A 230,686-nucleotide genomic window follows, 5' to 3' on the forward strand; every position below is an offset into this window, starting at 1 on the left:
AATCGCAGACAAAATTGGAGAAATCACAATTTCTGGAAGCGGAAACGTAATTGGTCAATTAAAAGAAATCTTCGTAAAATAGAAATCATCAGCAGTAAATGTTGAAGGTTTTAATTAAAAAATAGAATTAAGAATGAATCAAGAAATATTATTTATGTCGGATCATGATTTTGATCCGACCCATATAATTAGGTTTAATGAACGTCTGTTTACTTCTGTCGAAGAAATGGATTTAGGACTCATTAAACGGAGGAATCAAAAGTTAAGTACAAGGAATTATATATCAATTAGGTGATATCTCTGATCAGGTAAAAGTGTTTTTAAAGCTTTGCAGATAAGGGATTCCCAGAATTCCCGTGTTTTCCTGAGGTTCCAAAAGGATTCCTAAAAGAAAATATATCATGCGTACTAATACATTAAAAGAATATAAAAAAGCGATCAGGAATAAATATGAGATAGAAAGAGAACGTGAATACTTTGATTATTTGGACAAACCGTCTCGTGGAAAACTACGTGATTTCTGTTGGTTAATTTTCGAAAATGACCCAACCGAAGATGATCTAAGAGTTTTTAGAAATCTATTTTCTATGGATTTTGATCCTACCAAAAAGAAAAAATTTAAAGACCAAAAAGATAAGTTCAGACCTATCGAAACATTCTTTAAAGGCGAAACAGATCCAACAAATATTGATGCAATTAATCTGGCAGCAATTATGGTAGATTTTGAACCGCGTCCTTTTAAGAAGTTTCACGAAAAATGCCGACTTGAAGAAGCGAAACAACTTGAAAAAAGCAATAAGACTAAGAAAGTTACTGAAAGCGATAAAAAAGTCATAAACATTTTCAAATGGCGGAAACGATACAAAAAAATCGGAAAAAATCTTCGTCAGGTAATGGCTCTTTTCTAGAAGTGGAATTATAAAATATTAAAAAATTAAAAAATGAAAACTACAGATAAAATTATTATCATCGATTTAGAAGCCACATGTTGGCAAACGACTGTCCCGCAAGGTCAGGAAAATGAAATTATAGAGATTGGTTTGGCAGTTCTGGATTCAGAAACTGGTAAAATCACTCAAAATCAAGGTATTTTGATCAAACCACAACGCTCGAGTGTGAGTCCGTTTTGTACGGAATTGACAACGATTACCCAAGATTTACTGGATAAAAACGGAGTAAGTTTTGAGGAAGCAATCGCGAAATTGGTTGACGAATATAATCCGGATTTATATACCTGGGCGAGTTACGGTCAATACGATCTCAATATGCTGAGAAAGCAATGTAAATCATTCGGGATTCCGTATCCAATGGGGGATGAGCACATTAATGTGAAAGTCTCGTTTGGAGATAAATTTGGTTTAACAAAACCAACCGGAATGAACGGAGCCTTGCATTTGCTGGATATTCCGCTGGAAGGAACGCATCACCGAGGAATTGATGATGCAAAGAATATCGCTAAAATTTTGCATTGGTGTTTACAGAATTAGATAGCAATCTGTATGATTATCAATTCGAAAAAGCAATATTCGGTAAAAGAACTGCGAATTTTTGTGATTTGCAGTTCTTATTTTTACGATTTAAAGATCTTTTATTATTCGAAATTTAATCAGATAATTGATCTTAAAATTTTAAGAAACTACCAATATAATTATATATTTGTTGAGAGACGTTTTTTGTTAAATGGGCTAAATAAAAGCACATTATAACAATTACAAATACCAAAAGCAGCATTACGTTTAGTAAAATGGAAAGCACAAAAACACCTTTTTTAGATACCATTTATCATCTCAGAACTATTGAGCAGATTATTTTGTACAATAAAATTATGACCGTTTCTCGAAGTGAAGAAATCGACACGACTTCATTCCTGGAAACTGAGTACGAAAACGAGATTTTAGAATATCCTGATGTTGCGCTAAAGTTTAATCCTGACGCTGCATTATGGGCCGCAAAAACAGTATATAGTGCTGCGCAGTTATTATTGTTCAGAGAACATAAAGTAAGTGAATTGCTTGATTTTTTACCGAAATATCATGGCGAAATCGATGCTTCTGCTTTGTTGTCTGCTGATATTTGTCTGCGGTTTTTACCTCAGGTTGTTTTAGAACTTAAACGATTGGATGCCGATGATTTGGTTATACCAATATTAGAAAATCATTTGGTTCAGTTTCATTATTCAGTGATTGGATATGAGATTGACATCGAAAAGATAAATTTTGATATTTTGGCTGTAAACGAATGTTTGAAAGGACTTTATCTCAATAGAGTTGTCGAAAGAAAAGCAATCAAATTTGCTCAGCCGGATTTTATAAAGAAACAATTAGAAATAGGTTTCGGAGATTATAAAAAGCTATTCTGGGCACAATTATAAGAAGAAAATAAACAAATTAAGATCAAATTATAAGCAAAATAATGAGCACTACAGATAAACTAAATGCAGTTTTAAAGCATATTAAAGAGACTTTTGTTGGAAAAAATGAAATTATAGATTTATTAGGAATTGGATTGCTGGCAAAAGAAAATGCCTTTTTGTTGGGACCTCCGGGAACGGCAAAAAGTGCGATTATCAGAGCTTTATCTAATGGAATCGATGGTGGGAAAAATTTCGAATATCTGTTAACTCGTTTTACAGAACCTAATGAGATTTTTGGACCTTTTGATATTCGAAAATTAAAAGAAGGTGAACTAATCACGAATACGGACGGAATGATGCCGGAAGCTTCGATGGTATTTCTCGATGAGATTTTTAATGCCAATTCAGCAATTTTGAATAGTTTGTTGATGGCGCTTAACGAAAAAATATTCCGTAGAGGTAAAGAAACCAGAAAGTTACCAGCACTTATGTTTGTTGGAGCAAGTAACGTTTTACCCGAAGATGAATCACTAAACGCTTTATTAGACCGTTTTTTAATTCGTATAAAATGTGATTATGTAGAACCTGATTTACTTCACGAAGTACTTTTGGCAGGTTGGAAATTAGAAGCTGGAAACGCTAAAGAAGTTCCAACAATTCAGGCAGATGAAATTAGAGAATTGCAATTGCTTTGCCGTCAGGTTGATTTAACCGGAATACGCAATCAATATGTTGATATTGTGCATAGTCTTAGAAATACAGGAATAAAAGTTTCTGACAGACGTGCTGTAAAATTGCAGAATCTGATTGCGGCAAGCGCCTTAATGTGTGGTCGAAATGAAGCAATTTTATCTGATTTATGGGTTTTGAAATACATTTGGGATAACGAAGAACAAATCGAAATCCTGGAAGGAATCATTAATCAGATTATAGAGAAAGACGATTCAGTTTTGGCACATCCGCAAGCGATGTACAATAAAACTCCAGATGCAGAAAGCGTAATGAAAGAGGTGAATTATTTAATCGAAAAATGGCAGGATGATAGTCTTTCGTTTGAAGAACAAAATGTCATTAAAGATAAATTAAGATATATTCAAACACGTTGTGACTGGATTAAAGATGCAGAACAAAAGAAGTACATTCAGAATCATATAGAATCTTTATGGCAGAAAATCCTTCAAACTATTTAATATGTATTTTTTAGAAATAAAAAAAGAACACAAGGATTTTTTAGGATCGATCAGGCATTGGGACAATCTAAAAACAGCTTTTGAAAGTGATGTTGTTTGGGTAAAAGATTTTTTGCAGGAACAAATAAATGCTCCTGAAATTCAGCAGATTCCTTATAAAAAGGTTTATGAATTAAAGGAAAATTTGTTGTTTGAATACGGAAATCTTTTGCCTTCAAAAAAACTTCCGTCAGGACTGTTATGGTCGCCAATTTTGCGTGCATTGCCGGTTTCTTTGCCTAAGTTTAATCATAACTTTTTTGGAATTGATAATGAACTTCAAATCACTATAAAAGTTTCTGAAGAGGTAAAAGAAACGTATGCTTTACTGGTAAATTATGAGGAATTAAAACTCTATATAGAAACAGCGCCAAGATATCGATTAGAGTCTTTACAGTGGATTGTGATCAATAAAAACGCTTTAATTATAGGAAATCCATTGTTGCCCATAAAAGGGAAAACATATTGGTTAACGCATAATTTTTTGTTGCCAACAGGATATAATTTCGAATGGTTTGCTTTGGCGAAAGCCTTTCAGGAAAAATTAAATCCATCGGGAGAAAACCTCGTATTATGGAACATGGATAATAGTTATTCCAGTATTCCGAAAATAAATATAAAACCACTTTCAATTAGTTCATTTCGCTTAACTTTTTCATAAAACAAAAATGGAATTTCAAAAATACTTTCAATCATACGAAGACTATTTCTGGGAATGGGACAATCAGATATTTTCTGAAGATAGTGTATTTGAGTCACTCGCAATTCCGAATGGACAAACGATTGGTTACGAGAAATTTGTCTTTGAAATTTTAGAATATTTAGCAGAAGACTCAATTCCGCCATTTGGTTCGTTATTGTTGGCTATAATTGCCACGAATCCGGAGAATTGTGCTTCTGTCCAAATGATTTATGAATTAGCAAAAAGCAAGGACAAATCAGATTCTTTTAGAACTGTGAAATCTGCTGAGGAATCTGATTTCTTTAGAATTGGTGCAAGCATTGGTTTTATAAAAATATTGGCTTCTTTGCCGGAAGCGTATAAAGTTGGAGAAAAACGAATGAAGCTTTTTCAGACGATATTTCACAAATGTCATAACAGAATTTCTGATGAGAAAGCCAAAAAACTCCTTAAAGAATACAAAGAACACAGGCATCATTTAGTAAGAGCCGGAGTAAAAGATGCCTTTAATGAGGCTAATTTTATAAAGGATTTCAGAACATTAGCTTTGTTAAAAGTTAAGTTTCCTACGGTTCAATCATTGCTAAAAGCGATGGAAGATATTCCCCATGAAGATTTGGGAGACAAATTGAAAGAAGAAGTTCTGGAAGAAAAAAACCTGTCTGATAATGTAACGAGTTTTGTAGATCAGCTTATTGAAGAAGATAAAACTTTTCATGTTGGAAGTCTGATCAAGCGACTTTGGTCCGGATTAAACATTCCTTTGCATCACAATCATCCAAGCGAGCAACCGTTGGGAGGAATCTCAGATTTGACCAATAAAGGCGATTTTGACAAACTCGTTATTTCTGAATTTGCTTATGACGATGATGTTTTTATGTCAAGAATTGCGAATAATGAAGCACTTTATATTCAAAGAGAAGTTCCGCCTGAGGCTGATAAATTTGTTCGTATTTTGTTAATAGACAGTTCGCTGAAAAACTGGGGAAATCCTAAGATTCTTTCCTTTGCTTCGGCAATTGCAATCGCGAGACATCCAAAAACAGATATCGAATGCAAAGCTTATGTCGTTGGAAAAAACTACGAAGAAGTATCTTTTGACAATGTAAATAACGTAATTGATGCTTTGAGTAATCTTAGTGGAAAACTGGATTGCTCAGACGGATTAAATTCTTTTTTTCTGGAGAATAAAATCAGCAGTAAAAATCAGGAAGTATTTCTTTTTTCATCGGAAGAAAGTTTAAAACTGGCTCCAATGCAGAAAGTTACAAATGAGTATTTTGCTGATATAAAATATACTTTTTCAGTAGGAATGCAGGATGTTACCGTTTTTAAAAATCATAATAAAGGAAAAAAAATGCTTCAGCATATTATAATGCCTTTAGATGAATTGTGGGTTAAAAATCATAATGGAACAGTAACTGTTGCAAAAAATAGCACATCATTTGAGATTCCGCTTTTGTATCCGGTTGAAAGATTTTACAAGAATGTTTTTGAGAGTGGAGGTAATTTTTACTTTTATTTAAATGGAAGTTTATATCAGTTTTTCAATAATAGTTTTGATAAAGGATTAAAAAAAATTGCGTCAAATCTTCCGTTTGGGAATGGTGAATATGCGATTAAAGAAAATAACAAAGGCGAAAAAACGATGCTTTATTATTTCTTCGATTCGGTGCATAATTTAAGTACGATAAATCTTGAGAGCAAAGAAGTGAAAAATTTTAAGCTTGTTGACGATGAACTTAAGGAAGGTAAACTTTCGGTATTTGAGTATGAGCAGGAATTTTTCTTTACTGACAATATTTATTTTTGGCGCATTAATAATGATTTTGGCTTAAATAAGGTATCTGGTATAGATATAAAAGAAGCTTTTGATTCTCATTTTGATAAGCAAACACTTTTTGTTCGGGATTACCGATATAACAAATTCAAATATGGCGTTGTCAAGCGATTAGAAAGTGTTGTAATTCAAAAAGATGTGTTTAAGATAAATAACTTCTATCTTTCAAATTTCTTTTTTGAGAAAGAAGGCAAATTTTCAAGCAGAATTTCTGAAGATTCAGCTATAAAACTGGAAGAGAAAGTAAACCTTATTTTAAAGAATAAAGGAACATCGCCATTAGCGGTTATCCAAGCTATAAAAACGAATACAGATATTTCGTTGAGAGATTGTAAAAAGATTGTAGACGAACCTTTTGGAGTTATTTTAGAAAGTGTAAAAAGAGAAGTTGCCGAGAAATTAAAAAAGGAAATCGAAAAAAACGGAGCAGTTTGTTATATAGAAAATGTACTTTTTGAAGCTCTTGACAGAAGTACGATTAGAAATCAGGATGGAATTTTGATTTTTGAAAGCAGTAACAAAGAAATCGAAAAAATTTACATTCCGTTTGTCATTGGCACACGAACTGTTATGGCAACTGAAAACGAATTTGCAGGAAATTATTATTTCATTGAAGATGCTACGAGAGAAAGTATAGGAGAAGACAGATTTAGAGAAAAATACTTGAAACGATTCATTCAGAATATTATACATCATGGAGCTTAAGTTAAAAATACATTCAAAAAACACATTTCCTAAAGGAGGCATTTTTATAAAAAGTGCCTCACCGGAAGTGTGGCTTCACGAGATTCAGAATATTGGTTTAAAGCTTGAATCGGTTAAGGTTTATCCTGTTCCGGGCGCCATAGCAAACGAATTATACGGCTGTTTGTTGGTTTTGAATCAAAGAATGGATAAAGTCGATATTCGAGGAAATAATTTCTTGCAGTTGATCGAAAACAAATTGTTTATTCCTGAAAACACAGTGATTTCACCTGAATTAACGAAGGAGGAATGGCATACTTTATTTTCAGAAGAATATCATTTTTTGCATCCTGAAATTGGTTTGGTCGAACTGAAAGATCAAGTCGAATGGACCACTTTACTTCAACTTCCAAAAGCGAAAGAAATTGAGATCACTGAACCTTCAAAAACGGTTTATACGCCTCAGTTTATTTCGTCATTGCGTGTTGAGATTGACAAAGAAAAGATTCTGGAAAATATTGAGAATCCACCTTCAGAAGAAGAAATAATTGGGAAAATGCCTTTTGATATGCAAAAAGTAATGAAAGGCAATCAGAAAGAAATGGATAAGTTTATGGCTTTTCTGGATAAGAATCCAAAGTTGGCTTTGCAATATGCGATTCCGCTTGATACATTAGGAACTTCGAGAGGAGATAATTACGGGAAGTTTTCGTTTGGTTCCGGTAATAGCATCTTCGGTAGTGGAGGTGGAGGCGGACTTGGTTCTATTCTTTCTTCGGAAACACTGGAATCTCATGGTGAAACGCTTAAATATATTTTTATAGCACTTTTTGTTATTCTTATTGGAACTTTTAAGTTAGGAAGTCAACATTCGCAATCTCAGTCTATATTTATATTCATAGTTTTAGCGCTCATTATAGGATTGGCGGTATCAATTTTAATAGCTTATAATTCAAATCCGGGTAGTTCAAATAGTAATAACTCAAATCGTAATAGTTCACGTTCAGGAGGATCTTTTATGGTTGACTCTGAGAGATTCAGCACTTTGCAAAGCAAATATGAAAAACTGGCAGAGGAATTTATTGCAAAAGGTGATTATGCAAAAGCTGCTCACATTTATTTGAAATTATTAAAGAATTATACAAAAGCTGCCGAAGTTCTTGAAAAAGGAGAATTGTATTCTGAAGCTGCAGCAATCTATTTAAAGTATTGCAAAAACAAGCTAAAAGCTGCCGAATGTTACGAAAAAGGGCACGCGTACAAAGAAGCAATTGAGATCTATAAAGAACTTAATAATGATGAAAAAGTTGGTGATTTGTATGTGATTTTAAAAGATAGAAAAGAAGCAAACAAGCATTTTAGAAAAGTAATAGAAAACTATAAAGAGAATTTTCAATATGTGAAAGCATCATTAATTTACAAAAATAAAATTGAAGATATAACCGAAGCACAAGAATTACTTATAGTGGGCTGGAGAACAAATAAAGATGCCGGAAGATGTCTTAATATTTATTTTTCTAATATAAAATCAACTGAAGATTTAGCTGTTGCGATACCCAATATTTACGAAAGCGAAGTGACACCTGAGAATGCGGTGACGTTTCTTCATTTATTAAAACATGAATTTACGAAACATGAATCGCTCGAAGAAATCACTAAAAATATCGCCTATGAAATCGTAGCAGATCGCATTGACGAAAAACCGGATATTGCCTCAGAATTACTGAGTTTTAATAGCAGGAATAAATCAATGCTAAAAGATGTTATGAAGTATAAAGTAAAAATTAAAGGGAAAGCGTAGACCGTTAGACGTAATTTGTAAAATGTTATTTGAACATATAGTCTAGAAGCTTCTTTAGTAGAGGTTTTGTCATTTCGACAGAGGAGAAATCTTCGCGAGAAGCTCGACAAAGATTGGATTCTCGTTGCGGAGTTACGTACGAAGATTTCTCCTTCGTCGAAATGACAAGATTGTGTTTAAGCATTTAGACTTTACGAGAAAATTTCTAAGAAATAATTATCATAAAAAAGCCGTTTCAATTGAAACGGCTTTTTTATGTTATGCTGTTACTTTAGTATGTAACGCCATTCTGGTTGCGAGAATATGTTCGCAAGGACCTTTTCGCAATTGATTTGATTTGTAAAAAGAACATTCACAATTTCCTTCAATAAGTCGGTTGTCTTTGTCTATAACCGCCAAAGTGGTGTAAGTGAAATTTTTATCAGTTACTTTTCCTTTAATCTGCAATTGATCGTCTTTTACATTTGAAGTGATTTTTATGCGATTTTCAGCAATATACTGATTTGCAATCTCTTCTTGCGGACTTGCAAAACGCAATGTTTTCATGTTCAAAGGTTCCTGAGTCAATTCGCGCACGCGGTATAATCCTAAATTCAAATCATATATTACTCTTCCTGCCTGCGTATAAGCTGTCAATGAAGCAGAAACTGTCGACGGATCAAGATTTAGTTTTTTGGCTAAATTATCAGAGGTGTCAAACCAGTTTTCTTTCAATGCATTGAAAACTTTCTCTTGCGTAAATAAATCTACGTTATTTCTTGGCGCCATTAAATCAAAATTACCCGCAGTACTCCAATCATTTTTTGTCCAGCCTGAAAGCCCTAAAGTATAAGACATATCACCTAAATCGGCTATGAAAAAAGAAGGTAAACCAGAACCTAATAAAACGACTTTAAAATTTTTAGCAATAGGAATTAGTCTTTCTAAAATAAGTAAACGACGTCTTCCCCAAATACGAATTGTTTTGGCTTCGTTTCCTTGAAAAATCGAACGATGAAATGTAATTTCGTCATGCGTAGGTTCGAATATCGCTTTGATAGGTTTGTCCGGTTCAAGAACAAAACGCAAAGCTCTTGGACCTTTCTTTTCTTTGAAACGACGCAAATATTGGCATAAACTAAAAATATCCATTGGATGTAAATCCAAGACAGTTGCAGGTAAAGTCATTGCAGAACTTACTTGCAGAAATCCTCTAACCCAGGAATCAGGCAAATCTATTTTTACCTCTTTATAAACTTGTTCATTCGTGGTTTTAGCCTCAAAACCAGACGGATCAATCTTAAATTCGGTTTCTTTATAATTTCTTATTTTCTGGAATTCGTTATATAACCCTTCCGAATAATCAATGTTTGTTGTACCACATTTAAAGTCGCTGATTTCTGTGAATATATTATAATTACAGCTTAATTTTCCATAAGAGGATTCATCTTTACTGAAACATTCAAAAAAGACTTCGTCAGGATGTACCGTAATTACAGGATCTAAAACAATCCATGCATCTTTGTCATTTTTATAGAGATAATCAAAATAGGCGCTTTTAGCTTTGTTAAAAGGTCCCAGAATTCTACTTTTCTCTTTTTGAACGGTGCTTAATTCTTCTTTTAATTCCTGAATGCGTGCACGAACATTTTCAATCTGAAATTCGGCCATATATTCGCTAAGCCACAATTTTTCTTGTTCTGCAGCCCATAATTTATATTCTTCTTTATCCTTAGGAAAAAAACGTAAATCAGAAATTACTACGTCATGCAATGCAGAAATTGCTTCTCTAAAAGCGATTTTTTGGTTTAGTTTTCCAACAAAAAAAGTAGGTTCTCTCAAAGTATCCGGAGCAAAACTCATTCCGGTACTCGTCGAAGTGTTATTTACAGTTGTGCTTCCGCTGTATTTATAATCAAATAACATAACTTAGTTTTTAAGGATTAAATGGGTATGCAATTGCGGATAAAGCGTTTTTAAATCCGTCAAAATAGAGATACAATTTGCTTTATCCTGAATGGTTACAGTTGCCGAAATTTCATCAATAATTTGCGTTACAAAAATCGCTGCTTCTTCGTTTTTCTTTCCTTCCTGAAGTAAGAATTCAAAAATACGCTGTTTGGCAATTCTCGCTTTATGTACTCGCGTTAATACAGAACGGAAATAAAATTCAAGTTCTCTCAATTTAGGCAGATTATCTGTTGCATATGTGTTCAGATAATTAGTTACAAAAAACTGAATATTTACGCTAGGATGCTGGCTTAATTTGGTTAAATAAGTTACGCCATCATCAGGATTGAAATATTTGGTAATGATTTCTTTTCCAAATTGTTCAACCGCCGGCAACACAGAATCTACGATACTAATCAAACATTCTAAATCCCAATCAGTTTCATCAAATTCAGTTTTGAAGAAGTTAAATGCAAATGCTCTGGTATCATCCCAAGTTGTGTCCAATATTGCCAATGCATTATTTCTTTCAGCTCTGATTCGTTCTTTTCGATCCATAAAATAGTTCCAACACCATTGACGAATGGCAAGGATTTCATGGTTTCCTAAAGAAATAATCTGGCGAATTGTAAAATCATCTTTACGAGTATATTTTTTCAATATTTCATAACCCGTTAATTGACTTTCTCTATAATTGGCGTGAATTAGTTTTATAACATCTCGCGGTTCCAGCGCTGTATTCCAATGATTTGTGGTTTCTTCCAGAATGAATTTTTTGAAGATTAAATGTGCACCTTCAAATTTTTCTTTTCGAATCATCGCATAAACTGCATCACGAAGCGCAACATCAATTATAGCAGCATTTGATTTGCCTAATTGCGTAATAAGCTTTATAGCAGATTCTAAAACATCTTGGTTTTCATTTTGAAATAAAGCCAGCAAAGATTCACTATTTGCCAATAAGTAATCTTCCTGATAATTATTTAAAAGCTGAATTCCATTTTTTCTAATCTCGTTATTTGTGTCTTCTAAAAACAGAGCGATTAACGAAAACGGAATTTCCTTAGAATCGACTGTTTTAGATTTCAGAATTAAAATAGAACTTGCCAACAGATTATTCGTTTTTAAATCCGAAGAAATTAAGCGCGCCACAATATCCCAACTTAATTGTTCAAGTTGCGCTATTGCTATTTTTTTAAGTCTGTCAATTGCGAGAGTTGCAAGAGTATTGTTTGCAACAGATTCTTCAAACGTAAGAAGTTCAACGATTACTTTTCCGGTAATTACTTTGGCTTTATCTTCTGTAAATGTGAAATTTTCTAATGTGTTTGTGATCCATGTTTTTAAATCAGGAACTTCATTAAAAATAAGTTTTACGACACATTCAATATCATTTAGAAACAGATCTTTGTTGGATAAAATGTGGTTTTTAGCCCAATTTCTTGCCGCTTCGGTTTTAGAATTTAAAACATCGGCAATAAAACCAATCTGAGTAGAAAGTGTTTCATTTTTCTGAGTTAAGGTTTCAAATCCTAAATTGTTTGGAATCCTAAAATTACTATTCAGTAAACTTAAAATATTTGTTTCATCAAAATTATTGATGATCGTATTAAAGTCATTTCTCGCCTTTAAATTTCCGTAAGCAAAATTATGAATAATGTTCATTTGCGCTTCCATTATCAGGTGAACATAAGCTTCCGGAAAAGCGTCCCAATGTTCCGGAAACAATTCTAAACGGTTTGAAACGGTTTCTACGATAACTTTTGGTTCTTCGGGAACTATCAGACTTTGAGGTTTTTTCTCAACTTCTTTTTTACCGAAAAATGTTGAAAACGCTTTTTTTGCAGCATCCAATACAGAACCTGAATTTTGATCTGTTGCTGTATTTGTTTTCTTTTCGTCAGTATTTACTTTACTGCTTACTCTCGTTGCCTGATTTATATCGAAATAATAATTTTTACTCGAGAAAACTTCCTGATTTAAAATGAATTTCATCGATGGAGTCAAAATTCGCTTTTTGTCATTCCCAAATAAAATAGTTGACAATAAAAGTAAATTAGAGCATTCCGGATAATCTACTACCGTGTAATAATATTTTCTATCGTCGTAATTGTATTGCCCATAAGTATTTAGAGGCGCTTTTTCGGCTTTGCTATAATCATTCTCGGTATATTTTGATAAAATAGAAACGGCAAACTTCAGGTATTTTTTAGCATCCGTTTCAGAATCCAGTTCGTTTAAAAAGCGAAGACTATTTTTCTGGAAATAAGTTTTGGTAAAATTAGAGAAGGCAATTTTACTGTCTTTTCCTCTAAGTTCTTTTCCAATATTTAACCTTTCATTTATAGCACTGATAAATTGCGAGTTATAATAGTCATCTTCTAATGAAACAGTTCTGGTAAACATTGGAGCTTCATTCTCAAATCGATAAGCAAGAACGGCAATTACATCAGGATCATTTCTTAAATGTGCCAGTTTGTAAATCGCTCTGATATGCTTGAAATATGGCGGTCTGAACGGAACAGCTTCCAGTAAGAAAACAATAATCTCATGTAAATTACGATCAAATTTTGCAACCAAATATAAAGCTGTCAGATAATTGATCGCGTTATTTTGTAATTCTTCTTTTAGAAAATTTACTAACGAATCATAATCTTTTTTATCGATATAATATCTTGCTTCCTGCGGAATTGTCTCAAGAATTGCAGCGATATGTTTTTGTAATTCCGTCTCTTTCAGGATTTCTAATAATCCTTCGTGAGCCAGATTTCTGATGTAATCTTTTTGTTTATTTTGTAAAGCATATGATCTAAAAACTTCTTCGGCGGTATCAGATTTAAGTTTTATCAAAGCCCAAATTGCAGAGTAAGTTTGCAAATCATCACCTTTTGAAGCTAATTTTATGATGTAAGGAATCGCTTCTTTAACGTCTAATAAACCTGCTTTCCAGATTACACGACTGGTTTTCCATTGTGTTTTAAAAGTGTTTTTGCCTGTTACAGCATCTTGTAAACGCTGAAGAATTACACCGTTTATAGAATCAGGTTCTACACTTTCTAATGAAGGAAGATCTATTAAAGTTTCTATTTCTGAGGCGTATCCTTTAACTTTTTTCTCATTTTCGAGTTTATCAAAAATTATTTGTGCTTTTTCTTCCGAAACATATTCCGGAGTTTTGGTTCCGTCTTTTAAAACGCTTCCTCTTCTTCCGTATCTAAAATTTACCACATAATTATCGACATCGATACTGCACAAGTCGATTTCGTATACTTTATCTGAATTCCCTTCTTTATAGAAAAGTTTAATCTGTTTAATTAATTTCATGATTCAAAAAGGGTATTAGTTAAAAAATATTCCACCAGTTTTCTGGCTTTTGTTCCGTTTGTACTTCTTTTATTTCCTCAGGAATAATCACAGGAATTGGAATCACTTTTTCAGGAATATTTGTTTTTTCGATATGAGGCTGACCGTGTTTGGCAATTATGGTTTTTAAATTTTGCTTGAAGATTTTCCCTTTCTCAGGATTCACCATATTTACATAATTGATGTAACCTTCTATGGCATTGATCAGGTGAATTGCTTTTCCCCATTTCTGGTCTTTCCATCCGTTTTTTTCGATATTATGCAAAACGGCACGGAATTTTCGCAATTGAATTCTGTCAACATTAAGTTTCTTGTTTACAACAACTCCGGTAACTTTTTGTTGCGTCCCTTTTCGCATGACGTGAACTTTATCGGGATGAATTACAAAACCTTCTGATTCAATAATTTTCTTAGTGAAATATAATAATCGGGAAACATTCTGACTATTTTCTTCATTAGTCGAAAAACTCATATCATCAGCATAACGCGTATAACTGAAATTTAATTTCTTGCCTAAACCGTTGATTTTTTGATCCATTTTATAAACAATCATATTGCTTATCGCCGGACTTGCAGGAGAACCCTGAGGCAATTTGCGTTCGCCGGATTGTACATAATAAGTAACGCCGTCTAATGTCGTTTCGTTAATCTCAGAATAAGTACATAACAGACTTAAAATCGTAGCAACTTCTTCAGAATACCCTATTTTATGGAACAATCCTTTTACTCGTTTGTAAGTTACCGTTGGGAAAAAATCTTTTAAATCGATATTGACCACAATGTCTTTATCAACGTGCGGTTTTGCATTGGTTACAATCGAACGTTCTTTTATAAAACCATGTGCCTCAAATGTATAAGGTATTTTATGAAGTATGTTTTCTAAAATCCAGTTTTGAATTTCTTTTAGTTTTGCTTTTGGAGCAGATATTTTACGTTTTCCGCCAGATTTCTTTTCAAGTTCAAAAGTATGATAATGGTTAATTTTAGAAACTTTTCTGTTGTAAGCAAGATATTGCAATGCTTTCAAATCTATTTGCATGCTTTTTGCCAATGCTAATGCATCTTCAAAAACAGGTAAGTTGTATTTTTCTAAAATTTGAGAATTGGTTTCTTTGACATTTAAACCTTTAGATACGGTTTCACCCAAATACAGAATTTGCTGTTGCTGAAGTAATTTCCAGTTTTCAGCTTTCTCGAGTCTTTTTTTCTCTTGGTTTAATTTGGTTTCAGCTCTTTTTTCTTTGGCGATTTTCATTCTGGCTTTGCGCATTTCGAGAATCATTGCTTCTCGATTGCTAAACTTTCTGTCTTGTGCCAAAAGCTCATTTAATTCCTTCTCAACTTTTGCTTCTTGTTTGATAAGAATTTCAGATAGAGTAGGTTCAGATCCTGATTGCCAGAATCCTAAACGTTGCATTTCTTCTAATATGTAGCTATCTTTTGAGGTAGCTTTTATTCTATCATAAATTTGTTGTTTACTAAGCTGTTCAGACATATTACAATCGCTATTTTACATTAAAAAGCCCTATTGAAGCAATAGGGCTTAAAGTTTAAAACCTTCGTATTTTCTAAGGACTATGTCTATCAACTCCCGAGAAAAGGTACTATGCGTACAGTTAATCTCGAGGAGGTGGAACCGAAACTGTACGCATAGTACCTTTTCTCATCCATAAGATAGAAGTAGTGCTGAATGTTAAATAATATTGCACCGATGACGAAACATCATCATTTTCTTTATACAAGAAAAGCAAGGTATTTCTTAAACTCAAAACAAACATACTAAAAAACTTTTAATTGAATACTACTAAAAGTGAAAATAGATTGCACTTTTTTTAACAATTTTTGGAATCTAATTCTGAAAGAAAAATAATGCTTTACAGAGACGCTAAAAACGGCTTCTATAGGACCAAAATTAAAAACGGCCGTTCTTTTGGAACAGCCGTTTTCGTGGTTATATTATTCTGATTTATTAATTTTGACCATAAATCTTAACGTAAAGATCTTTGTAGATTTCTTTAATAATTTTACGTTTCAATTTTAAAGTAGGAGTAAGTTGTCCGCCATCGATTGACCAAACATCCGGAGTTAATTCAAAACGTTTGATTTTTTCCCAGTGTCCGAATTTTTCATTAATTCCTTCCACTTCTTCATCAATTCGTTTGATAACATCAGGGTTTTCACTGATTTCTTTATCTGTACTTCCTAAAGTGATTTTATGAATTTTTGCCCATTCTTTTACGAATTCAAAATTCGGCTGAATGAAAGCACCCGGCATTTTTTCGCCATCACCAATTACCATGATTTGCTCAATAAAACGAGATTGTTTCATTGCATTTTCAATCAATTGAGGCGCAATATATTTTCCGCCGGAAGTCTTGAACATTTCTTTCTTACGATCGGTAATTTTCAAGAAACCTTCGCTGTCAATTTCACCAATATCTCCCGTATGGAAATATCCGTCGATTAAAGCTTCGGCAGTTTTTTCAGGATCTTTAAAGTAACCTAACATTACATTTGGTCCTTTGCAAAGAATTTCTCCGTCCTGAGCAATTTTTACTTCTACATTGCGAATTACTTTTCCAACAGTTCCAATCTTGAAACCTTTGTTTCTTTGATCGTTTACCGCGATTACAGGAGAAGTTTCAGATAATCCGTAACCTTCCATAACCGGAATTTCAGCCGCAGCAAAAACTCTTGTTAAACGTGGTTGCAAAGCAGCACTTCCGGAAACCATTAAATCTAAATTTCCTCCTAAACCTTCTTTCCATTTACTGAAAATAAGTTTTCGTGCAATCTTCAATTGAAACTCATACCAAAAGCCATTTGCTCCGTATGGTTCGTATTTTAAACCTAAATCAATCGCCCAGAAAAACAGTTTTTTCTTGATACCGGTTAATTCAGATCCTTTTGCATAAATTTTATCGTAAACTTTCTCTAAAAGTCTTGGAACAGCTGTAATAACAGTTGGTCGAACTTCTTTTAGGTTATCACTAATTTTGTCAATTGATTCTCCAAAATAAACAGAAACACCATAATATTGATAGATGTATAAAATCATTCTTTCAAAAATATGGCAAATAGGCAAGAAGCTCAATGCAGTACTTTTTCCCGGATCAAACGGAATTCTTGGCGCACTGTCCAAAACATTCGAAACAATATTTTTATGAGAAAGCATTACACCTTTTGGTCTTCCTGTAGTTCCTGAAGTATAGATAATTGTAGCCAAATCATCTGTTTGAATACTATCTTTTCTGGCTTCAACTTCACTTTGATTGCTTTGGTCTTCACCTAATAATAAAAGGTCACTCCAATGTTTGCAACCCGGAATTTCGTTAAACGAATAAACTTCTTTTAAAGTAGGAACATTTGCTTTAATAGCATTTACTTTTTGAAGTACTTCATCATCAGATACAAAGCAGTAAATACTACCGCTGTGGTTTAATATATATTCGTAATCTTCTTCAGAAATTGTTGGGTAAATAGGAACGTTTTGTGCTCCGGTTTGCAGAATACCAATATCCATGACATTCCATTCTGTGCGGTTATTTGATGTGATTAATGCAATCTTATCATCTTTTTGAACGCCCATACGCAATAATGCTCTTGAAACGGCATTAGCTTTTGCGATATAATCCTGGCTAGATGTTTTTTCCCAGACTCCATTTTTTTTGGTTGCCAAAGCAACTGGTAGGTTATAAGTTTCTTGTTGATAATAGGGAAAATCAAAAAGACGTGTAATTGAAGCCATGTTTGTTTTATTGAATTTTATTGCAAATTAAATAAAAATTAGGTATAATTTTTAATTTTGTGGAATTTTATGGTAAAATTTATAAGTACTCTTGAAAATCAACGAAAACGTTTTCTTTTTTGTAATATTTTTTCTAAAAATCAAGAAATATTTATTTTTTGCTATAATTTTCGGATAAACTATTGAACATTGTAATCAACATATTCTTTTACTCTTTCTCCCATTAAGAACATTTTTTTCTTGGCAAAATGAATGGAAAATTGAGAATAGATCCAATCATCACTATCATTATTTCTATACCAAAATGTGTATGAAGCACTATTGAAACCTTCTTTGAAAACCGGAATACCTTCTTCAGTACATTCGATTCCCCAGTTGATCTTTTTTTTACTTAAATCGTCAGACTGAATAACTCCTGTACCATCAGGATTTAATACGGTAGTAGGTTCTTTTTGTCCTGTAATCGAAAAAGTTCCCGGAACCGGATAACCAATTGTTGTTGTAATATAATGATCGCGACCATTATAAGTAATTTTATCTACCTGAACTTGAGAGTAAGAATGTGTAGAAACAAAAAATAATGCAATAAATAAAAGACGTAAAGATTTCATTCTTTGTAGGTTTAATTGTTTTTGGAGATTCAAAAAAAGAACCAGTGGTAGTATTCTTTTTTTGCGAATATAGTTCAAATTTCAATAGAAAAATGAATCCCAATTACAAGAATGAATTTATTTTTTAACATTTTAATTTTGCCTGAATATTACTCTGTCGAAAACTGATTTTCTAATAATTTTTCTTTAAAATCAGATTTAAAAGTATAAGCAAATGTCAGCATCAAAGCGCGCGTATCTGATTTATTAGTTCTATTGCTGCTAAACAAAGCCGTATTGTTTTTGTATCCGCTTTCAAGCGTGTTAAACATATCTGTAACGACCAATCCTAAACGGGCATTTCCTTTTCCTAATTTTTGCTGAAAACCCATATCTACATTATATATAGGTATTCTTTTTCCTTGTGCTGTGGCTAATGCCGAATTGTAATTGCCTATAATCTGAAGTTTTCCGCCTTTCCAGGGAACAAAATTATTGATGATTTTTCCGTACCAGTTAAAAGCGTTGCTCACCACATCCTGCGCCAGATTTGAAGCGTTTATTTTTTGCTGAAAAGCAGTTATACTAATATTAGCGTCATAGAAACCAATTGGCTTCAAGCTGAAAATAGTTTCAACACCATAAGTAATAGTGCTTCCAATATTTTTTGGCATTAGTAAAATTACGCCATTATCTTTAAGTTCAGCATATTGTCTGATTGCATCGGTTGCGTTTCTGTAAAATGCATTTGTAGAGAAAGAATATTTCGACCATTCTTTATTATAGCTTAATTCGGCAATGTGAATGATTTCAGGTTTTAAATAGGGATTTCCACTATGCGGATTCAAAGCATCGGTAATATCCATGAACGGATTCAAATCGTCTAAATCCGGGCGATTGATACGTTTGCTATAACCAATTTTGACAAAATCATTCGATTCTAAATTCAATTGTAAAGATGCCGAAGGAAAAAGTTTCAGGTAATCATTATTAAAGCGATCGCTATTATTTTGAGTTGCTCCATTATTAGAAACATTTTCGGCACGTAAACCTAAATTGTATTTCCATTTTGGATTTTCGGCTGAGCCAATAAAAGAGTTCAACATTCCGTAAAAGGCATTTATTTGCTCATTAAATTTAAAACTATTGCTTGTAATTGGATTAACAACATATTCGCCATTAACCAAATCAGCACTTTGAAAATCCGAATCAAAAGAACGGAATGTTCCTTTATAACCCGTTTCTACAATCGTTTTTTCAGAAACCGGAAAAGCATAATTTACAATCGCATTCGAGATATTTTCGTGTTCGTAATTGTGTGTTCTTTGCAAAAAAGCATCGTCAATTTGTTCCTGATATTGATCGTAATTATAAGTATCAATATCCGTGTTTTCTTTGTGTCTGTTGAATGATGAGGTAAGATTCACGTTCAGATTTTTTCTATCATCGGCAAACTTTCGATCATAATTAAAAGCCAATTCACCTACTTTTGAGCGTTCTAATTCCAGAGAATGCCTTCTGTTATCTGAATAAAACTGGTTTGTACTCGTATTAACATGAGTGTACAAAGTTTCGTCATTATCCTGAGTTTCCAGATTTCCTAAAGCTTCAAATGAAAAATTATTTCTTTCGTTTGGAGAAAAATCAATATTAAGTTTTAAATTCTGTAAACCTTCTGTGCGTTCGTCATTTCGCTTTTGATTAATGAAATGTTCGTCATCAACAAAATAATTGGTTCGCTCAGCATTTATTTTTTTGGTTCGCCCGGCAAAACGATTGTCATATCCAAGACCAAAATTCCATTTTTGAGTTTTATGATTTAAAAGTATAGAACTGTTTGCTCTTCCTTTGGCACCAAAACCTCCGCCCAAAACTATCGCACCATTCATACCGCTTTGGTTATTTTTCTTTAGTTTGATGTTGATAATTCCACTTTCAGCATTAGCATCATATTTTGCCGTTGGATTACTGATTATCTCGATACTTTCGATACTGCTTGCCGCAATTTGATCCATATTGGTAATCGCAGAATTTTTTCCGTTAATCAAAATCATTGGAGATTTACCTCTCAACGTTATTCCGCCTTCAGCATCTACAGCCACAGTCGGAATATTTTTAAGCATATCAGTCGCAGTTCCGCCAGATTGAGAAATATTCGAAACCGCATTAAAAATAAATCCTTCATCCGTTTTCTGAATTTGTTTTTTTGCAGAATTAACTACAACAGTATTCAGTAAATTAGTATCGTTCTGCAAAGTGATCGTTCCTATAGAAAGAGGAGTACCTGAAAATTTCACTTTTTGAATGTTGGTTTTAAAGCCAATTAATTTGAATTGCAATTGATAATCACCATTTATAATATTGTCTAAAACAAAACTTCCTGAAGCGTCAGTTACTGTATAAGCAGCAATTTTTGTAGAATCGCTTGTATTTTTTAAAATAACATCAACAAATTCTACAGGAAGTTTTCCGTCAGAAATTGTTCCTTTAATAGATGTTTGACTTTGACCAAAAGAAAACTGGCTTGTAATAAATAAGAGAATAGATAGTAAAAGGTATTGTCTGCAATTTTTCATGAGGCAAAGATATTTATCCCAATAAATACGCTGGCTTAAACTGCCTTAAGATATAATTAAATTAGCTTTAGATGCTATTTAGTATAAAACCCGTTGGGCAATGTCATTTAGTTAAGGAAGATGTCTTTAAGACTACACCGAATATAAATCTCTCGCAAAGTCGCGAAGTCGCAAAGAATGTGCATTTAAACTTTGCGACTTCGCGACTTTGCGACTTTGCGTGATTTTTTTAAGTCATGATTGTCTGAAAAAAGCTTAACTTAATGACATTGCCGGAAGCCTCGGGATGTATTATAAATATGTGAAACGCCTTTTTTTCAAGATCCAAAATTCTATGTTTCTATGTGTTAAAATTAACTGCACCCAACGAATTAATATTTTGGTCCCAAAAAAGGGTGTTTTTCCCCTATAAGAAACAGGAAAAACCACTGGTGATTTGAAAGACAGCAAGAGTATTTTTATTTTATTAAAATGCGAAAGCCGAAAAGCAAAAGAGTAGGCCTTAATTTAATACTAAATCAAATGTTAACTGCTCTTTTAGCGATGTTCTGGTGGGGAATTGTATGTCAATATTGCCACAACTTTCAAAAAAAATAAAACAAATTTGCCTCAGTTTTAGGGATAGCACTGGGGCTTTTTTATGCTGTAAACAGATTACTGTAAATAATTTTAACGCCATAAAGAATGCATATTACAGAAGAAATTATAATCAAACTGTATTGTAATTTCTGAGATTTCAGAATACTTTTTGTAAAAGGTATGCTAAATAATCCTGAGGCGGCAAACATTCCGATTATAGATCCTACTCCAAATATTAAAATATAGAGTAAACCTTGTAATGGTGTTTTCATTTGTGAAATCACTAAAATAACCAAAGATCCACTTCCGGCTAATCCGTGAATTAAACCAACGCCAAATGCTGTTTTGTAATTTGTAGATTCATTATAATGCGAATGTTTAAAAGTTGCAATAGGATGCGAATGTTCATAAGTATGTGCATGCATATGTGTGTGTGTCAAGCCATTGCTGTGAGTATGTACATGACTATGATAATAAGTATGCGAATGTTTTTTTTTGTACAACAGTTTAAACAGACGAATAATTCCTAAAACGATAAGCATCAATCCAACTCCGGCTTCGAGATAACTAAAAACGTGTTCGCTTATCGAAATTTTGAAACCAATCATAATAATACCCACTATAAAAATAGTTGCGGTATGACCAATTCCCCAAAACATACCATCTTTTAAGGCATCTTTGATTTTACTTCTGTTGGTAACCAGATTATTAACAGCCAATAAATGATCTGCTTCAAAAGCATGCTCGAGTCCGGCATAAATGGTAATTAATAATCGAATCATTTTAATTTTTATAAATAGTTGTAATAAGCAGCACAAGCGCCTTCAGAGGAAACCATTGGCGCTCCAAGAGGATTTGAAGGATTACATTTTTTTCCGAATTCAGGACATTGATGTGGTTTTTTGTTTCCGGTTAAGATTTGTCCGGCAATACAAAGTTCATCTGTTTTATCGTTAGTTGTTTTTAGGGTGAATTTTACGTTTGCATCGTACATTTTATAGTTTTCTCTTAAAACGAGTCCGCTATTTTCGATTGCTCCAATGCCTCGCCATTCCTGTGTTCCTATGGTAAAAATGGTGTTTACAACTTCTTTTGCTTTAATATTTCCTTCTTCTTTTACCAATCTGGTATATTGATTTTCAACTTCATATTTTCCGTGTTCTAATTGTAAAACAGCATAATAAATTGCCTGAACCATATCTGCGGGTTCAAATCCTGAAACTACAATTGGGATTTTATATTTTGCGGCAATAGGATAATATTCTTCCAAACCAACAATTGTACAAACATGTCCGGCTCCTAAAAAAGCATTTATGGTACAAAACTCATCAGATAAAATGGCTTCCATCGCTGGCGGAACTAATACATGAGATACTAACAAACTAAAATTTGTTAAACCTAATTTTTGCGCATGCATTACCGCGAGAGCATTGCTTGGAGCAGTAGTTTCAAATCCTACAGCAAAAAAGACAACTTCTCGATCCGGATTTTTAGAGGCAATATTTACAGCTTCGAGAGGTGAATATAAAATGCGTAAATCACCACCTTCGGCCTTGGCTTGTAACAGACTTTTTGAAGATCCCGGAACACGAATCATATCGCCAAAAGAACACATGATAACGCCTTGATTCATTAATTCAATTGCCTTATTGATTAATGAAATAGGCGTAACACAAACCGGACAACCTGGTCCGTGTATCATTCTGATGTTTTTGGGCAGCAAATCTAATAAGCCGTTTTTGACTAATGAATGCGTCTGACCACCGCAAATCTCCATGATATTCCATGGTTTTGTGGTTATCTTATGGATTTCGTTTATATAATGCCGGACTAATTCAGGATTTCGATATTCAGACAGGTATTTCATTTATTCGATATTTAAAAGCTCAATTATAAAAACCAAAGTAGCGTTAGGCTGAATCATTGGTGGCGCGCCAATATGACCGTAAGCCAAATCATGAGGAACATAAATTTTCCAGCGAGAACCTTCAGGCATTAATTGTAAAGCTTCCCGCCAACCGGTTAAGGTTTGTAAAACTTTCATTTTTTGTGCACCGGTTTCTTTAGTAGAATCAAAAACATCTTTATTCAGCAAATATCCTTCGTAAATCACATTTACCGTGTCGGTTATTTTAGGAGTTTTTCCTTTTCCTTCTACTAAAACTTCATATTGTAAACCACTTGAAAGTGTAACGATACCTTCTTTTTTAGCATTTTTTTCTAAGAAAGCTTTTCCAATTTCAGCATTTTTGACTTTTAATTCTTCCTGTAAAAGCGCTACGTAATTGTTGAAAATTTCAATAGAGCGTTTAGGCGAAATTTTCTCAGCAGATTTCTCAAAAACAGATTTCATTCCGTCGATATAATCTTCATATCTGATTTCTTCAAATCCAATATCTCTAAGACTTAAAGCCATTACAACTCCCGCTGAATATGAAATTTTATCTTTTTCTTCTGTTTTGCCAATATGTCCCAGTAATTCAAGAATATCCATAGTTTATTTTTTTAAATGTAAATAATGATTGAGTTGTCCAAAAGAGATGTTTTCGTCGTTTGGAGAAAGTGTTTCGTGAAAATGTAATTTGTATTTAGGTTTAAGATGATCAATAATGAGATCCACAAGTACCGAGTTTTGAAAAACGCCGCCACTAAAAGCGATTTCTTTTGATTTTGAAAAAGCAGCTACTTTTTCGATGCATTTTACTAATGTATAATGAAAATTTAGAGCGATAATATCAAAGTCTTTATTGGTTTGAGCTGCTTTTGCAACTTGCAGTAAGAGCTTTTTTGTAGGTATTAAATGCGTTACTTCTTCGTCTTTTAAATAATCTTTCAATTTTAGATCCGATTTATTAAAAGCTTGTTGTGCTAAGTTTTCTAAATAAATTCCGGCTTCGGCTTCAAATAAAATAATTTCTTTAAACCCTAATGTAAAAGCAACTGCATCGATAAGTCTTCCCATTGAAGATGTTTTTATCGTGCTATTCTTGATTAGTTTACTGTATATTTTTAATTCGTTTTTATCAAAGTAAGATTGAAAAAAAACACTGTTTCTACTGATTGACAGTGCTGACATTTTTGGATTTTTTGCCATTTGATCGCCCAGAATCCAAGAAAAACATTCTAAATGTCCAATTCTGATTATTACATTATGATCATATTCGAAGAATTCACCACCAAATATTTCTGTGTCACTTCCAAATCCCGATCCATCCCAAATAACCCCAAGAATTTTAGATTTTTGCCAAAGTTTTTTTTCACTCAAAATTGCTGAAAAATGAGCTTCATGATGCTGAATTTTTACAGTTGCTACATTTTGATCTTTGCTGACAAGAGCCGAAATTATTTTATTGTTTTCATAATTTGGATGTCGATCGCAAACAACTGTTTTTGGAGAGAAATCGAAAAAGTGCTGGTAATTTTGTATCTTTTTTTCGAATCTGTTGTATGTGTCAAAATTTAATAAATCACCAATATATTCACTCATATAGACCTGATTATTTGGTGTTATGGTGATAGTGTTTTTTAATGTGGCGCCCAAACAAAGTAATCTTTCTGAAGTGTTTTCTAAAAAAGAGACGTCAAGATTTGGAGCAAAACCTCTGGCATTACGCAGGATAATTTTTTGTCTGTTCTTTCTGGAAAACTTAATCACAGAATCATCCTGAGAATTTTGAATTTCAAGGTTGTGATGCAAATAATAATCGGCAATAGGATTTAGTGTTTTTACAGCTTCATTTTGATCTGCAAAGATTGACGAGCCATTAAAATTTCCACTGGTTGCAATAAGCGGTTTCTGAAATAAATTAGAGATTAAATGCAGTATTCCTGAATTGGGTAACATCGCTCCAATTGTTTTCATGTTTGGAGCTATTTGTTCGAGGGCTAAATCTATTTGCTTTTTTAGAGGCAAAATAACAATAGGTGCCTGAGTAGATTTAAGTAATTCTTTTTCGGATTTATGACAAAATAAATGATTATCAATTTGTTTCGTGTCTGGAAATAATACAGCAAACGGTTTTGTTAAACGTTTTTTTCTGTTTCGTAATTCCTGAACTGTTTGGGCATTTGTAGCATCACAAAGGAGTAAATATCCCGAGGTGTTTTTTACAGCTATTATTTTTCCATCATTTAATTTTTGCGAAATGGTTTCGAAAATTTCTTTATTGGTTCCTGATATGATTGTTGCTGTGTTGTCTGTAAATAAGATTTTGATTCCACAATTTGGACAAGAATTCGTTTGGGAATGAAAACGAATGTTGCTAGGATTAGAGTACTCTTCTTCACATACGTCACACATTTTAAACGTATTCATACTGGTGTTTTCTCTTTCAAAAGGAAATTTTTCAGTAATAGCATATCTTGGTCCGCATGATGTACAACTGGTAAAAGGATAATAATAACGACTATTTTCAGGATCTAAAATTTCATCTTTACAGTTTTTACAAATCGCAAAATCAGGTGTTAATGGAGAATTAATTAAGATATTTTTTTCAGTAGGTTTAATAAAAAAATGATCAAATTTTTCTTCGGTTAAAACTTCTGAAATTTCAATTGCATTTATTTTTGCATATTTAGGATGCTTTCGTTTAATGTCATTATAAAATTCGATTATCGTTTTTTCAATTCCTTGTACAACAATAATAACCCCGGATTCAATATTAGAAACATATCCTTTTAAATTGAATTTAGTAGCGAGATTATATGTAAAAGGTCTAAAACCAACGCCTTGTACCGTGCCTGAAATTTTTATTTGAAATGAAGAACTCAACTGACGTAATTATTAAAATTTAAATTTTTCTATTTGGTTTAGAATCAGTTTGGTTACTTTTTCGATTGCATCATCTACTTTTGGCGAAAGCTTCATACACATTGGTTCCATTTTTAAAATGGTGATGGTATATAGATATATTTCGGGCATTGTATCTAGCATTGACATTATGTCGACCATGTCTTTTAGCCCAAAGTTGTGTCCGCTTAGAGATATCGGGAAATCATCAGAAAAACGAGGTTTCAAAAGTGTTATGGTTCCTTCTTCTTTTTCATCCATTGTGGCATCAACAATAATTACTTTTTGATGATTTTCTATATATGGAATGAGCGTAAAACCACCTGTTCCACCATCAATAAAAGAAATATATTCAGGGAATTGACTTTTGTCGATTCTGTTTATAAAATGTACACCAACACCTTCATCTCCCATTAAATAATTCCCAATTCCCAGAACAAGAATTTGATTTCCATCAGAATGAAATTCATCTAGTTTTCTTGTAATAAGTTCTTCTTGTTGCATACTTTTTCTCTTTTTAGAATACTATTATTTACAATCAATTCTGATTTGTTTTTTCGATTTTAACAGTTTCATTTTGATGATCCTCTTTGTCTTTTTTTATTCTTTCAGTTCTAACAAATTTATAACCGCTAACCATTGCTGATGTTTCGCCCAAACCTTCTAACCAATCATGAAAAAACACTAAATAAATATGAACAATTGCAAACAAAATGAAAGTCCAGGTTGTAAAATGATGAATAGTTCTAACATTAAAATCACCTCCAACTAAGTTGGTTACCCAGCCAAACATTTTAGGGAAAAACCAAGTAGAAGTAGGCTCATACATTGCAAATCCTGTCCCAATCATAATTAGCCCCATAAAAAACATAATGAGATAAGATGCCGCCGCAACACTATTATGACCTACAGCGCCCGAAGGAGAGCCATTTGTATGTTCGTTTTGTAAAAAAATGTCATATTTAACGACATGCCACATTCTTTTGAAACCTTCTTTCTTGAACGGAACAAAGACACGCCAATTAGCATATTTATTTCCTTTAAAAGCAAAATAAACTCTCAGAATCATAACAGCAACTAACAAATAGGCACACATAAAATGAATTTCACGAATGTATCCGAACCAAAATTGATCTGTTGCTTCTTTATTCGAAATAAGTCCAGGCGGGTTACCAATAATAAATCCGGTTATTACTAATCCCGTAATTGCCCAGGCATTTACCCAATGAAAAATCCTGATGGGTAATTGCCAGATATAAGCTCTTTTATAATCGTTAGTTTTTGTAGACATAACTTGAATTTTAAATAGTACAAATAGAAATGTCGTTTACTTCTTTGATGATATCGCCTTTTTCATCGTACAAATGCACTGCACAGGCAATACATGGATCAAATGAATGTATGGTTCTAATAATTTCAAGAGGTAATTCAGGATCTGCTACAGGTGTATTTAATAAACTGCTTTCATAGGGAGACCGTTGACCTTTAGGATCTCTTGGAGAAGCATTCCACGTTGAAGGAACTACTTGTTGATAATTGGCTACTTTGGCATCTTTTATCACAATCCAGTGACTTAAAGCTCCTCTTGGTGCTTCTACAAGTCCAACACCTTGTGCTTCTTTTGGCCATGTTGAGGTTTCCCATTTTTCCATATTGGCCATTTTAGTATCACCTTTTTTGATGTTTTCGATTAGATTATCAAAAAACTCCAGATTCCAATTGGCTACCAATTGTGATTCCAAAGCTCTTGCTGCAGTACGTCCTAAAGTCGAAAATAATGCTGAAGCAGGAAGTTGTAATTTTGATAAGGCCGAATCTATAATTTCTTTGAATTCGTCTCTTCCGGATGCATATCCTACCAGCATTCTTGCCAGTGGACCTGCTTCCATAGCGTGACCTTTCCATCTAGGTGTTTTGATAAAACTGTATTTTTCATCCACATTCAAATGTGTGTAAGGAGGTTTTGGACCTGTGTAATTTATTTTGGTTTCTCCTGCCCAGGGTTGTCTTCCGGATTTTCCATCTCCTTCATAATCGTACCACGAATTATTGACATATTCTTCAACGGTTTTTAGGTCTCTTAGATCTAAATCGTGAACTTTTGTCAAATCTTTATTTAGAATAACACCCGATGGAAATTTGAAAGTATCAATATTAGTATTATTATGCCCTTGCGTTGGAAAATCTCCAAAAGTCATAAAATTATGGAAACCTCCAATCGCTCCCCAATCTTTATAATAACCTGCAATAGCCAAAACATCCGGAAGGTAAACTTGCTCTACAAATCGTTTTCCATCTTCTAATAACTGTCTGACAAAAGCTAATCTTTCAGCATTTAATCCGCTTGCATCGTCAAGATTTATAGAACAAGCCATTCCTCCAACCAGAAAATTAGGATGCGGATTTTTACCTCCAAAAATAGCGTGAACCTTTACAATTTCTTTTTGCCATTCTAGTGCTTCAAGATAGTGCGCAGTAGCCATTAGATTAACTTCTGGCGGTAATTTCATTTGAGGATGCCCCCAATAACCATTGGCGAAAATTCCTAATTGTCCACTGGCAACAAATTTTTTCAGCCTTTTCTGTAAATCTGAAAAATAGCCTGGTGAACTTTTGGGCCAATTCGAAATAGATTGTGCTATTTGGGAAGTTTTTACAGGATCAGCATTTAAACCACTCAAAACATCTACCCAGTCAAAGGCATGAAGATGGTAAAAATGAACTACGTGATCGTGCATATATAAAGCTCCCAACATAATGTTTCTGACAATCTCTGCATTAGGCGGTACCACAATACCAAGTGCATCTTCAACCGCTCTCACAGATGCAGTCGCATGAGTTGAAGTACAAACGCCACAAGTTCTTTGTACAAATGCCCAAACATCTTTTGGGTTTCTGTCCTTAACAATATTTTCCAGACCTCTAACCATTGTTGAGGAAAGAAAAGCCTCTTGAATCGTACCATCTGAAATTTCTACTTCGGCCCTTAGATGGCCTTCTATTCTGGTAATTGGGTCTACAACTATTCTCTCTGCCATTTTATTTTTTTATAGATTATAAATCGTCTAAGTGTTTTTCGTTTTCAGTTCCCTGATTGATTCTATGATTTAGTTCTTCTTTTTTGGATATATTCGAAAGAACAGCGTGAGCTGCAATTCCTGCGGCAACTCCACCCAAAGCGATTTTGCCCAAAGTATCAGCATTAGCTTCAATATTACCCGGAGTTATAGAGGAATCTCTTGAATAGAAACTTCCGGCATCCCAAAAGTCTTTGGCACTACAACCAATACAACCATGCCCGGACTGAATAGGGTAACTTACGCCACCATTCCATTTCATGTTTCCGCAAGCATTATAAGTGCTTGGTCCTTTGCAGCCTACTTTATACAAGCAATAGCCTTTTTTGGCATTTTCGTCGTCGAAATTTTCGGCAAATAATCCGGCATCAAAATAGGGTCTTCGGTAACAGCTGTCGTGAACTCTTTTCGAATAAAAAGCTTTAGGACGACCGGCGCTATCCAGTTCCGGGAATTTTCCGAATGCAACAATATGCACAATAATTCCAGCCATAACTTCACCAATTGGCGGACAGCCCGGAACATTTATAATAGGTTTATCGGTAATAATTTTATGAATTGGCACTGCACCGGTAGGATTTGGCTTTGCAGCTTGTATGCAACCAGATGTTGCGCAACTTCCCCAAGCGATAATTGCTTTGGCTCCAGCCGCAGATTCTTTAAGAATCTCAATTGCACTTCTTCCGCCAATACAGCAGTAATTTCCATCAGCTCCCATTGGTATTGAGCCTTCAACACAAAGAATATATTCTCCTTTATATTTGTCCATTGTAGCTTTTTTAGCTGCTTCTGCCTGATGACCTGAAGCCGCCATTAAGGTTAAAGTATAATCCAGAGAGATTTTATCCAGAATTATATCAGCAACAATAGGATGGTCAGAACGAATAAAAGATTCGCTACAGCAAGTACATTCCTGAAAATGTTCCCAAATAACGGGAAGTCGCGGAGTACTTTCTAATGCTTTGGTAATTTGACCAATTGCAGAACTTTGAACCCCCATGTATGCGCCTATGTAAGCAACAAATTTTAAAAAATCTCTTCTGCTGTAACCTTGTCTTTCGATACTATTATAATAGGTTTCGTAGACTTTGTTTTTATCCTCCATACGCCATATGTTTTTAAGAAAGCTTTAATGTATTTTGAAAAATGATGAACTAACCGCATTAAATTTTGATTTAACGGGTTTCAAAAGTATTCTAGATTTTAGTTTATAAAGGTGATAATTGTCAGTTTTTACTTCTTTTTTAAAACTTAAATTTGCAAGCTTTAATTAAATGGGAGAAATAAAAATAGTATGCATGAGCTTTCTGTAGTGACTTCAATTGTGAAAATTGTTCAACAAGAAGTAGATAAAATAAAAGGTAAAAAAGCTTTAGAACTTTATCTGGAAATTGGAAAATTGTCCGGAGTTGAAATAACTTCTTTTCATTTTATATGGCCGCAATGCATTTATGGAAGTGTTTTAAGCGATGTAAAATTATTTATCGACGAACCAGTTGGTAAAGCCAGATGTGCCGAATGTGAAACTGAATTTCATATCAATAAAAGTTTTGACAGTTGTCCCAATTGTGATAGTCCGTTTAAAGAAATTATTGCAGGTAAAGAGTTGAAAATTAAGAAAATAATCATTAAATAAGTTTAATTATGTGTACCACTTGCGGATGTAGTTCTGATGAAAACGAAATAAGATTTACCAAGATAGGAGAGAAGCAGTCGCATTCTCATTCCCATTCTGGTCATTATCTCCATCACCATGATCATGAAGATCATCATCATGAGCAACATCACGATCACGATCATGACCATGATGATCATGATCATCATCACCACAATCATAATCATTCGCACAGTCATTCTCACGAAATAAATATTGTACAGCTTGAAAAAGATATTTTGTACAAAAACCAATTGACTGCAGAAAGAAACAGAGGTTTTTTTGAAGCTTTGAATATTTTTTCAGTCAATTTAGTGAGTTCTCCAGGTTCAGGAAAAACATCTTTATTAGAAAGAACAATTGCAGACTTAAAAGATAAAATTGCTTTTTCTGTAATCGAAGGGGATCAGCAAACTACAAACGACGCCGATAGAATTCATAAGTTAAATGTTCCCGTAATTCAGATTAATACTGGAAAAGGCTGTCATCTTGATAGCGAAATGATATCGCGAGCGGTAAAAGAATTAAAACCGGTTCAGGATTCTATTTTAATGATCGAAAATGTTGGGAATTTAGTTTGTCCTGCGATGTTTGATTTGGGCGAATTAAAACGAATTGTAATTATATCCGTTACCGAAGGCGAAGACAAACCGCTTAAATATCCGGATATGTTCTCAGGATCTCAAATCTGTATTATCAATAAAATTGACTTATTACCATATCTGATATTTGACTTAGAAAAACTAAAAGAATACGCCAGAAAAGTAAACCCACATTTGACTTTCTTTGAGGTTTCGGCTGCATCGGGAGAAGGTTTGCAAGCTTGGTATGATTATTTGACAGAATCTATAAAACAATAATTATGTGTTTAGCAGTTCCCGGAAGACTTGAAAAAGTAACAATAGAACTTGATGAAACTTTCAGAATAGGAATTGTTTCTTTTGAAGGTATTACTAAAGAAGTCAATCTGGCATTGGTTCCCGAAGCCAGAGAAGGAGATTATCTTTTAGTTCATGTTGGTGCAGCCATTGGAATCATTGATGAAGAAGAAGCCAAAAGAACGATGGAGATTTTAAAACAAATGGGGGAAGATTTAATTTTTGAAGATGAATAAAAAATCTGAAGTGATTCATTTACATCACGGGAGTGGTGGTGAACATATGACTAAATTGCTAAATGAGGTAATTTTTAAAATCTTAAAAAATGATATTTTAGAAGTACGTCATGATGGTGCATTTTTAAATATGTCTGGAAATCTGGCCTTTTCAACAGATAGTTATGTTATTTCTCCGGTATTTTTTAAAGGAGGAAATATTGGTGAACTCGCTGTAAATGGGACTGTAAATGATTTGTCAATGTGTGGTGCAATTCCTAAATATCTTTCTTTGGCTTTAATTATAGAAGAAGGTTTTGGCTTAGATGAATTTACTCAAATTATTAAGTCTATAAAACAAGCGGCTGATAAAGCAAATGTTCAAATTGTTACCGGAGACACCAAAGTAGTTGAAAGAGGAAAAGGAGATCAAATTTATATTAATACTTCCGGAATTGGAGTTGTTCATGAAAAAGCCAATATCAAAACTCAAAACATTCAGGAAAATGACGTTATCATTATAAACGGACCAATAGCTTCGCACGGAATGGCGATTATGTCTGAGCGTGAAGGATTGGAGTTTGAAAGTGATATTTTGAGTGATACAACCAATCTTAATCATACAGTTTTAGAATTAATAGAACAATTTGGAGATAAAATTCATTTTCTAAGAGATGCAACTCGCGGTGGATTAGCTTCTGTTTTACATGAAATAACAACAGAAATTAACTTAGGAATTTCTCTTTGTGAAGACAAAATAAAAGTAGAAAATCAGGTAAAAAGCGCTTGCGAATTATTAGGTTTAGATCCATTATATGTGGCTAATGAAGGAATTTTTGTTTGTGTTGCAGCTCCTGAAATTAAAGATGAGGTTTTGGCAATTTTACAAAAAGTAAACTCAAACGCTTCGGCAATAGGTTTTGTTACTGCTGAATTTCCCTCAAAAATAATTATCGAAAGTTCCTTTGGAGGTAAAAGAGTTGTAAATCCTTTAGTAGGAGAACAGTTGCCACGAATTTGTTAATCTTTTATAAAGGTTTTTTTGCCACGAATTCCACGAATTAACACGAATTTATTTTTTTAATTATTTTGCTAATTTCAAATAATTAAGCCATTTTTTAATCATTTTTAATCCTTTTAATCTGTGGCAAACTTTTTTAGATTACAGTATTAATTAGTGCTAATTCGTGGAATTCGTGGCGAAAAAAAAAGCGCCCGATTAATTCGAGCGCTTTTCATAATAAAATATATTTTTTAGATTTTCTCAATCCATTTTCTTGCGTTAACAAAAGCTTCATGCCAAGGCGAAACTTCATCGTTTCTGTCTTTTGGATAATGAGCCCAGTTCCATTGGAAAGTAGAACGCTCAATGTGAGGCATCATAACCAAATGTCTTCCTGTTTTGTCACACATCATTGCAGTGTTATAATCAGATCCGTTAGGGTTTGCAGGATAACCTTCGTAAGCATATTTAGAAACAATGTTGTAGTTTTCTTCGGCAAGTGGTAAATTGAATTTTCCTTCTCCGTGAGAAACCCAAACTCCCAAAGTACTTCCAGCCAATGTCGATAACATAACCGAATTATTCTCCTGAACTTTTACAGAAGTAAAGATACTTTCGTGTTTGTTACTTTCATTATGAAGCATTTTTCCGTGAACTTCATGCTCTGGATTAATAACTTCTAATTCCATAAACAACTGGCAACCGTTACAAATTCCAACAGATAAAGTGTCTTCTCTTTTGAAGAATTTATCCAAAGCTGTTTTTGCTTTTTCGTTATATAAGAAGGCTCCGGCCCAACCTTTAGCAGAACCTAAAACATCAGAGTTAGAGAATCCTCCGACAGCACCAATAAACTGAATGTCTTCAAGAGTTTCACGACCAGAAATTAAATCCGTCATGTGAACGTCTTTTACATCAAAACCTGCTAAGTACATAGCATTTGCCATTTCACGCTCAGAATTACTTCCTTTTTCACGGATAATAGCTGCTTTTGGTCTCTCGACTTCGCTCGAGATGACAGGCTTTTTACCAGTGAAATGTGCTGGAAAAGTATATTGTAAAACCTGATTTTTATAGTTTTCGAAACGTGCCTGAGCTCTTCCGTTTTTAGATTGTTTTTGATCTAATAAATAAGAAGTTTCAAACCAAATATCTCTGTAAGCTTTTATGTCTAAAGTCCAAAGTCCAAGGTCTAAAGTCTCAGTAGTTGTAGCTTTTCCTAATTTGAAGAATTCAATATTGTTAGCGTTCAATTTAGCTTCAACAGCTGCATCAGATTTTGCCTGGAAAACGATTCCGATGTTTTCAGCGAAAAGGATTTTCAATAAGTCTTTTTCTGCGAAAGCACTGAAATCAATTTTTGCTCCAAGATTCACATCAGCAAAACACAATTCTAATAAAGTAGTAATTAAACCACCGCTTCCGATATCGTGTCCAGCTAAAATTTGGCTTTCGCCGATTAATTCCTGAATCGTATTAAATGCATTTTTGAAGAAAGAAGCGTCTTTAATTGTAGAAGTTTCTTTTCCGATTGTGTTTCTGATTTGTGCAAAAGATGAACCTCCTAATTTGAAATCATCCTGAGACAAATTGATATAATAAATAGAATCTCCGTTTTTCTGTAAAACCGGTTCAACTACTTTTCTAATGTCTGTACAGTTTCCTCCAGCCGAAATAATAACCGTTCCCGGCGCGATTACTTCGTCGTTTGGATATTTTTGTTTCATCGAAAGTGAATCTTTTCCTGTTGGAATATTGATTCCCAATTCGATTGCAAAATCGGAGCAACCTTCAACAGCAGCGTATAAACGAGCGTCTTCACCTTCGTTTTTACAAGCCCACATCCAGTTTGCAGATAATGAAATTCCTTTTAAACCATCTTTAATTGGTGCCCAAACAATGTTTGATAACGATTCGGCAATCGCATTTCTACTTCCTGCAACTGGATCAATCAAAGCAGCGATAGGAGCGTGCCCAATAGAAGTCGCAATTCCTTCTTTTCCTAAATAATCCAGCGCCATAACTCCAACATTATTCAAAGGCAATTGAAGTGGTCCAGCATTTTGTTGTTTAGCCACTTTTCCGCCAACACAACGGTCCACTTTGTTTGTTAACCAGTCTTTTGAAGCAACAGCTTCTAAACGTAAAACATCTTTTAAGTATGATTCGAAATCTGCAGCGTTGTAAGCAACATCAGCATATTTTCTATCAATACTTTTATCAATCATAACCGTTTTTGGAGAACTTCCGAAGAAATCTTCTAAAGCATAATCCATCGGTTTTGAACCATTTGATTTTGATTCGAATGTAAAACGGTGATCTCCCGTAACATCTCCAACCTGATACATTGGCGAACGCTCTCTGTCAGCAATTCTTTGTAATGTATCAATATCTTTTTGACCAATAACCAATCCCATTCTTTCCTGAGATTCGTTACCAATAATTTCTTTTGCAGAAAGTGTAGGGTCTCCAACCGGTAATTTATCCAAATCGATTAAACCTCCAGTTTCTTCTACCAATTCCGAAAGACAGTTTAAGTGTCCTCCAGCTCCGTGATCATGAATCGAAACAATTGGATTATTATCGCTTTCTACCAAACCACGAATCGCGTTGGCAGCACGTTTTTGCATTTCGGGATTTGAACGTTGGATTGCATTTAGCTCAATTCCTGAACCAAAAGCTCCTGTATCTGCAGATGAAACCGCAGCTCCACCCATTCCGATTCTATAATTTTCTCCACCAAGAATTACGATTTTATCACCTTCTTGTGGTTTCTTTTTGATTGCCTGATCTAATTTTCCGTAACCAATTCCGCCCGCTTGCATGATTACTTTATCGTAACCAATTTTACGGTCGTTTTCTGAATGTTCGAAAGTTAAAACCGAACCTGTAATTAACGGTTGCCCGAATTTATTTCCAAAATCAGAAGCTCCGTTTGAAGCTTTGATCAAAATATCCATTGGAGTTTGGTACAACCATTTTCTTTCTTCAACAGCATTTTCCCATTTTCTGTCGTCATTTAAACGAGAATATGAAGTCATGTAAACTGCTGTTCCAGCTAATGGAAGTGAACCTTGACCACCAGCTAAACGGTCACGAATTTCTCCTCCTGAACCTGTTGCAGCTCCATTGAAAGGCTCTACAGTTGTTGGAAAATTGTGTGTTTCTGCTTTTAGAGATAAAACCGAATCAAATTCTTTTATCTCGTAATAATCTGGTTTGTCAGCTGTTTTTGGTGCAAACTGCTGCACTTTTGGTCCTTTTACAAAAGCAACGTTGTCTTTGTAAGCAGACACTATATCGTTAGGATTTTCCTGTGATGTTTTTTTGATTAATTTAAAAAGAGAAGTTTCTTTTTCTTCACCATCAATTACAAAAGTTCCGTTAAAAATTTTGTGACGACAGTGCTCTGAATTCGCTTGTGAGAAAGCAAAAATTTCAGAATCTGTTAACTTTCTTCCAAGTTTTACAGCAAGATTGTCTAGATAATCAACTTCTTCCTGGCTTAAAGCCAAACCTTCAACTTTATTATAAGTCGCAATATCATCGATCTCCAGAATTGGTTCCGGCTGAACGTTGATAGTGAAGATTTCCTGATCTAATTGATTGAATTTTTGTGAAAGCATTGGATCAAAATCCGCGAAATCTTCCGTTGCCGGATGAAATTCTTCAATTCTGATAATGCCCGGAATACCCATATTTTGAGTAATTTCTACAGCATTTGTACTCCAAGGTGTGATCATAGTGGCACGAGGACCAACAAAAAAATCCGTCAGTGCGGATTTTTCGATCTTATTAGAGTTGGCAAAAAGCCAGTTTAATTTTGAAATGTCTTGAGCCGAAATTTCGTTTTGCGTTTGTACGGCAAAAACAGTTTTGCTTTGGTTTTCAAAGAAATGGATCATTGTGATGTGTAGTTTGTTGTATTGAGGTGCAAATTTAGTGTAAATAAATAGCAAGCGCAAATTTGAAAACAAACTCTTTTGAAAAAAAATAGAGGCGTTTTTTTGAAACCTATATGGGTAGAGACGCACAGCAGTGCGTCTATCTCGCAAACAAATTTTTTTTAATCTCGCAAAGACGCAAAGTCGCAAAGCCTATTTTTTAAGCGTAATTGATAAAAAAAACTTTGCGACTTTGCGTCTTTGCGAGCAAAATTCAAAAAAAACTTAATTGAAATTATATCACTTATATGGTAGAAAAAAGCCAGAATGTTTAGAACAAAAAAAAGCGGCAATATTGCCGCTTTTAGCTTAGTAAGCACTCATTTTTTAATTAGTTGATAAGGATCTTTTTGTTGAAATTTTCAGAACCTTTACTAATATGAACAATGTAGATACCTTTCGGTAAATTATTTATCGTTGATAATGAATCTGCGATATTTGATCTCTCAAATATTTTCTGACCTAATATTGAAATTATCTCGATAGAATAGGGTGCTTCTGCATTATTGAAATAGATTGTGAAGTTTCCGTTTGAAGGATTTGGATATAAAATAAATTCATTTGAATCAGCTATAGTTTCCGGTGTTTCAAGTGCTGTATCTTTAACTAATTTTGCACCTAAGTTAGAACATGTGTCTGTGGTAAATGAATCCCATTGTGATGCCAAATTAAAAGTAGTACTTGGAGCTGTAACTGTAGATTTTCTTCTTAAAGTAACATCAGCTGCAAAATTTGCAGTTCCGCCATTAAAAGTCCCGATGATATCTATCAAAACGCCATTTTTGAATAAACCAACAGCGTCATTTCCGTTAAAAGTCAATTCAGTTGCGGTTGTAGAAATATTTGCTGAACTTTTTGGGTAACAGCTTGAAGCCATTGAGCTGTTTACGATTGTAAATTTACTTCCGGTTGCTAATGTTCCGCTCAAAGTTAAACCTGTGCTCCATGCTCCGGCGCCATTCGTTTGTTTTTTTACGGTGTAAACTGATAAACTCACAGAAGCGCCTGTATTATTGGCAATTTCTAAAGCTTTGTTGTTTCCTGAACCTTCTATGTATTCAGAGAATAATAATTCAGTTGCAGTTCCACCAGTTCCGCTGCTATTTGTTGTAACGGCAATTGTATTGCTTGACGCAGAAGCATTTCCGGCAGCATCTTTTGCTTTTACATAAATCGAATAACTTGTAGAAGCTGTTAAACCAGTTATAGTTGCTGTTAATCCTGAAACAGTCGTTTTTAAAGCACTATTTGCATAAACATCATAACCTGTAACGCCAACATTATCTGTAGAAGCTGTCCATGAAACTGTAATAGATGTTGAAGTTTTAGTTGTGGAAGCTAAACTCGTTGGAGCTGTTGGCGCCTGAGTATCTCCTGAAGGAGCAGTTCCGCCCCAAATTTGATTTACATATTCCGGATGATCGATATATGGATTTCTATTATTCTGACGTGTATAAATAGCATTGTTTCTTGCAATTTCTCTCGCACTTACTGGATCTTGAGCATTCCAGGCCAAAAGCATATTCAAAAATGCCGTAGTAAATACTTTGTTGCTTGAACCATCAAACATAGCATACGAATATCCTGCAACTGTATTTTCGTAACGAGTTGCAAAATAAAAGTACATTCTGGCAATATCGCCTTTAAATTCATTAATTGGTTCAAAAACGGTTCCTGAATATCCAGATACAGAACTTGATCCTAATTTTCCTCCGTTTTGTGAAGTATAAGTTGCTGAACCTACAGTTCCATGTGGATAATTAGAACGCATTCCGTTTACTTTTCCATCGGTTGGAGTGATAAAATGCGCATCGGCAACCATTGGAGATTGCTCATTAAATACCGATTGCGGAATAATATGTTCTCTATTATAACAGTCGCCTTCTACAGAATAATTGCCACATCTTTGTGTACTTCCAGTACTGTAATTGTAAGGATCTGTTCCTGATGGGTTTTCAGAATACATATCGAGAACGGTTCCATCATTTTCATAAAAATTATCAACATCAGAGGTTTGATATGTGGTATACAATCCTGCATATCCATTATCAGTATGTCCTTTAATAATGTTGTACAATTGAGTTTTTAAAGTGTATCCTGTTCCGGTTGCTGTGTTGTAATAACCAGACGGAATTTGCGCAAATGTTGCTGTAAAAACGAGTAAAAATAAAAATGAGTAGAGTTTTTTCATAAATTTAGGTTTAAGATTTGAGTTAATAATAAATTGATCTTTAGTGAGTTAATTTAGTTATTGTAGCAAATCTACTATTTTTATGAATCCGTTGCGTTAAGGGAAGATTATTTTTAGATATATTTTCTTACGGGCGTGTTTTTACCATGTAAGTTAGATAAGTTCATTTTAGAAAGGTGTTTGAATAATCTCGCAAAGACGCAAAGGCGCAAAGTTTTTTTCTCTTATTTTATGTCATTTCGATTTCTATGATAAAACCAAATCTTTTTTTTAGGAGCTAATCCCGCTATCCATTTCAATCTTTTGTAGCGAACCCCGCTACAAAAGGATTTCCACTTCTATCGGGGCTAGGGCAATTATTTTCATAACAATATTTTCGTAAAGTTTGTCATCCCGAGGAACGAGAAATCACACCAGTAATTCGACAAAGATTGGTGATTTTAGGAACGGAGTTTCATGTGTGATTTCTCCTCTGTCGAAATGACATAAAATGGGATTAATTACATTTCGATTCAACGGATTAATCCCGAAGCTTCGGGACGTTGCTACAAAATAGGTCGTTCCTTCGGAACTTTTGTAAAGAGCCTTCGGCTCGATTTATATTGTAGGGATGGATTTTAATCCATCATAGTTTTTCAAATTTGTATCATTTTATGTCATTTTGGGGAACGAGAAATGACAAACTTGATCGAATAATAAAAGCTTAAATTATCTTACATCACTTATATGGTGAAGAGAATTTTGCATCTTAGCGTCTTCGTAGCAAAACTTTACTTAGATTTAGGAAATGCAGCACTCTGATAAGCACCTAAATCCGGTGGAGAAGTTCTCGTGGCTCCAATAATATCTAATGGAATGATATAGTCCTGATTTCCTTTCGCGAAAGCGGCAGAAGTATTGTCAATATTTAGTTTGTTTTGAGAAACATTAAAGAATTTTGGACTCTGATTTAGAATAATCTGCTTGTAATGTTCCGGATCTTTGGAAAATTGATAATCTGGATTTGTGCTTGAACTGCTAAATTTTAATAAACAATTGTTTAATTGATATACAAAAGCCGCGCTGGTATTTTTATTTAAATTAAATTCATTGGTATTTGAACCGTAAATAATACAGTTATTGAAAGTTGCCTGAGTCAAAGAATTTGTTTCGGGAGTTGCTCCAGCCAAACTGTTGCTTAAATTCAGAGCAAATTGTGAACTTGGCCAATTGTTGTTGAATGTACAATGCGTAAAAACATAATTTCCGCCGTAAACACAGGATAAACTTGCTAAACCAGCATAATTGATGGCAATGTTTTCGCCATTAATTCGGGCGTTTTGAGCTAGAATTCCGTATTCAGCACAATTGTAAATCTGAGTATTTTTAATTTGAATTGTTGTATTGTCTTGGTTTCTAATATCTAAACCTGTAATCGCATTTTTTAATGTCAGATGATTTATGCTGTGATTTGTACTTCCGCTGGATAATATCACAGATTTCCATTGTCCTGGAATATCATCATAAAGAGATTCTAATCGATCGCCTTCAAAAATAACCTCATTCTCCAATTTTTCGGTTGTTGAGGTTGTTCCGTTTATTTGCAACGAAGCTTTATTGTCTACATAAATTCCTGAGCTAGCGTGAAGAAATACTCGCGCTCCGGCTTCAAAAGTTACGGTTTTATTTTGTGGAACTCCGGCGTAACCGTAAATTACGTAAGGTTTCTGTTTTGTGAAAATCAATTCATTTCCGTTAACAGGATCATTTTCATTCAAATAAAATCCATCAACATCTTTGCCGTCAATTTTGATTTTTTCTTTAGTTCCATCGGCATTTTGTTTTGGATAAAGAAAAACAGCATCCTGAATTAAGGTAACCAAAGCAACTTCCTGAAGATTTGCGCCGCTGTCAAATTGAATTTCATCGGTATATAGAAAATCAGTTGGATTCGCATCTGTAATATCTGCTGTAGTTTCAATAAAAATATACAAACTGTCTTTCGCTAAAAGCGTAACATTATTGAAGATTTTACCATTATTTCCGGTCATTCCGTCAACTGTCATTCGGTATTTTGAATTCAAACCTTTTTTGAATTGAACTGTCGGAATCGAAATGTCGTTTTTACTTTTATTATAAACTTTAAGTTGGTACGTGCTTGAACCAATGTTTTTAAAAACAGTATCTAAATAAACGGTGTCTTTTGAGAACTTTAAATCTCCGGAACTGGCAACGGTATCAAAATCTGTTCGACAAGAACTGAAAGCTAAAAGTAAACCGAAAATGAAGAGTATAAAGTATTGACGCATTTGAATAAAGTTTTTTGCTACAGATTAAAAGTATTAAAATGATTTTCTGCGAAATGCGAAAAGAAAATAATCTTTTAAAATCTGTGAATCTGTGGCAAAAAAAATAATTTTCAGCCAAAGATTAATTTTGATTGTTTTTGTAAAAATAGCAAAAAACTTACACGTTTGAAGATGATTTTTAATAATAGGAATGTATTTTCTAATTTGTATCTCATCTTTTCTTTAATTTTACGATTTTAAAGCCTATTTTAAATGAATTACACAAAAGAACAAATATTAGAGCGTTGCAATCAGTTTTCTAAAAACACTTTGATGGAAACGCTAAAAATTGAATATATAGACGCAGGCGAAGATTTTTTAACTGCAAAAATGCCTGTAAATCCAAGCGTTCACCAACCAATGGGATTATTGCATGGCGGCGCTTCAGTAGCTTTGGCTGAAAGCGTTGGAAGTGCAGCATCTTTCTTTTTTATTGATCCAAGAGAACAGGAAGTTCGTGGAATCGAAATCTCAGCAAATCACCTGAAAAGTATTCGAGAAGGTTTTGTTTTTGGAACCGCAAGAATCATTCATAAAGGAAGAAGTATTCATCTTTGGGAAATTAAAATTACGGATGAAGACGGAAATCTTATTTCGCTTTGCAAATTGACGAATATGGTTTTAGACAAAAAGAAAGCGTAGAAAATATGAATGACTTTTTTTCTACTATAAAAAAACATCAAGAACAAAATTTACCTTTTGTAATCTATTCTAAGCCTAATTCGTCCAGTATTTTTGCGCTTTTACAGCAAAATGATACTTTGTATAAGGTTTCGAATTATAGTGAGAAAGGTTTTGTTTTTGCTTCTTTTGATGAAAAGCAACTGATTTTAATTCCGGAAGAAGAATCAAAAATTATTAGCGCGGAACAAACTAAAATCAATTTTGATTTTAATGATATCGAAGAAGTAAGTTTTAATTTGGAAGCCAAAAAGCAATATGAAGATTTGGTTTCAAAAGGAATTGAAGCGATTAAAAACGAAGAATTCAAAAAAGTGGTTTTATCCAGAAGTGAAACAATAGACTTGGTTAATTTCGATTTTAGTACTATTTTTCAGCGTTTGATTCATTTGTATCCAACGACTTTCTCATATTGTTTTTTTCATCCACAAATTGGACTTTGGATGGGTGCAACACCGGAACAATTGTTGAAAGCAAGCGGGAATGTTTTTGAAACGACTGCTTTGGCAGGAACTCAGAAAGCAACTACAGAAACTGAGATTCTTTGGCAGCAAAAAGAAAAAGACGAACAGCAATATGTTACTGATTTTATTGTAAAAAGATTGCGTGAAGTTGCGGCTTCGGTTAATGTTACAGCGCCTTACAGTTTGAAAGCTGGATCGATCTGGCATATTAAAACTGATATTTCGGGAGTTTTGAACGATAATTCAACGCTTGAAGAAGTGATCGATACTTTGCATCCAACTCCTGCAGTTTGTGGTTTGCCAAAGAAGAAAGCAAAAGCTTTTATCATCGAAAATGAAAATTATGACAGAACTTTCTATACTGGTTTTCTTGGCGAATTAAATAGCAGTTTTGCCAACAAAATAGCAAGCTCTGATTTGTTTGTAAATTTACGCAGCATGCAAATCAAGGATAATAAAGCAATATTATACATGGGCTGCGGAATTACAAAAGAGAGTATTCCTGAAAAAGAATGGGAGGAAAGCGTCAATAAATCCATGACAATGAAAAGGGTTTTTGAAAATAACTTAAAAAAATAAGTTTACAGTCGCAGTTTTCAGTTTTGTTGAGACTGAATACTGCGACTGTATACTGTGACTAAAATAAAAAATATGAAATTAGATATATTAGCCTTTGGGGCACATCCGGATGATGTAGAATTAGGTTGTGCGGGAACAATTTTAAAAGAAGTATCTCTTGGAAAAAAAGTTGGTATTGTAGACTTAACGCGTGGCGAATTAGGTACACGCGGAACTGCGGAAACCAGAGATTCTGAAGCTGCCGATGCAGCAAAAATATTAGGTGTTTTGGTTCGTGAAAATCTGGAGATGCGTGACGGTTTTTTTGTCAATGACGAAAAACACCAATTAGAGGTTATAAAAATGATTCGAAAGTATAAACCTGAAATCGTATTGTGTAATGCAATCGACGATCGCCATATCGATCACGGAAAAGGAAGTAAATTAGTTTCTGATGCTTGCTTTTTGTCGGGATTGGTAAAGATTGAAACTTCGGTTGATGGAGAGAATCAGGAACCGTGGAGACCAAGGGTAGTTTATCATTATATTCAGTGGAAAAATATTGTTCCGGATTTTGTAGTTGACATTACTGGATTTGAGGATAAAAAAGTAGAAGCGATTATGGCTTATAAGACTCAGTTTTATGATCCGAATTCAACTGAACCTGTAACGCCAATTACGAGTAAAAACTTCTTTGAAAGTTTAAATTATCGTGCGCAGGACTTAGGAAGGTTAGTTGGCAAAGATTTTGCTGAAGGTTTTACTGTTGAAAGGTGTTTGGCAGTCAATAGTTTAGAAAATTTGATGTAATTTTTATAAAAATTTTTCATTTTTTTCTTTGTAGAAGTAAACCTTTGTTATATATTTGCACTCGCTAAGCAAAATGGTGGTTGTAGCTCAGCTGGTTAGAGTAGCGGTTTGTGGTGCCGCGGGTCGCCGGTTCGAACCCGGTCAGCCACCCAGAAATTCAAAAGCCTTGAAGAAATTCAAGGCTTTTTTTGTGCGTTTAATTTTCTTCTACCGTATAAGTGATTTAAGTTCATTTTAGATTTCCTAACAACATTTCGTGTCAATCCACATTTCAACTATAGCCCGTGGTTTCAACAATGGGGAACTTATTGTGATTCAATTGCAGTTCTCGGTTTTAAGGACAGAATATAGATAAAGAATATATATTGCGCTCCCATGGTTAAAACCACGGGCTATGGTTTGGTTGGGATAAATAACCTCAAAGTTTGTCATTTCTCCTCTGTCGAAATAGCAAGATTGTGTTTGTCTAAAATGAACTTACATTACTTATATGGTTCAATATAGCAAAAATGTTAATTAACATTGCGTTAGATGCACTGCTGTGCATCTCTACATATCAACTTACATGGTTTAATAATAAAAACAAAAAAGCATGACGATTAAGTCATGCTCATTTGGTTGTTATATTTGGTTTGCGGATTAACGAATTTCGTCAAAAGTATTTCCTTGTTTGATATCACCGGTTTTGAAACCTTTTTTGAACCAGTACATTCTTTGTTCAGATGTTCCGTGTGTGAAGGAATCCGGAACAACATGACCTTGCATTTTGCTTTGAATTGCGTCATCACCAACGGCATTTGCAGCACTTAAAGCTTCTTCAATATCACCTTCTTCAATATATTGCTGGTTGTCATGAGCCCATACTCCTGCGTAAAAATCGGCCTGCAATTCTAATGCAACCGAAAGTTTATTGGCTTCGGCTTCACTTTTTCCTTCTTGCTCCTGACGCATTTTGGCTGAGGTTCCTAATAAGGTTTGTATATGATGGCCAATTTCGTGCGCTATAACGTACGCAATTGCAAAGTCACCACCTTTGGCACCAAATTTAGTTTTTAGTTCCTCAAAGAAGGCTAAATCCATATATACCTTTTGATCTCCCGGACAATAAAAAGGTCCTGATGCAGATGATGCACCGCCACAAGCCGTATTAACAGAGCCTTTAAAAAGCACTAATTTTGGGTTTTTGTATGTCATGCCGTTTACGGTAAATATTTTGCCCCAAGTGTCTTCAGTTTTAGCCAGGACAGATCTCACAAAATGTCCCATTTCTTCGTCTTCTTTGCTTAACGGAGCTGCTGTTTCAGTTGTTTGTTGTTGTCCGCCTTGTATTTGTTCTAGAGCAGATCCTATAGTTTGCCCGGTTTCACCACCAAAAACATTCAGTAGTAAAATTACTATTCCAATAATACCACCACCAACGGCTACTTTTCCGCCAGAAATTGATCTTCTGTCTTCAACATTATCGCTTTCTCTAGTTCCTTTCCATTTCATAGTATTTTGTATTAAAAATTATTGTAGGGTAAATCTTTACGAATTTATATTTTTTTTTGGAATTAGAGACTAATCAGTCTTATTTACTTTTAATTATTTTAACCATTTAGTCAAAGCGTCTTCTACGGTTCCTTTCATGATTGGTTTTGAAATGTAATCGTTCATTCCGGCTGAAATACATTTATTACGCTCTTCTTTTTCGGCTCCCGCCGTAACTGCAATAATGGGTATATCTCTGCCGCTAATAGTATTTCTAATTGCTTTTGTGGTTTCGTAGCCATTCATTATTGGCATTTGAATGTCCATGAAAACCATATTAGGGTTGATGTTTTCAAATTGTTGTACGGCTTCATATCCATTTTCGCATTCATAAATAAAAGCATTATTGTATAAGTTTTTGATAATAGTTTTCAAAAGCATCATATTTACCTTATTGTCTTCTACAATCAAAAAGGTCAATGATTTATCATTTAATTTATTGATACAATCTGCTTTTGAATTCATCTTTTTTAGTTCAGCATTGTATTTTTCATTTATACTTTGATTGCTTGTTTTTAAATTTAGATCAAAATAAAAATTACTTCCAATATCTATTTTACTTTCCAGTTGTAGTCGGCTTTCCATGAGAGCCAATAATTGGTTCGAAATAGTTAATCCTAAACCGGTTCCTCCAAATTTTCTCGTTGTAGAGCTATCTTCTTGTGAAAATGCCTTGAAAATTTTCTTTTGATTTTTTTCCAAAATTCCAATTCCAGTGTCAATTACAGAGAATCGAATCACACAATTGTTACTTTTGAATTTTTCCAGAACCGAAACGTTTAGTTTGATAGAACCTTCATTGGTGAATTTTACGGCATTCGAAAGTAAATTAATCAAGATTTGTTTGATACGCACAATATCTGTCCAAATGTATTTAGGAACATCTTGATCTACATTGAGTTCTAATTGAAGATTTTTTTGATTCGACTCATAAACAATCAAATCAAAAACCTGACCGAGTACTTTTTTAATGTCATATAAATCAATGAAAAGTTCCAGTTTTCCGGCTTCAATTTTAGAAAAATCAAGAATGTCATTGATGATTTCCAATAATGAATGTGCCGACTGATTAATCGTAGTCATGTATTTTTCCTGAATCGCTTCAAGTTCAGTTTTCATCAATAAATGTGTAAAACCAATAATACCATTTAGCGGAGTTCTGATTTCGTGCGACATATTAGCCAGAAAATCTGATTTGGATTTATTGGCAGCTTCCGCTAATTGCTTGGCTTTTATCGCGTCTTCGGTTTCTTTTTTGTTGGTAATATCAAAATAGATTCCACCTACAAATTCAATTTCGTCACCTTTTTTGATTACATCGCCAAATTCTTCTACCCAAATATATTCTCCTGTTTTTCGTTGAATTCGATATACATTATGAAGAGGCATTCCGCTTTGCAAATTATCAATCTGGCTATTAATTACTTCCTCTTTATCATCTGGATGAATTAGGGATAAAAAGGACAAATTGTTCTCAATAAACTCTGATTTTGAATAACCTGTTAAATTCAAAATTTCATCGTTAAGGAATATTTTAGTCGAAAAAGCATCAAATTTGGATAAATAAACGGTTCCAGGGATGTTATTGGCTATTAATTTAAATTTTTCTTCACTTTCGAGAATTTTATTTTCATTCCGATTTCGCTCTAAAGCAGAGGAGATATTATTGGCAAGAACCTGAAAAATATAAATCTCTTCTTCAGACCATTTTTTTTCATTTGTACAATCATCAAAACCTATAAATCCGGTAAAAATATCGTTGATATAAAGCGGTAAAATCAATATCGATTTGATTTCGTTATCAATCAAAAGCTGCTTAAAAAAGGTGTCGTCAAGCTTTCGCGTAAGCGTATTAAGAATTTTTTTGTTTTGAACAACACCGTAAATTTCTTTTAAATTATCTTCAGTAAGCTGTCTTAATGGAGTAATTTGATGTGTAACGCCGCTTTTGGACCATTTATATTTTTGACTGACGGTATTGGTTGTAAAATCTCTTTCATAATAATACATATGATCTACTTTGGCGGCTTTTCCAATTAAATCATAAGTTTCCTGAAACATTTCCTGAGTCGTTTTGCTTAGCAAAAATTTCTCCGTACAAAGAGAAAGTGCAGATAATAATTGACTTTTAAATTCTAATTTACGCTCCGCTTCTAAACGCATTTGAGATGAAATAGCCAGCGAGATTACATCAGAAATTGTTCGGGCGTAATTAATGTCCTCATTGTCCCATTCTCTTTGTTCTTCTGTACTTTCAAAACAAACAACACCAGCCAATTGTCCGCTTAAAAATACCGGAACATCAAGCATTGATTTGATGTGATTTTTGGTAAAATAAAGTTTCTGAAATTCAGAAGTTTCTAGCTTATTAAAAACATCCGGAGCATTAATAATGGCTTTGTTTTTTAAGGTTTCAAAATAAATTGGATACGATTCTTTATCTAATATATTTTTGTCGCTTAATTTTTGATTGTCAACACTAAACAGGTTTTTGCAAGTGATTAAGTCTTTGTAATATTTCCAGAAACTTACCCGGTTTGTTTTGCTTACCGTTGCCGCTTCCTGAACAATATAATCAATAACGGTGTTTAAATTATCGTATTTACTAAAGTCTGTTGTCGATAGTTTTTTTGTCGAATTATTGTAGGCTTCAATTTTTTCAAGACGTCGTTTTTTCTCGTTTTCGATATTTCTAATCTCCGTAATATCTCTGGCGATTCCGGCAAAACCAACAGTTTCGCCAAGATCATTTTTGCGAACAATAATCTTTTGAGAAATCCATACCTCTAATCCATTTTTCTTTATAACCGGAAATTCTATCGTAGGGAAATTATTTTCATTGATAACCAGATTTTCGTAAAAATCTACAGCACCTCTAATGTAATTTTCGTGAATAAAATTTGAATAATGTTTGGATATAATTTCATTTTCAGAATAGCCTAAAATTGAAAATCCAAATTCATTAATAAAAGTAAAATGTCCGTTAGCATCAATTTCAAAAATAATATCAGTCGCGGTTTGAATTAGATTTTTGTATTGATCCTGAACATTAATTTGCTCAGTAACATCTTGACCAATACTGATAATTAGGTCTTCTGAGAATTTTTTATCCTTCCATTGAATGTATTTATATTCTCCATTTTTACTTTTTAATTTTCGAATATAAAGTTTGTTTTCCTGATAATATACAGGGAAATTATTTTCTATAAATCCTTCGTCTTTAGTGAGTTTCCAAAAGTCAAAACCCATTACTTCGTCTGGTAAATAGCCTAAAATAGAACTTACAGTTTCGCTGCAGAATAATATTGCACCTTTTTGATTTGTAGCAATTGTCAATGAATTTCCTTTATGAACAATTTCGTTGGCAAATCTAAAATTATCGCGATTGTTTAATAAAACGGCATATTTTACCTGATTGATAATGAAAATTAGAATGCAGAAGTTAATTAGTAATACAGAAGATTTTATTGGAATTAAATGAAAAGTAACTGTTGTAAGAAGAAAAACAAAAACCAAAGCGACGAAAAACCAGTAGGTTCTTATTGGTTTTAGAATATTATACGAAAAGAAAAAGGAGATTAAAAATACAATAACCGGAACAACATCATTTGCAAGACGAACAATATTGTAGCAAACATAGGTTATGTATATAAAGAAACAGAAGATGAAAATTTGCTGGATTCTATCTCGAAGCCATTTAACTTTGTCTGTTATTAAATAAATAAGGAGAACTGTGAAGCCAATGGAAACGTTTACGATAAGTAAACTCTTTGGTCTGATTTTAAAGATTTCATTAATTATTTCGATTACAATAACTGCAATCCCAAAGAATAAAATATACAATTGATATTCTTTACTTGCTGTTTCGGCTTCTTTCTTTTTTTCGATAAAATAACCAATTCTGGCTTTTATTCTAAAAAACTGATAGACCAATAATGCCAAAAATCCCAAAAGGGATAATCCTAAGATGATGAGTTTAGGATTGTTGTAGAAAATTATATCAGAATTGTAAACATACCAATTTGTTATAATTGATTTCAGGACATTGCTAATTAAAGCAATTCCTGAAATCAATGAATTGAAAAAACTACAGTTAGCTACCATAGAATTCGGGGTATGTTGGTTTAGTAAAATTGCATTTTTTGAAAGTTCTAAAAAGAGTAGGTTAAGCTCTTTTTTTACTTAGAAATTTCGTTTTTATTCAAAATCTGATTGTCCAATTGAGTCAATTACATCTTTCTGTTCTTCTTCAGTAAAAATCGAGTAATAAGTCGCATATGTTACAGAAGTATTAAAAATAATAGTAAAAAGTACTCCAATACAACAACCAATAAGGCCAACCATAGAGCCAATTATACCAGTGATAAATAATGCGAAAATTAATAATGGACTTTTAGTTACTACAATTACACTTCCTTTTATAGCGTCTACAGCGCTTAAATTTCCAAAAACGACTAACGGAATTGCTATAAAAGTGAAAAAGGATATAAAAATTGAAATTGCATTTCCTAAAAGCATAATTCCAAAGCTCTCAATAACGGCCGATATTGCATTACTTACTAATGCCAAAATTAAAGCCATGATAAATAACTGAGTAAAATAGGGTGCTTTGTAATACGTAAAAATGGTCGAAACATTAAATTCTTCATCTTTATCTGCGCAATCTGCCATTTTAAGAAATCCAGCTCCAAAAGGGGCTAATAAAGCTGCAAATGCAGAAAAAGCACCAATAGAAAGAAGCTGCTCCAGATAAGAAAGCTTGTAATTTTCTAAATTCAGAATAAAATCTTTACTAATTGCTGCAACACCATAAAAGGTAACGGCTAATCCCATAGCAAGGACTGCCATGATAATTGTAAAAACCAATATAATAAGCCCGGAATAAAGTGCTATTTTTTTGTAGTTTTCGAAAGCGTAATTAAAAGTCGAACCAAAATCCAGGGTATATCCATTTCTTTTGATTTCTTCAATTTGGTCAAGTGTAGATTTCATTATAAGTAAAATTGTTTTATATTCTTGTAAGTTAAGCTGTTTAATCTGACGTAAATATAATATTTTTAATCAATTCCTTATGATAATCTAAAAAACATTACGAAATCGTTTTTTTATACTTACACCCAGTCTAATAGACGTTTAATTGAGGCCAATTTGTCTTTGTAAGGTGCATATCGCATTGGTAAATCGAGCCAATTTCCTTTTTTTACGATAGCTTTATGATGCGAGAAGATGTCAAAACTTAATTGACCGTGATAAGCGCCAATGCCGCTATGACCAACACCGCCAAATGGTAATCTTTTGTTTGAAAAATGAACAACGGTATCGTTAATACATCCGCCACCAAAAGAATAAGTGGTAATTAGTTTTTTTGCAAAAGATTTATTTTCGCTAAAAACATAAAAAGCAAGCGGTTTTTCATATCGGCTAATTACATTTTGAAGATCGGCTCCGGTTTCGTAAGTAAGAATTGGTAAAATTGGACCAAATATTTCTTCTTGCATAACCAGACTGTCCAGAGTAGGTTCTTCTATTAATGTTGGAGAAATATAGAGCTTGTCCGCATCTGTTTCGCCTCCAAAAACTACTTTCTCTTTTTCGATCATACTGTCTAAACGAACCCAGTTTTTAGTATTGATAATGCGGGCGAAATCCGGAGATTTTTCCATTTTTTTGCCGTAAGCTTTTATGATTTCTTCCATTAAAAACGAAAGAAAATTGACTTTCATGTTTTTCTGTATCAAAATATAATCAGGCGCAATGCAAGTTTGTCCGGCATTTATGAATTTTCCCCAGACAATTCGTTTTGCTGCTAATTTTAAATTGGCAGTTTCATCGATAATACAAGGATTTTTCCCGCCTAATTCTAATGTAATCGGAGTCAGATTTTCGGCTGCTGCTTTGGCGATTATTTTTCCAACAGAAACACTTCCGGTAAAGAAAATATAATCCCAGCGTTTTGCCAGTAATTTATTAGAAACTTCTACGCCGCCTTCAAAAACTTCAACGTGATTGACGTGAAAAGTTTTTTCGATAATTTTTGCAATTACTGCTGAAGTATGTGGTGTAAGTTCTGATGGTTTTAAGACAACTCTGTTTCCTGCAGCAACGGCAGAAATCAAAGGGCATAACGCTAATTGAAAAGGATAATTCCAGGGCGCAATGACCAAAACATTTCCGTAAGGCTCTTTAAAAATATAATCTGTCGAAGGAAAGTTAAGAAGAGAAGGCAAAATTCGTTTTGGTTTTGCCCAATTGTGAATGTTTTTTATGGTGTCTTTAAGTTCCGAAATGACATAATTCGTCTCTGTTAAAACCGCTTCAAATTCTGGTTTTTTAAAATCATCGTATAAAGCTTTTACAATTAAATCTTCGCTTTTTTGAATGTTATACAACAATTTTTTGAGCGTTTCTTTTCTGTATCCGATGTCGTTTTTATAGTCCATTTTTATGATTCACTTGATTTTTGCCTATGCAAGTTAATCGATAAAAATTAAAAAATTAACAATTGTATCATAAAAATCAAATCGCATTCCAAATTGTTTCGTCTGGAGTAGGAGCAACAATGGTAATGTTTTCCTTAGAAACCGGATGTACAAAAACTAACTTTCTGGCATGAAGATGAATACCGCCATCAGGATTACTTCGGTCAAAACCATATTTTAAATCTCCTTTTATTGGAGATCCAATTGCTGCCAATTGAGCTCTAATTTGATGATGGCGACCTGTGTGTAAATTAATTTCTAATGCCACATAATTTTGAAGTTCTTTAATAATAGTATAATCCAAACTGGCAATTTTACTATCCGGAACTTCTTTTAAATGTGCTTTTGAAGTATTATTTTTCTCATTTCTCTTGAGATAGTGAACCAATTTAGCCGTTTTTTCCTGAGGTTTATTTTTAACAACTGCCCAATACGTTTTTTGAGTTTCACGATTGCTGAACATTTCGTTCATGCGTGTTAAAGCTTTACTGGTTCTGGCAAAAACAACAATTCCGGTTGTTGGACGATCTAAACGATGAATCACGCCCAGAAAAACATCTCCAGGTTTATTGTATTTGTCTTTAATGTATTCTTTTACAACGTCAGATAAAGGTTTATCTCCGGTTTTATCACCTTGTACAATATCGCCCACACGTTTATTAACCACAATAATGTGATTGTCTTCGTGTAGAACTTGGAGGTTTTCTTTATTGGAGATAATTTTCATTTTAGAAGTATGTAGAAAATTTATATTTAGGATTGAAAATTGTATCGCTTAGATATCTCGCAAAGACGCAAAGGCGCAAAGTTTAGATTTTATTCTTTGTGACTTTGCGTCTTTGCGAGAAATAATTATAATAACTTATTTAGTAGATTTAATAAACCTCAGAACCTTTGTCCCTTTGCATCTTTGAACCTTTAAAAAAGCCTTAGAACCTTAGCAACTTAGAACCTCAGAACCTTAAAAATTAATATTGTTCCCCGGAATTCGGGAAATCGCGAGATTTCACATCAGCTGCATATTGACCAATTGCTTTTGTCATTTCTTCATATAAGTTTAAGTAACGACGCAAGAAACGCGGACTGAATTCATTATTCATTCCTAACATATCATGAATAACCAAAACTTGTCCGTCAACGCCACCTCCGGCTCCGATACCAATAACCGGAATTGAAATACTTTCGGCTACTTTTTGAGCTAAATCAGCAGGGATTTTTTCTAAAACAACTCCGAAACAACCAATTTTTTCTAATAATTTGGCATCTTCGATTAGTTTTTCAGCTTCCTGATCTTCTTTTGCACGAACGCTGTAAGTACCAAATTTATAGATAGATTGCGGAGTTAAACCCAAGTGACCCATAACTGGAATTCCTGCGTTTAATATTTTTTTGATTGATTCTTTAATTTCTTTTCCTCCTTCAAGTTTCACAGCGTGACCGCCACTTTCTTTCATGATTCTAATTGCAGAACGCAAAGCTTCTTTTGGATCAGATTGGTAACTTCCAAAAGGTAAATCTACCACAACTAATGCTCTTTCGACAGCGCGAACTACAGACGAAGCATGATAAATCATTTGATCTAAGGTAATTGGCAATGTCGTTTCGTGACCCGCCATAACATTTGATGCTGAATCTCCCACTAAAATCACATCGATTCCTGCGGTATCAACAATTTTTGCCATTGTATAATCGTAAGCTGTTAACATAGAGATTTTTTCTCCGTTACTTTTCATTTCGATTAATGACTTTGTTGTGATTCTTTTATAATCTTTTTTTGCTACTGACATTTTGTTTTTTTTTGAAGGTGTAAAAGTATTGAATAATTATAGATTGAAATCAGCATTCGATAAATATTTCAACAGAAAATAGCTTTCCATCTTCAAATTCGAGGATGAACTCAATACTTTTCATTTTAATAGTAGAATAATATTGTAGTGATTTTTTTGCCACGAATTTCACGAATTTTCACGAATCACTATTTTAAGATCTGCTTTTGCAGATAAAAGAATTAGTGAAAATTCGTGTAATTCTTGGCTAACTTTTTTTAACAATCTGCCATATTTACAGCAATTGCCAATCCACCTTCAGAGGTTTCTTTGTATTTTGAATTCATATCTTTTGCCGTTTGCCACATCGTATTAATTACTTTGTCCAAAGGCACTTTTGCATTTTTAGAATCAGTTTCAAGCGCTAATTCTGCAGCATTTATGGCTTTTATGGCGCCCATTGTATTTCTTTCGATACACGGAATCTGAACCAAACCACCAATTGGATCACAAGTTAAACCAAGATGATGTTCCATAGCGATTTCGGCAGCCATTAAAACCTGAGCAGGAGTTCCGCCCATTAATTCGCAAAGTGCCGCCGCCGCCATTGATGACGAAACACCAATTTCGGCCTGACAACCGCCCATTGCAGCAGAAATTGTAGATCCTTTTTTGAAAATACTTCCTATTTCTCCTGCAACCATCAGGAATTGTTTGATTTCTTTTTCGCCTGCATTATGGTTTTCGATTACCAAATAATACATTAAAACAGCCGGAATTACACCAGCGCTTCCGTTTGTAGGAGCCGTAACAACACGACCCAAAGAAGCATTTACCTCATTCACGGCAAGTGCAAAACAGCTTACCCATTTTAGAATCTGGCGAAATTTTACTTCGGTTTTTCTAATTTCTTCCAACCAGCTTTGCGGATCTGAATAATTAGATAAACCTATTAAGTTTTGGTGCATATCAAAAGCTCTTCTGCGAACGTTTAATCCGCCGGGAAGAATTCCTCCGGTATGACAACCAATGTACATACATTCTAACATCGTGTTCCAGATGCGCATTAATTCGGAGTGAATTTCGGCTTCCGGACGCATCGATTTTTCGTTTTCATAAACAATTTCTGAGATCGATTTGTTTTCTGAAATCGTATAATTTAAAAGCTCAACAGCATTTTGAATCGGGAAGGGGAAAGCGCATTTTATTTCCTCTTTGATTTTGGCATTTGTGCGTTCTTCTTTCACAACAAAACCTCCACCAATCGAATAAAAAGTAGACTCATATTCAGAATCATCTTCTTTATAAGCCGTAAATTTTAATCCATTTGCATGAAAGGGAAGAAACTCTTTATTGAAGACAATATCCTGAAGAAAGTAAAATGGAACTTTGAATTCGTTTGCCAGAATAATTTCGTTTGTATCTTCGATCGTTTTAATAATTCCTGCGATATTATCAACTGGAATATATTCGGGATCTTGCCCGCTTAAACCCAACATAACCGATAAATCTGTGGCGTGACCTTTTCCGGTTAAAGAAAGTGATCCGTACAAATCGACTTTTACTCGTTTAATCTGGTCTAAAATTGACTCGTCTTTCAGCTCTTCCAAAAAACGTTCTGCGGCTCTCCAAGGTCCTAAAGTATGTGAACTTGAGGGACCAACACCAATTTTAAGCATATCAAAAACAGAGATACATTCTTCCATTGCGTAATTTTTATTAAGACAAAGATAATTGAATAATGCAAAGATGATTTAATTTGAATTAGAAATCTTGCGATTTTGTTAAAATAAATATTAAATTTTATTAATTTGGTAACGAAACAAATTTTATTGCTTAATATGCGGTTTTCGTGAAAAGTTCGCATTTTTTTTAGGTATTTTTGTAAAGAAGCAATCACTAAAGAATCCGATTTGGTTTAGAATAAATCGGTACATAATAACTTCTGAAATCTCATTTTAATTTCGAACCTCACTTTCGCGAAAAATTAAAATACCACAAAGAAGATAAAATTATAATATGATAGAATTTTTCAAGCATTTCATACACGAATTCGAATTACCACTTAGTAACCCAGTATTGATTTTTTCGTTAATACTTTTTATTATACTCTTGTCCCCAATTTTACTTAAAAAAATAAATATTCCGGGAATTATCGGGCTTATTATTTCAGGAGTAATCATTGGACCTCACGGACTAAATATTCTGGCAAAAAATTCTGCCGTTGATTTATTTTCGACAATTGGACTTCTCTATATTATGTTTATTGCCGGACTTGAACTCGATATGAATGAGTTTAAAGCCAATCGAAACAAGAGTTTGTTATTCGGATTTTTCACTTTCATTTTCCCTCTTTCGATAGGATTTCCGGTTTGTTTTTATTTACTGAACTACGATTTTAACGCCAGTTTTTTGACTGCGAGCATGTTCGCAACACATACTTTGGTCGCGTATCCAATTGTGAGTAAACTAGGAATTGCAAAAAATCAGGCAGTTGCTATAACCGTTGGAGGAACGATTTTAACAGATACAGCCGTTTTGATTATTCTTGCGGTTATTATGGGAAGCAGTCAGGGAAATCTGAATCAGGCATTCTGGATAAAATTAACCGTTTCATTGGCAATATTTTCGGCAATTATGTTTTTTGTTATTCCGAGGATTGCAAAATGGTTCTTTAAGAAATTAGAAAGTGAGAAACACGCTCATTATATATTTGTACTTTCTGTTGTTTTCTTTGCGGCATTTTTGGCAGAAGTAGCAGGAGTAGAGCCTATTATTGGAGCCTTTGTTGCCGGTTTGGCATTAAATCCATTAATTCCGCATTCGTCAGCATTAATGAATAGAATTGAGTTTATAGGAAACGCATTGTTTATTCCGTTTTTCCTGATTTCTGTGGGAATGTTGGTTGATATAAGCGTGATTCTTAGCGGACCAACGGCTTTAATTGTTGCCGGAACTTTGAGCGTTGTGGCTATTTTTGGAAAGTGGATTGCAGCATTTTTTACCCAAATTGTTTTTAAATATACAAAGACCGAAAGACAACTTATTTTTGGATTAAGTAGTGCGCACGCAGCCGCAACTTTGGCGGTTATTTTGGTTGGATTTAAAGCAAAAATTCTGGACGAAAACATCTTAAACGGAACCATTATTTTAATTCTGATTACGTGTATTGTAGCTTCTTTTGCTACTGAAAAAGCCGCTAAAAAGATTGCAATTTGCGAAGAAGAAGTTTCGCATGAAGAAGCTAATAGTGATCAAATTTTGGACGAACATATTTTAATTCCTTTAGCAAAAACATCGGCAACAGCCAGTTTATTAGATTTTGCACTTTTGATAAAAGACAAAAAATCAGCAAATCCGGTTACTTTATTAACGATTGTTCCGAATAACGATCAAGCTGAAAAAAATATATTAAAGTATCGAAAAGCGGTTGATAAATTTGTAATTCAAGGATCAGCATCTGAAGTGAAAATTAATACGATTGCCAGAATTGACCATAATCCTGCAAGCGGAATTGCAAGAACTTCTAAAGAGATTATGTCTGACATTGTGATTGTTGGCTGGCCAAGAAAAACCGGTTTCCTGGATAAGATATTTGGTGAAAACGTTGATTCAATCATCAATAATGTAGACAAAAGTTTATTTATCTGCAGGTTTCAAAAAACATTTATAGAAGAAAAAAGATTGGTTTTCATTTGTCCTCCTTTTTCAGAAAGAGGAGTTGGATTCCATCTTTTGTTACAGAAAATCTGCCGATTATCGCAAGAATTAAGCGTTCCGATTGTGATTTATGCCGAGTATAAAACGCATCAAGCCATTCAGCAAGTCGCAACTAAATTGAAGTTGAATGCGAAGTTAGGTTTTAAAAGTATTTTGGATTGGGATAATTTTGAATCAATTTCAGATGAAATAAAACCAACAGATTTGATTGTTTTCAATTTATCCAGAAAAGGTTCTGTTTCCTATCATTCTATATTTGATAAATTGCCTCAGAAATTCGAAAGATCATTTAGCGATAACAACTTGATTTTGGTTTATGCCCAAGACGATCGCAAAGAAACTTCAATGGATGCTTATGAAGATTTTAGCGCTACACCATTGACAAAAGGTCTTGAAGCGATTGAGCAAATTGGTCGAGGTTTAGGCAATATTTTGAAGAAAAGCTAGCTTTAAGAGATAATTCTTACAATTTAAATAAAATGACACTGAGGTTTTCCCTAATTACATTGCTGTTTTTGACTTTTACATTAACGGCACAAAACAAAATGAAAAGCGCTGAAGAACTGATAGATAAAAAAGATCCAGCTTGGACAACTGTTGAAGAATGGATTAAAACGGCAAAAAACAAAGTTGAGGTTTTGCCCGTTGACGCTTCAAAAGCAAAAGAAACATTATATAATACTCAAGTTACAACTCGTTCTTCATTAGGAGCGGTTATTTTTATGACTGGCGGAATCTTGGTCGATGATGGCTGGATTAGAATTTTGGGTTCAGGAAATTCAAAATTTAATCGCACACTTCCTGATTGGAACAAGGGAAAAACGTTTAAAGAGTTTGGAGAAACACCTTCTTTTACATTAATTGCTGATGATGCGATTGGTGGCTTTTTCCTTTTAAATGGTGGCGGATTAGGAACTGATTTAGGGAAGGTTTATTATTTTTCTCCGGATAATCTCGAATACGAACCACTTGATATTACGTATTCTGAATTTTTAGGATTTTGTTTCAGCAATGATTTGGATAAATTCTACGAAGGCAACAGATGGAAGGACTGGCGACAAGAGGTTTCGAAATTAAAAGGTGATGAGGTTTTTAATTTTTACCCTTTTCTATGGACCGCCGAAGGAAGCGATATTAATAAAAATTCAAGAAAAATAATTCCGGTTCAGGAACAATATAGTTTAAATCTTGATTTGCGAAAGCAACTTGGCTTTGAGCAATAGAATTTGGTTTTTGAGATTGAGTTATTATTTTTAAGAAAAGGTAATTCTTGAAAATCATATGATTATTTAGATGAAAGAAAAAATACTTTTATATCTGTTACTGATTTCATTTTCCTGCTTTTCTCAAACGGGTAAATTGAATGGTAAGCTAATTTTAAAAGATACTGAGAATTATAAAAAGGTTCTTGAAAACACCTATATAATTTTAAAAACTAGCATTAAGACTGATAGTATAAAAGTTGATTCTGATTTAAGGTTTGTATTCGAAGATGTAAAAGCGGAGAAGAAAATAAAAATATTTATTTCGCCAAGGACTTATCCCATTAATACTTATTATATAATGGACTTAAAGAAAAATGAAATAAAGAATGTAGAAATTCCATATACATCGACTTGTCCTTATTCAAAAGATAGAAATAATGTTTGTCCAACTTGTAGTAAGAATGACAAAGTACTTCCAATTGTTTATGGGTTAATAGCAACAGTAAATTACAAGGATAAAGATGGAAATCCTACAGATAAAAATGGAAATATAATTTCTAAAAAAGAGAGTAAAAAGGTAAAATATAAATCTGGTGGCTGTGTGGTATCTGATTGTCAGCCGACTTGGTTTTGTCAAAGAGATAAATTGAATTTCTAATTTTAAACTTCAGTGAATTATGAAACACAAAGCAGTATCAATCCGACCCTTTATTGGAGCCAAAGATTTTGAAATCTCCAGAAGTTTCTATCAGGATTTAGGTTTTGAGGAAGGCGTTTTAGATCCAAAATTTTCTGTTTTTAAGTCAGGAGATTTGGCTTTTTATCTTCAGGATTATTATGATAAAAGCTGGAATGAAAACACGATGATTTTTCTTGAAGTCGAAGATGTTGATTACTATTATAATGAACTTTTGAAACTCAATCTAACGGAAAAATACAGCGTAAAATTAACTCCAACGAAACATTTTGATTGGGGAAGTGAATGTTTTCTTCATGATCCATCGGGAGTTTTATGGCATTTTGGAAATTTTTCAGGTAAAGAGTATAAAAAATAGTTGCCACGAATTTCACGAATGAGCACGAATTTTTCTGCAAATTGACATAAATATTATGCGTATTTCAATTAGTGAAAATTAGTGAAATTCGTGGCAAAAAAAATTATAAACTAAAATTTTCTAAGTGTATTGTGTTTTCTTCTCTTTGATACCAATCATTATAAACCAATTCTATATTTTCGGCTTTAAATTCTCGGAAATAAAAATAACTTTAAAGAACTATAATTTTGTTCTTAATTTCATAAAAGGTTTCTCTATTATTTTATGAAGTACAAAAGCGATTAATACACATGATAAAATGCAAATTACAAGTGTAAAATTACTGTTGGTATCTATTTTAAAACGCAAAAGAAATTGTTGTGTAAGATGAATGATTCCTTTATGTGTCAAATAAATTCCGTAGGATAATGAAGCTATAAATGTGGTTGTTCTTGATTCATATTTATATAAAAAACATGTTGGAGATATTGCACCTAAAAGCATAAAACCGTATCCTAAGCCAATTAATGGGAATCCAAAAATTGAAGCATAAAAAGATCTTTCGTCATAACATAAAAAATACGCTCCTGTTAATAGCAATAAGCTAATAATTAAAAAAAGATTTCCAAATTTGGATAGTTTATTCCATAAATGAGGTTTAAATTGGTAGATCGCAGCAATTGTAACTCCTATTAAAAGCCCGTCCAAACGATTATATGTTGGATAATAAATAAATTTATACCAAAAAAGCCATGAATCATCTTTATCAATATTTGGTAAATATAAACTGTCCCAACTATAGAATCTAACTGCAAATCCAAGAATAAATACAACAATTAATAGCCAATATGATTTATTAAAAAGCTTAGTTGACTGTAAAAAAATCAATAGAATTGGTAAAATCAAATAAAAGTGTTCTTCAACACAAAGAGACCAACCATGAGAAAATGTCCCAAAATCTCTAATATTCAATCCAAAGTTTTGAGTAAAAGTTAGTAATTTCCATAGAGGAGGAAGTGCTTCTTTTTCTCTGAAAAAAGGAAAGGCAAAATAAATTGCAGTAACAAACCAAAAAAGGGGAAGAATCCTGAAAAAACGTTTTAAGAAGAAATTTTTAAAGGAAATTTTTTCTCCATTTTTAATTTTAAAAAAAAGTTGGGAAGAAATTAAAAATCCACTTAAAACAAAAAATAAATCGACACCAGTCCATCCAAATTTAGCTACACTTGTCAACCATTCAGGATAACCGAAAATAGGGATTTGATAATGGAATAAGAAAACAAAACATATTGCAAAAGCTCTTAAATGATCTAATCCGTATAGTTTTTTCTGCACTTCAGTATTTGCTTTTTTAGTTTTTAAAACTCAAAGATAATTGAAATCACAAGATTTAAAATTTTGAGAATTCAACTTTTATTAACAAAATTAAAAGAGGTAGTTTTAAAATTGGCTTAAATAAAATGGATATAAATCAACCGTGTTTTCTTCTCTTTGATACCAATCATTATAAACTAATTCCAGATTTTCTGCTTTAAATTCTCCGAAATCAAAATCACGAAATTTTTCTGTAACTTCGATTAATTTCTTTGGATTTTGAAGTTTTTGCTGAAATCTCATTACTGTAGAATGTGCGGTTGCAATGGTATATCGGCTATCAATACTTTGTTGTAAAGTTGACTTTTTAAAATTCTCGCGTAGTTTATCGCGTAAATTATTAAGAGATTCATCCGTTGGAAAACCTTGAATCATCAAAGCAGAAGGTGACGCTGTAACGCCTTGAAATTTAATCTTGATTTCGTTTACATCAATCAGACTTTTTTTGATAATTTCGATATAATCTGCAATTGTAATTTTTTCTAAACTAAAACCTTCATAACACGAAATAATCGACATTACAGTAATATGAATATCAGAATCCGGATAATAATACTGTAAAGGATCAATTGCTTTTAATTCGTCTAAAAACAACTGAATATTAGCTTTAATAGTTTCGCTTGGTCTGATTAATAATGTAATTCCAAAACGGGAATCAGATTTGTCATTAATTTGAGAATCCAGTTTGTAATTACCTGCTAAAATAGCTTCAGAAGATTTTTTGTAAAGTTCGTTATAGTGTTCTTGTAAATTCATTTCGTATTATTTCTTTTTGACTTTTTCCAGATTTTGTTTTACTCTGAATTTTACAATTTTAGTGATTAAGTCAAAAGGCATTGGTTGATTTAAAGGAAATTGTACAGAACCTTTTCCAGATTTGTATTTCGAAAGTTCTGCTGCAAAAGCTTCGTGTCCGCTTGGTAAAGCATACAAACCAATATGATTTTTGAAAGCAGCGAAATAAACGACAATTCCGTTTTGCTCAAAAGCCGGCATGGAATAACTGATTTTTTCTTTGGCATTTGGAGCTGCTTTTTGGATTGTCATTCTCACTTTCTCCAAAATTTCCTGAACATCATTTGGGAATGCTCCAATGTATTCGTCGATATTTTCAGGTTTCTTGGTTTCCATTTTTTGTAATTATTTTGAAGAATAGGTTAATGAATCTCTCGCAAAGACGCGAAGTCGCAAAGTTTTAGCACGCAGATGGCGCGGATTTAAGTAGTTTTTTTTAATCTGCGCGAAACAAAAAAAACTTGCGACTCTGCGACTTTGCGAGATTAAAACATAAAATCTTAATTTATAATCTTTTTACGCGAGACCTTTTGGAAAACGATCCAAGACCAAATTCAACAAAATATTATGTTCTAAATACGCTTTGGCTCCAGCCAAAACTAACGTAAAACCTTCTGTCGAATTGCGAACCTGATCGATTATTTTATCTGAATCTCCTTTTAAACCGGAATTTGTAATACTCACAAAAGTTTCATTTTCGTTTAACGGAGTAAAAATCCATTCGACCAAAGTAGTTTCATCAGGATTTCCCCATTCGATTACAATTTTTTTATTTTCCTGCAAAACATGTGTTGTCACCGTTAACGAAAACCCATACATTTCCCATGTCCATTCGGTTTTTGTATCTTGTTCTAATTTTCCGGAACCTTTGGTAAACCAAAATTTGCGAGTGATTTCCGGATCAATAAAAGCCTGAAAAACTTCTGAAACAGGTTTTCTAATCAGCATTTCGGCTTTTGCGAAGTGGTTGTTTTCTACTTTCATTATTTGTTGGTCAGATGTTGTTTGTAAAATGTGAAATGTTGTTTGTGAGATGTGAAATGCGCTTCGTTTGTCATTTCGACGGAGGAGAAATCACACATGAAACTCTGTAATCAAAATCGCCAATTTTTGTCGAATCCCGAGTGTGATTTCTCCTCCGTCGAAATGACAAGATTGGGTTTAAACTTCAAATATTTTTTAAACCTCTAATTTAAGAAAGAAATTCCAAATAGGTTAAATAAAAAAAATCCACACAAGTTTTTGAACTCACATGGATTGTAATCTAAAATCAGCAATCTAAAATATATTTTTTACTCTCTTATCGTTGTTTTGTCATGCAAAGCGATTTCGGCGATTTCGTCTTTTCGTTTAAAGCTTACGCCTTGATGTTGTTGCATATATTTTATAAGATCGTTTGCAGCTTTTACCATTTGTGGAGTTCCGCCAATACGATCATGAAAGCTTATAGACATTTGTCGGCGTTGTGTTTCGCTTTCGGCATAAAGTTGGTCAAATTCCATTTTTGCCTGCTGTAAAAACTGATCTGCCGAAAAGTTTTTTCCTTCAATTAGAACAATATCATTACAGCGAATTGTGTAGGGAACTACTGCAAAATCTTTATTTTTTACCTGAATAATAAAAGGTTCATCGCGACTTAAATCATCAATGTGATATTTAAAACCAAGTTCTTGCAGGATTTCTAAAGTATTTGTTCCGCGGCGAAGCCAATTTGCATTGTAACCAACAGGTGTAAATCCGGTTACACTTTTTATGGCATCAACACCATCTTTTATAAATTTCTTTTCTTCGTCATAGGGCATTGTATATTGTGTACTCCAGCTCATTCCGTGCGCAGCAGCTTCATGACCTCTTTGTACAATTTCTTTGGCAAGTTGAGGATTTTTTAAAACCGCAGTTCCAACCATATGCGACGTTACTTTCACGCCTAACTTATCCCAATTGTCCAGCATTCTTGGAACACCTTCTTTATAACCGTATTCATACCAGGTTGCAGCGGGAAGATCAATATATCCTTTTTGTATATTTTGAGGAAATGGGCTTTCTGCATTTTTGGGTTGTCCGCCAGCTTCAAATTGCATAGAAATTGAAACAATTAATCTGGAACCATCAGCCCATTTTGTTTTTTGAGGCGTAAATAATGGAGCCGTTTTTGAAACTTCTGAAAAAGTTTCTATAGGATTCATCATTCCAACCATTCCAATAATTCCGGTTTGTTTTATAAAATTTCGTCTTGAACTCATAATTTTTATTTTTTAATTAATAAATCAATTGCCCAACTATTCGAATCAATGAAATGTAATAATAAGGCGAAAAATGCAATATGAATAAGTTGTGACGGAACTGCTTCCCAGTTCTCAATCATTGATGTTCCAAATAATAAGGCTAGCATTACAACTCCTCCGGCAATTAAAGATGGTTTGGTAAAAAGTCCCAGCAATAAGAGCAAACCAATTGCGAATTCTGCTATTGGTAAAATGTAGCTAAAAGGTGTTACAATGAATTTTGGTAACATAGAATTTTCAAAACTGCCAATCATCCAGTTACTGAAAGTGGTTAGTTTTGGCAAGCGTACTAATCCATGTCCAAACATGCTAATGGCGATGGCGAGACGTAATAATAAAAAAGAGGTTGTTTCCATTTTTGTATGATTTTATAATACAAAGTTGCGAAGAACAACTTTTTAAAATTTGTACAATCATGGGATTAATTTGTATTTTTGGAAGATGGAAATTAGAAATCTATATCATCCTTTTGAACTTCAGTTTTTGGAAGTTTCGGAATATGAAGCCAAAGAACGTAAAAATACTTTTTTTGAAATGGTTTTTGTTTTGGAAGGAAAAGGAATTCAGATAATCAACGACCATCGATTGCCTTATAGCAATGATAAATTGTTTTTGATTTTTCCGCAAGATACTCATAGTTTTGAGGTTATAGAGAAAACGAAGTTTTTCTTTATCAGATTTCATGATAGTTATCTCAAAACGCAAAGCAACGACTGGATTCAGAAATTGGAATTTATCTTTCACAATCACAATCATTTGCCGGGATGTATTTTGAAAACCGTAACCGATAAGCCTTTGTTGCGTGCCATGGTAGAAGCGTTGATTAGAGAAGAAAGCAGTAATTTTCCGCAGCAGCAAGAAGTAATCAAACAAATTTTGAATACTATTATTACCATTGCTGCGAGAAATATTTCGCTTATTTCACCACTTATTCTTAATCAAACTAATGCAGATTCCAGTTTGGATTTATTGAATTATGTACATCATAATATTTATCGGCCAGAGGAATTAAAAGCAACAAAAATGGCGTTGAAATTTAATGTTTCTCCCACTTATATTAGCGAGTATTTTAAAACCAAAACAGGACAAAGTATTCAGCAATATACGATTGCCTACAAAGTAAAACTCATCGAAACGAGATTGAAATTTACTAATATGCAAATTAATGAAATTGTATATGAGTTTGGTTTTAGCGATGCGAGTCACCTCAATCGATTATTCAAAAAATATACCGGATTGAATCCGAGTGATTATAAGAAGCAATTTAAAAATTAGAACAAATCATAAAATTATGATTTGTCCTTATCGATCCATTTTCCCACTGTTGGCGGAATATAATTTTTCATTTGATTTAATAAATCATCAATGTTATCGCTAACGAGAAGCATATTTTTATTGGCATCTTTCAGTAAACCTTTTTCGACCATTGTTTTGGTTAATTCAATTAAGGAATCGTAAAATCCGTTGATGTTTAGAATTGCTATTGGTTTTTTATGCAAACCTAATTGTGCCCAGGTCAGCATTTCAAAAAGTTCTTCGAGAGTTCCAAAGCCGCCCGGAAGCGCAATAACGCCATCGCATAAATCATTCATTTTGGTTTTTCTTTCGTGCATACTTTCAACCAAAATTAATTCGGTTAAACCAAGATGTGCAATTTCTTTAGATCTTAAAAAGTTCGGAAGAACACCAATTGCTTTTCCGCCTTCGTTAAGAACGCCATCAGCCACAGCGCCCATTAAACCAACATTTGCGCCACCATAAACTAATTCTATATTTTGTTTGGCCAATGTTTGACCAAGTAATGTTGCCTGTTCTTTATAAATTTCTTCGGTACCAAAACTTGATCCGCAGAAGACTGTTATTCTTTTCATTTTTTTAGTTGTTTTGTAAGTTTTTATTTGCCACAGATTAAATGGATTAAAATGATTTTTATCTCTGATTGTAGACTTGTTTTAGCAAAGTAACCACAATCTTGTCATTGCGAGGAACGAAGCAACCACACTAATAAAAGTATCACCAGATTTAGCAAAGTGAGATTGCTTCGTTCCTCGCAATGACATAAAATGAGAACGTAAAATCCGTGGGCAAACTAATTAAATATTTTTAATCTGAACACAAGAAACATTTTCCATTTTAACCTCTTTACCAACTTTTTTAAGCAATCCTGTTTGTGAATTTCTCCTAAAAACCACCACATTTCCTGTAAGAACATTGCTTGCAATCAAGAATTTTCCAGTTTCATCGATAGCAAAAATTCTGGGATGTTTTCCTAAAGTCGATTGATAACCAATGCTTTTCAAAAGTCCATTTTCGGCAATAGAAAAAATCGCGATATTGTTTTCTTTTCCTCTGTTTGTTGCATATAGAAATTTTCCGTCAGGTGAAATATGAATGTCAGAACTTTCAAAACCTTCCTTAATGTTATCCGGATGTGTGTTTATACGCTGAATTTTGGTCAAAACACCATTTTCATATTGATATACGCTTATTGCTCCCGCCATTTCTTCAATACAATATCCAAATTTCTGATTGGGATGAAAAGTAAAATGTCGTGGTCCGGCTTCTAAATCTGTTTTAAGAAAAGGATGATTTGTTTCTATTAAGGGTTGTTTTTGAGTTGCTTCAAATTGGTAACAACGGATTTTATCGGCACCAAGATCAGGCATGAATAAATAATCATTTTGAGGAGAAAATACGGTCGAATGAATGTGTGATCTCTCTTGTCGTTCTTTATTTGTACTTCCGTCCATATATTGAAAATTTTGAGCAAGAGAATCTATTTTTCCGTTTTCTAAAAGTGGATGAACCGAAACACTTCCTTCTGTATAATTACCATTTACGAGCCATTTTCCACTTTTGTGAACAGTAACATAAACTGGATTTTCGCCACCGCTTTTTTGACTGTTCAAAAAGGTCAAAGTTTTATTTTCTGGATTAAATTCAAAACTACTAACACTTCCGGCATTTGGCGTTTTGGTTTCGGTACAAGCGTACAGATATTTTCCGTTTGGGGACAAAGTCAGATACGACGGATTTACAACATTCTTTACAGCGGTTATTTTGCTCAATTTTCCGTTTATGGTATCTAATTGATAAACCTGAATAGATTCAGCTGTTTTATCGCGATTATAAGATCCCAGAAAGACGTATGTGTTTTGAGAAAACGCATTTAAAGCAAAAAAAAAGGCAATTACTAAGAAAGATATTTTTGATTTCAAGGTTTGTTGAGGTTTTATATTATGAAGTAATCTTTAATCTAAATCCAAAAACAGCCAATTCTCCCTGCATAAAATCCAAATCTTCAGACCTTTTAAAATCTAGGTTTTCATACATTTTCCAAGCCGTTTTCATTGCCAAAGTCGAGTGAATAATAAGTTGTTGGCGTTTATTATCCGTAGCTTTTTTGATACATTCCTGCGTTAGAAATTTACCAATTCCTTTTCCGCGAGCATTTGTATCAACGCCCAACAATCGGAAACCGGCTGCGTTTTGTTCCTGAGTTGCGATTCCGCCCGAACCATAATATTTCATGTCATTAAAATAAACAACAGCTCCAAGAATAGTATTGTTTTCATCAATTGCGACCAAAAGTTCTGTTTCAGGATAATTGGTGAAATCGCCAATATTGGCAAGCATTTTATAATAGTTTGGTTGCTCATTTTCTTTTGGAAAACCATCTAATTGCGAATAAACACTAATCAATAATTTGCCTATTTCTTCAAATTCTGAAGGAAAAGCATTTCGGATAGTATAGTTTGAGGTATTCATTTTTTGTTTTTGTTTAATGATAGTTTTGTCATTTCTATTTCTATGATATTTTTTTTAGGAGCTAATCCCGCTCCCGAAGCTTCGGGACGTTGCAATCTTTTGTGGCGAACCCCGCCACAAAAGGATTTTCTCCCGACACTTCGGGACTATCGGGGCTAGCGCTTTCGTTTTTATAAAAATATTTTCATTTCGATTGAAGAGAGACCCAAACGATAGCGAATAGACGAAGTGAATTACACAAATAACTCGATAAAGATTAGTGCTTTTGGGAATGTAGTTTCTAGTGTGATTTCTCCTCGCGTCGAAATGACAAAGTAAACGTGTTCCAATCTAAAATCTAAAATCTAAAATCTAAAATCTAAAATCTAAAATCTAAAATCTAAAATCTAAAATCTATCTAACCCCTTCCCACCATTGTTTAAATTCTTGTTTTTCATTTTTTAATTCGACTAATTCGCCAATCATTGGAGTTATTAACGGAATTGGTTTTTCTGAAGCTGTATTTAATTCTGTTATTTTTTTCAAAGGTTCATCCCAGGAATGGAGCGACAATGAAAATTTGGATGAATGAACCGGAAAAACTCTTTTTGTACTTAAGTCTTTCATGGCTTTTATAACATCTTCGGGCAAGTTGTGAATGTATTTCCATGCAGGATTATATTGACCGTTATCGATAAGAGCAATATCAAAAGGGCCATATTTTGTACCAATATTCGCAAAGTGAGAATCGTAACCGCTATCACCGCCCAAATACATTTTAAAATCTTTGGATTCTAATATAAAGGATGTCCAAAGCGTGTTGCAGCGATTAAAACTTCTACCCGAAAAATGTCTTGACGGAGCGGTATAAAGTGTCAGATTTTCGTCGAGTTCTACTTTTTCGTGCCAGTCTTTTTCGATAATATTCTGAATTGGAAAACCCCAGAATTCAAAATGCGAACCAACACCAAGCGGACAGATTATTTTTTTGACTTTCGGTTTTAATTTTAGAATCGTTTCATAATCTAAGTGATCGTAATGATCGTGTGTGATTAATAAATAATCGATTTCCGGAAGTTCATCAACTGTATAAATATCGGTTCCTTTAAAAGCTTTTGTTGTGCCGGCAATAGGCGAGGCGTTTCCGCTAAAAACGGGATCGATTAAAAAACGTTTTCCTTCCAGCTGAATATAATAAGAAGAATGTCCAAACCATACTAAAACATCTTGATTAACATTAAGTTCGAGTAAATTTGTTTTTATAGATGGAATTAAATCAGTCGGAATTTTTCGATCTACTTTCTTAAACAAGAAATCCGATATTACAGAGAAGTAACCGTAACCTTCGGCAAGTTCCGGCGTGAAATTTTCGTTTTGAAATTTTCCGTCTTTATACTGTGGCGATTTTTGAATCAATTCGAGTCTTTCTCCTGAAGGTGCTTTTCCGAATTTTGGATGCTGTAAATAAAAGTAAAGTGCAATTCCTAAAGTAAGGAGTATAATTAATAATGTTGTGATCATTTTTTAGTTTGAGGGATATAATTTCTTAGTATTTTCTATCGAAAGTAAAATCATTTTCTTCAGAATTTCGACGTCAATATCTGCTATTTTTTTGACATAAAGACATCCTTTTGAAGCTTTATGTTTTCCTAATTTCGAAAGTAATTCTTCTTTTTCATCAGAAGGCGAATAAACGTAAAGTGAAATTGCTGCTTTTCTTGGAGAAAATGCTGCTAATGGTGCATCGCCTTCATGACCGCTGTCGTATTTGTAATGATAGCTTCCGAAACCAATAATGCTTGGTCCCCACATTTTGGGTTCAAAACCAGTGACTTCCTGCATGATCTTGATAAGTTCGAAAGAATCTTTTCTTTTGGTTTCATCTTCAACAAAAGAACTTATGAAATCTTCGACACTATTTTCTGTTTCTGTTGTTTTGTTTTTTGCCATTTTTAGTGATTTTGATTTAAGTTTTCAGTCGCAGTTTTCAGTTTTCAGTTATAATTGAGACTGAGACTGAGACTGTAAACTGAAAACTGCGACTGAAAACTAAAACATACCGTTTTCGTTTTTTATATCCTTTGGAATCGTTTGTCCTAAATCCCAAAGTTCTACTATTTTATCTGATTCAAACTTAAAAAGATGTACAACAGCTGCGCCTAAATCAGTTGAATTTTGTTTTACATGCGAATGCACCGCAACCATATCTCCATCTCGTAAAGCGTGATGAATTTTGAAAGTTTTGTATGGGTTTTTTCGTGATGATTCGTCCATTGCCAGCATTAAAGTTTCGGCATCGCCTTTAAAGTAAGCATTGTGATGTTTAAAATTCTTGCCTACATAAAGTCGAAAAGCTTCGTGAGAATGCCCATTTGCTGCCAGTTTTAGAAATTCCTGAGCAATATATTTCTTAGTCATGATTTTAGAATTTAAAAGCTAACTAAGTTATGAAATTTACATCTCTGAAATAAAAACAAGTACAGATTTATTGCCTTTTATTTTTAGGATAAAATAAAGTCTACAATAGCTTCTGAATGGATTTTTGTCGTATCAAAAACAGGAACTGAAAAGTCAGTTTGATCGATTAACAAAGGAATTTCGGTACAACCTAAAATAATACCTTCGGCTCCACGCGAGATTAATTCGTTTGCAATTTTAATATAGTTTTGCTTAGAATCCGGATTTATAATTCCTTTACCTAATTCTTCTTTTAAAACTTGCTGGATATAATTTCGGGTTTCTTGACTTTCGGGAATCAATACATTCAATCCAAAACTTTTTAGGCGATCTTTATAGAAATCCATTTCCATAGAAAACGAAGTTCCTAATAACCCAACGGTGGTGATTTTTTCGTGGGTTATGGCTTTTGCAGTTTCTGTACCAATATGAATTAAGGGTAATCCCATTTCTTTTTCGATTTTGTCTGCGTGCATATGAGCTGTATTGGCACATAATACGATAGCATCAACACCACTTTTCTTTAAACTTAAGCAGGCATTTAAGATCAATTCGTATGAGTTTGGCCAGGTTTTTTCCTGAATATCTCCAAAGTTCAAAGAATAAATCAGGCATTCTGCAAATTGTAATCCTCCAAGTTTTTTGTTAACGCCTTCGTTAATGAATTTATAATAATCGATTGTAGAAACCCAACTGGTTCCGCCAACAAGTCCAATTTTTTTCATTGATTTATTCTGGATTATTCTTTAAGTTAGATTACAGCTTTTTGATTCTTTTTTGAGAATAATTTTATTGCCAGATATGCCATTGGTAAATAAGCAAAAACTAAATCTATAATCGTAAACCAAAGAGGAGAAGGTAATGTGAAAGTATTTACAATACCGCCAAATAAAAAGAAACCGCCAATTATTAAAGCTAGTTTTGCTTTGTGAGTCGAAGCAATTAAAACAGTAGTTACTGCACCGGCAAAAGTTCCGAGTGCGTGTGCTAAAAACGGAAAAATAAAATGTTTTGGTTCGAATAAATGTATCGTTGCTTTTAAACCTGCAACCGTTGTAATGTCAGCGCCATTTGGAGCTGGAATAATCGAGTTGCTTAATAACAGGATGAACATATTGACAATACTTCCCACAAAAAGACCAATAATAACGGCCAAAACACTTTTAAAAATCGGATTCATATTCTTTCGTTTATTAACGACGAATTTAGGGAAATTATCTCTAGGTGTTTGTTTGGAAGATGTTAATTAATCCAATTCTTTAACTTAACTATTCTCTAAATGATCTGGCTTAAAAAACATATAAGTGTAATCCCTACGGGATATTTTTATCTTGAGGTTTTAGTTGTTTTACCAATATTTAAATCCTAAAGGATTATCTCTTCGTAATCAAACTATTGAGTTTTTTTGACCGATATTTAGATTCTGATAAGCATATCTCGTAGAGATTATATGTTGGTAACAAAATAAATTAAAAGCGCAATATTTGTCTCGTAGGGACTACACTTAATTAAAAGATTGTCTGAATTCTAAAGGCGAAACGTTTGTCTTAGTTTTAAATAATTTGCTGAAGGATTGCTGATGTTCAAAACCTAATTCGAAGGCAATTTCGCTAATAGATAAACTAGTTGTTGAAAGCTTTTCTTTGGCTTTTTCGATCAATTTATCATGAATATGTTGTTGCGTACTTTGGCCGGTATGTAATTTTAATAATCCGCTTAGATAATTTGGCGAAACGTTTAAATTTTCGGCAACATAATGAACGGTTGGTAATCCTTTTTTGGATAAAGAATCGTTCGAAAAATAATCTTCGAGTAACTTTTCTAAACGTTCCAGCATCTTATGATTGCTGATTTTTCTAGTGATAAATTGTCGGTTATAAAAGCGCTCAGAATAGGTAAGTAATAATTCGATTTGAGCAATTATCACATCCTGACTGAATTTGTCAATATTAGATTGATACTCGTTCTGAATGTTTTTGATGATGTTGATAATCATTTTTTCTTCTTTATCAGAAAGGTGTAAAGCTTCATGAACTGAATATCCAAAATACTCGTATTGCTTAATTTTTTTGGCAAGAGGTGTATTCCACAAAAAATCAGGATGGACCAATAAGGACCATCCTGTATGCTGAAGTTCTGCATTTCCTTCTATAGAAAAAACCTGTCCCGGCGCAATAAATAGCAAAACACCTTCTTTAAAATCATATTCCTGCTGGCCATATTTCATGGTTGCATTTGCGTGACGTTTTAATGCAATGGAATAAAAATCAAGCATCAAACTTTTAGGCTCTGCTTCGTTCAGATGTTTAAGATTTTCAAAATTATAAACACTGACTAACGGATGTTCCGGCTTTGGCAAATCTCTAAATTCATGAAATTCGCTGATACTTTTAATACGATGAGGTTGCTGATTTGCCATGCTACAAGTTACTTAATTTTGGTTATACAAAGCCGCAAAATGTTTTGCATATTCTGCCAGTTTTACTTTTCCCATTTCTGAAGGTCTGTTATTATAGTAATCTTCGCCAAGTGTACCATTGTAAAGTCCGGCGTACATTTCGACCAAACCTGCGGCAATTTTTGGCTGCATTCCAATAGTTATCAAACTATCCAAAGTTTCCTGATCTGTTGATAAAACCCATTTTAAATCTGATTTTCCAATGGCTTCACCCAAAATTCTTGCTGTTTCATGACCTGTTAATTCTTCGCTTGCAACATAACGAATTTTTTTTACGTCAAGCGGAGTTGTGATTTCGTTTGCAATTGCCTCTGCAATATCATAAGGCGAAACCCATGGAATCATTTCGTCAGCACCATAATTGGCTTTAATATGACCTTGAAATTTAATCATAGGAATATAACTTTCCAGATTATAATAGAAAGAAGTTGGACGCATAAAAGTAATTCCAACATTTAAAAGTTTATTTAAAACATTTTCAATTTCATTATAACGCTGAATTATTCCTGAATTTTTCTCTAAATGAGCTCCAATACTACTTAAGAAAACCACGCGTTTTACGCCTGAATTCTGGATTGCTTCGGAATAATTATTTCCGATTTTGCGAGTAAAAGCGTCCAAATCAAGATTAGGATCAAAATAATTGGCGCGCGGAATCATGCAATAAACGGCATCTGCGCCTGTAAAAGTCTGCGTTAAAAACGCTGCATCTTCTACAGATCCAATTGCTGCTTTTGCACCTAAAGTTTCAATTTCTTTTTGTTTTCCTGCATCGCTGGTTATTATCGAAACGTCGTGTCCTTTTTGAACTAATTCCTTCGCTAATGGCTTGCTGATGTTCCCTAGAGAACCTGTAATTATAATTTTCATCGTTCTATTTTTTTGTTGTTACAAAGTTCCATAACAACAATCCAATAGCTGTAGCCAAATCTACGATTGTCTTAGCCTAAAATAATACTGGCATTATTTTGCTGAAAGTTTCTTCTCATTTTCGGTTTGAGGTTTGTCTTTCCCATTTGGATTTCCGGTTCCGGTAGTAATTAAATTTTTTAGACTTTTCTGAATATAAGTTGTCCAGGCATCTCTGCAAATATCAAAACATTCGTATTGCGGAACCAAACCAAAATGTGTGAAACGAAGTTCGGTTTTTCCATCTTTTTCCGAAATTTCAAACGTAGGTTTTGTGTTGGTCCATTCGGTTTCGTCTTCTGTAAATTTGAAATAGTTTTTCTCGATTAGCCAAACAATTTTCTGATTTGGAATTACCTCGATTAATTTTACTTTACAACGATGAACATCTTCATAATGATACTCAAATTCGTCGTTAAGTTTTGCCGTATTTCCGTCAATTTCTTCTGACCACCAACCGCGAACATTGGTAATAGCATTAAAAACTTCCTGAGGAGATTGGTCTACTTTTATAGTTGTGGTAAAATCGGATGCACTCATAATTATTTGTTTTTAAGAATTAACATAACAAATATACTTTATGATAATCAATATGTTAGGGTGTTAACCTGACAATTGTAAGGGGGATTTCAGACAGATTTATGATTTTAGAATATAGAATATAGATTGTTGGAATCTCTGATTATGGATTTTGACGCATTAAGTGTTTTTTCTTTCTAAATAATCCAATTAATAAATTGATAATATAAATTGGCGTCGCAACAAACATAATTAGTAGGACTTCATCGACCAATATAATGTTCATTAATTGGCGGCTATCAAAGAATAGTGGGAATTCTGGATTTTGTAGAAACAATTTTCCATAGAAAAAAGCGATCCAGTAAATTATAAAACTTCCAAGTAAAATTACGGAATGAATTATGGTTAAAGGTTTTACAAGTTGTTTTTTTAATAGTTTCTGAACGAGCCAATATCCTAATCCCATTAAAAAATAGGATGTAAACAAAAGAATAGTTAAATGATAATTTGCAATGACAAAATAAGTAGCATGAATGTTAATATCTAATGTAGATTCAGGATCAGTACTTAGAATAAATCCAATTATTAAAATAAGTATGGCAGTAATCCAGAATAAGTCATATACTTTTATTTTTTCAATATTCATTACAAGTTGATATTTACTGTTTTTTTTATTTTCTCTACAAGTTCATCAAGTTGTGAAAAATGTTTTTCCATCACTTTTTCCAACTCTAAAGTTCCGCCCAAGATTAGCATTTCTTTATTTTTGAATCGTTGCCCAAGGCGATCTTCGAGCATAATGGTTTTCATACTTTGTGCCATTTCTATTTCTTCAAGAAATTTATTTGGATGACCGGCGGTACAAATTACAAGTCCAAGTGGAATTGTTTTCATCGGCTTTGAAGTTTCATTTTGCCCATAAGCATATCCAACCGAATAAACGCGATCAAACCAGCCTTTTAGTTTTGCCGGACAATCACTCCACCAAACCGGATATAGAAAAATAATACAATCAGCTTTTTCAATTTTTTCATGTTCCGCCAAAACATCTTTAGAAACAGGAAGATTCGTTTTTGCAAAACCTTCTCTTTCGTATTCTTCTTCAGACATATCGCTTTGAAAATTCATTGCGTACAAATCAGAAATTTCAATGTTCCAACTTTGTTTTATCAAGACAGATTTCAGATGTTCTAAGACCTGAAAAGTATATGATTTTTTGCTTGGATGACTGTAAACGATTAAAATATTCATTTTGCATATTTTTAGTTTGACAACTCTTAAAAATAGAAATCGAACATAACGCTCTCTTCTATATAAAATTACAAATTAAATCTAAAGTTCGATCATGACTTTTTATACAAAATCTTCTAAAGATTTAATGGGCTACAAATTCTAAAATATCTCCCGGTTGGCAATCTAATACTTTGCAAATAGCTTCAAGCGTACTAAACCGAATCGCTTTTGCCTTGCCGGTTTTTAATATCGAAAGGTTTGATAAAGTTAAGTCGACTTTTTCAGAAAGTTCGTTTAATGACATTTTTCTTTTCGCCATCATCACATCTAAATTCACTATTATTGGCATGTTTTATATCGTTAGTTCGTTTTCTTTTTGTAATTCAATGCCTTTTGCAAAAAGCTGAGAAATAAAATACAATATCAGGGCAAAGAATAAAAAGGCATCTCCAAGTCCGATATGTTCCATAATATTTGGAAGAGGTATTTTCATAGCCGTAAATTTTTCAGAATAAGATACTACTACTTTACTGAAAATCCCAATTATCAAAGCAAATGCACTCATTTTTTGAATCAATTTACCAATAGTTTCGTGAAATGGATTAACCATATTGATCTTCATGAAAATCTGAATTAAGGTATAAAACAGCAGTGCTTCAAAAATTGTAATTACGATAATGCAGAAAACCATTATTGTATAATCTACTTCGTCATAGGCTTTCAATTGCGATAAATCTAAACCTATTGATAAATTTTTGGCTGCAATTTCCGGGTAGTACTTAGTTATAAAATAAGATACTAATAGTGAACCCGCTTTTACACAAGTTCCAATAAATGCAATCCATGAAACAACGTTCAGGATTTTCAAAATGATGGTTGATTTTGTTGACATAATATTTTGGTTTTAAATAAATACATGACAAATGTAAATAAAAATTTATTGATAAACGATAAATTTTTATTTAAAAGTAAAAAATATTTACCTTTAAAAAGTTTTTAGCCTTCTAAAACATCTTCAAATTCAGTAAAAACAGGGAATCCGATTTCTTTATTTTCTTTCAATCAATAGTAATTTTTTTCCTTCATTAATCATTCTAACGCCATAAGAGATTGTTGCAATTGCACAGCCTAAACTAACGACAACGTTGGCAAGATTTACAGGCATTATTTTTTGGGTTATTAAATAAATACCAAGTATAGCAAACAAACAAGTCCAGGTTCCCATATAATAATCAAAAGTACGATTGAAAATTTTGGCTAATGGAAAAAAGTGTAAACCGACAGCTAAAGCGAAAAACGAAATAAATAATTCATCGTGATTGATGTTCATTAAAACATTTTTAGCCACAAGTATCCCTAGTCCTTCTAAACCAAAAATGATTAAGAACCATTTTTCTTTACTTTTTTCTTCGGCAGTTTTTTCTTCGACAGTATCTGCCAAGGTTTTTTGTGCTTTGGTAAATGTAAAATAGAAGTATAAAAACGCCGTAATGATAAAACCTAAAAGGACTCCAACAAGTCTGTAATCTTTATTTTCGAGATAATATTCGGCAATAAAAGCCCAAATTGCTGTGTTGATAATCATGAAGAATAATCCTCCAATTGGTTTGTCGATGTCTTTTTTTGTAATTTGTGTCATTTGAGTTTTGTTGGTTTTAAATATTTATATTTTGTTGTAGCGACGCACAAAAGTGTGTCTTTAGAAATACGGTTTAATTAATGTTTTTTAATAATTCAAAAAGTATATATCCGCCATGTTCAGATTGTCCGTGTTCTACGGCTAAAAAACCTTTTTTGAGATAAAACTCAACGGCTTTTGTGTTGTTTTCAAGGCATTTTAAAGTAATTGGAAGTTTGGTTTTTTTGATCGCTGCTTTTAATAATTCAGTTCCGATGCCTTCTCCTTGATATTTTTGGTCAATATACAAATGATGAATAAAATTACCCTTCATCCAAATAGAAATAAAACCAACAGGAATATCGTCAAGAATAGCTACCAATATAACTTCTCCTTTTGTATAGCGATCAAAATCTTTTAATTGAAATTCTAAAGGATCAAGCCAATGAAAGGTATTTTGTCTTTCTTTTAAAAACAACTTTCTTAAGAAATCATAGTCACCTTTTCTAACGGGTATTATTTTCATTTGGTGTAAAACAATTTTCGATTCATTTCTGAGTATTTTTTCGAATCATGGTTTTGGTTTGCGATTAAGATAAAGTACGTATTATCGAAATTATATTGTTCTTATTTTAGTCTTTCCAATACCCCTTTGCGTTTGACGATGTTTTTGTAATCCCATTGTATTTCTGTTGCTTTTTTAAGCCATCGCTTTAAGTCTTCTTGATTTATTTGTTCAATTGCTGTATAACGAATTTCTGAAGCTTTGAAAGAACCTTCGTTTGCAAGTTTTTCTTCGTCAAAAGATTGTCCGCTCCAGAATAACAGGCGAACACAATTTTTGAGTTTACTGTAGCCTACAATTGGATTTCCGTCAAGAAACCAAGCCGGATGTGCGTGCCAGATCTTGTTTTCGTAATCTGAAAGGTTTTCGTTGATTATAATAGCCAACTGATTGCAGATTTCTTTGTCTGAATCTGAATTAGATTGCGAATTATTATAATCTTGTACGGCTGCATTCATGATAATGAGCTTTTTTATTTGAATTTGAATTGGCGAATAACTTGCTATGAGACTTTTTTGAAGTTATTTGCTGTAGCTAAAATAGTCTTTTTTTTATTGCAATAATTCAATCTAAAATGAATATTGTTTTTTGAAATTTTGTGTTTGCGTGAGGGATAGTAGTGAAAAGCCCACAGCCTGACGAAGGAAGTGCGAGGACTTGTAGCGGATAGCCCGGTTCGCCGCGGCGAAACACGCCCAAATAAAAAAATCTGTTTTTATCAGCGTTTTCGCTTTAGCGAATCAGTAAAATCAGTGTCTAATTTTGACGCGGATAAAACAGATTTACTTCGTAAAAACGCAGATAAAAACGGATTTTATTTTCTAACAGTTTAACTTAATGACATTGGGATAGTAGTGAAAAGCCCACAGCCTGACGAAGGAAGTGCGAGGACTTGTAGCGGATAGCCCGGTTCACCGCGGCGAAACACGCCCAAATAAAAAAATCCGACTTGCTTTCACAAATCGGATTTTAATATTTTGTATTGAATGTTGTTTACAATTGCTCCACTTTTCCGGTGTGTACATCGTATCGCATAGAAACAATTTGAATTTTATGTTCTTTTACGATTGGATTGTCCTGGATTAATTTTGTAGAGTGCTTGATATTGGCATTAATTGCTCCCAAATAGTTTGTTGCTTTTGGAGTTGTTTTGTCTGCGTCGATCTCTTCTTTTTCTTGAGATATTGTTTCAACTATATTATCAATATGATTGAAGTGTTTTTTGTAAGCTCCGTCTTTGTCATTAATATATGCTTTTACGGCACCACACTCAGTGTGACCTAAAACGACAATTAATTTTGCATCGAGATGTTCTATCGCATATTCGATGCTTCCCATATCGATATCAGAAATTAAATTTCCGGCGTTACGAATGACAAATAGATCTCCAATTCCCTGATCAAATACGATTTCTGGTGAAACTCTACTGTCTGAGCAAGTGATAATGACAGCAAAAGGTTTTTGCCCGTCCTGATTTGCTAAAATACTTTGTTTGTCTTGATGCGGATGAATTGATTTCTCGTCTAGAAAGCGTTTGTTTCCTTCGGTTAGTTTTTCAATTGAAGTTAGATTTTTGTTTGCTTCTGTAATGTTGATTTTATTACAACTAAGTATTGAAAAAATTATTGAAAATACTATAAACGCAAGAATTGTTATTTTTGTTTTCATGTTTCTGATTTTTAAGTCTTTATAAGTTTTATAAGTCCTTTATAAAACTGTGCAAAATTATTTCGCTTCTACTTATAAAATAGCCACAGGAAGTTTTTTTTATATCATTTAAATCTAATTTTTGATAGAGTTAAAGGTGTTGCTAATATTTGAAACAAATTCTTTTGTGTATTTTCCTGTTGGATCTAAATCAGGATCCAGAATTGTTATTTCGAGTCCGCTGAGTTTATCGTTTTGAAATAAATAGGAGGTAAGTTCATTAAACTCATCATAAGTCAGACCGTCAGGTGTTGGGCTGTCTACGCATGGCATTATCGAATCGTTTAAAACATCGACATCAATATGAAGCCAAAAGCCATCGAGATTTTTGCTCTTAACTTGTGAGAGAAATGATTGTACGCAATTTAAGATACTTTGTTTTCGCAGCGTTTGAAGGCTTATATAGGTTGCTGACGAGTTTTTGATTTGATCTTCGTATTCGTCATCATATTCGCGATTACCTACGCACCAAAGGTTTTCTTCTTTTATATAAGGAGATAAATTGAGGATATTGGTAAGTTTTTCCGGTCCGTTTCCGGTTACAATAGAAGCTGCCATTCCGCCAACGCCTCCAGTTTCAGAAAGTGAAACATCCATAAAATCAGTATGTCCGTCGAGGTAAAATAATCCGTAATTGCCTTTTTGTTTTAATGCAATGGCTGGTCCTAAAAGTATACTGCAGTCACCACCAAGTACAAAAGGAAATTTGTTTTGGCTCAATAAATTATTGATTAAATAAGCTTGTTCTCTGGCATAAGCAACTAATGAATTTGCATTGAGAATGTTGGTTTCATGATCTCTGATATTTGAATATTTGGGAGGATCTAGCCGTAGAATGTTTTTTGGATTTATGGTTTTGTGCAAATTATGTTTCCACAACCAATCCGGCAGTTTTTTTACGCCGGGTTCTTTTCCTGGCTGAGGTTCTTTTAAGCCTAAATTAGATGGAAACTCAATAATGCATATTTCTTTCATAGCCTGATTGTTTAGTATAAAGTTATGAAAATAAAGATTATTGTGGTTTTTGTTTGCTAAAAGGGATTTACGAAAAAATGACTTTTAGTATCAAATGGCTTCTTTTATTTTTATTCCAGCTTTTTAATGATTCGATCTGTACCTTCTTGCAAACCTTTGTAGTAATCTCCTTTTTTTAATTCTGGAACTACATAAGTAGATATGATATCTTTCATTTCCTGATCACTCATTTTAGTGCGTATTCTATTAACTCCCTGAACTTGAATTTGTCTTAACTGTTTGCTTATGACAATTAAAACAGCTGTGTCTATATTTAATTTAGAAATTAGATACTTGTCTAAATCTAAAGAATAATCGTTTAGATCATTATAAGGGGTTATTGAAGCTGTTGTTACAATCAGAATTTTATTTTTGGTTTTAGCTTCGTTTGATTTTAAAAATTCGGTTAAAGACTTGGTCTGATTTGGAGTAAGTATTTTTTCAAAATCATTTACATAATCATATGATTTTTCAAAGATATTTTGTGATTCAACTTTTGTTTGTGCAAATAAATGATGTGATAAAAAAAGGGAAATTGCTAAAAAGAACACTAATTTTTTCATAAAAGATTTGTTTTGGGCGCTGCAAAATTAGTGCTTTATTATTAAAAATCAGTTTCTATATTGTTTCTATAATTAATTTTTATTTCTATAGAATGATAAAAAAATCCGACTTGCTTTCACAAATCGGATTTTAATTTTTAGTGATTATGCTTTAATTATGATTAGTTTCTTTTTGTTGAAAATTAAAAAATCTAGTTTTTAATTATTTCACTTTTTCTAAATCATTCAATTTCCAACTTTGATCATACAAGTTTGGTGTTGGACCATAGAAGCGAGCCAGTATTTCAAATTTACCCTTAGGATCTGTTGGTACCCAATTTGATTCGCCGCTTTCTGGTGGAGTTGGACCAAAATAAAGATCAACCGAACCATCGCTATTTCTTTTAAGTCCTGGTGTTTGTGAAGAACGTCCAGCCCATTTTACATTCCGTATAAAAGTATGTGTATCACGATTATAAACTGTCATTGACCAATATTGTTTTACCGGAGCATTTGCAGGAACATTTACTTTATAGGTACTGCTGCCATCTAAAGCATTTCCGTCTTTGTCAACTATTTGCATTAAATAAAACTGTGATTCGCCAAGATGTTTGGCACTGAAGAAGGCAATCATATAAATCATTCCCCGATTGTCTGTAGGGTAAGAGTCAGATACATGATACATATTCCTTACATTTGCCGCAAAGTCTTCTGTCGCTGGAAAAATCCAATGAGTTCCTTTGAAAAAAGGATTTATTGATTCATAATTAAAATCAAGCCATTTTTTAGCTGTTTTTGCAGAAGCCGCAAGAATTTCTTTTGTTCGGGCGTCGGGACTAAAAGTTTTTCCTCTTTCAATGCCAAGAGTTTTCAATGGATCTATCATTGCTCGATCTCTTTCTAACCATGGTTCTTCTTGTATTATTTTATTTAACGATTCATAAAAACTGAAATCATAAGGAATATTTGATTCGTACACTTTATCACTGGCGTCTATAAAAGTTGTTACAGGATTTTTTGAAGCTTCACTTAACGGATAAACTTTTATACGCTTAGAATAAGCAACTGCTGCGGCAACATCATCATCGCTTCCACTTTTTAATACAGATCGAAGTAGCGCATAACCACGGTAAGTATCAGATTGTAAAGGAATGTATCCTGAAGGTATTTTGTTTTTGTCATAACCCGGCGGGAGAAAAAGATATTTTCCACCTTTACCTTTGTCAACTCCACCAGGTCCTACGTCATCAAGAGAATTTTGCCAGTAAGTCATTACACTTCCGTTAAAAACGCCATTATCAGCAGGCGGAATTTCAAGAACTACAGGTCCAACTTTTTCGGTATTAAAAAAAGGCATTAGATAAATTACATCCGGATTTGGTGTTAAGGTTTGATTTTTCCAGTCTAACAATTTTGGCCAGATAACGACCTGATTGTAATTACCGTTTATTTTGGTGAAACCATCATACATCAATTGAAAATTAACCGCAGGCATACCCCAAATCGCTGCTTCTACACCACGTTGATATAGAATTTGTTCTTTAATATTTGCAGGTTTAAATGCAGTAGTTACGGTATCTGCATCGTTTGTTGTTTCTGTATTTTTTGTGGTGGATTTATTGCAAGCTGTTAGTAGCAGAGCAAACAAGAGAGAAATAAGAACTTTTTTCATAATAGCAATTTATTGTGATTACAAATTTTAGGTTTTCAACTTTTTTGAATCTTAAAAAGATAAAGAGGACGAATCTTAAGTAAAACTCCTAACCAGAATTGAAAGAAGTTTGTTTTTTGTATTGCAGATAAAAACTATTTTGGCGAAGATAAATCTGATTACTATCAGATTTTTAAGATAGTTAAATGTACAAAAAAATATTAAATTTTAAAATATTTGTATTTAACTAATTGTATTACAGTGTTTTGTTTTATCTCTTGAAGAATTGTACTCTTTAGAAGTTTTTTAGAAGAGAATTATATGAACTACAAAAAAAAATCCGACTTGCTTTGACAAATCGGATTTTAAATAATGTTATTTTAAGAGTGGAATCAAATGTTCCCATTTTAGTTGTTCTACAAAATCTAATGCAGTTTTGTCATTATATGTTTTTGCGTTTTTATCAGCGCCTGATTCTATTAGAACTTCGATAATAGAACTATTTCCAGCAATTGCTTCTCTATGTAAAAAAGTATATCCTGATTCATCTTGTGCTGTAAGTTCGTTCGGATTTGTTTTTATAAACTCAACAAGGCTTTCTTTCATGTTTTTACTCATAGGATGTTCGATCAGATTCTCTGGTTTTTCTTTTTGCTCATACGCAACCAGAATATCATTGAAGTCGCCAAAATTTAAACCCCATGCTTCGTCATGTTCTTCTCTTTCGGTTTCGCTCATTTCTGATCGCATAGCGTGTATCGTAAAACCTCCGTATGTTTTGTCTTGAGTGGTAAATAACCAGTCGCTAATTTGATTTACCGGAATCTCGACATAATCACCATTAGCAACATTTGTTAATTCGTTTGGATCATTTACTAAGATGCCTTTTATTTTTTCGCCATCAAAATTAATCTCATTTATCCACATATGTTCAACGGCTGTATCATTATTTATTTCTTGAGTAAAGGCAAGTTTTACACAAGCTACATCAAGTGCCGGAACTATTCGGCGATATTCCCATGATAATTCTCTCCAAAAATATTTAAAAGTCTCCTGTGCTTTTTTAAATGCGGCAATCATTTTAGGGCTTTCTCCGTCTGCAAAAAATATTGGTGTATTTTCCATTACATGTATTTTATGATAATTATTTTTTATAAAGTAAATATAATTTTTTTACTACAAATCCGCCAATGTCAATTGCCGATTTTAAGAATGTTTGATGTATTTATGCTTACTTTTCTAATAGTGCAAAAAAAATCCGACTTGCTTTCACAAATCGGATTTTTAAATTGAAAATAATATGTAACTCGCATTAATGCATTTGCATCAATACAATATTTTACAAGTGAATTACTTCGCCGTAAGCATCAGCTACAGCTTCCATAACAGCCTCGCTCATTGTTGGGTGAGGGTGAATAGATTTAAGGATTTCATGACCTGTAGTTTCTAGTTTACGAGCTACAACTGCTTCAGCAATCATATCTGTAACACCAGCACCAATCATGTGGCATCCTAACCATTCTCCATATTTTGCATCAAAGATTACTTTTACGAATCCGTCTGGAGTTCCGGCAGCTTTTGCTTTTCCTGAAGCTGAGAATGGGAATTTACCAATTTTTAATTCGTATCCTTTTTCTTTAGCTTGTTTTTCAGTCAAACCTACAGAAGCGATTTCAGGAGTTGCATAAGTACAACCAGGAACGTTTCCGTAATCGATTGGATCTACGTGTAAACCAGCAATTTTTTCTACACAGTTAATTCCTTCAGCAGAAGCTACGTGAGCCAAAGCTTGTCCAGGAGTAACGTCTCCAATTGCATAATATCCAGGAATGTTAGTTGCGTTGTAAGCGTTTACTAAGATTTTATCTCTGTCAACAGCAATTCCAACTTCTTCTAAACCGATGTTTTCAATGTTAGTTTTGATACCAACTGCCGAAAGTACGATGTCAGCTTCAAGAACTTCTTCACCTTTTGCAGTTTTAACAAATGCTTTAACTCCTGCACCAGTTGTGTCAATACGCTCAACAGATGAGTTAGTCATGATTTTAATTCCCGCTTTTTTCAAAGAACGCTCAAATTGTTTTGAGATATCTTCGTCTTCTACAGGAACAACGTTTGGCATAAATTCTACAATAGTAACTTCAGTTCCCATTGAGTTGTAGAAATGTGCAAATTCAACTCCAATAGCTCCAGAACCTACAATAATCATAGATTTTGGTTGTGTTGGTAAAGTCATTGCTTGTCTGTATCCAATTACTTTTACACCATCTTGTGGCAAGTTTGGTAACTCACGAGAGCGAGCTCCAGTTGCGATGATAATATGGTCAGCACTATATTCAGTAACTTTATTGTCTTTATCAGTAACGTCAAGTTTTTTACCTGGTTTTAGTTTTCCAAAACCTTCAATAACGTCAATTTTGTTTTTCTTCATTAAGAACTGAACTCCTTTGCTCATTCCTTCAGCAACACCACGGCTACGTTGTACAACTGCTGGGAAATCTTTGTCAAATTCAGAAACTTTCAATCCGTAGTCAGAAGCATGTTTTAAGTAATCAAAAACCTGAGCTGATTTTAGTAATGCTTTTGTTGGGATACATCCCCAGTTTAAACATACACCACCAAGGTTTTCTTTTTCAACTACAGCAACTTTAAAGCCTAATTGTGAAGCTCTAATAGCTGTTACATATCCGCCAGGACCACTTCCTAAAACAATAACGTCGTATTTCATTTTTTTGGTTTTTAGTATTTAATACCGAAAATGAGGTTTATAATTCCGAAACTCTTTTTCGATTTTCTTTTTGTTATTTGTGATTGCGAATTTAAGGAATTATTTTAAAAAAATAGTAAGTTGTAAAAAGGTAAAATGTGAAAATGTGAAAAGTGTGATGTATAATGGCTGAGATTTAAAATTAAAAAGGTAAAATGTGAAATGTTAGTTTAAATATTCTAACATTTCACATTTTACCTTTCACATTTTAGCTTTTACGTTTTTCAATAACAATTAGACCTTAACGTGTCCCCAGTTTTCTCCGCTGGCAATACGTCTTATTTGCATTTCGCTTACGCCAAATTGTTTTGCGATTATTTTCAGACGTGTTTTTTGTTCCGGACGGGCAAGGATTTTTTTGATCAACATTACTTTTGTAGTTGTCAATTTTCGTCCGTCAGCTTTTAAGTTGTGTTCGATAAGATTCTTTTTTGCCTGAATTACACGCGGACTTTTGCGGCTGTGTTCCATCATTTCGGCTTTTGTGGCCCAACGTAAGTTTTTTTCATCATCGTTACTTCTGTTGTAATCCAGATGCAATACATAAGTCTGTTCTTCTGATTTTTTCGGAAGGAAATATTGAGCAACTAATTTGTATAAAAAGAGGTATTTGTTGACAATTTTGTCGTCTTTTTTTACTTTAAATCTAAAAGTTGGATATCCATCACTTAATCCGCCTTTTAAGAGACGGCCGTTTTCAATTTCATCAGTAAAGCTTATTAATCGGCCTCTGTTTGAAATGGCATAACGTAATTGTAATGAAGCATTTATTTCTATTTCTTTGAACTGTTCGTTTGGATAAAATCTGTTTTGTGGCATTTTCTTTTACATTTGATTTCTGTCTCTCAAAGATAAAGAATTCAATAAAAAAGACTGCTATGGTGCAGGTTACGAACCGCCACATTTATGATTCTTATAACGCTAATTTAACTTTTTTAAGAACTTTTTTAGCATTTCAAATCTCAATTGGCGACAGAAAATTGCGAATCGTATAGGTTTTTGTAATATCCGTCGATTTTATTAAGCAATTCTTGATGAGTTCCCTGTTCTACAATCAAACCTTTATCCATAACCACAATCTTATCAGCATTTACAATTGTGGCCAATCTGTGCGCAATTATAATCGAAGTTCTTCCTTTAGTGATCGTTTCGGTCGCACGCTGAATTAATTCTTCAGAATAAGTATCAATCGAAGATGTAGCTTCATCCAAAATCAAAATGCTAGGATTACTCACATATGATCGTAAAAAAGCGATTAATTGTCGTTGTCCTGACGAAAGCATTACACCACGCTCTTTTACATCAAAATCATAATTATCCGGAAGACTCATAATAAAATCATGTACTCCAATTTTTTTGGCAGCATCCAAAACTTGTTCGCGTGTAATCTCAGGATTGTGCAAAGTGATATTGTTATAAATCGTATCGGCAAACAAAAAAACATCTTGCAAAACCACTGCAATTTGCTTTCTCAAAGAAGCCAAAGTATAATTCTCAATATTATGACCGTCAATAAAAATAGTTCCGCTATTAATTTCGTAGAAACGATTCAGTAAATTGATAATCGTTGATTTTCCGGCTCCTGTCGATCCTACAATAGCAATAGTTTGCCCTGAATCAACAGATAAATCAATTCCTTTTATAACTTCTTCTTCCGGAATATAACTAAAACGGACGTCTTTGAATTCGATACTTCCTTCAAAAACCGGTGCTTCAAGTGTTCCAGTATCCTGAATATGATCCTGAGTATCGATAATATCAAAAACACGATTGGCAGCAATCATTCCCAATTGCATCTCGTTGAACTTATCCGCAATCTGACGTAATGGATTAAACAACATTCCAATAAACATTGTATAGGAAAACAAATCACCAAAAGTTGTAAAATGATCGCCGTTCAGGATTTTAAATCCACCATAAACAACCACTAATCCCAAAGTAATAGACGAAATAATATCTGCAATTGGGAAAAAGATCGAGTTATAAAGAATCGTTTTGATCCATGCAACTCTATGTTTATCATTGATAACTCTGAAGTTTTCGGCTTCAATTTTCTCACGATTAAAAAGCTGAACAATCTTCATTCCCGTAACACGTTCTTGAACAAACGAGTTCATGTTGGCAATTTGCGTACGAACTTCCTCAAAAGCAACTTGCATTTTACGCTGAAAAATTCTTGTAATGTAAACCAAAATTGGCATTGCAACAACCACAATCCAAGTCAGTTTCCAATTCATATAGAACATAAAAATCAAAACAACCAGCATTTTCATCAAGTCGCTTATAATCATAAACAAACCTTGACTAAAAATACGTGCAATCGATTCAATGTCCGAAACTGATCTGGTAACCAATTGTCCAACCGGAACCAAATCAAAATACTTCATTCTAAAGCTCAAAATATGTTTGAAAAGTTTGGTTCTGATATCTTTTACAATATCCTGACCGAGCCAGTTTGCCCAAAACACAAAATAGAACTGAGAGAAAACTTCGCATAAAAGTACAACGCCCATTAATATAATGTACATCAATAAACCATGCTTGTCATGCGTCTTGATATAGCCGTCGACCGTTTGCTTTAATAAATAGGGACGAAGTGCCGCAAAAATCGAAAGAGAAACTGCAAAAATGATAACGCCATAGTAGCGCCATTTATAAGGTTTAGTATATTTTAAAATTCGTTTGAATAATCCGGTATCAAATGCTTTTGCTTTCATTTTTATTTTTTCAATGCTTTAAGCTATAAGCTTTAGGCGATAAGCTTAACACTTTGTGGTGAAAGTCTATTGCTTAAAGCTTAAAGCCTACAGCTATAAGTAATCGTAATCAATTTCGGTTAAATATAATCCGTGTGCCGGAACCGAGAATCCGGCTTTTTCTCTGCTTTTACTCGCAATAATGTTTTCTAGATCGGCAAGAGAAATTTTATGCAAACCAATATTCACCAAAGTTCCCACAATGGCGCGAACCATATTTCGTAAAAAACGATTCGCTGAAATGGTAAAAATCAATTTGTTATTTTCTTGTTTCCAATACGCCTCAAAAATCGTGCAATCAAAAGTGTTTACATCTGTATTTACTTTCGAAAAACATTGAAAATCGGTATGATTCAGTAAGATTTTCGCGGCTTCATTCATCAAAGCTACGTCTAATTTTTGGTTAAAATACCAACTCAATTCTTCCGAGAATGGATTTTTAATAGTATTGATATGATATTCATAGGTTCTTTTAGTGGCGTCAAATCTGCAATGCGCATCATCATGAACTAATATAATATCAAAAATGGCAATGTCTTTTGGTAAATAGGAATTCAGTTTGTGTACTAAAGTCGGAACATCAATAGGATTTTCAAAATCAAAATGCCCGTACATTTCCTGTGCATGAACACCAGTATCAGTTCTTCCTGCGCCCATTATATTAATAGGAGCATTTAATAAAACCGAAAAAGCTTTGTTTAAAGTTTCCTGAACAGAAGAGGCGTTGGGCTGAAATTGCCAGCCATGATAATGTGTTCCGTTATAAGCAAAGTGAATAAAATATCTCAAGGTGAAGGTTCAAAGGTTCTGAGGTACAAATGTACAAAGGTTTTTTTTCTTTTTGAGGTTCAAAGGAACAAAGGGACAAAGGTTCATAGGTTTTTTCTGCAACGTATATCGTAGAGACGCACAGCAGTGCGTCTAAGGTACAGAGGTTTTAAAGGTATAAAGGTTTTTGGAAGTTGCTAAGAATCTAAGTTGCTAATGTTCTGAGATTTTTTTTTGCAACGTATATCGTAGAGGCGCACAGCAGTGCTTCTAACACAACGTGATAACATTTTTACCAATATGAGTTGTGCGTATTTTACGGAAAACCTCAAAATCTTCAAATAAAAACATTTGTTTTTATTTATTATAGTACTTTTAAAAACTAAATAACAAAACCTTTGAACCTTTGCCTCTCTATGCCTCTGAACCTTTCTAAAAACTGTTAAAACCAAAAATACCAATCATAGTTTATCCAACAAAAAATCGTGTCAGAAATTGACAATTCACACGATTTAATCAAACCTTTTTTTTAACATTTTTTGGAAAAAATTGGCAAAAGTTAATTTTTAAAATATTTCATTTTAACAGGAAGTATTTCTACTATGTTTGTAGTCTAAATATCAAAACTATGAATGAAATTACTTCTTACTGGTGGATAATTCTAATCTTATTCTCCATTATTTTTTACAAATTTATATTACGTGTTTTCTTCGGAATGGTAATGGTTCCAGAGGATAAAATTGGTTTGGTGACCAAAAAATTCGTTTTGTTTGGTGCAGACAAGTCTCTTCCTGATGGTCGTATCATTGCTACAAAAGGAGAAGCTGGTTATCAGGCAAAAACACTTGCTCCAGGTTTATATTGGGGAATGTGGATCTGGCAATATTCAATTGATATGTCTGGATTTACGGTTATTCCGGAAGGAAAAATTGGACTTGTTTTAAGTAAAGACGGGCAGGAAATTCCAACAGGTAGAATCCTGGCTAGAAAAGTAGATAGTGATAACTTTCAGGATGCTACTTTTTTCTTAGACAACGGTGGGCAAAAAGGACGTCAGACGGCATTTATTACCACTGGTTCGTATCGTATTAATACGTTCTTATTCGAAATTGTAATTGCAGATCAAATTAAGATTTATGAGAACATGATTGGAATCGTAACGGCTCTTGATGGAGAACCAATTCCGCAAGGGCAAATTGCCGGAAAATTTGTTGAAGGTCATAATAACTTTCAGGATTTTGACAAGTTCTTGGACACTGGCGGAAATCGTGGTTTGCAGCCTCAGGTGATGTTAGCAGGATCATATTACATTAATACGTGGGGAATACAAATCGAGCAAAACCCAATGACTGATGTGCCAATTGGATATGTTGGTGTTGTGATTTCGTATATTGGAGAAGACGGACAAGATGTTACCGGAGACACTTTCAAACACGGAAATATTGTTTCAAAAGGACAACGTGGTGTTTGGATGGAACCACTTGGACCAGGAAAATATGCATTGAATAAATATACGACGAAGTTAGAGGCTGTCCCAACAACAAACTTGGTTCTGAACTGGGCAAATGCGAGAAGTGAATCACATGATTTAGATAAAAATCTTTCGACAATTACGGTTCGTTCAAAAGATGGTTTCCCGTTTAATCTGGATGTGGCGCAAATCATTCACGTTCCTGCTGCTGAAGCACCAAAAGTAATTGCGCGTTTTGGAAGCATGAACAACTTGGTTTCTCAGGTTTTAGAGCCTACAATTGGTAACTATTTTAGAAACTCGGCTCAGGATAGCGATGTTATTTCGTTCTTATCAACAAGAAAAGAACGTCAGGAATCTGCTAAAAATCATATCAAATTAGTACTTGACGAATACAACGTAAATGCAGTTGATACTTTGATTGGAGATATCGTTCCGCCGGATTCATTGATGAAAACGTTAACGGACAGGAAACTTGCTGAAGAAGAGCAAAAGACGTATCAAACTCAAAGAATGGCGCAAGAACAACGTCAGGGAATGGAGAAAGAAACGGCGATTGCAGATATGCAAAAAGAGATCGTTCGAGCTTCGCAAAGTGTTGAGATCGCACAACGTACTGCAGACGCAACAGTTAAGAAAGCAGAAGGAGACGCAACCAGTTTAAAACTGAATGTAAACGCTGAAGCGGAAGCTACGAAGATGCGTGCAAATGCCGAAGCAGAAGCTACAAAAGCAAGAGCAGGAGCACAGGCAGAAGCAACAAAACTAAACGCGAGCGCAGAAGCAGAAAGAATCTCTAAAACAGGTTTGGCTGAAGCTGAAAAAATTATGGCAATTGGTAAATCTACTGCAGAATCTTACCAACTTCAGGTTAGTGCAATGGGTGGCGATAACTTCACCAGATATAAAGTAACTGAAGAAATTGGTAAAGGAAATATCAAAGTAATTCCAGATGTTTTAATTTCCGGAAATGGCGGTTCTGATGGATCAATTAGCGGTCTGTTAGGTTTGAAACTAATGGAAATGATGGATACTAAAGATTCGAAAGATTCAAAAGATGTTAAGAATCCTAAGAAATAATAATTATCAGCTTAATGAGATTTCCTAACAGGTCTCCAAGACCTGTTAGGTATGAATTTTAGATAAGGGATAAATAATAAAATACCTAACTGGTTTTTAAAACCTGTTAGGATCTAAATCCGATTTGCATAAGCGAATCGGATTTTTTTATGTTGAAAAATAAAGAAAACATTACCAAAGACGCACTGCTGTGCACCTCTACAGAAAAAACCTTTGTACCTTTGTGGCTGTAAAAAAATAACCTCAGAACCTTAGTAACTTAGAATCTCAGCCTCTTATAATGAAAAAAATCCTCCTACTTTCCGATACTCACAGTCATATTGATGATACTATTTTAAAATATGTAAATCAGGCTGATGAGGTTTGGCATGCGGGAGATATTGGTGATTTGAATGTTACAGATACAATAAAAAAGCTAAAGCCTTTACGTTGTGTGTATGGGAATATCGATGATGCAAAGGCAAGATTAGAATTTCCATTGCATAACAGGTTTTTATGCGAGAATGTTTCTGTGTGGATAACTCATATTTGTGGATATCCTGGAAAATATAATCCGGCTATTAGAGAGGAAATGGCATTGAATCCGCCTAAATTATTTATTTGCGGGCATTCACATATCTTAAAAGTAATATTCGATAAAAAGAATAATTTGTTGCACATGAATCCAGGTGCAGCAGGAAAAAGTGGTTTTCATCAAGTTCGTACAATGCTTCGATTTGTAATCGATGATGATAAAATTAAAGACCTTGAAATTATTGAAATCGGAAAGAAGTAAGATTTGATTAATGTAATACAAGTGTCGTTTTGAAGATAAATTTTATGGAGTAAATAAATGGCTTTTATTTAGAGAAATGAAAACTAAAAGTACAGTAAAAACTCTTAAAAACGATTATGCGAAAAATATTGATTGAAATAAAGATCTTGAGATCAAATTAAGCATTAATTAAATTGTTTTTTAGCGCATATTTTACAAGGCCAATTGTGTTTCTGGTTTGTAGTTTTCTCATAATGTTTTTTCGATGCGTTTCAACAGTATTGGTACTGATGAAAAGATACTCGCCAATTTCCTTTCCGCTGTATTCAAGTGAAATCAAAGTAATGATTTCTATTTCTCTTCTGCTTAAAGTATGACTTTCAGTATGTACTTTTTTATTTAAATCTGGATTGTTTTGTGTGAAGCTGTTAAATATTTTTTCTCTTACGGCATTACAAAAATAGTCCTGTCCTTGATGAACGGCTTTAATCGCTTCGATGATATTTTTGCCTGCACATTTTTTTGTGAGATAACCATTAACGCCTAACTTTATGGCTTCTTTTATACTTTTTAGATCATCATAACTGGACAGAATAATTACTTTGCAAGGAACACCGTTTTGATTAAGCTCTTTTAAAACTTCAAAAACATCTTTTTTGGGCATGTTTATATCCATAACCAAAATATTGGCATTGTTTTGTACAACATCTTCATAAATAGTTGAGCTATCACTAGAGCTGCCTACTACCTCAAAATTTTCGATTGTACCTAATAAGTTGGTCAGGCTATCAATGAGTATTTGTTGATCGTCAGCAAGATGTATTCTTATTTTGTTCATCGTTATTGTTTCTTGGGATTTTAAACAAATTTATAGAGTAACGATTGCTGGCTATGACCTTTATAAGGTTAATTTGTATCATAATAAGTTATAAAAACAGGGCACAAAAAAACCCGAATATAAAATTCGGGTTTTCTTCGCACAAAAAAATTAAGTTTATAGGTTTACCTCAAACGATCTACAGATTTTACAAGATCTTCATCCTTTTTGATGGCTTTATTAGCTAAAACTAATAACACGATAGCAACAATAGGTAGAAACATCCCAATACCTTTCTCTGAAACAACAGTTTCTCCAGATAAATTTAGAGATCGATATACAAATAATCCTAATAAAATTAAATTTAATATTATGTTCAGTCTGTTCATCACAAACTGATTTTGTCTTTTCTTATATGAAATAATACTAACAATAGTAAGCATTGTACTTAGACCTAATAAAATGGTATAAAATTGGTCCTGCATAAAATAAAATGGTTTACCGTTTAATGTCCAAAGCGGAATAAAAAACAATAACACCGCTGTAATTATAAAGGTAAGAATTAAATATACGGTCTGAATTCTTTGTATCATGATCTAAAATTGTTTTACAAAAATATATTTTCTTTTTTTAAAATACTATTGTATGATTAAATTTTATTCGTATTATTGCATCATAATACCGTAAGCACTTCATACTGCGGGCAATTGAAAAAAAATATCTACCTATTCTTTTTACAGTATTTCCTTTAAAATAATTAAATTCATAGAACATTCATGTTTGATATTTCTGCATTAAAAGAAATGAAGCTTTCTGAGCTTCAAGAAATAGCTAAGTTAGCTAAAACTATAAAGTTTAATGGCGTTAAAAAAGAGACTTTAATAAGTCAGATTTTAGCACATCAGGAATCGACTGTAGAGCCGCCAGTTAATGCTGTGGCCGAAAAAGTGGAAGATGACAAACCAAAAAGAGCAAGAATAGTTCCTGCAAAGAAAACTCCTATTGCTAAAGATGCTCCTGTTCTTGAATTTGATAAGGTAGAAGAAGCTCCGGAAAAAGTAAAAACTCCTGCGATTTCAAAAGCAACTCCAAAAGCGCAACAAGCTCCAAAAGTAGCAGAAATACAAAAAGAAGAAATACAAAAAGAGGAAGTTGCAACGGAAGCACCGGAAGCTTCTGAAAATAAAGAAATACAAAAAAAAGGACCAAAAATTGTAAAGTTTAATAAATCAGCTTACGAGAAAAAGGTTGCCTTGCAAAAAGAAAAAGAAGCTACGAAAGAAGTAGGTTCTGAAGAGGTTGGAGAAACAGCTCTTGAAGCTCAAGTTACTACAGAAGAAAAAAAGGAAATCATAGAAAAAACAGAAGTTACTGCTCCTGTAAAAAAGATAAATCCTAACCAGAATAAAAATCAGAATCCGAACCAAAATCCAAATTCAAATCAAAACCCGAATCAGAATCCAAATCAAAACGGGAATGGAAACGGAAACGGAAATAATGGGAATCAAAACCCAAATCATAAAAATAAAAAGAATAATTTCAGAGATTCAGATTTTGAATTCGACGGAATTATAGAAAGTGAAGGTGTTCTTGAAATGATGCCTGACGGATACGGATTCTTACGTTCATCAGATTATAATTATTTAGCTTCTCCGGACGATATTTATTTATCAACTTCGCAAATTAGATTATTCGGTCTTAAAACCGGAGATACCGTAAAAGGAGTAGTTCGCCCTCCTAAAGAAGGTGAGAAATTTTTTCCTTTAGTTCGTGTACTTAAAATCAATGGTCACGATCCGCAAGTTGTTCGCGATAGAGTTTCTTTTGAGCACTTGACACCAGTTTTTCCTTCTGAAAAATTCAAATTAGCCGAAAAAGGCAGTTCGGTTTCAACTCGTATTATCGATTTATTCTCTCCAATTGGAAAAGGACAACGTGGTATGATTGTCGCTCAGCCTAAAACAGGTAAAACAATGTTGCTAAAAGACATTGCTAATGCAATTGCAGCAAATCACCCTGAAGTTTATCTTATTGTTCTTTTGATCGATGAGCGTCCTGAAGAGGTTACAGATATGCAACGCAGCGTTCGTGGTGAAGTTATTGCTTCTACTTTTGACCGTGAACCACAAGAACACGTGAAAATTGCCAATATCGTTCTTGAAAAAGCAAAACGTTTGGTAGAATGTGGTCATGATGTTGTAATCTTATTAGATTCGATTACACGTTTAGCAAGAGCTTATAATACCGTTCAGCCTGCATCAGGAAAAGTATTAAGTGGAGGTGTTGATGCAAATGCATTGCAAAAACCAAAACGTTTCTTTGGAGCTGCTAGAAATGTAGAAAATGGTGGTTCATTGAGTATCATCGCAACTGCATTGACTGAAACAGGTTCTAAAATGGATGAGGTTATCTTTGAAGAATTTAAAGGTACAGGTAACATGGAGCTTCAATTGGATCGTAAAATTGCCAACAAACGTATTTTCCCTGCAATCGATCTTACTTCGTCAAGTACACGTCGTGATGATTTATTATTAGACGAGAAAACTTTACAAAGAATGTGGATTATGCGTAAATATCTATCAGACATGAATCCAGTAGAATCTATGGATTTTGTAAACGATCGTTTCAAGAAAACAAGAAATAACGAAGAGTTCTTGATCTCTATGAATGACTAAGAAAAGGTTCTAAGTTACAAAGGTGCTGAGGTTCTAAGGTTTTTCTTTTGGAATCTGTAAATATAAAAAAGGGATGAGTTTTAAAACTCATCCCTTTTTTGTTTTGTCGGCCCAATCTTTGTAATTTCTGTATTATGTTTAACATAGCCCGAGGTTTTAACCTTGGGGCACGCATTGTGAATCCATTATTGTTCCCAAGGTTGAAACCTCGGGCTATGGTTGAAATGTGAAAAGGATAAAATTTGTAGACTTTAGTCTAAAGTAAAAAAACTTAGAACCTCAGTATCTTAGAACCTCAGTTCCTAAAAAAAACCTTTGCACCTTTGTCCCTCAAAACCTTTGCACCTATTTTTTATCAACTACAGGTCTATTTTCTCTATTTGCTAAATCCCAGGCAACAACAAATGCCAGTTGTGTTCTTTTAGTTAAAGCATCGTACTCGATTTTTTCAGGTTCATCGCCTTTTCCGTGGTAATCTTCGTGAACTCCGTTAAAGAAGAAAACAGCCGGTATGCCATGTTTTGCGAAGTTATAGTGGTCAGAACGCTCGTAAAAATGATTTGGATCTTTAGGATCATTAAATTTAAAATCTAAATCTATTTTAGTGTATTTATCGTTTTGAGCTACAACAGCATTGTGTAAATCTGTAGATAATCTGTCAGCACCAATAACGTAGACATAGTTATTTGTTTTTGCATGTTCCACATCGCGACGACCAATCATATCAATATTGATATCCGTGATAGTATTTGCAATTGGGAATAATGGATTTTCAGAATAGTAACGAGATCCGTGTAATCCGTGTTCTTCTCCAGTTACGTGAAGGAACAAAATAGAACGTTTTGGACCATGGCCTTGTTTTTTTGCTTTTGCAAAAGCTTTAGCGATTTCCATAACCGCAACAGTTCCGGAACCATCATCATCGGCACCATTATAAACTTCGCCATTTTTTATTCCTACGTGATCGTAATGTGCTGAAATAACTAATACTTCATCCGGTTTTTCAGAACCTTCTATATAAGCCCAGATATTCTCAGAATCCGGTAGGTTTTCATTACGTTTTGCATTTAAGAAAGCCGCAGGAATATGTTGGTAATAATCTGTTGCTCCTTTTGGAAACGAAACTCCATTTTTTTTGTATTGTTCGATCATATACAAACCTGCCTTTTTCTGACCTTTTGATCCGGTTTCGCGACCTTCCATTTCGTCAGATGCGACAACATAAAGCATTTTTTTTAGATCTTTCTCTGTGATGACTTTTATGTATTTAGTCGGATCTGAGTTATCTTTAGAAGCAACAGTCTGCATGTTTTTACAAGAAAACGCTGAAGCAACTAATAATAGAACTACAATTTTTTTCATTAGATTAGTTAGTGTAAGTTGATAAATATATATAGCATATAAAAAACTAGTAAAAATAGGATAAAAAAGAAGTTTATAAAAAATAAGATAAAACTTTTAATAAATGAAACTATTCTGGTTTCGCCATAAAAACGATGATGCGCCGGATAAAAATAATAACACATCCAAAGAATACCTACAAAATTAATAATATTAGCTACCACCGTAAGTGGACTGTCTTCTCCAAATAGACCAATTACTTTGTTGACAATAAATAAGATGAGAAATATTAAAAGTAAAAAGGAGAAATAATGCAAGGTGAAAATACCGTGATCAAAATAGTACCATTTCTTTTTGTTATGAAAAATCCATAAAAAGAAAGCAAAGAAAGGCATTATAATGAATAGAATTTTTGGAATATTGTGAATGAAAGATTCTATGAATTTTTCAATAATTTCCTTTTTTGTATTATGTTCAGTGACATGTACAGCTTTTTCATAAGTCCAATAGGCAAAATCAGAAAGTTTTTCGCTCTCTTTTCCATACTTTTGAATAGAATCGATTTCTTTCATCGATCTTAAATTAAAGTACTTTTTATCGAGTTGTTTCATCGTTTTGTCCTGCAAATAGTTTTTACCGCCGTGTTTTTCGGTTTTTTCTTTGCTGGGTTTTTCAAAATTAGAACTGATTTCTTCCTGACTTTTGTTAAGATTCTCACTTACTTGATTCGGAAATAAAGCAATTAAAAGAAAAGTAATAAAACTTATAAAAATATACAGACGAACAGGAGCAAGGTAAGACAATCGTTTTCCTGAAAGATATTCTTTTGTTAATGTCGAAGGTTTGAAAAGTAGGTTTTTAATCGTTTTCCAAAATGCATTCTCATAATGCGTTAAATCTTCAAAGAAATGGATAAACAAATGATGGAATGTTTTTCTGCTATCAGTGTTTTCCTGTCCGCAATTTGGACAAAATTTTTGTTCAACAACATGTCTGCAATTTAAGCAGGTTTTGTCTTTTCTAATCGGACTGTGTGACATTGGTTATTTTAGTTGGTTTAATTTTGGTTGTTATTTTTGCTTTTTGCCCACGGATTTTAGGGATTAAACGGATTTTCGCTGTTTTTTTACCACGAATTATCGCGAATTAATTTTATTAAATATCAGTGTAAATCTGTTTAAATCCGCGTTATCTGCGTGCCATTTTTTTTGCCACGAATTACACAAATTTTCACGAATTAATTTTATTAAAATATCAGCGTAAATCTGTTTGATCCGTGTCATCCGTGTGCTATTGCTATTTCTATTTTTTCAAAACTTCATTTAGGAAAAGCTGTAAATGTTCAAAAGATCTTTTTGCTGCAACAGCGTTATAAGCAGCGCCTTTTGAATTATCGTTTCCGGCTTCAGGATTTGTAAAAGAGTGAACTGCATTTGCATAATAAATCATTTGCCAATCCGCTTTTGAGTCACGCATTTCTTGTTGGAAAGCTGTAATTTCTGCCGAAGATTCAAACGGATCATCGGCACCGTGACAAACTAAAACTTTGGCAGTTATTGGTTCTACTTGGCGACTTGCATCTCTGGCTAAACTACCATGAAATGAAACAACGCCTTTTACATTCAAATGTCCGCGGGCAGCTTCAAGAACTCCGGTTCCTCCAAAACAATATCCAATAGCAACAATATTATCTGCATTAGCACCGGATTTTACTAATTCCTGCAACGCTGCATTGATTCTTTTTTGATAAACCGTAAAATTGGTTTTATAATATCCCGCTTGTTTTCCAGCTTCTGAAGTGTTTTTTGGATAATTTCCTTCACCATAAATATCAGCGATGAAAACACTGTAGCCAAGTTTAGATAACTCTGCTGCAATATCTTTTGAGGCTTTATCGATTCCTAGCCATGCTGGTATAAGAAGAATACCGGGATTATTGCTGCTTTTTTTAGCAGATTTTATATATAAACCATTTAATGCCTGAGGTCCGTCAGCATATTTTACGGGTTTTAGTTGTGCATTTATAGCATTTGAAAACAATACAGTAGCAAAAATGAGTAAAGCCGAATTTTTCATAATTTCACAATTTTTAACAAATATCAGAAATATTATGTTACAAAAAAACCTCAAAAGCCATTTCTTCTGAGGTTTTTAGGAATAAAATTCTAAATCTTATCGGATTTATTCAATAGTGATATTTCGTTTAAAAGCGCAGCCCAATTCTATCATCGAATCGGTTTTGGCAATTCCAGGAATATTATCAATTTTTTCATATAATATTTTACGCATGTGTTCGTGGTTTTTTGCCGTAATTTTGAGGTAAAGCGTAAAAGATCCGGTTACAAAATAGCATTCTGTAATTTCAGGAATTTCTTTTAAAGCCTCGATAATTCGTTCGGAATCGGAATCTTTATTAAGTGTAATTCCTGTAAACGAAGCCCAGTCGTAACCAATTTGTTTTTCGTTCAAAATAGGTTTGATGCCCGTAATAATTCCTTGTTCAAATAAACGATTGATACGCTGATGAACCATCGTATTTGAAATTTTTAAATTAGTAGCAATGGTAGAAAATGCAATTCTTCCGTCTTTCTCTAATTCTTTTATGATTTTTACGTCAAACTCATCTAAAATGTCCATGCGTTTATTTTTAATTTCTGTAAAGATAAAAATAAGTCTGATTTGAATGAAAGATCACAAATTGAATATGACTTATATTCCTGCTAAAATAAGTTATTTTAATTTTAAAAAAGCTTAATTTGAGTTAAAACATTTGATTTTTGTGTTGTAAATAAATAAATTTTATATTTTTGTCTCAATAAAAATAAATTATCATGGGACATAAGCAAGAAATACTTTCATCAAAGTCTGAAGTTTTGATTGAAAAAGAAAACAAATACGGAGCTCATAATTATCATCCACTTCCGGTTGTTTTGGAAAGAGGTGAAGGAGTATACGTTTGGGATGTTGACGGGAAAAAGTATTATGATTTTTTATCTGCTTATTCTGCTGTTAACCAAGGACATTGTCATCCTAAAATTGTGAAAGCAATGGTTGATCAGGCTCAAAAACTGGCTTTGACTTCTCGTGCTTTTTACAATGATAAATTAGGAAACTATGAAGAATATGTAACTAATTATTTTGGTTTTGATAAAGTATTACCAATGAATACAGGTGCCGAAGCGGTTGAAACGGCTCTGAAACTTTGTAGAAAATGGGCTTATGAAGTAAAAGGAATTCAGGAGAATCTTGCACAAATTATCGTTTGTGAGAATAACTTTCACGGAAGAACAACGACAATTATTTCATTTTCTAATGATGAAACTGCACGTAAAAGCTTTGGTCCGTTTACAGAAGGATTTATAAAAATTGAATATGATAACCTTGAAGCTCTTGAAAAAGTTTTAGAATCATCAAAAAATATAGCGGGATTTTTGGTTGAACCAATTCAGGGTGAAGCCGGAGTTTATGTTCCGTCAGAAGGATATTTGGCGAAAGCAAAAGCGTTGTGTGAGAAACATAATGTATTATTTATTGCTGATGAAGTTCAGACTGGAATTGCACGTACCGGAAAATTATTAGCAGTTCATCACGAAAATGTACAACCGGATATCTTGATTTTAGGAAAAGCAATTTCTGGTGGAGTTTACCCAGTTTCGGCGGTTTTAGCAAATAATGAAATCATGAATGTGATTAAACCGGGACAACACGGATCTACTTTTGGTGGAAATCCTGTTGCTGCCGCTGTTGCAATCGCTGCTCTTGAAGTGGTTAAAGAAGAAAACTTAGCGGAAAACGCAGAGCGTCTTGGGATCATTTTAAGAAAAGGATTAAACGAAATCGCTGAACGTAATAACTTAATTACACTTGTTCGTGGAAAAGGTTTATTAAACGCAATCGTAATTAATTGTGGTGAAGATTCAGATTTAGCTTGGGAAATTTGCCTAAGATTTAGAGATAACGGATTATTGGCAAAACCAACTCACGGTAATAAAATCAGATTAGCGCCGCCTTTGGTAATGACCGAAGCTCAAATTCAGGAATGTCTTGAAATAATTGAGAAGTCATTAAATGATTTTAGAGATTAATTTCATCATTCATTACTTACATACAATATTAGGTTTTAAAAAACATATTCAGTTTTCTGAATATGTTTTTTTTTGCGCTTAATAAAAGTACTATTTTAATACAATTTGGTCTTTTACAGGTATTTAAAGTTTTTTATGTGAATTATTTTTGCAGAAATTTTCAAAGAGAAAAAGAATCGCTTGAAAAGAAACTGATTAATAATTTATACAAATAAGATATGATAACAATAAGCTTGTGCATGATTGTAAAAAATGAAGAAAAGACATTAGCAGAATGTCTTAACTCTGTAAAAGATATCGCAGATGAAATTATAATAGTTGATACAGGTTCTACAGATAAAACAAAAGAAATTGCACATTCCTTTACGGATAAAGTCTATGATTTTGAATGGATAAATGATTTTGCTGCTGCAAGAAATTTTGCTTTTTCTAAAGCTACAAAGGAATATCAACTTTGGTTAGATGCTGATGATATTATAATCGAAAAAGATAAAATTGCTTTCCTAAACCTTAAGAAAGAGCTTTCTCCTGCAATTGACATGGTTTTGATGAAGTATAATTATGTTGTAGATGAAAATAATAATCCTTCCTATTCTTTTCAAAGAGAAAGATTGGTAAAAAGAGTCAATAATTATAAGTGGAATGATCCGGTTCATGAATATATTTTATATGGTGATAATTATTTGATATCTGAAATTGCGATTACTCATAAAAAGGTAGATTCTTTTTCAGATCGAAATTTAAAAATCTATGAAGCGCAACTGAAAAATAATTTACCTTTTTCTCCAAGATCTTTGTATTATTATGCCAGAGAATTAAGGGATCATCATAAATATGAAGAAGCGATTGAATACTTTAATAAATTTCTCGATACAAAAGATGGTGCTGTAGATGATAACATAAATGCTTGTTATGAAATTGGAAAAATTTACAAACAATTAAATGATACAGACAATGCATTAAGGTACTTTTTCCAGAGTTTTTCATATGATATTCCAAGGGCGGAATCATGTTGTGAGATAGCTCTAATTTATATGGCTAATAAAGATTATAGAAAAGCTATTTATTGGTATGAGTTTGTATTTACTTTGAAACTTTCAGATACTGATATCAACAAAACATCAATTGATTGCTGGAGTTTTGTGCCTGCAATACAACTTGCTGTTTGTTATGCGAATATCAATAATATCGAAAAAGCTATTGCTTATAATGAATTAGCAGGAAAGTATAAAATAGATCACGATTCTGTGGTACACAACCGCAACTATTTTAATAAACTCGGAAAAAATAAAGATTTTTTATTTACCGATTATAAAGGATAATATCATAAATTTGGTATATACAATATTTGTACAGATATAAAAAATTAAAAAAAGGCGTTCGCCTGAGCGAACGCCTTCTGGTTATAATTACTTAAAATATCAAAAAAAGTAACTATTTCTTTAAGCCAATGTTTATAAAGCATTGGCTTTTTTATTTTTAAAACCTAACTTTTTTAAGTTCCCACAACGTTTTTATAAAGGTATCAACGTCTTGTGTCGTGTTATAAAATGCTAGTGAAGGACGAACGGTTGTTTCAACGCCCATTCTTCTCAAAATAGGCTGAGCACAATGATGTCCGGTTCTTACGGCAACACCTTCTTTGTTAAGCGCTTGTCCAACCTGGTCGTTTGAATATCCTTGCAGATTAAAAGAAAGTACACTTGCTTTATCTTTAGCGGTTCCTATCAATCGAACGCCCGGAATTTCTTTGAGCAGTTTTGTGGCATATTCTAACAAATAATGTTCGTATTGTCCAATTGCGTCAATGCCTAGTTTGGTAACATAATCAATTGCAGCTCCAAGACCAATTGCATCGGCAATGTTTCCGGTTCCGGCTTCAAAACGATTGGGAGCTTTGTGGTATTTTATTTCCTCAAAAGTTACATCCTGAATCATGTTTCCGCCCGCTTGATACGGTTCCATTTCGTTCAGTAAATCTTCTTTTCCGTATAAAGCGCCAATTCCTGTTGGACCAAATAATTTGTGTCCTGAGAAAACTAACCAATCCGGATTTAAATCCTGAACATCAACTTTCATGTGCGAAACCGATTGTGCGCCATCTATCAAAACTTTCGCTCCAGCGGAATGCGCCATTTCGACAATTTTTTTAGCAGGAGTTACAGTTCCTAATGCATTTGAAACTTGTGTAAAAGCAACCAAACGTGTTTTAGGATTCAGCAATTTTGCATATTCATCAAGTAGAATTTGACCGTCATCATCTACCGGAATTACACGAAGTTTCAATCCTTTTTTATCAGCTAATCTTTTCCACGGAACAATATTAGCATGATGTTCCAGATTACTTACTATGATTTCGTCTCCGGCAACCAGATTATGATCTCCCCAGCTTTGTGCAACCAAATTTATACCTTCTGTGGCACCGCGAACAAATACAATTTCGTTTACAGAAGTCGCATTTAAAAAAGTTTTTACTTTTTCGCGAGCAGCTTCATAAGCATCAGATGCACGAGCAGCAAGTTCATGTGCAGCACGGTGAATATTCGAGTTTTCATGTTCATAGAAATACGCAATACGATCAATTACCGATTGTGGTTTTTGAGTCGTTGCCGCATTATCAAACCAAACTAAAGGTTTTCCGTTTACTGTTTCACGTAGAATCGGGAAATCTTTCTTGATTAATTCTGCATTAAAATTAGTACCTATAATTCCGTTCAGTTCTGTTGATCCAAGAGTGCTTCGTACAATTGCATTTGGACTTTTTTTATCAAAAACAAAAGGATTCTGATCTAAGAAATAATAGTTATTTCCAGGTCCATTTCCACTTGATGGAGAAATATCACGTCTTTTAAATTGCGTATCAACCGTTGCCAAAGCTGCTTGTAATTCAATTTCAAAAGAAGAATTTTCGGTTTGAAAAGGCAAATATTGATTGTTCAGCAATAAATCAGAGAAAAATTTATCTTCGGTCAATTGTGGTGAACCTCCATTTTTTAAATTATGATCATAAAAACCAGTCTGCGGATCGTTCATATTCAGATTATAATCTTCCTGAATTCCTGACGTTGTAACACCGCTTTGAGGATCAAATCCCGCTCCGGCATTTGGATATAAAGCCGAGGCACCAGTATTACTTCCATAATTAGTAACAGTTGGCGTTACTCCAAAACCAGTGAAGGAATTAGGAGTTGGCGCTATATTTACCGGATTTTGCGTTGGGATTGGCGCTAATATATTAGCGCCGCCCGATTGCAATAACGTTTCGGCAATTTTAGTCGCACGAGGATGTTCGCTTTTATCCGGACTCAACGAAATCTCTTTCGGGAATTCGTTGGGTAAAGCCTTGAACAATTCGTTTGCCAAATTTTGCAAATCGTCAATGTTAGGTAAACCGTTGTTGTTAGTATTTATACTCATGATACTTTCCTATTTCTACATCTTCAAGAACTGCGATGGCGTCATCTACTAAAACTGCTAGTGAGCAATATAGAGATACAAGATAAGAAGCGATTGCTTTTTCATTTATTCCCATAAAACGAACTGATAATCCAGGAGATTGTTCGCCTTGTAAACCTGGCTGAATAAGTCCGATAACGCCCTGACGGCTTTCTCCGGTTCTTAAAAGTATGATTTTTGATTTACCATTTACGATTGGCAATTTATCCGATGGAATAAGCGGAATTCCTCTCCAGGTTAAAAATTGTGATCCAAATAAAGAAGTTGTTGGAGGCGGAACACCACGACGTGTACACTCACGACCAAAAGCTGCAATTGCCAATGGATGTAAAAGGAAGAAACCTGGTTCTTTCCAGACTTTAGTCAATAATTCGTCTAAATCATCTGGAGTTGGCGCGCCAGTTCTTGTTTTTATGATTTGAGAAGGAGCAACGTTGCTCAATAAACCATAATCTTTATTATTGATTAATTCGCTTTCCTGACGTTCTTTGATTGTTTCAATTGCTAAACGAAGCTGCTCAGAAATTTGATTGTATGGTTTGCTGTATAAGTCCGAAACACGTGTATGTACTTCTACAATAGTTTGAACGGCAGCAAGATTATATTCTCTTGGATTCTCAATATAATCGACAAAAGTATTAGGTAAAATTCTTTCGTCTCTTGCAGAACAATCTACTTCAATATGAGTTCCGTCTTTTACTTTATTCAAACGGAAAACTCCTGATTCTACAGGAACCCAATGTAAAAGATGTGTTAGCCAACGTGGAGATATTGTCCCGATTTGCGGAACCGAACGTGTCGCAATTGCTAATTGTCTTGCTGCTACATCGCCTAATGCGGTTTGTTGTTGTTTAGATTCAGCCATGATTTAATGGTTTAAAGGTTAATTTATTTTTTGTTTAAAAGATATAATAGGTCTTCAATAGCATAGCCTATTTTTATTAATGCAAATCAATAGTTTAATGTGCCTTTAGGTACTAAATATCGGTAGTAATTAGTTTAAAAATACATCGGCGTGCCGTAGGTACGCAACAAAATGATCATTATTGCGTACCTACGGCACGCTTAAATTGATTTCAATTCCTGTTTTCTACCAATATTTAGTACCTAACGGTACAAAAAATATGCTTTCAATCCTTGATTTGAATTAAAAGTAAATTTATATTAAAGATAAAAATTTCTAAAAGTAAAAGATGTTTAATTTACTTTAAAAAACTCTTAAGTTGTTGAATTTCATAACTAAGAAAAGAACCCAAATAATTCTTCAACCGAAAGATATCGTTCTCCCGTATCATAATTAAAAGTCAGAATCACAGAACCCTGTGGAATGTCTTTTAATTTTTTTGAAACTCCTGCAAGAGCCGCTCCTGTTGAAACTCCGCCAAAAATTCCTTCTTTTTGTGTTAGTTTTTTAGCAAAATTAAAAGCATCATTTTTTTCAACGGTAATAATTTCATCCACATATTCTCTATTGAAAACTTCTGGAATAAATCCTGCGCCAATTCCCTGTAAAGGATGTGGAGCTGGAATTCCTCCGCTCAAAACCGGAGATAAAGCAGGTTCTACCGCAATAGTTTTAAGATTTGGAAAATGTTGTTTTAATATTTTAGAAACTCCAGTAATATGTCCGCCTGTTCCAACGCCTGTAATCAGATAATCAATTCCGTCCGGAAAATCGGCAAGGATTTCCTGAGCCGTTGTTCTTTCGTGAACTTCAACATTGGCAGGATTTGTAAATTGGGAAGGTAAAAAAGCATTGTTAATAGTTGCCGCTAATTCCTTTGCTTTTTCAACCGCACCCGAAGTTCCTTTTTCTCTTGGAGTCAAAACATATTCGGCACCATAAGCTTCAATGATTTTTCGGCGTTCAACGCTCATTGATTCCGGCATTACAATAATAACTTTATAGCCTTTTACGGCTGCGACCAGTGAAAGCCCGATTCCTGTATTACCCGAAGTTGGCTCTATAATAATTGAATCAGGATTTAAAAGACCTCTTTTTTCAGCATCTTCAATCATTGCCAATGCAATTCTATCTTTGATACTTGAACCCGGATTTGATTTTTCGAGTTTAATCCAAACCTCGTGGTCCGTAAAAAGTTTGTTCAGTTTAATATGGGGCGTGTTCCCAATGGTTTCTAAAATGTTTTGGTATTTCATGTTTGATATTTTTGATATTTTGGTTTTGGTATATTCTATATAGAATAAAAAATCGGTTCGGGAAATGGATTATTGTCCTTGATCTTCATTTCATTTTTATGATAAACCACTGAATTTGATGGAATCGTGTACGTAAGCCAAACATTTCCGCCAATAAGCGAATCGTGTCCAATAGTTGTTTGCCCGCCCAGAATCGTGCTATTTGCATAAATAATCACGTTATCCTCAATGGTCGGATGCCTTTTTATAAACGCTTCTTCCTTTTTTACACTCAAAGCACCAAGCGTCACGCCTTGGTATATTTGAACATTATTTCCGATAATCGCTGTTTCACCAATAACAATTCCGGTTCCGTGATCTATGGCAAAATCTTCTCCTATTTGTGCTCCCGGATGAATTTCTATGCTCGTTTTTATGTGTGCATATTCAGATATGGTTCTGGCAAGAAGTTTTAAATCCTGCTCCCATAATTGATGTGAAAAACGATAAATAGAAATAGCGAAAAACCCGGGATACGAATACAAAACTTCTGCAAGAGTTTTGGCAGCGGGATCTTTGGCAAAAATTGTCTGAGCGTCGTTTAGCGCTTTTTTATGTAAATAAGGTATCGCTTCAAAGAACGTTTTGGTTTGTTGTTTACTATTTTCGTCTTTAGGTGCAAAATCTAAAACAAGCTCGTCGAATTGCTTTTCTAATTCATCAATTTTATTTTCAATCGTCGTCAAGCATCCAAATGATTTTGAAGTGTTTGAAAATAATATGGCGAATAACTCATCAATAAATTTATGAATTAATTTCTTCTCAGGAAGAATTAATAATTGTTGATGTTGTTTTGCTATTTCTTGATAAAATGAATTCATAATCGATTTATTTTAGGATTAGAAAATGCTTATTGTTTTTTTAAAAGTGCTCCGCCTGGCATTACTTCAGGTTTCAATTTGAATTTACTGTATTCTACAACTCCTGTTTTATCTGCCCAATCAAAATACGAAGCCGAAAGTTTGTTTACAATTCCCGGATTTTGCTGTGCCACATTTGCGGTTTCGCCTCTGTCTGTTTCGATATTGTAAAGTTCCCATTCGTAAGATGGATAAGTCGAAACCAATTTCCATTTGCCATCCCTAACCGCTCTGTTTCCCGCTCTTTCCCAGAATAATGGTGCGCCTCTATCGACCTGAGAAACATTATTAAATAAAACAGGCAACAAACTGCTTCCAACCAAGGGGTTTGTCGTCACACCATTATATTCTTTGGGATATTCGATTCCGGCTAATTCATAGAAAGTAGGAGCGAGGTCAATAATATGTCCGGTTCCCTTATCAATTCGGCCAGCTTTAATTTTTGATGGAAACCACGCAATAAACGGAGAACTGAATCCGCCTTCGTGCATATTGTTTTTATATTGTTGTAAAGGTGTATTCGATAAATATGCCCAGTTTTGTTCCTGATAATCAAACGATCCAGAAGTTCCAACTGGTCCGTCATTTCTAACAAGTCCTCTTCCTAAAGGATTATAAGTATTAAATCCGCCTTGAGCGCCATTATCGGAAATGAAAATAATCAGCGTGTTTTTATCTTTTTTTAAAGCTTTTAGTTTGTCTAAAACTTTCCCCACATTCTGATCCATATTATCGACCATTGCGGCGTAAACTTCCATTTTGGCTTTCCAGAATTGTTTTTCGTCATACGATAATTTATTCCATTCCGGAACCTCAGGATCTCTTGGTGCAACAGTTTGATCAGCTGGTAAAATGCCGTTTGCTTTTAGTTTTTCAATCCTTTTTTCTCTAAGAATATCCCAGCCTTCATCAAATTTCCCTCTGTATTTGGCAATATCTACAGGTTTTGCCTGCAAAGGCCAATGTGGAGCTGTAAAAGCGAGGTATAAAAAGAAAGGTTTATTTTCTTTGTTTTGTTCGTCTAAAAAAGTCACAGCATTATTCCCAATTTCATCTGTAAAATAATATGAATCATCTTTTGGATGTAATTCTTCGTTATTGCGAATTAATTTTACCGGATAAGGTGTTTTCCCGAAGGGCAAAGGTTTTGTATCAAAATAATTTGAAGCGCCTTTTAAGATTCCGTAAAATTTATCAAAACCTCTCTGATTTGGCCATTGCGCCTGATCTTCAGAACCTACGTGCCATTTTCCCGAAAGTAAAGTGCTGTAACCACCGGAACGAAAAACTTCACCTAAAGTCAAAGATTCTTTATTTAGATAACCTTGATAAGCTGGTAATCCCAAATTGACATCAAAAAATCCCATTCCCGCTTTATGCTGATATTGTCCCGTTAATAAAGATCCTCTTGTAGGCGCGCAAATCGAGTTATTGTAAAATTCGCGTAGACGTAAACCTTCAGTAGCAAGTTTATCCAAATTAGGTGTTTTAATTTCTGAACCATAATTTCCTAAATCAGAATATCCCATATCATCTACCAGAATTAAAATAATATTTGGTTTTGATGAGGTAGTTTGGGCGTGGCTAAAAGAGCCAAATGTGATTAAGAGATTAAGGGTAATAAATGCTTTTTTCATTTTGTTTTTTAGATATAATTCAACAACTCTTTTGATACAAATTTTGTAACAAACAGTGTTTTATAATTGGCAATAAGAGATTTTTGGTATTTTGAAAAGATTCGATTTCCCCTTTTATATTAGAAATAAAATCCAGCGCTAAGCGAAATTATAATAGCAGAATTAGCAACAGATACACATATAACAAAAGTTGTTATAGATGTGTTTTTTTGGAAGAATGGAATACGATATGCTTTCTGTTGTTTTCAAAATTTAGTTTGTTTGGTTTAAATGATATTTTAAAACTCTACTAATTCTATAGACAAAGTTAAATTTAAAATAAAGAAATCCAAATAAATCTGTAGTTATTTTTTTGAAGAGTAGGAGCGTTGTTGCTTTTTGTTGTTTTAATGTGTTGATTTTTAATTATTTGTTGTTGTTTTTGGGGAAATAAAAAAGCAAGCGAAAAATGTGATTTTAAATACATTTCTTACTTGCTTTAAATATTAATTTTGATAAAAATGTCAATTCTTTGCGTTTCAACGGATTAAAATCCGTTGCTACAATATGAATCGTTCCTCTGGAACTTTATATAGAATCTTTTTAATCTTTGGCTTTAAAAAAGATTAACGGCAAAGATTTTAAAACGCAGAGTTCGCAAAGCGTTATTAATTTTCCTTTGCGAGCTTTGCGTAAACCTTAGCGTTTTTTGCGGTTAAATCAGCATCACGTTACGAAAATACTTTATTCTAAAATGAACTTATATAACTTATATGGTAAAAAAACTATTTACTAAATAACAAAAAGGCAATAATCAAAGTAACAATAACATTGAATAATTGCGCTATTAAAAACGCATACAAAGGCTTTCGACTATTATTACTCAACAAATCTTTAAAATTAGTTTCTAAGCCAATACTCGTAAAAGCTAATGCAAACCAAATTCCCTGAAGATTTTTTAAGCTATCTTTTACTTCGTCACGAACTTCAGGAGTAATTAAGAACGAAAATATCAATGAAGCCAAAATAAAACCAATAACGAACTTAGGAAATCGTTCCCATATTACGCTTAATGTTGGTTTTGATTCTATAGCTTCCGCCGATTTATTATGAGTATACGTCCAATAAACGGAAATTGCAAAAGCAGCTATTCCTAACAAAACATTTTGAGAGAATTTTACAATTGTACTAATTTTCAAAGCTGTTTCGCCAACCAAAGAACCAGAAGCGACAACGGCTCCGGATGTATCGATACTTCCGCCAAGCCATGCTCCGGTAACTTCTTCGGGGAAATTGAAGTATTTGGCAATTATAGGCATGAAAATCATCATGGGAATCGCCGTTACCAAAACAATCGAAATAACATAAGACAGTTTTTTTGAATCACCTTTAATCGCGCCTGAAGTGGCAATTGCAGCAGAAACTCCGCAAATGGAAACAGCGCTCGAAATCATCATCGTTAATTCATCGTCGACTTTTAGTTTTTTGCACAGCCAAAAAGCAAAATACCAAACGGATAATACAACGACTAAAGCCTGAATTAATCCCAAAGAACCTGCTTTTAGAATGTCTGAGAAAATAACGCTGGTTCCTAATAAAACCAATCCAATTTTGACAAATACTTCTGTAGAAAGCGCAGATCGAAACCAATCCGGAAGTTGAAAGAAATTACCAATTGCGAGACCAATCGCTAAACTGAAAATTACAGCTTCGAGATTAAGTCCTTTTACTCCAGTATTTCCAGCAATAATAAGTGCAATAACGGTTAATATATAAACGATTGGAAAACCCAATAAAAAGTGTTTTACAGATTTTCCGATTAAGAAAGCGCCGAAAGTTCCGATAGAAATGAAATATAAAAATTGTAATCCGAGGATCTTTAAGTTTTCAAAATCGAATACATCTTGGAATAAATCGGTTCCGTTTGACCATTTGAAAACAGGAATCTCAGGAAGAAAAACAAAAAGAGAAATCCCGATGATTATAAAACCGAGAATTACGACAGTCCAGTCTTCGTGAATGTTGAATGATTTGGTTGGGGTTGACATTGTATTATTTTATTATCCTAACAGGTTTTTAAAACCTGTTAGGTATTTATTAGTTTATGGATAAATTTTTGTTTTGAATAGCCTCCAACTTTACCTGGAGTATATATATATATATTGTAATTGACATTGGCTTTAGTCGAATTTTTATATTGTGATTTTCGCTGACTTTAAAACTAAATACCTAACAGGTTTTAAAAACCTGTTAGGATATGAGAAGAACTATAAATCGACAAAATATTTTTGCTTGCCAAAATCAAATTCGTAATGTGTTAGATTTGGCCATAAAGGATTTACCAGACCTTTTTCCCAGTTTTGTAAAGCAAGGTGTAGTTCCTTCACTTTTTCCGGATTTTTTTGAGCAAGATCTGTTGTTTCAGATTTATCTGTAGCCAAGTTATAAAGCCATTCTTCGTGTGTTTTTCCGCTGATGATTAATTTCCAATCTCCGCTTCTGACGGCTTTTGCGTCGCCGGAACGCCAGTACAAAGTTTTGTGTGCTTCTTTATTTTTATTTACGGTACTTACAAGATCTACGCCATCATAAACGCGGTCTTTTGGCAAATCAGAATGGATTGCAGCAGCAATTGTACTGAAAATATCCAATGTACTTACCGGAGTTTTATAGATAGTATGAGGTTTAATTTTTCCTTTCCACGAAAGTGCAAACGGAACATTTACACCGCCTTCAAAATGAGAAAACTTTCCAGCTTTTAATGGCGCATTTGTAGTTGCAAAAGTATAATCGGCGCCACCATTGTCACTCGCAAAAAAGATCAGAGTATTATCTTCAAGACCTTCTTTTTTGACTTTGGCTCTGATTCTTCCCACGGCATCATCTAAGGCGCTAATCATGGCAAAATAAACACGTTTGTTTTCGTCTTTTACATTAGGAAAACGATCGTAATATTTCTTACGAACCTGAAATGGCGTATGAGGCGCATTAAAAGGAACATATAATAAGAAAGGTTTGTTTTTATTTCTATCAATAAAAGCTTCAGCTTCATCAGCAAATGTCTCTGTTAGATAGGCTTTATTGTGAATAATTGTAGTATTACGACGAATTTGTCCGATCCCGACGCGGCCATTTCCCCAAATCATTTTATCGGTAAAATCTTTATGATGATGGTTGATAATATCCGGATTATCATCTTCTGGAGTATAAAGCGAAAATGCTTGATAAAACCCATAATGGTAATCGAAACCTCTGTCTAAAGGAAAAAATCCTTTGTTGTGACCCAAATGCCATTTTCCAATAATTGCTGTACTATAACCTTCTCTTTTGGCAAGATCTGCAAACGTAATTTCAGATTGTGGCAAACCTTGTGTAGCTATAGAAGCTTCGTTTGGATAATTAATTTTTGGATTTAGTCTCCAATTATTGGTATTGATTAAATATTTGAATCCGTAATATTCAAGATTGTTTTTTGGATAGCGATCTCCGGGTTGAAATTCATGTCCAAAACGTTCCTGATAACGTCCAGTCAGAATTCCAGCACGAGAAGGCGAACAAATAGAAGCAGAAACATATCCGTCCTGAAAAGTCACTCCTGAAGCCGCCAAAGAATCTATTTGCGGTGTTGGTGTTGATTTTCCTCCGTATAACGAAATGTCATATTTCCCTAAATCGTCAGCAAGAATAATAATGATATTTGGCTTTTTGAAGGAACTTTCTGTGGGAACTTTCTCTGCTAGAAATTCCTTTTTTCCTTCAAGTAATTTTTGATCGGGTTTTATCAAGGTTCCATCTGTATTTATTGGCCAGAATAAAAATACCGCCAATAGAAAAATAATCGCAACTATTGGAAGGATAATCTTTTTTGCTTTGGATAATGCCATGGTTTGGTTTTTGGTTTTTTGGAAATGATGTAGTTAACGACAATCTTTGTTAAAGTTAAATAATTTTGCAAAGACTTTCATATTAGGTTATTATGTGAATTTTTGTCATTTCGACGGAGGAGAAATCACACATCTAGCTCGACAAAGATTGTCAACATTCTTTGTCTAGCTACTTGTGGAGATCCCTCGTTCCTCGGGATGACAAAAATGGAGATTATGACTGCGAGAGCTTTGTCAAAGTTTTGAACTTTTACAAAGCTTACACTCTGTGACAATGATTGAGATTATTTCGAAGCCAAAGCCACATCAACATCGTTTTTCAAATCTCCTAAACCTTCTTTTTTGAAAACAATCTTTCCGTCTTTGTATAAAATCAAAGTTGGGAAAACTTTTACTGTTTTTAAATCAGCGATTACTTGTGGACTATCTTCCAGATCGATTTCTACGACTTTAAGATTGCTTCCGTATTGTGCTTTTATAGTTTCTAAAACTGGCTTCACTTTTTTGCAAGCACCACAATATATCGAACCAATATCTACTAAAACATCTTTGTTTTCAGCAATGATTTTTTTGTATTCGGCTAAGGTTAATTTACTTTTAGAATTAGCATAAAAAGGCTTTCCGTTTCCAATCCAGTTGGCGATTCCGCCTTCAAGACTATAAGCTTCTCTGAAACCGTTTTTTAATAAAGCTTCTGCTAACCACACACTTCTTCCGGCGCCAATAGAGTAGGTAAATACCGGTTTTGTTTTGTCTAATTTTGCTACTTGAGCAGCATAATCTTTAAACTCTAAATTAAAATTTACAGCACCATTTATATGGTTTAAGGCAAATTCTTCGGGACCACGAGCATCAATTATTTGAGGCTTTTTCTCGGCTTTAATTTTAGTATAATACACGTCTAATGAAACCGTTGTTGGACTTTTTTCTTGTGAAAAACCTACGATTGATAGAAACAGTATTAGGGCTGTAATACTGTTTCTTATTATTTTATTTTTTTTCATGGTAGTATTAAGATTAAACTTGCTCTAAAACCGGAGTTTGTTCAGCAATTTCGACTGTTTTGGCTTTTAATGGAAACGCAATTACACCTTCGGCAAGTGGAGATCCTTCTTTTTTAGATTTGAATATTGGCCATAAAAATTGTGCGTACCATTCTTCTTGTTTGTATGATTTTGTTCCGTATGATTCTGGGAATTTACGCGTGATTAACCCAGTTCCGAAAATAACATCCCAGATAAAAAACATATTTCCGAAGTTTCCTTTAAAGTGTCCAACTCCGTCACCGCTTGTATCTGCGTGATGCGCATGATGTGTTGCAGGAGTAGAAATCAAGCGTTCTAAAACCCATGCAATCGGATGTAAAACTTTATATTTATAAAACGGTTTGTCCCACGCAAGGCTAGAATGCGCTCCTAAAGTGATGATACTTTTGATTACCAAAACAAACAAAGCAGGCAATCCTAAACCTAAATACGTTAAAGTTGCAGTCAAATAAATCTGAGAAAAGAAAACCGTATAAATAAAGTTTTGTCTCGATGCCATCGCCATTCCCATATATGGAGCCGAATGGTGCGTTCTATGAAATCTCCATAAAAATGGTACTTGATGATGCAAACGGTGGTACCAATATTGCGTTAAATCATCGGCAATTGCAATAAGGAAAAATCCTCCCCAAAACGGAACCCATGATAATGTATTAGCCAAATTCGGAATTAAATATGGTAAAGCAGTCAAGCTGAAAAATGCAATTACAGGCGGTAAAAGCAATTTTGGAGCAAGAAAACAAATGATATCTATTTTACGTTCCTGACCAGTCCATTGGTCGTCGTATAAACCTGCACCAAATTCAATAACTCCCAGAACAAGCATGAAAACGGTTAATCCCCAAGTTCTGATGTGTTCGAATGCGGGTTTCGAAAATTCTAAAAATGATGGTAATGCAATGTGCGATTCTGCTACAACACCATTCGTTAATTTAAAATAAAGGAAAATTGCCAATACAGGCAAAGTGTATATTAAAAGACTGATAAATAAATCTTTTGTTAGTTTTTCTTTTTGAACTATTGCCATGATTTCTTATTTTAAAAATTGATTAATTAGTGCTAAACCTCCCGCCAATATTACTAGCGGAACTAAAAAAACGATCGCTCCCACGATAATTTTTTTTCCTATAATTTCATAGTCTACTCGTTTCATAATTGGTAAATTTTGGTGTGTTGTTCTTTTTTAAATATTTTATAATCTATTATGATAGATGTATTTAAGCTAATAAAATGTAAAAATAAAAAATAAAACTTCTAACTCTATAGATATAGTAGAGTTTTATTTAATTGTTTTTAATAAAATTTGTTATAATCCTTATTTTACCTTCTGAATAGTTGGAAGTGTATCAACAGTTAAGTTGTTTCTAAGTGTATCAGATGGTAAATACAAACGAATGATTAAAGTTACTTTTTCGACATTGGTAATTGGCAGCCAGTTTTCTTTTTTCTCCGTTCCCGATAGATTGATTTTATAAGAAGTACTATCCGTTTCGTACTTTACATTTTCAAGATTATAACTATATTTGTTGTTTGGATTTTTAATTAAAAACCCATTTTTATCATAAGCAGTAATACTCCAATATTTAGCATCCAGTTTTTTTCCGCTTATGATATAATCAGCTTTAGGATCTAATGCGTTTCCTTCGCTATCAGTACTTGTGCTTACATAAATCACTTCTTTTTTGGTCAAAGCATAAGGTCCATAAACTGCCACTTGTGCAATTGTCAGCAAATCGGCGGTGTTAAGATCTTTGTCTTTATCAACCGTTTGCCAATTCCCAATGATACGTTGCGAATCGCTTTTGCCGGATTTAATGTTGTAAACACCAACGGCACTTCCCAATACAATAGACAAAATAATCAATGCTACCGCAAGTCCTATTGTTTTAATTTTTTGATTTAAAGCCATTTTTATTTGATTTTAAGTTGAATATTTTGTTTTTTTCTTCGCTTTGTCAAAGTTTTAAACTTTGACAAAGCTTCTACTATGCGTATTTTTTTGAAGCCTTTCTTTTGCGCATTTTTGTCATTCCGAGGAACGAGGAATCTCCGCAAGTAGCTCCGCTTAGAAATTCATCAAACTTTGTCGAGTTACTTGTGGAGATTCCTCGTTCCTCGGAATGACAAACTTCGAGTTGAAGTTTTTACTTCACCAATTTCTCTACCGTAACTCCATGCTGCAATTCAGCCAAAGTCTTTACCGGATATGCTTTCGAAACTAAATAGCGAAACAAAATCAATCCTTTTGTTGTTGGACTATAGATGATTTTCTCTTTCGGAATATTTTTCAATACTTCTGATGTACTTCCTTCCAGAGCTAAATAATATTCGAATTTTGCTTTTACCTGTTCTTCATTCTGAACAAAATAATTAGTGGTGTTTTCCTGATAAGCCGAGATAGACCAATAAGTAGAATCCGGAACTGTTCCTGAGATTTTCAATACCTGATCGTTTAAATCATAATTAATTGTAGAATACAAAAAGTCGGGATTTGGTAACGGAATCACTCTGCTATTTTCAGCATCAGGCTGATTTCCAAATTGAGGCGTATTGATAACACCCAAACTTTTCTCTGCAAATTTCTTCTGGACATAATAAGGAGTTACCCAAATTGTTAAGTAATAAAAGCTCACTGCAATTACTACAAGAACCAAGGCAAAAAGGCCTTTTTTGATAAGTGGTTTTACTGCTGCCATAATTTACTTTTTTTAATATTAGAACTACTAAACATACTTTTTACAATACTCTGAGTAGCTTTGAAGGGGGATTATTTTTTATGGATTTCCTGCAAGGTTTTCAAAACCTTGTAGGTATGATTTGCAACGTTTGCGGGTATGATAAATTAAACCTACAAGGTTTTGGAAACCTTGCAGGTTGTAGAATTTATATTAGTTAGAACTTCCGGATTTTCCTGTGTTTTCGGTATTTCCGCCTTTAGTTACTTGCTTTACTAAATCCTGAAGTGTTTTTCCTTTGTCTGCACCAGAATTATGAATTCTTCTGTTGTACACATCTTGCCAGTCGATTAACGGATAAACGTTGTTTTCTTTGGCTTGCTCATCAAATACTTTTTTAAGCTCGGCTAATTTTTCAGGGTATTTTTTAGCAAGGTTGTTACGTTCGTTAAAGTCTTCGTTTAAGTTGTATAATTCCCAAACATCGGCATCAAAATTACTTGCAGCAGGTTTTTCATTTTTGCCCAAAGTATTTTTTAAGGCAAATGAATCCGGTAAATGTGCTGCTCCGGCTTTCCATCCATCTTTGTAGATTGCTCTGTTTCCAAAAATGTAGTAATACTGAACTTTGTGTAAAGATTCTGCTTTAGCATCATTTAATGAAGCATATAAAGACGATCCCTGAATAATATCCTGTTTCACAGATTTGATATATTCCGGAGCTTTGATTCCTGCAATGTCCAAAGTTGTTGGCAATAAATCTGTAACGTGGCTATATTGATTTCTGATTCCGCCTTTTTCTTTAATTCCTTTTGGATAAAAAACAATCAACGGATTGTGTGTTCCTCCTTCAGATTGTGCATCTTGTTTCCAGTTTTTGAAAGGTACATTTGTTGCTTGTGCCCATCCTAAAGGATAATTTGTATTTAAACCTTTTGCTGTACCAATTTCGTCGATATTAGCTAGGTTTTTCTTTAAGTTTTCATCGTCAGATGTTCCTTGAGAAAATAAACTTTGGTTAATAGTTCCTTCAGTAGTTCCTTCTTTACTGGCACCATTGTCTCCAATTGCCACGAAAATAACAGTGTTTTCTAATTGATTGGTTTCTTTTAGGTAATTCACAACTCTTCCAACTTCATAATCAGTATACGTCAGGAATCCTGCGTAAACTTCCATAAAACGAGCGTACACTTTTTTCTGATCCGGAGTTAGTTTTTTCCAGTCTGTGATCAACGGATTACGTTCCGGTAAAACTGCATTGGCAGGAATTACACCCAATTTCTTTTGGTTTGCAATAACTTCTTCGCGATAAGCATCCCAGCCTTTGTCAAATTTACCTCTGTACGGATCGCTCCATTTTGTAGCTACTTGATGAGGTGCATGCGCTGCTCCCGGTGCGTAGTACAAGAAGAATGGTTTTCCAGGTGCTGCTTTTTGTTGTTTTTGAATATAACTAATCGCTTTGTCTGTAATCAATTCGCTTAAGTGACGTCCGTCTGGCGTAATATGAACTTGATCTTCTACTAAATCAGGATTGTATTGATCTGTTTGAGAACCCAAGAATCCGTAGAAATGATCAAAACCTTTTCCGGTTGGCCATCTGTCAAACGGTCCCGCATCTGTAGCATCTTCGTCTGGAGTTACGCCATATTTACCAACGGCAAAAGTGTTGTATCCGTTTTCACGTAAAATCTCTGCAATTGTTCCTTTATCAGACGGAATTCTACCATCCCAACCCGGAAAACCTGCCGATAAAATAGTGTGTGAGAAACCGCTTTCGTGCACTCTTCCAGAATTTCTTCCGGTTAATAATGCCGCGCGGGTAGGAGCACAAATAGCAGTGGTGTGAAAGTTGGTATAACGCAAACCGTTATTTGCCAATTGGTCAAATGTTGGCGTTTGAATCAAACCTCCAAAAGCGCTTGAAGCCCCAAATCCTACATCATCCAATAAAATCCAGATTACGTTTGGTGCGCCTTGAGGAGCTTTTACCGGCTCTGGCCAATATTCTTTAGAATCGGCTAGGGTTTTACCAATTACGCCTTTGAATTCTTCTGGTTTTTCTTGTGCAAAGCCCAGTTGTGCAACTAGTAATGCAGTAATCAAAAGCCCATTTTTAGGACTTTTGATTCTTGAGTTGATTGTAAATTTTTTCATTATTTCTTTTTTTAATATTTATTAATCTATGGATTTAGTAGAGTTTTTGAGTAAATTTTTTTACTTGTTTGCTTTGGTCAATAATTCCTGAGCAGATTTTCCTTCGGTAGATGGCGTTTTATGTATTTTCCTCAGGTAAACATCCTGCCAGTCTATTAAAGGATATAAGTTATTTTTCTTAGCTTGCTGATCGAAGAGTTTTTTTAGTTCAGCTACTTTTTCAGGATATTTTTTAGCCAAATCTTTTCTTTCGTTAAAATCCTCGTTGATGTTGTACAATTCCCAAACATCTTTGTCAAAATCATTTGGCGGAAGATTTGTTTTATTATTCAACGCTTCTTTAACTTCAATTGAATTTGGATGATGCGCCGCGGCTGCTTTCCAACCGTCATTATAAATCGCTCTTGATCCAAAGATGTAATAATGTTGAATTTTATGTGCCGAAACAGATTTTGCATCATTCAAGGAATTGTAAAAAGAATATCCCTGAATGGTATCTTGCTTAACTTCTCTGATAGATTCTGGTGCTTTAACGCCCAAAATATCAAGAGTTGTTGGCAAAATATCAATTACGTGGCTGTATTGCGTTCTGATTCCCGGAGTTTTTATTCCTTTTGGGTAATAAACAATCAACGGATTGTGAGTTCCTCCTTCAGAATTGGCATCTTGTTTCCAGTATTTGAAAGGTGTATTAGTTGCTTGCGCCCAACCCAAAGGATAATTAGTGTATGTTTGAGGAGTTCCAATTTCTCCAATTCTGTTTAAGTTATTTTGGAATATTTTTTCTTCAGTATCACCATTTACGTAGGTTTGTCTGTCTACAGCTCCTTGTAAAGTTCCTTCTTTACTAGCTCCATTATCTCCAATTAAAACAAAAACTACGGTATTTTCCAGTTGATTGCTTTCTTTTAAATAATTAACCAATCTTCCAATTTCATAATCGGTATAAGTCAAATATCCGGCATAAACTTCCATGAATTTTGAATATACTTTCTTTTGATCCGGCGTTAGTTTTTTCCAATCTGCAATAAGCGAATTGCGTTCCGGTAAAACAGCATTGGCAGGAATAACGCCTAATTTCTTTTGGTTAGCCAATGTTTTTTCGCGGTAAGCGTCCCAGCCATCGTCAAATTTACCTTTATAAGGATCGCTCCATTTTTGAGCTACCTGATGAGGTGCATGAACGGCTGCCGGAGAATAATATAAAAAGAACGGTTTTCCCGGTGCTGCTTTTTGCTGTTTCTGAATATAACTAATCGCTTTATCGGTAATTTGTTCGCTAAGATGTCTTCCGTCAGGCGTAATATGAACTTGATCTTCGATTAAATCTGGTTTGTACTGATCTGTAGCAGAACCCAAAAATCCGTAGAAATGTTCAAATCCTTTTCCGGTTGGCCAATGATCAAATGGTCCTGCATCTGTTGCTTCCTCGTCAGGCGTTATTCCATATTTACCTACACCAAAAGTATTGTATCCTTTATCGCGTAAAATCTCTGCAATAGTTCCGTTTTTAGAAGGTAATCTTCCGTCCCAACCCGGAAATCCTGCCGACATAATTGTATGAGAAAATCCTCCAACATGCACTTTATGAGAATTACTTCCGGTCAATAAAGCGGAGCGGGTAGGAGCACAAATTGCCGTTGTATGAAAATTGGTATATCGCAATCCATTGTTGGCTAAACGCTCTAAAACCGGAGTTTCTATTTGACCTCCAAAAGCACTTGAAGCTCCATAACCTACATCATCCAGAATAATCCAAACCACATTTGGAGCACCTTTAGGAGCTGTAACGGGTTCCGGCCAATATTCTTTAGATTCGGCTAAGGTTTTACCAATAACTCCTTTAAATTCTTCTGGTTTTGTTTGCGCAAAACTCAATTGTACAAGAAGTAATGCAGTAATCAAAAGTCCTTTTTGCTGACTTTTGATTGTAATGTTATTTTTAAACTTTTTCATTAGATTAAATTTTTAGTTATTTAATTCGTAATCACTGTTTAATTCTGCTATTTTATTTTATTCCAATCTTCTACACCTACTTTTAGTGACCATTGTTGGTGTAATTCAATCAGGGATTCGAGCAGTTTGGGTTCTGATTTTGCTAGGTTTTTTGTTTCCGTTCTATCCGTAGCAAGATTGTATAATTCCCAAGGCCGATTGTTTTCGGCTACAGCCTTCCAATTGCCTTTTCTAACTGCTCTGCTGCCTTCATGTTCCCAAAACAAGGTTTCATGTGCATCAGAATGTTGTCCTTCAAATTCTTTTTTTAAGCTAATTCCTTCTAATGGTGTGAGACTTTTTCCTTGAAAAGAATCAGGATATTGGAAACCTGCATATTCCAAACAAGTTGGGAAAATATCAATGACATGACTTACTCGGTTACTTACTGTTCCAGCCTTTATATGCTTTGGATAATAAGCAATAAAAGGAGAAGCAATTCCGCCTTCGTGCGTGTTCTTTTTGAATAATTGAAAAGGCGTGTTACTCACATTTCCCCACGGACTTTCGTAACTATCAATTGATTCAACTGAACCTGGTGTTCCATTTTTTTGTGTCACATAATTCCAGTTTTTCACGTCATCGGCACTTCCTCCATTATCCGAAAGAAAGAGAACAATTGTATTATCTTCTTCTCCCAACGACTTTACTTTCTGCAGAATTTCTCCAATTCCGGCATCCATTCGGTCGATCATGGCAGCATAAATTGCCATTCGGGTGTCCCATTTATCTTTTTCTTCGATGCTTAGTTTTTCCCAATCCGGTACTTTTTCAAAACGACTGGATAAGTCCCAATTTTTATCAATGATTCCCAATTCTTTTAATTTCTTAAAACGGCTAGCTCTTAATTTATCCCAACCTTCCAAATATTTGCCTTTGTATTTTGCAATATCTTCCGGCAAAGCCTGAATTGGCCAATGTGGCGCATTATAAGCAACATATAGAAAAAAAGGTTTTTGTTGATTGCGTTGTTTTTCCAAAGAACTTATGGCGAAATTGGTAATTTCCTGAGTCAGATAAGTTGAAGTATCCGTGCGAATAATTTCTTTATCTCCTTTCAAAAAAGTAATTTTTCTTCCGTCATTATATAAAGGCTGCGAGTTAAAATAACTGCTTCCGTTGTTTTGTAACGTAAAAGAATCATCAAATCCGCGATTAACCGCCCACGCTGATGGTACTAAACCAACGTGCCATTTTCCTGAAACAATTGTACTGTATCCTGCCTGTTTGAGTGCTTGCCCAACCGTAATGCAATGATCGTTTAAATATCCCTGATAGGCTGGAAATCCTTTGTCCTGAACCATATCGCCAACGCCTGCCTGATGCGGATATAAACCCGTAAGCAATGAAGCTCGTGACGGACAGCAACGTCCTGCATTGTAAAACTGTTTTATGATAAGTCCGTTTTTGGCGAGCTTATCTAGGTTTGGAGTTTTGATTTCTGAGCCAAAAGCGCCAATATCTGAGAAACCTAAATCATCGGCCAAAATGACGATGATATTAGGTTGCTTTTTCTGTGCAAACAGCTGAAATTGTGTAACAACCAATAGGGCGAGGATGAACAGTTTTTTTATCATTTTGTTAGTAACCCGGATTTTGTGGCAATCCAACTGGATCAATATTTCTTTCGCTTTGCGGAATTGGATATAGATTATTACGTTCTGAAACGGAGTTTTTAGCCGTTACTTTTTTCACTTCGGTAACAAGAGTTCCCCAACGCACTAAATCAAACCAACGTTGTCCTTCCTGAACAAACTCTTTTTTGCGTTCTTCCTGAATAGCGGCTCTAAAAGTAACTTGTGTTAATCCTACTAAATCTACTGTTGGATCTGGCGTGTTAATTGGTTTTGCAAAAGCTCTTCTTCTTACTTGGTTAATCAATTCGTAAGCTTCTGGTGTTGGTGCTCCTTGTTCGTTAATAGATTCAGCAAGAGATAATAAAATATCGGCATAACGAATAAGCGGGAAGTTAATCGCCACGTTTCCTGGTGTTGCTAAATTGGTTAAGTCCAAATATTTTTTAAAGATTGGTTTTGGGAAAGTATATACGTTTGCTGTACCTGGAATTGGTAAAGTCTTCGCATAACTAACATCTCTTCTCACATCTCCGGCAGCATAAATATCATAGAATAATGCTACGTCTGAGATAATATCTGCTGGTTCTGTAGCCGTAAATCCTGTAAAAGAAGTGGCTTGAAAAGTGCTTCCGCTTGATCCGTTTCCGGCTTGATTTGGCTCAAACTGCACAGAGAAAATATGTTCTTTTCCGTTCTTTTTTGTTTTAGTGAAGATATCCTGAAAGTTTTCGAATAATGCATATCCGTAACCTCCGTTGATAACTTCTCTCGCTTTCAAGATTGCATTTGGATAATCTTTTCTAGTCAAATATACTTTTGTTAAAATAGCTTTTGCAGCCCCAGATGTAGCACGTCCGGCATCAGTTGCAGGATATGTTGCTGGCAAAGCTTCTGCATCATTTAAATCCTTAATGATCTGAGTGTAAACCGCATCAACTGTTTCTCTTCTTGATTTAAGACTTTCTAATTGTATAGATGTTGGTTCGTGTAAAACAATCGGAACTCCGCCCCAAAGACGTACGGCTTGAAAGTACAATAATCCTCTTATGAATTTTGCTTCATTAATCAATCTGGTTTTTACAACTTCGTTACCAGCTACTTTAGGTACATTGTCAATTGCTACGTTGGCTCTGTTGATTCCAGCGTAAATTTGGCGCCAAGCCACCTGAACACGATCAGAAGTTGCATCATGTGTTAAACTGCTCAAAGCTCTAACTTGCGGGTTTGTTGCAGAAACTCCAGCCGCTGCATAATCAGAAGCCATATCTGTTAAGAAATATAAGTTTCTACCAAATAAACTTTGTTCTCCCGGATCAAGACTCAAAGAAGCATAAACAGCGGTTACACTTGCAACGGCATCGTCTTGGGTTTTAAAGTAATTGTCTTCGGTTACAAAAGAGGTAGGTGTTACCTCTAAATCTGCGCACGACGAAAATAAACCGGCGCTTAATAGTATTGTTATGATAATCTTTTTCATTGTGTATATTTTTTTACTTAGAAAGTTACGTTTAGACCTGAAATGAATGTTTTGGAGTTTGGATAAGCACCAAAATCAATTCCGGGATATAAATTGTTTTGTTCATAAGAACTTACCTCAGGATCAAAACCGGTGTATTTTGTCCATGTGATTAAGTTTTCGGCAGAAACATAAAATTTGATGCTTTTTGTTCCCAATCTTGACGAAAGGCTTTTAGGTAATGTGTATCCTAAAGTGATTAGTTTTAATCTTAAGAATGAAGCATCTTCTATATAACGCTCCGAAACAATTCCAAGTGGAGAACTCGTTGCTCTTGGAACATCAGTATTGGTGTTTGTTGGTGTCCAACGATTATCAAGAGTAACATTAGCATTTGTTCCAAGCGTAGAAATTTCTAATTGTTGGTTTAAAGCATTAAATACTTTTCCGCCATAAGATCCTTGGAAAGAAAAATTAAGATCAAAATCGTGATAAGAAACGGTGTTGCTAAAACTTCCCACAAATTTTGGTTGAGAACTTCCAAGATTTCCTTTGTCAAGCGCGGTAATTACACCGTCTCCGTTTGTATCAACGTATTTTCTGTCTCCAATTTTAGTATTGGCTAAACTGTTGATTTTAGGTTGTGTATTGATTTCTTCCTGAGTCTGGAAAATACCTGCAGTTCTGTATCCCCAGAAAGTTCCTAGAGGCAATCCTACTTTTACAGTTACGGGTTGTTGTTGCAATAATGATCCGTTTGGAACTACTGGAAAAAATTGATTAACACCATTTCCTATAGAAACTACTTTGTTTTTATTAGCAGAGAATACAAAGTTCGAATTCCAGGAGAAGTTTTCAGTTTTGATGTTCTCTGTAATCAAGCCAATCTCGATACCTTTATTCTCAACACCCCCAATATTCTGAAGCACCGTTGCATAACCAGAAGTAAGTGGAATTGGTACATTTATTAATAAATCGTTTGTTTTCTTGTAATAAACATCAAATACAAAATTGATTCTTCTTTCTAATAATGATAAATCTAAACCTATGTTATATTGATCTGTTTTTTCCCATTTCAAATCTGGATTTGCTAATCTCGTTGGTGCTAAACCAGTTTGCAAAGTACCTCCAAAAGCATAATTTACAGATCCCATTTGAGCTAGAGAAAGGTAGTTTCCAATCTCTTGATTTCCTGTTGTTCCTGCAGTAATTCTAAGTTTTGCTTCTGTTACACCTTTAATATGATTAGCAAATTCTTCATCTGTAATATTCCATGAAAAACCTGCAGAAGGGAAGTAACCCCAAAGAGACTCAGATCCAAATCTTGAAGAACCATCCGCACGTGCAGACAATGTGAAGTTATATTTTCCTTTATAAGAATAATTTACTCTGGCTAACCATGATTTTAATACACTTTCAAATGCATCGCTATAAGGTTTTACCGGAACACCATCCTGCAAAGCGTTGTATGTATTTGAGTCGTTTACAAAAGTTTGTGCTCCTGCATTAACAACTTCACCTTGAGTGTATTGAAGTGTATATCCTCCTAAAGCTGAGAATTTATGGTTTTCACCGAAATTAGTATTGTAATTTAAGGTGTTTTCGTTCAATACAGAACTTACAATTCGGTCTCCAACAGATGCTAAACCTTTAGTTCCCGCTCCTGAAGTTGTAGTTGATGGTGCATAATAGTTTTGTTTTGTATTGATAACATCTCCACTAACAGCAACTTTTGCAGTAAGCTTTTTTGTGATTTTGTATTCACCAAATAAACTCGTTAGAATTCTGTTGATTTTTGTTTCATTAGTTGTACTAACCAAATCATTAATTGGGTTAGGAATAATACCATTAGTTGCAGTTGCATATGGATTATTCGTTAGATTGTAACTTCCATCAGCATTTTTAATAGGAACTACAGGCGGTTGGTATAAAGCTACAACCAATGGATTTGGCTGTCTTCCGGCAGCTGCACCACCATTTGTACCAATACCATTTGAAACTGAATTGCTGTAATTTGCATTTACACCAAATTTAAAATTCTGAGAATAATTTCTTTCGTAATTAGCACGAAGCGAAATTCTTTTAAAATCTGATGCAATAACAACTCCGTCTTGTTGAAAATAACCTGCTGAGATTGCGTAACGAGAACGATCGTCTCCGCCTGAAAATGATAATTGATGATTTTGAATTGGAGCGTCAGATCTAAAAACAGCATCTTGCCAGTTGTAACTTCCAGAAGTTTTAAAAGCTTCTATTTGAGCCGGAGTAAATGAAGGGGCCTGACCAATACTTGCCTGAACGTCATTACGCAAACTTGCCCATTGGCTGGCATTCATTAAGTGTAATTTTTTCGAAACATTTTGAAATCCAATATATCCTTGGTATGAAATGTTATCTTGTCCTTTTACACCTTTTTTAGTAGTAATAATTACAACTCCATTAGCACCACGAGATCCGTAAATTGCTGTAGCAGAAGCATCTTTTAAAACCTCAATAGATTCTATATCTGCGGGATTAATAGTAGACAAAACATTTACAGTTGCACCGGCATTTGTAACACCAGCCGTGCTATTATTATTGTCATTATAAATCAGGATTCCATCAACTACATAAAGAGGTTCGTTACCTGCTGTAATAGAATTTCCTCCTCTAATACGAACACTTGAAGAAGCTCCGGGACGACCTGAACTTTGTGTAACTACCACTCCGGGAATTGCTCCTCTTAACAAATTATCTGCAGACGAAGTAACTTGAGATAAATTGGCTTTTGGAACCGATGCCACAGAACCCGTAATGTCTTTTCTCTTTTGAGAACCATAACCTACAACTACTAATTCATCCAGTTCCTGACGTTCTTCTTTTAAGTTAATGGTAACAGGATTTTTGTCTACAACTACTTCTGCTTTTTTATATCCTATGTAAGTTATTATTAAAGTGTAAGGGAATTTTTGTCCTGTTTGAAAATAAAATTTTCCTTCAGCATCTGTCTGAACTCCGTGTGTTGTTCCTTTAATAACAACAGAAGCTCCTATAATGGGTTGATTAGTAACATCATCAACAACAGTTCCGTCAAGTTTAGATTGAATAAGTGGCGTGGTATTCTGGGCATTAATTCCTGCCGAAAATAGCAGGAGAAAAAGCAATGAGTATATGTTTAATTTTTTTTTCATTTCTTTGTATTGGTTTTAAGTAATTAACAAGGCGCCTTGAAAGTTGAATTTTCAACTCTCTACAGGTGTTCTTGGTTTAGTGATAAATATTCTTTAGGCCTTGCCATTTCTGTTGCCGCAGAAATGGCTTTTTTTATTTACAGCAACAGGTTTGCATCTTTTTCATTTTAGTTTTGTTTTAGTTATTAGTCATTTTTTTTTAATATATAGGTATCGTTTCAAGAATCCTTTTTGATGCAATTAGTGCATAAAACAGACTTTTGTATTTTTCAGTAAAAGGGTATTGTGGTGTATTTTTATTTAGAAATTCGCCTTTTTTTATCTAATTTGAAATAAAGAAAAATCAGAAAAACGAATAAATTGCTGTGAGGTTTAGCAACAGAAGCACATATAACAACAATTGTTATAAGTATATTTTTCAAGAATATTATTATACGATATGCTTTCGGTTGTTTTCAAAATATAGTGTTTTATGGTTTTAAATATGATTTTAAACTCTACTAATCCTATAGACAAAGTTAATTTTAATATAATAAAATCCAAAAATTTCATAAGTTTTTTTTTAAAAGAGAAGGTAAGGGCTGTTTAAAAGTTGCTTTTTTATTATTTATATAATTGATTATAAGACAATTGTGTTTTTGTTTTGATTTAAAAAAATGTTAAAAAAAAGCTGCGAAAAAATATTGAAATGTAGTATTTTTTACTTGGTTTTTGTGATTTTAAACTTCCTCAAAATATTGAAAATGAGCTAAAAACGTCGAGTAAAGACTTGTTTGAGATCAACTATCATTTTTTATCCACTGAATAGTATTTCTTTTTATAAGGTAATTTCAGAATGCAATATCTACGGGATATAATTACCCTCCATATTGGAGTTAGTTACTGCTAAAATAAACGAAATGTATGTTTTGTTTTGTAAATAATTAATTTTCAATTGTTTAGTGTAGTAATTTTACCTATATTTATCATATTAACTTTTTTAATTAAATAAGATTAAAAGAAATAGTATTCCTCAATAGAATTTTATAAGCCATATAACAATTCAAAATATTTCCAAGTATTATATATTGAAATTATTCTTACAAGAAGTTTGCAAAGTAAAAGCCTTTTAAAAAAAAATCTATTATTTTTTGTTTTAAACTACTTGATATACAAGTGTTTATTTGTTTTTTATATTCAGGACAAGAATGTCTTTTAATATGATATATATCATATTATGTAAGAATTTAACGTTATAATTTTGCTTTTTAGTTGAGGAAATCAGTACCGATTGATCTTTAAAAATTTTAAAAAAATTATATGAGTAACCTATCTCAATCCCATAGAATTCTGTTTTTAAATACATTAGCATTTACAATTTGCTTTGCCTGTTGGACCTTAAATGGTGTTTTGGTGACTTATTTGGTAGACAAAGGAATCTTCAACTGGACAGTTGTTGAAACAGGCTGGTTACTTGGAATTCCAATTTTATCGGGTTCTATATTTAGACTTCCAATAGGTATTTTGACAGATAAATATGGAGGGAAAATTATATTTTCAATATTGTTAATACTCTGTTCAATCCCGCTTTTTCTTCTTCCTTTTGCCAATTCATTCTGGAGTTTTGCAGTATTAAGTTTTCTTTTTGGATTAGTAGGAACCAGTTTCGCTGTCGGAATAGGATATACTTCGGCTTGGTATCCTAAAAACTGGCAGGGTAGAGCTTTAGGAATTTTCGGAATGGGAAATGCCGGAGCTGCAATTACAACTTTTATAGCGCCAACATTATTAAATAATTTTTCAGAAACAGATCCTCAAAACGGATGGAAATTGTTACCAGTCATTTATGGTGCTGTATTGGTGCTTATTGGGATACTTTTTATTGTTTTTGCAAAGAATAAAACCAATCCCGGAGTTTCAAAAACAATGGGCGAATTAATGTCTCCTCTTAAAAATATGAGAGTATGGAGATTTGGAGCATACTACTTTTTAGTTTTCGGTTTTTTTGTAGCCTACTCACAATGGCTATTACCCAATTTTATGAACGTTTATCACACTTCACTCGTTATGGGCGGAATGTTTGCTACAATGTTCAGTTTGCCTTCCGGAATTATTAGAGCTTTTGGTGGATATCTATCAGATAAATTTGGAGCCAGAAAAGTAATGTATTGGGTTTTAGGTTCATCAATAGTAATAAGCTTTTTATTAATGTTCCCGAAAATGGAGATTTTTACGGCAGGACCAGGAGTTCTCGCTACTACAAATGGTGTTGTTACCCAAGTTTCTCCCGAAGCAATTACCGTAAACGATAAAGAACATAAAATTCATAAAAAAGAAATTTCAAATAACGACGATACAGCAATTTTCCCTGTTAAGAACTCTTGGCAGGAAATAGTGGTAGAACAAAATCAAACAGTCAAAAAGAAAGAGTTATTGGCGCAAGGCGTAACACAAATTAAGTTTAGTGCTAATCTCTGGGTATATGTAATTTTGGTCATACTTATTGGTATTTCTTGGGGAATTGGTAAAGCCGCAGTTTATAAACATATTCCTGAATATTTTCCAAATGAAGTTGGTGTAGTAGGAGGAATGGTTGGTTTAATTGGAGGATTGGGAGGGTTTATAGGTCCCATAATTTTTGGTTATCTCCTTAATTATACCGGACTCTGGACAAGTTCATGGATATTCATTTTTGTAGTATCAGTTCTATGTTTGTTATGGATGCATCGAACAATTATAAATGCGATGAGAATAAAAGCACCTGATTTTACAAGAGATATAGAACACAAACATTAAATAATTTTAATTAACAAATATATAATATGAAAACTTGGTTAGACAAATGGGAACCGGAAGATGATGCGTTTTGGAATGCTACCGGAAGTAAAATTGCCTGGAGAACTTTAACAATAACAACATTAACGTTAATACTATCGTTTGCCTCATGGTTTATGATGAGTGTTATTGCTGTGAAATTACCCGGATTAGGATTTTACTTTTCTAAAGATCAGCTTTTTTGGTTAACAGCGATTCCGGGATTAGCAGCGGGAGTTTTAAGAATTATTCACACCTTCATATTACCAATATTTGGAACGAGACATATTGTATCTTTTGCAACAGCAATTAAATTAATTCCTGTAATTGGGATAGGTTTTGCAGTTATGGATACCAGTACACCTTTTTGGGTATTTGCTGTATTAGCCTTTACAACAGGTTTTGGAGGAGGCGATTTCTCTTCTTACATGCCAAGTACAAGTTTATTCTTTCCTAAAAGACTAAAAGGTACAGCACTTGGAATTCAGGCAGGAATTGGAAATTTTGGAGTTTCGGTAGCACAATTTGTTACACCACTTATTATTAGTATTAGTATATATGGAGCTGCTTCAGTATTTACAAGTATTGATCATAAAGAAGCAATAGTTGTCTTTCAGAATGCTAGTATCGAAAAACAAAAAGAGGTTTTTGCTGGTCTAATTCCTGATGTACAAGCCAGAATATTGACAAACGTAAGCGAAACTATTAGAGATTCCGTAAGTGCATCAATCAAATCCGATGATAAAGTAGCTCTTTTTGCTGCATTGCCTGTAAAAGCAAAAGCAAAGGCTATTGCAAATGCAAATCCAAAGATGGCGGAAAAAATATTGAATGATATCAGTCCTAGTAATACGGCGGTTAAAAATCAGGAAATCTATTTACAGTCAGCAGCATTTTGGTACGCTCCTTTTTTAATATTATTAGCCTTTATTAGTTGGTTTTATTTAAAAAGTATTCCAATGAAAGCATCGGTTAGAGAACAGATGGATATTTTCTCTAACAAACATACTTGGTATTGTACCATTACTTATGTAATGACTTTTGGAACTTTTGCAGGTTTGTCAGCAGCTTTTCCATTAATGATTAAGTTTTTATATGGAGATTTTCCAAATGCACCAGATCCTTTAGTATATGCTTTTTATGGTCCGCTTATAGGTTCAGCAAGTAGAATCGCTTTTGGTTTTGTAGCAGATAGAGTTGGTGGTGCAATACTTACTACAATCACAGGTTTAGGAATTTTGGGAGGATCAATAATTTTAGTTACAGAAGGATTAGTTGCACCAACAAGTATGGAACAATTCCCATTATTTGTAACAGTGATTTTAGCAATGTTCTTCTTTACAGGAATAGGAAATGCGGGAACATTTAGACAATATCCAATTATTTTTCAGGAAAATCAACGTCAGGCAGCTGGAGTTATTGGTTGGACAGCAGCAATTGCAGCATTTGGACCATTTATATTTTCAAAATTAATAGGTAATAACCTTTCAGCCAATGGTACAGTAAATCAGTTTTTTATAGGAGTTTCTATTTTTACTCTTCTTGCTACCGGAATAAATTGGTGGTTCTATAATCGTAAAGGTTGCGAAAAACCAAGTTAAAAAAGTAATCATTAAATTTAATTAAGGATGAAAAATAAAACTTTTAATACCAAAGCTTTACTTGTTGCAACACTAGTTTCGGCATTAACTATAGTGTTAGTTTTTTACGGATCGAGACAACTTCAAAATTTTGACGCAGCGTTGGTTACTTATTTGTTTGGGACCGTATTTGCTTTCTTCGGAATTGTATATCGTTATACCGTTTGGTTGCAGCGCCCGCCAACTTGGATGTATTTCAAACGAAGCCTTAAATTTCTGTTTACAGGAAAAATATTTTCACATTTATGGTTTTTAGGTAAAGAATCTGTTGAAAATATAGTAGTTCAAAAATTCATTTATCCACGAAGCAAATACCGTTGGGCAGCCCATTTTTGTATCGCATTAGGGTGTATGTCGGCTTTTGCTATAACAATCCCCTTAACATTTGGCTGGATACATTTTACATTGGCACAAAATTCCATTTCAATTTATGAAGCACATTTCTTCGGATTTAAAATGATGGATTTTAAGATTGGATCTTTCCTTGCATTTTTAATCTTTCATGCCTTAAACTGGTCTTCATGGTTAGTAATATTTGGATCTGTTTATTATTTAAGAAGAAGATTAACAAATCCCGGTTTAATAGCAACACAATCTTTTGAAGGCGATTTATTACCGCTTATTTTATTGATAGCAATATCAGTTACTGGTTTGTGTCTTACATATTCTTATCAATTCATGAAAGGATTTGCATATGATTTCCTGGCAGTAATTCATGCCGTAACGGTAATCATGTTTTTGATATGGATTCCTTTCGGAAAATTTTTCCACATCATTCAGCGTCCGGCACAAATTGGAGCGCATATTTACAAAAAAGAAGGAATTAAGAAAGGAATGGCAGTTTGTCCTCATACAGGAGATGAATTTGCAACACAACTTCATATAAATGATTTAAAAATCGTAACCAAACAATTAGGATTTGATTTCACGCATGAAGACGGAACATCACATTTAGATTTAAGTCCTGAAGGAAAAAGATCCCGCTTAGCTCAGGCACATTTAAAAGCAAGATTAGAGAACGGTGGAAAGTTATTTGGATAAAAATTTACAGTCTAAAGTCTCAGTATTTCAGTCACAGTAAAACATTCTCAGTTTACACAATCGTTATAAACTGAGACTGAAAACTGAAAACCGTGACTGAAGACTGAAACAAAATAAAACAAACAAAGAAAATGGCAAAATTACCCGTATCAACCGAGAAAATTATTGAAGATTTTGGTCCTCATTTAAATTATGCGCCCAAAGATGGTTACGCAGGTCGAGATGAGCCAGATAGTTTGGTAAAAACACATTGTTGTTTTTGCGGAATGCAATGCGGTATCCAATTATCAGTAAAAGATAATAAAGTAGTAGGTTTTGAACCTTGGATGGAATTTCCTTTCAATGAAGGACGTTTGTGTCCAAAAGGAGTTCAGCGTTATTTGCAAAATAATCATCCTGATCGACTTTTACATCCTATAAAAAGAGTAGAGGGAAAGGGTTTCGAAAAAACTTCCTGGGATGATGCAATGGATAAAACAGTATCAGAAATAAAAAGAATTCAGGAGAAATACGGTAAACATGCTTTTTCGATGTTATCTGGAGTTTCACTTACTAACGAAAAAAGTTATTTAGTTGGAAAATTTGCCCGTGTAGCATTAAAAACCAGAAATCTGGATTATAACGGAAGACTTTGTATGGTAAGTGCGGGAGCAGGAAATAAAAAAGCTTTTGGATTAGATCGTGCTTCAAACAATTATTCTGATTTAGAATATGCTGAAGTAATTATTGTAGCCGGAGCAAATATTAGTGAAACCTTCCCAACATTGACTCATTGGATCTGGAAAGCCAGAGATCGTGGAGCGAAATTAATTGTAATAGATCCAAGAATGATACCATTAGCAAGAACTGCCGATGTACATTTAGATGTAAGACCGGGAACAGATTCTGCATTATATGGTGCGATGCTTAAATATCTCGTAGATCACGATATGTTGGATCATGATTTTATAGACAATTATACATCAGGTTTTCAGGAAACAATAGATGCCGTAAAAGATTATACCTTAGAATGGGCAGAAGAAGTTACTGGTATTGACAAAAATAAAATAAAAGAAGCTGCAGAATTATGGGGAAAAGCTAAAACTAGTTTTCTACTTCACGCACGCGGAATCGAACACCATTCAAAAGGAGTTGATAATGTTTTGGGTTGTATAAATCTTGTTTTGGCAACCGGAAGAATTGGTAAACCATATTGTGGATACGGAACAATTACAGGACAAGGAAACGGACAAGGTGGTAGAGAACACGGGCACAAATGCGATCAATTGCCAGGAAATCGAGATATTGAAAATCCGGAACACAGGAAATACATCTCTCAAGTTTGGGGAATTGATGAAAAAGATATGCCCGGAAAAGGACTTACAGCTTATGAAATTATAGAAGCTATTCATAGAGATGAAATTAAAGGATTGATTTCGATTTGTTTCAATCCATTGGTTTCATTGCCGAACAATAATTATGTAAGATCAGCTCTGGAGAAATTAGAGTTTTATGTTTGTATTGATTTCTTTTTGAATGAAACGGCTCGTCATGCAGATATTGTTTTAGCAGGTTCTTTACAGGAAGAAGAAGAAGGAACAACAACTTCGGCAGAAGGTCGCGTAATCCGAATTCGTCAGGCAGTAACACCTCCTGGAGAAGCAAGAACAGATACTTCTATTTTATTGGAAATAGCCAAGCGATTAGGTGAAGAAGACAAGTTTACTTACGATAGTAGTGAAGCTATTTTTAATGAATTGCGTGTTGCTTCAAAAGGAGGAACGGCAGATTATTTTGGAATATCATATAAAAAAGTAGAAGATAATATGGGAGTTTTTTGGCCTTGTCCAACAGACGATCATCCCGGAACACCACGATTATGGGAAGATAAAGTATTTGCGACTCCAGATAAAAAAGCACATTTTAATCCGGCGCCTTATAAATTACCGGGCGAAGTTACCGATGCTGAATATCCTATTATTTTAACGACCGGACGTGTGGTTTCTCAATATTTAAGTGGAACCCAGACAAGAAGAATTGGTAAATTGGTTGATCAGTTTCCGGAACCGCTTTTAGAAATTCATCCGGAAATGGCTTTAAAATATGGAATCAAACAACATGAATTAGTAAGAGTTGCAACACGACGTGGAGAAGGTATTTTTCCGGCAAACATTGTAGAAACCATTAGAAAAGATACTGTTTTTATACCGTATCATTGGCCGGGAGCCAAATCAGCAAATCAATTGACACCCGGAACTTTAGATCCAATTTCAAAAATTCCGGAATTTAAAGTTTGTGCTTGTCTATTAGATCCGCTGGGAACAATAGCACCTTCATCAAAAGAATCAGATGCATATGCAAGTGTTTAATCTATAAAAATGAAATTATGAATTTGACTAATTTTAATAAAAACGAAGAGTTTTTTGTAGATCTGCAACGCTGCATTGGTTGTAAAGCCTGCGAAATGGCTTGTGCAGAATGTGAAACTAACGGACAGGAATCTCTGATTAGTGTGAATTATGTGGAGCGTTCTTCAACAATTCAAACCACTGTACAAGTTTGTATGCATTGCGAAGATCCTGTATGCGCAAACGTATGTCCTGCCGATGCAATTTCGCAAGACGAATTTGGAGTTGTTCATACCGCAAATACAGAAAGATGTATTGGCTGCTCAAACTGCGTTATGGCATGTCCGTTTGGAGTTCCTAAAAAAATGGAAGAATATGACTTGATGATGAAGTGTACGATGTGTTACGACAGAACAAGCGTTGGCAAAAAACCAATGTGCGCAACAGTTTGTCCAAGTGGAGCTTTGTTTTACGGAACAAGAGCAGAAATTGAAGAAATGAGACCTAATAGTTCACCAATCAATACATTCATTTTTGGAAAAGAAACAGTCAATACCAAAGTAAACATTATGATGCCTAAAGGCAGTACTGAATTAAGAATATATTAAATCTAGATCCATGTCAAAAGAAGATAATTTAAATGAAAACTGGAAAAAAGATTTCCCAATAAAAAAACAGGAATCCACTCAGGTAAGCCGACGTGATTTTGCTAAGTTCCTAACTTTTGTTTCCGGAGGATTAATGGTAGGAAGCGGATTTGTTGCAGCCAAAGCTTTATTATTGCCAAAAGAAGGTGTACAAGGGGAACATTTTATTTGTAACATAGAAGATATACCAGTTGGCGGGACACGTGGTTTTGTAATTGAAGGCAGTACGGTACCTTATATTCTAATACATTTGGAAAGTGGAGATTTCAGAGCTTATGAGCAAAAATGTACCCACTTATCCTGTTCAGTTTTCTATAAACCAGGAACCGGAATCATTCATTGTCCTTGTCATGAAGGCTCGTTTGATGCGATGACGGGTGATGTAATTGCAGGACCGCCACCAAGAGCTTTACCACAATTAGAAGTGTTTTTTAAAGATAATAAAGTCTTTGTAAAAGCTTATGAAGATAATAAAGAGAGTTAGATTAATCCTAAAAATAAATCGATATGAGTACTTTTAGAAGAAGTCAAAATCGCGCAAATCCAAATAAGCTGAACAATATACTTTCAACGCTTATTTTTATTTTGATATTAAATGTAAGCATTCAAATCTGGTTACTATATGCTTCCCTAAATAATGCACTGGATAATAACAATGAAATATTAATACCTGCATTTATAGCTTCGGCAGTTCTGTTTTTTATAGGTTTTGCATGGCTATATTACCTGCCAACCGGAAATTTCAGAAAGAAATAATTTGAAGTTTCAATAATTTCAATGACTTATAAAAGCTATTTGATTGGTTTTTCTGAAATAATTTAAAGAATAAAGCTTAAATTTATAATCTTTTAGAAATTTAGAAAATCAATGATTTTAACTAAGTATAAATACTTATATTTGTAATAAGTATTTATTGCAGTAAATAAAATAGCAACCATGATTCAAGTTGAACAAGCATTATCAATTATTGCAGAGAATAGCACAAACATGCCAATTCAGAAAATACCAGTGCGTCAGGCATTGGGATACATTTTGGCAGAAACAATTTATTCTCCCATCAATATGCCGCCATTTCGGCAATCGGCAATGGATGGATATGCTTTTATTCACAGTGAAAGACATCAATACGATATTGTTAGTATTTCACAAGCCGGAGATCATTCTAATATAAAGATAAATCCAAACGAAGCAGTCCGCATTTTTACTGGTGCTTTTGTGCCTCATAATGCTGATACGGTTGTAATGCAGGAACATGTAATGGCAAATGAAAAATCAATTTTGATTACTAATATGCCTAAACAATTTGCAAATGTTCGAAATAAAGGAGAGCAAATTGAAAAAGAAGATGTTGTCTTTGAAGCCAATACTTTGATTACACCGGCAGCAATTGGATTTTTGGCCTGTCTGGGAATTACAGAAATTGAAGTTTATAAAAAGCCGAAAGTGGCCATTTTAGTAACAGGAAATGAATTAGTAAAGCCCGGAAAAAAATTACCAAAAGGGAAAATTTACGAAAGTAATTCAGTGATGTTAGAAGCAGCACTTCAAACAATTGGAATAAAAAAGACAAAAGTTTATAAAGTAAAAGACAGCCTGAAAGCTACTAAAAAAGCACTTAAAGGAATTTTAGATAAATATGATATCGTTTTAATTTCAGGTGGAATTTCTGTTGGAGATTACGATTTTGTAAAAGAAGCGTTATTAGAAAATGGAGTAGAAGAGCTTTTTTATAAAATCAATCAGAAACCCGGAAAACCAATGTTTTTTGGATCTAAAAAGGAAACTTTAGTATTTGCGTTACCGGGAAATCCTGCTTCCTCACTTACTAATTTTTACGTTTACGTTTATCCTGCAATAAAAAACAGAATGGGATTCTCGGATACACATTTGCCAAAAATTGTTCGGAAATTAAACTCAGGTTTTACCAATACAACTGGAAAAACATTGTTTTTAAAAGCGTTATACGATCAAACAAATGTGACAATTCTGGAAAGCCAAAGTTCAGCAATGCTCAATACTTTTGCGATTGCAAATAGTTTATTAATTGTTCCAAGTGATGTAGAAACCTTAAAGAAAGGACAGCTTGTAACATTATTACCAATTGATTAATAAGAATTAGAAAATTAGGCAATTAGAAAAATAGATAATTGAAATATGAAATGCGGTATGTAAAATTAAACATACAGCATAAACAAACTTGAAACTTGAAACAAAGAAAACCTGAAACAAAATAAAAAAACGAATGCAGTTACTTAGTTCCGAAAATATCTTATTATTCAGTTTTGCCTTAATCGTGATTGCTTTTTTATATTCTAGTGTTGGGCACGGCGGAGCATCGGGATATTTAGCATTGATGACCATTTTTGCTTTTCCGGTTGCAATTATGAAACCATCGGCTTTGTTGCTTAATTTGTTTGTTTCGAGTATTTCGTTTTTCTTTTATTATAGAATGAATTATTTCAAGCCAAAATTGTTTTATCCTTTTGCAATTGCATCGGTTCCAGCGGCATTTATTGGTGGTTTTATCACTTTGGATAATGCTATATATAAAATTATTTTGGGAGCTGTATTGGTTTTTGCGGCGTTAAGATTGTTTGGAGTATTTAATTTTAAAGAAAAAGAAGCGGTTCAGATAAACTTACCTTTTGCATTAGCGATAGGATTTATTATAGGGTTATTATCTGGAATGTTAGGTATTGGTGGAGGAATTATTCTAAGTCCTATTTTATTGTTTTTAGGATGGGCTTCAGTAAAAGAATCGGCTGCGATATCAAGTTTATTCATTTTTGTGAATTCATTTGCCGGAATGTTGGGTTTCTTTCTAGGAGGAAAAACAATTCCAACAGAAAGTTTTTATTTGGTTCCGATTGCTGTTATCGGAGGAGTTTTAGGTGGATTTTATGGAAGCGGTTATTTCTCTAATAAAACATTGAAAATGGTTTTAGGAGCAGTTATCCTAATGGCAAGTATAAAGTTGATTTTTCCATAAATTGAAATAAATGATATAATTGAATCATGCAAATTCTAAGGTTGAAACCTCCGGCAATGCTAGAAAAACGAGTAAAAAGATGCTATATAAAACATAGCCCAAGGTTTTAACCTTGGGATTTTAGATAATATGTTGAAAAAACAAGATTGGTAAAATCTGAAACCTGAAACAAAGAAAACCTGAAACAAAAAATATTCATGGAAACTCTAACAGTATTTATTCTTTGCGGTGGAAAAAGTTCCCGAATGCAGTCAGAAAAAGGACTTGTTTTGTTCCAGAATAAACCATTTATAGAACATATAATTAAGGCTATTTTGCCTATTACAGATAAAATAAAATTAGTAACAGCAAATAAAGAATACAATTATTTGCCTTATGATAAAATTCCGGACACGGTTACAGACAAAGGACCTTTAGGAGGTATTTATACCGCTTTGACAGATTCTGAAACCGAGTTTAATTTGATTCTTAGTTGCGATATTCCGTTAATTTCAACCGAATTATTATCAGAACTAATTTCAAAACATAATCAGGAAGCCGAAATTACGGTTTTTGCTTCCGAAAGCAGAATGCATCCATTAATTGGGATTTATTCGAAAAAATTAATTTCCGTTATCAAAAGCGCAATTGATAACGATGATTTAAAAATGATGAATTTAATTGCAAAGATTCCGCATCAAATCATCACAATAGAAGAAAGTGAAAACTTTCATTTGACCAATATTAATTCGATAGACGAATTAAACGATCTGAATATTAATTTAAGTTAATAATTATGAAAGGCTTAAAAACACCCAGATTAACAATTGTAGGCGCAGGTCCTGGAGATGTTGAACTAATTACCTTAAAAGCAATAAAAGCACTGGAAAATGCTGATGTTGTTTTGTACGATGCATTAGTTAATGAAGAACTATTGCAATATGCAACAAATGCAGAAATTGTTTTCGTGGGAAAACGCTTGGGCTGTCATGCTTATACACAAGATCAGATCAATGAATTGATTGTTTCGATGGCAAATCGTTATGGTCATGTCGTGCGATTAAAAGGTGGAGATCCCTTTATTTTTGGACGAGGAAGTGAGGAAATTGAATATGCAGAACACTATAATTTAGAAACGGCAATGGTTCCGGGAATTTCGTCTGCTTTAGGTGTTCCGGCTTCGGTTGGTATTAGTTTGACACAACGCCAGATCGCCGAAAGTTTTTGGGTAATTACAGGAACAACTTCAAATCACGAATTATCTAAAGATGTGCATTTAGCCTCAAAATCAGCTGCAACGGTCGTGATTTTAATGGGAATGCATAAATTGGAGGAAATTATAGCTATTTATCAAGAAAACCGCACGGATGATTTGCCAATTGCGATTATCCAAAACGGAACAAAAAATACAGAGCAAAAAGTAGTAGGAACTATAAGTTCAATTGCTAAATTAGTATCTGAAAATAAGATTTCATCGCCGGCAATTATTGTAATTGGCGAAGTGGTGAAAAATACCTCAAGATTAACCTCTTATTTTCAGGAGCATTTTGAGGACGAATTTATCTTTCAGAATTTAAATTTAAAATAATGATTGAGATTAAATATTTTGGAGCTGTCGCCGAAAAAACGAAATGTGAGTTTGAGAAAGTTTCTTTTTCAGATATATCATTGGAGGAATTATTATTGGATTTAGAAAAGAAATATCAGTTTGAATCACTTTCATTTAGTGTGGCAATCAATCAAAAAATAGTACCAAAGGGAACAGGTTACAAATTACAAACAAGTGATGTTGTAGCTTTATTGCCTCCTTTTGCCGGAGGATAATATAAAATTTCATGAATACATCAGAACGCTATAATCGACAAATAATTCTTCCGGAGATTGGAGAAATTGGACAACAGAAATTAACAAAGGCTAAGGTTTTAATTATCGGAGCTGGTGGTTTAGGTTCGGCTGTATTGCCTTATTTGGCGGCTGCTGGTGTTGGAGAAATTGGAATTGTAGATAATGATGTTATTGAGATTTCGAATTTGCACAGACAGGTAATTTATAAGAGTTCTGCAGTTGGAAAGTATAAAGCTGATGAAGCTAAATTGATGATTTCTGAGTTGAATCCGCTAGTTAAAGTTCAGACAATTACGGAGAGATTATCGGCAAAGAATGCGATTTCATTATTCGAAAAATATGATATTATTGTTGATGCAACAGATAATATTGCTATTAAATATTTGATTAACGACGGTTGTATAATTACAAACAAACCAATGGTTTATGGATCTATATTTAGATTTCAAGGTCAGGTTTCAGTTTTTAATTATCATAACGGACCAACTTACAGATGTTTATATCCGGATGAAAATACACAATCTGCTAATTGTGAAGATGCTGGAGTAATTGGGATTTCAGTTGGAATTATAGGAATGCTTCAAGCCAATGAAGTTATCAAAATGATTTTGGAAATTGGAAATGTTTTAAGCGGTAAAATATTGGTGTATAATATTCTAAATAATGATCAGCAAAAATATGATTTCGAAAAGAATACTGATATCGTAATAGATAAAATAGTTTTCGAGGAAAAATATAAAGAAGTTAAAAATCATGTTGAAGAAATTTCTGTGAATGAAATTCTGAGTGAAATTGATAATGCTGAAGTTCTTTTTTTAGATGTTAGAAACGAAGATGAAGTTCCAAGAATAAATTTCAGGAACGTAATTCAGATTCCGCTTTTAAATTTAGAAAATGAAATAGAAAAACTGGATAAAAACCAAACTATTTATGTTTTCTGTCAATCCGGAATAAGAAGTAAAATCGCAGTCGAATTGCTTCAAAAACATCAGTTTAGAAACATAAAAAGTGTTGTCGGTGGTGCTTTAGCATTCAATAAAATATTAAAAGAAAAAGTATAGCCACAGATTTTACAGATTAAAAAGATTATAAATTTGTTAGCCACCAATTACACAAATTAGCAGGAATTAATTTTTAATAATTATTAAGCATAAAAAAATTAGTGAAAATTAGTGCAATTCGTGGTAAAAGAAAAAATCATTTTAATCCATATAATCCGTGGCAAAAAAATAAAAACAAATGAGCAAAAATGTATTTGTAGAAGGACCAATTTCTCCTGAATTTATAGCAGAATCGATTGCAAAACACCAATCAAAACATACGATTGGTGCGCATAATATTTTTTTAGGGCAAGTTCGTGCTGATGTTATTCATGATAATACAGTTGTCGCAATTGATTATTCGGCTTATACGGATATGGCAAACGAGGCTTTGTACACAATTCGAGAAAAAGCTTTTGCTAAATTCGATTTAACCTGTATGCATATTTATCACAGTTTAGGTGTAGTAAAAGCGGGTGAAATTTGTTTGTTTGTATTTGTTTCGGCAACCCGACGTAAACAAGTTTATGAAGCGACAGAAGCTATCGTAAACTGGATCAAAACAGATGTGCCGATTTTTGGAAAAGAAATGTTTGAAAACGATACATTCACCTGGAAACAAAACAATAATGGTTGATATTACGCATAAAATAAGTACTTTAAGAACTGCAACAGCAACGGCAATAGTCAAAGTTAGTAAACAGGAAACAATTGATGCTGTGGTAAATAATCTGGTACCAAAAGGAAACGTGCTTGAAATGGCAAAAACTGCGGGATTATTTGCAGTGAAAAATACCCATTTATCAATTCCGGATTGTCATCCAATTCCTATTGAATTTACTTCAGTAGAATATAAAATTGAAGGTTTGACAATTGAGATTATTTTCAATGTAAAAACGGTTTATAAAACCGGAGTTGAGGTCGAAGCAATGCACGGCGCATCAATTGTTGCGTTGACAATGTACGATATGTTGAAACCAATTGATAAAGAAATCGAAATTTCGACTATTAAATTAATAAACAAAGAAGGCGGAAAATCGTCTTTCAAAAATAAATTTCCAAACGTAATTAAAGCTGCGGTTTTTGTTTGCTCGGATTCAATTTTTGCAGGAGATAAAGAAGATCGTTCCGGAAAAATTATAGTTGAAAAATTAACTTCTTATGGAGTAGAAGCGGCGCATTATGAAATTATTCCAGATGAATTTGATATTATTCAGGAAAAAACAAAAGCTTTCGCCAAAGAACATCAACTAGTTATTTTTACGGGAGGAACCGGATTATCTCCAAGAGACGTTACGCCGGAAGCATTGTCGCCACTGCTTGAAAGCAGAATTCCTGGAATCGAAGAAGCAATCAGGGATTACGGACAACAAAGAATGCCGTATGCGATGTTATCAAGAACAGTTGCAGGAACATTAGGAAAAAGTTTGGTTTTGGCTTTGCCGGGATCAACAAACGGTGCAAGAGAATCTATGGATGCTGTTTTTCCGCATGTAATGCATGTTTTTCATATTTTAAAAGGTAAAAATCATGACACCCTCTAAAACCATTTTAACGGATGATTTTGGGCGAAAACACAATTATTTGCGTATTTCGTTACTAGAGAAATGCAATTTGCGTTGTACGTATTGCATGCCTGCTGACGGAATTGCATTGTCTCCAAAAGCTAGTTTAATGACAGCAGATGAGATTTTTGATTTGGCCCAAATTTTCGTAGAAAATGGTGTAGATAAAATAAGATTAACAGGCGGAGAACCTTTGCTGAGAAAAGATTTTCCTGAGATTGTATCTAAATTATCGACCTTAAATACTTCGCTTTCAATTACTACAAATGGTATTCTTATTGATCGTCATATTGATGTTTTGAAGCAAGCCAATATTAAAAAAATCAACTTAAGTTTAGATACTTTAATTGCTTCTAAGTTTAACTCTATAACGTTAAGAAATCAGTTTGAGAAAGTAATTGATAATATGCATTTACTTCTTAATAATGATTTTCATGTAAAAGTAAATGTGGTTTTAATAAAAAGATTTAATGATAACGAAATAATCGATTTTATTAAATTAACTCAGTTTTTGCCTATTTCGATTCGGTTTATTGAGTTTATGCCTTTTGCCGGAAACCAGTGGGACAGAAGTAAAATGGTATCTCAAAATGAAGTTTTATCGGAACTAGAAAAAGCTTTTTCATCCCAAGAAATTCTTAAGCTTGAAGACGAAAAAAACTTTACCGCCAGAACTTATAAAATAAAAGACTTTCTGGGAGATTTCGGGATTATTAGTTCGATTACAAATCCGTTTTGTGATGGTTGTAACCGAATCCGCCTGACGGCAAACGGGAAAATAAAAAATTGTCTTTTCTCTCATTCTGAGACCGATTTATTAACGCCTTTTAGAAATGGCGAATCTATCACGAATTTGATTTCGGAATCTATTAAAAGCAAGAAAAAAATCAGATCAGGAATGGTTAGTATTTCTGAAATGGATGATCCAAAACTTCATTTTGATAATCGCAGTATGATTGCGATTGGAGGATAAGTTTGAAAGGTTTATTGTTTTGAGAATCTTCGAGAATCTTTGTCAAAGTTTAAAACTTTGACAAAGATAGCGTATTGTTTAGTGGTTGCTTCGTTCCTCGCAATGACAAACCAAATCTAAAAGTTTTTGCATAAAAAAAGGTTCAACAATTAAGTTAAACCTTTCTAATATTATTTTTTCTTTTTGGCTTTTGACTTTTTTTGAGACTTAGCTTTCTTTTTTGCTATTTTTTTTGCTTTAGCTTTGTCTTTCGCTTTTTTAGCTTTGTCTTTTTTCTTTGCTGCAGCTTTTTGCTTTGCTTTTTTAGCTTTCTCTTTCTTTTTGTCTTTTTTAGCTTTTTCTTTTGCCTTTGCTAATTTCTTTTTCGCTTTGTCTTTTTCTTTGTCTTTCACTTTTGTCTTCTTTTTATCTGTTGATTTATCTTTTTTTGCTTCTGTTACTTCGTCAGTTTTACTTTCTGATACTGCTTGTTCCTTTTTTTCTTCGATAATAACTTTTGGAGTCGTTATTTCTTCAGGTTTTTCAACTGCAGCAGGAGTAACTTTTCTTACCGGAGCAGTTCGTGTTCTTTTAACTGGAGTAGTGGTAGTGCTTTTTACTGTAGCGGCCGGAGTCTTTTTTACTGCAGGCGTTGGAGTTTTCTTTGCCGTTGCAGCAGGAGTTCTTTTTACCGGCGCAGGTTTTTTTACAGGCTGCTCTGTTGGAGTAATTGACTCTACAGGTGGCGTTAAATCGGTTTGTTCAGCACCGTTTTCTGTTGTTGGGTTTGTCATATTCTTACAATTTTTATTAATAAAACATTTTGCATTTAATTAATCTCCATGAAGTTACAATTGAAGATTAAGAAATTGTTAACTGTTGGTTACGTAAATGTAAGTAATAAAAAACTATTCCAATGTTAAGTTTTTCTTTAAATTAAAGAATTAAAACGTTGATTTTTAGTGTTTTGTTTTTTAGGCTAAATTTTAAAATAAAAATCTCTTAACAATTCCACTGACAAAAAAATCGTCTAAACTTATAATTCGCGCTTATTTTCCGATTATTTTAACTGGAAAATAAAAAAAATGAGATAACATAGTAATTATTATAAGTACACTTATTATATTTGTACTTATTAATTTTAATTTCAAACAAAATGTGGTCAAGATCTCATTCAATAGTAACAAAAGCGGTGACGAAAGAGCAAATGTGGAATTTATTTGTAGATGTCAATAATTGGCATAGTTGGGACACAGGAATTGAATATGCCAAATTAGAAGGCAATTTTGAAAAAGGAAATCATTTTTTACTACGACCAAAAGGTGGCCCGAATGTAAAAGTTGAATTATTGGAGGTTGTAGAAAATAAACGATTTTTGGATGTCACTAATTTTCCTCTTGCCAAAATGTACGATGAACATATATTTGAGGAAACTCCCGAGGGACTAAAAATTACGAATATTATAATCGTAAAAGGATTATTAGGTTTTCTTTGGGTGAAATTAGTAGCAAAAAAGATTGTCGATGCTCTACCGATTGATGTTCAGGAACAAATTAAAGCAGCTTCTAAATTATGAGAAAGAAGAAATATTGGGTAGCAACTATCTCAAAAGAGCATTCACAAAGAGCTATAAATGGCGGATTTATTCAGGTTTGTCATGGAAAAGAAGGACCGCTAAAGAGAATGCAAAAGGAAGATTTTATTTTAATTTATTCTTCTAAAATAACAATGGAAGGAAATGAAAAATGCCAATGTTTTACAGCTTTAGGAAAAGTAGTTGGTGATGAGGTATATTCTTTTCAGATGACTGAAAATTTTGTGCCTTTTAGGCGAAATATTCAATTTATAAAAGCTGATGAAGTTTCGATACTTCCGTTAATTGAAAATCTGGAGTTTATCCCCAATAAAAAATCTTGGGGATATCCATTTCGTTATGGGTTCTTTGAAATCAACGAAAATGATTTTAACTTTATAACTTCAAAAATGATTTCTAAAACAAACGTTACCGATAACTCGTAACAGAAAAAATAAAAATGAGTAAAGCAGAAGATAATACCTTTAGTGTTGAAAAACCGGAAGAAAGTTCAGGTTTTTTACTGTGGCAAGTAACGAATCTTTGGCAACGCGAGATCAAAAAAGCTTTAGAAGAATATAATATAACACATTCGCAGTTTGTATTGATGGCAAGCATACATTGGCTTACGCTTCATAAACAAGAAGTTACACAAATTATTCTTTCGGCACATACAAAAATTGACCCAATGACAACTTCGACAGTTTTGAGAACTTTGCAACAAAAAAGTCTCATTACAAGACAAGAACATGCTACAGATACGAGAGCAAAAGTTGTTGTACTTACTGATTTTGGGAAAGAGATCATTAAGAAAGCAATTGTAACGGTAGAAGATTTTGATCGTAAATTCTTTTCTGTTATGGGAGTAAATACGAAAGATTTAAACCAAAATTTAATATCATTATTAGAGCAGAAATAAATCAATTCTACTCAGCATGATTATAACGTCAGGCTGAGTAGAGGCGAAGTATTAATTTGCGACCACTTCAAGAATCTTAAAATTACTCTTTGGAGATTCACATAAAGAACAACAAAAGGTTTCGGGTAAATCAGTAAATAAAATTCCCTTCGAAATTCCCTGACTTTCATCTCCATATTCAGAATTGTAAAGTGTCAAGCATTCCTGACATTGATAAATATCAAGTTGAGGCTTTTCTTTTTTCTGTGAATTTTCTACTGCATCCGGAATCGAATTTCCGAGTTCATCGAAATATCTTCGACTCAATTCGATCAGGATTGTTGGTAATTCAAGTTTGTCAATATCTTGCGAGTGTACAATATATTCTCGCGTATTCGGGTCGAAATTCTTAGCAAACAAAACATTATAAGTATCTCTGATTTTTATCGATTCGAGGTCTTTTGGTAATTCATTTTTTTCAACTACAATCGACGTAAAGTAATGTCCGTCGCGATTGTATTCAGATATTCCAAAATTTAATCCATAAGTACTAATGTCAAATTGATCAAGCGTTCTAACCAGAAAAGTTTTAAGATTCAAAGCCCATTCCATTGCTACAGGTAAATGCCAATTCAATTCTAATAAAGAATGACGAACGTTGATTCCTCTTTTTCCTAAGAACTTCTCCCATTCCAGTTTTCTGTCTTTCGGGATTCCTTTTATAATAAAAGATTTCCAGGGCGTGATACATATTTTTCCAATTTTACAATCGAAACACAAATCACACATTTCTCTAAGAAAATCTAAATCATACAGATTATTTCTCCAATATAAACCAAGCCAATATTGATCGATTCCCATTCTGTTCATTCCTTCATAATAAGGAAATGGATAAAACGGAATATTCAATGGTTTATCAATCGTTCTGTTATTAGTGTCTAAAGTTTCACTGACTAAACTAAAAAGCACATCGATATCAAAAGATTCTTCGTTTGTGATTTTTTCAATTTCATAATAAAGTTTCGCAATATCCCAGCTATAGATTAACACGGGATAAACTTCCATGCGTTCCCATTTTGGTAAACGAATGTATAAATACCAATAATCCTCATGTTCTGAAGCTATAAAGTTGAGATGACCTGTAAACAAAGGAACTAATTGTTGCTTTGGATCATTTATATTGACTTTTAGTTTTGGCTGTTCTTTAAATTGTTCTAAAACGTATAAAAACTTGTTTCCGGTTAACCAGTTCGTATTTCTAAAAATATCTGTAGAAACATAGGAAGAAACGATATTGTTACCGCTTTTTTCATTTGGAAACACAAAATGATGTTTCCCAAGTTTTTCTTTGTCTAAAGTTTTTAACCCTTTTGGGAAAATAATATCTTGCCTTGAACCAAAGGAAATTGAATCTAAACCTTGATCCATAGCGATATTAACCACTTCTCGTAATTCTCCCGGCGAAATAACGCCTCCTTTTACTATTAATCTTGTCAATTCCATTTTTTTATTTGTTTCAAGTTTATTTTGTTTCAGGTTTCAGGTTGTTGGATTGTGTTGATTTAACCGCAAAGTTCGCTAAGGTTTTTTGCAAAGTTTCGCAAAGCTTTGAGCAAAGATTTAAATGTATCGCTTTGTGAACTTTTTCGATAGAAAACAATTAACATACAGCATATAAACTTTAAAAACTTTGCGAAAAACCTTAGCGAACTTTGCGGTAAAAATTTATATTCAAAGTAAAGTAACATGAAACATGAAACATGAAACTTGAAACGTGAAACAAATTTTTAAACCTTACATTTCGCTAAAATCTCTTTAACCTCTGTTTTACAGCTTCCGCAGCCTAATCCGGCGCCGGTGTTTTTGCATAAATCAGTAAAATCGTTTACACCGCTTTTTATTGCTTCTTCGATATTTCCTGCTCCAACCTGACTGCAGGAACAAACTAATTTTCCTAAAACAGGTTTTGCGTTAGAACTTCCTCTCAATAATGAATTCCTTTTATCTGATAATTCGATTTTGCTTTCGATCATCGTTTTAAATTCTGCAAACTCATTTTTATCGCCCATTAAAATCGCTCCAACAAGCAAATCGTCTTTTACAATACATTTTTTGTAGTAGCGTTTCTTGAGATCGGCAAAGACAATTTCTTCATATGAATCGTCATTTTCGGGAATCGTAAGATCTCCAATACTACATAAATTAATATCTTCTAATTTTAGAATATTCATCAAAATCGAACCTTTGTAAAAACTGCTGATATCTCCCGCCAGAAAATTAGCGAGAATATTTGCCTGTTCTTCAGCGGCAGAGGTAATTCCGAATAATTTATTGTCAAATTCGGCTATTTCTCCAATAGCATAAATATCAGGATTTGAAGATTGCAGATACTGATTTACCTTTACGCCACGACCACAGGCAAGTCCGGTTTCGCGTGCAATTTCAATATTCGGAATTGTTCCAATCGTATAAACAATCGCATTTGCGGTTATGATTCGACCACTTTTTAAGGCGATTTCAATCTCATTTGGATTATCTGTTTCAAAAACCGTACTTACTTCATTATCAAAATAAATCTGAATATCACGAAGTTGAACTTCCTCTGCCAATAATTTACTCGAAATTAAATCTAGCTGGCGTTCCATCAAGCGCGAAGCTCTTTGAATAATTGTTGTTTTTACTTTTTTATGTTTTAAAGCTGCCGCTAATTCTAAACCTAATAATCCTCCGCCAATAATTACAACATGTTGTTCTTCAGGAGGTAAATTAGTGCTGTCAAGATGTTTTTTTAAACGATCGGCATCTTCTTTTCGTCTTACTGTAAATCGCCCCGGAAGATGAAGTTGTGCATTTTCAGGTATAAAAGGTCGGCTTCCGGTTGCTATTATTAGTGAATCGTAAGTATGAATTTCGCCAAGACTATCTTTTATAGTTTTTTCTTTGGCATTTATTTTATCAATTGCCACGCCGGCTTTCATGGTAATTTTTAGCTTATTAAATGTTTCTCCGTCTTTTACCTTTAATAATTGTTCCCAAGTAAATTCACCCGTCATATATTCCGGAAGTAATACGCGATTGTAAAACGGATTTATTTCATTCGAAAAAACAATAATTTCATCTGTCGAATTAAACTCCCGATAGTTCTGAATAAATCTAAAAGAAGCCGCTCCGGCACCAATAATTGCAATTTTCTGAAAAGGCTTTACATATTTGCTAATCGCAACTGTAGTATATTTAAAATCAGGTTCTTTTGAAACCGGATCGACAACGGTATTGGTTAAATTATTAGTTCGGTTCAAGTCATTTTCCAGTTGTTTTCCCCAATGCATTGGCAGAAAAACTACTTTTTCCTTGATAGAATCGGTCACTTTTGCTTTTACCCGAACTTCTCCGTTTTTGCTGGAAACAACAATTATATCACCGTTTTTTATATCATTTTTATAAGCATCAATTGGGTTTATTTCTAAAACAGGACTTGGCGTATGCGTCATTAATCGGGATACTTTTCCGGTTTTGGTCATCGTATGCCATTGATCACGAACTCTTCCTGTTGTTAGTATAAATGGAAATTGCGGACTTGGTTGCTCTGATGTATTTTCAATTGCTGTTGGTAAATTGAAAATCGCTTTTTGTGAAGGCGTATAGAATTTTTTATCCGTAAAAAGGCGAGGAGTTCCCGGATGTCCATAATCCGGAACTGGCCATTGAAAAGTACCTTCAGTTTTTAGTCGATGATAATTTAAAAATGAAATATCAATGTTTGTGTTTTTGGTTAATGCGCAATGTTCTTTGTAAATTTCCTCGGCACTATTGAAATTGAAACCATGGAAATTCATTTTTTTAGCAAAGCGAATTAAAATTTCAATGTCAGATAAAGCTTCTCCGGGCGCATTAATTCCTTTAGGCAAATAAGAAATTCGACGTTCAGAGTTGGTCATTGTTCCTTCTTTTTCTAACCAACCGGCTGCAGGTAATAATAAATCGGCATATTTTGAAGTATCCGCATTATGCGAAATATCCTGAACAACAACAAATTTGGCATTTTTTAAAGCTTTTTCGATTTTGCGAGAATCCGGTAAACTCACCATTGGATTGGTGCAGATAATCCAAACGGCTTTCATTTTTCCTGATTCTAAAGCTTCAAACATTTCTGTTGCCGTTAAGCCCGGTTTATCTGAGATTTCATCAACGCCCCAAAAATCAGCAACTTCTTTGCGATGTTCCGGATTTGCAATGTCTTTGTGTGCCGCGAGCAAAGTTGCCATTCCGCCAACTTCTCGTCCGCCCATTGCGTTGGGTTGACCCGTTAATGAAAACGGACCTGAACCTGGTTTTCCTATTTGTCCGGTTAATAAAGATAAGTTTAGTAAAGCGGTATTTTTATCAACGCCAACGACACTTTGATTTAATCCCATTGCCCAAAGCGAAATAAATCCTTTTGCTTTCCCGATAATATCTGCGGCAAGTTTGATATCGTTTACTGAAATGCCACAAAGTTTAGAAGCTTTTTCGAAAGAAGTAGTTAAAACAAGATCTTTATATTGTTTGAAATTTTCGGCATTATTTTTTACAAAATCGTGATCTACATATCCTTTTTCGATAATACGTTTTGCGATTGCGTGATACAAAATAATGTCAGATCCGGGAAGAATCTGCAAATGCAAATCGGCGAAAGCTGCCGTATCTGTTCGTCTGGGATCTACAACAATGATTTTTGTTTTCGGATTTTTCTCTTTGTGTTTTTCAATTCTTCTGAATAAAATAGGATGACACCAAGCCGGATTTGCACCGGTAATCAGGAAAGTATCTGCCAATTCGATATCATCATAAGCAATTGGAACGGAATCTTCGCCAAAAGTTTTTTTATAACCAACAACGGCTGAACTCATGCAAAGTCTGGAATTGGTATCAATATTATTGGTTTTCAAAAAGCCTTTTACGAGTTTGTTAACCAGATAATATTCTTCGGTTAAACATTGACCCGAAATATAAAAACCAACGCTGTCCGGACCATGTTTTTTTATAATAGAAGTAAAAACCGCAGCGGCACGATCAAGAGCAGTATCCCAACTTACACGTTCTAGTGGATAAGATTTACTGCCGCGCATTTCAGGATATAAAATTCGATCTGAAGTATCATTGACCACATAATGCAAATTCATTCCTTTAGAACATAACATTCCTTTGTTGACAGGATGATCTTTGTCGCCCGAAACCATCACGCCATTTTTAGCATCATTGGTTACGATAATTCCGCAGCCAACGCCACAATAGGAACAAGTAGTTTTGATTTTGGTATTTTGCATTATAACTCGTTTTTGAATACAGTTTAATGAATTTACTTTGTCTAAGATAATTCACTTATATTGTTGTAAACAAAAATAAGTATTTTTACGTATAAATACGTAATTTTTGAAGTTTTATTTTAAGTTTTTGTGTAAAAAATAAAATGAGAATTGTAAAAGGTAAGATGAGAGAATATAGTAGAGAGTCAGTTCGTAGAGACGCACTGCAGTGCGTCTCTACATGATGTGGGTAAATTTATTTTTTCTTTCCGATAAATCGAATTACAGAACCTTTTCCATTGTGGAATAAGCCTTCGTTAAGTTCGATTTCTTTTTCTTGTAATTCAATGATTTCATAATTAGGGAAATCAGCTTGAATTTCTTCAATAGAAAATAAGGATTCAATATCTTTTGGTCCGCCAACTTTGTCGTTTATCGCAAGATATTCTAAATGTTTTTTGCTGAAAGCTTCAAAAATTATGATTCCGTCTTTTCGCAAATAAGTCTCCAGCGTTTTGTGAATTGCCGATTTTATTTCAGCGGGAAAATGAGCGTAAATTAAAGCAATTGCATCAAATTGTTCGGTTTGATAATTTAAGGTTTCTAATTCTCCAACTTGATAATCAATTGTAACATTGTTGGCTTCGGCAAGTTTTAAGGCTTTGTTTTTTCCTTCTTCACTAATGTCAAAAGCGGAAACTTTCCAGCCTAATTTTGCGGCATAAATCGCATTTCTACCTTCACCTTCGGCAGGAAAAAGAATTGTTCCGGGGTTTAGTTTTTCAATTTGTTCTTTAAAATAATTGTTGGGTTCTTCGCCGTACGCAAATTCTTCGCTGCTGTAACGGTCGTCCCAACGCTGAGTCCAGTTGTTCATAGTTTATATATTAAATTTAATTATTAAAGGGTTGTGATCGCTATGCATCGTCCAGTCTTTGTAATTGCCAATTTCGACGTTTTCTAAAACGTCTATAAAATCATTAGATGCAAAACAATAATCAAGATGATAAGGTTTGTTTTCGTGACGGTACATGTACAAAGTTGGATGTTGTTCCTTGCCTTGTATCTGATTATAATATTTATGATAAGTACTAAAAATCTGTTTTGATTCTAATGTTTGCACAACTGTAGAATGATTTCCTTCCCGTCTTGGTTTATCCCAAATCGTATTACTATTGAAATCGCCAATTAAAATTGTTTTGGTTTCCCGAATTAAATCTGCATAATAATTTATCGCTTTCCAAACCTGAGTGACATAAGCGCCATCTTTATCTGCCGGATTATTAGCCCAAACGGCAAACAAAGTAAAGTCAATTTTTCCGCCTGTTACGGCAATTGGCAAAATATTTTTGAAGATTGGATTATGACAATCCAACAATTGAAATCGATAATCGCTATAAGAGAAAACACCAAGCCCTTTATGCGGATTTGTGCCATACCAAAGAATATCTGTTGGAGTTTTTATCCCGTCAGCGAACTTTAATTTTTCGGGATTTTCACACTCAGAAATTACAGCTATATCAGGATTGTAAGCCAAAATAAATTCGGCTTTTTTTCTGAATGCCATATTGCAATTCCAAGCGATGATTTTCATTGAATCAAAGATTTTGATTTTGTTCACGAGCGGGACGCTCGCGCTAGCGGTGATTAAAGATAGCTCTTTTTAATCTGAACCTACAAGTTTTGTTTTGCCATTATTGGTGTCAATTTCTGCAAAGTCATGTTTTCCAATAACAATAAGTAGTTTGTTTTTATTAAAACCTACGTATCTTATTTGAGGTTCTCCAACTTTTGGTATTCCACAAACCGAAATTACATTTGTTTGCCATTTTAGTTTGTTTTTCTTGAAGGCAGATATTGTCTGTAAATCCTTTTCAACATAGTAAATAACATTGTTGATTTTGATTCCTCTCTTTTGTGTTTTTGCAAAATTTATTTCTGAATCTTTTGAAATTAAGTCTGCATTGTATTTTTGTGCAAAGCTTGATTGAGCTACAATGAACGTGAATAGAGATAGTTTAAAAAGTTGCTTCATAGGTTAGTTTTTGTTTGTTGAGCTTTGATTTGGGATCGAAACTTTTTTTAAAATAAAATAATTTAAAATTTGGGATGAAATTATACTAAATAAAGCAATAAGTTGATAGTTTACATTTTGATAATGATAATAATACATGTTTTTAATATCGGCTGATGTGGTGTATTTTATAATTTGAGATTCTACAAAGCAATAGAAAAGATAAAATAAAACTAGAAGTACTGAAAAAACTAAAAGAGAAACGAGGTTGTTTCTTTTCTGTTTTTGCAATTTTGAAGTAATATATAATCCAATTGGAATTAGTGTAAGTATAAATCCTAAATCAGGAACAAAAAATCTAATTTGCTTTGCGCCGTAATATTCCAAATCATAATTTGCAATTTTTAAAATAAGTGTTCGTGTTAAAGTTCTATATTGTATATCATAAAATAATCCAATAAGGAAAAATAGAATTATTGAAACGAATAAAATTATTATGCTTTTAAATTTCATTGGATAGTGTTGACTTTTTTTTTGATTTTTAAGATGAGCTAAAAGTAATGTTACCAAATAGATACTCTTGAAGAACTTATTCAAATATACCTAATTTAAAGTTTAAAATATGTTTGTGAAAAGGTCAAAAAAATACCCTTTTTCAAAAAAGAAAAAGGGTAAAATATATAATTTAAGATTTGAAAAAAGCTCTATTTTTTCCAGGTAAAAATTCTAGGATTAACTGAAATCATTAACCAAGCCCAATTGTTGGTATGTCCGGCATCTCCGCCTTTTATGAATTCCATAGTTTTAGATCCAAACATTTGAGAATAACCACCAGAAACATTAATGTCTTTTCTAAAGCTGTAGCCAAAAGTAGCATCAATCTCAGTTCCTAAATAAGAATCCATTTTTTCGTTCAACGGAGTTACTACATCAGCAGCAGCTAAAAATACATGCGGAATCAAAGCAAATTGCCATTTGTTAGAATTATAGTTTAGTTTTAAGAAAGCATCTTGCAAACCAACATTTTTTAAGTGATTCCCAACATAAAAATAATCCATATAACCGTTGAATCCATGATTTGTACCAAATATAGGGTTGAATGATTTAATTACCGAGCTTCCGTCAGTTGTAGCTTTTCCAGATAGAAATTCATATCCTAAACCAGCTTTAAAAGAATCTGTTACATTATAACCAATGTTTATTGCAGCATCGTAGGCGCTAACTTGTTGATCCGTACTTTTTCCGGTTTGACCATAGAAACTTAAGTTACCGTCAATTTTTCCTGTTTTGTAGGTTAAATAAGTTCCAAAGGTTTGCATGTAATCTATTATTAAGTCAGGATTGGGTATGGTGGGTGTTCTTGAAAATTCATAACCCGTATTTAACAACAATAAACTAGCTCCAATTTTATCAAAAGTAGTATGATACCATGCATATTGCATTGTTTTGTAATTGGCTATAGTATAAGGTGTTTGAACCGTGTTTTCAGCATTTGAGTTATAAGCTAATCCCATATCAAGCTGATGGTTTTTTGGATGAAAAGAAACCATTAACGCATCGTGGCTTTGTCCTTGTTGCGCCCAATCCATTTCTCCCATAATACGTTGATTATCGTATGAAAGTACCTGACGTCCCATTCTGGCGCTCCATTTTTCAGTGAAGTCATATTGTGCCCATCCTTCAAAAACAGCTACACCATTTTTATCTGCAGTGGCTGTAGTGGTTACATCTCCCCAGGTTCTGGTATTCTGAAACGTTAATTTTACGGTTAAAGCATCTTGTTTGTAATTGAAGTTTAATCTTGAACGTTGCGAGATTTGCGAAGTTCCTTCCTCATTATCCTTTAAAAGTGATTTGTAACCATTTCGATATTCAAAACGAGGTCTTATTTGTAAATTTACATCTAATTCTTGTGCCTGACTTTCAACGCCAATTCCTGCTAATAGCAATAAAAGAATTATTTTTAGATTTTTCATAATTTGGTTTGTTTAAATAATGGTATAAAAGTATAAGAAAAAGATTTCTTTTTTTGTGATAATAATCATGTTCTTAATTTTTTAACTTTTAACAGATTTAATTTCGGTCAATTACCTTGGCTAAAATTGGTTGCTTTTCGTTCATGATTTTTGTTATAGTATAATGCATCCAAATCAGACAAAGGGCTGAAAATATAAAGATAAAAATCCATGAACTCGACCAGATTCCAGTTGCGGTCAGCAAATATCCAAAAATTATCGGACCAAAAAATCCGCCTAAACCACCAATCATTCCTACCATTCCGCCAACAACACCAATTTCAGTCGGGAAGTATTCTGGAATATGTTTGTAAACTGCTGCTTTTCCAATTCCCCATGAAATACCGATAAGAATAACCAGAACCAGAAAAACCCACATATTAGCATCGAATTTAATTACCGTAATTCCTTTTGCAAGCAGCTCTTTCTTTTTTACAGTTTGGTTTTGCTCGACTACAACTTGCTGCCATGAAGTTTTAGTTGGCAAGATAGCATTTTCATTTGTATTCTCTTTTTTCTGAGCTACTGCAAAATCAGTTTCTCCAATTTTAATTTGTTCGTTTGAAACAGAAGTAATTATTCCTTTTTTAGTGGCCAGAACGCCCGGACCAGTTGTAGTAATCTCCATCTTCGGAATCATTAGTAAAGCACTTAAAATTACTGACGAACTTAAAACCCAATACATCACTTTTCTGGCTCCGAATTTATCTGATAAGTAACCACCAAAAGCTCTGATTACGCCCGACGGTAAACTAAAAAGCGTTGCAAATAATCCACCCATAACCAGACTGGTTTGATAAACGTTCATAAAGTTGGGTAAAAGCCATTGTGAATAAGCGACAAAACATCCGAAAACTAAAAAGTAGTATGCTCCAAAACGCCAAACTCTGGCAGATTTTAAGGATTGTAACATTTGAGAAATGGTTTTGGTATTGTTTTCTATTTTTTTGTTTGTAGCAAAAATTAAAAATGCAATTCCAATAATGACTAAAGCGACTCCATAAATAACAGGAAGTATTTTCCAGCCGTTTTGAGGATCATTAATAGAGAAATGATTCAATAACGACGGCGCTAAAAAAGTTGTAATGGCAGCTCCGGCATTTCCCATTCCGAAGATTCCGAGAGCGCGTCCCTGCCATTCTTTTGGATACCAAATTGAGGTATAGCCAATCCCAACGGCAAAACTGGTTCCAACCATTCCGAATAAAAAACTTAAGATTGCAAACGTTATAAAGCTATCAGCAAAAGGCAATAAAAATAGAGGAATCGAACAGAGCAGAAGTAAAAGCGAAAAGACATATTTACCGCCATATTTATCCGTAAGTATTCCAATTGGTAAACGCATGATTGAACCGGTTAAAATTGGAATTCCAAGAAGCCAGCCAACTTGCACAACACTCCAATTGAAAATGCCGTTGTCAACCAAAAAAGTTACCAATACACCGTTTAATGTCCAACAAGCAAAACATACGGTGAAGGCTAAAGTATTCAAAAATAAAATCTTGTGTGATTGTGATAAAGAGTTTGTATTTTTCATAGTACTTAGATTTGTTTTACCAAATGTAAATACTTATAAGTATAAATACGTAATTTTATCTAAGTATTTTGAGTTTAATAAGTAGATTTACCAACATCACAAAATTGATTCTCTATTTTATTAAAATGCTATTTTTAAAAGCTCCTTTTTGTTGTTTAAACAGAATTATAAAAGCGAATATTCTGTGGCTTTGTTCGAAAGTTCCATTAAATTCTTCACTTTAAGCTTTTTCATTAGATTAAAACGGTGTACTTCGGCAGTTCGCTTGCTAATTTCCAGAGCTTCAGCGATTTCCTTGTTGCCTTTTCCGGATAATAAAAGCGTTAGAATTTCTTTTTCTCTTTTGGTAATCATCATTTCTTCGCCTAAATTTTGTTTAGGTTCCAAAGATGTTGAAACATTCGTTAATTGACTGATTAATATTGACGAAATATCTCCGCTGAAATATTTTCCGCCCGCAGCAACAGTATGCAGTGCTTTCAGGAATTCTTCTTTGCTTGAACCTTTAAGTAAATAACCATCGGCACCAGCCTTGATAGATTTCAATACGTATTCTTCAGATTCATGCATCGAAAGCATAATAATTTTTACAGTATTACTTTCGCTTCTAAGTTTTTCTACTACCTCGATACCTGTTAAATTAGGCATACGAATATCTACTATAAGTAAATCCGGTTTGCTGGCTGTAACAACTTCAAGAGCATCGGCTCCATCAATAGCTTCGCCTACAACCTCAATGTTTGCTTCGTTTTCCAGTAAAGATTTTATTCCATCTCTTACAAATACATGATCATCTGCCAGAACTACTCGAATATTATTGCTCATGATTTACTTAATTTTGATTCTTGATTTTTACGTATATTCATCTAAAAAGAAGATGCTAAGATACGTAATTTTTGTAATTTTTTTATAATTAGATAATTTGTCAATTAGAAAATATCTTGATAAGATAATATGCCAATTAGATAATTAGATAATTCGTTGTAGACTTTTGTCTATTTTCTTTTTTTAAGAGAGGTTTTGTTTTTTTGTCATCTCGATCCCGAAGCTTCGGGAGAGAAATCACACAAGTAGATCGACAAAGATTGCGAAAACCTTTGTCAAAGTTCAAAACTTTGACAAAGGTCTGCGTGTAGAAAATTATCTAATTGACTAATTAACTAATTCTCAAATAGGAATATTAAAAGTAATCCTCGTTCCTTCGCCGGGAATCGATTTAATAAAAACGCGTCCGTTGATGTATTGAATTCTTTCTTTCATGAATAATAATCCCATTCCGGATTCGCTGTTGCGTTTTTTGTCGACCGCATGTATATCAAAACCTTTACCGTTGTCGTCTACAATAATGCTTAGCAAAGTATCACTGTGCGAAAGCTGCACAATAATATGCGACGATTCAGCATATTTTATGGCATTGTTTATCGCTTCCTGAGTTAAGCGATAAATATTGATTTCGATTAGAGAATCCAGACGTTGGTTAAAATCGGTTTTGTTGTAAAACAGAATTTCTTTTCCTGTTAATTTCGAAAGTTCCTGCGTAAGTTTTGCGAGAGAAGAAACAATACCATGATCGCTTAATTCCGGTGGCATCAGATTGAAAGTTGCCGTTCGAACACCTTTGATGATATCAAGCGATAATTTTTTTAAATATTCTATTTTTTGAGCCGCTTTTTCTTTGTCTTCCAGGTTAATACTTTCTAAACTGAATTTTAATCCCGTAAGCATTTGACCAATTCCGTCGTGAATTTCTTTGGCAATTCGGTTTTGTTCGTTTTCCTGATTTTCGACAATTTTGCTGGAAATAATCTTTTGCTGATTGATTTTTTCAGTGCTGTTTTCAATGTTCAAGCGTTCAACTTCTCGTTGGGCTTTTTTGCGTTCCGTAATGTTAAAACAAACAATTAAAAGTTCTAATTCGTCCTTTTTAATCATTACCGGAACCATCGATAAATCAAGCCAGATCGTTTGCGCTTCCTTATTAATGATCTTGATTTCGCCTTGCCAGCCGCTTCTTTGTTTTTCAAAAATAATACGGTCAATATTAAGCTGCTCTTTTTCGTCAGTCGTCAATATTTCTGAGAATTTCTTGTTAGAAGAAAACTTGGTATAATTTAAAAGTTTGGCAAATTTTTCTCCAACATGAATAATCGAACCATCAGGAGCAATGCGGCAATAAAGCAACGTATTTTCCATTGCATAATTGAGCGATTTTAATTCTTTTACCGAATTTTCTTTGATTTCACTGATAATTTCTGTGTCGTGCGCCAGTTTTAAAGCTTTCTTTTCAGAAGATAAAAGTTTCGCGATCAGTTTTTCGATTTTCTTATTTGTAGGTCTGAAAATGAATAAAAATTCTAAAAGCAGAACTAAAAGAGTAAAACCAAAAATCCAATATTCGATCTTACGTTGTTCCGTAACTTTTTCGTGAGCTTCGAGATCGTATTGTGTTACGATCTGATTCATTTTCGAAAGGAAAACACCTTCGTTTTCAAGAACAAGCTGAACCAGTTTTTGATTATTGGTTAAGTTATTTTTCTGTTCTAAATTTAGAAGAAATAAATCAGTTGTTTCAGCGATTGTTGTGAAATTGGGTTTTATTTCACGATATAATTTTGTCAGTGTTTCGCTTTTTTCTTTTGGAAAAGCCAAACTATCACTGCCATTTTCTAAGGCATTTTGAGTAGTTTTCCAAAGAGATAAAACTTCCTTTAAATGCGAAATTTTTTGTGGAGAAACATTAGTAGAAACATAATTCAAAATCAATATTTCTTTGACAATTTTTTGGCTCAGCATTCTTTGCTTTCCCGAAATATTGATGATTTTAGAATCGCTTAATTGTTGTTTTAGATTGTATTGAACCAAAAACTGACTTAAAATGATGGTTATAGCAATCGTCAGAAGTGCAAAAAAATACAGACGGCGTAAATTTTTGAAAGTGATTTTATCTGCAGCTTCCTGATTGTTTTTTTTCATTCGAAAATAAGATCTGTCTTTTTTGGGGAGAATATAAGTTGCTTTTAATTCGTTTTATAAAAGCATTTACAATCCTAAAGATGCTTTTATTAAGTTTAAGTTTTCTTCAGAATAACTAATTTTTAAGGCTTCCTGATGTCCTTTGTCAGACATTTTATCCCAGGTTTTTTTGATGATATTTTTTAGTTTTTCTTCGTCGTGCTTGTGCACAAAAGGATCTAAGTAATATTCCAGAAATACCAAACAAATTACGTCTTCAAGTAATTGAGTTTCGGCATCTTTTTTAAGTAATTTCTTTTCGATTAAAAACGAAACACGGTCAATAAACTCTTGCGAATATCCTGCTTTTTCTAAGATTCCTGCGGTAGTTTTGGCGTGGAATTTTTTAAGTTCTTCGCGCCATTTCAAATATCCAACACGATCCATTGGATAAGATTCTCTCGCGACTTTCCATCGGCAAATATGTTGTGCTTTTGACGCAATCTGAATTTCTTCTGAAGCTTCAGGTTCAAATTGCATTAATCTTTCGTACATCCTGTTTGAATATAATAATTCCTTAGGATATTCGACATTTTGGTCGATTTCGATATTCGGATCCTGAGCATTTTCTGCATCAATCCATTCGCTTGCTTTTTGAAAAGGTGTGTTCATTTTTGTAGTTAGATAATAGAATTCAAATATACGGAATTAAGTAGAAAAGTTTGAAGTTGAAAGTCTAAAGGAGATGAAAGAAGCAAGAAGCAAGATTTGAAAAACTATATTATCTTGTTTCTTTCATCTTGTATCTTAAAAAGTCTAATCTAGAAAACCTACAAACACTTCGTTTTCTACTACTTTAACCGGATATGTTGCAATTTTAAAATCATCTCCATTTAGGTTTGAACCGTCTACTAATGAGAATGTTTTTTTGTGCATTGGACAGGCGATTTTTGGGATATCATCTGTTGAACCGGTCATTCCTCTTGCGAGAACCATTTCCATTTTATGCGGACAGGCATTTTGGCAAGCGTACCATTCGTTGCGACGTGCAAAATTGAAAATGGCGATTTGTTTGTTTTTATATTTGATGCAACCGCCACGGTTGGTTGGGAAATCTTCTATTTTTCCGGCTTTGAACCAAATTGTTGCATCACTTGGGTGAACGGTTTCATATTGATTTAAGATTTCTTCCATTGGATTCAAATTTTAGTTTCCTGTTTCTTATCCCTCTTTTTACAATCAAGAGAGTTATGATGGCGCAGTAAAAAAGAGGGTAAGAGGACAGCAAACGTTAGTGATATTATTTTTCTTTTTTTTGGAGCTGGATTTTTGTAATTAAAAATTGAGAATTAAAAATTAAAAATCTTTGAAACTGCAATTTTTATAATAACTATACTATGTTTATTTAAACAAGTGAAACGCCTTTTTTGAGTTCATAAAATCTATGTTTCTATGTGTTTAAATAATTATGTATAAAGCTTTACGACCACGCTTTTGGCGCTTTTTGATCTCTTAATGGAACAAAAACAACATTATCATCTTTCTCTTCAGAGTTTACAAAATGGTTAAAGCGTTTCAATAATCTTGGTTTTTCGAGAACTTGTTTCCATTCACATTCAAAAGTATTTACAAGAGTCTGCATTTCGGCTTCAAGCGTTTCGCAAATTCCTAAACTATCTTCGATTATTACTTCTTTTAAGTACTCTAAACCTCCGTCTAGTTTTTCCAGCCAGGTTGCTGTTCTAACAAGCGGACCAGCCGTGCGGATGTAATACATTAGGTATCGATCCATGTATTTTATAACGGTTTCTTTGTCGATTTTCTCGGCCAATAAAACCGCATGTTTAGGATTTGCGCCACCATTTCCGGCGATATACAAATTCCAACCGCCTTCAACTGCAATTAATCCAAAATCTTTTCCGCGAGCTTCGGCACATTCACGAATACAAGCTGAAACACCACCTTTAAGTTTGTGAGGAGAACGAATTCCTTTGTATCTGTTTTCTAATTCTATGGCAAATCCGGCGCTGTCGTCCATTCCGTAACGACACCAAGCATTTCCTACGCAGCTTTTTACAGCACGAAGTGATTTTCCGTAAGCGTGTCCGCTTTCAAAACCATTATCGATTAATATTTTCCAGATTTTTGGCAAATCACTTAAATGTGCTCCGAACAAATCGACACGTTGCGCTCCGGTAATTTTAGTGTATAAATCAAACTGTTTGGCAACTTCTCCAATCACGATTAATTTCTCGGCAGTAATTTCACCTCCGGCAACTCTTGGAACTACAGAATAAGTTCCGTTTCGTTGAATATTAGCTAAGAATCTATCGTTTGTATCTTGAGTTGTAACATGTTTGTTTGCAGTGTCATTATAAATACTCGAGAAAATCGAAGCTACAACAGGTTTACAAACCTCGCAACCATCGCCTTTACCATGATGATCGATAACTTCGTAGAAATTCTCGTATTTATTGATTTTTACCAAATCGAATAATTCCTGACGTGTATAGCTAAAATGCTCACAAATAACATCTTTTACTTCTTTTCCTAATGATTTTTGAGTGGCTTTTACCAAATCAGAAACCATTGGTTTACAACCTCCACAACCAGAAGTAGCTTTGGTATGTTTGACAACATCTGAAAAATTGGAACAAGTTTCATCCAGAAGCGAACAGCAAATTGAACCTTTAGTTACATTTTCGCAAGAACAGATTACTGCTGTGTCTGGCAAATCAAGAACGCTTCCTAAACTTGAACCTTCTGAACCATCACGAGAACCTAAAATCAAATCTTCGGGATTTTTTGGCAACGCCATTGCATTACTGTAAATCTGAAAAAGTGAATTGTAATCACTGGAATCTCCAACTAAAATTCCGCCTAATAAAGTTTTAGAATCTTTGGTAACATTGATTCTTTTATAAATTCCGCTTAGTTTATTTTCATAAATGATCGCTGTTACATCGTTATTTTCGACAAAAGGATCACCAAAACTCGCAACTTCAACACCAATTAATTTCAATTGTGTCGACATATCGATGGTTTCTCTCATGGTTTTAGAACCATTTAAGATTTGCTCAGCGGCTACATCGGCCATTTCGTAACCCGGAGCAACAAGTCCGTAAATATTTTGATTGTACAGAGCAACTTCGCCAATCGCAAAAATAGAAGGATCTGATGTTTGCATTTGATTGTTTACCACAACGCCGCCTCGCAAACCAACTTCAAGACCGGAAACTCGGGCTAATTCATCGCGAGGTTTAATTCCGGCAGAAATAACCAACATGTCTACTTTTAACAATTCGTCGTCAGCAAACATCATTCCCGTTATACGTTCTTTACCGTCGATATATTGTGTTGCTTTATTGAGATGAATTCCAATATTTAATTCTTCGATTTTAGATTGCAACATATCGCTGGCGCCTTTGTCTAATTGTCTAGGCATCAATCGCGGAGCAAATTCTACAACATGAGGATTCAATCCTAAATCACGAACGGCTTTTGCTGCTTCAAGACCTAATAAACCCCCGCCTAAAACTGCCGCTTCGGTTGCACCTTTTTGTTTTATTTTTTTGGCGTAAGCCATAATTGCATCCAGATCTTCGATAGTTCTGTATACAAACACGCCTTCTTTTTCGACACCATCAATAGGAGGAACGAATGCCGAAGAACCCGTTGCAAGAACTAAGTAATCGTACGTATGTGTTTTTTCTAAATGCGTATGTATTGTTTTTTCTTCACGATTAATATCTGTAATTAATTCAGAAGTATTTAGAGTAATGTTGTTTTGTGCGTACCATTCAGTAGTAGATAACGAAAGGTCATCTGCAGTTTTTCCTCCAAAGTATTCACTTAAATGAACTCTGTCATAAGCGCGTCTGGGTTCTTCGCCAAAGACTGTAATCTGATACTTTTCCTGTCCTGATTTTGCGACGAATTTTTCGCAAAATTTATAACCAACCATGCCGTTTCCAACTACTATTACTCTAATCATGATTTCTTTAATTAAGTATTACTACGCAAATATAAGTATTTGTACTTATAAAAATACGTATTTAGGTAATTTTTTTAAGTAGTACTTTGTTTTTTTCTAAGTATTTCGCCTCAATCTTTTAAGTAGCGCGGGTTAAAAGGTTTTTTGATTTTTTGATTTTTTTTGTAATTGTGTTATTTTTCTTAATTTTATAAGAGATTTGACCTAAAAAAATCATAAAAAACAAGGCTTGATAATTTTTGGCTTAGTTTTTTCTAGTGGGAAGGCATAATAAAAAATATATAATATGAAAAAAGTACTTTTACTATGTGTCTTAACAACTGTTGTGTTAAGTTGCAAGTCAGTCGCAGTTAAAAATTCGAACATGAAAGAAACAACTTCTAAAGCAACTTCAGACGAAGAAGATCTAACAGTTTATTTTAAAGCTACTGGAAATGAACCATTTTGGGGATTGAAAATAGGGAAAGACAAAACTGTTTTTACATCATTAATTGAAGGAATGGAATCTATAAGTTTTGAATCTGTTGAACCAATCAGAGCTATGGATGCCAATGTAAAAATGTATAGACTTAACAACGGAAAAACTTCTGCCACGGTTACAATTCAACAATTCGACTGTCAGGATTCAATGTCAGGCGAAAAATCACCTTATACAGTTAAGGTAGAAATTAACAGCAAAACCTTAAATGGCTGTGGAAAATATATTACAGATTACCGCTTACATGACATTTGGGTTTTGGAAGAATTAAACGGAAAAAAAGTTGCTCTTACTGATTTTCAAAAAGAATTACCAAGAATTGAGATCCATGCTGCCGATAATAAATTTATGGGATTTGGAGGTTGTAATTCTATAGGTGGAACTATTTTTTATGAGAAAGATCTATTGAGATTTTCAAATGTAATTTCGACTTTGATGGCTTGTGCATCTGGTAATAAAGAAGGTGAATTTATCAAAGCGCTTCAAAGTACAACCACTTATACTATTGGAAACAATAGATTAACGCTTTCGAATCCTTCAGGAAAACTTTTGGTTCTTAGAAAAGTAGATTAATTTTTGAAATGTCTTAATCTGTTTTAAAAATAACCTACAGTGTACTATGGTGCATTATAATTAAAATATTTTTGTAAAATAAAACTTATAAAAAGTTATTTTACATGAAAAAGATTTTAATGTTATTTATTGCAGTTTCATTAGCTTACAGTTGCAAATCAACTAAGAATGCAAATGCAACGACAGCTGCAAGTTCGGTTGAAAAGAAAGTACAGCAAACCTGGATTTTAGAAAATCTAAATGGGAAAGTGGTTACTGAAAAGGATTTTTCAATTCTTCCAAAAATCGTATTGAGTTCGTCAACATTCTCTGGATCTACAGGATGTAATGCTATAAAAGGAAATTTATTTTCGAAAGGTGCAGGGCAAATCCAGTTTTTGAATTTTACTTCAGAAACTAAAAAGTGCGATGCAAAAAAAGAAGGTGAGTTTTCGCAATTGTTAAAAACAACTTCAGGTTATTCAGTAGAGAATAATAAGTTGATGCTTTCAAATCAATTTGGATTGACAATGTCTTTCAAAAAAGGTTAATTAAAGCAGCTTCAAAATAGAAAGGCTTCGATTGATTTCGAAGCCTTTTTTGTATCATTTTGTCATTTCGACCGAAGGGAGAAATCATACTAGAAGCTCCGCAATCAAAATTGCCAATCTTTGTCGATTTACGAGTGTGATTTCTCCTCCGTCGAAATTGTAGATGTTAGATATTTCGGTAACAAAATTTAACTTTAATAAATTTTGTTACGATGAGAAATAATAGTCAGGATTCCACTTTAGAGCGGAACTACTTAGAGAAGTATCGTTTTCTAATAAAAGAATATGAACAGGTAAAAAATAAAACTCATCCTTTGTATAAAAAAGCAATGGATTTTTATGCAGCAAATAATACTTGCCGAAAGAGTTTTTTAAAGTATTATAATCGCTTTAAACAAAGTGGGAAATCTATTGATTTATTGCCCCAAAAAAGAGGTCCCAAATATAAAACAAGACGTCCTTTGCCTTTTATAGAGCAAAAAGTAATTGCATTACGAGAAAAAGGAAACAACAAATATGAAATTGTTAGTATCTTAAGACCCAAATTAGGGAAGCATACACCATCATATTCAGGAGTTTATAATATTTTAAAACGCAATAAAATAAATAGATTAACTCCGAAGATTAAAAAGAATCATCAAAAAATAATCAAGGAAAGAATGGGACAACTTGGTCATATTGATTGTCATTATTTGAGCAAAAGTATAATTAAAGGGGAAAATAAAAATCGCTATTTAGTTTGTGTAATAGATGATTACAGTCGAATTGCCTGGGCTGAATTAGTTTCTGATATTACCAGTTTAACAGTTATGTTTGCGGCATTGAAATGTTTAAACATCCTAAGTGATCATTATGAAATAAAATTTGAAGAGATATTATCTGATAATGGAGCTGAATTTGGACCTAAAACAAGCAAAGTGAAAAATAATCACCCTTTTGAGAGGATGTTAATGGAATTAGGTATTGTTCATAGGTACACAAAACCCTACAGACCACAAACTAATGGTAAAGTTGAACGCTTTTGGAGAACTCTTGAAGATGATTTATTGAGAGACACAGATTTTGATTCTCATGAAGAATTAAAAGAAGAATTATTGCAATACTTATATTATTATAATCATGAAAGACCACATCAAGGTATTGATGGAAAAAAACCAATCGAAATGATAAATCCGTTACCGAAATAAGTAACCTTTACAGAAATGACAAGATTGCTAATAAAAAAATCCGTAAAAATCCGCGTCTTCGTGATAGCGAATCCGTCAAATCCGCGTACCATTTTCACGTTTGCTATTCCAATTCCTCATTCAGATCTTTTTCTTCATCAACAAAATCCAATTCGAGAGCACGAACAGTCTGAACAGCATTTCCAGCGATACCGCGAATAGAACCGTACATTCCTAATGTATTGTGAATCACTTTTTCGATTTGTTTTTCGCGTTGTTTCCAGATACGTTGCATGGCTCTTTTCTCCGAGTCAAGATCACTTTGCATTTGCGTAAAACCTTCAACAATACCTTCGATTTGCAAACGGAATTCATTACTTGTTAAGAAATCATACAACATCGACATTTTATCTCCTTTATTTTCCTGCGCCTGAACAGCCTGACTTACCTGAATTAAAGACTGACGTAAAACGGCACTTAAACCTTTAAATTCTTCGTAAGTACAAATCCAGATTCCATCACGCATTCCCATTCGGTCCATTCCGGCAGGCATAACTTCAGTTACTAAAACACCAATATTCGCTCTTTTGGTTCTAATATCGTTTTTGAATTTCTCAATCCAAGCGGGTTGAAAAGCTTTTGTACGTTTGCTTTCGTAATAAATAGAACCACAATTTTGCAACTCGCGCGTATTTACAATTTGAAGACAATCGGCACCATTTGCGCCTTTTTTTACTTCATCAATAGTATCTAAAGGAAAATTATTTGCCAGCCATTCTTCAATTGCCAATTCCATAACTTCGCCTTGTAATTGCATAGAACCTTGTTCCTGCTTGCGTTTCATTTCTTCGATCAGTTTCTTTTGATCGTCGGATTGCTTTTGATATTCTTTGATTTTTAGTTCGTTTTTTTCTTCTTCCTGTTTTCGGATTTTATCACGTTCCAAAACTAAAGTTGCATTAAGTTGCTTTTGAGCTTCGGCTTCGATTGCTTCTTTCATTTCCAGTTTTTCACGCTGAAGTTTAGCAATTTCACCTTCCATTTTATTAAGTTCGCGAAGTTTCTCTGATTTCTCAGAAAGTTCTTTTTCCATCGCAACTAAACGATCTTTATTCTCTTCGGCGAGTTTATTTTTTACTTTTTCGGTAATCTCTTTTTCAGCTGTTTTTTTCTCGCGTTCTAAGCGTTTAGCAAAAAGTTCATTTTCCTGTTTCTTTTTGGCTTCAAATTCGGTTTTTGCCTTTTCGAATTGCTCGTTTTTAAGTTCTAATTCTTTGGCTTGAGCATTTGCTTTTTGTTGATATTCTTTACGGATACTATCTTCTAACTGATGCTTTAAAATATCATTTACATCGATCGTTGTTCCGCAACTTGGGCACTGAATTGAAGATTGCTCTGCCATTTTTATTTATTTTATTGAGTAGAATTATAATTTGCTAAGGTATTTAAAAATTGAGGTTTTTTTGCCAAGAATTTTAATTAATCTCGCAAAGTCGCAGAGACGCAAAGTTTTTTTGTTTCACGCAGATTTTGCAGATTGAGCAGATTTTTTAATCATTTTAATCTTTTAATCTGTGGCTTTAAAAAATAGAATGAAATGACATAAAAGGAGAAAAAACTTTGCGTCTCTGCGACTTTGCGAGATTCACTTTTAAAGTATGCAATTTAGCTACTTCTAAAAACTAATTTTTACGGATTTCCATATTAAAAATAATTCGCGAAAATTTGTGCAATTCGTGGCAACACTACTTCTTAAAATTCAATAAAAAAGCAACTGCAGATTTAGTAATTTCAGAATCGTCTTCTTTTGAAGTTATTAGCGAAACATCCGTAAACAAATTCACTTTTTTTAATTCGATAAAACCAATTTCAGAATCTTGATTGTTCGTGGCAATGTTTGAAGGAACAATTGAAATTCCTAATCCGTTTTTGACCAATTGTACGATCGAATTGATATTGTTTGCTTCGTGCACTACTTTTGGCGTGAAGCCATAAAATGCACAAAGTTCCAGTAAAACTTCGTGATAATGTGGCGCATAATCTTTGTTAAAAAAAACAAAAGTTTCGTCTTTTAGATTCGAAATTTCTTTTTCGGAATTAATTTGAATCAGGCTTTTATTATAAACAACCGAAAACCCATCCTGAAACCACAATTGTGATTTTATTTTAGGAGATTTTATTGGAGAACGAATAATTCCCAGTTCGATTTTTCCTTGTTCCAGAGCGTCGATTTGCTTGGTTGTTGAAACTTCAAATAATTTGAAATTCACATATGGAAATTGTTCTTTCAGATGTTTTATCAATTTAGAAATTACAGCCGAATAAATCGAACTTATATAAGCTATTCTGAATTCGCCGGAAACATTTTGGGCTATTTTTTTCGTTTTCACGGAAATGCGCTCGAGATTCTGAAAAAGTTCTCTGACTTCTTTTTCAAAATATTTTCCGGCTTCTGTAAGTGCTACTTTTTTATTGTTCCTGATAAAAAGCTTCGCTTGAATTTCTTCTTCGAGTTCGATAATTTGCCTGCTTAATGGCGGTTGCGAAATAAATAGTTTTTCGGCAGCTTTGGTAAAATTTAATTCTTCGGCTACAGCCAAAAAATATTTTAAGTGACGTAATTCCATAAATACCTATTAAGTATTGATAATTGATAAAAATAGTATTTTTGAAGTATATATCAAAATGGTAGTTTTGATAAAAAAATAGATAGCAAACGGATGACGCGGATTTAAACTGGTTTGTGCGGATTTTTTATTTTTTTGCCACAGATTAAGATTATTTAAAATGATTTTTAAAATTTAAATTTGATTATTCTTAGAGATAATCTCTGTAGTCATTTTATCCCGATAGCTATCGGGAGTGGCAAAAAAAACAGACAAAGTATATTATAAAAAATCTGCACAAACCAGTTTAATCCTTAAAACCCGTGGCCAATTAAAAACAAAAAACTATGAAAAAATCAACTATTGAAGAGATCAGAGAAAGATTTGACAATGATGTCGAGCGATTTTCGAATTTAGAAACCGGGCAAGTGGCAACAATCGACGCTACAATTTCTTTAGAATTAATTACAGAAGCTTCTAAAAGAATTGTTCCAAATGCGGTTAATGTTTTGGATATTGGATGTGGCGCCGGAAATTATACTTTAAAAATGCTTTCGAAAGTTCCGAATTTGAATTGCACTTTGGTCGATTTGAGTTTGCCAATGTTGGATCGTGCTTTTGAAAGAGTTTCAAAAGAAACTAATGGAAATGTTGCAATAAAACACGGTGATATTAGAGAAGTCGATTTACCTGAAAATCATTTTGATATTATTTTGGCTGGAGCAGTTTTGCATCATTTGCGTGATGATCAGGATTGGGAAACGACTTTTACTAAAATATTCAAATTATTAAAACTAGGCGGATGTTTTATGATTTCGGATTTAATTACTCAGGATACTGAATTGTTAAACGAATATACTTGGCAGCGTTATGGCGATTATTTAGAAGGAATTGGCGGGGCAGAATATCGTCAGAAAGTTTTGGATTATGTAGAAAAAGAAGATACGCCAAGATCAATGAATTATCAATTGGATTTAATGAAGAAGATTGGGTTTACGAGCGTAGAAATTTTGCACAAGAATATGTGTTTTGGCGCTTTTGGCGGAATTAAATAGTCTGGCCATGAATCTTTTTTAAACTTTAATAAAAATTTAATAGCTTAATTTGTGCTATTGGTCGTGTGTTGCTTTTGATCTGTATAATAATTGATTGGTTAATGTGAAAAAAGTGTTTTTTTGTATAATCAAATTTTATTTTCGTTTCACAATTTTCAAATCAGTATAAATGAGCAGTAATCAAGAATGGAATCGCAGAAGTTTTTTAACAGCGATGAGTGGAGCAGGAGCAGCAATAATGTTAAGTCCGTTTTTATCATGGGCTGCAATTGATCGTGATCCGAGAATAGCTGAAATTGTTGCTAGAACTTTAGGGATTGATACTCATAATCATATTGATGTTCCGTTAATAAAATCAGAACTTCCAGGACCAAAAGTTGATTTGGCAGGCGAATTAAAAAAATCTGGTTTGTCTGCCATTTGTATGACTTTTGCAGTTGATTATCAAAAGTTAGTGAATCCAGGCGATGCTTATGAAAGATTTATAAACGGACTATCGGCAATGGATGAAATATTAAAAAGCAATAATATGAAACGTGCCTTAAATTTTGCAGATTTGCAATTGGCACACAAAATTAAGCAGCCAATTGTAATACAATCTGTAGAAGGGGGACATTTTCTTGAAGGTAAAATCGAGCGTTTGCAAATTGCGTACGATCGGGGTTTGAGACATTTAGGTTTACTTCATGACAATGATGCGTCGGTACCTCTTGGTGATATTTTTACGAAGTCGCCGCAATGGGGCGGACTTACAACTTTTGGTGCTGAAGTAATTAAGGAATGCGAAAGAATAGGTGTCTTGGTAGATTTGTCGCATTGTGATGATAATACGGTTAATGGAGCATTGAAAATTGCAAAAAAACCGGTTTTGATTTCTCATACAGGTTTGAATAGCAGACTCGGTCAAAATGAGTTTATGTCTAAAATGATGAAACCCCGACTAATAAGTAAGGAACAAGCTAGAATTGTAGCAGATAATGGTGGTGTAATTGGCGTTTGGACGCATCTCGCAGATTCACCTACAGAATTTGCTGATAATATTAAAGCAATGGTTGATGTAGTTGGTGTTGACCATGTTTGTATAGGAACTGATACTAAACTAACACCGGCATATCGCTCCCCAAATGATCAGGGACAAAGACCGGAAAATGGTAAAAAAGAGGATGGAAAACAAGTTGGTTTTGAGAACAAACAAAATGGACAACCAAAAAAGGAAAATGATAAAAAAAATCAAAAAGGCCCTCAGGATACAAACCATTCCTGGGAAGTTCAAAAAGATGGTTTTTATTATACCGTTGTTGAAGCTTTATTAAATGCTGGTTTTAAAGAAGAAGAAATTGCTAAAATTGGTGGTGGAAATTATTGCAGGATATTTGATGCGGCAACTAAAAAATAATAATTCATTTAGCGATTAGCACTAAATATAAAAAGCGAAATAAAATTTTTATTTCGCTTTTTCTTTACTTTCATTTGGTGCAGGAAACTTTGTTCTTAAATCAAAAACAAGTTCTGAAACTCCATTTTTCTGTAAATAATCCAGTTTCTCAACAGCTTCTTCAAGAGTCGGAATATGTCCTTTTGGAATCCACCACATAGCGGTATGAGCTTTTCCAAATTTCAGAAACCATTCCTTACGACGTTTTAAAAAATCACTGTGAAAGGTTTTGTACATATAATATTCGAGAGTTTCAATGTTCTCCCAAACCGAAACATTTACAATAATCTGTTCGTCATTATATGGATTCAGATTTGTTGCATTATAACTATCATCTTTTAATCTCCAGACAAATCCATCACTATTTTCGGCTAAAGTATTGATGAGTTCTAAATTATCTGTGAATTCCTTCATGATTGGATCGTTAATATCGACTCCTTTCATTTTGGCAATATTAATTTCGGCAAGATGATAATGACTCATATTGTTATGGTTTTAAATATGAGGCAAGTTAGTTTTTTTGAAGTGTTTTTTAAAGTATAATATTAACAATAACTTTTTTTAATGTGAAAATTAGTCGCATTTTGTTGACGTAATTAGAATGTAATCCCTATGGGATAAATTGTAAGCGTAATAGGTCTTTTTACCAATATTATGCTCCTAAAGGAGCTTTTAAATACGTATGTTTTGTTTTATATGGAATTTTTAGAATGTCCCATCGGGACAAAATATTGGTAGGAAAAAAATACACAAGCAAAAAAAAGTCCCGTTAGGGACTTAATATCGTTAAATTATATCAACAACAATTTTCCCTACAGAAGAGCCGTCGCTTACAGCTTTATGCGCTTCGATAGCATTGTCTAAAGTGAAATTTCTAGGATCGATAATTGGTTTTAATTTTCCTTCTTCGATTAGTTTTGTAGTTTGTTTTAGGATATCACCATGATGTTTTCTTTTTTCGTTACCAATCATTGGATGAAGTACAAAAACGCCATGAATACTTGCAGAACGAAGTGAACTTGTTGCCAAAGTATGTGTTCCAAAAGCAGCGCAACTACTAATTTGACCATAATGACGAATTGCTTTTAATGAATTATCCAAAGATTGTCCGCCAAGAGTATCGTAAATAATGTCAAAACCGTTTCCGCCTGTGTATTGATTTACGTAATCTTCAACTGGAGTATTTTTATCAATTGGAGTTGCTCCAAATGATTTTACAAGATCTGCTTTTTGTTCAGAAACAGTTGCATAAACTTCAGCTCCAAGATTTTTGGCAAGCTGAACCACCATATGACCAACGCCACCAGCGCCAGCGTGAACAAGAACTTTGTCGCCTTTTTGTACTCTGGCTCTGTCAATCAAACCTTCCCAAGCGGTAAGCAATACCAGCGGAACTCCGGCAGCTTCTTTCATGGTTAAGTTTTTTGGTTTTATGGCCAATAAATCAGCGTCGACAGCAGTATATTCGGCTAGAGTTCCTTGGAGTCCAAGAACTCCTCCGGCAAGTCCGTAAACTTCGTCTCCAACTTTAAATTCTGTAATGCCTTCGCCAATTGCTTCGATTACTCCGGCGAGATCTGTTCCTAAAACAGCAGGTAAAACGGGTGATGCATAAGGCGAAAGTCCAAGTCTGATTTTGTTATCGATTGGGTTTACGCCGCTTGCATGTATTTTGACTAAAACTTCTCCTTTTTTAGGAGTTGGTTTTTCGATTTCGGTGCTTACAAATTCAGATTCGTAAGTATTCGTTAATAATGCTCTCATTGTTTTTAGATTACAAGATTTGTACTGTTTTATAAACCTGAATTGGTGCAGCCACTAAATTTTCGCTTTTGCTAATAAAGTCAAGCAAATAAGGTTGATTATTATGGATGTCAAGACCTGGTTGATCTTGCCATTCTTCCCAAATAATAAAAACATTATCACTATGGTGAAGGTCGTAACGAGCACAAGCAGCTTCTTTTCTGGTTTCGGTAACCAAATGATTTAACATGTTTTGAACTTGTTCTATATTTTCGGGTTTGCTTTTAAAAATTGCTGTAATTGAGATCATAATTATAGAGTTTTAAAGATTTGTTCCAAATGTTTGGTGTAGTTTTTCTTAAAGATATCAATATTTTCGGCAGTTGCGCCTTTTTCAACGTCATGAAAATGAAAACCTTTCAGTTTTTCCATTCCTACAAATTTATTCATTTTATGGAAACCAAACATAGCTCCATCATCTACAGATGTTTCTTCGAAGAATTCTCCCGGAAGTGTGAATGCTGTTGCAGGCGCATTCCAACTTGTTGTTAACATATATTTGCGTCCGTGTAGCATTCCACCGGTTCCGTAATTGATATCAGGATTTACTCTGCTTCTTCCGTCGCTTTTGTAAATTCCTTTTTGGTGTCCGGCAGTAAAAACGTCGTCGATATATTTTTTGAAAAGGTTTGGCAATTGAAACCACCAAACTGGTGTGTGATAAATTACTGCATCTGCCCAAACGAACTTTTCTACTTCTTGATCTAAGTCAAAATCTTGTTTAATGTCGGTTGTTTTGATTTCGTAATTTTTACTTTTCAAGTATTCGATTGTCCAACCGGTAACGGTTTCATTGAATTTTCCACCTGAATGTGCGAAATTTTGACTTCCGTTGATGATAAATATTTTTTTCATTTTACTTTTTGTTCTAATGAATCTGGGTTGCGTGAGGGATAGTAGTGAAAATCCTTTTGTGCCGGGGTTCGGCACAAAAGATTGTAATGGATAGCCCGGCCCTTGGGACACGCCCAAATTCTTATTATTTAAATTGTGAGATTTTTTATTATTTTAATTTTGAAATTGCCTCATTTATAAAATCTAATTCAGAAACAGATAAGTCAAAATCTAATGTTTTTGCGTTTGAAATAGCTTGTTCTGCGTTTCTTGCTCCGGCTAAAACTATGGTAATTCCTTTCTGTAAAGTCGTCCAACGCAATACTAATTGTGAAATTGAAATGTGTTTTGCGTTAGCTAATGAACTTAATTCTTCGACCAAAGTTTTTACTTTTTGAAGATCAAACTGACCGAAATATCCGTTTCTGTGATCGTTGTCTTTTAGTTTACTGTCGGTAAAATATTTTCCGGTTAATAAACCTCTTTCCATTGGACTGTAAGCTATGATTCCGATGTTTTCTTCAATTGTAAGTGGAACTAAATCAGTTTGAATTGCCTGATTCAACATGCTGAAAGGTACTTGATTTGAGGCTAATTGTATTGTTTTTTGAGCTTCTTTTATTTGGTCGACACTGTAATTACTAACTCCAGCTGCTCTGATTTTTCCTTGCTGAATCAAGGTTTCCAAAGCTTCCATTGTTTCGTGAATTGGAGTTGTAGCGTCTGGCCAGTGAATTTGTAATAAATCGATATAATCTGTTTGAAGACGTTTTAAGCTTTCTTCGACTTCTTTGATAATATTGTTTTTTGATGCGTATTTATAGACCGGAATTTTTTTTCCGTTGTCTTCGGCATCAAAAAAGAATTCGCCTTTGCCTTGATTGCTTCCGTCCCAAACCAATCCAAATTTAGTTAATAGTTGAACTTTTGAACGGTCTTTTGATTTTAAAGCTTCTCCAATCATTTCTTCGCTTAATCCAAATCCGTAGAAAGGAGCGGTGTCGATTGTGGTTACGCCGTGATCGATTGATGCGTGAATGGAGTCGATTGAATCTTTCTTTTCGTTTCCGCCCCACATGTTTCCGCCAATAGCAAATGCGCCGTATGTAATAGTTGATAATTCAAGTTCAGTATTGCCTAATTTTCTATATTCCATAGTCTTATGTTTTATTGCTTAAAATTTGTTTGGCAAAATTATACCATTTTTAAGAGTGTTAAGTTGTATATATTTGTCTTTTTTATGTAAATTTGTAGCCGAATTAATAAAGTACATTATGAAAAAAGAAAATTTATACGAGCCTTTTACGGTTTCTTTTGAAACGCTGGATGAATATCCGGATGTTGGAGATCGTCATAATTTCTTTGAATTGGTTTATATTTTAGAGGGAACGGGAAGACAATGTATCAACAAGAATATTTTTGAATATGATGCGGGACATTTGTTTTTATTGACGCCTGAGGATTGTCATAACTTTACGATTGAAACCGAAACAAAGTTTTTCTTTTTGAGATTTAATGATATTTATTTGAAAAATTCAAGTTTGCAGAATGAGAATATTCAGCGTTTAGAATATATTCTGCAAAATGCAAATCATCAGCCAGGTTGTATTTTGAAAAATGATGCCGATAAATGTCTGGTAAAAGTAATGGTTGAAGCAATTATTCGCGAGCATCAGGATAAAGATGTTTATAATAAAGAATTGATTCAGCAATTGGTGAATACTTTGATTATTGTGGTTGCCCGAAATATTGCCAAGTATTTGCCGGAACAGGTAAATATTGGTTGTGAGGCTAAAGCAATGGATATTCTACAATATATTCAGAATAATATTTATTATCCGGAACGAATTAAAGCGGAATCGATTAGTGATTATTTTGGAATCTCAAATACTTATTTAGGACGTTATTTTAAGAAACACGCGAACGAAACGATGCAGCAATATATCAGCAATTATAAAACAAAATTGATCGAACATCGTTTGCAGTTTAGTGATAAACGTATAAACGAAATTGCGTATGAATTTGGTTTTACGGATGAAAGTCACTTTAATAAATTCTTTAAAAAACAGAGAGGGAATAGTCCGTCTGAGTTTAGAAAAGTGATTCGAATTAGCGCGTGATATTGGCACGCGGATGACAAGGATTTTGGCGGATTTTTTTTGCCACAAATTGCACAAATTTTCGCTAATTGTTTTTGCCACAGATTATTTGGATAAGAATGATTTTCTAATCTAGCGTTGATAATGGCACGCGGATGACGCGGATTTTGGCGGATTTATTTTTTTTCCACGAATTGATCGAATTTTTACGAATTATTTTTGCCGCAGATTTCACAGATTAACACAGATTTAAAAATCATTTTTAATCCTTTAATCTGTGGCAAAAAAGAATAAATAAATCTGTGCTAATCTGTGAAATTAGTGTTTGAATCGAGAATCAAAAATCATTTTTTTGGTGCTTAGAACTTTAATTCTTGAAGCATCTTCGTGATTTGGATTGATCAGATAATTAAATTCCTGAGGTACGATGCTACTTGGGACTTTTAGTATTGCAGTTTCGTTATAATATACAAAATCATCTCCAATAGTTTGAGTTATTAAAGATGGTGGTTTTGAATTCCAGATGTCCGGTAAATCTTTTATGTTGACTTCCTGAATCAGGATATCGTCCGGAATTTCAATTTCTACATAAAAACGATCAGAAGGTAAATCTTCGCTTAGATCTAAATGTACCGAAACCTCAAGTGTTGCCAAAGCTCTACTGTCAGCTGTGTACACTATTCTAGTATTAAGACTATTCCAGCGATAACCTTCGGTCATTGAAGCTCCAATTCCGGTTAGGGTAGTGGTGAGGTATTTTTCTCTTTCGATTCTAAATACTATCATTACGCCAGATTTCCAAATTCTAATCTGTTAAGGCTAAATTTTACCTCGTTGATTCCCGTCATTGTATCGAGCATATTCTCAGGTGTGCTTCCGCCAATAGAAAGGTTAGGTTTTTTTAACCATCTTTGAAATTTTTCTTCTTCATGGTTAAAAACTTCCAAGCCGTAATCTATCAATTCATTTATTAGAATTACAAGTTCGCTATCTCGACTATCTAGTAGTAAATGTTCACTTTTTTTCTTGTTGTAAGTAGTTTGTGGAATACCTACAATAGCTAAAACTGATTTTACGGGATTGTTTAATCGTCGGCTAATTTCTTCAATTGAATCGTATGGAATACCAGATCTGATAACTCCCACGCGTTCCAATTTATTACTCCAACTGTATTCCTTTCCGCCAGAATAAAGTGTAGACTTTCTGATAGAGATGACTTTTCCAGACGCATTATCAATGCTTCTTTGAGTGTCAAAAGGTTTTGTTTTTGGTGCTAATTTTGCCATGATACAACTGATTTGTTGTAAAAGTACAACAATTTTGCTGTTTGACTAAATAGTTTATTTAAAAATTAACAAAGCCAAGCGTAATATTTTTTTAAATCTTGGAAAAAGAATTAAATAATCTTCTTGATTACGCGCAAATTATGGGTGTGTTTATTGAGTTCCGGATTGTAGATTCCCAAATGATCTAAACGGTCAATGCGTACTTTTCCACTTGCGTGAATGATGTAATTATTGTCCATTATAATACCTACGTGAATGATGTTTCCTTCGGCATTGTCAAAAAAGGCTAAATCTCCAGCTTCGCTTTCTTCGATAAAACTCAAAGGTTCGCCTTCAAGAGCTTGTTGTGAAGCATCGCGGTGTATTTTGTATCCGTTTAGTTTGTAAACCATTTGGGTTAAGCCCGAACAGTCAATTCCAAAAGGTGTTTTTCCACCCCAAAGATAAGGTGCGTTCAAATACATAAAAGCGGTATTGATTAAGGCACTTTTAGGTTTTGTACCACTTGTTTTGGTGCCTTCGAAATCAAAGTTTGCAGTATTGATTTCGCTATTATTCAAAAATGATAAAGAGGCTCCAAGCGGAATTGGTAATAATAAATTATCAGGCGCACTGATATAATCAATCAAATCTGCGTTAAGAATAATGGCGTCATTGCTTAATTGCTTATAATTTGCCTCTGAAATAATTTGATATTGTTTAGAATCTACCCAACCTTCGTAGTCGTCGAATTGTATTTTTATTCGGGCCCATTGATTTTGGCGTTCTAAAATCTCAATGTGTTCACCAAACAAAAGTTGTGTAACGATTTCACTTCTGTCGCTTGGCTCAGATCGAACGGGTACTATGGCTAGATTGCAAATTCCGAACATTTAGGGTAATTTATTAGTTGAAAAAATTAGGAGTTATTTCATTTAAAAATAACTCCTAAGATATGTTGTTTAAGCTCTTTCGATAACAATTGCTGATGCTCCACCACCGCCATTGCAAATTGCAGCAGCTCCGGTTTTAGCATTGTTTTGTTCTAAAACATTAAGTAAAGTTACGATGATTCTCGCTCCTGAACATCCAAGAGGATGTCCTAATGAAACTGCACCACCATTAACGTTTACTTTATCGTTATCAAGACCAAGAATTTTTGAATTGGCTAATCCAACAACTGCAAATGCTTCGTTGAATTCGAAATAATCAACATCGCCAATTGCAATTCCTGCTTTATCTAAGGCTTTCGGTAATGCTTTTGCAGGACTCGTAGTAAACCATTTTGGTTCCTGAGCAGCATCTGCATAACCTTTTATGTAGGCTAGAGGTTTTAATCCTAATGCGTTTGCTTTTTCTTCAGACATTAAAACTAAAGCTGCAGCTCCGTCATTGATTGTTGAAGCGTTTGCGGCAGTAACAGTTCCGTCTTTTGTGAAAACAGCACTTAAAGAAGGAATTTTATCCAATTTTACATTAGTGTATTCCTCATCTTTAGAAACAATAACTGGTTCGCCACGTCTTTGCGGAACTTCTACAGGAACAATTTCGTTCTCGAATTTTCCGGCATCCCAGGCTTTTGCACTTCTTTCATAAGATTGAATAGCAAAATTGTCTTGTTCTTCTCGGCTGATGTTGTATTCAGTTGCACATAAGTCAGCGCAAACTCCCATTGCGTTGTTATCGTAAGCATCTGTCAAGCCATCTTTTTGCATTCCGTCAAGCATTGTTGCAGGACCAAATTTGTTTCCGTTACGCATTTGTACGTAATGTGGAATCAAACTCATGTTTTCCATTCCTCCGGCAACTACAATCTCCGCATCGCCACAAGCGATTGCCTGAGCAGCAAACATAACAGCTTTCATTCCAGAAGCACAAACTTTGTTTACTGTAGTTGCAGCAACTTCTTCAGAAAGTCCTGCGAAAAGTGCAGCCTGACGTGCTGGCGCTTGTCCAACTCCGGCTTGAACCACATTCCCCATGAATACTTCATCAACTAATTTTGGGTCAAGGTTAATTTTTTGTAGTGCTCCTTTTATAGCGGCAGCACCTAATTTTGGTGCGGGTACGGTAGATAAACCTCCCATGAAACTTCCGATAGGTGTTCTAACGGCAGAAACGATAACAACTCTTTTGTTCATTTTCTGTTAATATTAGTTAATCAAGCAAATTTACTCTTTATTTGAATAAATTCAAATTTTGGGGCAATTCGATTGGATTTTAAATTTAATATCAAATTTTTGTTAATTCTATTTGTTTGATTGTTAAGCGGTTTAAAAAAAAGATTGAAAAAAGTGAAAAAAAAGCGCCGAAATAGTTGTGAGATATGGAATGTTGTCTTACATTTGCAACCGCAAAACAGAACACGTTTCTTGAGCTTGGAGAGGTGCCAGAGCGGTAATGGAGCAGATTGCTAATCTGTCGACGAGTAATCGTCGCCAGGGTTCGAGTCCCTGTCTCTCCGCGGAATAATTTGCTTATTGGGTATTGAAGAAATTCGATTATCGTGTCCTGATTAAAATTAGGAAAAGCACTGATAGAATTTTCGGGGTGTAGCGTAGCCCGGTTATCGCGCCTGCTTTGGGAGCAGGAGGCCGCAGGTTCGAATCCTGCCACCCCGACTAAAACTTTGCCATAAAGTTTTAAAACAAATGGACGCATAGCTCAGCTGGATAGAGCACCTGCCTTCTAAGCAGGCGGTCGAAGGTTCGAATCCTTCTGCGTTCACATCAAAAGCCATTCAAACGAGTGGCTTTTTTGTTTTATTAAAAATGGACGCATAGCTCAGCTGGATAGAGCATCCCGATTTTGAATCGGGACGGTCAGAAAGTTAAGTTTTAAGTTTAAAAATAAGGACGCATAGCTCAGCTGGATAGAGCATCCCGATTTTGAATCGGGACGATCAGAAGGTTAAGTTTTAAGTTTAAAAATAAGGACGCATAGCTCAGCTGGATAGAGCACCTGCCTTCTAAGCAGGCGGTCGAAGGTTCGAATCCTTCTGCGTTCACATAAAAAAGCCACTCAAATCGAGGGGCTTTTTGTTTTATACAAAATGGTTTAAGTGGATAGCTCAGCTGGATAGAGCATCCCGATTTCAATCGGGACGGTCGAAGGTTCGAATCCTTCTGCGTTCACATAAAAAAGCCACTCAAATCGAGGGGCTTTTTTGTTTTATACAAAATGGTTTAAGTGTATAGCTCAGCTGGATAGAGCATCCCGATTTCAATCGGGACGGTCGAAGGTTCGAATCCTTCTGCGTTCACATAGAAAAACTAAATAAAAAAGCATATGAATTTTTTCTACATTTTATACTCAAAGGCTTTAAATCAATATTATATTGGACATACATCTGAAGGTTTAGAAGAACGATTACGTAAACATTTATCAAATCATTCTGGATTTACAGGAAAAGTAAAAGATTGGATTGTAATATATTTTGAGAAATTTGAGACCAAATCATTGGCTTACAAACGTGAATTAGAAGTCAAGAAATGGAAAAGTAGAGTGCAAGTTGAAAAACTGATAAATGATTCTAAACTATAATTCACATAAATAAAGCATCTCTATCTTTAATCAGGATTTTTTAAGATTCGAAAAATTCTATTTTATATTTAACCCCATTGATTTTAAGGGGCATTTGTTTTGTTTTCTGCTTTTGTGTCAGTTACTCCACTTAGAATTTATTATAGTCCTATTTTTTATCAGGAATAACGGGTTTTATTCTGATTGAACATGTTTTTTGCTCGATTGTGCTGTAAAAGTACCAAGATAAAAATAACGTAAATTATTTGTTAAGATAAGCTGTAAGATTTAGCTTTAAAATTTTGAACATGCCACTAAACTATATATAATAATATTACGTATATTTTGGAAAGTTGTAGTATTCATTGATGAAAAATTGTCAAAATGACATTTCTGATACTTTTTATTGAGATAGATTATAGAAGTCTTAGAAAATTAATAATATTGTAAAATCTAATAATTACTTTTAAATGGCTATAAATTCTAATCTTGACGAAAATAAACTTTTGTTTGAATTGTCGCAGGGAAACGAAATAGCCTTCACAACTTTATACAATCGATATAAAAACGTTGTTTACTCATCTGCTTTGAAAATTACCAAATCCAAAACCCTTTCGGAAGAGGTGGTTCAGGATGTATTTATGAAAATTTGGCTTAAAAAAGAAGAACTTACAGATATAACAGATTTTGAAAGTTATCTTTTTATTTCGGGTAGAAACCAGATTTTCAATATGATTAAAAAAATAGCAAGAGAAGATACTTTTAAAAATGTTCTGAAACATACTGATTCGTCATTTAATGCAACTGATTCTTTTTTAAAAGATGAACAGTATAATATACTTTTAAGCCAAATCTTACTCAAACTTCCGCCACAGCAACAAAAAATATATCAAATGGCTAAAGTTGAAGGGCTCAGCCATCAGAAAATTGCTGAAATACTTGATATATCGCCTTTAACTGTAAAGAAACATATGGCACAAGCCTTAAAACTAATTCGCGTGCAACTTGCGCGTCATATAAATCTTATTATAATAAGTTTTGGTTATTTTTTTACTCAAAATATATAATTTAATTGTTTGTTTTTGAGTGGATTATCTTTTTGTTTAAAATAATTTTACTTTTTTTTAACTTTAGACTACTCCTTCCTGTCTTTTAAATTGTCTTTATAATATACGGGCTTCATAAACTCTAAGAAGAAAACTATTTTTCAATTTTAGAAATATTGATATTAATTGCCTGAATACATAAAAACCTACTACAAATAGTAATTATAAAGAGATGCAAAAAGAAGAATTCGAAAAATTATTTGGTCGTTATCTGCAAGGTAAACTTTCAGATCAAGAATTGGAACAATTCATGCAAATTGTAAAAACCGATCAATATGATGTTTTTATAAAAGATGGAATTTATACTTCATTAAAAGAAAGTGAAGTTTCAGATTTTATGGATGAGAAACAGGGAGAAATTATTCTGAATAAAATCTTATCTCAATCTAAAGACGAATCAAAACTAATAACTTTTTCTCCTGAAAGAAGAAATAGAAAAAAGATACTTCGTATTCTTTTTGCAGCGGCTAGTATTGCTCTATTTGCAGCTATTGGCAGTACTTTTCTTTTTAAATCAAATCCTGTAGTTCCTGCTCAGGTTGAACAACATGTTGTTGCGGAAGAAAATGCATTAATTGCTTTCAGCGGAAAACAATTAATTCATTTACCTGACGGAAGTACTGTTCTTTTAAATGATAACAGTAGTCTGGAATATAACAAGAACTCTTTTGACGATAAAACGCGTGAAGTAACACTTACCGGAGAAGCTTATTTTGATATTCACCACAACGAAAAAAAGGCTTTTATAGTACATACCGGCAAGGTTCAGACTAAAGTTTTAGGTACGGCTTTTAATATTAATGCACGCAATTCGTCTGCTAATATTGAAGTTACGGTTACAAGAGGTAAAGTACAGGTTGGAGACACTGAGAAAATATATGGTGTAATTACTCCTAATCAACAGATTAAAGTTGACAAAAACACCTTGAGCTTTGAACAGAATAATGTAAGTGCTGCTGTAGTGACACAGTGGAAAAGCAATTACCTGATTCTGGATGATATCAATATGGAAGCAGCGGCAGCACTTATTGCTCAAAAATATAAGGTAAAAATTTCAATGAATGAAAATATTAAAAACTGCCGAATAACAGCGAGTTTCCTAAATGACGAAGATTTAGATCATATTCTAAAAGTAGTATGTAGTGTTATTGAAGTCAATTATAGCTACACTGATTCAGGATCCATTATTTTGGAAGGGAAAGGCTGTCAATAAAAACGAAGTCTGAAAAAATTAAATAAAAATTAATCTAAAAAAAAAAGCCTATAAGTACAAAAAAAAACCATCTGGCTTCTGACCCCAGATGGCGAATATTTCTAATAATTAAAATCGAACTAACCATTAAAAACATGCAAATTTATGAAATTACGCTGTAAAACAACCATGTTTGACAGGGAAAAAAAATCATCTTTTTTCCGCTTGTCAAAAAAAACCATTATGATCATGCGCATCAGTTTATTCCACATTTTCTTATTGACCTGCGGCGCTCCGATGGTCTTTGCGACCGAAATGAGCAGTCAGAATTTAGAATCAATATCCGTTGATATAGAACTTCATAATCAGGATATTAAAACTTTATTTAAGACAATAGAAAATAAAACAGGATTACTGTTTGCTTACCAACCTCAGATCATAAAAGATTTTCCGAAGGTTAACACTCCAAAAGGACGCAGAAGTGTGAGTGATATTTTAGACATTGTATTTCAGGGCAGTAATTTGGTCTACAAACAAGTAGACAAAAATGTCGTGATTTATAAAAAGGAAACCGTCAAAGCTGATGTGAATGTTTCGAAAAAAGAAAATCGGGAAGATGCAAATTACATGCTTGCAGGAAAAATTCTCGATGAAAAAGGTCAGCCGTTGCCAGGGGTAACTGTTATGCTTGTAGGAGGGAACAAAAGTGGAATTTCTGATTTTGACGGTCAATTTTATATTGAACTACCTTCTGGTAAACACGTACTTAAAGTGTCTTATTTAGGATATAAAACGCAGCAGGTTACAGTTGAAAATCAAGTTTCGATTACTATTAATATGCAGCCCGATTTGGCCAAATTAGATGAAATCGTAGTTATTGGTTACGGAACAACAACCAGAAGGACTTCAACTGGATCTGTAGTTAAAATTACTGCCGAAGATATTGAAAAACAACCTGTAACTAATATTTTACAAACATTACAAGGAAGAACTCCCGGAGTTTTTGTAACGCAAACTTCTGGTTATGCAGGAAGTGATATGAATATTAGTATTCGAGGAAGAAACTTTATTGCAGGAAATAATTTACCTCTTTATATTGTTGACGGAGTGCCTTATATTGGTGATGATATCAAAGAACAAGTACAGGATCAAAATGTTATCAGAGGTGCTCAAAAATCGACTAGCCCTTTGAATATTATCAATCCAAATGACATAGAAAGCATTGAAATCCTGAAAGATGCAGATGCAACAGCAATCTATGGTTCAAGAGGTGCCAATGGTGTGGTTCTTATTACTACTAAAAAAGGAAAAGCCGGAAAAACAGAGTTTACGATAACAACTAACTCAGGAGTTTCTGAAGTAGCACATATGGTAAAAACTTTGGGTACACCAGCTTACCTGAATATGCTTCAAACGGCTTTAGACAATAATGGAGATGTTGCTGATGTTGATAGTAATGGTATTGCTATTACAGATTGGGATCCAAAAGCTCAAACAAACTGGCAGAAAAAATTAATAGGCGGTACAGCTAATTTTAATAATTATTCGGCTTCTTTGAAAGGTGGAAATGAGACAACAAATTTTCTTTTAAGTGGTGCTTATCATAAAGAAACTACGGTTGTTCCGGGAAATTTTAGCTATGATAAATTTTCGACTAACTTCAATATTAATCACAGTACTCTGGATAAAAAATTAAAAATTGGAGCTTCTGTAATTTTTGCGGCAGATAATAATAAACTACCATTTTTTGATATCACAACATATGCGGTAGGTACGGCTCCAAACCGTCCGTTATACAATGCAGATGGAAGTTATTATTGGTCACCGGATTACTTTAGCGATATAAATCCACTTGCTGCTTTAGATAAAAGAGTAGAGGATAAAGGAATAAACTTAATAACAAGTTTAAGCCTTCAGTATGAAATTGCAAAAGGTTTTTCTTTTAAAACAGATTTAGGATACGGACGAGCTCAAATGCAAACGGAACAATTTATGCCGGCATCTGCAACAAATCATGCTTATGCTGAAGCAAACGATATGAGTTTAAACTTTCAAAGATCTTATACTGTTTCGACTAATAATACTAATAATTTTACTATTGAGCCTCAACTTAATTATACAACAGAATTATGGAAAGGAAACTTAACAGCACTTGTTGGAGGTTCATGGCAAAATAGAAAATCAGAAATGCCTTCTTATGTGAGTTCAAATGGTTATAGTTCAGATAATTTAATTGGAAATCTGGGGACTGCAGAAAACATAACGGCTAATAACGGAAGTGTAGAATATAAATACATTTCTCTTTTTAGCAGACTTAACTATAATATTGCCAACAAATACATTCTGAATGTTAACTTTAGAAGAGATGGTTCATCACGTTTTGGAGCAAATAACCGTTTTGGGAATTTTGGATCTGTTGGTGGTGCGTGGGTATTTACACAGGAAAATTTCTTAAAAAATGCTGACTGGTTAAGTTTTGGAAAACTACGCTCTAGTTATGGAGAAATAGGAAGCGACGAAATTGGAGATTATCAATATGCTGAAACCTTTGATACCCGTAATTATGGTAATGGAAACGCTTCTATGGCTGCAGCCAGAATTGCAAACCCTAATATCAAATGGGGATTAACAAAGAAATTTGAAGTTGCACTTGATTTAAGTTTCCTAAACGACCGTATTTCTTTTACTACTGCGTATTATAAAAACACTTCGAGTAATCAATTGGTAAACTATACTCTTAGCGCTCAGGCAGGTTTTACAACTTATACGGCAAACTTACCAGCCAAAGTTGAAAACGAAGGATGGGAGTTTACGCTTGAAACAACAAATATTCGTACTAAAAACTTAAACTGGTCGACGTCTTTCAATATTTCGACAAATTCAAATAAATTACAATCATTTCCAGGCATAGAGTTTACGAGTTATTACTCTCAATACGTTGTTGGAAAACCTTTAGGCGGAATGTATTTGTATAATTTTACAGGTGTAAACGCTAATGGTATTGCTCAATTTGAAGATGTAAACGGAGATGGCAGAATCTCCAGAGGATTTGCTGAAACTGGTGTAGGAGACAGAAAATATTATGGTCCTAGTTATCCGCAATATTACGGCGGTATCTCAAATACTATTAGTTATAAAGATTTTACACTTGACTTTTTGTTTCAATTCGTAAAACAAAATGGTAGTACTTTAATGTCTTCAACCGGAGGACAGCCGGGTTATCCTTACTCAACTGCAAATTTTCAAGTGGATGAATATAATAACTATATAGCACAAGGAAATGTTTTAAGTTCAGGTTTCCAAAACAGTTTTTTTAATTATATAGGATCAAATGCTACAGTTGTAGATGCATCGTATATAAAACTTAAAAATGTAAGTGCTTCCTATCAAATTCCTTTAGATGAGACAACTAAGAAGTTTTTGCAAAGCGTTCGTGTTTCAGTACAAGGACAAAACTTAGTGACTTTTACTAAATACAAAGGACTTGATCCTGAAACTCAAGGTTTGGCTTTGCCACCATTACGTACAATAACTTTTGGAACACAGTTTACATTTTAAATCTAAAAAACATGAAAAATATTTCTACTAAATATATATCTATATTTTCGTTTTTTCTTTTATTAGGACTTACGAGCTGTGATAATGCTTTGGATGTTGATCTTCCAAGCAATCAATTGTCATCAGAAAGTGTGTACTCTACAGAGTCAACCGCTGAGGCTGCTGTAAACGGAATCTACCAAAGCATGGTTGCAGATTTTTATTATTACAGAGTTCACGCTGTTCTTGGGCAAACATCTGATGAATTAGTGCCTAGAACAGGTATTGCAAATGTTTTCAGCTCTAATGAAATCCCTGAGACTGACGGAACAATAAACACTAATTGGGGCGAATTGTATAAAACAATCTATAATGCTAATAACGTTGTTGAAGGAGTTACTAAAAGCACTACACTTAATGCTGCTAAAAGCAAAAATTGGATTGCCGAAGCAAAATTTTTAAGAGCATATTCTTATTTCTACCTGACCAATCTTTGGGGTAATGTACCTTTGGTATTGACTACAAATGTAGATGTATCAGCATTGTTGCCACAATCCTCGCAAGAAACGGTTTATGCACAAATTGTACTGGACTTAACTGATGCTTCAAAAGATCTTCCAACAGATTACAAAAATTATAAAGGCGAAAGAATCAGAGCTACAAAATGGGCTGCTGAAGCTTTATTGGCAAGAGTAAATCTTTATCAGGAAAAATGGACAGAGGCTGCTGCTCATGCAACTGCAGTAATCAACCAGTCAGGTTCTTACAAAATGATTACGGATCTTGAACATAATAACAGTCCGTTTATTTCCGACAATAATGAAGCTATTCTTCAAATACCATATTTTAATGTTGATTATACTTATGAAGGATCTTCGGTATTTACAACCGGTGGTACTTTTTTACTAAGAAAAGGCAATGCACTTTTTGAAACTGGTGATGCCAGAAAAACAAATTGGACAATCGATATTAAAGATAGAAATGGTGTGTTTTTAGGTATTGCGCCTTATAAATATCAAAACGGTTTTAATAGTTCTCCTATAGAACGTTCAACCGTATTAAGATTAGCAGAACTTTATTTAATAAGAGCCGAAGCCAGAGTAAAATCAAATGATATTACCGGAGCTCAGCAAGATATAAACGTAATTAGAAACAGAGCTTTGTTGGGATCTACTACTTTAACAGATCCAAATCAATTGTTAGATTTAATTGCTCTGGAAAGACAACGTGAGTTTTTTGCAGAAAACGGACACCGTTGGCTGGATCTTAAAAGAACCGGAAAACTAGATGAAACACTTTCTGTTTTACCGGGTAAAATCTGGAAAAGTACAGATAGTTTATATCCTATTCCAGAGCCGGCTATTCGCTCTAATCCCTTCTTAATCCAAAATTCAGGATACTAATTATTAAAAGTAACGCAAGAATGTGTTTTCAGTAAAAATACATTCTTGCGATTTTAAAAAACACTATGGAAACAACAATTGTAAGAGTTGAGGACTTGTCACATCAATACAGTAAGGATTGGGCAATACAAAATATAAGTTTTGAAATCAAAGAAAACAGAATTTTAGGTCTTTTAGGATCAAATGGAGCAGGAAAATCAACCACAATGAATATCCTTTGCGGTGTATTAAATCAAACCAAAGGAAATATTTTTATTGACGGAATTAATCTGAAAGAAAACCCTGTTGAAGCCAAAAAGCTAATTGGTTTTTTACCGCAAACACCACCTTTGCATTTGGATTTAACCGTAAACGAATATTTAATTCACTGCGCAGAATTACGTCATGTAAAAAAAGAAGATTTGCACAAAGCTGTTGAAAGAGCTAAAGAACAATGTGGAATTGCACATTTCAGCAATCGCCTTATTCGTAATCTTTCAGGCGGTTATCGTCAGCGTGTGGGAATTGCTCAGGCGATAATTCACGAACCAAAATTGGTAGTTTTAGATGAACCTACAAACGGATTAGATCCCAATCAGATTTTAGAAGTTAGAAATTTAATTAAGAAAATAGCTAAAGATAAAGCTGTGATTTTTTCTTCGCATATTCTTTCTGAAGTTCAGGCAACTTGTCAGGATATCAGAATGATCGAGAACGGACACATGGTTTTTTCTGATACACTTGACGCTTTCAACAATTATATTGAAGCCGACAAATTAACTGCAAGTTTTGAAAATCCGCCAAGTATTGAAGCATTAACTGATATTGCCGAAATTACAGCTGCTGTCTTTCTTTCTCCTAAAAAAGTTCAGATAACCTTTACCGGAACACAGGAAATTGCCGAAAAAATTATTTCGCTAAGCGTATATAATAATTGGAAATTAAGAGAAATTCAATTTGAAAAAGTCTCTCTTGATGAAATTTTTGCTCAGTTATCTAAAAAAGCACCTTCTAAAAACGCTATTCTTTCTTAAAACAAAAAAACAAATGAAAACAATATATAGAATTGCTAAAACAGAACTCAACACGATGTTTTATTCGCCGGTTGCGTGGGTTGTTTTAGTTATATTTTCGATCCAGTCAAGCTGGAAATTCTTTGACTCTCTGGAACGCTTTGAGAAATCTCAAAAAATGGGAGAAGGAATGAGTAATTTATCACAAATTATTTTTTCAGGTTTCAGTGGTTTATATACAGAAATGCAGAATTATTTATACTTATATGTTCCGCTTTTAACAATGGGATTAATAAGCCGTGAAATCAACAGCGGTTCTATCAAACTGTTGCTTTCATCTCCTATAAAAATAAAAGATATCGTATTAGGAAAATATCTTGCCATTGCAGCTTATTGTTTATTATTCGTTGCAATATTGGGATTACAAGTTGTGATTGCTTATTTCTCTATTGATCATTTAGATTTAAAATTTGCCATTTCAGGATTAATAGGGTTGTATTTATTAGTATGTACCTATGCCGCAATCGGTCTGTTTATGTCTTGTCTGACTTCTTACCAAGTCGTTGCAGCCATAAGTACTTTGGTTGTTTTAGCAGGTTTAAATTTTATTGGAAAACTTTGGCAGGATATCGAATATGTAAAAGACATTACTTATTTCCTTTCGATTGCCGGACGTGCCAATGAAATGCTTGAAGGTCTTTTGATTAGTAAAGATGTATTATACTTTATTTTGGTAAGCGGTCTTTTTATCGGACTTAGTATTTACAAATTACAAACTGGTAGAGATGCGCAATCCGTTTCTAAAAGAGCCATAAAATATACGGCTTTAATAAGTGTGGTTCTGGCACTTGGTTACATCACATCAAGAGCACCATTGACGATGTATTATGACATGACCAGAACAAAAGACAGAACGCTTACAGAGAATAGTTTAAATATTGTCAAAAAAATAGATGGTCCAATTAAGATTACGACTTATGTAAACTTATTAGATATCAATTATTATATGGCTATGCCGTATTCTCAAAATCAGGATATTTCAAGTTTTGAAAACTACACCCGTTTTTTGCCCCAAACAGAAATGGAATATGTGTATTATTATGATACTTCGGGAAATGAAGCCTTGTATGCACAAAATCCCGGATTAAGCGATAAACAGCTTGCTGATAAATTGATCGAAACGCAGGATTTAAAGCTCAAAAAATTATATTCTCCTGAGGAAATTAAAAAAGTTATTGATTTAAAACCAGAACAAAACCGAGTTGTAAGAACCGTAGAATACAACGGAAAGAAGACATTTTTAAGAATGTATGATGATTTGTTCAAAGTTCCGAGCGAAAAAGAAATCTCAGCATCTTTGAAACGTTTAGTGGTTCCGAATCCAAAAATTGTTTTTGCAAGCGGAAACATGGAACGCAGCATTGACAAAAACGGAGACAAAAATTACAAAACAGGATTTAATGAAATCACTTTTAGATATTCTCTAATCAATCAGGGATTTGATGTTTCAACAGTAGATATTAATGCGCAGGATATTCCGCAACAAGCTACTATTTTAATTATTGCCGATCCAAAAACGGAATTAAGCCAAGGCGCAATTGACAGAATTTCTAAATATATAGACCAAGGAAAAAACTTAATGCTTTTGGCAGAACCGGAAACCAATTCGGCTTTAGCTGCAATTACGGATAAATTAGGTTTAAGTTTTACAAAACAAACATTAGTGCAGGAAAGCGAAACTAATTCTCCTGATTATCTCGTAACAGATTTTCTAAAAGATGCAAATCCTGGTATTATTAAATTTAGTAAAACCAGAAGCAATAATCCGATTCCGCTTTTAGGAAGCAGCGGAATTATAACTACCAAAGATGCCGGATTTAAAGTAACGCCACTTTTAAAAACTAATAATCAGCCTGCTTGGGAATCTCAGAGCGGAATTACTTCATTTCCTCAAGATTTGAAAAAGCAACCTTCTGTAAAAGGAGTTCCGCTTGTTGTGGCTTTAACGCGAAATGTAAATGGAAAATCTCAAAAAATAATTGTAGCCGGAGATGCTGATTTTATGGGCAATGCCGAATTAAGCCGTGCCGGATCTGGAACATTTCAGTTTGTAACCGATCTTTTTAGCTGGTTTAGCAATTACGAATTCCCAATTGATACAACTCGTCCCGAAAATACCGATAAGAAAATAACCATAAATTCAAATCAGGTTTTCATCAATAAAATTGTATTCATCGGATTATTTCCATTATTGATCATATTAAGCGGCGCTTTTATACTTATTAGAAGAAACAGAAGATAAAAAATATCAAAATGAATACTAAAAAAAATATCATCCTTGGAATTTTGTTTTTGTCTTTTAGCGGAGCATTTGCTCAATTCAAAACCACAATTCCGCTGAATAAAAACGTTACAACCGGAAAATTAAAAAATGGTTTGACCTATTATATTCTGCATAATGAAGAGCCAAAAGACAGAGCGAGTTTTTATTTTATTCAAAACGTTGGCGCTATTTTAGAAGATGACAATCAAAACGGATTGGCACATTTTCTGGAACATATGGCTTTTAACGGAACAGAACATTTTAAAGGAAAAGGAATCATTAAAATGCTGGAAAAAAACGGAGTAAGTTTTGGTAAAGATATCAACGCTTTTACCGCTCAGGACGAAACCGTTTATAACATTAGTACCGTTCCGGTTAACAACCAAAAACTAATTGATTCTACGCTTTGGGTGCTGCACGATTGGTCAGGTTCATTATCGTTAACAGATGCTGAAATTGATGCCGAAAGAGGCGTAATCAGAGAAGAATGGAGAACCAGAAGAACAAGTGATTTCCGTTTGAAACATCAAACAGATGCCGTTTTATACAAAGGTTCAAAATACAGTAAAAGAGACGTTATTGGAGATTTAGATATCATCAATAATTTTAAATATCAGGAATTACGCAATTACTATAAAAAATGGTACAGACCAGATTTACAAGCTGTTATTATAGTTGGAGATATTGACGTAAAAGAGATGGAGCAAAAAGTAAAAACGATATTCTCCGGAATTCCGCTTATGAAAAAAGCTGCTGTCAGAACTTATGAAACAATACCGAAACACGATGAATTGTATTTTGGAACTGCCTCTGATAAAGAAGCTTCTTCAACCGTAATTACTTTGAGATATATTTTTGATGAACCATTGGTAAAAGACAGTTTGGTAATACGCAAAAATGTAATGAACTCTTTTTATACCAATATTTTAAACAATCGTTTTAAAGAATTGATCTTAAAAAATCAAGGTTCAAGTTTGAATTTGAGCAGTTATTTTGGCGGAATTTCAAGATTAAGCAACAGTTATAATATTTCGGCTTCAGCCAAAAAAGGAAAATCTTTAGAAGCATTTGAAGAAGCTTATACTGAAGCAGAACGTTTGAACCGATTTGGTGCTGTACAAGCCGAATTAGACCGAACAAAAAAGCTTTTTATCAGTTCATACGATGATTTTATCAGCAACAAAGATAAAGTAGACAGTGATAGTTGGGCGGATAAATTGATTGATTATTTCTTAAAAGCAAAACCGTTTCTAACGGCGGAAGACGATTATAAGCAAATTGTAGGCATTATAAATAGTATTTCGCTTGACGAATTAAATGCGTATGCAAAAACGATTCAGAAGCCAACAAATCAGGTTGTTTTAGTAACAGGTTCTGATGAAGATAAAAATAGTTTTCCTACCAAAGAAGCAGTTGTTAACGTAATGAAAAAGGTAGAAAGCAAAACGTTGGAACCTTATGTTAAAAAGGTAAATAATGCACCTTTAGTAGCAAAAGAACTAAAACCTGCTGCGATTAAAAAAACATTTGAAGTAGCCGGAATCAAAGATGCAAAAGGATATATTTTAGAAAATGATGCTAAAATAATTGTATTGCCAACAACGTATTCTCAAGATCAGATTGTGTTTTCGGCATATTCAAAAGGTGGAAAATCATTGGTAAAAACAGAAGATTTATCCTCAGCAGAAATTGCAACTACAATTGCAAAATCATCTGGTTTAGGAAATTTTGATAACATTGGTTTAAAAGAAAAACTAACCGGAAAAGTTGCGCAGGCGAGTCCGTTTATTGGCGAAAATACACAAGGTTTTCAGGGAAGTTCTAATAAAGCCGATTTCGAAACAATGCTTCAGTTGGTTTATCTTTCTTTTGAATCGCCTCGCTTTGATCCAAATATTTTCAATATTCTAAAAGAGCAATATAAAAACCGTTTAGAAACTATTAAAAAAGATAACGGAAGCGTTTTTAAAGACTCAGTTGATTTGGCAAATTCGAATCATAATCCAAGAACTTTTTTATTCAACGATAAATTTCTGGAAACAATCGACCTGAAAAAAGCGGAGAATATCTACCGTGACCGAATTAAAAATGCAGCTGATTTTACATTTATTTTCGTTGGAAATATTCCGGATTCAGCATTAGAATTAATTCAGAAATACATCGGAAATATCAATTCTAATCCAGCTTTAAAAGAGAATTTCAAAGATCATAATATCGAACCTGCAAAAGGTAAAACAGTAGTTCATTTCAAACGTCCGATGGAAGTTGTTAAATCGACGGTTTATCTTAGTTTGACTGGAAAAACAGAATACAGCAAAGAAAATGCATTGAGTATTTATATCATAGGCGAAATATTATCAAAGCGATTTTTGCAAACCATTCGTGAAGAAGAAGGCGGAAGTTATGGTGTAAATGTAGGAGGAAATCTGGAGCTAATTCCAAAACCTACTTTTGATCTTTCCCTGACTTTTGATTGTGATCCTGATAAACAAGAAAAATTAATGCAGATTGTCTGGAAAGAATTAAATGATTTAAAAACGAATCCAGTCAATGCAAATGATTTAGAAGATATTAAAAAAGCACTTTTAAAGAGCAGAGAAGAATCACTTAAAACCAATTCTTTTTGGAACAATACGATTTACAATAACAGCTTAAATCAGATTCCGTTTTTGCAGGATGAAGAATATAAAAATTTAATTTCTAAAATTAATCAAAAAACTATTCAGCAGTTTAGTAAGCACGTCTTGGATAGTTCTAGTAGTGTCGAAGTTATTATGAGCCCTGAAAGCCAATCAGGGAAGTAAAATACTTTAGATTCATTTTTATTTTATTAGTCATTAAAGGTTGTCTTCCCCAAGGCAGCCTTTTTTGTTTTGTACCATTTAATTTTATAATAAAAAAAAACAAAAACTGACTGATTTTCAGTAAGAATACAGGCTTTTTTTAGACATTCTCCAGGAAAAGAAAATAATAGGTTTTGAAATTTTCGATGTTTTACCAGCTTCCTTTTAGACCTTCTTTCAAAGCATTGTTATATTTTTCTAAATCAAAACTATACAAATCCGGAGCTTTATGTGCGCCACCTTTTCTTGATTCATCTAGTTTAACTAAAATATCATAACGCAATATCTTGCGATAAAAATTACCACGATTGAGTTTTTTGCCCAAAATAGCTTCATACAATTTTTGAAGTTCCGGCATCGTAAATTTCTCCGGTAAAAGATTATAACCAATCGGGTGATTGTTTAATTGCTCGCGAACGGTAAGCAAAGCCTTGTCAAGAATGCTTCTGTGATCCATCATAAACGCAGGAAGATTATCCACAGATTGCCATTCGACATTAGTAGAATATTGGTCAATAACTAAATTTACTTTAGAATATTCTGCCAATGCATAATATCCAATTGAAACAAATCGCTGTTTGTTCCAGATGGTGTCATCATGTTGCTCAAAAGCACTTTCAGAACGTTTAAGATTTCCAAAAGTATAAAATTGCTGTAAGTAAATATTCTCTGTTCCGGTTCTGTCTTTTAAGATGCGAACTGCAGCATCATCAACGTTTTCTTCTTTTTTTACATAACCTCCCGGAAGCCCCCAAGAATCCAAATCCTTCATCTTTACCGTTAAAACATGAAGCGAGTTTTCTTTAAAGCTAAAAATGGCACAGTCGATAGAAAGAGTCGGTATATATTTTTTAAACGACTCTTCAGATTGTATTTCAAGTATCTTTTTTAATTCCATTCGGCTATAATTAATTCCAAATTTAAGCTTTTTGAAAGTTAAAAGTCAAATCACTACAATTTTTTCTGACATTTTGTTTTTAGGCGAAAGAAAAAATTGAGTTTATAAAAGGGATAAATTCCGAACCTCTTTTTTGTCCTCATTGTTTTAAGGTCATCCTGACTTTAACCACTGTTTTCAATACTTTACGCAAACGAGGTAGTTGTTTTTTTTCTGTTTTAGAACTATGCAATGATAATTCTTCTTTATTGTTTTTATGGAATTTAAAGGTTGATAATAATGCGATTATGAAAATTATTAAGGTATTTATTTGTTGATATGAGAATTTGTTTTTAATATTGCTTCATAATGAAGCAATGAAACTAAACTTACTTAACTTAAATACCACATTATGAAAAAAATGCTCATTTCAGCTATCTGTATGGCTGTTTTTCCAATTATGGAAACCTATTCTCAAGAGGATAAAAAGCAGCAAAAACAAACAGATTCAATTAAAAAAACAACCAAAATAGTAGAGACAGATACTAAAGAAGAAAAAAATAGAAACGTAATGCTTAATGCGGCAAATAATACCGGACCGCGTGATGTAAATATCGGATTACCTTCAACTGTTGGAGGAATTACTATTCAGGAAAATGATTTGCCGGTGGTATATTATTTCTGGCCAGAATTACCAAATCGTACCTGGAGACAAAGCAAAAGTTTAGGGCGTACAGGATTATTAAAAATTGGAGAAGCTGCAATTACAACCGGAGATTTAGGTTTTGCAGTAAACTCCTATACCAAACTTGGAACAGATAAATTGGAAGTTGTGGGTAATTTTTCAGGTTCAAGCTTCGGATGGATGAAAGGAGATTTGAATGTTTCTGGACCATTATCTAAAGGGTGGTCTTATACAATGGGAGCTTACGCCAATTTTGATCCCAATTCTTTCGATCTGAAATTTGCAAAGTATTCAGACCGAACTCAGATTTACAGAGCGGGATTAACCAAGAAATTCAATAACGGAAAAGGACAAATTAGCTTTACATACAAATATGCAAACTCAGCTTCTTTGACCAATTATGCCGTTTTTAGATACAAAGAAGGCGGAAAAGTAGAAGAATACAATGATTTTAGAATTGGTCGTGATTCGTATATCGTAAATGACGGAATCTTAAAATTCAAAGATATTTTGAGCGGCGAAACTAAATTTGCCGATATGGGCGGAAGCGACGCAGCAACAACTTCACACACATTTGATGTTTTAGGAAATTATGATTTGGCAAACGACTGGAAATTCAATTTCTCAACTCGTTTCAGAACATCAAAAGCATCACAATTAATTGCAATTCCGTTGAGTATTTTTCAGGGAACTGCAGCAGATAATTTCACTTACGAAGCTACAGGTCAGCCTTATGTAGGAAACGTAAACTCTATGTTGGGATTATACACAGACGGAACGCCAACAACAAGCGCATTATCTCGATTTGAAATCACAAAGAATGTAGAAAAACACAAATGGAGATTTGGTTTATTAGAGTATTATTACAATGTTGATCAATTTACTTCAAGCCGTTCTTTCTTTAACCAAACTGTAAGTGCAAATCCGGATAAATTGGTTCGTAATACTCCGGGCGGAACTTCAAATACAGATGCTGACGGATTTTACAATTACAATGTTGGAGGAGAATATCACAACGGTTTCGAGAATAAATTATCAGGTTATTTCTCTGATAACTGGACAGTTTCAGATCGTTTAACGCTGGCTTATGGTGTAAATTTAAGATACCACAAATTAAAAGGAGATTATTATCAGACGCCAAGAACTCCAAATTTAGTTTTTGATCCAAGTCAGAAAACGTATTTTGATAATAACTGGTTTCATTTAGGAGGTTCTATTAATGCCGTTTATAAAGTTACAAAAAGTGCCGGAATCCTTGCCGATTTCACTTACACAGAAAAAAATGGTCAGTTAGAAAGTTATTCCGGAGCAGTTGCGCCAAATTTAACAAAGACTAAAAGTCCTTTAGCAGCGTTTGGATTGTACTACAATCAGGAAAAATTTAGTATAGTTTCTCAGGCAACTTACTTAACGAGAAATAATTATCAAGCGAGATTAAATTTGGTGAATCCATCAAATGCAAGTCAATCAGAAGTTGCAACCGTTTTCTATGACATTCAGACTTTAGGCTGGACAACAGATATCGTGGCAACACCATTTAAAGGATTTAATCTTCATTACTTAATTACATTCCAGGATCCGGTTTATAAAAACTATGATTTCTCAGCTTTCGGAAATAATTATTCTTATAACGATAAAAACGTATTGGAAATTTCTAAAGTTTTAATGGAAATCGATCCAAGTTATACTTACAAAGATTTCAAGGTTTGGGCGAGTTTCCGTTATTTCAGTAAACAATATGCAAACTTGACAAATGCTTTATTCTTCGCACCAAGATGGGAAACTTTTGGTGGAGTGAACTACAAAATCAACGATCATTTTGATATTGGTGTAACTGCTGTAAACTTCTTGAACCAAACTGGCGCAAAAGGAACAATCAACGGAGCAGAATTAATTACAGATGCTTCTGCTTATTACGACAAACTTTTGGTGGGATCTTACATTCGTCCATTTACTATAGAAGCGTCACTTAATTTCAGATTCTAAATTTTATTTCGCATGAAAAAAATAATTATAACTGTTGGATTCGCTTTTTTTATAAGCGTTACGATGCAGGCGCAACAAGAAAATTTCACGATTGTAAAAAATAATAAAGGTGCAGATTTGGGATATTCTCCCGAATCTGGCATCAAAATTTTAACCGTTAACGGAAAGAAATTTAAAGATTTAAACAAAAACGGAAAGCTTGATAAATACGAAGATTGGCGCCTTTCGGCAGATGAAAGAGCCAAAGATTTAGCTTCGCAAATGTCTGTAGAACAAATTGCAGGATTGATGTTATACAGTCGTCATCAAGCATTGCCGGCAGGAGTTTCTGGTTATAATGCAGGAACGTATAACGGTAAAATATTTCCGGAAAGTAATGCAAAAGCGTATGATTTAACAGATCAGCAAAAAGCATTTTTAAAAGAAGATAATCTTCGTCATGTATTAATTACAAAAGTACAAAGTCCGGAAGTTGCCGCTTTATGGAACAACCAAATGCAGGCTTTTGTAGAAGGAATTGGATTGGGAATTCCGAGTAATACGAGTACAGATCCGCGTCATACAGCAAATGTAACGTCTGAATTTAACGGTGGAGCAGGAGGAGAAATCTCAATGTGGCCCGATGGATTAGGAATGGCTTCGACTTTTGATCCAAAAATTGTAGAACAGTTTGGACAAATTGCGGCCAAAGAATATCGCGCCTTAGGAATCGCAACGGCTCTTTCGCCTCAAATCGATTTAGGTTCTGAGCCAAGATGGTATAGAATTTCGATGACTTTTGGCGAAAGCCCGGCTTTAACCAGAGACATGGGAAGAGCTTATATTGATGGTTTTCAGACTTCATACGGAAAAGATGAAATCAAAGATGGTTGGGGTTACAAAAGTGTAAATGCGATGGTAAAACACTGGCCAAGCGGTGGCGCAGAAGAAGGTGGACGTGACGGACATTGGGCTTACGGAAAATTTGCGGTTTATCCCGGAAATAATCTGCAACAACATATTGATCCGTTTATCAATGGCGCTTTCAAATTGAAAGGAAAAACGAGTAAAGCATCGGCAGTAATGCCATATTACACGATCACTTTTGATCAGGATAAAAAATACAATGAAAACGTAGCAAACGGTTATAGTAAATATATTATTACCGATTTATTAAGAGATAAATACGGCTACGATGGCGTTGTTTGTACGGATTGGTTGGTAACCGGAGACGAAGGAAAAACGCCTAATTTATTCGCAGGAAAACCTTGGGGAGTTGAGAATCTTTCTATCAACGAAAGACATTACAAAGCGATTATTGCCGGAGTAGATCAATTTGGCGGAAATAATGATAAGAAACCGGTTTTGGCGGCTTATGAAATGGGAATCAAGGAATTTGGAGAACCTTTTATGAGAGCACGTTTTGAGAGATCTGCTGTTCGATTATTAAAGAATATTTTTAGAGTTGGTCTTTTCGAAAATCCATATTTGAATGTGGAAGAAACAAAAGCAGTTGTTGGAAATCCTGAATTTATGAAAGCAGGTTATGATGCACAATTGAAATCGGTGGTATTATTGAAAAACAAAGCAGCTATTTTGCCTGTAAAAGAAAGGAAAACAGTTTTTATTCCGAAGATTTATACGGCTTCAACCAAAGATTGGTGGGGAATTGCAAGTCAGCCAAAACTAGAATATCCTGTAAATCTGGAATTGGTAAAGAAATATTACAATGTTACCGAAGATCCTTCAAAAGCTGATTTTGCAATTGTTTTTGTAACCAGTCCACAGAGTTTAGAAGGTGGTTATGATTTAAAAGACAGACAGAATGGAAGCAATGGTTATGTGCCAATTTCATTGCAATACGGAACTTATACAGCAACCGAAGCCAGAGCAAAAAGTATTGCTGCGGGAGATCAGGTTATTGATCCAACAATCAAAGACAGAACTTATAAAAATAAAACCGTTACTGTTGCCAATACAATGGATTTGAGAACAATTCTCGATACAAAAGATATGATGAACGGAAAACCGGTTATTGTTTCGGTTACGGCTTCAAAACCTATGATTTTTAATGAATTCGAAAATCAAGTCAACGGAATTGTATTGAATTTTGGAGTTTCGACACAAGCAGTTTTAGATATTATCTCAGGAAAAACAGAACCTTCAGGATTGCTTCCTGTTCAAATGCCGGCAAATATGGAAACGGTTGAAAAACAATTTGAAGACGTTCCTTACGATATGATTCCGCATAAAGACAGCGAAGGAAATGTTTATGATTTTGCTTATGGGTTGAATTGGAAAGGTGTTATTAAAGACGCCAGAACGGAGACTTATAAGAAGCAGTAATTTTTTGTACGATTCCCTAAACCTAACAGGTTTTTAAAACCTGTTAGGTTTGTTAAGACGCAAAGTAAACACGATAAAAAACAATTCACATGAAAAATAAAATCACCATACTATTTGCTTTTCTAATGCTTGCTGCAACAACTGCAAAAGCACAGGAAACTGTAAAACTATACGCGGGAAAAGTTCCGGGATCTGAAAACTGGACGCAGAAAGAAGCTCAAATGTATTCGGATCTTTTTAAAACCGAAGTCGTTTATAATATAACCGATCCATCTTTATTGGTTTACCAAGTTCCGAAAGGAGTAAAAAACACAGGAACTGCAATTGTAATCGCTCCAGGCGGAGGTTTTCAGAGTTTATCAATCAACAGAGAAGGAAAGGAACTGGCTGAAATTTTAAGCAAAAAAGGAATCACCGCTTTTGTTTTGAAATATCGCCTGAACAAAACCGAAACCAATGATCCGGCAAGAGAAATGATGGACAAATTGAAAGACAGAGCAGCTTTTGAAAAAAACTCTTTGGCAACTATCAAATTAGCAGCACAAGACGGAAAAAATGCTTTGAATTATGTTCGAACTAATGCTTCAAAATACGGAATCGATACAAAGAAAGTTGGAATTATAGGTTTTTCAGCAGGAAGTACGGTTGCAATGGAAACGGTTTTAGACAATAAATCAGAACAATTACCAGATTTTGTGGCTAATATTTACGGAGGTCCAAGACCGGAACTTTTGAGTGTTGCAACTCCGGAGAAAAAGATTCCAATGTTTGTTTGTGCAGCAAGTGATGACCAACTGAAATTAGCTCCAAGAAGTATTCAGATGTACAATAAATGGTTGGAAGCAGGACAAAGCGTTGAGTTACATATGTACTCAAAAGGCGGACATGGTTTTGGAACAGGAAAACAAAATTTACCTGTCGATTCATGGGAAACTCGTTTTGAAGAATGGCTGACATTACAAGGTTTTCTAAACTAAATTAAGGACTTTAAAACTATCTATATATGAAAAATAAACTTATAAAAACCGGAAAAATAACGCTTTTAACGGCGTTGGTGCTTTCTAATTTATCATGGAATACAGTTCCGAATGATGAAACGAATCCGCCGATTTTAACTGTTAAGGGATTTAAATTTGCTGATTTCAACAGAAACGGAAAACTTGATATTTGGGAAGATACTCGTCTTTCTGCCAATCAAAGAATTGATGCGATCATCAAAGAAATGACCAATGCAGAAAAAGTAGAACTTCTTATTGGAACAGGAATGCCCGGAATTGAAGTTTTAACAGGTCCTGTTGGAGATTCTAAACAAGGTTTAGTTCCCGGAGCTGCGGGCGGAACCGCTGCTTTTGAACGTTTCGGGATTCCTGCAACCGTTGTAGCCGATGGTCCTGCTGGATTAAGAATTGCGCCAACGAGAGAAAATGATTCGAAAACATATTATGCAACAGCATTTCCGGTGGGAACGGCTTTGGCTTCAACGTGGAATAAAGCGCTTTTGGAAGAAGTTGGAAAAGCAATGGGAAATGAAGTAAAAGAATATGGTGTTGATGTTTTATTAGCGCCAGCTTTAAATATCCACAGAAATCCTTTGAACGGAAGAAACTTCGAATATTATTCTGAAGATCCGTTGATTTCAGGAAAAACCGCTGCTGCAATTGTAAACGGAATTCAGTCGCAAGGCGTTGGAACTTCGATTAAACATTTTGCGGTAAATAATGAAGAAACAAATCGTTTAACGATCAATGCGCATGTTTCTGAAAGAGCGATCAGAGAATTGTACTTAAAAGGTTTTGAAATCACGGTTAAAGAATCTCAGCCTTGGACAGTTATGTCATCTTACAATAAACTGAATGGCGAATATACGTCTGACAGGAAAGATTTATTGACGGAGGTTTTGAGAAACGAATGGGGTTTTAAAGGAATCGTAATGACGGATTGGTTTGGTGGATTTCCGGGTTTTGAATCCATTTCTAAAGGTTCAAATTCTGATGTTGTCAAGCAAATGATTGCCGGAAATGATCTTTTGATGCCGGGAATTCCGGTTCAGAAAAAAGCATTATTAGAAGCTTTAAACTCAGGTAAATTATCTCAGGAAGTGGCAAATACAAATGCGAAAAGAATTTTAGAATATATTTTTCGTACACCAACTTTTGCAAAATACAAATACAGCGACAAGCCAAATCTGACTAAAAATGCCGAAGTAACAAGAAATGCGGCTGCAGAAGGAATGGTTTTACTAAAAAATACCAACAATGCTTTGCCTTTTGCTGACAAGCAAAAAGAAGTTTCAGTATTTGGAGTTACTTCTTATGCGTGGATTACAGGAGGAACCGGAAGCGGAAGTGTGAATAATAAACATACTGTTTCTCTTTTAGAAGGTTTAACAGCAGCAGGTTATAAATTAGACAAAGAATTGGTTGATTTGTATAAACCTCATGCAGAAAAAGAAGTTGTAGCCGAAAAAGAACGAAGAAAAGCAAGAGGAATTTTGGCTTTGCCGGAGAGACTTCCAGAAATGAAAATGGATGATGCTTTTCTGGCTAAAAAAGCGGCAAGTTCTGAAATTGCATTTGTGACTTTAGGAAGAAATTCAGGTGAAGGCGGAGACAGAGTTGTCAATAACGACTTTAATATGGCTGATGAAGAAATTGAAATGCTGGATAAGATTTCAAAAGCTTTTCATGCCAAAGGAAAGAAAGTTGTGGTTATTCTGAATATTGGCGGCGTTATCGAAACTGCTTCTTGGAAAGATAAAGTTGACGCTATTTTATTGGCATGGCAGCCAGGTCAGGAAGGCGGACATTCTGTTGCGGATGTTGTTTCCGGAAAAATAAATCCATCAGGAAAATTGACAATGACTTTCCCAACGAAATATTCAGATACGCCTTCGGCAAAAAACTTTCCGGGACTTCCTTTAGACAATCCAAAAGAGGTTACTTATGAAGAAGGTGTTTATGTTGGTTACCGATATTTTAATACATTCAATATAAAACCATCTTACGAATTTGGTTTTGGAAGTTCTTATACCACATTTGATTACAGCAATGTAAAATTGAGTTCACCAACTTTCAAGGATAAATTGACGGTTTCTGTTACGGTAAAAAATACAGGAAAATTGGCTGGAAAAGAAGTGGTGCAAGTTTATCTTTCGGCTCCTGCAAAAACTATTGATAAACCTAAAGAAGAATTAAAAGCTTTTGCAAAAACAAAAGAATTAAAACCGGGAGAAAGCCAAACGTTGACTTTGACTTTATCGCCAAAAGATCTGGCTTCTTTCTTAGAAAACAAAAGTGCCTGGATTGCCGAAGCGGGAGAATATAAAGTGCTTGTTGGTGCCTCTTCTTTAGATATTAAACAGACAGCTTCTTTTAAAGTAGAAAAAGAAATTACAGTAGAAAAAGTAAAGAAATCTTTTGAATTAGATTCAAAATTCACAGAGCTTAAGCCCTAAATTTAGTTAGTTAATTGTTGAAAAAACCATCTCGATTTTTTTCGGGATGGTTTTTTTTATTTATAATGTGGCCTCGAAATTCTATAAATATTGGCGATAATATAGAACGCGGATGACGCGGATTCGCTTTGCGAAAACACGGATTAAAACGGATTTTATTAGTTCGATCTTGTCAATTTCGATTTCTATGATAAAACCAAATATAATAGATTTTATATCCTAACAGGTTTCCAAAACCTGTTAGGTATTATTTTATCCATAAAGTTTACAATCGTTCCAATAGATCAACGCACAGATTTGTCATTGCGAGGAACGAAGCAACCACATTTGCAAAATCACCTATATGTATAATTGTTAGTGAGTTTGCTTCGTTCCTCGCAATGACAAAATTTCTGCTTCCGACGCTTCCAAACTATTTGTTAGAATTAATTATTTTCAACAGTTTTTTCTAATTTACGAAATATCCCTTTTCTGAATAATATTCAATTCCTTATTAAAAGAATTCCTGTATTTTTTGATATATTCTGAAGGTTTCATTCCGAATAATTTCACGAATTGCTGACGGAAATAACGCTGATCTTCTATACCAACCTGAGGACCAACCTGTGCGATATTTATATTTTCGGTAAGCATAATTACCGCAGCTCTTCGAATTCTGATCGATCTGATGAATACATTTACGGTTTGCCCTGAAATCGCTTTAATCTTTTTGTAAAGACTGGAATGGCTCATTCCCATTTCGGCAGAGAAACTCTTTAGGTTAAATTCGCTGTTTTCAAGATTGGCTTCGACGATTTCGATACATTTATCGAGGAATTCTTTATATTCAGTTGGAACTTTATTTACATTTTCGCGAAGCGTAATACTATCCAGAAAATATTTACGCAATTGCCCTCTGTTTCGAAGAACAGAATCTACTCTTGCCAGAAGAATATCACTGTCAAAAGGTTTGGTCACATAATCATCTGCACCTTCTGTGATGCTTCGCAAATGAATATCGTTGCTCGTTGTAGCCGTTAAAAGTATTACCGGAATATGGCTTAAATCATCATTTTGCTTGATTTCTTTGCATAAATCCAAACCGTTCATGCCTTCCATAGAAATGTCACTCAGAACAATATCCGGCATATGTTTTTCGACAAGTTTCAATCCTTCAATACCATTTGCCGCCGAATAAACAATGTAGTTTTTAGTAAAAAGCTGCACGAGATAATGGTTCATTTCAGGATTATCTTCAACGATTAGCAATACCTTTTTTGTACTGATTAATTCTTCCTGCAGCGTTTCCGGATGTGATGGCTGAACTCTTTTTTCGGATGTATTTTGAGGAGTTGCCGGCATTCCTTCAAGAAGTTCGCCCACAAGCGGAGACATATGCGAATGATTCTCGTTTATGTTCATCTCTGCAAAATGGCTGTTTCCTTTTGGAAGTATAATAGTGAACGAAGTGCCTTTTCCAACTTTACTTTTGCACGTTATTTCGCCATGATGTTTAGTCACAAAATATTTAGCAACATAAAGTCCAATTCCAAAACCATTACTGGCTTTAGACTGAATTTGTTTGAATTTTTCAAAAATAGTATCAAGATCATTTTCCGCGATTCCGCTTCCGGTATCTGAGATAATGATCGAAACATCGGCAATATTCTCAATTATTTCAATAGTTATTGATCCTTTATTAGGAGTAAATTTGAAAGCATTCGAAATTAAATTGAATAACGTAATCTCTATTTTTTCGTAATCGCCATATATTTCTGTCGGAGTTTCTTCTTCAATAAATTGATAATTTAAGCTTTTTACAGACGCCATTTGTGTGAAGCTTTCGTAGATTTCGCGACAAAGCGAGTTTAGATTAATCTTCGAAATTTTGAGTTCGTCAAGATCCGTTTCAGCTTTTCTAAATAGTAATAATTGATCTGTAAGACTCAGTAATCGTTTGGCATTTTTATAGGCGAGATTGATATCAAGATCATCTTCAGAGCGGTTTTTTCGTTCAATGGCGCTTTTAAGTGGATTTATAATTAAAGATAAAGGAGTTCGCAATTCATGCGCCATATAAGTGAACATAGAAAACTGCTTTTCGGCATGTTCCTTGTCTTTTTTATGCTCCATTCGGGCAAGTTTTATCTCGTACCGAAGTCTTTCTTTGTTTTTATGATAATCGACATACGCATAAATCGCACCGATTGCGGCAATGAGATAAAAAGTATATGCCCACCAAGTTCTGTACCAAGGCGGAAGTATTTTTACCGTTGCCAGCGTTACTTCATTAGTCCAATTTCCAAAAACATCGGTTGTTTTTACTTTAAAAACATAAGTTCCTTCTGTTAATCTTGAGTAATTTGCACGGTTATTCTTCGAAGTATAATTCCAGTTTTTATCCCAACCTTCGAGAAAGTAAGCGGTATTTATTTTTTCGGAATTCACATAATCAAGATAAACAAAATCAAAACTCAATGCTGATTTGTCATAAGGAAGTTCGGCAGCGCTTATCATTTCGAGTTTTTTCTCGGTTATATAAGGACTATCCAATTTTAAGGACTGATTGTTTACCAGCAAATCATTTAGTAAAAACTTGCCTGTATTGTTTTTGTCTTTTATGCTTTCCGGATGAAAAACATTGAAGCCGTTTATGCCTCCAAAAATAAATTCTCCGGTAGAAAGTTTCGCTCCGGCATTCCAGCTAAATTGATTGCCCTGAAGTCCGTCTGTAACGCCAAAATTTCTAAAAGTATTATTCTTAGGATTCAATCTCGAGATTCCGTGATACGTACTCATCCATAAATTCCCTTTTTTATCTTCCAGAAGGCGAAGTACAGTATTACTCGAAATTCCGTTTTGAGTGGTATATTTTTTAGAGGTACCCGTTTTTCTGTTGAATAAAAGCAAACCGCCTTCGACTGTACCAATCCAGAGATTTTTGTTTTGATCTTCGGTTATACATCTGATGTTATATTCAGAATGATAGTTTTTTATTTTTTTGGTTTGTGGATTTATTTCAAAAAATGAATTGAAAGTTCCGCCCCAGATTTTGCCGTCTTTGGTTTCATAAAGACAAGTAACATCGCGCAAAGTATTGCTGTAACAAATAAACTTGTTTTGCTTTCGATCAAATTGATATAATGCTCCGCCATTAGTAATGGCAAGCCACAACGTTTTTTTCGAATCTAAAAATAATAACCACGATTCCTGTTCGGCTTTTTTAGTGTATTGATTATAAATCGAAAAATTCTGAATTGCTTTTGAATTTGGATCAATGCGACAAACTCCGCCTTTCCACATTGCAACCCAAATTGCATTATCAGAATCTCTGACAATACTGGTCACAAAGTTACTTTGAAGCTTTCTGTTCGAAGGCGATGTAGCAGAGTAGACGTCGTAGGTATTTTGTTTCCTGTTCCAATATCGCATTCCGGCGCCATCTGTACCAATCCAGACATTTTTCTTTTCGTCTTCACAAAAAGAAAGCATGAAGTTTGCTGCAGGATCTTCATCTTCTTTATTCGTTAGCGGATCTTTGCTTTTAAAGTGATTGAAATAAAGCGGTTTTTTCCCCATCATACTTACGCCTCCGCGAAGGGTTCCGAACCACATTTCTCCTGTTTTACTTTCGAATATATCATACAAAGATTTACTGTTGAGTAATGAAACAGGACCGCTCGCACGATATAACACAGGAGTAGATTGGTTTTTTGCAATTGTAAAAAGACCAGCTCCGTCAGTGGCAATCCAAAGTCTGTTTTCTTGCTGAAAAAAATCACGTACTACAGTTTTTTCCAGAAAGTAATTCTTAGAATAGGTATTCAAACTTTCATTATATAAATAAGCGCCTTCATCAGAACCAACCCACAATCCTTCATTTGTCAGTTTAATGCAATTTGAGCCAGTAATTGTATTATTGAGAAGCGTTAGTTTATTTGATTTAATATCATATTTGCAAAGACCGGTTCCGGTTATAAAAACGTAGAATATTTGTTTTTTGGCATTATAAGATATTGATCTTGCAATATAACTTAATTTTCCGTTGAAGGGAATTGCCGTTCCAATTTTCTCGCCTTCTTTATAAACTACAATTGCTTCTTTAGTGGCAACAAGAATAATATGTAGAGAATGTACCGCAATTATTTCGTAAGCGGTAACGTTTAAAGGTTTGATTTTTTTATTCGTATCATAATATTTCAATGGACTAAAAGAAGAGCGTTCTGCATTAAAAACTACGGGACCAGCAGTTGTACCAATCCACAAATTGTTTTCAAAATCACCTTCAATACAGCTTATAGCATTTCCCTGAATAGAATTGGGATCCGTATGAACATGGCGGTAAATTTTAAAATCATTTCCATCATATCTATTAAGTCCGTCAAAAGTTCCAAACCACATATAGCCATTCTGATCCTGATATATAGTTGCAACAGAATTATTAGAAAGTCCTGACGAAATATCAAGATGCTTTATTGGGTAATTCTGTCCAAATACATTTATAGAAAGAAAACTAATAATAAGGAAGAATTTTAGCTTATTCATAGATTTTTTTTTAAAAGCTTATTGCTCTTTTGATATACGAAAAATAGAAGAAATGCGATCTGAAAGCCGGATCAATTTTTTTAGGTGAATATTTTTGAAATTGTTTTAACGTTTTGAAAGGTGGAATTCCTAAATCCTTATTCTATAGCTAATATTCTTTCGGCTTTATTATTCCAAAGTATTATATTTTGCTCCATACTTGATGTAATAATTTTATTTCCTTGTTTATTCCAGGAAACACCCCATAAATAGTCTTTAGAATTGCCTTCGGAGACAAGTTTGCCGTTGGTGTCCCAAATTCTCAACGCATCACTTGCAGTTGCTAATCTGCTTCCTTTTGAATTCCAGGTTAAGTTTCTATATTCTGCTTTACTTATATCAATTGATTTTAATAGTTTACCGTTTTCATCCCAGTATTGAAGCAGGGATTTGTCTTTTTCATCACCATAGTCTCCTGTAACAAAAAAAGTACCTGATTTGTGCCACGCAATACTCAACAACATCACTTCTTCTTGTCTATGTTTTATTGATTTTAGCAAATGTCCTTCAATGTCATAAAAACGTATTTTGTCTGTAACAGTAATAAGAATATTTTTTTGAGGATGCCAATCAATGGCCATTATGCCCTTGGTATTTTCATTATTGAATTTTTTAATTAATTCACCTTTTGTATTGTAAATTAATATTTGCCCGTCATTGTCTCCAACTGCTAAATATTCACCTGTATTGTTCCAGTCAATTCCTCTTGCTCCATCTGGTGAAATTCCGTTTAATTCAATTTTTTCGTCCGTATCCAAATTAATAATACTCGATTTGTCGCCTGACATTTGTGTTGCTACAGCAATTATATTTTTTGAAGGATGCCACTTTATACGTGTAATAGTGTTCTTTATATGAAAAGACTTAAATGGTTTTAGATCCTTTTCATTATAAATTTTTAAAGTGTCTATATTTCCGCCAATCGCTATGAATTTCCCATTCGGACTCCAATCCGTTGTCCAAAGAATTTCCTTTGTTATCGAATTTTGAGCAAATGTCTGATTGCATAAAATAATAGTCAGAAAATTTATAATTGTCAGTATTTTAATTCGGTTCACCATTTTGTACGTTTTCTTTTTAGGGTTGCCACAAACTGTATAGTTTGCGAAATTAATTTATTTATTATATAATGTGTAAAAACAACATTTGTTTTTTAAGTTAATTACGGTTTGTTATTTCCACTTTTTTTTGAGATCAAGATTTTGAGTTTTTTTCAGATGAATATTTTGATAATATATTGATTAAAAATTACACTCTAAGTTAATTATTAATTATATTATTTTAAAGGTAAATTATTTGTTTTGTCATTTTTTTTTGAATGAAAAATTGCATAATATGTTTTTATAGCGTGTTGTATATGGGTTTTTACGAAAATGTCCCCTTTTATAAATGAATTTTTCCCTGTCATAAAAACTTCTTGTATCCTTAATTTGCAAAGTGAGTTGACCAGCTACAACGTTTGAAAAATAATCTTTTGTTTTTTATTCCAAGTCAAGTCAACGAAAACAAACTAACCAATTATCGTAACCAAAAAAAAATTAAACATGACTAACATTCCAATTAAAATTTACCCGGACAAGCTTTTTCTTATTCTGAAAAAAATAGAGTAAGCTTATTAAAAAAGGAGATTATAATTTTAAGAAACGATTTCTATTTAGAAACAATCATCCGAAAAATAGACTTTGTTTCTTCTAAAAAATTATAGATCCATTCAATCAATTTGTGACCAACACTCATTAATAAAAACTAACTTAAACAAAACCAATTTTTAAAAAGTATGAAAAGAATTAAAACCAAATTTTTACTTTTATTACTCTTACTTCCTTTTTGTGTTTTTGCTCAGAACACAATAAGCGGTATTGTCTTGGAAAAGTCCACCAAGCAGCCCATACCGGGAGCCAACATAAAAGTATTAGGTACAAATATCAGTACCTCGACTGATTTTGATGGAAAATTTCAATTATCCGGAGTAAAAGCAGATAGCAAAATTGTATTTTCTTATACAGGTTATACCAATCAGACTGTCGCAGTTGCCGGACAAAAAAACATTACGGTAAATCTTGAAGAAGATAATAACCAACTGAAAGAAGTAGTCGTTCAGGTAGGTTACGGAAGTGTGAAAAAGAAAGATGCTACGGGATCTGTAACAGCGCTTACTACGAAAGACTTTAACAAAGGAAACAATATTTCAACAGAAAACTTGCTTAACGGTAGAGTTGCCGGTTTGACTGTAAACTCAACTGGTGCGCCGGGTTCTAGTTCTCAAATTAGAATTCGTGGAGGAAGTTCACTTTTTGCAAGTAATGATCCGCTTATTGTAATTGACGGATTGCCTTTGGATAACAGTACAAATGTTGGAGCATCTTCGTTTATGGCATCGCTGAATCCTGCAACTGTTGAATCGATTACGGTTTTAAAAGATGCATCGGCTTCTGCAATTTACGGTTCTCGAGCTTCAAATGGTGTAATTATTATTACGACTAAAAAAGGTAGCAAAACATTATCTGTAGATTATAATGTGCAATATGCTGCGGGATCATTGACTAAAACAGTTGATGTTTTTAGTGCAGACGAATTTAGAAGTGTTATTGCAGACAGAAGAAGTGATGATTTAAGCAAATTAGGAACTGCAAATACAGATTGGCAAAGAGCAATTTACAGAAACACCGGAACAATAGATCAAAGTTTAGCAGTTAGAGGAAGTTTATTTAATATCATTCCGACAAGTTTAACTTTAGGAAATACTGATCAGCAAGGTTTGCGTTTGACAAATGAGTTTAAAAGAAATACTGTTGGTTTAGTAATGAATCCAACTTTCTTAGACAATCATTTAAAAATGAGACTTTCTGCGAATTATGCAAACGAAAAAAACAGATTTACAGATGGTGTTGAAGGAGCTGCGATTGGTTTTGACCCAACGCAACCTATAAAAGTTGAAGGCGCGCCTTATGGAGGGTATTTTGAATATACTACAGGCGTTGATGCAAACGGAAATTATCCTTTGGTTTCAACTGCGGCAAGAAATCCAGTTTCGCAATTGTTGAATACAAATGACAGAGGAAAGAACGACAGATTTTTTGGAAATTTTGAAGTTGATTATAAATTTCACTTTTTCCCAGCTTTAAGAGCCGTTGTAAATGTTGGTTTTGATGAATCAAACGGAGAAAGAAGAAGATTGGTTGGTGCTGATGCAGGTTCTGCTCCATCAAACAACAATATTCCGTATGGCACAAATGAATATACAGAAGCGATGAGAAGAAATAAGTTATTAGATACTTATTTAGTTTATAATAAAACGTTCAAATCATTGAATTTTGAAATGACTGGTGGTTATTCATACCAAAAATTTCAAAGCTCAAAATTTGAAACCGGTAATATTTTAAATCCTGATTTACCATCGACATTTCCTGAAACGACTTTAGATACAGATGTTGTTTTATTAGGATTCTTTGCGAGAACAAACTTAAACTTCAGAGATAAATATTTATTGACATTATCTTACAGACGAGATGGTTCTTCTAGATTTGAAGAAGCAAACCGTTGGGGAAATTTCCCTTCTGTAGCTTTTGCATGGAAAATGAAAGAAGATTTCTTTAAAGACAGTACCGTATTATCTGACTTAAAATTAAGATTAAGTTATGGTATCACTGGACAACAGGATATTCCTGAACCAAACGGATACTTGCAGAAATACATGGTAGGTGGCGGAAATGCTGAATACTATTTTGGTACAAGTCCGGTTCCGGTTGCACTTCCTTCAAAAAGAACAAACAACTTGAAATGGGAAGAAACAAGTTCGTATAATGCAGGTCTTGATTTTGGTTTCTTAAACAATCGTTTATCTGCAGGACTTGATGTTTACTACAAAGAATCTAAAGATTTATTAGTAAACGCAGCAATTTCTGATGGAAGTAATTTCTCTAACCGTGTGTATCAAAACGTTGGTAGCTTTACTACAAAAGGTGTTGAGTTTACGATTAATGCAAATGCGATTAAAACATTGGATTTTAACTGGAATATGAATTTCAATATTTCAAAATTCGAAAGAAGAATCAAAAATCTGGTTAACGGAACTGATATCTTTTTGGGAGATAATATCGCAGGAACAGGAACTCCGGGACAAATTTTCAGAGAAGGTTACACGCCATATTCTTTCTACGTTTACAAACAATTGTACAACAATGAAGGAAAACCAATCGATGGTGCTTTTGCAGATTTGAATGGTGATAATATCAAAAACGATTCAGACAAATACATTTATAATAATCCGGATCCGGATTTTACATTAGGATTTGCATCTAATATGAATTACAAAAAGTTTGACTTTTCATTCAATTTAAGAGCAAGTATTGGTAACAGAATTTTTAATGCTGTAGATGCGAGCAGAGCACAATATGATGCGATGGAAAATGGAGGTGTTTTAAGTAATATTCCAAGTCAGGTAACACAGACTAATTTTCAAACTACTTCAAATGTAGTATTATCAGATCTTTATATTGAGAATGCTTCTTTCTTAAAAATGGATAACATTACTTTAGGATATACGCTAAATAATTGGGTAAACAGCAAAGCTTCATTAAGAGTATCAACGGGAGTTCAGAACGTTTTTGTACTTACAAAGTACACTGGTTTAGATCCTGAAATTACAAACAACGGTGTAGACAAAACAATTTATCCAAGACAACGATCAGTATTATTTGGTCTTAATCTTAAATTTTAATACAGCAATCATGAAAAAATATATATTAATAACAATAGTAGCATTGACTGTCGTTTTTCAGTCGTGTACAGATGATTTAAACGTAGTTTCGAAAGATGACGACGTTCTTTCTTCTGATGTATTATTTTCTACACCTGACGGATACAAAAAAGCATTTGCCGGAGTGTACGGAAACTTGACTTTAACAGGAGTTATTGGTCCTAATGATTCTTCGTTAGAAGGTGTAGATGCAGGAACAAGCCAGTTTACAAGATGTTTATTATACATGCAGGAATTAACTACAGACGAGTTAGTTTGGAGTTATGAAAATGATGGTGGAACAGCAGAATTGCAACGTAATATCTGGACAGCAGCAAATCCTGTTATTCTTGGAATGTTTAGTAGAACTATGGTTTCTGTTGCTTATGCAAATGAATTTTTGCGTCAAAGTACACCGGAAAAATTAAGTTCAAGAGGTATTACAAATGCTGCAACCCTTGCAGATATTGCACTTTACCGTAAAGAAGTTCGTGTTTTAAGAGCTTACGCTTATTATAACATGATGGATTTATTTGGAAAAGCGCCAATGTACACTGAAAATGATCCTTTAAACTTTACCGGACCTGAGTTTAACAGAAAACAATTATTTGATTTTATCGAAAAAGAATTAATTGCGGTTTTACCGGATTTAAAAGCAGCAAGAACAAATGAATACGGAAGATTAGATCAATCTATGGCGCGTATGATTTTGGCTAAAATGTATTTAAATGCTCAGGTTTATATTCAGGCGGATCGTTTTAATGATTGTATTACAATGTGTAACGAAATCATTGCTGGAGGTTATACTTTGAAACCAAAATATCTGGACAATTTTAAAGCAGATAACAATACTTCTGCTGAAATTATTTTCGGAATTCAGTCTGATGGATCAGTTTCTCAAAACTGGGGAGCAACGACTGTTTTAACAAACGGACAAATTGGTGCGTGGGAAAATAATGGTGCTGATTTTGGAATTGGCGGTTGGACAGGAGCGCTTAGAATTAGAAAAGAGTTTGCTCAGAAATTTGATGGTTCAAAATTCAGTCAAGACACAAGAAATACAATAGGAAAAGGAGTTGCAGGAGATCCTGGAAAACAAAGATCTATTGATATTGAAGATATTGGTGTAAAAACACAAGGTTATATTTTGTCTAAATTCTCGAATAAAACGTCAACTGGAGTTAACGGAATCAGTTCGACTTATGCTGATACTGATTTTCCATTATTCAGATTGGCAGATGTTTATTTGATGTATGCAGAAGCAACTTTAAGAGGCGGAAACGGAACTTCGGCGAAAGCCTTAGAATATGTAAATGATTTAAGACAAAGAGCCAATAATAATTCGACTATTGGTAATATCACTTTAAGTGACTTAACGCTTGATTTCTTAATTGATGAGAGAGCAAGAGAATTACACTGGGAAGCGCACAGAAGACAAGATTTAATTCGTTTTGGAAAATATACCGGAGGATCTTACAATTGGGCGTGGAAAGGAAATTCTTCAAAAGGAATCGCTATTCCTGCTTATATGAGCGTTTTTCCTATTCCGGAAGGATCATTAGGAGCAAATAGAAATTTAACTCAAAACACGGGTTACTAAAACTTTTTTTAAACTTAAACGATACACAAAATGAAACTTATATATAAACTATTTATAGCTGTTGTTTTACTTACAGGATTTTGGTCTTGTGAAAACGAAGAAAATTTAATGATTGTAGAGCCACAAGCGGCGGCTTTTACTTTGATAACTCCGGAAAGTGGTTCTTCTACAATTCTAAATAAAGACACACCAAACAATACTGCATTGACATTGACTTGGGAAAAAGTAAGTTACGGAAACCCAACAATTGTTACTTATACAGTACAATTTGCAGTAAGTAATACAGAGTTTGCAGCGCCGGTTGATATTACAACGACTACATCTACTCACGCCACTATTACAGTTGCAGAATTGAATGCAAAAGCACTAGAACTTGGACTTACAGCAAATGTTGAAGGAACAATCGATGTGAGAATTAAATCTACTGTTGGAACAACTTTATCAGAACCAAAAACTTCTACGCCAATCACCATTAATTTAACTCCTTACAGAGGTGTTTTCCCTAGAGTTGATTTGTTTTTAGTAGGACCTGGAACTGCTGCAGGATGGAGCGTAACAAGCAACAATATGCCAATCTTTAGAGATCCAAAAGAAAATGCAAAACAGTATTATACAGGATATTTTAACAAAGATGGTTTTAAATTAATCGAGCAAATTGGTTTCTGGGCTCCGGCTTACGGGACAAACGGAGCAAAAGTACAATACAGAGCAACAGAAAGCGATACTGATCCGGGAGTTTTCCCAACAGCAGCTGCAGGTTATTACAGTTTTGAACTTAACCTTGAAGAGTTAACATACAAAATCACACCTTATACAGGACCATTGACAACGTATACAACAATTACTGTATCTGGATCTGTATTAACAGGCGATGATGGGGGGTGGCAAATGGATGTTCCTATGGTTCAATCAACATTTGATGCTCATATCTGGAAAGTTACTCAAACTTTAAAAGCCGGAAAAATGAAATTTAAAGCAAACGGTGGATGGGATACAAGCTGGGGAGATAATGGTGGAGACATTATTGTTGAAGCTGGAAAATATGACATCTGGTTCAATGACTTAGACGGTCGTTACATGTTCATCACAACTCCATAATTGAATTAAAAAAATTAAAGAAGCCTCGATGCTATTATTTTGAGGCTTCTTTAAATTAAAGTTTTTTAAAATTCAAAATTTCACCAGTTAAGTAATAAACATAATATAGTGTCGTAATTTAAAACGAGATAAAAATGTGCGTTGTTGATTTTGAGTTATTTTAATTGAGATCAATCCTTTCGACTTTACGACTTTTAAACTTTCGACTTACTTATAAATCTTATCATGAAAAAATATATAAAAATTCTTGGGTTACTTGCCATAACTGCCATTCAGTTTTCGTGCTCAAGTAATGATTCAACAGACAAAGAAGCGGTAAATCCGCCAGATGCAACAGATACTTTTATCAGAGCATCAGATGTTTCTTTTCTTCCACAAATGGAATCTTTAGGAACTAAATTTTACAATAATGGCAAAGCCGAAGGAATGCTTACAACGCTTAAAAATGCAGGTTGTAATACAGTCCGAATTCGTTTGTGGAAAAAACCTGTAAACGGTCGTTCCGGTCTGGCCGAAGTAAAACAATTGGCACAACAAGCAAGACAAGCAGGATTGAGAGTTTGGCTTACTGTTCACTATTCTGATGATTGGGCAGATCCGGGCGTTCAGACAACTCCGGAAGAATGGAAAAATCTAAATTTTGCTGATTTAAAAACAGCCGTTACAAATTATACTGCAACAATAATGTCAGAAATCAATCCTGATATTATACAAATTGGGAATGAAATCAATAGCGGATTATTGTGGCCACAAGGAAACTTAATCAGTAACGAACAACAATGTCTTGCAATCTTAACAGCTGCAAGTGCAACAGTTCGCAGTAAATCACCAAACGCAAAAATAATGATTCATTATGCAGGTGTAAGTGCCGGAGGTACAGATTGGTTTTTTAACAAAATGAAAAGTGTTGATTACGATTATATCGGATTATCGTATTATCCTGTTTGGCACGGTAAAGATTTAAACGAAGTAAAAACTACCATTGATGCCTTAGGAAAAAAATTCAGTAAAAAAGTTTTTATCGCAGAAACTGCTTATCCTTTTACTTTATTGCACAACGATCAAACTAACAACATTGTAGGTTCAAGCGATCAGTTGGTTCCGGGATATCCTGCAACTCCTGCCGGACAAAGAACTTTTGTTACAGATATTAAAAACATCGTAAAAGCATCAGAATTTGGACAAGGATTTGCGTATTGGGGTGGAGAATGGGTTGCTTTTAAAGGACCACAATCTCAAAGCGGTTCTACATTCGAAAATCAGGCTTTGTATAGTTTTGATAACAATGCTTTATCAGTAATGCAAGCTTTCAGTAAAGAATAAAACATGAAAAAATCACTTAAAATTGCTTCTTTTTTAATGCTAATTGGTCTTGCTTTTACTTCGTGTAAACCAAAAATGATTAGCGAAAGAAACTCTTTTTCAAAAGGAGCAGATATAGGCTGGCTGCCACAAATGGAAGCAACAGGTTATAAATTTTATGATGCAGACGGTTCTCAAAAGGACTGTCTGCAATTATTAAAAGATCGCGGAATAAATACCATTCGTTTGCGTGTTTGGGTAAATCCAAATGATGATAAAGCAAGCGGACATTGCAGTCCCGAAGAAACGGTTGTAATGGCAGTTCGCGCTCAAAAAATGGGAATGCGTATTATGATCGACTTTCATTACAGCGATTCGTGGGCAGATCCCGGAAAACAAAAAAAACCGGCAGCTTGGGAAAAACATTCTTTTCCTGAATTGTTGACAGATGTTTATCAACATACTTATGATGTTCTGAAAATGTTGAAAAAAGCCGGAGTAACACCGGAATGGGTTCAGGTTGGAAATGAAATCCCGGGTGGAATGCTTTGGCCGGAAGGAAGTACAGACAATTTTAAACAATTGGGACAATTACTTGATAAAGGATACGAAGCGACAAAAGCTATCGATCCAAAAATTAAAGTTATTGTTCATTTGGATGAAGGAAATAAAAGCGAAAAATTCAGATGGTTTTTTGATAAAGCAACTGAAAACAAAGTAAAATATGATGTAATTGGATTGTCTTATTACCCATATTGGATTAAGACGGATTATCAAAGCACCATTGTAGATTTAGAAAATAATCTAAAAGATATGGCTTCGCGTTACAATAAAGAAGTTATGGTTGTTGAAGTTGGTGGTGATTTTGAAGCAGTACAAAATACCAAAGAAATGCTTGAAGCTACTATAAAAGCGGTAAAAAGCGTGCCTAATAATAAAGGTTTAGGCGTGATTTATTGGGAACCGCAAGGCGAAAAAGGCTGGAGTGGTTATCAGCTTAATGCCTGGCTTTCTGACGGAAAACCTTCGCCGGCATTGGATGCTTTCAAAAATTAAATAAACAATTAAATTTTACCATTAAGAAATTAAGTGATGTAAGCTTTATGGGCTTAATTTCTTAATGGTGAAAAATATAAAAGAAAATGAAATTAATTTTTAAATCAGTATTATTCTTATTTCTACTTGTTTTTTCATCTGGAAAAATAATGTCACAATCTACTACTGTTGTTTTAAAAGATAACTGGCGCTTTTCCAAAGAAGTAAAAGGAGATGCTTTTTCTGTAGATTTTGATGCTTCAAAATGGGAAAAAGTTAGTGTTCCTCACGATTGGGCGATTTATGGACCTTTTGATAAAAAATGGGACATTCAGACGGGTATCATTGAGCAGAACGGCGAAAAAGAAGCTACTGAAAAAACAGGACGTACCGGAGCACTTCCGCATATTGGAACAGGCTGGTATCGTAATACATTTACACTTCCGGAATTTAAAAAAGGAAAAAAAGCACTTCTTGTTTTTGATGGCGCGATGAGCGAACCTCAGGTTTTTTTAAACGGAAAAAAGATAGGAAATTGGGGTTATGGATACAGCTATTTTTACATCGATATTACCAATGAACTTAAAGTAGGTTCAGAAAATATATTGGCAGTAAAATTGACCAATTTGCCATTTTCTTCAAGATGGTATCCTGGAGCAGGTCTTTATAGAAAAGTGAGTATTGTAGTAAAAGAGGAGGAAAGTTTCACGCAATGGGGAACTTCTATTACTACTCCTGAAATGAAAGACGATAATGCTGTTGTAGATATTAAAGCTGAGGTTAATGGCAGTAATGCATCAATCGTTACTCAAATAAAAGATGCCGATAATAATGTCGTTACAACACAAAAAGATTCAGAAATTAAGGATGGAAAATTCCATCAGATAATTTCAGTAGTAAAACCTCATTTGTGGAGTCCTGAAACGCCTTATTTATATACTGCGACAACTAAATTATACGCAGCAGATGGAACTTTAAAAGACGAACAAAACATAAAATTTGGTATAAGATTTATCAAATACGAACCAAACAAAGGATTTAGCCTTAATGGTAAAGTGACCAAATTTAAAGGCGTTTGTCTTCATCATGATTTAGGACCTCTTGGCGCGGCGGTAAACAAAGCGGCACTTCGCAGACAACTGACGATTCTTAAAGATTTAGGATGTAACGCGATTCGTAGTTCTCATAATATGCCTTCTTTTGAACAGCTTGAATTGGCTGACGAAATGGGATTTATGTTTCTGGCTGAAAGTTTTGATGAATGGGCAAAGCCAAAAGTTGAAAACGGATATCACCGCTTTTTTGAAGAATATGCAGAAAAAGACATCGTAAATTTAGTGAGAGCCACAAGAAATCATCCTTGTATTGTAATGTGGAGTTCAGGAAATGAAGTTCCGGATCAATGGGGAGCTGAAGGTGTAAAACGTGCCAGATGGCTACAGGATATTTTTCACCGTGAAGATCCTACAAGACCCGTGACTGTTGGTATGGATCAGGTAAAAGCAACTATGGAATCTGGTTTTGGAGCTTTGCTCGATATTCCCGGATTAAATTATAGAGTTCATCTTTATGAAGAAGCATATAAATCATTTCCCCAAGGATTTATATTAGGATCAGAAACAGCTTCAACGGTTAGTTCAAGAGGAATTTATAAATTTCCTGTAGTGCAGGCAAAGAATAAAGAATACGATGATTTTCAATCTTCTTCTTATGATCTTGAAGCTTGTAGCTGGTCAAATGTTCCTGACGAAGATTTTGTGCTTCAGGATGATAAACCGTGGGTTATTGGTGAATTTGTATGGACAGGTTTTGACTATTTAGGAGAACCAACGCCTTATGACGAAAAATGGCCTTCAAGAAGTTCGTATTTTGGAATCTCTGATTTGGCGGGACTTCCTAAAGATCGTTTTTATCTGTACAGAAGCAGATGGAATAAGACCGATAAAACGCTTCATATTTTGCCACATTGGAACTGGAAAGGTAGAGAAGGCGAAATTACTCCGGTTTTCGTTTACACCAATTATGATAGCGCTGAGCTTTTTGTAAATGGAAAAAGTATGGGAATTCAGAAGAAAAATAATTCAAGTCCGCAGAACAGATATCGTTTAATGTGGAATGATGTTAAATATGAACCCGGAACAGTAAAAGTGGTAGCATTTGATTCGAATGGAAAAATTGCAGCAGAAAGCGAAATAAAAACTGCCGGTGATCCTTATAAAATTGTACTAAATGCAGATCGGGAAACTATCAAAGCTGATGGTGACGATATCTCTTTTGTAACCGTTTCGGTAGTAGATAAAAACGGAATTCCATGTCCTACAGCAATTAATGAATTACAATTTAAAGTAAAAGGAGCAGCAACTTACAGAGCTGCTTGTAATGGCGACGCGACATCATTGGAAATATTCCATCAAAATAAAATGAAGCTTTTCAGCGGTAAACTGGTGGTTTTGGTTAAAGCGATCAAAACTCCGGGCGCAATCCAATTGGAAGTTACAGGAAAAGGACTTCAGAAAGGGAAGATAAATTTAAAATCTGAACTTTAATAATAACAAAATATCGCAATTACATTAAATTAGTTTGCTGGTATTGAGTCAAGTTAGTTACTTCGAAAAAAAGCCACTCAAATCGAGTGGCTTTTTGTATTTAAGTTAAGCTTTTAAAAAAAATAATCTCGCAAAGGCGCAAATACGCAGAGATTTTGTCATTTCTGTAGATGTTAGATATTTCGGTAACAAAATTTAACTTTAATAAATTTTGTTACGATGAGAAATAATAGTCAGGATTCCACTTTAGAGCGGAACTACTTAGAGAAGTATCGTTTTCTAATAAAAGAATATGAACAGGTAAAAAATAAAACTCATCCTTTGTATAAAAAAGCAATGGATTTTTATGCAGCAAATAATACTTGCCGAAAGAGTTTTTTAAAGTATTATAATCGCTTTAAACAAAGTGGGAAATCTATTGATTTATTGCCCCAAAAAAGAGGTCCCAAATATAAAACAAGACGTCCTTTGCCTTTTATAGAGCAAAAAGTAATTGCATTACGAGAAAAAGGAAACAACAAATATGAAATTGTTAGTATCTTAAGGCCCAAATTAGGGAAGCATACACCATCATATTCAGGAGTTTATAATATTTTAAAACGCAATAAAATAAATAGATTAACTCCGAAGATTAAAAAGAATCATCAAAAAATAATCAAGGAAAGAATGGGACAACTTGGTCATATTGATTGTCATTATTTGAGCAAAAGTATAATTAAAGGGGAAAATAAAAATCGCTATTTAGTTTGTGTAATAGATGATTACAGTCGAATTGCCTGGGCTGAATTAGTTTCTGATATTACCAGTTTAACAGTTATGTTTGCGGCATTGAAATGTTTAAACATCCTAAGTGATCATTATGAAATAAAATTTGAAGAGATATTATCTGATAATGGAGCTGAATTTGGACCTAAAACAAGCAAAGTGAAAAATAATCACCCTTTTGAGAGGATGTTAATGGAATTAGGTATTGTTCATAGGTACACAAAACCCTACAGACCACAAACTAATGGTAAAGTTGAACGCTTTTGGAGAACTCTTGAAGATGATTTATTGAGAGACACAGATTTTGATTCTCATGAAGAATTAAAAGAAGAATTATTGCAATACTTATATTATTATAATCATGAAAGACCACATCAAGGTATTGATGGAAAAAAACCAATCGAAATGATAAATCCGTTACCGAAATAAGTAACCTTTACAATTTCGACGAAGGAGAAATCACACTAGGAACTCCGTAACTATTGTCGCCAATTTTTGTAGAATTACGTGTGTGATTTCTCCTTCGTCGAAATGACAATATTGTGTTTAAACTTTGCGTCTTAGCGTCTTAGCGAGAGATTTATTCGGCATAATTATCTAAAAAAATCTATGTTTCTATGTGCTAAATATTTTTTCAATTACACCAAACAGATTAATTCTATACTAAAACGCTGAGGTTGTGATTAAATATGAAAAAAAACATTTCTTTTTTGTTTTTAAAATATACTTTTTAGTATATTTGCAGTCTAATTACAAAACATCATGCTTACAAAAGCCGAAAAAACAAAACAATTTATATTAGAAACTGCAGTGCCGCTTTATAACGAAAAGGGTATTTCGGGAGTTAATATTGATGATGTTTTGGAGGCAACTAAGCTTACAAAAGGTTGTCTTTACGGACATTTTGAAAATAAAGAAGATTTGTCTGAACAAGTGATTGACTTATCGCTTAAAATGGTTTCGGACAAAATCAGAGCGGCCGTTTATAGCGGAAAAACGATAAAAGGTAAAGTGTTTGCTTTTTTAGATTTTTATAAAAATCCAATCGAAACTTTTATTTCAGGCGGATGTCCCATATTTAATACCGCTGTAGAAGCAGACGATAATTATCCGTATATAAAAGAAAAAGTTGCCAAAGTATTGAAAAATGGTCAACTGGAATTAACGGCATTACTTCAGGAAGGAATTAATACTGGTGAGTTTTCTACTAAACTTGATCCTGCAGTTTTTGCTTTTAAATTGGTAGCTTCTGTAGAAGGAGGAATCGTAATGTGCAGAGTTATGAATACAGCAAAACCAATGCAAGGTCTTGTGAAAAGTCTAAAAAATGAATTAGAACAATATGTGATCTGATTTTTTTTATTCTAAAATATACCAAAAAGTTTATTTTAAAATATACTAAAAAGTCTAAAACAGAAAATTTAAACTATAAATATAAAATAATGAAAACATCTGGAAATACAATATTCATAAGCGGCGGAAGTGCCGGAATAGGATTAGCAATAGCAAAAAAGCTAAATGCAGCAGGAAATAAAATAATCATAAACGGACGTAATACGGAGCGTCTTGACAATGCATTAAAACAATTGGATAATGCGGTTGCGATACAAGGCGATTTATCTTTAGAATCAGATCGAATTCGTATTGCAAAACAATTAAAAGAAGATTATCCGGATGTGAATATCATCATTAATAATGCTGGTGCAGCTTTTAGTTATCTTTTAAATGAAACTTTAAATGCGCACGAAAAAGCAGCTATAGAAATGAATACAAACTATTTTAGCGTAATTCATTTTACGGAACTTTTATTGCCGCATCTTTTAGAAAAAGCAGAAGCTGCAATAGTAAACATTTCCTCTATCGCTGTTTTTGGAAGTCATAAATTATTACCGACTTATGGCGCTACAAAAGCCGCATTGCACAGTTATACCGTTGCGTTGCGATATACGTATGAAGAAGAAAAAAATCTTCAGATTTATGAAGTTTATCCACCATTGGTAAATACAGAATTTTCGGCAGAAATTGGCGGTGCTAATGGAATTCCGCCAGAAGAAGTGGCTGATGAATTATTTATTGCTCTTGAAAAAACTCAGTTTGATGTTCCGGTAGGAGATTCAAAACAATTCTTTAAATAACGAGATATGAATATCAAAGGCAAAACGATATTGATTACCGGAGGCGCTTCCGGAATTGGACTGGAATCTGCAAGACAATTTTTATCCGAAGGTGCAAATGTTATTATTACAGGTAGAAATCAGGCAAAATTAGACGCTGCAAAAAAGACATTACCATTATTGACAATTATAAAAAGTGATGTTGAAAATCCGGAAGATGCTAAGGCACTTTTAGAGAAAGTAACTATTTTAGGTGGAATCGATATTTTGTACAATAATGCCGGAGTTGGAAGTCCGGCGCTTAATCTTGGAATCGCAAACGATCAAATCCTGAAAAATGCAGTTTATGAAATGAACATCAATTATTTTGGTGTGATAAGATTGAATAATCTTTTCATAAACATGCTGAAATCACGAAATGAAGCTGCGATAATCAATACAACTTCGATTTTGAGTTTGGTTCCGGCGCTTGAAGAACCAACTTATGCAGCAACAAAAACGGCTTTGAGTTTTTATACCAGAACGCTTAGAAAGAATTTAGAGATTTTGAATAGCAATGTAAAAGTATTCGAATTGCTTCCTCCGGTTGTCGCAACAGAAATGACAGCCAACAGAAGTGATAAGAAAATGACACCGGAACAATTGGTAAAAGCACTTATTTCGGGGCTTAAAAACGATCAATTTACAATTAGAGTAGGTGATGCAAAATTGCTTTATATTGTGAGTAGATTTTTTCCAAAGTTAGCCTTCAATTTAGTGAATCCTAAGAAGATATACGCAAGCCTAAAACAATAATTTGAACTTTAATACTATAAAATGAAAGCATTTATAATTAATAAATACAGCAAAAACGGAGCGTTGCAACTTGCAGATGTGCCTGTTCCTGAATTAAAAGACAACGATGTTTTAGTAGATGTTTATGCAGCAGGAGTAAACCTTTTGGATTCTAAAATAAAGGCAGGAGAATTCAAACTTATTTTACCTTATAAACTTCCTTTAATTTTAGGACATGATGTAGCCGGAATTATTACAAAGGTTGGAAAAAACGTTAAGAATTTTAAAGTTGGTGATGAAGTTTATTCCCGTCCGTCAGATCATCGCATTGGTACATTTGCCGAAACGATTGCCATAAATGAAAAAGATGTTGCCCACAAACCAAAGAATCTTACTATGGAAGAAGCAGCTTCAATTCCGTTAGTGGCTTTGACCGCATGGCAGGTTTTGGTTGAAATAGCAAAAGTTAAACAAGGAAAAAAAGTATTTATTCAGGCAGGTTCCGGAGGAGTTGGAACAATTGCAATTCAACTTGCAAAACATTTAGGAGCTGAGGTTGCTACAACCGCAAGTGCCAAAAGTTTTGATTTCCTTGAAAAACTCGGAGCCGATGTTATTATTGATTATAAAAATAGTGATTTCGAAAGCCGATTAAGTAATTATGATGTTGTATTGAACAGTCAGGATCAAAAAACACTTGAAAAATCGTTGCGAATATTAAGATCAGGCGGAAAACTAATTTCGATTTCGGGACCGCCAACGCCAGATTTTGCTAAAGAAATTAAAGCGCCGTGGTTTGTAAAAATCATCCTTTCGCTGATAAGTTCAGGTATTCGTAAAAAAGCCTCTGCTAAAAATGTAGCTTATTCTTTTTTATTCATGAAAGCCGATGGCGAGCAATTAAGCAAAATCACGACGCTTATAGAAGCAGGAATAATTAAACCGGTTTTAGATAAAGTTTTCTCTTTCGAAGCAACAAATGAAGCTTTATCTTATGTTGAAAGTGGTCGCGCCAAAGGTAAAGTTGTTATTAAATTAAAATAAAGAATGTGTTGAGGAAAAAGTGATAATAGTATAGCATTAAACCGCAAAGTTTTTGTCATTTCGACCGAAGGGAGAAATCACACGAGAAGCTCCGCAATCAAAATCGCCAATCTTTGTTGAATCCCGCGTGTGATTTCTCCTCCGTCGAAATGACAAACTAGGCGAAAATATTGTTATGAAAATAATTGCCCTAGCCCCGATAGAAGTGGAAATCCTTTTGTGGCGGTGTTCGCCATAAAAGATTGAAACGAATAGCGGGATTAGCTCCTAAAAAAATGCACTTAACGCTTTAAACAATATTTTTTTAGAAAATTAATCACACACATCCAGTTTAAAATGAGCACCAAAATTACCGAGTAGTTATAAATGAAAACGCTGTAATTTTCATTCATTGTGGCCCTATAAAGTAATTTTAACGAAAATCAATTATGATTTAAATTCGGAATTGGAATTTAACTGATTTAAGCCAAAACCGAATGCTTGTTTTGAATTGGATGTGTGTGATTAATAATTTTAATGAATAAAAGAACTAAAATCTCAAAGTCAGATTTCTCTAGTCGATACTCTATCATCTATAATCTTGCTTCTATATTCTTTCATCTATATTCTTTCATCTATAATCTATAATCTATAATCTTTCCTCTTTCCTCTATTCTTTCTTAATTCTCTGCCCCGTAACTGGTTCTCCTCTTTCTTTAAAAATAGTATCGGCATAGTAGTTTAAGAATTGCATAGGAAGCCCAACGCCAGTCGAACTTGACGCTGTTGTTTGCAAATGATAATGAAGATGTGGTCCTGTAGAATTCCCACTGTTTCCAACCTGACCAACCATTTGACCTCTTACTACATTATCTCCTTCCTTTACGATTATTGAACCTTTTTTGAAGTGAACCATACACGAAAATTCTCCATTTAAATGATCGATAATAATATAGTTTCCCCAAGCTTGTTTACTGTTTAGAACTCCCGGAACATTGTCTTCGATGTTGTTTACAACGGCAACGATTTTTCCGTCTCCTGGTGCATTTAAACGTTTTCCGAAACAATAATGATCTTCATTTTTGGTTCCGTCTCCCGAAAATCCTTTTCCATTGATTACCTGAACAATATCCAGCGCATATCTTTGATGACGATGAGGTGCAAAATGATGGTTTTGTTCTAATGTTTTTCCTCCCGCAACGATATACCATTCACCGTCAAAAGGCAGTTCTAATGTGGTTTTTGTTTTGTAATTCAGGTAAATATCTTCGTCTAACTTGCCATCATCGCCAATTAATGTATCAGCGCAAGAGATCAATAAAAGAATTAATGTAAAAGTAAAAGTGTAAGCTGTAGCTTTGATTAGTTTCATAATTAAAATTTATAGTTAATACCAAGATTTAGTTGATGTTGCAATTCTCTGTAAGAACTTAATACTTGAAGTCGCGAATAATTGAAGTTATAGTTTGCTTTTACATCAAAATGATTAGAAAGTTTGTAGCCATATTCTAAATCCCATACGACGCTTTGGTAAGTGTCCAGACTATATAACTTACCTTCGGCATTGGTAAGCCTTAATAACACAACAGGAAGCGTTAGTTTTGATGCTAAATATTGTCTATCATCTATTTGATAACTAAATCGGCCTTTGATACCAAATTCCTGATGAAAAGTAAAATAGTTCTCGTCATGAGTTGGAGAATAATCTCCGTTGAGATAAGTAGAAGTATTAGTTTGCGATTGAAGACCTACATGTACAGCAAACTGATTTTTATTGTAAACCTGTTTGAGATACGAAAAACCGACACCAATTTTAGAATAATCTGTGTTTAGGTTTGATAATACATCTGTTTTTAATTCGGCTTTGAGATAATCGAGTTTTACTTCAAATAGATTTTGTTTTTTGCTGGTTCGGGTATAGCCTAATTTATAAACTAAACCTTCGTATTCATACATTCTTACCGGAGCAAATTCGAGATTTTTTAAGAAACCAAAATCATTTCCAACAGAAAATTCCAGTTGGTTCTTTTTTGGAGTTGTTTGTGATTGAACAGCTACTGCAGACAAAATCGCAGTAGTAAAAAGGATTCGATTTAATTTCATATACAATTGAGATGATTAAGTTGATTATCATGGTCAAAAGTATGGGAAGCTAAAACAGTCAAGGGTTCAATACCTTAAGACTAAACAAATCCGTACTTATTTATGGGTATTCCGATAGGTATTTGGCGTCATTCCGGTTGCTTTTTTGAAAGCGTTATGAAATGTAGTTTTCGAAGTAAAACCAGATTCCAGGCCAATTGCGAGAAGACTGTACTTTTCGTATTCAGAATCCAGAATCATTTTCTTTACCGCTTCGACACGATAATTGTTAATGTAGTTTGCAAAATTATCTCCTGTAATTGCATTTACAACTTGCGAAACATATCCAGCACTTATGCCTAATTGTTCTGCAACTTTTTCCCGGTTTAAAGTGTGGTCTCTATAAATTTGATGTACTTCAAAAAGTATTTCCAGCTTCTTGAAATGCGGATTTTCTTTTGTGAGTAATTCCAAATTGTTTATTTCACTTTCCTTTTTAAGGATAATATTTTCAGAAAAGTCTTCGGCGCAAGCGGGAATTTTTTTATTCAGCAAAGAAGCAATTCCTTCCTGATCACTCGCCAGTCTGTATTTAAAGATGCCGTAATAGGAGGTAAGATGAATTAAAAGTGTCGAAAACAGCGCCAGTAAAACCATACAATTTGAAACGTCATATTGAAAAGCGAAGTATACCAGAATAGCTAATAACCAGGAAACGGGTATTATAAAAGCTTGTATCCAAAAAAAGGTGATCCATTTCTTTTCTTGTTTATCCTTCGAAAACTTGATGAATCGATACGTGTAAATCGCCATGAAAGGCAGGAATAAAAGAATAATAAAAAAATCGAGGTCTTTTAAACTTTCTATGGCGCTTTTTACGGAAACAGGAATTTTGAAAATATGAGCAACAACATCACAATCGTAAAAAACATTTGTTACAGTCGAATAAATAAAAGGAATAAACAACAATCGATTTTTTTTGGAATTCCTTATTGGATGATTTACCTGATGTACGATAAAAAGAAAAATAAAAACGGGAAAAACAAACATCCATTCTATGTCATCAATAAAACGTAAAACGGGAAAAGGCTCATATAATTCTAATCTTTCGAGTACAAGATTGAGAATAAGCAGCGATAATGTAAATATTGCATAAGACAAGTATTTATTTGCAATACTGTAAAATAATGGTGATTTTAAAATGATGAATCCCAGAACTATTCCCTGAAAAATTGCGATGCTAAGAAGTATATTAAAAATCAATATTTATGTGTATTGGTTAGAATTTAAAGACCCGATAAATGCAGTAATGTTTTATTATAAGCTTAATTTTTTGACGAAAATATGTCTAAATTGTCTTACTTACTGTTAAATCGAACACAATAAAAACTAAAAGAAATACAAATAAATCTGTTTTGATTTTTATGTTAAAATATTAGAAGGAGATTAATTTTATATAACAAAATTCACTCAGATCAAGTGGCTTTTTGTTTTTCATTTTTCTTGTATAACTTCAGATTAAGAAAAATTGAATTATGTTTAAAAATTCCCAAAATGTATCTCCATTTTAAAAAGTTAATGTAATTTACACCAACTAAAATTATTGTTATGACACGACAAAGTATATATTTGATTAAACAAGTCCGTTCACAAGAAGAATACTATGAGTTTGTGAGAGCTAAAATAGATAAGGGAGAAAAAAGCGGTTTATCAAAAAAACAAACCAGAGAAGAAATGTTAGCAGAATTTAAAAAAGACTTGCCTGATTTACAGTAAAATTATTTTTTACAAGATTTATATTTGATGAAAATAATTGGTTTACAAAGTGTTATTCATTTTAAAATGCTTCAAAATTTGTTTTGGCGCAGCAATAACTTCTCTCCGAATTGAATCAAACCATTCTACTTCTTTAGTAACTTCTGCGCAACATTCGTTTTTTGAATTGAAAAAACAGCTTTTAATACTGATTTTATCATCAATATAACAATGTTGAATCTGCACGAAAAAAGCTTCGGTAAACATTAGATTTTTGTGGGAGACTAATGCGTGATTTCCTTCTTGCAATCCCAGATGCAAAGCATTGAGTTTCTCTCTTGAAAATCCGTTAGAAAATAGAAAATGATATAATAATCGAAGTGTATAGGAGATGTAGGCACTATCTTCCATGACCATAAAATCATTTACATCTTCGCCGGAAACAACATAATTTTTGCAGATCATTTTAAGTGTAGTTAAGATTAAAAAAAAAGAGGTCAGTTTAGTATGAAACTGACCTCATAACATTAGTCATGTTTGCTGATCTTCCAAAATCAAAATAAATAATTTAGCTAATATTTAGTGGGTAACATCTATTATCTAAACATTTTATTTTATTAAAGGCGATCAATTGGTTAGTAGAAAGTTGTAACTGATTTTTATCTTATCAGCAATTTTTTTTCTGACAAGATTTGGTATTTCGATGTCATAATCTTCCGGTTTTACTTCAAATGAACCTACGGCAATTACTCCGTTGGCACCTTTTGAAATTTTTACGATTACGTTAACAGGTTTTGTTTTTCCGTGAATCGTAAGATCTCCTTTTAAAGTAAAATTTTTAGCCGTGTTTGAAATTTTAGAAATATCAAAATCGTCTATTTTACCTTTCAAAGTTGCTTTTGAGAACTTTTCAGAATCCATATAATTTTCATTGAAAT

Annotated in this window: 185 protein-coding genes and 7 tRNA genes (2 of these 192 cut by a window edge); 81 read left to right on the top strand and 111 right to left on the bottom strand. The window is 33.8% G+C overall.

Annotated features, from left to right (window positions below):
* From C8C83_RS16515 to C8C83_RS16550, 8 genes are all read left to right on the top strand, one after another.
* Window positions 1-82, top strand: partial view of a slipin family protein gene (locus C8C83_RS16515; protein ID WP_132011816.1) — the end only. It extends 1,016 nt beyond the left edge of the window; 82 of the gene's 1,098 nt are visible here — the last part of the coding sequence; the start codon falls outside the window, past its left edge; its stop codon occupies window positions 80-82.
* A 319-nt stretch (window positions 83-401) separates the two neighbouring features.
* A complete protein-coding gene (locus C8C83_RS16520) occupies window positions 402-908 on the top strand; it encodes a hypothetical protein (RefSeq protein WP_121329508.1) in 507 nt (168 codons plus the stop codon).
* 33 nt (window positions 909-941) lie between these two features.
* Window positions 942-1,487, top strand: coding sequence for a 3'-5' exonuclease (locus C8C83_RS16525; RefSeq protein ID WP_121329509.1), 546 nt, complete (start codon window positions 942-944; stop codon window positions 1,485-1,487).
* Between the two features lie 257 nt (window positions 1,488-1,744).
* Window positions 1,745-2,371 (top strand): hypothetical protein, encoded by a 627-nt coding sequence (locus C8C83_RS16530; RefSeq protein ID WP_121329511.1) that lies wholly within the window; start codon window positions 1,745-1,747, stop codon window positions 2,369-2,371.
* A 41-nt stretch (window positions 2,372-2,412) separates the two neighbouring features.
* The gene (locus C8C83_RS16535) at window positions 2,413-3,543 is read left to right on the top strand and encodes an AAA family ATPase (protein ID WP_121329512.1); all 1,131 of its coding nucleotides are present in this window, start codon (window positions 2,413-2,415) and stop codon (window positions 3,541-3,543) included.
* A 1-nt stretch (window position 3,544) separates the two neighbouring features.
* Complete coding sequence (locus tag C8C83_RS16540; protein WP_121329513.1) at window positions 3,545-4,243, top strand: hypothetical protein; 699 nt, start codon at window positions 3,545-3,547, stop codon at window positions 4,241-4,243.
* 7 nt (window positions 4,244-4,250) lie between these two features.
* Entirely contained in the window at window positions 4,251-6,809 is a 2,559-nt protein-coding gene (locus C8C83_RS16545; protein ID WP_121329514.1) for a ribosomal protein L7/L12, read from the top strand.
* Entirely contained in the window at window positions 6,799-8,589 is a 1,791-nt protein-coding gene (locus C8C83_RS16550) for a hypothetical protein (protein ID WP_121329515.1), read from the top strand. The genes C8C83_RS16545 and C8C83_RS16550 overlap by 11 nt, the downstream gene beginning before the upstream one ends.
* Before the next feature lie 258 nt (window positions 8,590-8,847).
* Here C8C83_RS16550 and C8C83_RS16555 read toward each other — a convergent pair whose 3' ends face one another.
* The 14 genes from C8C83_RS16555 to C8C83_RS16620 all read right to left on the bottom strand — a co-directional run bounded on the left by C8C83_RS16555 (window position 8,848) and on the right by C8C83_RS16620 (window position 30,345).
* A complete protein-coding gene (locus tag C8C83_RS16555) occupies window positions 8,848-10,494 on the bottom strand; it encodes an SWIM zinc finger family protein (protein WP_121329516.1) in 1,647 nt (548 codons plus the stop codon).
* A 3-nt stretch (window positions 10,495-10,497) separates the two neighbouring features.
* Window positions 10,498-13,842: a WGR domain-containing protein gene (locus C8C83_RS16560; protein WP_121329517.1), complete on the bottom strand. Its 3,345-nt coding sequence runs from the start codon at window positions 13,840-13,842 to the stop codon at window positions 10,498-10,500.
* Window positions 13,843-13,861: 19 nt separating this feature from the next.
* Window positions 13,862-15,376 (bottom strand): reverse transcriptase family protein, encoded by a 1,515-nt coding sequence (locus C8C83_RS16565; protein WP_132011817.1) that lies wholly within the window; start codon window positions 15,374-15,376, stop codon window positions 13,862-13,864.
* Between the two features lie 474 nt (window positions 15,377-15,850).
* On the bottom strand, window positions 15,851-17,629 hold the full coding sequence (locus C8C83_RS16570; RefSeq protein ID WP_121329520.1) for an AMP-dependent synthetase/ligase: 1,779 nt from the start codon (window positions 17,627-17,629) through the stop codon (window positions 15,851-15,853).
* A gap of 179 nt (window positions 17,630-17,808) precedes the next feature.
* The gene (locus tag C8C83_RS16575; protein WP_121329521.1) at window positions 17,809-18,240 is read right to left on the bottom strand and encodes a hypothetical protein; all 432 of its coding nucleotides are present in this window, start codon (window positions 18,238-18,240) and stop codon (window positions 17,809-17,811) included.
* 149 nt (window positions 18,241-18,389) lie between these two features.
* Window positions 18,390-20,795: an outer membrane beta-barrel family protein gene (locus C8C83_RS16580; RefSeq protein WP_132011818.1), complete on the bottom strand. Its 2,406-nt coding sequence runs from the start codon at window positions 20,793-20,795 to the stop codon at window positions 18,390-18,392.
* Window positions 20,796-21,433: 638 nt separating this feature from the next.
* Window positions 21,434-22,156, bottom strand: coding sequence for a sulfite exporter TauE/SafE family protein (locus C8C83_RS16585; RefSeq protein WP_121329522.1), 723 nt, complete (start codon window positions 22,154-22,156; stop codon window positions 21,434-21,436).
* An 8-nt stretch (window positions 22,157-22,164) separates the two neighbouring features.
* The gene (gene hypD / locus C8C83_RS16590; RefSeq protein WP_121329523.1) at window positions 22,165-23,241 is read right to left on the bottom strand and encodes a hydrogenase formation protein HypD; all 1,077 of its coding nucleotides are present in this window, start codon (window positions 23,239-23,241) and stop codon (window positions 22,165-22,167) included.
* Window positions 23,242-23,868 carry an FKBP-type peptidyl-prolyl cis-trans isomerase gene (locus C8C83_RS16595; RefSeq protein ID WP_121329524.1) on the bottom strand — a complete coding sequence of 209 codons (627 nt, stop codon included), beginning with the start codon at window positions 23,866-23,868 and terminating at the stop codon, window positions 23,242-23,244.
* A 3-nt stretch (window positions 23,869-23,871) separates the two neighbouring features.
* Window positions 23,872-26,145, bottom strand: coding sequence for a carbamoyltransferase HypF (gene hypF, locus C8C83_RS16600; RefSeq protein ID WP_132011819.1), 2,274 nt, complete (start codon window positions 26,143-26,145; stop codon window positions 23,872-23,874).
* Window positions 26,146-26,157: 12 nt separating this feature from the next.
* On the bottom strand, window positions 26,158-26,667 hold the full coding sequence (locus C8C83_RS16605; protein ID WP_121329527.1) for a HyaD/HybD family hydrogenase maturation endopeptidase: 510 nt from the start codon (window positions 26,665-26,667) through the stop codon (window positions 26,158-26,160).
* Between the two features lie 34 nt (window positions 26,668-26,701).
* A complete protein-coding gene (gene cybH, locus C8C83_RS16610; protein WP_121329528.1) occupies window positions 26,702-27,454 on the bottom strand; it encodes a Ni/Fe-hydrogenase, b-type cytochrome subunit in 753 nt (250 codons plus the stop codon).
* Between the two features lie 10 nt (window positions 27,455-27,464).
* Entirely contained in the window at window positions 27,465-29,201 is a 1,737-nt protein-coding gene (locus C8C83_RS16615; RefSeq protein ID WP_121329529.1) for a nickel-dependent hydrogenase large subunit, read from the bottom strand.
* 16 nt (window positions 29,202-29,217) lie between these two features.
* Entirely contained in the window at window positions 29,218-30,345 is a 1,128-nt protein-coding gene (locus tag C8C83_RS16620) for a hydrogenase small subunit (protein ID WP_121329530.1), read from the bottom strand.
* Between the two features lie 189 nt (window positions 30,346-30,534).
* Here C8C83_RS16620 and C8C83_RS16625 point away from each other — a divergent pair, with 189 nt between their 5' ends.
* From C8C83_RS16625 to hypE, 4 genes are read left to right on the top strand one after another with little or no spacing between them, the layout of a single operon-like run.
* Window positions 30,535-30,876 carry a hydrogenase maturation nickel metallochaperone HypA gene (locus C8C83_RS16625; protein ID WP_121329531.1) on the top strand — a complete coding sequence of 114 codons (342 nt, stop codon included), beginning with the start codon at window positions 30,535-30,537 and terminating at the stop codon, window positions 30,874-30,876.
* Between the two features lie 8 nt (window positions 30,877-30,884).
* On the top strand, window positions 30,885-31,754 hold the full coding sequence (gene hypB / locus C8C83_RS16630; protein WP_121329532.1) for a hydrogenase nickel incorporation protein HypB: 870 nt from the start codon (window positions 30,885-30,887) through the stop codon (window positions 31,752-31,754).
* A gap of 2 nt (window positions 31,755-31,756) precedes the next feature.
* Window positions 31,757-32,008: a HypC/HybG/HupF family hydrogenase formation chaperone gene (locus tag C8C83_RS16635; protein WP_121329533.1), complete on the top strand. Its 252-nt coding sequence runs from the start codon at window positions 31,757-31,759 to the stop codon at window positions 32,006-32,008.
* Complete coding sequence (gene hypE / locus C8C83_RS16640; RefSeq protein WP_121329534.1) at window positions 32,001-33,011, top strand: hydrogenase expression/formation protein HypE; 1,011 nt, start codon at window positions 32,001-32,003, stop codon at window positions 33,009-33,011. Before C8C83_RS16635 ends, hypE begins: the two co-directional genes overlap by 8 nt.
* A 230-nt stretch (window positions 33,012-33,241) precedes the next feature.
* Here hypE and purL read toward each other — a convergent pair whose 3' ends face one another.
* The 3 genes from purL to C8C83_RS16655 form a co-directional block, all read right to left on the bottom strand.
* A complete protein-coding gene (gene purL, locus C8C83_RS16645; protein WP_121329535.1) occupies window positions 33,242-36,895 on the bottom strand; it encodes a phosphoribosylformylglycinamidine synthase in 3,654 nt (1,217 codons plus the stop codon).
* Between the two features lie 370 nt (window positions 36,896-37,265).
* Entirely contained in the window at window positions 37,266-39,125 is a 1,860-nt protein-coding gene (locus tag C8C83_RS16650; protein WP_121329536.1) for an endonuclease, read from the bottom strand.
* Between the two features lie 770 nt (window positions 39,126-39,895).
* Window positions 39,896-41,413: a hypothetical protein gene (locus C8C83_RS16655; protein ID WP_121329537.1), complete on the bottom strand. Its 1,518-nt coding sequence runs from the start codon at window positions 41,411-41,413 to the stop codon at window positions 39,896-39,898.
* A 252-nt stretch (window positions 41,414-41,665) separates the two neighbouring features.
* Between C8C83_RS16655 and C8C83_RS16660 the strand changes: the two genes are divergently transcribed.
* The 4 genes from C8C83_RS16660 to C8C83_RS16675 all read left to right on the top strand — a co-directional run bounded on the left by C8C83_RS16660 (window position 41,666) and on the right by C8C83_RS16675 (window position 44,115).
* Window positions 41,666-42,094 carry a PaaI family thioesterase gene (locus tag C8C83_RS16660; RefSeq protein ID WP_121329538.1) on the top strand — a complete coding sequence of 143 codons (429 nt, stop codon included), beginning with the start codon at window positions 41,666-41,668 and terminating at the stop codon, window positions 42,092-42,094.
* Window positions 42,095-42,099: 5 nt separating this feature from the next.
* Entirely contained in the window at window positions 42,100-43,176 is a 1,077-nt protein-coding gene (locus tag C8C83_RS16665) for a chorismate-binding protein (protein WP_121329539.1), read from the top strand.
* 72 nt (window positions 43,177-43,248) lie between these two features.
* Complete coding sequence (bshB1, locus tag C8C83_RS16670; RefSeq protein WP_121330078.1) at window positions 43,249-43,965, top strand: bacillithiol biosynthesis deacetylase BshB1; 717 nt, start codon at window positions 43,249-43,251, stop codon at window positions 43,963-43,965.
* Window positions 43,966-44,041: 76 nt separating this feature from the next.
* Window positions 44,042-44,115 (top strand) — tRNA-His (locus C8C83_RS16675).
* Between the two features lie 489 nt (window positions 44,116-44,604).
* Here the strand turns inward: C8C83_RS16675 and C8C83_RS16680 are convergent.
* From C8C83_RS16680 to C8C83_RS16710, 7 genes are all read right to left on the bottom strand, one after another.
* Window positions 44,605-45,456, bottom strand: coding sequence for a neutral zinc metallopeptidase (locus C8C83_RS16680; protein ID WP_121329540.1), 852 nt, complete (start codon window positions 45,454-45,456; stop codon window positions 44,605-44,607).
* A gap of 93 nt (window positions 45,457-45,549) precedes the next feature.
* Window positions 45,550-49,599, bottom strand: coding sequence for a PAS domain S-box protein (locus C8C83_RS16685; RefSeq protein WP_121329541.1), 4,050 nt, complete (start codon window positions 49,597-49,599; stop codon window positions 45,550-45,552).
* Window positions 49,600-49,692: 93 nt separating this feature from the next.
* Window positions 49,693-50,487, bottom strand: coding sequence for a hypothetical protein (locus C8C83_RS16690; RefSeq protein WP_121329542.1), 795 nt, complete (start codon window positions 50,485-50,487; stop codon window positions 49,693-49,695).
* Between the two features lie 119 nt (window positions 50,488-50,606).
* Complete coding sequence (locus C8C83_RS16695; RefSeq protein ID WP_121329543.1) at window positions 50,607-51,935, bottom strand: aldehyde dehydrogenase; 1,329 nt, start codon at window positions 51,933-51,935, stop codon at window positions 50,607-50,609.
* A gap of 76 nt (window positions 51,936-52,011) precedes the next feature.
* Window positions 52,012-52,701 carry an RluA family pseudouridine synthase gene (locus tag C8C83_RS16700; RefSeq protein ID WP_121329544.1) on the bottom strand — a complete coding sequence of 230 codons (690 nt, stop codon included), beginning with the start codon at window positions 52,699-52,701 and terminating at the stop codon, window positions 52,012-52,014.
* A 241-nt stretch (window positions 52,702-52,942) separates the two neighbouring features.
* A complete protein-coding gene (gene panB / locus C8C83_RS16705; RefSeq protein ID WP_121329545.1) occupies window positions 52,943-53,761 on the bottom strand; it encodes a 3-methyl-2-oxobutanoate hydroxymethyltransferase in 819 nt (272 codons plus the stop codon).
* A 257-nt stretch (window positions 53,762-54,018) separates the two neighbouring features.
* A complete protein-coding gene (locus C8C83_RS16710; RefSeq protein WP_121329546.1) occupies window positions 54,019-55,446 on the bottom strand; it encodes an L-serine ammonia-lyase in 1,428 nt (475 codons plus the stop codon).
* A 313-nt stretch (window positions 55,447-55,759) separates the two neighbouring features.
* On the opposite strand from C8C83_RS16710, the gene C8C83_RS16715 reads away from it, so the two are divergent.
* The 4 genes from C8C83_RS16715 to C8C83_RS16730 all read left to right on the top strand — a co-directional run bounded on the left by C8C83_RS16715 (window position 55,760) and on the right by C8C83_RS16730 (window position 59,720).
* Window positions 55,760-57,907 carry a cation:proton antiporter gene (locus C8C83_RS16715; protein WP_132011820.1) on the top strand — a complete coding sequence of 716 codons (2,148 nt, stop codon included), beginning with the start codon at window positions 55,760-55,762 and terminating at the stop codon, window positions 57,905-57,907.
* A 32-nt stretch (window positions 57,908-57,939) separates the two neighbouring features.
* A complete protein-coding gene (locus C8C83_RS16720; protein ID WP_121329547.1) occupies window positions 57,940-58,683 on the top strand; it encodes a DUF2625 domain-containing protein in 744 nt (247 codons plus the stop codon).
* Between the two features lie 70 nt (window positions 58,684-58,753).
* A complete protein-coding gene (locus C8C83_RS16725) occupies window positions 58,754-59,323 on the top strand; it encodes a hypothetical protein (protein ID WP_121329548.1) in 570 nt (189 codons plus the stop codon).
* Window positions 59,324-59,342: 19 nt separating this feature from the next.
* Window positions 59,343-59,720 (top strand): VOC family protein, encoded by a 378-nt coding sequence (locus C8C83_RS16730; protein WP_121329549.1) that lies wholly within the window; start codon window positions 59,343-59,345, stop codon window positions 59,718-59,720.
* Between the two features lie 219 nt (window positions 59,721-59,939).
* On the opposite strand, the gene C8C83_RS16735 is transcribed toward C8C83_RS16730, so the two are convergent.
* From C8C83_RS16735 to C8C83_RS16760, 6 genes are all read right to left on the bottom strand, one after another.
* Entirely contained in the window at window positions 59,940-61,034 is a 1,095-nt protein-coding gene (locus C8C83_RS16735; RefSeq protein ID WP_121329550.1) for an acyltransferase, read from the bottom strand.
* Window positions 61,035-61,139: 105 nt separating this feature from the next.
* Entirely contained in the window at window positions 61,140-61,829 is a 690-nt protein-coding gene (locus C8C83_RS16740; protein WP_121329551.1) for a mutarotase, read from the bottom strand.
* A gap of 6 nt (window positions 61,830-61,835) precedes the next feature.
* Window positions 61,836-62,204, bottom strand: a complete 369-nt coding sequence (locus C8C83_RS16745) for a DUF1801 domain-containing protein (protein ID WP_121329552.1) — start codon at window positions 62,202-62,204, stop codon at window positions 61,836-61,838.
* A gap of 180 nt (window positions 62,205-62,384) precedes the next feature.
* Window positions 62,385-62,852 carry an SRPBCC family protein gene (locus C8C83_RS16750; RefSeq protein WP_099708832.1) on the bottom strand — a complete coding sequence of 156 codons (468 nt, stop codon included), beginning with the start codon at window positions 62,850-62,852 and terminating at the stop codon, window positions 62,385-62,387.
* Between the two features lie 308 nt (window positions 62,853-63,160).
* On the bottom strand, window positions 63,161-64,111 hold the full coding sequence (locus tag C8C83_RS16755) for a polysaccharide deacetylase family protein (RefSeq protein ID WP_121329553.1): 951 nt from the start codon (window positions 64,109-64,111) through the stop codon (window positions 63,161-63,163).
* Between the two features lie 5 nt (window positions 64,112-64,116).
* Window positions 64,117-64,509 (bottom strand): DoxX family membrane protein, encoded by a 393-nt coding sequence (locus tag C8C83_RS16760; RefSeq protein ID WP_121329554.1) that lies wholly within the window; start codon window positions 64,507-64,509, stop codon window positions 64,117-64,119.
* A gap of 85 nt (window positions 64,510-64,594) precedes the next feature.
* Between C8C83_RS16760 and C8C83_RS16765 the strand changes: the two genes are divergently transcribed.
* Window positions 64,595-65,428, top strand: a complete 834-nt coding sequence (locus tag C8C83_RS16765; protein ID WP_121329555.1) for an AraC family transcriptional regulator — start codon at window positions 64,595-64,597, stop codon at window positions 65,426-65,428.
* A 14-nt stretch (window positions 65,429-65,442) separates the two neighbouring features.
* Here C8C83_RS16765 and C8C83_RS16770 read toward each other — a convergent pair whose 3' ends face one another.
* From C8C83_RS16770 to truA, 27 genes are all read right to left on the bottom strand, one after another.
* Window positions 65,443-66,024 carry a TIGR00730 family Rossman fold protein gene (locus C8C83_RS16770; protein WP_121329556.1) on the bottom strand — a complete coding sequence of 194 codons (582 nt, stop codon included), beginning with the start codon at window positions 66,022-66,024 and terminating at the stop codon, window positions 65,443-65,445.
* A 222-nt stretch (window positions 66,025-66,246) separates the two neighbouring features.
* Window positions 66,247-67,371, bottom strand: coding sequence for a lactonase family protein (locus C8C83_RS16775; RefSeq protein WP_121329557.1), 1,125 nt, complete (start codon window positions 67,369-67,371; stop codon window positions 66,247-66,249).
* A gap of 19 nt (window positions 67,372-67,390) precedes the next feature.
* Window positions 67,391-67,921 carry a GNAT family N-acetyltransferase gene (locus C8C83_RS16780; protein ID WP_121329558.1) on the bottom strand — a complete coding sequence of 177 codons (531 nt, stop codon included), beginning with the start codon at window positions 67,919-67,921 and terminating at the stop codon, window positions 67,391-67,393.
* A 393-nt stretch (window positions 67,922-68,314) separates the two neighbouring features.
* Window positions 68,315-69,421: an MBL fold metallo-hydrolase gene (locus C8C83_RS16785; protein ID WP_121329559.1), complete on the bottom strand. Its 1,107-nt coding sequence runs from the start codon at window positions 69,419-69,421 to the stop codon at window positions 68,315-68,317.
* A 3-nt stretch (window positions 69,422-69,424) separates the two neighbouring features.
* A complete protein-coding gene (locus tag C8C83_RS16790) occupies window positions 69,425-69,850 on the bottom strand; it encodes a DUF1801 domain-containing protein (RefSeq protein WP_121329560.1) in 426 nt (141 codons plus the stop codon).
* Window positions 69,851-69,949: 99 nt separating this feature from the next.
* Window positions 69,950-70,318, bottom strand: coding sequence for a nuclear transport factor 2 family protein (locus C8C83_RS16795; protein WP_121329561.1), 369 nt, complete (start codon window positions 70,316-70,318; stop codon window positions 69,950-69,952).
* 83 nt (window positions 70,319-70,401) lie between these two features.
* A complete protein-coding gene (locus C8C83_RS16800) occupies window positions 70,402-71,082 on the bottom strand; it encodes an aspartate/glutamate racemase family protein (protein ID WP_121329562.1) in 681 nt (226 codons plus the stop codon).
* Window positions 71,083-71,108: 26 nt separating this feature from the next.
* Window positions 71,109-71,537 (bottom strand): hypothetical protein, encoded by a 429-nt coding sequence (locus C8C83_RS16805; protein WP_121329563.1) that lies wholly within the window; start codon window positions 71,535-71,537, stop codon window positions 71,109-71,111.
* A 324-nt stretch (window positions 71,538-71,861) separates the two neighbouring features.
* Window positions 71,862-72,776 (bottom strand): helix-turn-helix transcriptional regulator, encoded by a 915-nt coding sequence (locus tag C8C83_RS16810; RefSeq protein WP_121329564.1) that lies wholly within the window; start codon window positions 72,774-72,776, stop codon window positions 71,862-71,864.
* A 12-nt stretch (window positions 72,777-72,788) separates the two neighbouring features.
* Window positions 72,789-73,685 carry an NmrA family NAD(P)-binding protein gene (locus C8C83_RS16815; RefSeq protein ID WP_121329565.1) on the bottom strand — a complete coding sequence of 299 codons (897 nt, stop codon included), beginning with the start codon at window positions 73,683-73,685 and terminating at the stop codon, window positions 72,789-72,791.
* Window positions 73,686-73,778: 93 nt separating this feature from the next.
* Window positions 73,779-74,264 (bottom strand): SRPBCC domain-containing protein, encoded by a 486-nt coding sequence (locus C8C83_RS16820; protein WP_121329566.1) that lies wholly within the window; start codon window positions 74,262-74,264, stop codon window positions 73,779-73,781.
* Between the two features lie 142 nt (window positions 74,265-74,406).
* The gene (locus C8C83_RS16825; RefSeq protein ID WP_121329567.1) at window positions 74,407-74,889 is read right to left on the bottom strand and encodes a hypothetical protein; all 483 of its coding nucleotides are present in this window, start codon (window positions 74,887-74,889) and stop codon (window positions 74,407-74,409) included.
* Window positions 74,889-75,494 carry an NAD(P)H-dependent oxidoreductase gene (locus tag C8C83_RS16830; protein ID WP_121329568.1) on the bottom strand — a complete coding sequence of 202 codons (606 nt, stop codon included), beginning with the start codon at window positions 75,492-75,494 and terminating at the stop codon, window positions 74,889-74,891. Before C8C83_RS16830 ends, C8C83_RS16825 begins: the two co-directional genes overlap by 1 nt.
* Before the next feature lie 124 nt (window positions 75,495-75,618).
* Window positions 75,619-75,825 (bottom strand): helix-turn-helix transcriptional regulator, encoded by a 207-nt coding sequence (locus C8C83_RS16835; protein ID WP_121329569.1) that lies wholly within the window; start codon window positions 75,823-75,825, stop codon window positions 75,619-75,621.
* Between the two features lie 3 nt (window positions 75,826-75,828).
* Window positions 75,829-76,368 carry a DUF2975 domain-containing protein gene (locus tag C8C83_RS16840; RefSeq protein WP_121329570.1) on the bottom strand — a complete coding sequence of 180 codons (540 nt, stop codon included), beginning with the start codon at window positions 76,366-76,368 and terminating at the stop codon, window positions 75,829-75,831.
* A gap of 156 nt (window positions 76,369-76,524) precedes the next feature.
* Window positions 76,525-77,115: a hypothetical protein gene (locus tag C8C83_RS16845; protein ID WP_121329571.1), complete on the bottom strand. Its 591-nt coding sequence runs from the start codon at window positions 77,113-77,115 to the stop codon at window positions 76,525-76,527.
* 73 nt (window positions 77,116-77,188) lie between these two features.
* Window positions 77,189-77,620 (bottom strand): GNAT family N-acetyltransferase, encoded by a 432-nt coding sequence (locus tag C8C83_RS16850; protein ID WP_121329572.1) that lies wholly within the window; start codon window positions 77,618-77,620, stop codon window positions 77,189-77,191.
* Between the two features lie 101 nt (window positions 77,621-77,721).
* A complete protein-coding gene (locus C8C83_RS16855) occupies window positions 77,722-78,117 on the bottom strand; it encodes a DUF1801 domain-containing protein (RefSeq protein ID WP_121329573.1) in 396 nt (131 codons plus the stop codon).
* Between the two features lie 535 nt (window positions 78,118-78,652).
* On the bottom strand, window positions 78,653-79,327 hold the full coding sequence (locus C8C83_RS16860) for a carbonic anhydrase (protein ID WP_121329575.1): 675 nt from the start codon (window positions 79,325-79,327) through the stop codon (window positions 78,653-78,655).
* Window positions 79,328-79,441: 114 nt separating this feature from the next.
* Window positions 79,442-80,341, bottom strand: a complete 900-nt coding sequence (locus C8C83_RS16865; protein WP_121329576.1) for an arginase family protein — start codon at window positions 80,339-80,341, stop codon at window positions 79,442-79,444.
* 110 nt (window positions 80,342-80,451) lie between these two features.
* Window positions 80,452-80,943, bottom strand: coding sequence for a TPM domain-containing protein (locus C8C83_RS16870; protein WP_121329577.1), 492 nt, complete (start codon window positions 80,941-80,943; stop codon window positions 80,452-80,454).
* A 202-nt stretch (window positions 80,944-81,145) separates the two neighbouring features.
* The gene (locus tag C8C83_RS16875; protein ID WP_121329578.1) at window positions 81,146-82,594 is read right to left on the bottom strand and encodes a DUF1254 domain-containing protein; all 1,449 of its coding nucleotides are present in this window, start codon (window positions 82,592-82,594) and stop codon (window positions 81,146-81,148) included.
* A 354-nt stretch (window positions 82,595-82,948) separates the two neighbouring features.
* A complete protein-coding gene (locus C8C83_RS16880) occupies window positions 82,949-83,698 on the bottom strand; it encodes a DUF2314 domain-containing protein (RefSeq protein ID WP_121329579.1) in 750 nt (249 codons plus the stop codon).
* Between the two features lie 214 nt (window positions 83,699-83,912).
* Window positions 83,913-85,301, bottom strand: coding sequence for a dihydrolipoyl dehydrogenase (lpdA, locus tag C8C83_RS16885; protein ID WP_121329580.1), 1,389 nt, complete (start codon window positions 85,299-85,301; stop codon window positions 83,913-83,915).
* Window positions 85,302-85,574: 273 nt separating this feature from the next.
* A complete protein-coding gene (locus C8C83_RS16890; RefSeq protein ID WP_121329581.1) occupies window positions 85,575-86,159 on the bottom strand; it encodes an NUMOD4 domain-containing protein in 585 nt (194 codons plus the stop codon).
* Window positions 86,160-86,302: 143 nt separating this feature from the next.
* Window positions 86,303-88,057: an ABC transporter ATP-binding protein gene (locus C8C83_RS16895; RefSeq protein ID WP_121329582.1), complete on the bottom strand. Its 1,755-nt coding sequence runs from the start codon at window positions 88,055-88,057 to the stop codon at window positions 86,303-86,305.
* A gap of 93 nt (window positions 88,058-88,150) precedes the next feature.
* Window positions 88,151-88,885, bottom strand: coding sequence for a tRNA pseudouridine(38-40) synthase TruA (gene truA, locus C8C83_RS16900; RefSeq protein ID WP_121329583.1), 735 nt, complete (start codon window positions 88,883-88,885; stop codon window positions 88,151-88,153).
* Window positions 88,886-89,492: 607 nt separating this feature from the next.
* On the opposite strand from truA, the gene C8C83_RS16905 reads away from it, so the two are divergent.
* Window positions 89,493-91,415 (top strand): SPFH domain-containing protein, encoded by a 1,923-nt coding sequence (locus C8C83_RS16905; protein ID WP_121329584.1) that lies wholly within the window; start codon window positions 89,493-89,495, stop codon window positions 91,413-91,415.
* 280 nt (window positions 91,416-91,695) lie between these two features.
* On the top strand, window positions 91,696-92,190 hold the full coding sequence (locus tag C8C83_RS16910; RefSeq protein WP_121329585.1) for a metallophosphoesterase family protein: 495 nt from the start codon (window positions 91,696-91,698) through the stop codon (window positions 92,188-92,190).
* Between the two features lie 157 nt (window positions 92,191-92,347).
* Here C8C83_RS16910 and C8C83_RS16915 read toward each other — a convergent pair whose 3' ends face one another.
* Window positions 92,348-93,007, bottom strand: a complete 660-nt coding sequence (locus tag C8C83_RS16915; protein WP_121329586.1) for a response regulator transcription factor — start codon at window positions 93,005-93,007, stop codon at window positions 92,348-92,350.
* A 164-nt stretch (window positions 93,008-93,171) separates the two neighbouring features.
* A complete protein-coding gene (locus tag C8C83_RS16920) occupies window positions 93,172-93,579 on the bottom strand; it encodes a DUF4293 domain-containing protein (protein ID WP_099708796.1) in 408 nt (135 codons plus the stop codon).
* A gap of 183 nt (window positions 93,580-93,762) precedes the next feature.
* Here C8C83_RS16920 and rho point away from each other — a divergent pair, with 183 nt between their 5' ends.
* Window positions 93,763-95,661: a transcription termination factor Rho gene (gene rho / locus C8C83_RS16925; RefSeq protein WP_121329587.1), complete on the top strand. Its 1,899-nt coding sequence runs from the start codon at window positions 93,763-93,765 to the stop codon at window positions 95,659-95,661.
* A 345-nt stretch (window positions 95,662-96,006) separates the two neighbouring features.
* Here the strand turns inward: rho and C8C83_RS16930 are convergent, their stop codons facing one another.
* The 4 genes from C8C83_RS16930 to C8C83_RS16945 form a co-directional block, all read right to left on the bottom strand.
* Window positions 96,007-97,023 (bottom strand): M28 family peptidase, encoded by a 1,017-nt coding sequence (locus tag C8C83_RS16930; protein WP_121329588.1) that lies wholly within the window; start codon window positions 97,021-97,023, stop codon window positions 96,007-96,009.
* Window positions 97,024-97,031: 8 nt separating this feature from the next.
* A complete protein-coding gene (locus C8C83_RS16935) occupies window positions 97,032-98,042 on the bottom strand; it encodes a DUF3667 domain-containing protein (RefSeq protein ID WP_121329589.1) in 1,011 nt (336 codons plus the stop codon).
* A gap of 262 nt (window positions 98,043-98,304) precedes the next feature.
* Window positions 98,305-99,078, bottom strand: a complete 774-nt coding sequence (locus C8C83_RS16940; RefSeq protein ID WP_121329590.1) for a dienelactone hydrolase family protein — start codon at window positions 99,076-99,078, stop codon at window positions 98,305-98,307.
* A 105-nt stretch (window positions 99,079-99,183) separates the two neighbouring features.
* Window positions 99,184-99,639: an Lrp/AsnC family transcriptional regulator gene (locus tag C8C83_RS16945; protein WP_121329591.1), complete on the bottom strand. Its 456-nt coding sequence runs from the start codon at window positions 99,637-99,639 to the stop codon at window positions 99,184-99,186.
* Between the two features lie 194 nt (window positions 99,640-99,833).
* On the opposite strand from C8C83_RS16945, the gene rocD reads away from it, so the two are divergent.
* On the top strand, window positions 99,834-101,087 hold the full coding sequence (gene rocD, locus C8C83_RS16950; protein ID WP_121329592.1) for an ornithine--oxo-acid transaminase: 1,254 nt from the start codon (window positions 99,834-99,836) through the stop codon (window positions 101,085-101,087).
* A gap of 218 nt (window positions 101,088-101,305) precedes the next feature.
* A complete protein-coding gene (locus C8C83_RS16955) occupies window positions 101,306-102,409 on the top strand; it encodes a glycosyltransferase family 2 protein (protein WP_121329593.1) in 1,104 nt (367 codons plus the stop codon).
* 157 nt (window positions 102,410-102,566) lie between these two features.
* On the opposite strand, the gene C8C83_RS16960 is transcribed toward C8C83_RS16955, so the two are convergent.
* From C8C83_RS16960 to C8C83_RS17035, 16 genes are all read right to left on the bottom strand, one after another.
* Window positions 102,567-104,504 carry a family 2A encapsulin nanocompartment cargo protein cysteine desulfurase gene (locus C8C83_RS16960; RefSeq protein WP_121329594.1) on the bottom strand — a complete coding sequence of 646 codons (1,938 nt, stop codon included), beginning with the start codon at window positions 104,502-104,504 and terminating at the stop codon, window positions 102,567-102,569.
* Entirely contained in the window at window positions 104,488-105,408 is a 921-nt protein-coding gene (locus C8C83_RS16965) for a family 2A encapsulin nanocompartment shell protein (RefSeq protein ID WP_121329595.1), read from the bottom strand. Before C8C83_RS16965 ends, C8C83_RS16960 begins: the two co-directional genes overlap by 17 nt.
* A gap of 374 nt (window positions 105,409-105,782) precedes the next feature.
* Window positions 105,783-106,703 (bottom strand): cysteine synthase A, encoded by a 921-nt coding sequence (cysK, locus tag C8C83_RS16970; protein ID WP_121329596.1) that lies wholly within the window; start codon window positions 106,701-106,703, stop codon window positions 105,783-105,785.
* A gap of 35 nt (window positions 106,704-106,738) precedes the next feature.
* Window positions 106,739-107,563: a serine O-acetyltransferase EpsC gene (gene epsC / locus C8C83_RS16975; RefSeq protein WP_121329597.1), complete on the bottom strand. Its 825-nt coding sequence runs from the start codon at window positions 107,561-107,563 to the stop codon at window positions 106,739-106,741.
* Between the two features lie 29 nt (window positions 107,564-107,592).
* Window positions 107,593-109,239: an arylsulfatase gene (locus tag C8C83_RS16980; protein WP_121329598.1), complete on the bottom strand. Its 1,647-nt coding sequence runs from the start codon at window positions 109,237-109,239 to the stop codon at window positions 107,593-107,595.
* A 764-nt stretch (window positions 109,240-110,003) separates the two neighbouring features.
* Window positions 110,004-111,266: a putative sulfate exporter family transporter gene (locus C8C83_RS16985; RefSeq protein WP_121329599.1), complete on the bottom strand. Its 1,263-nt coding sequence runs from the start codon at window positions 111,264-111,266 to the stop codon at window positions 110,004-110,006.
* Between the two features lie 219 nt (window positions 111,267-111,485).
* Window positions 111,486-113,102, bottom strand: a complete 1,617-nt coding sequence (locus C8C83_RS16990) for a sulfatase-like hydrolase/transferase (protein WP_132011821.1) — start codon at window positions 113,100-113,102, stop codon at window positions 111,486-111,488.
* Between the two features lie 284 nt (window positions 113,103-113,386).
* On the bottom strand, window positions 113,387-114,106 hold the full coding sequence (locus tag C8C83_RS16995; protein ID WP_121329600.1) for a thioredoxin domain-containing protein: 720 nt from the start codon (window positions 114,104-114,106) through the stop codon (window positions 113,387-113,389).
* A gap of 13 nt (window positions 114,107-114,119) precedes the next feature.
* Window positions 114,120-115,175, bottom strand: coding sequence for a sterol desaturase family protein (locus C8C83_RS17000; protein WP_121329601.1), 1,056 nt, complete (start codon window positions 115,173-115,175; stop codon window positions 114,120-114,122).
* 288 nt (window positions 115,176-115,463) lie between these two features.
* The gene (locus C8C83_RS17005) at window positions 115,464-116,057 is read right to left on the bottom strand and encodes a DUF1214 domain-containing protein (RefSeq protein ID WP_121329602.1); all 594 of its coding nucleotides are present in this window, start codon (window positions 116,055-116,057) and stop codon (window positions 115,464-115,466) included.
* 235 nt (window positions 116,058-116,292) lie between these two features.
* Complete coding sequence (locus C8C83_RS17010) at window positions 116,293-116,844, bottom strand: DUF1254 domain-containing protein (protein ID WP_121329603.1); 552 nt, start codon at window positions 116,842-116,844, stop codon at window positions 116,293-116,295.
* A 192-nt stretch (window positions 116,845-117,036) separates the two neighbouring features.
* A complete protein-coding gene (locus C8C83_RS17015) occupies window positions 117,037-118,980 on the bottom strand; it encodes an arylsulfatase (RefSeq protein ID WP_121329604.1) in 1,944 nt (647 codons plus the stop codon).
* A gap of 60 nt (window positions 118,981-119,040) precedes the next feature.
* Complete coding sequence (locus C8C83_RS17020; protein ID WP_121329605.1) at window positions 119,041-120,936, bottom strand: arylsulfatase; 1,896 nt, start codon at window positions 120,934-120,936, stop codon at window positions 119,041-119,043.
* Between the two features lie 47 nt (window positions 120,937-120,983).
* The gene (locus tag C8C83_RS17025; RefSeq protein ID WP_121329606.1) at window positions 120,984-122,552 is read right to left on the bottom strand and encodes an arylsulfatase; all 1,569 of its coding nucleotides are present in this window, start codon (window positions 122,550-122,552) and stop codon (window positions 120,984-120,986) included.
* 4 nt (window positions 122,553-122,556) lie between these two features.
* On the bottom strand, window positions 122,557-124,029 hold the full coding sequence (locus tag C8C83_RS17030) for a RagB/SusD family nutrient uptake outer membrane protein (RefSeq protein ID WP_121329607.1): 1,473 nt from the start codon (window positions 124,027-124,029) through the stop codon (window positions 122,557-122,559).
* Between the two features lie 17 nt (window positions 124,030-124,046).
* Entirely contained in the window at window positions 124,047-127,178 is a 3,132-nt protein-coding gene (locus tag C8C83_RS17035) for a TonB-dependent receptor (protein WP_132011822.1), read from the bottom strand.
* Between the two features lie 1,299 nt (window positions 127,179-128,477).
* Here C8C83_RS17035 and C8C83_RS17040 point away from each other — a divergent pair.
* The 16 genes from C8C83_RS17040 to moaA all read left to right on the top strand — a co-directional run bounded on the left by C8C83_RS17040 (window position 128,478) and on the right by moaA (window position 144,017).
* Window positions 128,478-129,953, top strand: coding sequence for an MFS transporter (locus C8C83_RS17040; protein ID WP_121329609.1), 1,476 nt, complete (start codon window positions 128,478-128,480; stop codon window positions 129,951-129,953).
* A 26-nt stretch (window positions 129,954-129,979) separates the two neighbouring features.
* Complete coding sequence (locus C8C83_RS17045; protein ID WP_121329610.1) at window positions 129,980-131,572, top strand: MFS transporter; 1,593 nt, start codon at window positions 129,980-129,982, stop codon at window positions 131,570-131,572.
* A gap of 27 nt (window positions 131,573-131,599) precedes the next feature.
* On the top strand, window positions 131,600-132,652 hold the full coding sequence (locus C8C83_RS17050) for an MFS transporter (protein ID WP_121329611.1): 1,053 nt from the start codon (window positions 131,600-131,602) through the stop codon (window positions 132,650-132,652).
* Between the two features lie 131 nt (window positions 132,653-132,783).
* Entirely contained in the window at window positions 132,784-135,000 is a 2,217-nt protein-coding gene (locus C8C83_RS17055) for a molybdopterin oxidoreductase family protein (protein ID WP_121329612.1), read from the top strand.
* Between the two features lie 17 nt (window positions 135,001-135,017).
* Window positions 135,018-135,587 carry a 4Fe-4S dicluster domain-containing protein gene (locus tag C8C83_RS17060; RefSeq protein WP_121329613.1) on the top strand — a complete coding sequence of 190 codons (570 nt, stop codon included), beginning with the start codon at window positions 135,018-135,020 and terminating at the stop codon, window positions 135,585-135,587.
* 10 nt (window positions 135,588-135,597) lie between these two features.
* The gene (locus tag C8C83_RS17065; RefSeq protein WP_121329614.1) at window positions 135,598-136,110 is read left to right on the top strand and encodes a Rieske (2Fe-2S) protein; all 513 of its coding nucleotides are present in this window, start codon (window positions 135,598-135,600) and stop codon (window positions 136,108-136,110) included.
* Between the two features lie 23 nt (window positions 136,111-136,133).
* Window positions 136,134-136,382 carry a DUF6755 family protein gene (locus C8C83_RS17070; protein WP_121329615.1) on the top strand — a complete coding sequence of 83 codons (249 nt, stop codon included), beginning with the start codon at window positions 136,134-136,136 and terminating at the stop codon, window positions 136,380-136,382.
* A gap of 180 nt (window positions 136,383-136,562) precedes the next feature.
* Window positions 136,563-137,735, top strand: coding sequence for a gephyrin-like molybdotransferase Glp (gene glp, locus C8C83_RS17075; protein ID WP_121329616.1), 1,173 nt, complete (start codon window positions 136,563-136,565; stop codon window positions 137,733-137,735).
* A gap of 133 nt (window positions 137,736-137,868) precedes the next feature.
* Window positions 137,869-138,615, top strand: a complete 747-nt coding sequence (locus tag C8C83_RS17080; RefSeq protein ID WP_121329617.1) for a sulfite exporter TauE/SafE family protein — start codon at window positions 137,869-137,871, stop codon at window positions 138,613-138,615.
* A gap of 197 nt (window positions 138,616-138,812) precedes the next feature.
* Window positions 138,813-139,385 carry a molybdenum cofactor guanylyltransferase gene (locus C8C83_RS17085; protein ID WP_121329618.1) on the top strand — a complete coding sequence of 191 codons (573 nt, stop codon included), beginning with the start codon at window positions 138,813-138,815 and terminating at the stop codon, window positions 139,383-139,385.
* A 5-nt stretch (window positions 139,386-139,390) separates the two neighbouring features.
* A complete protein-coding gene (gene cobA, locus C8C83_RS17090) occupies window positions 139,391-140,182 on the top strand; it encodes a uroporphyrinogen-III C-methyltransferase (protein WP_121329619.1) in 792 nt (263 codons plus the stop codon).
* Window positions 140,182-140,418 (top strand): MoaD/ThiS family protein, encoded by a 237-nt coding sequence (locus C8C83_RS17095; RefSeq protein ID WP_121329620.1) that lies wholly within the window; start codon window positions 140,182-140,184, stop codon window positions 140,416-140,418. Before cobA ends, C8C83_RS17095 begins: the two co-directional genes overlap by 1 nt.
* 11 nt (window positions 140,419-140,429) lie before the next feature.
* Window positions 140,430-141,500, top strand: coding sequence for a HesA/MoeB/ThiF family protein (locus C8C83_RS17100; RefSeq protein ID WP_121329621.1), 1,071 nt, complete (start codon window positions 140,430-140,432; stop codon window positions 141,498-141,500).
* Window positions 141,501-141,678: 178 nt separating this feature from the next.
* Window positions 141,679-142,116, top strand: coding sequence for a molybdenum cofactor biosynthesis protein MoaE (locus C8C83_RS17105; RefSeq protein WP_121329622.1), 438 nt, complete (start codon window positions 141,679-141,681; stop codon window positions 142,114-142,116).
* Entirely contained in the window at window positions 142,109-143,023 is a 915-nt protein-coding gene (moaCB, locus tag C8C83_RS17110) for a bifunctional molybdenum cofactor biosynthesis protein MoaC/MoaB (RefSeq protein ID WP_121329623.1), read from the top strand. The genes C8C83_RS17105 and moaCB overlap by 8 nt, the downstream gene beginning before the upstream one ends.
* Complete coding sequence (gene moaA, locus C8C83_RS17115; RefSeq protein WP_121329624.1) at window positions 143,010-144,017, top strand: GTP 3',8-cyclase MoaA; 1,008 nt, start codon at window positions 143,010-143,012, stop codon at window positions 144,015-144,017. Before moaCB ends, moaA begins: the two co-directional genes overlap by 14 nt.
* Before the next feature lie 170 nt (window positions 144,018-144,187).
* On the opposite strand, the gene C8C83_RS17120 is transcribed toward moaA, so the two are convergent.
* Window positions 144,188-144,790 (bottom strand): hypothetical protein, encoded by a 603-nt coding sequence (locus tag C8C83_RS17120; RefSeq protein WP_121329625.1) that lies wholly within the window; start codon window positions 144,788-144,790, stop codon window positions 144,188-144,190.
* Between the two features lie 362 nt (window positions 144,791-145,152).
* Between C8C83_RS17120 and C8C83_RS17125 the strand changes: the two genes are divergently transcribed.
* From C8C83_RS17125 to C8C83_RS17135, 3 genes are read left to right on the top strand one after another with little or no spacing between them, the layout of a single operon-like run.
* Entirely contained in the window at window positions 145,153-145,572 is a 420-nt protein-coding gene (locus C8C83_RS17125; protein WP_121329626.1) for an SRPBCC family protein, read from the top strand.
* Window positions 145,569-146,015: an EVE domain-containing protein gene (locus C8C83_RS17130; RefSeq protein ID WP_121329627.1), complete on the top strand. Its 447-nt coding sequence runs from the start codon at window positions 145,569-145,571 to the stop codon at window positions 146,013-146,015. Before C8C83_RS17125 ends, C8C83_RS17130 begins: the two co-directional genes overlap by 4 nt.
* A 14-nt stretch (window positions 146,016-146,029) precedes the next feature.
* Entirely contained in the window at window positions 146,030-146,488 is a 459-nt protein-coding gene (locus tag C8C83_RS17135; protein ID WP_121329628.1) for a MarR family transcriptional regulator, read from the top strand.
* 51 nt (window positions 146,489-146,539) lie between these two features.
* Here the strand turns inward: C8C83_RS17135 and C8C83_RS17140 are convergent, their stop codons facing one another.
* The 12 genes from C8C83_RS17140 to nirB all read right to left on the bottom strand — a co-directional run bounded on the left by C8C83_RS17140 (window position 146,540) and on the right by nirB (window position 164,264).
* Window positions 146,540-147,970 (bottom strand): rubredoxin, encoded by a 1,431-nt coding sequence (locus C8C83_RS17140; protein WP_121329629.1) that lies wholly within the window; start codon window positions 147,968-147,970, stop codon window positions 146,540-146,542.
* A 284-nt stretch (window positions 147,971-148,254) separates the two neighbouring features.
* Complete coding sequence (locus C8C83_RS17145) at window positions 148,255-151,773, bottom strand: nitrate reductase (RefSeq protein WP_121329630.1); 3,519 nt, start codon at window positions 151,771-151,773, stop codon at window positions 148,255-148,257.
* Window positions 151,774-152,008: 235 nt separating this feature from the next.
* Window positions 152,009-152,629 (bottom strand): class I SAM-dependent methyltransferase, encoded by a 621-nt coding sequence (locus C8C83_RS17150; protein ID WP_121329631.1) that lies wholly within the window; start codon window positions 152,627-152,629, stop codon window positions 152,009-152,011.
* A gap of 3 nt (window positions 152,630-152,632) precedes the next feature.
* The gene (locus C8C83_RS17155) at window positions 152,633-153,346 is read right to left on the bottom strand and encodes an endonuclease/exonuclease/phosphatase family protein (RefSeq protein WP_121329632.1); all 714 of its coding nucleotides are present in this window, start codon (window positions 153,344-153,346) and stop codon (window positions 152,633-152,635) included.
* Window positions 153,347-153,415: 69 nt separating this feature from the next.
* Complete coding sequence (locus C8C83_RS17160) at window positions 153,416-153,787, bottom strand: hypothetical protein (RefSeq protein ID WP_121329633.1); 372 nt, start codon at window positions 153,785-153,787, stop codon at window positions 153,416-153,418.
* Window positions 153,788-154,470: 683 nt separating this feature from the next.
* The gene (locus C8C83_RS17165) at window positions 154,471-155,742 is read right to left on the bottom strand and encodes an alginate export family protein (protein WP_121329635.1); all 1,272 of its coding nucleotides are present in this window, start codon (window positions 155,740-155,742) and stop codon (window positions 154,471-154,473) included.
* A gap of 97 nt (window positions 155,743-155,839) precedes the next feature.
* Complete coding sequence (locus tag C8C83_RS17170; RefSeq protein WP_121329636.1) at window positions 155,840-157,318, bottom strand: MFS transporter; 1,479 nt, start codon at window positions 157,316-157,318, stop codon at window positions 155,840-155,842.
* Window positions 157,319-157,483: 165 nt separating this feature from the next.
* Window positions 157,484-158,143 carry a response regulator transcription factor gene (locus C8C83_RS17175; protein ID WP_121329637.1) on the bottom strand — a complete coding sequence of 220 codons (660 nt, stop codon included), beginning with the start codon at window positions 158,141-158,143 and terminating at the stop codon, window positions 157,484-157,486.
* A 342-nt stretch (window positions 158,144-158,485) separates the two neighbouring features.
* Window positions 158,486-160,291 carry an ATP-binding protein gene (locus C8C83_RS17180; RefSeq protein WP_132011823.1) on the bottom strand — a complete coding sequence of 602 codons (1,806 nt, stop codon included), beginning with the start codon at window positions 160,289-160,291 and terminating at the stop codon, window positions 158,486-158,488.
* A 66-nt stretch (window positions 160,292-160,357) separates the two neighbouring features.
* Window positions 160,358-160,942 (bottom strand): DUF4202 domain-containing protein, encoded by a 585-nt coding sequence (locus C8C83_RS17185; RefSeq protein WP_121329638.1) that lies wholly within the window; start codon window positions 160,940-160,942, stop codon window positions 160,358-160,360.
* Between the two features lie 144 nt (window positions 160,943-161,086).
* Window positions 161,087-161,464 carry a nitrite reductase small subunit NirD gene (gene nirD / locus C8C83_RS17190; protein WP_121329639.1) on the bottom strand — a complete coding sequence of 126 codons (378 nt, stop codon included), beginning with the start codon at window positions 161,462-161,464 and terminating at the stop codon, window positions 161,087-161,089.
* A gap of 286 nt (window positions 161,465-161,750) precedes the next feature.
* A complete protein-coding gene (gene nirB, locus C8C83_RS17195) occupies window positions 161,751-164,264 on the bottom strand; it encodes a nitrite reductase large subunit NirB (protein ID WP_121329640.1) in 2,514 nt (837 codons plus the stop codon).
* Between the two features lie 364 nt (window positions 164,265-164,628).
* Between nirB and C8C83_RS17200 the strand changes: the two genes are divergently transcribed.
* From C8C83_RS17200 to C8C83_RS17210, 3 genes are all read left to right on the top strand, one after another.
* Complete coding sequence (locus tag C8C83_RS17200; RefSeq protein ID WP_233566113.1) at window positions 164,629-165,315, top strand: META domain-containing protein; 687 nt, start codon at window positions 164,629-164,631, stop codon at window positions 165,313-165,315.
* Window positions 165,316-165,419: 104 nt separating this feature from the next.
* Complete coding sequence (locus tag C8C83_RS17205) at window positions 165,420-165,845, top strand: META domain-containing protein (protein WP_121329642.1); 426 nt, start codon at window positions 165,420-165,422, stop codon at window positions 165,843-165,845.
* 212 nt (window positions 165,846-166,057) lie between these two features.
* A complete protein-coding gene (locus C8C83_RS17210; RefSeq protein ID WP_121326054.1) occupies window positions 166,058-167,032 on the top strand; it encodes an integrase core domain-containing protein in 975 nt (324 codons plus the stop codon).
* Window positions 167,033-167,135: 103 nt separating this feature from the next.
* Here the strand turns inward: C8C83_RS17210 and C8C83_RS17215 are convergent, their stop codons facing one another.
* Both C8C83_RS17215 and C8C83_RS17220 read right to left on the bottom strand, forming a co-directional pair.
* On the bottom strand, window positions 167,136-168,413 hold the full coding sequence (locus C8C83_RS17215; protein WP_121329643.1) for a DUF2130 domain-containing protein: 1,278 nt from the start codon (window positions 168,411-168,413) through the stop codon (window positions 167,136-167,138).
* A gap of 343 nt (window positions 168,414-168,756) precedes the next feature.
* Entirely contained in the window at window positions 168,757-169,638 is an 882-nt protein-coding gene (locus C8C83_RS17220) for a LysR substrate-binding domain-containing protein (RefSeq protein ID WP_121329644.1), read from the bottom strand.
* A 326-nt stretch (window positions 169,639-169,964) separates the two neighbouring features.
* Here C8C83_RS17220 and C8C83_RS17225 point away from each other — a divergent pair, with 326 nt between their 5' ends.
* A complete protein-coding gene (locus C8C83_RS17225) occupies window positions 169,965-170,672 on the top strand; it encodes a class I SAM-dependent methyltransferase (protein ID WP_121329645.1) in 708 nt (235 codons plus the stop codon).
* 169 nt (window positions 170,673-170,841) lie between these two features.
* The gene (locus C8C83_RS17230; protein WP_132011824.1) at window positions 170,842-172,068 is read left to right on the top strand and encodes a membrane dipeptidase; all 1,227 of its coding nucleotides are present in this window, start codon (window positions 170,842-170,844) and stop codon (window positions 172,066-172,068) included.
* 48 nt (window positions 172,069-172,116) lie between these two features.
* On the opposite strand, the gene C8C83_RS17235 is transcribed toward C8C83_RS17230, so the two are convergent.
* From C8C83_RS17235 to C8C83_RS17255, 5 genes are all read right to left on the bottom strand, one after another.
* Window positions 172,117-172,590: a DUF3291 domain-containing protein gene (locus tag C8C83_RS17235; protein ID WP_121329646.1), complete on the bottom strand. Its 474-nt coding sequence runs from the start codon at window positions 172,588-172,590 to the stop codon at window positions 172,117-172,119.
* 303 nt (window positions 172,591-172,893) lie between these two features.
* Window positions 172,894-173,871 carry a zinc-dependent alcohol dehydrogenase family protein gene (locus C8C83_RS17240; RefSeq protein ID WP_121329647.1) on the bottom strand — a complete coding sequence of 326 codons (978 nt, stop codon included), beginning with the start codon at window positions 173,869-173,871 and terminating at the stop codon, window positions 172,894-172,896.
* A 10-nt stretch (window positions 173,872-173,881) separates the two neighbouring features.
* Window positions 173,882-174,160 carry a putative quinol monooxygenase gene (locus tag C8C83_RS17245; protein ID WP_121329648.1) on the bottom strand — a complete coding sequence of 93 codons (279 nt, stop codon included), beginning with the start codon at window positions 174,158-174,160 and terminating at the stop codon, window positions 173,882-173,884.
* Window positions 174,161-174,162: 2 nt separating this feature from the next.
* Window positions 174,163-174,765 carry an NAD(P)H-dependent oxidoreductase gene (locus tag C8C83_RS17250; protein ID WP_121329649.1) on the bottom strand — a complete coding sequence of 201 codons (603 nt, stop codon included), beginning with the start codon at window positions 174,763-174,765 and terminating at the stop codon, window positions 174,163-174,165.
* Window positions 174,766-174,913: 148 nt separating this feature from the next.
* On the bottom strand, window positions 174,914-175,900 hold the full coding sequence (locus C8C83_RS17255; RefSeq protein ID WP_121329650.1) for an aldo/keto reductase: 987 nt from the start codon (window positions 175,898-175,900) through the stop codon (window positions 174,914-174,916).
* A gap of 118 nt (window positions 175,901-176,018) precedes the next feature.
* On the opposite strand from C8C83_RS17255, the gene C8C83_RS17260 reads away from it, so the two are divergent.
* On the top strand, window positions 176,019-176,864 hold the full coding sequence (locus C8C83_RS17260) for an AraC family transcriptional regulator (protein ID WP_121329651.1): 846 nt from the start codon (window positions 176,019-176,021) through the stop codon (window positions 176,862-176,864).
* A 297-nt stretch (window positions 176,865-177,161) separates the two neighbouring features.
* Here C8C83_RS17260 and C8C83_RS17265 read toward each other — a convergent pair whose 3' ends face one another.
* From C8C83_RS17265 to C8C83_RS17280, 4 genes are all read right to left on the bottom strand, one after another.
* On the bottom strand, window positions 177,162-177,629 hold the full coding sequence (locus C8C83_RS17265; RefSeq protein WP_121329652.1) for an RES family NAD+ phosphorylase: 468 nt from the start codon (window positions 177,627-177,629) through the stop codon (window positions 177,162-177,164).
* Window positions 177,629-178,129, bottom strand: a complete 501-nt coding sequence (locus C8C83_RS17270; RefSeq protein WP_121329653.1) for an antitoxin Xre/MbcA/ParS toxin-binding domain-containing protein — start codon at window positions 178,127-178,129, stop codon at window positions 177,629-177,631. Before C8C83_RS17270 ends, C8C83_RS17265 begins: the two co-directional genes overlap by 1 nt.
* Before the next feature lie 110 nt (window positions 178,130-178,239).
* Entirely contained in the window at window positions 178,240-179,001 is a 762-nt protein-coding gene (locus tag C8C83_RS17275; RefSeq protein ID WP_121329654.1) for a C40 family peptidase, read from the bottom strand.
* 69 nt (window positions 179,002-179,070) lie between these two features.
* On the bottom strand, window positions 179,071-180,249 hold the full coding sequence (locus C8C83_RS17280; RefSeq protein WP_121329655.1) for an acetyl-CoA C-acyltransferase: 1,179 nt from the start codon (window positions 180,247-180,249) through the stop codon (window positions 179,071-179,073).
* A gap of 239 nt (window positions 180,250-180,488) precedes the next feature.
* On the opposite strand from C8C83_RS17280, the gene C8C83_RS17285 reads away from it, so the two are divergent.
* The 14 genes from C8C83_RS17285 to C8C83_RS17350 all read left to right on the top strand — a co-directional run bounded on the left by C8C83_RS17285 (window position 180,489) and on the right by C8C83_RS17350 (window position 194,987).
* A tRNA-Ser gene (locus C8C83_RS17285) sits at window positions 180,489-180,572 on the top strand.
* Between the two features lie 82 nt (window positions 180,573-180,654).
* Window positions 180,655-180,729 (top strand) — tRNA-Pro (locus tag C8C83_RS17290).
* Window positions 180,730-180,761: 32 nt separating this feature from the next.
* Window positions 180,762-180,835, top strand: a tRNA-Arg gene (locus C8C83_RS17295).
* A 206-nt stretch (window positions 180,836-181,041) separates the two neighbouring features.
* Window positions 181,042-181,115: transfer RNA gene (locus C8C83_RS17300), tRNA-Arg, on the top strand.
* A 56-nt stretch (window positions 181,116-181,171) separates the two neighbouring features.
* Window positions 181,172-181,242, top strand: a tRNA-Glu gene (locus C8C83_RS17305).
* A gap of 53 nt (window positions 181,243-181,295) precedes the next feature.
* A tRNA-Glu gene (locus tag C8C83_RS17310) sits at window positions 181,296-181,367 on the top strand.
* Between the two features lie 29 nt (window positions 181,368-181,396).
* Window positions 181,397-181,651, top strand: coding sequence for a GIY-YIG nuclease family protein (locus tag C8C83_RS17315; protein ID WP_121329656.1), 255 nt, complete (start codon window positions 181,397-181,399; stop codon window positions 181,649-181,651).
* 449 nt (window positions 181,652-182,100) lie between these two features.
* Window positions 182,101-182,697, top strand: a complete 597-nt coding sequence (locus C8C83_RS17320) for a sigma-70 family RNA polymerase sigma factor (protein ID WP_121329657.1) — start codon at window positions 182,101-182,103, stop codon at window positions 182,695-182,697.
* 211 nt (window positions 182,698-182,908) lie between these two features.
* Entirely contained in the window at window positions 182,909-183,949 is a 1,041-nt protein-coding gene (locus tag C8C83_RS17325) for a FecR family protein (protein ID WP_121329658.1), read from the top strand.
* 222 nt (window positions 183,950-184,171) lie between these two features.
* On the top strand, window positions 184,172-187,486 hold the full coding sequence (locus C8C83_RS17330; protein ID WP_158598165.1) for a SusC/RagA family TonB-linked outer membrane protein: 3,315 nt from the start codon (window positions 184,172-184,174) through the stop codon (window positions 187,484-187,486).
* An 11-nt stretch (window positions 187,487-187,497) separates the two neighbouring features.
* Entirely contained in the window at window positions 187,498-188,868 is a 1,371-nt protein-coding gene (locus C8C83_RS17335; RefSeq protein ID WP_132011825.1) for a RagB/SusD family nutrient uptake outer membrane protein, read from the top strand.
* A gap of 65 nt (window positions 188,869-188,933) precedes the next feature.
* Entirely contained in the window at window positions 188,934-189,881 is a 948-nt protein-coding gene (locus tag C8C83_RS17340; protein WP_121329662.1) for an ATP-binding cassette domain-containing protein, read from the top strand.
* A gap of 13 nt (window positions 189,882-189,894) precedes the next feature.
* Window positions 189,895-192,162 (top strand): Gldg family protein, encoded by a 2,268-nt coding sequence (locus C8C83_RS17345; protein ID WP_158598166.1) that lies wholly within the window; start codon window positions 189,895-189,897, stop codon window positions 192,160-192,162.
* Window positions 192,163-192,173: 11 nt separating this feature from the next.
* The gene (locus C8C83_RS17350) at window positions 192,174-194,987 is read left to right on the top strand and encodes a M16 family metallopeptidase (protein WP_132011826.1); all 2,814 of its coding nucleotides are present in this window, start codon (window positions 192,174-192,176) and stop codon (window positions 194,985-194,987) included.
* Between the two features lie 190 nt (window positions 194,988-195,177).
* On the opposite strand, the gene C8C83_RS17355 is transcribed toward C8C83_RS17350, so the two are convergent.
* Window positions 195,178-195,924, bottom strand: coding sequence for an NUDIX domain-containing protein (locus C8C83_RS17355; RefSeq protein WP_121329666.1), 747 nt, complete (start codon window positions 195,922-195,924; stop codon window positions 195,178-195,180).
* Window positions 195,925-196,315: 391 nt separating this feature from the next.
* Between C8C83_RS17355 and C8C83_RS17360 the strand changes: the two genes are divergently transcribed.
* From C8C83_RS17360 to C8C83_RS17375, 4 genes are all read left to right on the top strand, one after another.
* A complete protein-coding gene (locus C8C83_RS17360) occupies window positions 196,316-198,574 on the top strand; it encodes a TonB-dependent receptor (RefSeq protein ID WP_121329667.1) in 2,259 nt (752 codons plus the stop codon).
* A gap of 12 nt (window positions 198,575-198,586) precedes the next feature.
* Window positions 198,587-200,899: a glycoside hydrolase family 3 N-terminal domain-containing protein gene (locus C8C83_RS17365; RefSeq protein ID WP_121329668.1), complete on the top strand. Its 2,313-nt coding sequence runs from the start codon at window positions 198,587-198,589 to the stop codon at window positions 200,897-200,899.
* Window positions 200,900-200,988: 89 nt separating this feature from the next.
* Window positions 200,989-201,876 carry an alpha/beta hydrolase gene (locus tag C8C83_RS17370; protein WP_121329669.1) on the top strand — a complete coding sequence of 296 codons (888 nt, stop codon included), beginning with the start codon at window positions 200,989-200,991 and terminating at the stop codon, window positions 201,874-201,876.
* 26 nt (window positions 201,877-201,902) lie between these two features.
* Entirely contained in the window at window positions 201,903-204,353 is a 2,451-nt protein-coding gene (locus C8C83_RS17375) for a glycoside hydrolase family 3 C-terminal domain-containing protein (protein WP_121329670.1), read from the top strand.
* A 453-nt stretch (window positions 204,354-204,806) separates the two neighbouring features.
* Here C8C83_RS17375 and C8C83_RS17380 read toward each other — a convergent pair whose 3' ends face one another.
* On the bottom strand, window positions 204,807-208,877 hold the full coding sequence (locus C8C83_RS17380) for a hybrid sensor histidine kinase/response regulator transcription factor (protein ID WP_121329671.1): 4,071 nt from the start codon (window positions 208,875-208,877) through the stop codon (window positions 204,807-204,809).
* Window positions 208,878-209,014: 137 nt separating this feature from the next.
* Entirely contained in the window at window positions 209,015-209,977 is a 963-nt protein-coding gene (locus C8C83_RS17385; RefSeq protein WP_121329672.1) for a hypothetical protein, read from the bottom strand.
* A gap of 716 nt (window positions 209,978-210,693) precedes the next feature.
* On the opposite strand from C8C83_RS17385, the gene C8C83_RS17390 reads away from it, so the two are divergent.
* The 11 genes from C8C83_RS17390 (at window position 210,694) to C8C83_RS17440 (ending at window position 225,932) form a co-directional block, all read left to right on the top strand.
* Window positions 210,694-213,636, top strand: coding sequence for a SusC/RagA family TonB-linked outer membrane protein (locus C8C83_RS17390; protein ID WP_121329673.1), 2,943 nt, complete (start codon window positions 210,694-210,696; stop codon window positions 213,634-213,636).
* Between the two features lie 10 nt (window positions 213,637-213,646).
* Entirely contained in the window at window positions 213,647-215,254 is a 1,608-nt protein-coding gene (locus C8C83_RS17395; RefSeq protein WP_121330079.1) for a RagB/SusD family nutrient uptake outer membrane protein, read from the top strand.
* 30 nt (window positions 215,255-215,284) lie between these two features.
* Complete coding sequence (locus C8C83_RS17400; RefSeq protein WP_121329674.1) at window positions 215,285-216,352, top strand: SusE domain-containing protein; 1,068 nt, start codon at window positions 215,285-215,287, stop codon at window positions 216,350-216,352.
* Between the two features lie 225 nt (window positions 216,353-216,577).
* Window positions 216,578-217,675, top strand: a complete 1,098-nt coding sequence (locus tag C8C83_RS17405) for a glycosyl hydrolase 53 family protein (protein ID WP_233566114.1) — start codon at window positions 216,578-216,580, stop codon at window positions 217,673-217,675.
* A 3-nt stretch (window positions 217,676-217,678) separates the two neighbouring features.
* The gene (locus tag C8C83_RS17410) at window positions 217,679-218,710 is read left to right on the top strand and encodes a glycosyl hydrolase 53 family protein (protein ID WP_233566115.1); all 1,032 of its coding nucleotides are present in this window, start codon (window positions 217,679-217,681) and stop codon (window positions 218,708-218,710) included.
* A gap of 86 nt (window positions 218,711-218,796) precedes the next feature.
* On the top strand, window positions 218,797-221,235 hold the full coding sequence (locus tag C8C83_RS17415; RefSeq protein WP_121329676.1) for a DUF4982 domain-containing protein: 2,439 nt from the start codon (window positions 218,797-218,799) through the stop codon (window positions 221,233-221,235).
* A gap of 219 nt (window positions 221,236-221,454) precedes the next feature.
* A complete protein-coding gene (locus C8C83_RS17420; RefSeq protein WP_121326054.1) occupies window positions 221,455-222,429 on the top strand; it encodes an integrase core domain-containing protein in 975 nt (324 codons plus the stop codon).
* Between the two features lie 333 nt (window positions 222,430-222,762).
* Entirely contained in the window at window positions 222,763-223,353 is a 591-nt protein-coding gene (locus tag C8C83_RS17425; protein ID WP_121329677.1) for a TetR/AcrR family transcriptional regulator, read from the top strand.
* Window positions 223,354-223,442: 89 nt separating this feature from the next.
* Window positions 223,443-224,135 (top strand): SDR family NAD(P)-dependent oxidoreductase, encoded by a 693-nt coding sequence (locus C8C83_RS17430; RefSeq protein ID WP_121329678.1) that lies wholly within the window; start codon window positions 223,443-223,445, stop codon window positions 224,133-224,135.
* 6 nt (window positions 224,136-224,141) lie between these two features.
* Complete coding sequence (locus tag C8C83_RS17435) at window positions 224,142-224,909, top strand: SDR family NAD(P)-dependent oxidoreductase (RefSeq protein WP_121329679.1); 768 nt, start codon at window positions 224,142-224,144, stop codon at window positions 224,907-224,909.
* 21 nt (window positions 224,910-224,930) lie between these two features.
* Window positions 224,931-225,932 carry an NADP-dependent oxidoreductase gene (locus C8C83_RS17440; protein WP_132011827.1) on the top strand — a complete coding sequence of 334 codons (1,002 nt, stop codon included), beginning with the start codon at window positions 224,931-224,933 and terminating at the stop codon, window positions 225,930-225,932.
* A 649-nt stretch (window positions 225,933-226,581) separates the two neighbouring features.
* Here the strand turns inward: C8C83_RS17440 and C8C83_RS17445 are convergent.
* The 3 genes from C8C83_RS17445 to C8C83_RS17455 all read right to left on the bottom strand — a co-directional run bounded on the left by C8C83_RS17445 (window position 226,582) and on the right by C8C83_RS17455 (window position 229,256).
* Window positions 226,582-227,283 (bottom strand): M23 family metallopeptidase, encoded by a 702-nt coding sequence (locus C8C83_RS17445; protein ID WP_121329680.1) that lies wholly within the window; start codon window positions 227,281-227,283, stop codon window positions 226,582-226,584.
* Window positions 227,284-227,285: 2 nt separating this feature from the next.
* Window positions 227,286-228,014 carry a hypothetical protein gene (locus C8C83_RS17450; protein WP_121329681.1) on the bottom strand — a complete coding sequence of 243 codons (729 nt, stop codon included), beginning with the start codon at window positions 228,012-228,014 and terminating at the stop codon, window positions 227,286-227,288.
* Between the two features lie 96 nt (window positions 228,015-228,110).
* Window positions 228,111-229,256 carry a helix-turn-helix domain-containing protein gene (locus tag C8C83_RS17455; RefSeq protein WP_121329682.1) on the bottom strand — a complete coding sequence of 382 codons (1,146 nt, stop codon included), beginning with the start codon at window positions 229,254-229,256 and terminating at the stop codon, window positions 228,111-228,113.
* A 345-nt stretch (window positions 229,257-229,601) separates the two neighbouring features.
* Between C8C83_RS17455 and C8C83_RS17460 the strand changes: the two genes are divergently transcribed.
* Window positions 229,602-229,769 carry a hypothetical protein gene (locus tag C8C83_RS17460; protein WP_199735295.1) on the top strand — a complete coding sequence of 56 codons (168 nt, stop codon included), beginning with the start codon at window positions 229,602-229,604 and terminating at the stop codon, window positions 229,767-229,769.
* Between the two features lie 42 nt (window positions 229,770-229,811).
* On the opposite strand, the gene C8C83_RS17465 is transcribed toward C8C83_RS17460, so the two are convergent.
* On the bottom strand, window positions 229,812-230,213 hold the full coding sequence (locus C8C83_RS17465) for a hypothetical protein (protein WP_121329683.1): 402 nt from the start codon (window positions 230,211-230,213) through the stop codon (window positions 229,812-229,814).
* Window positions 230,214-230,375: 162 nt separating this feature from the next.
* Window positions 230,376-230,686: the 3' portion of a YceI family protein gene (locus C8C83_RS17470; RefSeq protein ID WP_121329684.1), read on the bottom strand. Its footprint extends 244 nt past the window's final position; 311 of the gene's 555 nt are visible here — the last part of the coding sequence; the start codon falls outside the window, past its right edge; its stop codon occupies window positions 230,376-230,378.

The organism is Flavobacterium sp. 90, assembly GCF_004339525.1.
In the GTDB taxonomy this organism is placed as follows: domain Bacteria; phylum Bacteroidota; class Bacteroidia; order Flavobacteriales; family Flavobacteriaceae; genus Flavobacterium.

Excerpts from the sequence above, each read along its gene's own strand:
- C8C83_RS16520 (WP_121329508.1), top strand. The coding sequence starts at position 402 with ATGCGTACTAATACATTAAAAGAATATAAAAAAGCGATCAGGAATAAA.
- C8C83_RS16525 (WP_121329509.1), top strand. The coding sequence starts at position 942 with ATGAAAACTACAGATAAAATTATTATCATCGATTTAGAAGCCACATGT.
- C8C83_RS16530 (WP_121329511.1), top strand. The coding sequence starts at position 1,745 with ATGGAAAGCACAAAAACACCTTTTTTAGATACCATTTATCATCTCAGA.
- C8C83_RS16535 (WP_121329512.1), top strand. The coding sequence starts at position 2,413 with ATGAGCACTACAGATAAACTAAATGCAGTTTTAAAGCATATTAAAGAG.
- C8C83_RS16540 (WP_121329513.1), top strand. The coding sequence starts at position 3,545 with ATGTATTTTTTAGAAATAAAAAAAGAACACAAGGATTTTTTAGGATCG.
- C8C83_RS16545 (WP_121329514.1), top strand. The coding sequence starts at position 4,251 with ATGGAATTTCAAAAATACTTTCAATCATACGAAGACTATTTCTGGGAA.
- C8C83_RS16550 (WP_121329515.1), top strand. The coding sequence starts at position 6,799 with ATGGAGCTTAAGTTAAAAATACATTCAAAAAACACATTTCCTAAAGGA.
- C8C83_RS16555 (WP_121329516.1), bottom strand. The coding sequence starts at position 10,494 with ATGTTATTTGATTATAAATACAGCGGAAGCACAACTGTAAATAACACT.
- C8C83_RS16560 (WP_121329517.1), bottom strand. The coding sequence starts at position 13,842 with ATGAAATTAATTAAACAGATTAAACTTTTCTATAAAGAAGGGAATTCA.
- C8C83_RS16565 (WP_132011817.1), bottom strand. The coding sequence starts at position 15,376 with ATGTCTGAACAGCTTAGTAAACAACAAATTTATGATAGAATAAAAGCT.
- C8C83_RS16570 (WP_121329520.1), bottom strand. The coding sequence starts at position 17,629 with ATGGCTTCAATTACACGTCTTTTTGATTTTCCCTATTATCAACAAGAA.
- C8C83_RS16575 (WP_121329521.1), bottom strand. The coding sequence starts at position 18,240 with ATGAAATCTTTACGTCTTTTATTTATTGCATTATTTTTTGTTTCTACA.
- C8C83_RS16580 (WP_132011818.1), bottom strand. The coding sequence starts at position 20,795 with ATGAAAAATTGCAGACAATACCTTTTACTATCTATTCTCTTATTTATT.
- C8C83_RS16585 (WP_121329522.1), bottom strand. The coding sequence starts at position 22,156 with ATGATTCGATTATTAATTACCATTTATGCCGGACTCGAGCATGCTTTT.
- hypD (WP_121329523.1), bottom strand. The coding sequence starts at position 23,241 with ATGAAATACCTGTCTGAATATCGAAATCCTGAATTAGTCCGGCATTAT.
- C8C83_RS16595 (WP_121329524.1), bottom strand. The coding sequence starts at position 23,868 with ATGGATATTCTTGAATTACTGGGACATATTGGCAAAACAGAAGAAAAA.
- C8C83_RS16605 (WP_121329527.1), bottom strand. The coding sequence starts at position 26,667 with ATGCAACAAGAAGAACTTATTACAAGAAAACTAGATGAATTTCATTCT.
- cybH (WP_121329528.1), bottom strand. The coding sequence starts at position 27,454 with ATGTCTACAAAAACTAACGATTATAAAAGAGCTTATATCTGGCAATTA.
- C8C83_RS16615 (WP_121329529.1), bottom strand. The coding sequence starts at position 29,201 with ATGGCAGAGAGAATAGTTGTAGACCCAATTACCAGAATAGAAGGCCAT.
- C8C83_RS16620 (WP_121329530.1), bottom strand. The coding sequence starts at position 30,345 with ATGGAGGATAAAAACAAAGTCTACGAAACCTATTATAATAGTATCGAA.
- C8C83_RS16625 (WP_121329531.1), top strand. The coding sequence starts at position 30,535 with ATGCATGAGCTTTCTGTAGTGACTTCAATTGTGAAAATTGTTCAACAA.
- hypB (WP_121329532.1), top strand. The coding sequence starts at position 30,885 with ATGTGTACCACTTGCGGATGTAGTTCTGATGAAAACGAAATAAGATTT.
- C8C83_RS16635 (WP_121329533.1), top strand. The coding sequence starts at position 31,757 with ATGTGTTTAGCAGTTCCCGGAAGACTTGAAAAAGTAACAATAGAACTT.
- hypE (WP_121329534.1), top strand. The coding sequence starts at position 32,001 with ATGAATAAAAAATCTGAAGTGATTCATTTACATCACGGGAGTGGTGGT.
- purL (WP_121329535.1), bottom strand. The coding sequence starts at position 36,895 with ATGATCCATTTCTTTGAAAACCAAAGCAAAACTGTTTTTGCCGTACAA.
- C8C83_RS16650 (WP_121329536.1), bottom strand. The coding sequence starts at position 39,125 with ATGAAAAAACTCTACTCATTTTTATTTTTACTCGTTTTTACAGCAACA.
- C8C83_RS16655 (WP_121329537.1), bottom strand. The coding sequence starts at position 41,413 with ATGCGTCAATACTTTATACTCTTCATTTTCGGTTTACTTTTAGCTTTC.
- C8C83_RS16660 (WP_121329538.1), top strand. The coding sequence starts at position 41,666 with ATGAATTACACAAAAGAACAAATATTAGAGCGTTGCAATCAGTTTTCT.
- C8C83_RS16665 (WP_121329539.1), top strand. The coding sequence starts at position 42,100 with ATGAATGACTTTTTTTCTACTATAAAAAAACATCAAGAACAAAATTTA.
- bshB1 (WP_121330078.1), top strand. The coding sequence starts at position 43,249 with ATGAAATTAGATATATTAGCCTTTGGGGCACATCCGGATGATGTAGAA.
- C8C83_RS16680 (WP_121329540.1), bottom strand. The coding sequence starts at position 45,456 with ATGAAATGGAAAGGAACTAGAGAAAGCGATAATGTTGAAGACAGAAGA.
- C8C83_RS16685 (WP_121329541.1), bottom strand. The coding sequence starts at position 49,599 with ATGGTAGCTAACTGTAGTTTTTTCAATTCATTGATTTCAGGAATTGCT.
- C8C83_RS16690 (WP_121329542.1), bottom strand. The coding sequence starts at position 50,487 with ATGAAATCTACACTTGACCAAATTGAAGAAATCAAAAGAAATGGATAT.
- C8C83_RS16695 (WP_121329543.1), bottom strand. The coding sequence starts at position 51,935 with ATGGACTATAAAAACGACATCGGATACAGAAAAGAAACGCTCAAAAAA.
- C8C83_RS16700 (WP_121329544.1), bottom strand. The coding sequence starts at position 52,701 with ATGAAAATTATCTCCAATAAAGAAAACCTCCAAGTTCTACACGAAGAC.
- panB (WP_121329545.1), bottom strand. The coding sequence starts at position 53,761 with ATGTCAGTAGCAAAAAAAGATTATAAAAGAATCACAACAAAGTCATTA.
- C8C83_RS16710 (WP_121329546.1), bottom strand. The coding sequence starts at position 55,446 with ATGGAAGAATGTATCTCTGTTTTTGATATGCTTAAAATTGGTGTTGGT.
- C8C83_RS16715 (WP_132011820.1), top strand. The coding sequence starts at position 55,760 with ATGATAGAATTTTTCAAGCATTTCATACACGAATTCGAATTACCACTT.
- C8C83_RS16720 (WP_121329547.1), top strand. The coding sequence starts at position 57,940 with ATGACACTGAGGTTTTCCCTAATTACATTGCTGTTTTTGACTTTTACA.
- C8C83_RS16725 (WP_121329548.1), top strand. The coding sequence starts at position 58,754 with ATGAAAGAAAAAATACTTTTATATCTGTTACTGATTTCATTTTCCTGC.
- C8C83_RS16730 (WP_121329549.1), top strand. The coding sequence starts at position 59,343 with ATGAAACACAAAGCAGTATCAATCCGACCCTTTATTGGAGCCAAAGAT.
- C8C83_RS16740 (WP_121329551.1), bottom strand. The coding sequence starts at position 61,829 with ATGAATTTACAAGAACACTATAACGAACTTTACAAAAAATCTTCTGAA.
- C8C83_RS16745 (WP_121329552.1), bottom strand. The coding sequence starts at position 62,204 with ATGGAAACCAAGAAACCTGAAAATATCGACGAATACATTGGAGCATTC.
- C8C83_RS16750 (WP_099708832.1), bottom strand. The coding sequence starts at position 62,852 with ATGAAAGTAGAAAACAACCACTTCGCAAAAGCCGAAATGCTGATTAGA.
- C8C83_RS16755 (WP_121329553.1), bottom strand. The coding sequence starts at position 64,111 with ATGAGTTCAAGACGAAATTTTATAAAACAAACCGGAATTATTGGAATG.
- C8C83_RS16760 (WP_121329554.1), bottom strand. The coding sequence starts at position 64,509 with ATGGAAACAACCTCTTTTTTATTATTACGTCTCGCCATCGCCATTAGC.
- C8C83_RS16765 (WP_121329555.1), top strand. The coding sequence starts at position 64,595 with ATGGAAATTAGAAATCTATATCATCCTTTTGAACTTCAGTTTTTGGAA.
- C8C83_RS16770 (WP_121329556.1), bottom strand. The coding sequence starts at position 66,024 with ATGAAAAGAATAACAGTCTTCTGCGGATCAAGTTTTGGTACCGAAGAA.
- C8C83_RS16780 (WP_121329558.1), bottom strand. The coding sequence starts at position 67,921 with ATGAATACCTCAAACTATACTATCCGAAATGCTTTTCCTTCAGAATTT.
- C8C83_RS16785 (WP_121329559.1), bottom strand. The coding sequence starts at position 69,421 with ATGATCACAACATTATTAATTATACTCCTTACTTTAGGAATTGCACTT.
- C8C83_RS16790 (WP_121329560.1), bottom strand. The coding sequence starts at position 69,850 with ATGGCAAAAAACAAAACAACAGAAACAGAAAATAGTGTCGAAGATTTC.
- C8C83_RS16795 (WP_121329561.1), bottom strand. The coding sequence starts at position 70,318 with ATGACTAAGAAATATATTGCTCAGGAATTTCTAAAACTGGCAGCAAAT.
- C8C83_RS16800 (WP_121329562.1), bottom strand. The coding sequence starts at position 71,082 with ATGAAAAAAATTGGACTTGTTGGCGGAACCAGTTGGGTTTCTACAATC.
- C8C83_RS16805 (WP_121329563.1), bottom strand. The coding sequence starts at position 71,537 with ATGAATCCGATTTTTAAAAGTGTTTTGGCCGTTATTATTGGTCTTTTT.
- C8C83_RS16810 (WP_121329564.1), bottom strand. The coding sequence starts at position 72,776 with ATGGCAAATCAGCAACCTCATCGTATTAAAAGTATCAGCGAATTTCAT.
- C8C83_RS16815 (WP_121329565.1), bottom strand. The coding sequence starts at position 73,685 with ATGAAAATTATAATTACAGGTTCTCTAGGGAACATCAGCAAGCCATTA.
- C8C83_RS16820 (WP_121329566.1), bottom strand. The coding sequence starts at position 74,264 with ATGAGTGCATCCGATTTTACCACAACTATAAAAGTAGACCAATCTCCT.
- C8C83_RS16825 (WP_121329567.1), bottom strand. The coding sequence starts at position 74,889 with ATGAATATTGAAAAAATAAAAGTATATGACTTATTCTGGATTACTGCC.
- C8C83_RS16830 (WP_121329568.1), bottom strand. The coding sequence starts at position 75,494 with ATGAATATTTTAATCGTTTACAGTCATCCAAGCAAAAAATCATATACT.
- C8C83_RS16835 (WP_121329569.1), bottom strand. The coding sequence starts at position 75,825 with ATGCCAATAATAGTGAATTTAGATGTGATGATGGCGAAAAGAAAAATG.
- C8C83_RS16840 (WP_121329570.1), bottom strand. The coding sequence starts at position 76,368 with ATGTCAACAAAATCAACCATCATTTTGAAAATCCTGAACGTTGTTTCA.
- C8C83_RS16845 (WP_121329571.1), bottom strand. The coding sequence starts at position 77,115 with ATGACACAAATTACAAAAAAAGACATCGACAAACCAATTGGAGGATTA.
- C8C83_RS16850 (WP_121329572.1), bottom strand. The coding sequence starts at position 77,620 with ATGAAAATAATACCCGTTAGAAAAGGTGACTATGATTTCTTAAGAAAG.
- C8C83_RS16855 (WP_121329573.1), bottom strand. The coding sequence starts at position 78,117 with ATGAATGCAGCCGTACAAGATTATAATAATTCGCAATCTAATTCAGAT.
- C8C83_RS16860 (WP_121329575.1), bottom strand. The coding sequence starts at position 79,327 with ATGAAAACAAAAATAACAATTCTTGCGTTTATAGTATTTTCAATAATT.
- C8C83_RS16865 (WP_121329576.1), bottom strand. The coding sequence starts at position 80,341 with ATGAAAGAAATATGCATTATTGAGTTTCCATCTAATTTAGGCTTAAAA.
- C8C83_RS16870 (WP_121329577.1), bottom strand. The coding sequence starts at position 80,943 with ATGAAAAAATTAGTGTTCTTTTTAGCAATTTCCCTTTTTTTATCACAT.
- C8C83_RS16875 (WP_121329578.1), bottom strand. The coding sequence starts at position 82,594 with ATGAAAAAAGTTCTTATTTCTCTCTTGTTTGCTCTGCTACTAACAGCT.
- C8C83_RS16880 (WP_121329579.1), bottom strand. The coding sequence starts at position 83,698 with ATGGAAAATACACCAATATTTTTTGCAGACGGAGAAAGCCCTAAAATG.
- lpdA (WP_121329580.1), bottom strand. The coding sequence starts at position 85,301 with ATGAAATACGACGTTATTGTTTTAGGAAGTGGTCCTGGCGGATATGTA.
- C8C83_RS16890 (WP_121329581.1), bottom strand. The coding sequence starts at position 86,159 with ATGCCACAAAACAGATTTTATCCAAACGAACAGTTCAAAGAAATAGAA.
- C8C83_RS16895 (WP_121329582.1), bottom strand. The coding sequence starts at position 88,057 with ATGAAAGCAAAAGCATTTGATACCGGATTATTCAAACGAATTTTAAAA.
- C8C83_RS16905 (WP_121329584.1), top strand. The coding sequence starts at position 89,493 with ATGAATGAAATTACTTCTTACTGGTGGATAATTCTAATCTTATTCTCC.
- C8C83_RS16910 (WP_121329585.1), top strand. The coding sequence starts at position 91,696 with ATGAAAAAAATCCTCCTACTTTCCGATACTCACAGTCATATTGATGAT.
- C8C83_RS16915 (WP_121329586.1), bottom strand. The coding sequence starts at position 93,007 with ATGAACAAAATAAGAATACATCTTGCTGACGATCAACAAATACTCATT.
- C8C83_RS16920 (WP_099708796.1), bottom strand. The coding sequence starts at position 93,579 with ATGATACAAAGAATTCAGACCGTATATTTAATTCTTACCTTTATAATT.
- rho (WP_121329587.1), top strand. The coding sequence starts at position 93,763 with ATGTTTGATATTTCTGCATTAAAAGAAATGAAGCTTTCTGAGCTTCAA.
- C8C83_RS16930 (WP_121329588.1), bottom strand. The coding sequence starts at position 97,023 with ATGAAAAAAATTGTAGTTCTATTATTAGTTGCTTCAGCGTTTTCTTGT.
- C8C83_RS16935 (WP_121329589.1), bottom strand. The coding sequence starts at position 98,042 with ATGTCACACAGTCCGATTAGAAAAGACAAAACCTGCTTAAATTGCAGA.
- C8C83_RS16940 (WP_121329590.1), bottom strand. The coding sequence starts at position 99,078 with ATGAAAAATTCGGCTTTACTCATTTTTGCTACTGTATTGTTTTCAAAT.
- C8C83_RS16945 (WP_121329591.1), bottom strand. The coding sequence starts at position 99,639 with ATGGACATTTTAGATGAGTTTGACGTAAAAATCATAAAAGAATTAGAG.
- rocD (WP_121329592.1), top strand. The coding sequence starts at position 99,834 with ATGGGACATAAGCAAGAAATACTTTCATCAAAGTCTGAAGTTTTGATT.
- C8C83_RS16955 (WP_121329593.1), top strand. The coding sequence starts at position 101,306 with ATGATAACAATAAGCTTGTGCATGATTGTAAAAAATGAAGAAAAGACA.
- C8C83_RS16960 (WP_121329594.1), bottom strand. The coding sequence starts at position 104,504 with ATGAGTATAAATACTAACAACAACGGTTTACCTAACATTGACGATTTG.
- C8C83_RS16965 (WP_121329595.1), bottom strand. The coding sequence starts at position 105,408 with ATGGCTGAATCTAAACAACAACAAACCGCATTAGGCGATGTAGCAGCA.
- cysK (WP_121329596.1), bottom strand. The coding sequence starts at position 106,703 with ATGAAATACCAAAACATTTTAGAAACCATTGGGAACACGCCCCATATT.
- epsC (WP_121329597.1), bottom strand. The coding sequence starts at position 107,563 with ATGAATTCATTTTATCAAGAAATAGCAAAACAACATCAACAATTATTA.
- C8C83_RS16980 (WP_121329598.1), bottom strand. The coding sequence starts at position 109,239 with ATGAAAAAAGCATTTATTACCCTTAATCTCTTAATCACATTTGGCTCT.
- C8C83_RS16985 (WP_121329599.1), bottom strand. The coding sequence starts at position 111,266 with ATGTCAACCCCAACCAAATCATTCAACATTCACGAAGACTGGACTGTC.
- C8C83_RS16990 (WP_132011821.1), bottom strand. The coding sequence starts at position 113,102 with ATGGCATTATCCAAAGCAAAAAAGATTATCCTTCCAATAGTTGCGATT.
- C8C83_RS16995 (WP_121329600.1), bottom strand. The coding sequence starts at position 114,106 with ATGAAAAAAAATAAAATAATAAGAAACAGTATTACAGCCCTAATACTG.
- C8C83_RS17000 (WP_121329601.1), bottom strand. The coding sequence starts at position 115,175 with ATGGCAATAGTTCAAAAAGAAAAACTAACAAAAGATTTATTTATCAGT.
- C8C83_RS17005 (WP_121329602.1), bottom strand. The coding sequence starts at position 116,057 with ATGGCTTTAAATCAAAAAATTAAAACAATAGGACTTGCGGTAGCATTG.
- C8C83_RS17010 (WP_121329603.1), bottom strand. The coding sequence starts at position 116,844 with ATGGCAGCAGTAAAACCACTTATCAAAAAAGGCCTTTTTGCCTTGGTT.
- C8C83_RS17015 (WP_121329604.1), bottom strand. The coding sequence starts at position 118,980 with ATGAAAAAATTTACAATCAACTCAAGAATCAAAAGTCCTAAAAATGGG.
- C8C83_RS17020 (WP_121329605.1), bottom strand. The coding sequence starts at position 120,936 with ATGAAAAAGTTTAAAAATAACATTACAATCAAAAGTCAGCAAAAAGGA.
- C8C83_RS17025 (WP_121329606.1), bottom strand. The coding sequence starts at position 122,552 with ATGATAAAAAAACTGTTCATCCTCGCCCTATTGGTTGTTACACAATTT.
- C8C83_RS17030 (WP_121329607.1), bottom strand. The coding sequence starts at position 124,029 with ATGAAAAAGATTATCATAACAATACTATTAAGCGCCGGTTTATTTTCG.
- C8C83_RS17035 (WP_132011822.1), bottom strand. The coding sequence starts at position 127,178 with ATGAAAAAAAAATTAAACATATACTCATTGCTTTTTCTCCTGCTATTT.
- C8C83_RS17040 (WP_121329609.1), top strand. The coding sequence starts at position 128,478 with ATGAGTAACCTATCTCAATCCCATAGAATTCTGTTTTTAAATACATTA.
- C8C83_RS17045 (WP_121329610.1), top strand. The coding sequence starts at position 129,980 with ATGAAAACTTGGTTAGACAAATGGGAACCGGAAGATGATGCGTTTTGG.
- C8C83_RS17050 (WP_121329611.1), top strand. The coding sequence starts at position 131,600 with ATGAAAAATAAAACTTTTAATACCAAAGCTTTACTTGTTGCAACACTA.
- C8C83_RS17055 (WP_121329612.1), top strand. The coding sequence starts at position 132,784 with ATGGCAAAATTACCCGTATCAACCGAGAAAATTATTGAAGATTTTGGT.
- C8C83_RS17060 (WP_121329613.1), top strand. The coding sequence starts at position 135,018 with ATGAATTTGACTAATTTTAATAAAAACGAAGAGTTTTTTGTAGATCTG.
- C8C83_RS17065 (WP_121329614.1), top strand. The coding sequence starts at position 135,598 with ATGTCAAAAGAAGATAATTTAAATGAAAACTGGAAAAAAGATTTCCCA.
- C8C83_RS17070 (WP_121329615.1), top strand. The coding sequence starts at position 136,134 with ATGAGTACTTTTAGAAGAAGTCAAAATCGCGCAAATCCAAATAAGCTG.
- glp (WP_121329616.1), top strand. The coding sequence starts at position 136,563 with ATGATTCAAGTTGAACAAGCATTATCAATTATTGCAGAGAATAGCACA.
- C8C83_RS17080 (WP_121329617.1), top strand. The coding sequence starts at position 137,869 with ATGCAGTTACTTAGTTCCGAAAATATCTTATTATTCAGTTTTGCCTTA.
- C8C83_RS17085 (WP_121329618.1), top strand. The coding sequence starts at position 138,813 with ATGGAAACTCTAACAGTATTTATTCTTTGCGGTGGAAAAAGTTCCCGA.
- cobA (WP_121329619.1), top strand. The coding sequence starts at position 139,391 with ATGAAAGGCTTAAAAACACCCAGATTAACAATTGTAGGCGCAGGTCCT.
- C8C83_RS17095 (WP_121329620.1), top strand. The coding sequence starts at position 140,182 with ATGATTGAGATTAAATATTTTGGAGCTGTCGCCGAAAAAACGAAATGT.
- C8C83_RS17100 (WP_121329621.1), top strand. The coding sequence starts at position 140,430 with ATGAATACATCAGAACGCTATAATCGACAAATAATTCTTCCGGAGATT.
- C8C83_RS17105 (WP_121329622.1), top strand. The coding sequence starts at position 141,679 with ATGAGCAAAAATGTATTTGTAGAAGGACCAATTTCTCCTGAATTTATA.
- moaCB (WP_121329623.1), top strand. The coding sequence starts at position 142,109 with ATGGTTGATATTACGCATAAAATAAGTACTTTAAGAACTGCAACAGCA.
- moaA (WP_121329624.1), top strand. The coding sequence starts at position 143,010 with ATGACACCCTCTAAAACCATTTTAACGGATGATTTTGGGCGAAAACAC.
- C8C83_RS17120 (WP_121329625.1), bottom strand. The coding sequence starts at position 144,790 with ATGACAAACCCAACAACAGAAAACGGTGCTGAACAAACCGATTTAACG.
- C8C83_RS17125 (WP_121329626.1), top strand. The coding sequence starts at position 145,153 with ATGTGGTCAAGATCTCATTCAATAGTAACAAAAGCGGTGACGAAAGAG.
- C8C83_RS17130 (WP_121329627.1), top strand. The coding sequence starts at position 145,569 with ATGAGAAAGAAGAAATATTGGGTAGCAACTATCTCAAAAGAGCATTCA.
- C8C83_RS17135 (WP_121329628.1), top strand. The coding sequence starts at position 146,030 with ATGAGTAAAGCAGAAGATAATACCTTTAGTGTTGAAAAACCGGAAGAA.
- C8C83_RS17140 (WP_121329629.1), bottom strand. The coding sequence starts at position 147,970 with ATGGAATTGACAAGATTAATAGTAAAAGGAGGCGTTATTTCGCCGGGA.
- C8C83_RS17145 (WP_121329630.1), bottom strand. The coding sequence starts at position 151,773 with ATGCAAAATACCAAAATCAAAACTACTTGTTCCTATTGTGGCGTTGGC.
- C8C83_RS17150 (WP_121329631.1), bottom strand. The coding sequence starts at position 152,629 with ATGAACAACTGGACTCAGCGTTGGGACGACCGTTACAGCAGCGAAGAA.
- C8C83_RS17155 (WP_121329632.1), bottom strand. The coding sequence starts at position 153,346 with ATGAAAATCATCGCTTGGAATTGCAATATGGCATTCAGAAAAAAAGCC.
- C8C83_RS17160 (WP_121329633.1), bottom strand. The coding sequence starts at position 153,787 with ATGAAGCAACTTTTTAAACTATCTCTATTCACGTTCATTGTAGCTCAA.
- C8C83_RS17165 (WP_121329635.1), bottom strand. The coding sequence starts at position 155,742 with ATGAAAAATCTAAAAATAATTCTTTTATTGCTATTAGCAGGAATTGGC.
- C8C83_RS17170 (WP_121329636.1), bottom strand. The coding sequence starts at position 157,318 with ATGAAAAATACAAACTCTTTATCACAATCACACAAGATTTTATTTTTG.
- C8C83_RS17175 (WP_121329637.1), bottom strand. The coding sequence starts at position 158,143 with ATGAGCAATAATATTCGAGTAGTTCTGGCAGATGATCATGTATTTGTA.
- C8C83_RS17180 (WP_132011823.1), bottom strand. The coding sequence starts at position 160,291 with ATGAAAAAAAACAATCAGGAAGCTGCAGATAAAATCACTTTCAAAAAT.
- C8C83_RS17185 (WP_121329638.1), bottom strand. The coding sequence starts at position 160,942 with ATGAACACACCTTTTCAAAAAGCAAGCGAATGGATTGATGCAGAAAAT.
- nirD (WP_121329639.1), bottom strand. The coding sequence starts at position 161,464 with ATGGAAGAAATCTTAAATCAATATGAAACCGTTCACCCAAGTGATGCA.
- nirB (WP_121329640.1), bottom strand. The coding sequence starts at position 164,264 with ATGATTAGAGTAATAGTAGTTGGAAACGGCATGGTTGGTTATAAATTT.
- C8C83_RS17200 (WP_233566113.1), top strand. The coding sequence starts at position 164,629 with ATGAAAGAAACAACTTCTAAAGCAACTTCAGACGAAGAAGATCTAACA.
- C8C83_RS17205 (WP_121329642.1), top strand. The coding sequence starts at position 165,420 with ATGAAAAAGATTTTAATGTTATTTATTGCAGTTTCATTAGCTTACAGT.
- C8C83_RS17210 (WP_121326054.1), top strand. The coding sequence starts at position 166,058 with ATGAGAAATAATAGTCAGGATTCCACTTTAGAGCGGAACTACTTAGAG.
- C8C83_RS17215 (WP_121329643.1), bottom strand. The coding sequence starts at position 168,413 with ATGGCAGAGCAATCTTCAATTCAGTGCCCAAGTTGCGGAACAACGATC.
- C8C83_RS17220 (WP_121329644.1), bottom strand. The coding sequence starts at position 169,638 with ATGGAATTACGTCACTTAAAATATTTTTTGGCTGTAGCCGAAGAATTA.
- C8C83_RS17225 (WP_121329645.1), top strand. The coding sequence starts at position 169,965 with ATGAAAAAATCAACTATTGAAGAGATCAGAGAAAGATTTGACAATGAT.
- C8C83_RS17230 (WP_132011824.1), top strand. The coding sequence starts at position 170,842 with ATGAGCAGTAATCAAGAATGGAATCGCAGAAGTTTTTTAACAGCGATG.
- C8C83_RS17235 (WP_121329646.1), bottom strand. The coding sequence starts at position 172,590 with ATGAGTCATTATCATCTTGCCGAAATTAATATTGCCAAAATGAAAGGA.
- C8C83_RS17240 (WP_121329647.1), bottom strand. The coding sequence starts at position 173,871 with ATGAGAGCATTATTAACGAATACTTACGAATCTGAATTTGTAAGCACC.
- C8C83_RS17245 (WP_121329648.1), bottom strand. The coding sequence starts at position 174,160 with ATGATCTCAATTACAGCAATTTTTAAAAGCAAACCCGAAAATATAGAA.
- C8C83_RS17250 (WP_121329649.1), bottom strand. The coding sequence starts at position 174,765 with ATGAAAAAAATATTTATCATCAACGGAAGTCAAAATTTCGCACATTCA.
- C8C83_RS17255 (WP_121329650.1), bottom strand. The coding sequence starts at position 175,900 with ATGGAATATAGAAAATTAGGCAATACTGAACTTGAATTATCAACTATT.
- C8C83_RS17260 (WP_121329651.1), top strand. The coding sequence starts at position 176,019 with ATGAAAAAAGAAAATTTATACGAGCCTTTTACGGTTTCTTTTGAAACG.
- C8C83_RS17265 (WP_121329652.1), bottom strand. The coding sequence starts at position 177,629 with ATGATAGTATTTAGAATCGAAAGAGAAAAATACCTCACCACTACCCTA.
- C8C83_RS17270 (WP_121329653.1), bottom strand. The coding sequence starts at position 178,129 with ATGGCAAAATTAGCACCAAAAACAAAACCTTTTGACACTCAAAGAAGC.
- C8C83_RS17275 (WP_121329654.1), bottom strand. The coding sequence starts at position 179,001 with ATGTTCGGAATTTGCAATCTAGCCATAGTACCCGTTCGATCTGAGCCA.
- C8C83_RS17280 (WP_121329655.1), bottom strand. The coding sequence starts at position 180,249 with ATGAACAAAAGAGTTGTTATCGTTTCTGCCGTTAGAACACCTATCGGA.
- C8C83_RS17315 (WP_121329656.1), top strand. The coding sequence starts at position 181,397 with ATGAATTTTTTCTACATTTTATACTCAAAGGCTTTAAATCAATATTAT.
- C8C83_RS17320 (WP_121329657.1), top strand. The coding sequence starts at position 182,101 with ATGGCTATAAATTCTAATCTTGACGAAAATAAACTTTTGTTTGAATTG.
- C8C83_RS17325 (WP_121329658.1), top strand. The coding sequence starts at position 182,909 with ATGCAAAAAGAAGAATTCGAAAAATTATTTGGTCGTTATCTGCAAGGT.
- C8C83_RS17330 (WP_158598165.1), top strand. The coding sequence starts at position 184,172 with ATGATCATGCGCATCAGTTTATTCCACATTTTCTTATTGACCTGCGGC.
- C8C83_RS17335 (WP_132011825.1), top strand. The coding sequence starts at position 187,498 with ATGAAAAATATTTCTACTAAATATATATCTATATTTTCGTTTTTTCTT.
- C8C83_RS17340 (WP_121329662.1), top strand. The coding sequence starts at position 188,934 with ATGGAAACAACAATTGTAAGAGTTGAGGACTTGTCACATCAATACAGT.
- C8C83_RS17345 (WP_158598166.1), top strand. The coding sequence starts at position 189,895 with ATGAAAACAATATATAGAATTGCTAAAACAGAACTCAACACGATGTTT.
- C8C83_RS17350 (WP_132011826.1), top strand. The coding sequence starts at position 192,174 with ATGAATACTAAAAAAAATATCATCCTTGGAATTTTGTTTTTGTCTTTT.
- C8C83_RS17355 (WP_121329666.1), bottom strand. The coding sequence starts at position 195,924 with ATGGAATTAAAAAAGATACTTGAAATACAATCTGAAGAGTCGTTTAAA.
- C8C83_RS17360 (WP_121329667.1), top strand. The coding sequence starts at position 196,316 with ATGAAAAAAATGCTCATTTCAGCTATCTGTATGGCTGTTTTTCCAATT.
- C8C83_RS17365 (WP_121329668.1), top strand. The coding sequence starts at position 198,587 with ATGAAAAAAATAATTATAACTGTTGGATTCGCTTTTTTTATAAGCGTT.
- C8C83_RS17370 (WP_121329669.1), top strand. The coding sequence starts at position 200,989 with ATGAAAAATAAAATCACCATACTATTTGCTTTTCTAATGCTTGCTGCA.
- C8C83_RS17375 (WP_121329670.1), top strand. The coding sequence starts at position 201,903 with ATGAAAAATAAACTTATAAAAACCGGAAAAATAACGCTTTTAACGGCG.
- C8C83_RS17380 (WP_121329671.1), bottom strand. The coding sequence starts at position 208,877 with ATGAATAAGCTAAAATTCTTCCTTATTATTAGTTTTCTTTCTATAAAT.
- C8C83_RS17385 (WP_121329672.1), bottom strand. The coding sequence starts at position 209,977 with ATGGTGAACCGAATTAAAATACTGACAATTATAAATTTTCTGACTATT.
- C8C83_RS17390 (WP_121329673.1), top strand. The coding sequence starts at position 210,694 with ATGAAAAGAATTAAAACCAAATTTTTACTTTTATTACTCTTACTTCCT.
- C8C83_RS17395 (WP_121330079.1), top strand. The coding sequence starts at position 213,647 with ATGAAAAAATATATATTAATAACAATAGTAGCATTGACTGTCGTTTTT.
- C8C83_RS17400 (WP_121329674.1), top strand. The coding sequence starts at position 215,285 with ATGAAACTTATATATAAACTATTTATAGCTGTTGTTTTACTTACAGGA.
- C8C83_RS17405 (WP_233566114.1), top strand. The coding sequence starts at position 216,578 with ATGAAAAAATATATAAAAATTCTTGGGTTACTTGCCATAACTGCCATT.
- C8C83_RS17410 (WP_233566115.1), top strand. The coding sequence starts at position 217,679 with ATGAAAAAATCACTTAAAATTGCTTCTTTTTTAATGCTAATTGGTCTT.
- C8C83_RS17415 (WP_121329676.1), top strand. The coding sequence starts at position 218,797 with ATGAAATTAATTTTTAAATCAGTATTATTCTTATTTCTACTTGTTTTT.
- C8C83_RS17420 (WP_121326054.1), top strand. The coding sequence starts at position 221,455 with ATGAGAAATAATAGTCAGGATTCCACTTTAGAGCGGAACTACTTAGAG.
- C8C83_RS17425 (WP_121329677.1), top strand. The coding sequence starts at position 222,763 with ATGCTTACAAAAGCCGAAAAAACAAAACAATTTATATTAGAAACTGCA.
- C8C83_RS17430 (WP_121329678.1), top strand. The coding sequence starts at position 223,443 with ATGAAAACATCTGGAAATACAATATTCATAAGCGGCGGAAGTGCCGGA.
- C8C83_RS17435 (WP_121329679.1), top strand. The coding sequence starts at position 224,142 with ATGAATATCAAAGGCAAAACGATATTGATTACCGGAGGCGCTTCCGGA.
- C8C83_RS17440 (WP_132011827.1), top strand. The coding sequence starts at position 224,931 with ATGAAAGCATTTATAATTAATAAATACAGCAAAAACGGAGCGTTGCAA.
- C8C83_RS17445 (WP_121329680.1), bottom strand. The coding sequence starts at position 227,283 with ATGAAACTAATCAAAGCTACAGCTTACACTTTTACTTTTACATTAATT.
- C8C83_RS17450 (WP_121329681.1), bottom strand. The coding sequence starts at position 228,014 with ATGAAATTAAATCGAATCCTTTTTACTACTGCGATTTTGTCTGCAGTA.
- C8C83_RS17460 (WP_199735295.1), top strand. The coding sequence starts at position 229,602 with ATGACACGACAAAGTATATATTTGATTAAACAAGTCCGTTCACAAGAA.
- C8C83_RS17465 (WP_121329683.1), bottom strand. The coding sequence starts at position 230,213 with ATGATCTGCAAAAATTATGTTGTTTCCGGCGAAGATGTAAATGATTTT.